Annotated in this window: 222 protein-coding genes, 5 tRNA genes and 1 pseudogene (2 of these 228 running past the window's edge); 96 read left to right on the forward strand and 132 right to left on the reverse strand. The window is 63.3% G+C overall.

Annotated elements, in window-relative coordinates; all coding sequences use genetic code 11:
* From CVS48_RS23655 to CVS48_RS23685, 7 genes are all read right to left on the reverse strand, one after another.
* Window positions 1-1640 carry the 5' portion of an ABC transporter ATP-binding protein gene (locus tag CVS48_RS23655; RefSeq protein WP_100856572.1) on the reverse strand. The gene continues 67 nt to the left of window position 1, outside the view, so 1640 of the gene's 1707 nt are visible here — the first part of the coding sequence; it begins with the start codon at window positions 1638-1640; the stop codon falls past the left edge of the window.
* Window positions 1637-3145, reverse strand: coding sequence for an ABC transporter permease (locus CVS48_RS23660; protein ID WP_100856573.1), 1509 nt, complete (start codon window positions 3143-3145; stop codon window positions 1637-1639). Before CVS48_RS23660 ends, CVS48_RS23655 begins: the two co-directional genes overlap by 4 nt.
* Window positions 3146-3150: 5 nt before the next feature.
* The gene (locus CVS48_RS23665) at window positions 3151-4128 is read right to left on the reverse strand and encodes an ABC transporter permease (protein WP_100856574.1); all 978 of its coding nucleotides are present in this window, start codon (window positions 4126-4128) and stop codon (window positions 3151-3153) included.
* Window positions 4125-6359 carry an ABC transporter substrate-binding protein gene (locus tag CVS48_RS23670; protein WP_100856575.1) on the reverse strand — a complete coding sequence of 745 codons (2235 nt, stop codon included), beginning with the start codon at window positions 6357-6359 and terminating at the stop codon, window positions 4125-4127. The genes CVS48_RS23665 and CVS48_RS23670 overlap by 4 nt, the downstream gene beginning before the upstream one ends.
* A gap of 149 nt (window positions 6360-6508) precedes the next feature.
* Window positions 6509-7195 (reverse strand): thermonuclease family protein, encoded by a 687-nt coding sequence (locus tag CVS48_RS23675; protein ID WP_100856576.1) that lies wholly within the window; start codon window positions 7193-7195, stop codon window positions 6509-6511.
* 138 nt (window positions 7196-7333) lie between these two features.
* Window positions 7334-8386: a magnesium and cobalt transport protein CorA gene (locus tag CVS48_RS23680; protein WP_100856577.1), complete on the reverse strand. Its 1053-nt coding sequence runs from the start codon at window positions 8384-8386 to the stop codon at window positions 7334-7336.
* Window positions 8387-8450: 64 nt separating this feature from the next.
* A complete protein-coding gene (locus CVS48_RS23685) occupies window positions 8451-10565 on the reverse strand; it encodes an ATP-dependent helicase (RefSeq protein ID WP_100857831.1) in 2115 nt (704 codons plus the stop codon).
* Between the two features lie 93 nt (window positions 10566-10658).
* On the opposite strand from CVS48_RS23685, the gene CVS48_RS23690 reads away from it, so the two are divergent.
* Window positions 10659-11555, forward strand: coding sequence for a DUF72 domain-containing protein (locus tag CVS48_RS23690; RefSeq protein ID WP_100857832.1), 897 nt, complete (start codon window positions 10659-10661; stop codon window positions 11553-11555).
* A 57-nt stretch (window positions 11556-11612) separates the two neighbouring features.
* On the opposite strand, the gene pdxR is transcribed toward CVS48_RS23690, so the two are convergent.
* A complete protein-coding gene (pdxR, locus tag CVS48_RS23695; RefSeq protein WP_367646533.1) occupies window positions 11613-13106 on the reverse strand; it encodes a MocR-like pyridoxine biosynthesis transcription factor PdxR in 1494 nt (497 codons plus the stop codon).
* 96 nt (window positions 13107-13202) lie between these two features.
* Here pdxR and CVS48_RS23700 point away from each other — a divergent pair, with 96 nt between their 5' ends.
* The 3 genes from CVS48_RS23700 to CVS48_RS23710 all read left to right on the forward strand — a co-directional run bounded on the left by CVS48_RS23700 (window position 13203) and on the right by CVS48_RS23710 (window position 17112).
* Window positions 13203-14465, forward strand: coding sequence for a 4-aminobutyrate--2-oxoglutarate transaminase (locus tag CVS48_RS23700; RefSeq protein WP_100856578.1), 1263 nt, complete (start codon window positions 13203-13205; stop codon window positions 14463-14465).
* 126 nt (window positions 14466-14591) lie between these two features.
* Window positions 14592-16061, forward strand: a complete 1470-nt coding sequence (locus CVS48_RS23705; RefSeq protein WP_100856579.1) for an NAD-dependent succinate-semialdehyde dehydrogenase — start codon at window positions 14592-14594, stop codon at window positions 16059-16061.
* A gap of 196 nt (window positions 16062-16257) precedes the next feature.
* Window positions 16258-17112 (forward strand): inositol monophosphatase family protein, encoded by an 855-nt coding sequence (locus CVS48_RS23710; RefSeq protein ID WP_100856580.1) that lies wholly within the window; start codon window positions 16258-16260, stop codon window positions 17110-17112.
* Between the two features lie 255 nt (window positions 17113-17367).
* Here CVS48_RS23710 and CVS48_RS23715 read toward each other — a convergent pair whose 3' ends face one another.
* The 7 genes from CVS48_RS23715 to CVS48_RS23745 form a co-directional block, all read right to left on the reverse strand.
* Window positions 17368-18186 (reverse strand): NAD-dependent protein deacetylase, encoded by an 819-nt coding sequence (locus CVS48_RS23715; protein WP_100856581.1) that lies wholly within the window; start codon window positions 18184-18186, stop codon window positions 17368-17370.
* A 125-nt stretch (window positions 18187-18311) separates the two neighbouring features.
* Window positions 18312-19259, reverse strand: coding sequence for a serine O-acetyltransferase EpsC (epsC, locus tag CVS48_RS23720; RefSeq protein WP_100856582.1), 948 nt, complete (start codon window positions 19257-19259; stop codon window positions 18312-18314).
* Window positions 19260-19407: 148 nt separating this feature from the next.
* A complete protein-coding gene (gene galE / locus CVS48_RS23725; RefSeq protein WP_100856583.1) occupies window positions 19408-20475 on the reverse strand; it encodes a UDP-glucose 4-epimerase GalE in 1068 nt (355 codons plus the stop codon).
* A gap of 11 nt (window positions 20476-20486) precedes the next feature.
* Window positions 20487-22154 carry a glucose-6-phosphate isomerase gene (pgi, locus tag CVS48_RS23730; RefSeq protein ID WP_100856584.1) on the reverse strand — a complete coding sequence of 556 codons (1668 nt, stop codon included), beginning with the start codon at window positions 22152-22154 and terminating at the stop codon, window positions 20487-20489.
* Window positions 22155-22167: 13 nt separating this feature from the next.
* Window positions 22168-23571, reverse strand: a complete 1404-nt coding sequence (locus CVS48_RS23735) for a phosphomannomutase/phosphoglucomutase (RefSeq protein ID WP_100856585.1) — start codon at window positions 23569-23571, stop codon at window positions 22168-22170.
* Window positions 23572-23591: 20 nt separating this feature from the next.
* Window positions 23592-25853 (reverse strand): GNVR domain-containing protein, encoded by a 2262-nt coding sequence (locus CVS48_RS23740; RefSeq protein WP_100856586.1) that lies wholly within the window; start codon window positions 25851-25853, stop codon window positions 23592-23594.
* Window positions 25854-25936: 83 nt separating this feature from the next.
* On the reverse strand, window positions 25937-27073 hold the full coding sequence (locus CVS48_RS23745) for a polysaccharide biosynthesis/export family protein (protein ID WP_100856587.1): 1137 nt from the start codon (window positions 27071-27073) through the stop codon (window positions 25937-25939).
* Window positions 27074-27317: 244 nt separating this feature from the next.
* On the opposite strand from CVS48_RS23745, the gene CVS48_RS23750 reads away from it, so the two are divergent.
* From CVS48_RS23750 to CVS48_RS23810, 13 genes are all read left to right on the forward strand, one after another.
* Window positions 27318-28727, forward strand: coding sequence for an undecaprenyl-phosphate glucose phosphotransferase (locus tag CVS48_RS23750; protein WP_100856588.1), 1410 nt, complete (start codon window positions 27318-27320; stop codon window positions 28725-28727).
* A gap of 124 nt (window positions 28728-28851) precedes the next feature.
* Entirely contained in the window at window positions 28852-29268 is a 417-nt protein-coding gene (locus tag CVS48_RS23755) for a GDP-mannose mannosyl hydrolase (protein ID WP_111886355.1), read from the forward strand.
* 5 nt (window positions 29269-29273) lie between these two features.
* Window positions 29274-30704 (forward strand): mannose-1-phosphate guanylyltransferase/mannose-6-phosphate isomerase, encoded by a 1431-nt coding sequence (locus CVS48_RS23760; protein WP_100856590.1) that lies wholly within the window; start codon window positions 29274-29276, stop codon window positions 30702-30704.
* Complete coding sequence (locus tag CVS48_RS23765; protein WP_100856591.1) at window positions 30691-31101, forward strand: VanZ family protein; 411 nt, start codon at window positions 30691-30693, stop codon at window positions 31099-31101. The genes CVS48_RS23760 and CVS48_RS23765 overlap by 14 nt, the downstream gene beginning before the upstream one ends.
* A 10-nt stretch (window positions 31102-31111) precedes the next feature.
* Window positions 31112-32221, forward strand: coding sequence for a GDP-mannose 4,6-dehydratase (gene gmd / locus CVS48_RS23770; protein WP_100856592.1), 1110 nt, complete (start codon window positions 31112-31114; stop codon window positions 32219-32221).
* Window positions 32222-32227: 6 nt separating this feature from the next.
* Window positions 32228-33190, forward strand: coding sequence for a GDP-L-fucose synthase family protein (locus CVS48_RS23775; protein ID WP_100856593.1), 963 nt, complete (start codon window positions 32228-32230; stop codon window positions 33188-33190).
* 32 nt (window positions 33191-33222) lie between these two features.
* Window positions 33223-34539, forward strand: coding sequence for an oligosaccharide flippase family protein (locus tag CVS48_RS23780; protein WP_100856594.1), 1317 nt, complete (start codon window positions 33223-33225; stop codon window positions 34537-34539).
* A 22-nt stretch (window positions 34540-34561) separates the two neighbouring features.
* Window positions 34562-35464, forward strand: a complete 903-nt coding sequence (locus tag CVS48_RS23785; RefSeq protein ID WP_100856595.1) for a glycosyltransferase family 2 protein — start codon at window positions 34562-34564, stop codon at window positions 35462-35464.
* A gap of 12 nt (window positions 35465-35476) precedes the next feature.
* Entirely contained in the window at window positions 35477-36781 is a 1305-nt protein-coding gene (locus CVS48_RS23790; protein WP_100856596.1) for an O-antigen ligase family protein, read from the forward strand.
* On the forward strand, window positions 36774-37901 hold the full coding sequence (locus CVS48_RS23795; RefSeq protein WP_100856597.1) for a glycosyltransferase: 1128 nt from the start codon (window positions 36774-36776) through the stop codon (window positions 37899-37901). Before CVS48_RS23790 ends, CVS48_RS23795 begins: the two co-directional genes overlap by 8 nt.
* Window positions 37902-37914: 13 nt before the next feature.
* Entirely contained in the window at window positions 37915-38808 is an 894-nt protein-coding gene (locus CVS48_RS23800; protein ID WP_100856598.1) for a glycosyltransferase family 2 protein, read from the forward strand.
* Window positions 38805-39365, forward strand: a complete 561-nt coding sequence (locus tag CVS48_RS23805; RefSeq protein WP_100856599.1) for a putative colanic acid biosynthesis acetyltransferase — start codon at window positions 38805-38807, stop codon at window positions 39363-39365. Before CVS48_RS23800 ends, CVS48_RS23805 begins: the two co-directional genes overlap by 4 nt.
* Window positions 39362-40609: a glycosyltransferase WbuB gene (locus CVS48_RS23810; RefSeq protein WP_100856600.1), complete on the forward strand. Its 1248-nt coding sequence runs from the start codon at window positions 39362-39364 to the stop codon at window positions 40607-40609. Before CVS48_RS23805 ends, CVS48_RS23810 begins: the two co-directional genes overlap by 4 nt.
* A 403-nt stretch (window positions 40610-41012) precedes the next feature.
* Here the strand turns inward: CVS48_RS23810 and CVS48_RS23815 are convergent, their stop codons facing one another.
* From CVS48_RS23815 to CVS48_RS23830, 4 genes are all read right to left on the reverse strand, one after another.
* Window positions 41013-42146, reverse strand: coding sequence for an IS481 family transposase (locus tag CVS48_RS23815; RefSeq protein ID WP_100853105.1), 1134 nt, complete (start codon window positions 42144-42146; stop codon window positions 41013-41015).
* A 574-nt stretch (window positions 42147-42720) separates the two neighbouring features.
* On the reverse strand, window positions 42721-43386 hold the full coding sequence (locus CVS48_RS23820; protein WP_100856601.1) for a response regulator transcription factor: 666 nt from the start codon (window positions 43384-43386) through the stop codon (window positions 42721-42723).
* A gap of 353 nt (window positions 43387-43739) precedes the next feature.
* A complete protein-coding gene (locus tag CVS48_RS23825; RefSeq protein ID WP_100856602.1) occupies window positions 43740-44492 on the reverse strand; it encodes a response regulator transcription factor in 753 nt (250 codons plus the stop codon).
* Window positions 44493-45054: 562 nt separating this feature from the next.
* Complete coding sequence (locus CVS48_RS23830) at window positions 45055-46659, reverse strand: glucosamine inositolphosphorylceramide transferase family protein (RefSeq protein WP_100856603.1); 1605 nt, start codon at window positions 46657-46659, stop codon at window positions 45055-45057.
* 387 nt (window positions 46660-47046) lie between these two features.
* Between CVS48_RS23830 and CVS48_RS23835 the strand changes: the two genes are divergently transcribed.
* The 10 genes from CVS48_RS23835 (at window position 47047) to CVS48_RS23880 (ending at window position 61475) form a co-directional block, all read left to right on the forward strand.
* On the forward strand, window positions 47047-47718 hold the full coding sequence (locus CVS48_RS23835) for a TetR/AcrR family transcriptional regulator (RefSeq protein ID WP_100856604.1): 672 nt from the start codon (window positions 47047-47049) through the stop codon (window positions 47716-47718).
* Between the two features lie 72 nt (window positions 47719-47790).
* Window positions 47791-50139, forward strand: a complete 2349-nt coding sequence (locus CVS48_RS23840; protein WP_100856605.1) for an acyl-CoA dehydrogenase — start codon at window positions 47791-47793, stop codon at window positions 50137-50139.
* Between the two features lie 12 nt (window positions 50140-50151).
* On the forward strand, window positions 50152-51447 hold the full coding sequence (locus CVS48_RS23845) for an acetyl-CoA C-acetyltransferase (protein WP_100856606.1): 1296 nt from the start codon (window positions 50152-50154) through the stop codon (window positions 51445-51447).
* A complete protein-coding gene (locus tag CVS48_RS23850; protein WP_100856607.1) occupies window positions 51444-53537 on the forward strand; it encodes a 3-hydroxyacyl-CoA dehydrogenase NAD-binding domain-containing protein in 2094 nt (697 codons plus the stop codon). The genes CVS48_RS23845 and CVS48_RS23850 overlap by 4 nt, the downstream gene beginning before the upstream one ends.
* A 64-nt stretch (window positions 53538-53601) precedes the next feature.
* Window positions 53602-54924 (forward strand): OmpP1/FadL family transporter, encoded by a 1323-nt coding sequence (locus CVS48_RS23855; RefSeq protein ID WP_100856608.1) that lies wholly within the window; start codon window positions 53602-53604, stop codon window positions 54922-54924.
* An 81-nt stretch (window positions 54925-55005) separates the two neighbouring features.
* Complete coding sequence (locus CVS48_RS23860) at window positions 55006-57396, forward strand: 3-hydroxyacyl-CoA dehydrogenase/enoyl-CoA hydratase family protein (protein WP_100856609.1); 2391 nt, start codon at window positions 55006-55008, stop codon at window positions 57394-57396.
* A gap of 10 nt (window positions 57397-57406) precedes the next feature.
* Window positions 57407-58606 (forward strand): acetyl-CoA C-acyltransferase, encoded by a 1200-nt coding sequence (locus CVS48_RS23865; protein WP_100856610.1) that lies wholly within the window; start codon window positions 57407-57409, stop codon window positions 58604-58606.
* 53 nt (window positions 58607-58659) lie between these two features.
* A complete protein-coding gene (locus CVS48_RS23870; protein WP_100857834.1) occupies window positions 58660-59205 on the forward strand; it encodes a DUF4442 domain-containing protein in 546 nt (181 codons plus the stop codon).
* Complete coding sequence (locus CVS48_RS23875) at window positions 59169-59762, forward strand: chalcone isomerase family protein (protein WP_100856611.1); 594 nt, start codon at window positions 59169-59171, stop codon at window positions 59760-59762. Before CVS48_RS23870 ends, CVS48_RS23875 begins: the two co-directional genes overlap by 37 nt.
* A 15-nt stretch (window positions 59763-59777) precedes the next feature.
* Window positions 59778-61475 (forward strand): AMP-binding protein, encoded by a 1698-nt coding sequence (locus CVS48_RS23880; RefSeq protein WP_100856612.1) that lies wholly within the window; start codon window positions 59778-59780, stop codon window positions 61473-61475.
* 261 nt (window positions 61476-61736) lie between these two features.
* On the opposite strand, the gene CVS48_RS23885 is transcribed toward CVS48_RS23880, so the two are convergent.
* Together CVS48_RS23885 and CVS48_RS23890 are read right to left on the reverse strand one after the other, a co-directional pair.
* Complete coding sequence (locus CVS48_RS23885) at window positions 61737-63341, reverse strand: sulfatase-like hydrolase/transferase (RefSeq protein ID WP_100856613.1); 1605 nt, start codon at window positions 63339-63341, stop codon at window positions 61737-61739.
* A gap of 8 nt (window positions 63342-63349) precedes the next feature.
* The gene (locus tag CVS48_RS23890) at window positions 63350-64336 is read right to left on the reverse strand and encodes a Bug family tripartite tricarboxylate transporter substrate binding protein (protein ID WP_167401049.1); all 987 of its coding nucleotides are present in this window, start codon (window positions 64334-64336) and stop codon (window positions 63350-63352) included.
* 283 nt (window positions 64337-64619) lie between these two features.
* Here CVS48_RS23890 and CVS48_RS23895 point away from each other — a divergent pair, with 283 nt between their 5' ends.
* The 6 genes from CVS48_RS23895 (at window position 64620) to CVS48_RS23920 (ending at window position 71851) form a co-directional block, all read left to right on the forward strand.
* Window positions 64620-65102 carry a MarR family winged helix-turn-helix transcriptional regulator gene (locus tag CVS48_RS23895; protein ID WP_100856614.1) on the forward strand — a complete coding sequence of 161 codons (483 nt, stop codon included), beginning with the start codon at window positions 64620-64622 and terminating at the stop codon, window positions 65100-65102.
* Window positions 65103-65394: 292 nt separating this feature from the next.
* Window positions 65395-67473 carry a TonB-dependent siderophore receptor gene (locus CVS48_RS23900; protein ID WP_419191467.1) on the forward strand — a complete coding sequence of 693 codons (2079 nt, stop codon included), beginning with the start codon at window positions 65395-65397 and terminating at the stop codon, window positions 67471-67473.
* Window positions 67474-67690: 217 nt separating this feature from the next.
* A complete protein-coding gene (locus CVS48_RS23905) occupies window positions 67691-68683 on the forward strand; it encodes a 2-keto-3-deoxygluconate permease (protein ID WP_100857836.1) in 993 nt (330 codons plus the stop codon).
* Window positions 68680-69897 carry a D-threonate kinase gene (gene dtnK / locus CVS48_RS23910; RefSeq protein WP_100856616.1) on the forward strand — a complete coding sequence of 406 codons (1218 nt, stop codon included), beginning with the start codon at window positions 68680-68682 and terminating at the stop codon, window positions 69895-69897. The genes CVS48_RS23905 and dtnK overlap by 4 nt, the downstream gene beginning before the upstream one ends.
* Window positions 69894-70946: a 4-hydroxythreonine-4-phosphate dehydrogenase PdxA gene (gene pdxA, locus CVS48_RS23915; RefSeq protein WP_050448674.1), complete on the forward strand. Its 1053-nt coding sequence runs from the start codon at window positions 69894-69896 to the stop codon at window positions 70944-70946. The genes dtnK and pdxA overlap by 4 nt, the downstream gene beginning before the upstream one ends.
* A 5-nt stretch (window positions 70947-70951) precedes the next feature.
* Window positions 70952-71851 carry a GntR family transcriptional regulator gene (locus CVS48_RS23920; protein ID WP_100856617.1) on the forward strand — a complete coding sequence of 300 codons (900 nt, stop codon included), beginning with the start codon at window positions 70952-70954 and terminating at the stop codon, window positions 71849-71851.
* Window positions 71852-71859: 8 nt separating this feature from the next.
* Here CVS48_RS23920 and CVS48_RS23925 read toward each other — a convergent pair whose 3' ends face one another.
* Entirely contained in the window at window positions 71860-72462 is a 603-nt protein-coding gene (locus CVS48_RS23925; protein WP_100856618.1) for a TetR/AcrR family transcriptional regulator, read from the reverse strand.
* Between the two features lie 199 nt (window positions 72463-72661).
* Between CVS48_RS23925 and CVS48_RS23930 the strand changes: the two genes are divergently transcribed.
* From CVS48_RS23930 to CVS48_RS23945, 4 genes are read left to right on the forward strand one after another with little or no spacing between them, the layout of a single operon-like run.
* The gene (locus CVS48_RS23930) at window positions 72662-74107 is read left to right on the forward strand and encodes an efflux transporter outer membrane subunit (protein ID WP_100856619.1); all 1446 of its coding nucleotides are present in this window, start codon (window positions 72662-72664) and stop codon (window positions 74105-74107) included.
* A gap of 16 nt (window positions 74108-74123) precedes the next feature.
* Entirely contained in the window at window positions 74124-75191 is a 1068-nt protein-coding gene (locus CVS48_RS23935; protein WP_100856620.1) for an HlyD family secretion protein, read from the forward strand.
* On the forward strand, window positions 75191-77974 hold the full coding sequence (rbbA, locus tag CVS48_RS23940) for a ribosome-associated ATPase/putative transporter RbbA (RefSeq protein ID WP_100856621.1): 2784 nt from the start codon (window positions 75191-75193) through the stop codon (window positions 77972-77974). Before CVS48_RS23935 ends, rbbA begins: the two co-directional genes overlap by 1 nt.
* A 2-nt stretch (window positions 77975-77976) precedes the next feature.
* Window positions 77977-79104, forward strand: a complete 1128-nt coding sequence (locus CVS48_RS23945) for an ABC transporter permease (RefSeq protein WP_100856622.1) — start codon at window positions 77977-77979, stop codon at window positions 79102-79104.
* 61 nt (window positions 79105-79165) lie between these two features.
* Here the strand turns inward: CVS48_RS23945 and CVS48_RS23950 are convergent, their stop codons facing one another.
* From CVS48_RS23950 to CVS48_RS23970, 5 genes are read right to left on the reverse strand one after another with little or no spacing between them, the layout of a single operon-like run.
* Entirely contained in the window at window positions 79166-80713 is a 1548-nt protein-coding gene (locus CVS48_RS23950; protein WP_100856623.1) for a class I adenylate-forming enzyme family protein, read from the reverse strand.
* Window positions 80714-80723: 10 nt separating this feature from the next.
* A complete protein-coding gene (locus CVS48_RS23955) occupies window positions 80724-81458 on the reverse strand; it encodes a CoA-transferase subunit beta (protein WP_100856624.1) in 735 nt (244 codons plus the stop codon).
* Window positions 81451-82284 (reverse strand): CoA transferase subunit A, encoded by an 834-nt coding sequence (locus tag CVS48_RS23960; RefSeq protein WP_100856625.1) that lies wholly within the window; start codon window positions 82282-82284, stop codon window positions 81451-81453. The genes CVS48_RS23955 and CVS48_RS23960 overlap by 8 nt, the downstream gene beginning before the upstream one ends.
* A 28-nt stretch (window positions 82285-82312) precedes the next feature.
* Window positions 82313-83032, reverse strand: coding sequence for an enoyl-CoA hydratase/isomerase family protein (locus CVS48_RS23965; protein WP_100856626.1), 720 nt, complete (start codon window positions 83030-83032; stop codon window positions 82313-82315).
* Window positions 83029-84198: a CaiB/BaiF CoA transferase family protein gene (locus tag CVS48_RS23970; RefSeq protein ID WP_100856627.1), complete on the reverse strand. Its 1170-nt coding sequence runs from the start codon at window positions 84196-84198 to the stop codon at window positions 83029-83031. Before CVS48_RS23970 ends, CVS48_RS23965 begins: the two co-directional genes overlap by 4 nt.
* A gap of 276 nt (window positions 84199-84474) precedes the next feature.
* Between CVS48_RS23970 and CVS48_RS23975 the strand changes: the two genes are divergently transcribed.
* The gene (locus tag CVS48_RS23975; protein WP_100856628.1) at window positions 84475-85440 is read left to right on the forward strand and encodes a Bug family tripartite tricarboxylate transporter substrate binding protein; all 966 of its coding nucleotides are present in this window, start codon (window positions 84475-84477) and stop codon (window positions 85438-85440) included.
* Window positions 85437-87104 carry an FAD/NAD(P)-binding protein gene (locus CVS48_RS23980; protein WP_100856629.1) on the forward strand — a complete coding sequence of 556 codons (1668 nt, stop codon included), beginning with the start codon at window positions 85437-85439 and terminating at the stop codon, window positions 87102-87104. Before CVS48_RS23975 ends, CVS48_RS23980 begins: the two co-directional genes overlap by 4 nt.
* Here the strand turns inward: CVS48_RS23980 and CVS48_RS23985 are convergent.
* Entirely contained in the window at window positions 87013-87777 is a 765-nt protein-coding gene (locus tag CVS48_RS23985) for an IclR family transcriptional regulator (RefSeq protein ID WP_100856630.1), read from the reverse strand. The genes CVS48_RS23980 and CVS48_RS23985 overlap by 92 nt on opposite strands.
* 108 nt (window positions 87778-87885) lie before the next feature.
* A complete protein-coding gene (locus CVS48_RS23990; protein ID WP_100856631.1) occupies window positions 87886-88509 on the reverse strand; it encodes a cysteine dioxygenase family protein in 624 nt (207 codons plus the stop codon).
* Between the two features lie 203 nt (window positions 88510-88712).
* Between CVS48_RS23990 and CVS48_RS23995 the strand changes: the two genes are divergently transcribed.
* The 3 genes from CVS48_RS23995 to CVS48_RS24005 all read left to right on the forward strand — a co-directional run bounded on the left by CVS48_RS23995 (window position 88713) and on the right by CVS48_RS24005 (window position 90573).
* Window positions 88713-89486 (forward strand): SIR2 family NAD-dependent protein deacylase, encoded by a 774-nt coding sequence (locus CVS48_RS23995; RefSeq protein ID WP_100856632.1) that lies wholly within the window; start codon window positions 88713-88715, stop codon window positions 89484-89486.
* Window positions 89487-89632: 146 nt separating this feature from the next.
* A complete protein-coding gene (locus tag CVS48_RS24000; RefSeq protein WP_100857837.1) occupies window positions 89633-90232 on the forward strand; it encodes a helix-turn-helix domain-containing protein in 600 nt (199 codons plus the stop codon).
* Between the two features lie 89 nt (window positions 90233-90321).
* Entirely contained in the window at window positions 90322-90573 is a 252-nt protein-coding gene (locus tag CVS48_RS24005; RefSeq protein WP_172616223.1) for a hypothetical protein, read from the forward strand.
* Between the two features lie 149 nt (window positions 90574-90722).
* Here the strand turns inward: CVS48_RS24005 and CVS48_RS24010 are convergent.
* From CVS48_RS24010 to CVS48_RS24020, 3 genes are all read right to left on the reverse strand, one after another.
* Window positions 90723-90799, reverse strand: a tRNA-Arg gene (locus tag CVS48_RS24010).
* Window positions 90800-91010: 211 nt separating this feature from the next.
* A tRNA-Arg gene (locus CVS48_RS24015) sits at window positions 91011-91087 on the reverse strand.
* A 163-nt stretch (window positions 91088-91250) separates the two neighbouring features.
* Window positions 91251-91327: transfer RNA gene (locus CVS48_RS24020), tRNA-Arg, on the reverse strand.
* Between the two features lie 107 nt (window positions 91328-91434).
* Between CVS48_RS24020 and mnmH the strand changes: the two genes are divergently transcribed.
* Entirely contained in the window at window positions 91435-92493 is a 1059-nt protein-coding gene (gene mnmH / locus CVS48_RS24025; RefSeq protein WP_100857838.1) for a tRNA 2-selenouridine(34) synthase MnmH, read from the forward strand.
* A 122-nt stretch (window positions 92494-92615) separates the two neighbouring features.
* Here mnmH and CVS48_RS24030 read toward each other — a convergent pair.
* From CVS48_RS24030 to cysS, 6 genes are all read right to left on the reverse strand, one after another.
* Window positions 92616-92708: transfer RNA gene (locus CVS48_RS24030), tRNA-Ser, on the reverse strand.
* 89 nt (window positions 92709-92797) lie between these two features.
* On the reverse strand, window positions 92798-94063 hold the full coding sequence (locus tag CVS48_RS24035; RefSeq protein ID WP_050448658.1) for an aspartate kinase: 1266 nt from the start codon (window positions 94061-94063) through the stop codon (window positions 92798-92800).
* Window positions 94064-94209: 146 nt separating this feature from the next.
* A complete protein-coding gene (gene tilS, locus CVS48_RS24040) occupies window positions 94210-95184 on the reverse strand; it encodes a tRNA lysidine(34) synthetase TilS (protein ID WP_318269876.1) in 975 nt (324 codons plus the stop codon).
* Window positions 95185-95347: 163 nt separating this feature from the next.
* Window positions 95348-96313, reverse strand: coding sequence for an acetyl-CoA carboxylase carboxyltransferase subunit alpha (locus CVS48_RS24045; protein WP_050448656.1), 966 nt, complete (start codon window positions 96311-96313; stop codon window positions 95348-95350).
* A gap of 36 nt (window positions 96314-96349) precedes the next feature.
* Window positions 96350-96994, reverse strand: a complete 645-nt coding sequence (locus tag CVS48_RS24050) for a DNA-3-methyladenine glycosylase family protein (RefSeq protein WP_100856634.1) — start codon at window positions 96992-96994, stop codon at window positions 96350-96352.
* Between the two features lie 20 nt (window positions 96995-97014).
* Complete coding sequence (cysS, locus tag CVS48_RS24055; RefSeq protein WP_100856635.1) at window positions 97015-98469, reverse strand: cysteine--tRNA ligase; 1455 nt, start codon at window positions 98467-98469, stop codon at window positions 97015-97017.
* 374 nt (window positions 98470-98843) lie between these two features.
* Here cysS and CVS48_RS24060 point away from each other — a divergent pair, with 374 nt between their 5' ends.
* The 3 genes from CVS48_RS24060 to CVS48_RS24070 all read left to right on the forward strand — a co-directional run bounded on the left by CVS48_RS24060 (window position 98844) and on the right by CVS48_RS24070 (window position 100931).
* Window positions 98844-99527 (forward strand): tetratricopeptide repeat protein, encoded by a 684-nt coding sequence (locus CVS48_RS24060; protein ID WP_100856636.1) that lies wholly within the window; start codon window positions 98844-98846, stop codon window positions 99525-99527.
* Window positions 99528-99661: 134 nt separating this feature from the next.
* The gene (locus CVS48_RS24065; protein WP_006225507.1) at window positions 99662-100171 is read left to right on the forward strand and encodes a peptidylprolyl isomerase; all 510 of its coding nucleotides are present in this window, start codon (window positions 99662-99664) and stop codon (window positions 100169-100171) included.
* The gene (locus CVS48_RS24070) at window positions 100164-100931 is read left to right on the forward strand and encodes a UDP-2,3-diacylglucosamine diphosphatase (protein WP_100856637.1); all 768 of its coding nucleotides are present in this window, start codon (window positions 100164-100166) and stop codon (window positions 100929-100931) included. The genes CVS48_RS24065 and CVS48_RS24070 overlap by 8 nt, the downstream gene beginning before the upstream one ends.
* Window positions 100932-101313: 382 nt before the next feature.
* Here the strand turns inward: CVS48_RS24070 and CVS48_RS24075 are convergent, their stop codons facing one another.
* The 3 genes from CVS48_RS24075 to CVS48_RS24085 all read right to left on the reverse strand — a co-directional run bounded on the left by CVS48_RS24075 (window position 101314) and on the right by CVS48_RS24085 (window position 104767).
* Complete coding sequence (locus CVS48_RS24075) at window positions 101314-102177, reverse strand: undecaprenyl-diphosphate phosphatase (RefSeq protein WP_100856638.1); 864 nt, start codon at window positions 102175-102177, stop codon at window positions 101314-101316.
* Window positions 102178-102194: 17 nt separating this feature from the next.
* Window positions 102195-103781, reverse strand: coding sequence for a TerC family protein (locus tag CVS48_RS24080; protein WP_100856639.1), 1587 nt, complete (start codon window positions 103779-103781; stop codon window positions 102195-102197).
* Between the two features lie 200 nt (window positions 103782-103981).
* Window positions 103982-104767: an inositol monophosphatase family protein gene (locus CVS48_RS24085; protein ID WP_100856640.1), complete on the reverse strand. Its 786-nt coding sequence runs from the start codon at window positions 104765-104767 to the stop codon at window positions 103982-103984.
* Between the two features lie 130 nt (window positions 104768-104897).
* Between CVS48_RS24085 and CVS48_RS24090 the strand changes: the two genes are divergently transcribed.
* A complete protein-coding gene (locus tag CVS48_RS24090) occupies window positions 104898-105686 on the forward strand; it encodes an RNA methyltransferase (protein WP_100856641.1) in 789 nt (262 codons plus the stop codon).
* A 69-nt stretch (window positions 105687-105755) separates the two neighbouring features.
* On the opposite strand, the gene CVS48_RS24095 is transcribed toward CVS48_RS24090, so the two are convergent.
* Complete coding sequence (locus CVS48_RS24095; protein ID WP_100856642.1) at window positions 105756-106745, reverse strand: Bug family tripartite tricarboxylate transporter substrate binding protein; 990 nt, start codon at window positions 106743-106745, stop codon at window positions 105756-105758.
* 161 nt (window positions 106746-106906) lie between these two features.
* Here CVS48_RS24095 and CVS48_RS24100 point away from each other — a divergent pair, with 161 nt between their 5' ends.
* The gene (locus CVS48_RS24100; protein WP_100856643.1) at window positions 106907-107668 is read left to right on the forward strand and encodes an IclR family transcriptional regulator; all 762 of its coding nucleotides are present in this window, start codon (window positions 106907-106909) and stop codon (window positions 107666-107668) included.
* A 78-nt stretch (window positions 107669-107746) separates the two neighbouring features.
* Here the strand turns inward: CVS48_RS24100 and CVS48_RS24105 are convergent, their stop codons facing one another.
* From CVS48_RS24105 to CVS48_RS24125, 5 genes are all read right to left on the reverse strand, one after another.
* On the reverse strand, window positions 107747-108592 hold the full coding sequence (locus CVS48_RS24105; RefSeq protein WP_100856644.1) for a mechanosensitive ion channel family protein: 846 nt from the start codon (window positions 108590-108592) through the stop codon (window positions 107747-107749).
* A gap of 158 nt (window positions 108593-108750) precedes the next feature.
* Window positions 108751-109863, reverse strand: a complete 1113-nt coding sequence (locus tag CVS48_RS24110) for a DUF1513 domain-containing protein (RefSeq protein WP_167401140.1) — start codon at window positions 109861-109863, stop codon at window positions 108751-108753.
* Complete coding sequence (locus CVS48_RS24115; RefSeq protein WP_318269877.1) at window positions 109853-110866, reverse strand: imelysin family protein; 1014 nt, start codon at window positions 110864-110866, stop codon at window positions 109853-109855. Before CVS48_RS24115 ends, CVS48_RS24110 begins: the two co-directional genes overlap by 11 nt.
* 222 nt (window positions 110867-111088) lie before the next feature.
* Entirely contained in the window at window positions 111089-112603 is a 1515-nt protein-coding gene (locus CVS48_RS24120) for a di-heme oxidoreductase family protein (protein ID WP_100856646.1), read from the reverse strand.
* Window positions 112600-113898 (reverse strand): imelysin family protein, encoded by a 1299-nt coding sequence (locus CVS48_RS24125; protein ID WP_100856647.1) that lies wholly within the window; start codon window positions 113896-113898, stop codon window positions 112600-112602. The genes CVS48_RS24120 and CVS48_RS24125 overlap by 4 nt, the downstream gene beginning before the upstream one ends.
* A 211-nt stretch (window positions 113899-114109) precedes the next feature.
* On the opposite strand from CVS48_RS24125, the gene CVS48_RS24130 reads away from it, so the two are divergent.
* The 10 genes from CVS48_RS24130 to CVS48_RS24175 all read left to right on the forward strand — a co-directional run bounded on the left by CVS48_RS24130 (window position 114110) and on the right by CVS48_RS24175 (window position 123436).
* The gene (locus CVS48_RS24130; protein ID WP_100856648.1) at window positions 114110-115036 is read left to right on the forward strand and encodes a LysR family transcriptional regulator; all 927 of its coding nucleotides are present in this window, start codon (window positions 114110-114112) and stop codon (window positions 115034-115036) included.
* Window positions 115037-115142: 106 nt separating this feature from the next.
* Window positions 115143-115958 (forward strand): class II aldolase/adducin family protein, encoded by an 816-nt coding sequence (locus tag CVS48_RS24135; protein ID WP_100856649.1) that lies wholly within the window; start codon window positions 115143-115145, stop codon window positions 115956-115958.
* Between the two features lie 111 nt (window positions 115959-116069).
* Window positions 116070-117029: a Bug family tripartite tricarboxylate transporter substrate binding protein gene (locus CVS48_RS24140; RefSeq protein WP_100856650.1), complete on the forward strand. Its 960-nt coding sequence runs from the start codon at window positions 116070-116072 to the stop codon at window positions 117027-117029.
* 48 nt (window positions 117030-117077) lie between these two features.
* Window positions 117078-118067 carry an NAD(P)-dependent oxidoreductase gene (locus tag CVS48_RS24145; protein WP_100856651.1) on the forward strand — a complete coding sequence of 330 codons (990 nt, stop codon included), beginning with the start codon at window positions 117078-117080 and terminating at the stop codon, window positions 118065-118067.
* Window positions 118068-118350: 283 nt separating this feature from the next.
* A complete protein-coding gene (locus CVS48_RS24150; RefSeq protein ID WP_100856652.1) occupies window positions 118351-119358 on the forward strand; it encodes an ABC transporter substrate-binding protein in 1008 nt (335 codons plus the stop codon).
* A 3-nt stretch (window positions 119359-119361) separates the two neighbouring features.
* A complete protein-coding gene (locus tag CVS48_RS24155) occupies window positions 119362-120189 on the forward strand; it encodes an ABC transporter permease (RefSeq protein ID WP_100856653.1) in 828 nt (275 codons plus the stop codon).
* Entirely contained in the window at window positions 120190-121011 is an 822-nt protein-coding gene (locus CVS48_RS24160; RefSeq protein ID WP_100856654.1) for an ABC transporter ATP-binding protein, read from the forward strand.
* Between the two features lie 81 nt (window positions 121012-121092).
* Entirely contained in the window at window positions 121093-121275 is a 183-nt protein-coding gene (locus tag CVS48_RS24165; RefSeq protein ID WP_100856655.1) for a DUF4089 domain-containing protein, read from the forward strand.
* The gene (locus CVS48_RS24170; RefSeq protein ID WP_100856656.1) at window positions 121272-122660 is read left to right on the forward strand and encodes an AtzE family amidohydrolase; all 1389 of its coding nucleotides are present in this window, start codon (window positions 121272-121274) and stop codon (window positions 122658-122660) included. Before CVS48_RS24165 ends, CVS48_RS24170 begins: the two co-directional genes overlap by 4 nt.
* Before the next feature lie 68 nt (window positions 122661-122728).
* Window positions 122729-123436, forward strand: a complete 708-nt coding sequence (locus tag CVS48_RS24175; protein WP_100856657.1) for a GntR family transcriptional regulator — start codon at window positions 122729-122731, stop codon at window positions 123434-123436.
* A 31-nt stretch (window positions 123437-123467) separates the two neighbouring features.
* Here CVS48_RS24175 and CVS48_RS24180 read toward each other — a convergent pair whose 3' ends face one another.
* Window positions 123468-124010 carry an antibiotic biosynthesis monooxygenase gene (locus CVS48_RS24180; RefSeq protein ID WP_100856658.1) on the reverse strand — a complete coding sequence of 181 codons (543 nt, stop codon included), beginning with the start codon at window positions 124008-124010 and terminating at the stop codon, window positions 123468-123470.
* 198 nt (window positions 124011-124208) lie between these two features.
* Here CVS48_RS24180 and hpxZ point away from each other — a divergent pair, with 198 nt between their 5' ends.
* From hpxZ to CVS48_RS29280, 3 genes are all read left to right on the forward strand, one after another.
* On the forward strand, window positions 124209-124583 hold the full coding sequence (gene hpxZ / locus CVS48_RS24185) for an oxalurate catabolism protein HpxZ (RefSeq protein WP_100856659.1): 375 nt from the start codon (window positions 124209-124211) through the stop codon (window positions 124581-124583).
* A gap of 108 nt (window positions 124584-124691) precedes the next feature.
* The gene (locus CVS48_RS24190) at window positions 124692-125246 is read left to right on the forward strand and encodes an NADPH-dependent FMN reductase (RefSeq protein ID WP_050449268.1); all 555 of its coding nucleotides are present in this window, start codon (window positions 124692-124694) and stop codon (window positions 125244-125246) included.
* 259 nt (window positions 125247-125505) lie between these two features.
* On the forward strand, window positions 125506-125646 hold the full coding sequence (locus CVS48_RS29280; protein ID WP_157814476.1) for a hypothetical protein: 141 nt from the start codon (window positions 125506-125508) through the stop codon (window positions 125644-125646).
* A 592-nt stretch (window positions 125647-126238) separates the two neighbouring features.
* Here the strand turns inward: CVS48_RS29280 and CVS48_RS24195 are convergent.
* Complete coding sequence (locus tag CVS48_RS24195) at window positions 126239-126454, reverse strand: dodecin (protein ID WP_050449258.1); 216 nt, start codon at window positions 126452-126454, stop codon at window positions 126239-126241.
* 187 nt (window positions 126455-126641) lie between these two features.
* On the opposite strand from CVS48_RS24195, the gene CVS48_RS24200 reads away from it, so the two are divergent.
* Window positions 126642-127163, forward strand: coding sequence for a DUF6496 domain-containing protein (locus CVS48_RS24200; RefSeq protein WP_100856660.1), 522 nt, complete (start codon window positions 126642-126644; stop codon window positions 127161-127163).
* A gap of 14 nt (window positions 127164-127177) precedes the next feature.
* Here CVS48_RS24200 and CVS48_RS24205 read toward each other — a convergent pair whose 3' ends face one another.
* The gene (locus tag CVS48_RS24205) at window positions 127178-128080 is read right to left on the reverse strand and encodes a LysR family transcriptional regulator (protein ID WP_100856661.1); all 903 of its coding nucleotides are present in this window, start codon (window positions 128078-128080) and stop codon (window positions 127178-127180) included.
* A gap of 162 nt (window positions 128081-128242) precedes the next feature.
* On the opposite strand from CVS48_RS24205, the gene CVS48_RS24210 reads away from it, so the two are divergent.
* Together CVS48_RS24210 and CVS48_RS24215 are read left to right on the forward strand one after the other, a co-directional pair.
* Complete coding sequence (locus tag CVS48_RS24210) at window positions 128243-129037, forward strand: SDR family NAD(P)-dependent oxidoreductase (RefSeq protein WP_100856662.1); 795 nt, start codon at window positions 128243-128245, stop codon at window positions 129035-129037.
* A 26-nt stretch (window positions 129038-129063) separates the two neighbouring features.
* A complete protein-coding gene (locus tag CVS48_RS24215; RefSeq protein WP_100856663.1) occupies window positions 129064-130077 on the forward strand; it encodes a zinc-binding alcohol dehydrogenase family protein in 1014 nt (337 codons plus the stop codon).
* 20 nt (window positions 130078-130097) lie between these two features.
* On the opposite strand, the gene CVS48_RS24220 is transcribed toward CVS48_RS24215, so the two are convergent.
* From CVS48_RS24220 to CVS48_RS24250, 7 genes and pseudogenes are all read right to left on the reverse strand, one after another.
* Entirely contained in the window at window positions 130098-130454 is a 357-nt protein-coding gene (locus tag CVS48_RS24220; protein ID WP_100856664.1) for a hypothetical protein, read from the reverse strand.
* Between the two features lie 108 nt (window positions 130455-130562).
* On the reverse strand, window positions 130563-131468 hold the full coding sequence (locus CVS48_RS24225) for an aldose epimerase family protein (protein ID WP_100856665.1): 906 nt from the start codon (window positions 131466-131468) through the stop codon (window positions 130563-130565).
* 136 nt (window positions 131469-131604) lie between these two features.
* Window positions 131605-132282, reverse strand: a complete 678-nt coding sequence (locus tag CVS48_RS24230; RefSeq protein WP_100856666.1) for a DUF1028 domain-containing protein — start codon at window positions 132280-132282, stop codon at window positions 131605-131607.
* 2 nt (window positions 132283-132284) lie between these two features.
* A complete protein-coding gene (locus CVS48_RS24235; protein ID WP_100856667.1) occupies window positions 132285-132728 on the reverse strand; it encodes a RidA family protein in 444 nt (147 codons plus the stop codon).
* Between the two features lie 30 nt (window positions 132729-132758).
* Window positions 132759-134052 (reverse strand): annotated as a pseudogene (locus tag CVS48_RS24240) (flavin-containing monooxygenase).
* A 67-nt stretch (window positions 134053-134119) separates the two neighbouring features.
* Window positions 134120-135526 (reverse strand): sodium:solute symporter family protein, encoded by a 1407-nt coding sequence (locus CVS48_RS24245; protein ID WP_157814477.1) that lies wholly within the window; start codon window positions 135524-135526, stop codon window positions 134120-134122.
* Between the two features lie 11 nt (window positions 135527-135537).
* A complete protein-coding gene (locus CVS48_RS24250; RefSeq protein WP_100856669.1) occupies window positions 135538-135756 on the reverse strand; it encodes a DUF3311 domain-containing protein in 219 nt (72 codons plus the stop codon).
* A gap of 340 nt (window positions 135757-136096) precedes the next feature.
* Here CVS48_RS24250 and CVS48_RS24255 point away from each other — a divergent pair, with 340 nt between their 5' ends.
* Entirely contained in the window at window positions 136097-137038 is a 942-nt protein-coding gene (locus CVS48_RS24255; protein ID WP_100856670.1) for a LysR family transcriptional regulator, read from the forward strand.
* A 221-nt stretch (window positions 137039-137259) separates the two neighbouring features.
* Window positions 137260-137988 (forward strand): phospholipase D-like domain-containing protein, encoded by a 729-nt coding sequence (locus CVS48_RS24260; RefSeq protein ID WP_100856671.1) that lies wholly within the window; start codon window positions 137260-137262, stop codon window positions 137986-137988.
* A 247-nt stretch (window positions 137989-138235) separates the two neighbouring features.
* Here CVS48_RS24260 and CVS48_RS24265 read toward each other — a convergent pair whose 3' ends face one another.
* The 3 genes from CVS48_RS24265 to CVS48_RS29285 all read right to left on the reverse strand — a co-directional run bounded on the left by CVS48_RS24265 (window position 138236) and on the right by CVS48_RS29285 (window position 139673).
* Window positions 138236-138718: a DUF6941 family protein gene (locus tag CVS48_RS24265; protein WP_100856672.1), complete on the reverse strand. Its 483-nt coding sequence runs from the start codon at window positions 138716-138718 to the stop codon at window positions 138236-138238.
* The gene (locus CVS48_RS24270) at window positions 138715-139092 is read right to left on the reverse strand and encodes a helix-turn-helix domain-containing protein (protein ID WP_157814478.1); all 378 of its coding nucleotides are present in this window, start codon (window positions 139090-139092) and stop codon (window positions 138715-138717) included. Before CVS48_RS24270 ends, CVS48_RS24265 begins: the two co-directional genes overlap by 4 nt.
* Window positions 139093-139220: 128 nt before the next feature.
* Complete coding sequence (locus CVS48_RS29285; RefSeq protein WP_126376291.1) at window positions 139221-139673, reverse strand: hypothetical protein; 453 nt, start codon at window positions 139671-139673, stop codon at window positions 139221-139223.
* 389 nt (window positions 139674-140062) lie between these two features.
* Between CVS48_RS29285 and CVS48_RS24280 the strand changes: the two genes are divergently transcribed.
* The 4 genes from CVS48_RS24280 to CVS48_RS24300 all read left to right on the forward strand — a co-directional run bounded on the left by CVS48_RS24280 (window position 140063) and on the right by CVS48_RS24300 (window position 142347).
* The gene (locus CVS48_RS24280) at window positions 140063-140728 is read left to right on the forward strand and encodes an SOS response-associated peptidase (protein ID WP_100856675.1); all 666 of its coding nucleotides are present in this window, start codon (window positions 140063-140065) and stop codon (window positions 140726-140728) included.
* Between the two features lie 54 nt (window positions 140729-140782).
* On the forward strand, window positions 140783-141091 hold the full coding sequence (locus tag CVS48_RS24285) for a hypothetical protein (RefSeq protein ID WP_242001176.1): 309 nt from the start codon (window positions 140783-140785) through the stop codon (window positions 141089-141091).
* 103 nt (window positions 141092-141194) lie between these two features.
* Complete coding sequence (locus CVS48_RS29855) at window positions 141195-141452, forward strand: CrpP-related protein (RefSeq protein ID WP_100856676.1); 258 nt, start codon at window positions 141195-141197, stop codon at window positions 141450-141452.
* Between the two features lie 718 nt (window positions 141453-142170).
* Window positions 142171-142347 (forward strand): DUF3606 domain-containing protein, encoded by a 177-nt coding sequence (locus CVS48_RS24300; protein ID WP_100856678.1) that lies wholly within the window; start codon window positions 142171-142173, stop codon window positions 142345-142347.
* A 277-nt stretch (window positions 142348-142624) separates the two neighbouring features.
* Here the strand turns inward: CVS48_RS24300 and CVS48_RS24305 are convergent, their stop codons facing one another.
* From CVS48_RS24305 to CVS48_RS24430, 26 genes are all read right to left on the reverse strand, one after another.
* Window positions 142625-143236: a ferritin-like domain-containing protein gene (locus tag CVS48_RS24305; protein WP_100856679.1), complete on the reverse strand. Its 612-nt coding sequence runs from the start codon at window positions 143234-143236 to the stop codon at window positions 142625-142627.
* 665 nt (window positions 143237-143901) lie between these two features.
* Entirely contained in the window at window positions 143902-144162 is a 261-nt protein-coding gene (locus CVS48_RS24310) for a hypothetical protein (RefSeq protein ID WP_242001175.1), read from the reverse strand.
* Window positions 144152-144646, reverse strand: a complete 495-nt coding sequence (locus tag CVS48_RS24315) for a hypothetical protein (protein WP_100857842.1) — start codon at window positions 144644-144646, stop codon at window positions 144152-144154. Before CVS48_RS24315 ends, CVS48_RS24310 begins: the two co-directional genes overlap by 11 nt.
* Before the next feature lie 2 nt (window positions 144647-144648).
* Complete coding sequence (locus CVS48_RS24320) at window positions 144649-145092, reverse strand: hypothetical protein (RefSeq protein ID WP_100856681.1); 444 nt, start codon at window positions 145090-145092, stop codon at window positions 144649-144651.
* Between the two features lie 111 nt (window positions 145093-145203).
* Window positions 145204-145938, reverse strand: coding sequence for a hypothetical protein (locus CVS48_RS24325; protein WP_100856682.1), 735 nt, complete (start codon window positions 145936-145938; stop codon window positions 145204-145206).
* Entirely contained in the window at window positions 145938-146225 is a 288-nt protein-coding gene (locus tag CVS48_RS24330) for a hypothetical protein (protein WP_100856683.1), read from the reverse strand. The genes CVS48_RS24325 and CVS48_RS24330 overlap by 1 nt, the downstream gene beginning before the upstream one ends.
* Window positions 146226-146234: 9 nt before the next feature.
* Window positions 146235-149411 (reverse strand): TipJ family phage tail tip protein, encoded by a 3177-nt coding sequence (locus tag CVS48_RS24335; RefSeq protein ID WP_100856684.1) that lies wholly within the window; start codon window positions 149409-149411, stop codon window positions 146235-146237.
* Complete coding sequence (locus tag CVS48_RS24340) at window positions 149408-150022, reverse strand: tail assembly protein (RefSeq protein ID WP_100856685.1); 615 nt, start codon at window positions 150020-150022, stop codon at window positions 149408-149410. Before CVS48_RS24340 ends, CVS48_RS24335 begins: the two co-directional genes overlap by 4 nt.
* Complete coding sequence (locus CVS48_RS24345; protein WP_100856686.1) at window positions 150019-150798, reverse strand: C40 family peptidase; 780 nt, start codon at window positions 150796-150798, stop codon at window positions 150019-150021. The genes CVS48_RS24340 and CVS48_RS24345 overlap by 4 nt, the downstream gene beginning before the upstream one ends.
* A 2-nt stretch (window positions 150799-150800) precedes the next feature.
* The gene (locus CVS48_RS24350) at window positions 150801-151529 is read right to left on the reverse strand and encodes a phage minor tail protein L (protein ID WP_100856687.1); all 729 of its coding nucleotides are present in this window, start codon (window positions 151527-151529) and stop codon (window positions 150801-150803) included.
* Window positions 151530-151539: 10 nt separating this feature from the next.
* A complete protein-coding gene (locus CVS48_RS24355) occupies window positions 151540-151968 on the reverse strand; it encodes a hypothetical protein (protein WP_175121084.1) in 429 nt (142 codons plus the stop codon).
* Entirely contained in the window at window positions 151968-153401 is a 1434-nt protein-coding gene (locus tag CVS48_RS24360) for a phage tail protein (protein ID WP_100856688.1), read from the reverse strand. Before CVS48_RS24360 ends, CVS48_RS24355 begins: the two co-directional genes overlap by 1 nt.
* Before the next feature lie 5 nt (window positions 153402-153406).
* Window positions 153407-153742, reverse strand: a complete 336-nt coding sequence (locus CVS48_RS24365; protein ID WP_197723138.1) for a phage tail protein — start codon at window positions 153740-153742, stop codon at window positions 153407-153409.
* A gap of 2 nt (window positions 153743-153744) precedes the next feature.
* Window positions 153745-156741: a phage tail tape measure protein gene (locus CVS48_RS24370; RefSeq protein WP_100856690.1), complete on the reverse strand. Its 2997-nt coding sequence runs from the start codon at window positions 156739-156741 to the stop codon at window positions 153745-153747.
* Window positions 156742-156776: 35 nt separating this feature from the next.
* On the reverse strand, window positions 156777-157139 hold the full coding sequence (locus tag CVS48_RS24375) for a DUF1799 domain-containing protein (RefSeq protein WP_100856691.1): 363 nt from the start codon (window positions 157137-157139) through the stop codon (window positions 156777-156779).
* A 20-nt stretch (window positions 157140-157159) separates the two neighbouring features.
* Entirely contained in the window at window positions 157160-157570 is a 411-nt protein-coding gene (locus CVS48_RS24380) for a hypothetical protein (RefSeq protein ID WP_100856692.1), read from the reverse strand.
* Between the two features lie 80 nt (window positions 157571-157650).
* Window positions 157651-158586 carry a phage tail tube protein gene (locus CVS48_RS24385; protein WP_100856693.1) on the reverse strand — a complete coding sequence of 312 codons (936 nt, stop codon included), beginning with the start codon at window positions 158584-158586 and terminating at the stop codon, window positions 157651-157653.
* 39 nt (window positions 158587-158625) lie between these two features.
* Window positions 158626-158823 (reverse strand): hypothetical protein, encoded by a 198-nt coding sequence (locus CVS48_RS24390; protein WP_100856694.1) that lies wholly within the window; start codon window positions 158821-158823, stop codon window positions 158626-158628.
* Between the two features lie 23 nt (window positions 158824-158846).
* The gene (locus CVS48_RS24395; RefSeq protein WP_100856695.1) at window positions 158847-159263 is read right to left on the reverse strand and encodes a hypothetical protein; all 417 of its coding nucleotides are present in this window, start codon (window positions 159261-159263) and stop codon (window positions 158847-158849) included.
* Window positions 159260-159565 (reverse strand): head-tail joining protein, encoded by a 306-nt coding sequence (locus CVS48_RS24400; RefSeq protein WP_145964668.1) that lies wholly within the window; start codon window positions 159563-159565, stop codon window positions 159260-159262. The genes CVS48_RS24395 and CVS48_RS24400 overlap by 4 nt, the downstream gene beginning before the upstream one ends.
* 5 nt (window positions 159566-159570) lie before the next feature.
* Window positions 159571-160575: a major capsid protein gene (locus CVS48_RS24405; protein WP_100856697.1), complete on the reverse strand. Its 1005-nt coding sequence runs from the start codon at window positions 160573-160575 to the stop codon at window positions 159571-159573.
* 78 nt (window positions 160576-160653) lie between these two features.
* Window positions 160654-161004, reverse strand: a complete 351-nt coding sequence (locus CVS48_RS24410) for a head decoration protein (protein ID WP_100856698.1) — start codon at window positions 161002-161004, stop codon at window positions 160654-160656.
* Window positions 161005-161030: 26 nt separating this feature from the next.
* Window positions 161031-162194 (reverse strand): head maturation protease, ClpP-related, encoded by a 1164-nt coding sequence (locus CVS48_RS24415; RefSeq protein ID WP_167401050.1) that lies wholly within the window; start codon window positions 162192-162194, stop codon window positions 161031-161033.
* An 11-nt stretch (window positions 162195-162205) separates the two neighbouring features.
* A complete protein-coding gene (locus tag CVS48_RS24420; RefSeq protein ID WP_100856700.1) occupies window positions 162206-163726 on the reverse strand; it encodes a phage portal protein in 1521 nt (506 codons plus the stop codon).
* Window positions 163723-163929, reverse strand: coding sequence for a phage head-tail joining protein (locus CVS48_RS24425; protein WP_100856701.1), 207 nt, complete (start codon window positions 163927-163929; stop codon window positions 163723-163725). The genes CVS48_RS24420 and CVS48_RS24425 overlap by 4 nt, the downstream gene beginning before the upstream one ends.
* Before the next feature lie 48 nt (window positions 163930-163977).
* Window positions 163978-165966, reverse strand: coding sequence for a phage terminase large subunit family protein (locus CVS48_RS24430; RefSeq protein ID WP_100856702.1), 1989 nt, complete (start codon window positions 165964-165966; stop codon window positions 163978-163980).
* An 870-nt stretch (window positions 165967-166836) separates the two neighbouring features.
* On the opposite strand from CVS48_RS24430, the gene CVS48_RS24435 reads away from it, so the two are divergent.
* Window positions 166837-168279 (forward strand): serine/threonine protein kinase, encoded by a 1443-nt coding sequence (locus CVS48_RS24435; protein WP_100856703.1) that lies wholly within the window; start codon window positions 166837-166839, stop codon window positions 168277-168279.
* 79 nt (window positions 168280-168358) lie between these two features.
* Here the strand turns inward: CVS48_RS24435 and CVS48_RS24440 are convergent, their stop codons facing one another.
* From CVS48_RS24440 to CVS48_RS24500, 12 genes are all read right to left on the reverse strand, one after another.
* A complete protein-coding gene (locus tag CVS48_RS24440; protein WP_100856704.1) occupies window positions 168359-171643 on the reverse strand; it encodes a hypothetical protein in 3285 nt (1094 codons plus the stop codon).
* Between the two features lie 297 nt (window positions 171644-171940).
* Window positions 171941-172435 carry a hypothetical protein gene (locus tag CVS48_RS24445; protein WP_100856705.1) on the reverse strand — a complete coding sequence of 165 codons (495 nt, stop codon included), beginning with the start codon at window positions 172433-172435 and terminating at the stop codon, window positions 171941-171943.
* A gap of 6 nt (window positions 172436-172441) precedes the next feature.
* A complete protein-coding gene (locus CVS48_RS24450) occupies window positions 172442-172870 on the reverse strand; it encodes a hypothetical protein (RefSeq protein WP_100856706.1) in 429 nt (142 codons plus the stop codon).
* Window positions 172871-173354: 484 nt separating this feature from the next.
* Window positions 173355-175460, reverse strand: a complete 2106-nt coding sequence (locus CVS48_RS29425) for an AAA family ATPase (RefSeq protein WP_111886302.1) — start codon at window positions 175458-175460, stop codon at window positions 173355-173357.
* The gene (locus tag CVS48_RS24465) at window positions 175457-175780 is read right to left on the reverse strand and encodes a hypothetical protein (RefSeq protein WP_100856708.1); all 324 of its coding nucleotides are present in this window, start codon (window positions 175778-175780) and stop codon (window positions 175457-175459) included. The genes CVS48_RS29425 and CVS48_RS24465 overlap by 4 nt, the downstream gene beginning before the upstream one ends.
* Window positions 175777-176022, reverse strand: coding sequence for a hypothetical protein (locus tag CVS48_RS24470; protein WP_100856709.1), 246 nt, complete (start codon window positions 176020-176022; stop codon window positions 175777-175779). The genes CVS48_RS24465 and CVS48_RS24470 overlap by 4 nt, the downstream gene beginning before the upstream one ends.
* On the reverse strand, window positions 176019-176231 hold the full coding sequence (locus tag CVS48_RS24475) for a hypothetical protein (RefSeq protein ID WP_100856710.1): 213 nt from the start codon (window positions 176229-176231) through the stop codon (window positions 176019-176021). The genes CVS48_RS24470 and CVS48_RS24475 overlap by 4 nt, the downstream gene beginning before the upstream one ends.
* A complete protein-coding gene (locus CVS48_RS29290; protein ID WP_111886298.1) occupies window positions 176224-176481 on the reverse strand; it encodes a hypothetical protein in 258 nt (85 codons plus the stop codon). The genes CVS48_RS24475 and CVS48_RS29290 overlap by 8 nt, the downstream gene beginning before the upstream one ends.
* 287 nt (window positions 176482-176768) lie before the next feature.
* On the reverse strand, window positions 176769-176960 hold the full coding sequence (locus CVS48_RS24485; RefSeq protein WP_100856712.1) for a helix-turn-helix transcriptional regulator: 192 nt from the start codon (window positions 176958-176960) through the stop codon (window positions 176769-176771).
* A gap of 81 nt (window positions 176961-177041) precedes the next feature.
* Entirely contained in the window at window positions 177042-178232 is a 1191-nt protein-coding gene (locus CVS48_RS24490) for a tyrosine-type recombinase/integrase (protein ID WP_100856713.1), read from the reverse strand.
* 229 nt (window positions 178233-178461) lie between these two features.
* Window positions 178462-178956 (reverse strand): terminase small subunit, encoded by a 495-nt coding sequence (locus CVS48_RS24495; RefSeq protein WP_100857844.1) that lies wholly within the window; start codon window positions 178954-178956, stop codon window positions 178462-178464.
* A complete protein-coding gene (locus CVS48_RS24500) occupies window positions 178953-179738 on the reverse strand; it encodes a hypothetical protein (protein WP_100856714.1) in 786 nt (261 codons plus the stop codon). The genes CVS48_RS24495 and CVS48_RS24500 overlap by 4 nt, the downstream gene beginning before the upstream one ends.
* 491 nt (window positions 179739-180229) lie before the next feature.
* On the opposite strand from CVS48_RS24500, the gene CVS48_RS24510 reads away from it, so the two are divergent.
* Both CVS48_RS24510 and CVS48_RS24515 read left to right on the forward strand, forming a co-directional pair.
* Window positions 180230-180592 carry a response regulator gene (locus tag CVS48_RS24510; protein ID WP_100856715.1) on the forward strand — a complete coding sequence of 121 codons (363 nt, stop codon included), beginning with the start codon at window positions 180230-180232 and terminating at the stop codon, window positions 180590-180592.
* Window positions 180593-180855: 263 nt separating this feature from the next.
* On the forward strand, window positions 180856-181299 hold the full coding sequence (locus CVS48_RS24515; protein ID WP_100856716.1) for a hypothetical protein: 444 nt from the start codon (window positions 180856-180858) through the stop codon (window positions 181297-181299).
* 109 nt (window positions 181300-181408) lie between these two features.
* On the opposite strand, the gene CVS48_RS29895 is transcribed toward CVS48_RS24515, so the two are convergent.
* Complete coding sequence (locus CVS48_RS29895; protein ID WP_100856717.1) at window positions 181409-181768, reverse strand: H-NS histone family protein; 360 nt, start codon at window positions 181766-181768, stop codon at window positions 181409-181411.
* Window positions 181769-181991: 223 nt separating this feature from the next.
* Between CVS48_RS29895 and CVS48_RS24525 the strand changes: the two genes are divergently transcribed.
* Window positions 181992-182267 (forward strand): hypothetical protein, encoded by a 276-nt coding sequence (locus tag CVS48_RS24525; RefSeq protein WP_100856718.1) that lies wholly within the window; start codon window positions 181992-181994, stop codon window positions 182265-182267.
* On the opposite strand, the gene CVS48_RS24530 is transcribed toward CVS48_RS24525, so the two are convergent.
* The 10 genes from CVS48_RS24530 to CVS48_RS24570 form a co-directional block, all read right to left on the reverse strand.
* A tRNA-Gly gene (locus tag CVS48_RS24530) sits at window positions 182236-182309 on the reverse strand. The genes CVS48_RS24525 and CVS48_RS24530 overlap by 32 nt on opposite strands.
* A 227-nt stretch (window positions 182310-182536) precedes the next feature.
* On the reverse strand, window positions 182537-183178 hold the full coding sequence (locus tag CVS48_RS24535; protein WP_100856719.1) for a hypothetical protein: 642 nt from the start codon (window positions 183176-183178) through the stop codon (window positions 182537-182539).
* Window positions 183178-183591, reverse strand: a complete 414-nt coding sequence (locus tag CVS48_RS24540) for a putative PDDEXK endonuclease (protein ID WP_100856720.1) — start codon at window positions 183589-183591, stop codon at window positions 183178-183180. Before CVS48_RS24540 ends, CVS48_RS24535 begins: the two co-directional genes overlap by 1 nt.
* A gap of 8 nt (window positions 183592-183599) precedes the next feature.
* The gene (locus tag CVS48_RS29900; RefSeq protein ID WP_419191427.1) at window positions 183600-183794 is read right to left on the reverse strand and encodes a DUF7696 family protein; all 195 of its coding nucleotides are present in this window, start codon (window positions 183792-183794) and stop codon (window positions 183600-183602) included.
* Window positions 183795-183800: 6 nt separating this feature from the next.
* Window positions 183801-185165: a replicative DNA helicase gene (locus CVS48_RS24545; RefSeq protein ID WP_100856721.1), complete on the reverse strand. Its 1365-nt coding sequence runs from the start codon at window positions 185163-185165 to the stop codon at window positions 183801-183803.
* The gene (locus CVS48_RS24550) at window positions 185162-185986 is read right to left on the reverse strand and encodes a helix-turn-helix domain-containing protein (RefSeq protein WP_100856722.1); all 825 of its coding nucleotides are present in this window, start codon (window positions 185984-185986) and stop codon (window positions 185162-185164) included. The genes CVS48_RS24545 and CVS48_RS24550 overlap by 4 nt, the downstream gene beginning before the upstream one ends.
* Window positions 185983-186471 carry a nuclease domain-containing protein gene (locus CVS48_RS24555; RefSeq protein ID WP_242001174.1) on the reverse strand — a complete coding sequence of 163 codons (489 nt, stop codon included), beginning with the start codon at window positions 186469-186471 and terminating at the stop codon, window positions 185983-185985. Before CVS48_RS24555 ends, CVS48_RS24550 begins: the two co-directional genes overlap by 4 nt.
* Window positions 186471-186776, reverse strand: a complete 306-nt coding sequence (locus tag CVS48_RS24560; RefSeq protein ID WP_100856724.1) for a hypothetical protein — start codon at window positions 186774-186776, stop codon at window positions 186471-186473. The genes CVS48_RS24555 and CVS48_RS24560 overlap by 1 nt, the downstream gene beginning before the upstream one ends.
* Window positions 186769-187044, reverse strand: coding sequence for a hypothetical protein (locus CVS48_RS24565; protein ID WP_111886297.1), 276 nt, complete (start codon window positions 187042-187044; stop codon window positions 186769-186771). Before CVS48_RS24565 ends, CVS48_RS24560 begins: the two co-directional genes overlap by 8 nt.
* 26 nt (window positions 187045-187070) lie before the next feature.
* Window positions 187071-187514: a phage regulatory CII family protein gene (locus tag CVS48_RS24570; RefSeq protein ID WP_050449885.1), complete on the reverse strand. Its 444-nt coding sequence runs from the start codon at window positions 187512-187514 to the stop codon at window positions 187071-187073.
* A gap of 256 nt (window positions 187515-187770) precedes the next feature.
* Here CVS48_RS24570 and CVS48_RS24575 point away from each other — a divergent pair, with 256 nt between their 5' ends.
* Window positions 187771-188064: a hypothetical protein gene (locus tag CVS48_RS24575; RefSeq protein ID WP_100856726.1), complete on the forward strand. Its 294-nt coding sequence runs from the start codon at window positions 187771-187773 to the stop codon at window positions 188062-188064.
* 145 nt (window positions 188065-188209) lie between these two features.
* Here CVS48_RS24575 and CVS48_RS29800 read toward each other — a convergent pair whose 3' ends face one another.
* Window positions 188210-188452 carry a transcriptional regulator gene (locus CVS48_RS29800; RefSeq protein WP_100856727.1) on the reverse strand — a complete coding sequence of 81 codons (243 nt, stop codon included), beginning with the start codon at window positions 188450-188452 and terminating at the stop codon, window positions 188210-188212.
* Window positions 188453-188523: 71 nt separating this feature from the next.
* Between CVS48_RS29800 and CVS48_RS24585 the strand changes: the two genes are divergently transcribed.
* On the forward strand, window positions 188524-189552 hold the full coding sequence (locus tag CVS48_RS24585) for a S24 family peptidase (protein WP_100856728.1): 1029 nt from the start codon (window positions 188524-188526) through the stop codon (window positions 189550-189552).
* 128 nt (window positions 189553-189680) lie between these two features.
* Window positions 189681-190801 (forward strand): IS3 family transposase gene (locus CVS48_RS24595; protein ID WP_100854261.1). Its coding sequence is split into 2 segments (ribosomal slippage): window positions 189681-189933 and window positions 189933-190801, totalling 1122 coding nucleotides; the frame shifts between segments, so codons are not numbered across the junction.
* Between the two features lie 412 nt (window positions 190802-191213).
* Here the strand turns inward: CVS48_RS24595 and CVS48_RS29295 are convergent.
* Entirely contained in the window at window positions 191214-191477 is a 264-nt protein-coding gene (locus tag CVS48_RS29295) for a hypothetical protein (protein ID WP_126376288.1), read from the reverse strand.
* Between the two features lie 371 nt (window positions 191478-191848).
* Window positions 191849-192301, reverse strand: a complete 453-nt coding sequence (locus CVS48_RS29300) for a hypothetical protein (protein ID WP_126376285.1) — start codon at window positions 192299-192301, stop codon at window positions 191849-191851.
* A gap of 388 nt (window positions 192302-192689) precedes the next feature.
* On the opposite strand from CVS48_RS29300, the gene CVS48_RS29730 reads away from it, so the two are divergent.
* The 4 genes from CVS48_RS29730 (at window position 192690) to CVS48_RS24615 (ending at window position 195670) form a co-directional block, all read left to right on the forward strand.
* Window positions 192690-194123, forward strand: coding sequence for an HNH endonuclease (locus tag CVS48_RS29730; protein ID WP_242001173.1), 1434 nt, complete (start codon window positions 192690-192692; stop codon window positions 194121-194123).
* 130 nt (window positions 194124-194253) lie between these two features.
* On the forward strand, window positions 194254-194382 hold the full coding sequence (locus tag CVS48_RS29805) for a hypothetical protein (protein ID WP_269148805.1): 129 nt from the start codon (window positions 194254-194256) through the stop codon (window positions 194380-194382).
* The gene (locus tag CVS48_RS24610; RefSeq protein ID WP_100856730.1) at window positions 194379-194615 is read left to right on the forward strand and encodes a hypothetical protein; all 237 of its coding nucleotides are present in this window, start codon (window positions 194379-194381) and stop codon (window positions 194613-194615) included. Before CVS48_RS29805 ends, CVS48_RS24610 begins: the two co-directional genes overlap by 4 nt.
* A 155-nt stretch (window positions 194616-194770) precedes the next feature.
* The gene (locus CVS48_RS24615) at window positions 194771-195670 is read left to right on the forward strand and encodes a recombination-associated protein RdgC (protein WP_100856731.1); all 900 of its coding nucleotides are present in this window, start codon (window positions 194771-194773) and stop codon (window positions 195668-195670) included.
* Window positions 195671-195676: 6 nt separating this feature from the next.
* Here the strand turns inward: CVS48_RS24615 and CVS48_RS24620 are convergent, their stop codons facing one another.
* A complete protein-coding gene (locus CVS48_RS24620) occupies window positions 195677-196045 on the reverse strand; it encodes a hypothetical protein (RefSeq protein WP_126376281.1) in 369 nt (122 codons plus the stop codon).
* 3 nt (window positions 196046-196048) lie between these two features.
* Between CVS48_RS24620 and CVS48_RS24625 the strand changes: the two genes are divergently transcribed.
* The 5 genes from CVS48_RS24625 (at window position 196049) to CVS48_RS24645 (ending at window position 198997) form a co-directional block, all read left to right on the forward strand.
* On the forward strand, window positions 196049-196975 hold the full coding sequence (locus CVS48_RS24625; RefSeq protein ID WP_100856733.1) for a ParB/RepB/Spo0J family partition protein: 927 nt from the start codon (window positions 196049-196051) through the stop codon (window positions 196973-196975).
* Complete coding sequence (locus CVS48_RS29505; protein ID WP_175121082.1) at window positions 196972-197370, forward strand: hypothetical protein; 399 nt, start codon at window positions 196972-196974, stop codon at window positions 197368-197370. Before CVS48_RS24625 ends, CVS48_RS29505 begins: the two co-directional genes overlap by 4 nt.
* On the forward strand, window positions 197370-197873 hold the full coding sequence (locus tag CVS48_RS24635) for a hypothetical protein (RefSeq protein WP_100856734.1): 504 nt from the start codon (window positions 197370-197372) through the stop codon (window positions 197871-197873). The genes CVS48_RS29505 and CVS48_RS24635 overlap by 1 nt, the downstream gene beginning before the upstream one ends.
* Window positions 197866-198648 (forward strand): DnaJ-like cysteine-rich domain-containing protein, encoded by a 783-nt coding sequence (locus tag CVS48_RS24640; RefSeq protein WP_100856735.1) that lies wholly within the window; start codon window positions 197866-197868, stop codon window positions 198646-198648. The genes CVS48_RS24635 and CVS48_RS24640 overlap by 8 nt, the downstream gene beginning before the upstream one ends.
* 100 nt (window positions 198649-198748) lie before the next feature.
* Window positions 198749-198997, forward strand: a complete 249-nt coding sequence (locus tag CVS48_RS24645) for a helix-turn-helix transcriptional regulator (protein ID WP_100856736.1) — start codon at window positions 198749-198751, stop codon at window positions 198995-198997.
* On the opposite strand, the gene CVS48_RS24650 is transcribed toward CVS48_RS24645, so the two are convergent.
* A complete protein-coding gene (locus tag CVS48_RS24650) occupies window positions 198994-200283 on the reverse strand; it encodes a tyrosine-type recombinase/integrase (protein ID WP_100856737.1) in 1290 nt (429 codons plus the stop codon). The two genes, CVS48_RS24645 and CVS48_RS24650, sit on opposite strands and share 4 nt — an antisense overlap.
* A 168-nt stretch (window positions 200284-200451) precedes the next feature.
* On the opposite strand from CVS48_RS24650, the gene mutS reads away from it, so the two are divergent.
* From mutS to CVS48_RS24665, 3 genes are all read left to right on the forward strand, one after another.
* Window positions 200452-203124, forward strand: a complete 2673-nt coding sequence (gene mutS, locus CVS48_RS24655) for a DNA mismatch repair protein MutS (RefSeq protein WP_419191426.1) — start codon at window positions 200452-200454, stop codon at window positions 203122-203124.
* Window positions 203121-204314: a ribosomal protein uL16 3-hydroxylase gene (locus CVS48_RS24660; protein WP_100856739.1), complete on the forward strand. Its 1194-nt coding sequence runs from the start codon at window positions 203121-203123 to the stop codon at window positions 204312-204314. Before mutS ends, CVS48_RS24660 begins: the two co-directional genes overlap by 4 nt.
* Window positions 204315-204531: 217 nt before the next feature.
* Window positions 204532-204753: an endopeptidase gene (locus tag CVS48_RS24665; RefSeq protein WP_100856740.1), complete on the forward strand. Its 222-nt coding sequence runs from the start codon at window positions 204532-204534 to the stop codon at window positions 204751-204753.
* Window positions 204754-204926: 173 nt separating this feature from the next.
* Here CVS48_RS24665 and bamC read toward each other — a convergent pair whose 3' ends face one another.
* The 4 genes from bamC to CVS48_RS24685 all read right to left on the reverse strand — a co-directional run bounded on the left by bamC (window position 204927) and on the right by CVS48_RS24685 (window position 208408).
* On the reverse strand, window positions 204927-206051 hold the full coding sequence (gene bamC / locus CVS48_RS24670) for an outer membrane protein assembly factor BamC (protein ID WP_167401051.1): 1125 nt from the start codon (window positions 206049-206051) through the stop codon (window positions 204927-204929).
* A 17-nt stretch (window positions 206052-206068) separates the two neighbouring features.
* Complete coding sequence (gene dapA, locus CVS48_RS24675; RefSeq protein ID WP_100856741.1) at window positions 206069-206974, reverse strand: 4-hydroxy-tetrahydrodipicolinate synthase; 906 nt, start codon at window positions 206972-206974, stop codon at window positions 206069-206071.
* Window positions 206975-207061: 87 nt separating this feature from the next.
* A complete protein-coding gene (locus CVS48_RS24680) occupies window positions 207062-207709 on the reverse strand; it encodes a site-2 protease family protein (RefSeq protein ID WP_100856742.1) in 648 nt (215 codons plus the stop codon).
* A 72-nt stretch (window positions 207710-207781) separates the two neighbouring features.
* A complete protein-coding gene (locus tag CVS48_RS24685; RefSeq protein ID WP_100856743.1) occupies window positions 207782-208408 on the reverse strand; it encodes an L-threonylcarbamoyladenylate synthase in 627 nt (208 codons plus the stop codon).
* An 86-nt stretch (window positions 208409-208494) separates the two neighbouring features.
* Here CVS48_RS24685 and ypfJ point away from each other — a divergent pair, with 86 nt between their 5' ends.
* From ypfJ to CVS48_RS24700, 3 genes are all read left to right on the forward strand, one after another.
* Window positions 208495-209346 carry a KPN_02809 family neutral zinc metallopeptidase gene (gene ypfJ / locus CVS48_RS24690; RefSeq protein WP_100856744.1) on the forward strand — a complete coding sequence of 284 codons (852 nt, stop codon included), beginning with the start codon at window positions 208495-208497 and terminating at the stop codon, window positions 209344-209346.
* Between the two features lie 183 nt (window positions 209347-209529).
* Window positions 209530-210066: a hypothetical protein gene (locus CVS48_RS24695; protein WP_100856745.1), complete on the forward strand. Its 537-nt coding sequence runs from the start codon at window positions 209530-209532 to the stop codon at window positions 210064-210066.
* Window positions 210063-210827, forward strand: coding sequence for a DUF1828 domain-containing protein (locus tag CVS48_RS24700; RefSeq protein WP_100856746.1), 765 nt, complete (start codon window positions 210063-210065; stop codon window positions 210825-210827). Before CVS48_RS24695 ends, CVS48_RS24700 begins: the two co-directional genes overlap by 4 nt.
* Here the strand turns inward: CVS48_RS24700 and CVS48_RS24705 are convergent.
* The 3 genes from CVS48_RS24705 to CVS48_RS24715 form a co-directional block, all read right to left on the reverse strand.
* Window positions 210824-211096 (reverse strand): hypothetical protein, encoded by a 273-nt coding sequence (locus CVS48_RS24705; RefSeq protein ID WP_100856747.1) that lies wholly within the window; start codon window positions 211094-211096, stop codon window positions 210824-210826. The genes CVS48_RS24700 and CVS48_RS24705 overlap by 4 nt on opposite strands.
* 222 nt (window positions 211097-211318) lie before the next feature.
* A complete protein-coding gene (locus CVS48_RS24710; RefSeq protein ID WP_100856748.1) occupies window positions 211319-211984 on the reverse strand; it encodes an N-acetyltransferase in 666 nt (221 codons plus the stop codon).
* 181 nt (window positions 211985-212165) lie between these two features.
* A complete protein-coding gene (locus tag CVS48_RS24715) occupies window positions 212166-212903 on the reverse strand; it encodes an ArsR/SmtB family transcription factor (RefSeq protein WP_100856749.1) in 738 nt (245 codons plus the stop codon).
* An 85-nt stretch (window positions 212904-212988) separates the two neighbouring features.
* On the opposite strand from CVS48_RS24715, the gene CVS48_RS24720 reads away from it, so the two are divergent.
* Window positions 212989-214320 (forward strand): MFS transporter, encoded by a 1332-nt coding sequence (locus CVS48_RS24720; RefSeq protein ID WP_100856750.1) that lies wholly within the window; start codon window positions 212989-212991, stop codon window positions 214318-214320.
* Here the strand turns inward: CVS48_RS24720 and CVS48_RS24725 are convergent.
* Together CVS48_RS24725 and CVS48_RS24730 are read right to left on the reverse strand one after the other, a co-directional pair.
* Window positions 214280-214912 carry an FMN-binding negative transcriptional regulator gene (locus CVS48_RS24725; RefSeq protein ID WP_100856751.1) on the reverse strand — a complete coding sequence of 211 codons (633 nt, stop codon included), beginning with the start codon at window positions 214910-214912 and terminating at the stop codon, window positions 214280-214282. The two genes, CVS48_RS24720 and CVS48_RS24725, sit on opposite strands and share 41 nt — an antisense overlap.
* 115 nt (window positions 214913-215027) lie before the next feature.
* Entirely contained in the window at window positions 215028-215222 is a 195-nt protein-coding gene (locus CVS48_RS24730; protein WP_100856752.1) for a hypothetical protein, read from the reverse strand.
* 511 nt (window positions 215223-215733) lie between these two features.
* On the opposite strand from CVS48_RS24730, the gene CVS48_RS29430 reads away from it, so the two are divergent.
* The 3 genes from CVS48_RS29430 to CVS48_RS24740 all read left to right on the forward strand — a co-directional run bounded on the left by CVS48_RS29430 (window position 215734) and on the right by CVS48_RS24740 (window position 218899).
* A complete protein-coding gene (locus tag CVS48_RS29430; RefSeq protein WP_167401052.1) occupies window positions 215734-215901 on the forward strand; it encodes a hypothetical protein in 168 nt (55 codons plus the stop codon).
* 166 nt (window positions 215902-216067) lie between these two features.
* Window positions 216068-217057: an Lnb N-terminal periplasmic domain-containing protein gene (locus CVS48_RS24735; protein WP_100856753.1), complete on the forward strand. Its 990-nt coding sequence runs from the start codon at window positions 216068-216070 to the stop codon at window positions 217055-217057.
* Window positions 217058-217075: 18 nt separating this feature from the next.
* Entirely contained in the window at window positions 217076-218899 is a 1824-nt protein-coding gene (locus CVS48_RS24740; protein ID WP_242001172.1) for a hypothetical protein, read from the forward strand.
* A 1-nt stretch (window position 218900) separates the two neighbouring features.
* Here CVS48_RS24740 and CVS48_RS24745 read toward each other — a convergent pair whose 3' ends face one another.
* The 9 genes from CVS48_RS24745 to CVS48_RS24785 form a co-directional block, all read right to left on the reverse strand.
* Complete coding sequence (locus CVS48_RS24745; protein ID WP_100856754.1) at window positions 218901-219371, reverse strand: carboxymuconolactone decarboxylase family protein; 471 nt, start codon at window positions 219369-219371, stop codon at window positions 218901-218903.
* A 90-nt stretch (window positions 219372-219461) separates the two neighbouring features.
* Window positions 219462-219605 (reverse strand): hypothetical protein, encoded by a 144-nt coding sequence (locus CVS48_RS29305; RefSeq protein ID WP_167401053.1) that lies wholly within the window; start codon window positions 219603-219605, stop codon window positions 219462-219464.
* Window positions 219595-219861 carry a hypothetical protein gene (locus CVS48_RS24750; RefSeq protein ID WP_100856755.1) on the reverse strand — a complete coding sequence of 89 codons (267 nt, stop codon included), beginning with the start codon at window positions 219859-219861 and terminating at the stop codon, window positions 219595-219597. The genes CVS48_RS29305 and CVS48_RS24750 overlap by 11 nt, the downstream gene beginning before the upstream one ends.
* Entirely contained in the window at window positions 219845-220339 is a 495-nt protein-coding gene (locus tag CVS48_RS24755; protein WP_100856756.1) for a hypothetical protein, read from the reverse strand. The genes CVS48_RS24750 and CVS48_RS24755 overlap by 17 nt, the downstream gene beginning before the upstream one ends.
* Complete coding sequence (locus CVS48_RS24760) at window positions 220329-220793, reverse strand: hypothetical protein (protein WP_100856757.1); 465 nt, start codon at window positions 220791-220793, stop codon at window positions 220329-220331. Before CVS48_RS24760 ends, CVS48_RS24755 begins: the two co-directional genes overlap by 11 nt.
* 410 nt (window positions 220794-221203) lie before the next feature.
* A complete protein-coding gene (locus CVS48_RS24770; RefSeq protein WP_100856758.1) occupies window positions 221204-221560 on the reverse strand; it encodes a phage tail protein in 357 nt (118 codons plus the stop codon).
* A gap of 243 nt (window positions 221561-221803) precedes the next feature.
* Entirely contained in the window at window positions 221804-223621 is a 1818-nt protein-coding gene (locus CVS48_RS24775) for a hypothetical protein (protein ID WP_100856759.1), read from the reverse strand.
* A complete protein-coding gene (locus CVS48_RS24780; protein ID WP_100856760.1) occupies window positions 223621-224286 on the reverse strand; it encodes a baseplate wedge 1 family protein in 666 nt (221 codons plus the stop codon). The genes CVS48_RS24775 and CVS48_RS24780 overlap by 1 nt, the downstream gene beginning before the upstream one ends.
* On the reverse strand, window positions 224286-225659 hold the 3' portion of the coding sequence (locus CVS48_RS24785) for a hypothetical protein (RefSeq protein WP_100856761.1). Its footprint extends 78 nt past the window's final position; 1374 of the gene's 1452 nt are visible here — the last part of the coding sequence; its start codon lies beyond the right edge, outside the window — the gene reads right to left on this strand; it ends in the stop codon at window positions 224286-224288. The genes CVS48_RS24780 and CVS48_RS24785 overlap by 1 nt, the downstream gene beginning before the upstream one ends.

The raw sequence follows: 225659 nt of genomic DNA on the forward strand, positions 1-225659 counted from the left end.
TGGCGGGGCGCGTGCAATACGGTGTCGGCCTCGCCCAGTTCAACAATGCGGCCGCCGTCCATGACGGCGATGCGGTCCGCCAGATACTCGACCACGCCGAAGTTGTGCGTGATGAAGAGATACGCAATGCCCAATTCGGCCTGAAGCTCGCGCAGCAGGTCCAGAATCTGCGCCTGCACCGACACATCCAGGGCCGACGTGGGTTCATCGCAGATCAGTACCTTGGGTTCCACCGCCAGCGCGCGCGCAATGGCGATGCGCTGGCGTTGGCCGCCCGAGAATTCATGGGGATAGCGCGTCAGCGTGTTGGCCGGCAAGCCCACGCGCTCGATCAACTGCGCGGCGTGCGCGGCGCGCGCCTGCTGGCTCATGCCCCGTCGCAACGACGCCAGGCCCTCGTCGAGGATGTCGCCCACGCGCATGCGCGGATCGAGCGATGCGTACGGGTCCTGGAACACAATCTGGATGTCTTGCCGCAGATCGCGCAGCGTGCGGCGGTCAGCCGACAGCACGTCCTTGCCTTGTAGCATGGCGCGGCCCGAGATGCGCGCACCGTCGATCAGCCGCAGCAGCGCCTTGCCCGTGGTGGTTTTGCCGCAGCCGGACTCGCCCAGCAGGGCCAGCGTTTCGCCCGCGCGCAACGAAAACGTTACGCCGTCAACGGCCTTGACCCAGGACACGATGCGCCGCAACGGCCCCTTGCGCACGGGGTAATGCACTTTCAGGTCCTGCACATCCAGCACCACCCCCCCTGCCGCGCGCTGCGTGGCCCGTTCCTTGGCTCGCTGCGCGCCGTCTTGCACGATGGCATCACGCGCCTGCGCCGTCAGCGGCGCGCCGCGCTTGGCGAAAGTGGGGATGGCTTCGAACAATTGCCGTGCGTACGGATGCTTGGGCGCGCGAAAGAATTCATCGGCGCTGGCGCTTTCAACGATTTCGCCGCCGCGCATCAGCGCCACGTGATGCGCCACGTTCTTCACCACGGCCAGGTCATGCGTGATCAGCAGCACGGCCATGCCCATTTCGCGCTGGATGTCGGCCAGCAGGTCCAGCACCTGCGCCTGCACCGTGACGTCCAGCGCCGTGGTGGGTTCGTCCGCGATCAGCAGCAGCGGCTCGGCCGCCAGCGCGATGGCGATCATGACGCGCTGCTTCTGTCCGCCCGAAAACTGGAACGGGTAGTCGTCCACGCGCCGCTCGGGCTCGGGGATGCCCACGCGGCGCAGCCAATCGATGGCCCGCGCCCGCGCCGCCGCGCCGCGCAGCGGCGTATGCGCCGTCAGGGTTTCGATGATCTGGTCGCCCACGCGCATGACGGGGTTCAGGCTGGTGGACGGCTCCTGGAAGATGATGCCGATACGCCCCCCGCGCACGCCGCGCATCGCGCTTTCGGGCAGCCGGTTCAGGTCTTGCCCGTCCAGGTCGATCTGCCCGCCCACGATGCGGCCGGCGTCCGGCAGCAAGCGCAGCAACGCCAACGCCGTGATGCTTTTTCCGCAGCCGGATTCTCCGACCAGCGCGAAGGTCTCGCGCTGCGAAATAGCCAGTTCCAGCCGCTTGACGGCATGCGTCATGCCGGATTCGCCGGCAATGTCCACCTCCAGGCCGCGCACGTCCAGCAAGAGAGTATCCGAGCTCATGGCGCTTCTCCCGATTTCGAGGCGCGCGGTTCGGCGGCCAACACCTGGCGGCGGCCGAACACGCTGCCCATCCGCGCCAGGCGGCTGGGCTTGTAGCGACGGGTGCGCGGGTCGAAGGCATCGCGCACGGCATCGGCAAACAGGTTGGCCGCCAGCACCAGCGCCAGCATGAAGAGAAAAGCAGTCATCAGGCTCCACCAGATCATGGGATCGCGCGACATTTCCAGGCGCGCCCCGTCGATCATCGAACCAAAGGAATTCATGCTGGGGTCCACGCCGATGCCCAGGTAGGACAGCACGGCCTCATACAGCACCAGGCCCGAGAACTCCAGCACCACGGTGATCAGCACCAGGTGCGCCACGTTGGGCAGCAGGTGCCGCGTCATGATGCGCCAGTGCGACACGCCGAACGCGCGCGCGGCCTGCACGTATTCCAGCTCGCGCAGCTTCAAGGTTTCGGCGCGCAGCAGGCGGCACAGGCCCGCCCAGCCGGTCAGCCCAAGAATCATGCAGAGCAGGAACAGCCGCAGGTCCGCGCGCGCGACCGAGGTGTCGAACAAGTCGGCATGGTTGTCGATATACACCTGCATCATCAGCGCGCAGGCGGCCACCAGCAGCACGCCGGGGATCGACGTGATGGTGGTGTAGAGGTATTGGATGGCGTCGTCGACCTTGCCTTTGAAGTAGCCCGCGGCAATGCCGAAAATAATGGCGGGCGGCAGCATGGCGATGGTGGTCAGGCTGCCGATGACCAGCGCCGTGCGTATGCTTTTCAGCGCTTGCCACAACACGTCGTTGCCGATGCGGTCGGTGCCCAGCGCGTGGTAGCCGCTGGACAACCCCGCCAGCGCGCCGGCCGTCATGCAGAGCAAGCCAAAGGTGATTGCCATGGCCCGCCACGGCACATCGGATTCACCCCGCAGCAACACCTGGCCCGCGTGCGACGCTGACCCCAGGTGGCGCGCCAGGCAGGCGTAAAGCACGGCCGCCGACAGCAGCGCCACGACCAGCCCGCCCGCCACGCCCCACCCCAGGCGTTTCAAGACATCGCCCACATGTTGCGTGTCGGGGTCGGTCAAATGCGTGGCGGCGCCGCGCAGGCGCGGGAAATCGCGCACCGGCTTGTCGTCCACCAACATGGTTTCCTTCAGGAACAGCTTGGTGGCCAGGGGCTGCGAGTAATTTCTTTCCGGTTGCGTCAGCACCGTGCCGGCCAAGAGGCCGTCCAGCGCGGACTTGACCACGGGGGCATAAATGGGCGCGGCATCGGCGGCGGCCCCCGGCGCGGGCGGCAGTTGCGGCCGGTAGTGAATAGAGTCCAGCAGCCCCACCACGGTGAACGCAGCCAGGATGACGGCCGAGCACATGGCGGGCGTGTCGCGCGCCACGCGCCCCCAGGTTGCGCGCAGGTTCGGGCTGCGGCGCACGTGCCACAGGTAGGCCAACGCGCTCAGCACCATCAGCCACAGCGCGATGTCGGTCCACAGGAAGACGATCTTGGGCATGGCGGCTACTCGAATCGGACGCGGGGGTCAGCCAGCGTGTAGGAAATGTCGGCCAGGATCAGCCCCACGATGTAGAGCGCCGCGCCCAGGAACACCATCGCGCGCACCACGGAAAAGTCTTGCGCGTTGATGGCGTCGATCGTGTAGCTGCCCAAGCCGGGAATGCCGAAGAACGATTCGGCGATCAGGCTGCCCATGAACAGCAGCGGCAAGGCGGCGACCGTGCTGGTCAGGATGGGCAGCATGGCGTTGCGCAGCACATGGCGAAACAGCACCACGCGCTCGGCCAGGCCCTTGGCGCGCGCGGTGCGCACGTAGTCCTTGCCGATTTCTTCCAGGAACAGCGTGCGGTAGAAACGCGCTTCGGGGCCCAGGCGGGAAATGATGGCGATCAGCACCGGCAGCGCCAGGAACTTGACCACGTCCAGCCCACCGGAAAACCCCGAGAACGGCACCAGCCGCATCAGCTTGGCGAACACCCATTGCCCCGCGATGATGTAGAACAGGCTGGATATCGACAGCAGCAGCACGCACACCACCACGCCCCAGAAGTCCAGTCGCGTGGCGCGGAAATACACCAGCGTCAGTGAAAACACGATGCTGACGAACAGCCCCAGCACGAAGGTAGGCACGGCCAGCGCCAGGCTGGGACCCATCCGCGTCTGGATCTCGCGGCCGATGTCGCGCCCGCTGTCCGACGAGCCAAAATCCATGGCCAACAGCGGCACCGAGCGCTGATAGAAGATGGTGTCGGTCAGTTGCGCCGTGCCTTGCGCCTGCGCATTGAAGAACAGCGGCTTGTCGTAGCCGCGCTCGACCTTCCATTTTTCCACCGCGTCCTGGCTGGCGCGTTGCCCGCCGATGGCCAGGCGCGCCATGTCGTCGGGCGTGTTGACCGCGAAGAACAGGATGAACGTGAACAGGTTCACGCCGATCAGAATCAGCACGCCATACAGCAGCCGGCGGATCACATAGCCGATCATGATTGATGCTCCTTCTTCACGGCCGGGCCGAAGGCGGTCTGGCGTTCACGACGCTTGAGCGCAACGTAGGACGGCCAGATCGCCAGCGCCAGGAGCAGCACGAACAGGCCGATCGGCCACCATCTTGGGACGTTCCATTCGTCGATCTTCTGCTGCCGCAGTTGCGGATCGATCTTCATGTACTGAAGCGTGTTGCGCACCATCTGCGTGGGCTTGGCGTTGCCGACCCACTGCTGGTACGCGCCGCCCGACATGGGGAAATAGCCAAACATCCACGGCGCGTCGCGTTGCACCACCGCCACCATCTTGGCGATCAATTCTTCTTTCTCGGGGCCGTCGTCCAGGAACTTCATCTGCTCGAACAGCTTGTTGAATTCGGGGCTGTCGTAGTTGGCCGCGTTCTCGCCGCCCCCACGCGCCTTGGCGTTGGGGCCGTAAAGCAGGAACAGGAAGTTTTCGGCGTCGGGATAATCAGCATTCCAGCCCCACAGGAAAATCTGCGCCGCGCCACGCTTCATCTTGTCCTGGAAGCGGTTGTAGTCGGTGGAGCGCACGTCCAGTTGCACGCCGATCTTGGCCATTTGACGGCGCATCCAGTCAAAGCGCGGGTTCGAGCCGCCGCCTTGCATGGCGTCGTAATACAGCACCAGCGGCGCGCCGGTTTCGGCGCTGCGTCCGTTGGGGTAGCCCGCTTCGGCCAGCAGGCGCTTGGCCACGTCGACGGATTTGCGCACCGGCTTGCCGTCCACCAGGTTGTAGACAACCGGGTTCACGCCTTCGGGCGGTTCACGGTAACCCAGCACGCCAGGCGGCACCGGGCCTTGCGCCACTGAGGCCTGGTCGTTTTCGAACACGGTGACGAACTCTTCCCAGTCGAACACGATGCTGATGGCCTGGCGCAGCTTGCGGTTCTTTTCCGCCTGCTCGGGCGTGTCGCCCTTGCCCACCACCGGGTCCAGCCAGTTGAACCCCATGTACCAGTTGGCGGTTTCCACCGTGGTGGGCAGGCGGATGCCGTGCTCCCGGTACTGCTTGGCCTTGTCCTGGCTGTCGCCCGCGGCCACCAGCATGGCCACGCCGTACTCGCCGCGTTCAATCTGCGGCACGTCGTAATAGCCCTGCATGAATTTGCCTATCAGCGGGATGGCTTCTTTTTCCAGGCTGAATACCGCGCGGTCGATGAAGGGCGTGGGCTTGCCGCAGTCGGCCAACAAGCCCGCTTCCTTATCGCCGGGTTCGCCTTCGCAGGGGTAGGCTTCGCCGTGGTAGTTGGGATTGCGCACGAGCACATGGCGGCGGTTCTGCAACGATTCCGCCATCATGTAGGGGCCGGTGCCGACCGGCCAGGTGTTCAAGGACAGGTCGTGCTCGGCCATGCCGGGCTGGTTATAGAACCGGTCGGCCTCCCAGGGGATGGGCGCCGTGAACGTCATGGCCAGCCAGTATTTGAACTGCGGATACTTGCCTTTGACGCGGATGCGCAGCGTGTGCGGGTCCAGCGCCTGGACGCCGGTAAAGCCGTCGGCTTCGCGCAGGTCCAGCCATGGGGCCGTGCTCCCGCCCGGAAGATCACGGCGCATGGCCTGGTCACGTTGGCGCAGCCGGTCGCCGTATTCCTGCATGCCCACCACGTGGTCGGCCATCACCGAATAAATCGGCGACACGACGCGCGGGCTGGCCAGGCGGCGAAACGCGTAGACGTAGTCGTACGCCGTCAGCTCGCGCGTGCCGGTGCGCGGAAAGTCGGGAATGTAGTACTTGTCTTTGAGTTCGCCGTCGGCAAGCGGGTAGTAGTCGTAGCTGCCGTCGGCCTTGCGGGCAAAGGCGGGGTGCGGCTGGTAGCGAACGCCCGGCCGTATCTTGATGTCGTAAATGCTTTCGGCGATGGCCTCGCCCGGCGCGTCGGCCGGCAGCGGCTGGCCCTGGGCATCCAGATACTGAGGCGGGTCGATGGACTGCGCGGCGCGTGGCACCAGCTCGTAGGGCCGCTTCAGATAGTGATAGCCGTACAACGTCTCGTAGATGTTGTAGGTATAAGGCGTTTCGTCGCCGGAATAAGAGCTTGCCGGGTCCAGGTACTTGGGCGAACGCTGCACGAACGCGGAGTAGAACGTGTTCTGGCCTTCGGCGCCGGACGGATACGGGCTGTTGATGGGGCTTTCTTGCGAGCAGCCCGCCAGCGCCAGCAACATCAGCATGGCTGTTGCCCCGAGCCGCTTCATAGCAAGCATGGAAACCTTCCCTTCAAATCGTTGCGACAGAGAATAGCAAACGCGGGACAGAGCCCATACCCAGGCATCCCCCTAGCGGGTGCCGGGGTTGCGCGGATTGCGCGGGGAGCATGGCGTGCATGGGGTGCATGGCTGCGCACTGGCCCGCGTCAACCGCACTGGCGCTGACGCCAGCAGTCATAGCGCCACTTCCAGGGCTGCATGGCGGCGGGCTGCGCCCACAGGCCGCGCTTGGCGTCCTTGGCCTGGCGTTGCAGGCCGGGCAGGGCCTTGTCGCGCAGGTATGCGCCCTTTCTGGCGGTGTAGGCCCAGGCGTAGCCCGCTTCCACCTGCAAGCGATTGGCCGAGCGCCCGTCGTCCAGGATCAGCGCGCACACGTCGCGGCCGTATTGGTCTTGTTCGTAGCACTGGGCGGTCAGGGTCTTGCCCGCCACCAGGTCGGCCAAATGCTTGCGCGAGGCTTCGGCATAGGGTTGGCCGGGTTGGTCGGCGCCATGGCCCTCTTCGGGTGCATCGATGCTGTCCATGCGGATGCGGCGCTGGCCGTCGCTTGCGCGCAGTGTGACGGTGTCGCCGTCGGCCACGTTGACGATCGCGCCGGTCAGCGTGTAGCTGCCCCCGGGAATGCCGCCTGCCAGCGCGGGGCCGGGCCGGGCGGAAGGCGCGGAATTCTGCGCGGGTGTGCTTTGCGATGGGGGTGGGCGCGAGGCCGGGGAGGAATCGCCGCGCCCCGAGGGCTGCAACCAATTGACGATGGCGCCCGCCACCGCAAGAATCAGGGCGACGATCAGGGCGGTCAGCTTGCCGCCGCCGCGAAATGGGGGTTTGCCACGCACCGGCTGGGCTCCAGATGAGAAACGCGGCAAGTGTGCCACAGGCGAGGCGCGATTTTGCAAAAACCGCGCGCGAAAACCGCCCTGCCGTCCGCCCGCTATTGCCCGCCCGCTATTGCCCGCCCGCTATTGCCCGCCCGCCTACAGCCAGCCCGATTTCCGGAAGCGCCAGTACAGGACCGAACAGATCGACGCAATGACGCCCAGCGTCACCGGGTAGCCCCACGGCGATTTCAGTTCCGGCATGAATTCGAAGTTCATGCCGTAAATGCCCGCGATGGCGGTCGGCACTGCCAGGATGGCGGCCCAGGACGCCAGCTTGCGGGTCGTGTCGTTCTGCGCGGCCTGCCCGATCATCAAGCTCGCTTCGAACGCGAAGGCCAACGATTCCCGCAAGGCGTTGAAGAGTTCGTCCACCCGCAACACCCGGTCGGCGACCTCGCCGAAGTACGGCCTGGCATGTTCATCCACGGCAGACATCTCGACCCGCGCCAGACGCCGGCAGATTTCGGCCATGGGCGACACCACGGTGTGGATGCGCAATAGATCGCGACGCTGACGGTACAGCCTGCGGATGTCGGAATCCTTCGCGCCTCGGATCAGCAGCTTTTGTTCGGCGCCTTCCACCACGCTTTCGATCTTGCCGGCCGCCGCCACGTAGCGGTCGACCAGCCAGTCCAGCACTTCGGAAGCCACGTAGTCGCTGCCCCGCTTGAGCAGGTCGGGCGAGGCTTCCAGCCGTTCGCGCAGCGGGCTGTGCGCCGCGGTGGCGCCGCGCCGCACGGTGACCAGAAAGCCGTCGCCTATCAATAACTGGGTTTCGCCAAAGACCGGGCGTTCGGCCTCGACTTCGACGGTGATGGTCACGATCAGGACCATGTTGCCGTAGTCGATGATCTTGGGCCGCCGATGCGGTTCCAGCATCTCTTCCTGGTTCTTGTCGCAGGCGCCGAGTTCACCGGTCACCCTGGCCAATAATTCAGGCGTGGGGTTGCGCAAGCCGATCCACAGCATGCTGGGTGCGTGACCTGGCTTTTTGCCATCGCTTTGGTCGTCACTTTGACCACCGTATTGACCTATGTACTGCCCAACTTCGTCGATGGGCACCTCACGGTCGCGGCGTCCGTTCACATAGGCAATCGACGCAACCACCTCGCCCTTGTGGACGTCGGCGAAATTCTCTTCAGCGGACATGGACACCCTCTGGCAATGCGATCCTTGCCGAACAACTCATGGCATCGGGCGATGATAGCCCAGGCTATGAGAACAGGCTGCGCACCCGCTTGGTCACGTCGATGGCGGGCGCCTGCGGTTCTTTGGCCGCGCCGCCGCCCGGCAGGTCGGCCAACGCGGGCGGCTTGGGCAGGTGGTCAAACAACGGCAGCATGGCATTGGTGATGTAGCGCGTGCGCGACCCGTAGACGTGGCGGTCGCCCATGCCCGTCTGCTGATGCACGTAGAAGCGCTGCGGCACGATCAATTGCAGGCGTTCCTTGGCGCGCGTCATGGCCACATACAGCAGGCGGCGTTCTTCCTCGATCTCTTCGGCGGTGCCGGTGCTCATGTCGGAAGGAATGCAGCCATCGACCACGTTCAGCACATAGACGGCCTTCCATTCCTGGCCCTTGGCCGAGTGGATGGTGGACAGGATCATGTAGTCCTCATCGCGCGAGGGCGCGCCGGATTCATCGCTGGTGGCGTCGGGCGGATCCAGCGTGAGTTCGGTCAGGAAGCGTTCGCGCGACGGGTAGCCCGCCGCCAGCCGCACCAACTGATCAAGGTCGGTCTTACGCACGCGGGCGTCGTCATACAGGCGTTCGAGCTGGCCGGCGTACCAGCGCAAGGCCAGGTCCACGTCGGCGGGCCAACGCAGCCCTGGGTCGCACAGCGCCGCATAGGTATCGGCGAACGCGCCCCATTCCTGCTGCGCCGCCGCGCCCGGTTTGAATTCACGCAGCGCGCGCAACGGTTCGGCGCTGGCGGACATGGCGTCCATCAGCTTGCCGGCGGTGGCCGGGCCGATGCCGGGCATCAACTGCGCCACGCGAAAGCCCGCCATGCGGCCGCGCGGGTTTTCCGCCCAGCGCAATAGCGACAACAAGTCTTTCACGTGCGCGGCTTCCAGAAAGCGCAGGCCGCCAAATTTCACGAAGGGAATATTGCGCCGGGTCAGTTCGAGTTCCAGCGCGGCGCTGTGGCTGGCCGTGCGGAACAACGCGGCTTGCGACTTCAGCGTGGCGCCGCCTTCGCGCTGCGCCAGCACCTGGTCGGCCACCCAGCGCGCTTGCCCGGCCTCGTCGCTGACCGTCACCAGTTCCGGCAATTGCGAGGACGCGCGGTCGGTCCAGAGGTCTTTGGCGAAGCGCTCTGTTGCCAGCCCGATCACCGCGTTGGAGGCGTTCAGGATGGGCTGGGTAGAACGGTAGTTGCGGTCCAGCGTGATGACGCGGGCGGGCTTGGGAAACTGCGTCGGGAAATCCAGGATGTTGCGCACGGTGGCGGCGCGGAACGAATAGATGGATTGCGCGTCGTCGCCCACCACCGTCAGGCCTCGGCCGTCGGGTTTCATGGCCAGCAGAATGGCGGATTGCAGGCGGTTGGTGTCCTGGTATTCGTCCACCAGCACATGGTCGAAGCGCGCCCCGACATCCGCCGCGATGCCCGGGTCCGACATCATCTCGGCCCAGTACAGCAGCAGGTCGTCGTAGTCCAGCACCTGCTGGTCCTGCTTGGCCGCCACATAGCCGCGAAACAGCGTCTTCAGCTCGTCTTCCCATTGCGCGCACCACGGGAACGAGGTTTTCAGCACATCGGCCACCGAGCTCTGGCTGTTGACCACGCGCGAATAGATGGCCAGGCAAGTACCCTTCAGGGGAAAGCGCGACTTGGTCGACGACAGGCCCTGTTCGTGGCGGACCATGCCCATCAGGTCTTCGGCGTCGCCACGGTCGTGAATGGTGAACGCTTCCGACAGCCCGATGCGCAGTGCGCAATCGCGCAGCAGCCGCGCGCCGATGGCGTGGAAGGTGCCCGCCCACGGCAGCGACGGCGCCTGCTGCGAGCTGCGCAGGTTCATGACCCGTTGCAGCACGCTGCCCACGCGACGATCCATTTCCTGGGCCGCGCGGCGCGAAAACGTCAGCAGCAGCATGCGCTGCGGGTCGGCGCCGTTAAGAATCAGGTGGGCGACGCGGTGCGCCAGCGTGTTGGTCTTGCCCGAGCCCGCCCCGGCGATCACCAGCAAGGGGCCATCGTCGCCCGCCGCCAGGCTCCCATCCACGTTCACGCCGAATTCGGCGGCTTCGCGCTGGGCGGGGTTCAGGTCGGCTAAGGGGTCGGGGCGGGAATTCAAAGGGGGATTGTGGTCGGACATGACGGAAAAGTAGGCCAAATGACTGGCTATTTATCCAGCTATCATAGCAGCGTAGCCCTACCCTGCCCGCGCGCCAACTTGCCCCCCGTCGCCATGCGTATCCTGACCGGCACCGCCTCCTGGACCGACCCCACCCTGCTTGCCTGCGGGCGCTTTTACCCGCCCGACGTGCGTGGCGCCGAGGCGCGGCTGCGTTTCTACGCCACGCGCTTTGCCATGGCCGAAATCGATTCCAGCTACTACGCCCTGCCCTCGGCCAACAACGCTTATCTTTGGGCGCAGCGCACGCCCGACAATTTCGTGTTCAACATCAAGGCGTTCCGCCTGTTCACCGGCCACCAGACGCCGCTTGCCGCCTTGCCCAAAGACATTGCGCGCGAGCTGGAAGATTGGCCGGAACCCATGATCTACCACCACCACATGCCCGAGGACTTGCGCGACGAACTGTGGCGCCGCTATCAACTGGCGCTGGAGCCGCTGCGCATGCCGGGCAAGCTGGGCGCGGTGCATTTTCAGTTTCCCCCATGGATCCGCCGCGACGCCCGAGGCCGCGCGCATGTGGCCGATTGCGCGCAGCGCATGCAAGAGCACCTGATATCCGTGGAATTCCGCCATCGCAGTTGGTTCGACAGCCCGGCGGCCATCGCCGACACGCTGGCGTTTGAACGCGATCTGGGTGTGGTGCATACCGTGGTCGATGCGCCGCAGGGCTTTGACAACACGGTGCCCGCCGTGTGGGAAAGCACGCATCCCGACCTGACCCTGCTGCGCCTGCATGGCCGCAATGCGGCAGCATGGAACGCGTCTGGCCCCGCCTCGTCCAGCCGCTTTCAATACGAATACACGGAACAGGAACTGGCGGAACTGGCCGAACGATTCTCGCGCCTGGCCGCGCAAAGCGCCCAAGCGCATGCGGTGTTCAATACCAACTTTGAAGACCAGGGCATGCGCAACGCCGCAGCCTTTGCCACCGCGCTGTTGCCTTTCTGATTGCCAACCGACCGCCTGCCTGATGGCCTTTCTGATAGGCCTGCCTGACCCGGCGCGTCAGGCGGCGACGGGCTTGCGCGCGACTTCGGCCAGGCTTTCCAGCAGCACTTCAAACTTGCGCGCGATGTCGTGTTCGGGCACACAGGCGTAGCCCAGCAACAGCCCCGGCCGCCGACCCTCGGCGTTGACGTAATAGCGCGACAACGCGCGCGTCAGCACGCCCTTGCCGCGCGCCACGTCCACCACGCGCAGGTCGTCCATGTCCGGCGGCAAGGTCAGCACCAGATGCAGGCCCGCCATGCTGGCGTCGCGATGCAGCCAGTCGGGACCCAGGCGGCGTTCGATCAGGTTGACCAGCATGGCGCGGCGCCTGCCGTACAGCATGCGCATGCGACGGATGTGCGCGGCGTAATGCCCTTCAGAGATGAACGTGGCCAGCGCCGCGTGCGTCATCAGATGGCCTTCGCGATAGAGCTCGGCATGCGCCGCCTGGAATGCGGCGGTCAAGGGCTTGGGCAAGACCAGGTAGCCCACGCGCAGGCCCGGGTACAGCGTCTTGCTGAACGTGCCCATGTAGATGACCGGCGCGTCGGGTTCCAGGCCCAGCAGCGACGCAATGGGCCGGCCCGAGAATCGGAATTCACTGTCGTAATCGTCTTCGATGATCCAACTGCCGCTTTGCCGGGCAACCGCCAGCAACTGGCGGCGGCGCGTCAGGGACATCACCGGCCCCAGCGGATACTGGTGCGACGGCGTGACGAATATGAAGCGTGGCGGCGTGCCGCCCGGTTCGGGCAGGCGCATGCCCTCTTCGTCCACCGGCAGGTGCACCGTGTGCAGCCCGTTGGCCTGCAGGATGGTGCGGGCGCCCCAGTAGCCAGGGTCTTCGACCCAGGCCGTTTCACCCGCTTCGCCCAGGATGCGGGTGGTCAGGTCGATGGCCTGGTGCGAGCCTTCGGTGATGAGGATCTGGTCCGGGTCGCAGTCGATGGATCGCGTCAGCGCCAGATGCTGGGCCAGCGCTTCACGCAGGGCCGGCAGGCCGCCGCCGTAGGCGTAGGTCAGCAGATCGGGCGACGGGTTGCGCCACAGGCTGCTGACGATGCGGCCAAACTTCTTGTGCGGGAATTCGGTCAGGTCGGGCACGCCGGGCATGAAGGCGCCCCATTGGTAGGGCGAGGCCGACACGCCGTCCACAATGGCCGCCCCACGCGCCGACAGCGCGGCGCCCGGTTGGGCCTGGGCAGGGTGACGCAGGCGACGGCCGCTGGCCAGGTAGGAATCGGGCACCGAGGCGTTGACGAAGGTGCCGTTGCCCTGCCGGCTGCGCGTATAGCCTTCGGCCAGCAGCTGGCTATAGACGTGGACCACCGTGTTGCGGGCGATACCGAGCTCGGTAGCCAGGTCGCGCGAGGCGGGCAAACGCGAGTCCGCCGCAATGGCTCCATCCAGGATCGCTTCGCGTATCCCGCGGTACAGCCGCTTGTTCATGGGCTCGCTGGAGGCCTCGGCCAGGCGCAGCAGCAGCAAGTCACCTACAATGGACCGCAATTGGTTCTACCTGTTTTATCAAAGTGGTTCCCACAAGTGGGGCCATCGTAGCATTAAATAAGGTTTTTCCCGCCCACCCTGTTCATCGAGGCTGAGATGAAGAATCAAGACCTGAATACCCGCCGTTCCCTGGCCACGCCGCGCGGCGTTGGCGTCATGTGCGACTTCTACGCGGTGCGCGCCGAGAACGCCACCCTGTGGGACGCCAACGGCAAGGAATACATCGATTTCGCGGGCGGCATCGCCGTGTTGAACACGGGCCACCTGCACCCCAAGATCAAGGCCGCCGTCGCCGCGCAGCTGGACAACTTCACGCACACGGCCTACCAGATCGTTCCGTACGAAAGCTACATCTCGCTGGCCGAACGCATCAACCGCCTGGCCCCCATCGACGGCCTGAAGAAGACCGCCTTCTTCACCACCGGCGTCGAAGCCGTTGAAAACGCCATCAAGATCGCGCGTTCGTCGACGGGCCGCTCGGGCGTCATCGCGTTTTCGGGCTCGTTCCACGGCCGCACCATGCTGGGCATGGCGCTGACCGGCAAGGTCGCCCCGTACAAGCTGTCGTTCGGCCCGATGCCCGGCGACATCTATCACGTGCCGTTCCCCAACGCCACGCAAGCCATCAGCGTGGCCGATTCGCTCAAGGCGCTGGACCTGCTGTTCAAGTGCGACATCGACCCCAAGCGTGTCGCCGCCATCATCATTGAACCGGTGCAAGGCGAAGGCGGTTTCAACATCACCCCGCCCGAACTGATGACCGCGCTGCGCAAGATCTGCGACGAGCACGGCATCCTGCTGATCGCCGACGAAGTGCAAACGGGCTTTGGCCGTACCGGCAAGCTCTACGCCATGGAACACCACTCGGTGCAGGCTGACCTGATCACCATGGCCAAGAGCCTGGGCGGCGGCTTCCCGATTTCGGGCGTGGTCGGCCGCGCCGACGTCATGGACGGCCCGGCCGCTGGCGGCCTGGGCGGCACCTACGCCGGCAACCCGCTGGCCGTTGCCGCGGCCCACGCCGTGCTGGACGTGATTGCCGAAGAAAAGCTGTGCGATCGCGCCAACGTGCTGGGCGAGAAGCTGCGCGGCCACCTGGAAGGCCTGCGCGCCAAGGTGCCGGGCATTGCCGATGTGCGCGGCCTGGGCTCGATGGTGGCGCTGGAACTGAACGACGCCAGCGGCAAGCCGGACGCCGAAGCCGTCAAGCGCGTGCAAGCGCGCGCGCTGGAACAAGGGCTTATCCTGTTGAGCTGCGGCGTGTATGGCAACGTGCTGCGTTTCCTGTACCCGCTGACCATTCCCGACGCGCAATTCGACCGCGCGCTGGCGATTCTGTCCGACGCACTGGCAGCGTAACGTTCACGGCCTGAACCCTTTATTCAGGGGGCCACGGGCACGGTAATTGCGGGCGTCGCGGATCTTTCCGCCGCGCCCGCTAGTGCATGCTGGCCCCGCTGAATCCCCATCAAGGAGACTTCAATAATGACCGCATTGACTCATCCCCTGTCGCGCCCGGATCTGCTGCGCGACGCCTGCTACATCGACGGCAAGTGGGTTGGCGCCGGCAACGGCGCGTCGATCCCGGTGGACAACCCCTCCACCGGCAAGACCATCGTGTCGGTGCCCAAGCTGGGCCGCAAGGAAACCGAACAGGCCATCGCCAGCGCGCAAGCCGCGCTGCCCGCCTGGAGCGCCAAGACCGGCAAGGAACGCGCCGCGATCCTGCTGAAGTGGTCGCAACTGATGATGCAGAACCAGCAAGACCTGGCCGCCATCATGACGTCCGAACAGGGCAAGCCCGTGACCGAAGCCGCGGGCGAAATCGCCTACGCCGCCTCGTTCCTGGAGTGGTTCGCCGAAGAAGCCAAGCGCATCGACGGCGACGTGCTGCAAAGCCCCAAGGCCGGCCAGCGCCTCCTGGCGTTGAAGCAGCCCATCGGCGTTACCGCCGCCATCACGCCGTGGAACTTCCCGGCCGCCATGATCACCCGCAAGGTCGGCCCGGCGCTGGCCGCCGGCTGCACCATGGTGGTCAAGCCCGCTCAACAAACCCCGCTGACCGCGCTGGCGCTGGCCGTGCTGGCCGAAGAAGCCGGCGTGCCCGCGGGCGTGTTCCACGTCATCACGGGCAGCTCGCGCGATATCGGCGCCGCCCTGTGCGAAAGCGATGTCGTGCGCAAGCTGAGCTTCACCGGCTCCACCGAAGTGGGCCGCACGCTGATGGAGCAATGCGCCCCCACCATCAAGAAGCTGTCGCTGGAACTGGGCGGCAACGCGCCGTTCATCGTGTTCGACGACGCCGACCTGGACCGCGCCGTTGACGGCATCCTGGCCTCCAAGTACCGCAACGCCGGCCAGACCTGCGTGTGCGCCAACCGCATCTACGTGCAAGCCGGCGTGTACGAAGAAATCGCCAAGCGCCTGGTCGCCAAGGTCGAAGCCATGAAGGTCGGCGACGGCTTTGCCGACGGCGTGACGCAAGGTCCGCTGATCGACAAGAACGCCATTGAAAAGGTGCAGGAGCACATCGCCGACGCCACCTCGCACGGCGCCAAGGTCATTGCCGGCGGCAAGCCGCATGCGCTGGGCGGCACGTTCTTTGAACCCACCGTGGTGCGCGACGTGACGCAGTCGATGCGCTTTGCCACCGAAGAAACCTTCGGCCCGGTGGCCCCGCTGTTCCGCTTCGACACCGAAGAAGAAGTCATTGGCATGGCCAACGACACCATCTTCGGTCTGGCCGCCTACTTCTTCACCCGCGATTACGCCCGCATCTGGCGCGTGTCCGAAGCATTGGAGTACGGCATTGTCGGCATCAACACCGGCCTGATCTCCAACGAAGTCGGCCCGTTCGGCGGCGTCAAGCAGTCGGGCCTGGGCCGTGAAGGCTCGAAGTACGGCATCGAGGAATACCTCGAAATCAAGTACCTGTGCGTGGACCTGGGCGCCTGAGCCCAAAGTGGTGCGCGGCGCTCGCCGCGCACCGGGGATAAGCGGTTTTCAACGCCGCTTATCCCCAACAACTGTGGACAACCCGGCCGATAAGTCCTGCATAGCCCGGAAAAGTCCTTTCAATCCAGTCACTTGCGAATCGCGATCAAATGCCGCCCAGGCGTGATAGATTTGCGCGTTCCCTGGACGGATCCGTATGAGCAAAACCTTCTCCCTTGAGGACACCCGCAAGCTGGCCGCCGTGCTGGCCGAAACGGCCCTGGCCGAGGTCATGCCGCGCTTTCGCAACCTGCCCGAAGGCTCGGTGCGAGGCAAGAGCTCGCCGCGTGACCTGGTGACCGACGCGGACGAAGCGGCCGAACGCATGATTGGCGCGCGCCTGGCCAAGCTGCATCCGGGCGCCGTGCTCATCGGCGAAGAAGCCTCCGCGCGCAACCCCGCGCTGCTGAACATGCTGGTCGACGCCGATCTGGCCTTTCTGATCGACCCCATCGACGGCACGCGCAACTACGTCGCGGGCCTGCCCTTGTTCGGCATGATGATCGCGGCCTGTCACCGCGGCGACGTGATCGCCGGCGTGATCTACGACCCGGTCAACCGCGACAGCGCGCTGGCCGTGCGCGGCGAAGGCGCCTGGATGGAATACGACAACGGCCGCCGCGTGCCGCTGACCGTGGCCGCCCCCGCGCCGCTGGAAGACATGGACGGGCTGATCTCCACGGGCGCCCTGCCCGAGCCCCAGCGCACCACCGTCAACAGCCACCTGTCGCGCCTGGCCAGCACCGCGTCGCTACGCTGCGCCGCGCACGAATACCGCATGTTGGCGGCAGGCCACTGCCACATTGCGCTGTACAACCAACTGACCGCCTGGGACCACGCCGCCGGCTGGCTGCTGCACCGCGAAGCGGGCGGCTACGCGGCGCGCTTCGATGGCTCGCCCTACAAGCCCACGCATCGCACGGGCGGCTTGTTGTATGCGCCAGATGCCGGCAGTTGGCATGCCGCGCGCAAGGCGTTGTTGGGCGAGGGGTTGGAAGGGGCTGAGGGCTGAAAATGTCCGCTGTCAGCTTCGGGGCCAGGCCTACAGCAACGTTGAACGCGATATGGGGCAATGCGGCGGCCAGATTGGACAAAATTCGCTGAGCAGCGAATATGCCCGTTCTGCCGAAAAACCCGGGTATTCCCTAGGAATTTATCCACAGTTCCTGTGGACAACCCTATGGAAAGGTCTGTAACGGCGCGAAAAATCCCTGACAGGGCAAGCACTTGCTTAAACCGGTCAAAAACCGGCCGGTTACAGGTGGGCTTACAGCGCGTCCAGCGCTAGCGCGCAAGGCTGTTCCACCTTCAGGGTCAAAAGGTTGTCGGCCCGCGTGCGGCCCAGGTTGATGGCGGCGATGGGCATGCCGTTGCGCGACGCTGCCGTCACGAAGCGGTAGCCCGAATACACCATCAGCGACGAGCCCACCACCAGCACCGCATCGGCGCTCATCAGCCCGGCATTGGCGCGATCGACGCGATCACGCGGGACGGTTTCGCCGAAGAAGACCACATCGGGTTTGACGATACCGCCGCAGCGCGGGCACGGCGGCACAATGAATTGCGAGAAATCCTGGCCGTCCAGGTCGGCGTCGCCGTCCGGGGCATCGGTGGCGTCCAGCAAGGCCCATGCGGGGTTGCTGTGTTGCAGCCGGTCTTGCCAGTCATGGCGGCCGCCGCGCCAGTCGCATTGCATGCAGCGCACTTCGTCCAGCCGGCCGTGCAAGTCCACCACATCACGGCTGCCGGCGGCGGCATGCAGGCCGTCCACGTTTTGCGTGACCAGCACGCTGAGGCGGCCGCGCGACTCCAGCCGCGCCAGCGCCCGGTGTGAATCATTCGGCTTGACCTGGCCAAAGCGGCGCCAGCCCACCATGCTGCGCGCCCAGTAGCGGGCGCGCGCCAGTTCCGTGCCCATGAAGGTTTGCAGCGTCATGGGCGGCGAACGTTTCCATTCGCCTTCCGTGTCGCGATAGTCGGGGATGCCGGAATCGGTGCTGACGCCCGCCCCCGTCAACACGAACAGCCGCGGGTGGCGGTCGACAAAGCCGCGCAACGCGGCCAGATCCGAGACTTGCGTGTCCATCCTGGCTCCTATCCCTGGCTGCCCTTGGGCATCCTCACTGGCGATGCTGGCCGCTTGCCCTGGCCGCTTGCCCTGGCCGCTTGCCCTGGCCGCTTGCCCTGGCCGCTTGCCCTGCCCGCTTGCCATCAACCGCCCAAGCCGCAGTCCGGCATGTCGCTGACCAGGCTGGCCTGCGTGACGTTGCTGCCCGGGGGCACGCTGCGTGTCAGCCAGACGTTGCCGCCAATGGTGGACCCCTTGCCGATCGTGACGCGGCCCAGGATCGTGGCGCCCGCGTAGATCACTACGTCGTCTTCGATCAACGGATGGCGCGGCAAGCCCTTTTTAAGCTCGCCGTTTTCGCCGGGCGGGAAGCGCTTGGCGCCCAGCGTCACCATTTGGTAGAGCCGCACGCGGTCGCCGATGATGGCCGTTTCGCCAATGACGACACCCGTGCCGTGGTCGATAAAAAAGCTGCGGCCGATGGTGGCGCCGGGATGGATGTCGATGCCGGTGTCGGCATGCGCGATCTCGGCCACGATGCGGGCCAGCATCGGCACGTTCAGCCGATACAGCACGTTGGCCAGGCGGTGGTGGATCATCGCCGCCACGCCGGGATAGCACAGCAGCACTTCGTCCACGCTGTGCGCGGCCGGGTCGCCCTGGTAGGCGGCCGTCACGTCCAGGTCCAGCGCGGCGCGCACGCGCGGCAGCTCGGCGCCGAACTGGCGCACGATCTCGATGGCGCGCCGCTGCGTCTCGGCCGGGTCGACATGTTCATGGCGGCCCACGTATTGCAGTTCAAGACAGACCTGATGCAACAGCGCATCCAGCGCCGCGCCGATGGTGTGGCCCACATAGAAGTCTTCGACTTCCTCGCGCAGATCGATGGGGCCCAGCCGCATCGGGAACAAGGCGCCACAGAGGTCCTTGATGATCTGGCGCAGGCTTTCCTGGGACGGGAATTCACGCAGGCCCGCGTCTTCGCGCAGGCGGCCACGCGGGCCGCGCCAGGCGACGCGCGCTTCGCGCAAGCCGGACACGATGCTGTCCAGGTTCCAGTGGGCGGGCGGAAGGTGGGTGGGCCCGTTCATTGGGACTGCCCCTGGCGGTTGCTGGGGAGCCCGGGCTGGGAATGGGTTTCAAACATGGAAGTGCCTCGCTGACGGTGCTACGCAATAGTCCCGTCAACTGTAACCGCTGGCGCCCCTTTTCCGGAAAACCTCCGATATGGCGTCGGGGTTATGCGGCGGCCTGGCTGGGCTCGTCCGGGGCGTAGCCCAGCGGGTTGCCTTGCTGCCAGCGCCAGCCGTCGGCGCACATGGCGGCCACGTCGTAGGTGCTGCGCCAGCCCAGCAGCGACTCGGCAAGCGCAGGGTCGGCCCAGGTGCGCGCCACGTCTCCGGGGCGTCGCGCCAGGGTCTGCAAGGGAATCCGGCAGCCGCTGGCTTGTTCAAACGCGCGCACCAGTTCCAGCACGCTGGTGCCCCGGCCCGTGCCCAGATTGACTGCAATAAACCCGGGGTGGTCCATGCAATACGACAACGCCCGCACATGGCCCTGCGCCAGGTCCATCACATGCAGATAGTCGCGCACGCCCGTGCCGTCGGCGGTGTCGTAGTCGTCGCCGAACACCCGCAGGAATGGCTGGCGGCCCACCGCCACCTGGGTGATGAAGGGGAACAGGTTATTGGGCAGGTCGCGCGGGCTCTCGCCGATCTGCCCGCTGGGGTGCGCGCCGATGGGGTTGAAGTAGCGCAGCGTGACGGCGCTGAAGGCGGGGTCGGCCGTGCAGACGTCGCGCAGCATCTCTTCCACCATCAGCTTGGTGCGCCCGTAGGGGTTGGCCGGCGCCAGCGGATGCGCCTCGGTAAAGGGCAGGTACTGGGGCTCGCCATACACGGTGGCCGACGAGCTGAACACCAGCCGCGTGACGCCCGCCTCGCGCATGGCGCGCAGAAGCACCATGGAACCCGCGACGTTGTTGTCGTAGTACTTGAGCGGGTCCGCCACCGATTCCCCAACCGCCTTGCAGCCGGCCAGATGCAGCACGGCCCGCACCGATTGGCCGCGTGCCGCCGCATCCGACAGCACGCGTTCGATCAGGCCCGGCGTGCGGATATCCCCTTCGATCAGGGGTATCGGCACGCCGCACAAGCGCTCGACCCGGCGCACGGCCTCGCGGCTGCCGTTGCTGAAGTTGTCCAGCACCAGCGGCCGCTGGCCGGCCGCCAGCATCGCAATCAAGGTGTGCGTGCCGATATAGCCAGCCCCGCCCGTGACCAGCACGTGCATGTCTGCGTCTGGCATCCCCGCCCCCGTCACAGGTGCGCCGCCACGCCCGGCACCCACGCGTGCCGGGGACGCGGCGCCTGCGCGTGGCCGCGGTAGCGATCGATCCAGTACGAGGTGGACGCATCGTGGCCCCAATCGACCACGCCGGCCGACACCGGCACCGCCAGTTCGCGCTCGATGCCCGAGGCCAGCCGCTTGCCCAGTTCCACGCCCCATTGATCGAAGGGGTTGATGCCCCACACCACGCTCTGCACGAACACCTTGTGTTCATACAGCGCCAGCAGCGCGCCCAGGCCGCGCGGGTCCAGTTGACGCAGCACGACCAGCGTGGACGGCCGCCCGCCCGGATGCACCATGTGCTGCGCCAGGCTCAGGGCGCGTTCCTGGTCGTCGATATGGGCCACGTCCTGCAAGGCTTCTTCCAGGCTCTTGCCGCGCAGCAGCGCCTGGCGCTGCGCCAGGCAGTTGGCCAGCAGCAGGCGGTGCGCGTCCGGGCTGTCCGCATGGCCTTGCAGGCTGGCGATGAAATCAACCGGCGCGCCGTTCTCACTTTGGTGCAGCCATTGGAAGAACGTGTGCTGGCCATCGGTGCCCGGCATGCCCCAGATGATGGGCGCCGTGGGCACGCCGACCGCCGTGCCGTCGCCCGCCACCCGCTTGCCCAGCGACTCCATTTCCAACTGCTGCAGGTAGGTCACCAGGTGCAGCAAGCGCGCGCTATAGGCGGCGATGTTCAAGGAGTTATGGCCCAGCACGCTGCAATTGACCAAGCCGGCCAAGGCCAGTTGGATGGGTGCGTTCGCGGCGAACGGCGCCTGCTGGAAATGCTGGTCCATGGCCTCGGCGCCAGCCCGCATGCCGATCAGCACCTCGGCGCCCACGGTCAGCGCGATGGACAGGCCGGCCACCGACCAGACGGAATAGCGTCCGCCCACCCAGTCGCACATCTTGAACGTGTGGCTGGCCGGCACGCCCAGGGCGCGCGCGGCCGACACGTTGGCGGTGACCGCCGCCAGGTGCTCGGACACATCGGCTACCCCGCCCTGCTTGAGCCACGCCATCGCCGTGCGCGCGTTGTGCAGGGTTTCGGAGGTGGTGAAGGACTTGGACGAAATCACCACCAGGCAGCGCCGCGGGTCCAGGCCGGCCACGGCGTCATGGAAGGCGTGGCCGTCGATGTTGGACACGAAGCGGATCTGGCGGCGCTGCGACGGGCCGCCGAACGCCTGAACCGCCAGGCGCGGGCCCCAGTCGCTGCCGCCGATGCCGATATGCAGCACCGTTGAAAAATCCGCCGTCTGGTCCAGCTTGCGCACGAAGTCGGTCATGCGCGAATACTCGCAGACCGAATCCGCGTCCAGGCCGTCCGGCTGCTCGCGGGTACGCCCCGCCCGCAGCGCGGTGTGCCAGGCGGGCCGGCCTTCCGTCCAGTTGACGGGGTCGCCCGCGAACAGCGCGTGGCGGGCATCCGCCAGCCCGCGCGCCTGCAGCAGATTCAATGCCGCCGCTTCCAGCGCGGGTGACTGGCGCTGCATGGTCAGGTCCACGCACAAGCCTGCGGCCTCGATCACTTTAAGCGTGTTGGCGTCCAGCTCGGCGGCCTCGGCGGCCTGCGCGAACGCCTGCCACTCAGGGCTTTGCGCCAGGCCGGAATTCGCCCTTAACGCCTCAATCGCATAATTGGCCTTTCCCATCGCGTGATGCTCCTTAGAACGGTAAACGAACATGAGGTGCAATGCGCCGGAACGCGTTGCGGAAATCCTCCTCGATACGGGCCAACGCGGCCACGGTGTCTCCTTCAAAACGCATCACCACCGTTGGCGTGGTGTTTGATGGACGCGCCAGGCCGAAGCCGTCGACGTAGTCCACCCGCACACCGTCCAGATCGTTGATGGACACCGCGCGGGGGAATTCCCCTTGTTGGCGCAGCGCCTCCACCAGTTCGAACTGTTCGCCTTCGGAGGTGTCCAGCTTGATTTCGGGGGTAGCGCAAGACTGCGGCAGGCTTTCCAGCAGGCCCGACGGGTCCGGCGCCGCCGACAGGATCTCCAGCAGCCGGGCAGCGGCGTAGATGCCATCGTCAAAGCCGTACCAGCGCTCTTTGAAAAACATGTGGCCGCTCATCTCTCCAGCAAGTAGCGCTCCCGACTCGCGCATCTTGGCCTTGATCAGGGAATGCCCGGTCTTGCACATGGTGGGTTTGCCGCCGGCCTCGAAGATGGCGCGGGCCACGTGGCGGCTGCATTTCACGTCGTAGAGCACTTCGGCGCCCGGGTTGCGCGCCAGCACGTCGCGGGCGAACAAAATCAGTTGCCTATCAGGCCAGATGATCTGTCCCGATTTCGACACCACGCCCAGGCGATCGCCGTCGCCATCGAAGGCCAGGCCGACCTCGCAGTCGGAATAGCGCAGGCAATAGATCAGGTCCTGAAGGTTTTGCGGGTCGGCCGGATCGGGGTGGTGGCCGGGGAAAGTCCCGTCCACCTCGCAGAACAGCTCGGTCACATCGCAGCCCAGCGCGCGAAACAAGGCCGGCGCCACCGCGCCCGCCACGCCGTTGCCGCAGTCGATGGCGATCTTCATCGGACGCGCCATGCGGATGTCGCCCACCAGGCGCGCGGCATAGCAGGGCTGAATCTGCATCTGCGTGCGCCCGCCCGACACGCTGGCCGATTCGATCGGCAAGCGCATCGCATCGCGCAACGCGGTAATGCCCTCGCCATACAGCGACGCGCCGTCCAGCACGATCTTGAAGCCGTTGTGCGACGGCGGGTTGTGGCTGCCCGTGACCGCGATGCCCGCCCCCGTGTCCATCAGGCGCGTGGCGAAATACACCATCGGCGTGGTCGCCATGCCGATGTCGATCACATGCATGCCCGCCGAACGCAGCCCGGCCTGCAAGGCCGCCGCCAGTTCCACGCTGCTCAAGCGGCCGTCGCGCCCCACCACCATCGAACGCGCCCCCTGCGCGTGTGCCTGGGTGCCCGCCGCCATGCCCAGGCTGTGGGCAAAGCGTGCGTCAATCTCGTCCGGTACCGTTCCTCTTATGTCGTAAGCCTTGAAAACCGCATCCAGAATTTGCGGGGTATCCCAGCCAAAAGTTCCGTGCATGCCAGTTTCTCCGGGTGGCGTTACTTGGGACCGTTCTGTTTGAAATCGCCGTAATACGCCGCACGGGAGTATCGATAATTCCCATACTTGGACCGGAAACCGAAGCGTTCCGGCATGAGCTTGAGGCCGTTGAACAGCACGCCGTCCACGGGTGCGCCGGCCTGGATCAGGCGCTTGGCCGTTTCGCGAATTTCGCCGACCGTGTTCATGCCCGAGCGCACCACCACCATGACGGCGGCCGCATGCGTGCCCACCACCGCCGCGTCGGGCGAGGACAGCACGGGCGCGGTGTCCAGGATCACCATGTCGTATTGCGAGGACAGCTCGCGCAGGGTCGCGCCGAACACGGGCGAAGCCAGCAGTTCAGACGGGTCGAAGGTGACCGCGCCGGTGGCGATGAAGTCCACGCCTTCGGACACGCTGTGCTTTCTGACGCGCGTCAGCGGAATCGTGCCCGACAGCACTTCGAACAGGCCGTCTTCCTTGGGCACGCCGAAATAGCGGTTCAACTGGCCCTTGCGGAAGTCGGCGTCGATCAGCAGCACGCGCTTGCCCACGCCGCCCTGGATGAACGCGAAGTTGGCCGACAGGAACGACTTGCCCACGCCCGCCACCGGGCCGGTGAACATCACCATGTTGTTGGCCGACTGACGCAGCGACGCTTGCAGCACGTTGCGAAACGACCGCAGGCTTTCGATGGGGGGTGAATTGCCCTGGCTTTGCGCCAGCAACGCGGGCACCGTGGCGTTCTTGCGCCGACTGCGGCGCCACAGCTTGTCCTGCATGTCGCTGTACGGAATGGCCGCCAGCACCGGCAGGCCCGTGTAGCGTTCCACATCGTCCGGCTCAGACAGGCCGCCGAACAGTGCATTGCGTACAAACGCGCACAGCATGCCGAAGATCAGGCCGATGACCGTGGCCACGCCAATGATGATCGCGGCCTTCGGGCGCACGGGGCGGTCCGGCTGCACCGCGGCGTCCAGGATGCGCACGTTGCCCACCTTGCCGGCGCGGATCAGGCGCAGTTGCTGCGCGTTGTTCAAGAGGCCCGTGTACAGCTCGGTGTTGACCCGCACATCGCGCACCAGGCGCACCACGTCCTGCTCCAGGTCCGGCAACTGCTTGATGTTGTTGCCGATGCGGCTGACGTCGTTCGACAGCGAAGCAATCTGCCGATCGATGGACACGATGCTGGGATGGCTGGGCGAAAAGCGCGTGATCAGTTCCTGGCGCTTGGCGCGCAGGTCCATCACGCGCGTTTGCGCTTCAACCGATTGGCCCAGGATCAGCTTGGCCTCTTCGCTCAGGTCGATGGTGCCGCGCTTGTTGCGCAAGGCGTTGTACTTGGTTTCGGCCGCGTCCAGCTCGCTCTTGAGCAACGGCAACTGCTGTTCCAGAAAGCCCAGCGACTTCTCGGCCTGCGCCGCCTTGCGGTTCACGTTCTGCTGCACGTATTCCTGGCCGATCTGGTTCAGCACGGCGGTGGTCAGCGCCGGGTCGTTGCCTTCCAGCGTGACGCCGATCACGCCCGACGCGCGGCCCCGCTCGAAGATGCCCATGTGCGACTGCACGTTTTCAATCGCCGCCAGGCGCGAGCTGCGCGAGATGGTGAACTGCGTGCCCGGGCGGCCCGTCAGCGCGTCGATATGCACGTCCATCACGCCACCGCCGGGCAGGCGGAACTGTTCGGGCTTGCCCACCGCGCCGCTGAACGTAGAGCCCGTGAACTTGTCGGTCACCGTGTAGCGCCCTTCGCCTTGCGTGGTCACGATGAACGGCTTGCCGAGCCATTCATTGGGCACGTCCAGGTGCGAGATCGCGATCGTCTCGCCGCCCCAGGCGTAGCCGCCGCGCGGCAGGCTGGAGGGATACGGCAAGGCTTCGTAGCGCTGGGCCAGCCATTCACCGATCACGGGGAAGTAGCGCGGCTTGGCGTGGATGTACAGCAAGAACTTGTCGACCGCCGGCCCCACCACCATGCGCGAACGCAGCACTTCCATTTCGCCCGAGGTCTCTGCCTTGGTATCGAACATCGACGACACATCGCCCAACAGGCTGCGCGCCTGCCCATTGGGCGCTTCTTCTTCAACCTGCACGATGATGTCGGCCGAATAGACCGATGGAGTCACCATCACGTAGGCCAGCGCGCCCAGGAAGGCGAGCAGCGTGATCGCAATGATCATCCACCGGTTGCTGATGATGGCATCCACGTGCGAGGACAACGGGGTTTCCTGCTGGCGAGCCGGGACGTTCGGCTCGAATGATTCGATGGGCAACGACATGCAGCTCTCCAGACGTGGGCGCCGCGGCGGATGCGGCGCCCCCAAAAGGCGTTGTTTAGGGCCGGTAAGCCCTGAAAGGCGGATTAATCGATCGACTTCACGGTCTGCACCGTTTGCGCGCTCGGGAACAGGTTGCTGATGAAGCGGTTCCACCGCACCAGCGATGCCGTATCCACGAACACGACGTCTTTGGGGTCCAGCTCAAACTTCGATCCCACTGCCAAAGCCTGCGGCGACTTGGCGTTCAGGTGGAACACCTCGGGCGTCGCTTGCTCGGTACTGCGCACCACAAACACTTGCGACGCATCGGCCGTCAACTGATTGGGGCCTCCCGCCAAGCCCAACGCCTCGGTCAACGACATGCGTCCATCGCGCATCACGACCGTGGTGGGCAGGAACACTTCGCCCATCACAAAGACCTTGCTGTCATCGCGCGGCGTCACACGTACGATGTCACCCGTTCTCAGCATCACTTGATTCAAGTCCTGGCCGCGTTCAACCAGCGCGGGCAAGTTCACACGGGTGCGGCGGCCATCGCGAATGACATAGACGGCGCTGCGGTCCGCGGTGGGCAGCAAGCCACCCGCGCGGTTGACCGCTTCGAGCAAAGTCATCGGAATGTCGTTGATGGCAACCGTGCCCGGGAACTTGACTTCGCCTTCCACGTAGACGCGCTTGCTTCGATAGCCCAGCACGCGTACCGTGATCTGCGGATCCTGGATGTACTTGCCGGAGCTATTCACTATGAGATTGCGCGCCTGCAGTTCCGTCAACCCCGCCACTTTCAGCAATCCCGTATAGGGAAATTGGATATATCCAGTGGATGAGACGGTATACCCCGGTATGCCCGAGGCGGTATCCCCCATGACTAGTTCGGTCACCCCAGTCCCGATTGCGTAGGTTTGCGTCGGAAGGACGAGTTCGGGGTGATCCCACACCACGATGGAAAGAATGTCGCCCGGCCCGATGCGGTAGGGCTCGGCGGTACCCAGCAGCTTTTCGACTCCGTCGTTGTTGATCAACGCCTGGCGGTTGCGCAGGTCGTCGACGACCAGCGAGGGTGTGATTTCCTTGATCGTCGCCACGGAATTCGGATCCAGGGGATCAACGAGGTGGTCGGATTTAAAGGTCATACCGGGGGACAAGGCGCAAGCGCCCAGCGAGGACACGAGCGCGATAGCGGCGATGGCTCGGCTCAACGTTCCGATAAATGTCGTCATGGCAAATCCACTGTGAATGACTTCGTTGCTTGGAATGGAGCCCGATGCGTAACGGGTTGCGACATTTCACTCTCTTTTCGAAGTCCCGCACATTCGACGGATGCCCTAAGCCTTCTCCTACATCGTTTGGAGGTTTCGGGTAAGCCTCGCACTCAATAAGATTTCGTCGGTAGCCACATGTTTTGCGGCAGTGCATCGTTTTTGCTTTCGCCGCAAGAAGACGCCCCACGAACAGGAGTGCGCGATGGACCCGTCCCAATCGGACACATCGGCAAGATTCAGCGGAGCAAGCTATCTGTACCGCCTGCTCGACGCCGCGATCGTCATCACCTGCGGCCTGACTGCCACCGGCTTGAAATTCTCGGACGATGCAATGGCGGAGCCTCCGCAGATTCATCTGTTCCTGATCTATTTGTGCGGCTTGGGCGTGATTGCCCTGTTCCCGGCATTTCGCCTGTACGTGTCATGGCGCGGCCGGCTGCTGACGGATCTGGTGGTGCGCAGCCTGGCCGCGTGGGCGACCGTGTTCGCGCTGGGCATCCTTGTCAGTTTTCTCATGCATCAGACCGCCGCGATATCCCGCATGTGGGCGGGTACCTGGTTTGGCATGACCGCCCTGACGCTGGCGGGTGTACGCATCGCGGTCTACGCCGCGCTGGGCGCCGCGCGCGATCGCGGCCTGAACAAGAAGCACGTGTTGCTGGTGGGCTTCGGCGCGCTGGGGCATGACCTGTGGCGCCGCGTCGAACGCTATCGCGGCGCGGGTTATGAAGTGGCCGGCATCTACGCCGAGCCGCACGAAAGCCTGCCGCCGCAAGTCCGCCGCCTGCACGAACTGGACAACCTGCACACCTTCGTGCGCGAAAACAATGTGCGCGAGATCTGGATCGTTCTTCCGATGGAGGCGGGCCAGGAATTGCGCGAAGTGCTGTATCACCTGCGCAACGACCTGGTGGATATCCGCTGGATTCCGGATGTGATGTCGATCCAGTTGCTGGGCCATCGCATCGGCGAATTCCTGGGCCTGCCCGCCATCCAGCTCAACAGCCTGCCGGCCGCCGGCGTGCGCGGCTGGGCCAAGGAAGTGTTTGACCGCAGCTTCGCGTTCTTCGCCTTGATCGGCCTGGCGCCCCTGATGCTTTCCATTGCGCTGGCCATCAAGCTGACTTCGCGCGGGCCGGTGTTCTTTACACAGCCCCGGCTGGGCGTGGACGGCAAGGTGTTCCACGTCTACAAGTTCCGCACCATGACCGTGCACCAGGAACAAGGCACGGTCACGCAAGCCACGCGCAACGATTCCCGCATCACCCGCATCGGCGGCTTTCTGCGTCGCACCAGCCTGGACGAGCTGCCGCAGTTCCTGAATGTGCTGATGGGCGACATGTCGGTGGTGGGCCCGCGTCCGCACGCGCTGGAGCACAACGAAATGTACAAGGACCTGGTGCAGCGCTACATGATGCGCCACCGCGTCAAGCCGGGCATCACGGGCTGGGCGCAGGTCAATGGCTTTCGCGGGCAGACGGACACGCTGCGCAAGATGAGCGACCGCGTCGAGCACGACATCTACTACATCCAGCATTGGACGTTTCGGATGGACCTCTTGATCATCGCCCGCACGGCCGTGTCGGGATGGACGGGCCGCAATGTCTACTAGCCCCTTGGGATGGCCCGCCGCGCGCCCGGAACCCCGCCCCGAGCCCAGCGCCGGTCTCGCCTTTGCGCCCTCCACCGCACCCGAAGGCGTATTGCCTCCCGCGGACTTCCGCCACGCCGTGCAGATGCTGCCGCTCGTTTCCATCGACCTCTTGCTGCGCGACGCCGGCGGCCGCTACCTGACCGGGCTGCGCACCAACCCGCCCGCGCGCGGCGCCTGGTTTGTGCCGGGCGGCCGCATTCGCAAGAACGAGCCCCTGCGCGCCGCGCTGGACCGCATCGCCCGTGAAGAACTGGGCCTGGCCATCGCGCCCGATGCGTGGAAGCCGCGCGGCGTGTACGAACACTTCTATGGCACCAATTTCGCGGGTGAAGCGGGACGCTCCACCCACTACGTCGTCCTCGCCTACGAGGCCGAGCTTTCGTTGGACACCGCAAGCCTTCCGCGCGGCCAGCACCACGGCTACCGCTGGCTGCAAGCGGAAGAGATCGCCGCCGATCCCGGCGTGCATCCGTACACCCAGGCCTACTTCAAGGAGTGAGCGCCATGACGAATCCCCCTCCCGCCTACCGGGCAGTCATCCTTTGCGGCGGTTCCGGCTCGCGCCTGTGGCCGCTGTCGCGCGAACTGTTGCCCAAGCAGTTCATCCGTTTGACCGATTCGCGCAGCCTGTTGCAGAACACGCTGCTGCGGCTGGGCTCGGCGGGCGCGCAAGCCAAGCCGATGCTGGTCTGCAACGATGCCCACCAATACATTGCCGCCGAACAGGCGCAGGAACTGGGCATCAAGGACGCGGAAGTGATTCTGGAGCCCTTCGCGCGCAACACCGCGCCGGCCATCGCCGCCGCCACGCTGCGCGCCATGCGCGACGGCGAAGACCCCATCATGCTGATCATGCCGTCCGACCACGTGCTGGAAGACGGCGAGGTGCTTCGGGCGGCCTTCGCCCAGGCCTATGAGGCGGCGCGCCAGGGCGCGCTGGTCACCTTCGGCATTACGCCCACCGCGCCGCTCAGCGGCTATGGCTACATCCAGTCGGACGAACCCGGCGAGATGGCGCCGGCGCGCCGGGTGCTGCGTTTTGTGGAAAAGCCCTCGCCCGAAGTCGCGCAACGCCTGATCGAAGACGGCGGCTATTACTGGAACAGCGGCATGTTCGCGTTCCAGGCGTCGGTGTTCCTGTCCGAGATGGGGCGGCTGGCGCCGAAGATGCTGGCGCAGGTGGAGGCGGCGGTGGCCGACGGCCATGGCGAAAACGCACTGTTCCACCTGGATGGCCCGGCGTTTGAGGCTTGCCCCAGCGACTCGATGGACTACGCCATCATGGAACGCACCGACAGCGCCGTGGTCATTCCGCTGGCGGCGTCGTGGAGCGACGTGGGCGCCTGGGACGCGGTCTGGGGCATCGCGCAGAAAACCGAGGAAGGCAATTCCACCAGCGGCGACGTCATGGTGGAGGATTCGCGCAACTGCCTGATCCATTCCACCAGCCGGCTGGTCGCTTCGGTGGGCCTGGACGACATTGTGGTGATCGAAACGGCGGACGCCGTGCTGGTGGCGCACAAGTCGCGCTCGCAAGACGTGAAGCGGCTGGTGGAAACGTTCAAGACGCAGCACCGCTCCGAACTGAACCACCATCGCGAGGTGCAGCGGCCCTGGGGCTCGTATGACTCGGTGGGCCACGGCCCGCGCTACCAGGTCAAGCGGATCACGGTAAAGCCCGGCGCGCGCCTGTCGTCGCAGATGCATCACCACCGCGCGGAGCACTGGATCGTGGTGTCGGGCACGGCGCGCATCTACAACGGCGACAAGCAGTACCTGCTGACGGAGAACCAATCGACCTACATCCCGCTGGGCGAAACCCACAGCCTGGAAAACCCGGGGAAGATTCCGCTGGAGATCATTGAAGTCCAGTCCGGCGCGTATCTCGGCGAAGACGACATCGTCCGTTTTCAAGACATGTATGGCCGAGTCTGAAGGGGTGTCTTCCGTCCCTTTTTGGCGTCCGGGCTTCGCCAGGCTCTGCCTGCCGGCGGCCGGCGTGTTCTTCCTGGTGCTGGTCACCGTGGGCAATCTGCCCGGCCTGGCGGCCGACATGTCCGACGCCTTTGGCGACAAGCGCCTGCATCTTGTGGCCTACGCCGTCCTGACGGGATTGATCTACCTGTCGGTCAACCGGCGCCCGGCGCTGGTGGCCATGTTGGCCGTGACGGCGCTGGGCGTGGTGGACGAGACCATCCAATCCTTTGTTCCCTACCGACAGGCTGAACTCTTAGACCTTTTGGCCGATATCTTGGCGGCGGGTGCAACAGTAATCTCATTGCACATCGGTTCCACAGCCTTCGGCTCCTTTCGTGAAGTCACTAAGTCTTAAGGACACAACCATGCCAAAACGGGCACTGATTACCGGCGTTACCGGCCAAGACGGGGCCTATCTGGCGGAGTTCCTGCTGGCCAAGGGCTATGAGGTCCACGGCATCAAGCGGCGCGCTTCGCTGTTCAACACCGCCCGCATCGATCATCTGTACCAGGATCCCCACGACAAGCCGCGCAATTTTGTGCTGCACCATGGCGATATGACGGACTCTTGCAGCCTGATCCGTATCGTGCAATCGGTGCAACCCGACGAAATCTATAACCTGGCCGCCCAAAGCCATGTGGGGGTCTCGTTCGAAGAGCCGGAGTACACCGCCAACGCCGACGGCCTGGGCACCTTGCGCCTGCTGGAAGCCATCCGCATCCTGAAGCTGGAAAACAAGTCGCGCTTTTATCAGGCGTCGACCTCGGAGCTGTACGGCCTGGTGCAAGAAACGCCGCAGAAGGAAACCACCCCCTTCTACCCGCGCAGCCCCTACGCCGCCGCCAAGCTCTACGCCTATTGGATCAGCGTGAACTACCGCGAAGCGTATGGCATGTACGCCTGCAACGGCATCCTGTTCAACCACGAATCGCCCAAGCGCGGCGAAACCTTCGTCACGCGCAAGATCACGCGCGGGCTGGCGCGCATTGTGCTGGGCCTGCAGGAATGCCTGTACCTGGGCAACCTGTCCGCCCTGCGCGACTGGGGCCATGCGCGCGACTACGTCGAAATGCAGTGGCTGATGCTGCAACAGGACACGCCCGAGGACTACGTCATCGCCACCGGCTTGCAGTACAGCGTGCGTGAATTCATCAATACAGCGGCCCGCGAGCTGGGCATTCTGTTGGCGTGGGAAGGCGAAGGCCTGGAAGAAACGGCCACCGTGCTGTTCTCGCCCGTGCATGACGTGAAGCCCGGCCAGGTGATCGTGCGCGTGGACCCGCGCTACTTCCGCCCGACCGAAGTGGAAACCCTGTTGGGCGACCCCACCAAGGCGCGCGAAAAGCTGGGCTGGTCGCCGCGCACCACGTTCGCGGAATTGGTCAAGGAAATGGTGGAGGCCGACCTGAAGGATGCGCGTCGCGATGCGCTGGTCGAACAGAACGGCTACGAAATCTACGCCTACAAGGAGTAGTCGGCCATGACGAACCTGGACCAACGCGTGTTTGTCGCGGGCCATCGCGGCATGGTCGGCGCCGCGATCACCCGCGAGCTGCACCGCCGTGGCTATCAGCACGTGCTGACCCGCAACCGAACCGAGCTGGACCTGGAAAACCAGAACCAGGTGCATCGCTTCTTCTCGACCACGCCGGTCGACGTGGTGTATCTGGCGGCCGCCAAGGTGGGCGGCATCCTGGCCAACCAGAACCATCCCGTCGACTTTCTCTACAAGAACCTGATGATCCAGTGCAACGTGATCCGCGCCGCGTATGCGGCCGGGGTGCGCAAGCTGCTGTTCCTGGGTTCGTCCTGCATCTACCCGCGCGAGGCGCCCCAGCCCATCCGCGAAGACGCCTTGCTGACCGGCCCGCTGGAAGCCACCAACGAGCCCTACGCCATCGCCAAGATCGCGGGCCTGAAGCTGTGCGAAGCCTACCAGCGGGAATACGGGGCGCGCTTTATCTGCGCCATGCCCACCAACCTGTACGGCCCGCACGACAACTACGACCTGCACAGCAGCCACGTGCTGCCGGCGCTGATCCGCAAATTCCATGAAGGCCGCGAAGCCGGCCAGGAAAGCGTGACGATCTGGGGCACGGGCACGCCGCTGCGGGAATTCCTGTACGTGGACGACCTGGCGAAAGGCTGCGTGATGCTGATGGAACACCCCGACGCCGAAGGCATCTACAACATCGGCGCGGGCAAGGACATCAGCATTGCGGACCTGGCGGCGCTGGTGGCGCGCGTGGTCGGCTACCAAGGCCGCATCGTCTACGACACCGGCAAGCCCGACGGCACGCCGCGCAAGCTGATGGATTCGTCGCGGGTCCAGGCGCTGGGCTGGCAACCCGCCGTGTCCTTGAGCGACGGCATCGCGCTGGCCTACGGGCATTTCCTGCGCGAACGTGCCGATCAATCCCAACCGGCGCTGCCCGTGGCCTGAGGGCCGCGCCAGCATCAACCACAGGTTCCCCGATGTTTGGATTCCTCAGGAAACACATCGCCGGCAATGCCTCGTTCTGGGGGCTGGTGGAATACGGCATCGGCCCGGTCGCGGCGCTGATCGCCCTGCCCATCCTGTTCCGCCAGTTGGGCACGGTGGGCTTTGGCCAGTATTCGATGATCATCGCGCTGGCCGGGTTCGGCAACGCCGCGAACCTGGGCGCGGCGGTCACCGCGACCAAGCTGGTGTCCGAACGCCTGCACGAACCGGGCGGCGCCTACCGCGCGGCGGGGGTCAGCATGTCGCTGATCGGCTGCGCGCTGGGCGTCGTCACGCTGGCCGCCGTATTGCTGTGGGCCGTGGTGGGCCTGGCCTGGCCGGCCGCCACGTTCGGCGGCGTGGCCGTCACGCTGTTGGCCATGCCCGCGCTGGCCATCTACCTGACCCAGCAGTACGACCAATTGTTTTCGGGTTGCCTGAAAGGCCGCGAGGACTTCCGCGCCACCGCGCTGTGCGAAGTGTTCAGCCGCAGCGGCACCATGGCGCTGGCCTGCGCGACCGCCTGGTACACCGCGTCGCCCACCTACACCGGCCTGGCGCAGGCCGCCGGCTTGTTGATTGCGGGCAGCGTGAAGATGCGCGTGTTCTCGCGCGCCTATGGCCGAGTCGTGGTGCGGCCCGTGCGCGACCGGGGCGCCATGATGGACGCCTTCAAGTTTTCGCGCTGGTCCTGGCTGAACAGCCTGAGCGCGCTGGCCTTCGGCTCGGTGGACCGCGTGCTGGTGGGCAGCATGATGGGGCCGGCCGCGCTGGCGATCTATACGGTGGGCGTGCAAGTGGGCCAGATCATCCACACCGCCGCCGTCGCGATCTTCCAGAAGGCGATGCCGCGCGTCACGCGCCTGTCGGTGTCGCCCCCTTATGCGGGCGCCGCCGAACGCGAGATCCGCCGCATGATGATGTGGAACCTGCTGCTGTCGTCGATCGCCACGCTGGCGGTGCTGGCGGTCAGCCGCCCGCTCTTGAACCTGCTGCTGGGCGATAACGTGGCGGCGGGCCACTTGGGCACCTTCCAGTTGCTGATCGTGGCCTCCGGGCTGCTGTCATTGAACGCCGCGGCCCACTTCTCGTTGTTGGGGCTGGGCAATTCCCGCGCCGTCGCCATCCTGAACGGGCTGGGCGGACTGGCGATGTTGTGCGTCATGGCGGGATTGGTGCACGCCGCGGGCGAACATGCGGCGGCGTGGGGCCGCATGGCTTATGCGGCAATCACGCTGGCCGGCGTGGCACTTGCAATCCGTCAATCGCGCCCCGAGTATCCGGGCGCGTTACCCGCGGCCACCCGATAACACCAACATGCTGAGGTCTTACATGCGCAAGCGTCATAACGAGTATTCACGTCAGCTCATCGACTTCGTCCGCGAGCTGCGTCCGCCCGCGCCGATCGCCGGCGGCCTGTTGCCCAAAGTGACCATCGTGACCCCGTCGTTCAACCAGGCCAAGTTCCTGGAACGCACCATTCTGTCAGTGCTGAACCAGGGGTATCCGCGTCTGGAATACATCATCATCGACGGCGGGTCGACCGACGGCAGCGTGGACATCATCCGCAAGTACGAGCGCTACCTGAGCTATTGGGAGAGCACGCCGGACCGCGGGCAATCGCACGCCATCAACAAGGGCTTCGAACGCGCCACGGGCGACTACGTGGGCTGGCAGAATTCAGACGACCTGTATTTTCCCGGCGCGCTGCGCAAGCTGGGCGCGGCGGCCTCGCGCGGGCGCGCGCCGATCGTCAGCGGCAACCTGTTCGTGGCCGACGCCAACAACCACATCTTCCGCAAGATCCACTACACGCCGGTCAACCGCGGCACCCTGACGGTGGTGAAGGCATCCATTCCGAACCAGTCGGCCATCTTCCGCCGCGACCTGTTGCGCAAGTACGGGCTGCTGCAGGAAAGCATGCGCTACTGCATGGACCTGGAACTCTGGAGCCGCCTGCTGCGCGAAGGCAAGAACCTGATCGTGCCCGATGCGCTGGGCGTCTACACCGCCCACGACGAAACCAAGACGGCGTTGATGCAGGACGTGCTGCTGGAAGAGCGCGAGCAGATCGTCACGCGCATCCGGCGCACCGAGCCCGGCCTGGGCCGCTTGTTCGAACTGTCGTGCCGCGCCTCGAAGGTGGCCGCCCACGCCCGCCAGGGGGACCTGACGTACCTGTTCGAAAAGCTGACCACGAAGATCTTCGGACGCGACGACTGGGCCGCGCACTAGGACGATGCCGACATGAGCCCGCACCGCCGCTTCTCCACCTTGCATCTGCTGGGGCTGTTTGCCTTCACCGCGCTGGCCCTGAACGATGACCGCTTCATCCTGGGCGTGGGCAGCTTCAAGTTGTCGCCCTTCGATGTGCTGTTCGTGATGATCCTGGCGGTCAAGGCGCTGCGGCTGTCGGAGCCCAGCGCCTATGCCTTGCCGCGCGGCATGCTGGGTGCGCTGCTGGGCTTGCAGACATTGTCGGTCATCTATCTGCTGCTGGTGTCGATGGACCACCCCGGCATTGAAACGGGCGATGTGGCGCGCGATCTGCGCATCGTGTTCTATTTCCTGTGCACGCCGTTCCTTTGCTACAAGGACATCGACAGCCCCGCCGCCTACGCCGTGCTGCAGAAATACATCGTGGCGGCCTGCCTGTTCGTGGCCGTGCAGATGTTGCTGGAGCAGGCAACGGGCTTCAGTGTGGCGGATCCCCTGCGCAATGTGCGGCTGGGCGTCTGGGCCATCCCCTTTGGCGTGGTGTCGCTGTTGACCTTCCGGCGCACCTTGAACGTGTCCGGCCCCAAAGCCTACGCGCTGACACTCTTCATGCTGCTGGCGCTGGTGTTTTCGCTGAACCGCAGCCAGTACCTGCAATTGGCGGTGTCCGTCTTCATCGCGGTGCTGCTGGGCACGGGCCCGGAAATCCGCCGGCGCGCGGTGCTGATCTTCGTGCCTGCGGCCGTGGCGGGCGTGCTGGTGTTTGCCAGCATCGGCTACCTGGACGTGCTGGCCAACCGCATCTTCAGCGTCGAAAAGCTGGATGAGGATTCCAGCTACGGCGCGCGCATCCAGGAAATGGAAGGCCAGATGGACTTTTTCGCCGAAAGCCCGGTGTTTGGCAAAGGGGCGGGCTTTCGCAGTTGGGTCATGGGCGAGAACGGCTTCGAGCTCAGCACCTTCGCGCACAACTCCTGGGCCTTCTATCTGATGAAGTTCGGCGTGGTGGGCACCACCATGATCATGCTGCCGCCCTTGCTGATCCTGCTGCTGACCTTGCTCAGGCGGTACGCGCACCCGGGCCTGGAAATGCACCGGCGCTACCTGCTGGCCACCGCGCCCATCTACATCTTCATTGATTCGTTGTCCGGCGGGCTGGCCTACGCGCCCAAGACCGCCTTCACCGGATTCCTGTTGTGCTACTGCCTGTCGTTGATGCGAAATGCCCAGATCATGCCCGTGCCCAGGGCGGATGCGCCCGTGGCCCGGCGCCCCACCAGCCACCGTCCGGATGCCGCGCACCGGTCGCCACCTCGAGTGATACCCCATGCCTGATGTCTTGTTTGTCGCGCCAGACTTGCACGGCGGCGTCGGAAGATGCGTTGCCTTCATCGTGGATGCCTTGCCGGAACAGGGAGTGGATTCCGCCCTGTTCCTGCTGCGTTCGCGCAACCGGGAATACCCGGTCGCCAACCCGAAGGTGACGCGCGCCCTGCCCATCATCGAATCATCCACCAAGCTGCGGCTGATGCTGCCCTTTGCCTTCATGAAGTTGATGGCCCAGATCCGCCGCGACAAGCCGGCCATCGTGTGTTCGCACGGCTTGCTGTGCAACATGCTGGTGGTGCTGGCCAGGAAGATGCTGGGCGGCAAGTTCCGCACCGTGGCCTTCGAACACAGCAGCCCCGCCATCCATTACGGCGCGTCGAAAATGCGGCGGCTGAAGTGCTGGCTGGTCAGCCAGACGTATCGCCGGCATGACGCGGTGGTGGGCGTGTCGCGCGGCGTGAAGGAAGACCTGGTCAGCATGTTTCCGCCGCTGCGCGGCAAGGTACATACGATCTACAACGGCGTGCCCCTGGACAATGTGCGCCGGCAAGGCGCGCAGCGCACCGAAGGCGACGGCGCGGCGCCCTATCACGTGGTGGCGGTGGGTCGGCTGGAGGCCGTGAAAGACTACGCCACCCTGATCGACGCCGCCGCCTTGCTGGACGACCCCGGCATCGCCTTCACCATCCTGGGCGAAGGCTCCGAACACGCCGCCCTGCAAAAGCGTATCGACGAGCGCGCCTCGCGCAGCCCCGTCACGCTGGCCGGGCATATCGACAACCCCTTTCCCGTCATCGCCAGCGCCGGGGCGTTCGCCTTGACCTCCATCCGCGAGAGCTTCGGCAACGTGCTGGTCGAAGCCTTGTGCCTGGGCGTGCCGGTGATATCCACCGATTGTCCCCACGGCCCCGCCGAAATTCTTGATGCCGGCCGCTATGGCCTTTTGGTGCCGGTGGGTGACGCGGCGGCGCTGGCCGACGCCGTGCGCCGGCTGGCCTACGACGCCAAGATGCGCGAGCAACTGGCGGCGCAAGGCCCCGAGCGCGCCGACGCCTTTTCCCTAGAGCGGCACTGCCGCAACGTCATCGCGCTATTCCAGCCGCTGATGCAACGCGGCACGCCTTGAACAGGAAGGAATCATGCAGAAAATACCGGTTTCCGTGGTGGTCATGACGAAGAACGAAGAGCGCAACATCGCCAAATGCCTGAAGGCGCTGGTGGATTTTGACGAAGTCTTCGTGGTGGATTCCAACAGCACCGACGCCACCTGCGCGATGGCGACGGCGCTGGGCGCCCGCGTCTCCAACTTCCAATGGAACGGCAAGTACCCGAAGAAGAAGCAGTGGTGCCTGGAGCAACTGCCCTTCTCGCATCCCGTCGTGCTGTACGTGGACGCCGACGAGGAAATGACCCCCGCCCTGGCCGAGGAAATCCGCGAGGTGCTGCCTCGCTTCGCGGCGGGCGCGGGTGGCGCCTTCGTGCCGTTCGATTACGTGTTCTGCGGCAAGAAGCTGGAACACGGCCACCGCGTCTACAAGCTGGCGCTCTTGGCGCGCAAGCAATCGCGCTTCCTGGATTACGACGACCTGGACGTGGCGCATATGTGGGAAGTGGAAGGCCACTACCAACCACAGGTCAAGGGCGAGACCTTTGCCTTGCGCCAGCGCATGGTGCACAACGACCACGATTCGCTCTTTCACTATTTCGACAAGCACAACCGCTATTCGGATTGGGAAGCCAACCTGCGCACCAAGGGCCTGATGAACGATCCGCGCGAAGCCAACGTGGGCGCGCGCGCGCTCCTCAAGCGCATCTTCCAGGCCATGCCCTTCAAGGCGCCGATCTCGTTCCTGCATTCCTACGTGTTCCGGCTGGGCTTCCTGGACGGCAAGGCGGGCTATGACTACGCGGTGGCGCGCGCCATGTACTACTGGCAGATCCGCATCAAGACCGAAGAACTGCAAAAGGCTCGGCTGGCGCGCGCCGGCGAGGCGGATGCCGAGGCCGACGCCGTGACCGGAGCCGCCAAATGAGCACATTGCAGCAACTGGATCGCTTTGCGCTGGCGCCGGGCCAACGTGGCCGCTCCGCGCTGACTGTGCAACTGTGGTGGACGGTGCAAAGCACCTTGTTTCGGTGGTCGCCGCAGGTGGCGTATGGCTTTCGGCGCTGGCTGCTGCGTTGCTTTGGCGCGCAGGTGGGCAAGAAGGTGCTGATCCGGCCTAGCGCCACGGTGACCTATCCGTGGAAAGTGCAGATTGGGGACTATGCCTGGATCGGCGACGACGCCGTCCTCTACAGCCTGGGTCCCATCCAGATCGGCGCGCATGCCGTCGTGTCGCAACGCAGTTATTTGTGCGCGGCCGACCACGACGCGGGCCAACCGGACTTTCCCCTGCGCGAACGCGCCGTCCGCGTCGAGGACGGCGCCTGGGTAGCGACCGATGTCTTCGTCGGACCCGGCGTCACCATTGGCCGCGAGGCCGTGGTGGGCGCGCGCAGTTCGGTCTTTCGCAACATGCCGCCCGCGATGGTCTGCCACGGCAACCCCTGCCGCCCGGTGCGCCCGCGCATGGCGACAAAACCATGAAGATCCTGATCTACGGGATCAACTACGCACCAGAACTGACCGGCATCGGCAAGTACAGCGCCGAGCTGGCCGAATGGCTGGCCGCGCACGGCCACGAGGTCAGCGTGGTGACCGCCCCGCCCTACTACCCGCAGTGGCAGGTACATGACGGCTATCGCGCGGGACGTTATCAGAAGGAAGTGCGGCGCGGCGTGACCGTGCGCCGCGCGCCGCTGTGGGTGCCCACGCGTCCCGGCGGGTTGAAACGCCTGATCCACCTGGCCAGCTTCGCCGTGTCCAGCCTGCCCTCTCTGCTGCGCGCGGCGGCGGGGCGGCCGGACTTGATCCTGGTGGTAGAGCCCGCGTTGTTCTGCGCGCCGGCCGCCTGGATCACGGCGCGCCTGTGCGGCGCGCGCGCGTGGCTGCACATACAGGATTACGAAGTGGACGCCGCGTTTGAACTGGGCCTGCTCAAGGGCGCCGGCCTGCGCGCGGTGGTGAAGCGGGCCGAGCGCTGGTTGATGCGCCGCTTTGATCGGGTGTCGACGATATCCCAGCGCATGCTGGACCTGGCGCTGGCCAAGGGCGTGGAGCCCGACCGCGCGGTGCTCCTGCCCAACTGGATCGACGTCAACGCCATCACGCCGCGCGCGGAGGGTGGCGACTATCGCACCGAGCTGGGCATTCCCGATAACGCCATCGTGGCGCTGTATTCCGGAAACATGGGCGGCAAGCAAGGCTTGCAGACGCTGGCGGATGTGGCGCGCCGGTTAAGCCGCGAGAGCCGGCTGTGGTTTGTGTTCTGCGGGCAAGGTCCGGAACGCGAACCCTTGGAAGCGGCGTGCCAGGGTTTGGCGCGCGTGGTGTTTCTGGATTTGCAGCCGGCCGATCGGCTGGGCGCGTTGTTGAACACCGCGGATATTCATTTGCTGCCGCAACGCGCAGGCGCGGCCGACCTGGTGATGCCGTCGAAGCTGACGGGAATGCTGGCCAGCGGACGCCCCGTGGTGTGCGGCGCGGCGCGGGGGACCGAGCTGGCGAGCGTGGTGGCGCGCTGCGGGTTGGTGACGCCGCCCGAGGATGCCGAGGCGATGGCCGAAGCGGTGCGCAAGCTGAGCTACAACGCAGCGATCCGCGAGACGCTGGGCGCCGCGGCGCGGTTGTATGCGTTGAATAATCTGGATGTGGACGCGGTGCTGGCGGCGGCGGAAAGGGAATTTGGGAAGGTGGTGGGGGGCAAGGAAGCGGCGGCGGTGGGGAGGTAGGCGGGTATTTGAGTTTTGCGGGAGATAGGACGGGGGTGTTTTTAGGGAAGAAAGGACGGGGATTTTTTTAAGGAAGAAAGGACGGGGATTTTTCTGCCGTCCTTTTTTTATTCTGGCGTTGCTTGATGGGTTGCGCGCGATGGGCGGTGTGTTCTTGTCGAGGTCTTGCCGCGCTCCACCCATCCTACATGCCACGGTGCAGCGCCCGTAGGATGGGTGCAGCGCGACACGGTCATGCCCAGAACCCACAACGCCGATCGCGCGGAACCCATCTTGCAACGGTTCGTATATGGAGGGGTTGCGGAAGAATTGGGGCGCTGCTTGATGGGTTGCGCGCGATTGTATGGACCGGGGACATGGGTGACACATGTTCGGGGACATGGGTAACACATAGGTTTTTATCCTATTGGCGTGCTCTGAGGTCGATCTGTTGAACAATTTTGTACAGGAAGACGACATCAAGCACGCCGTCTTGCGAGGAGGGTCTGACCGCGACAGGCAGACCCGCCATTCCCTCTCCGACGAAGACGACGCGTCCGTTCACAATGATCTGCCCTTTGGTCCTGACCTTGAGCACTCGATCGCCCGGCTCGTATTCGATCGGGGGCAACGAGGCAGGATAGCGACGAGGGCTAGGTCGATATCTCGACAGGGGCGGCATCTGCCCCAACGCCTGGTGGGGCCGGACGTGGTTGTACTGTTCACGCCACTGATCCATGGCTTGCTGGCAGTCCAGCAGACTGCTAAACCCCCGGGCCTGGATCAACTCGCGCTTGAGCGTTCGATGCAGGCGTTCTAGCTTGCCTTGGGTTTGCGGGTGGCGAGGGCGACTGTGGCTGATACGCACACCCAGCCGCATGAGCCAAACCTCCAGGCCTGTCAGCCCCAGGCCGCGCACCGATGCCCAGGATGGGCCGTTGTCCGCGGTGATCCGTTCGGGCAATCCGTAACGGCGAAATACGGCCTTCAGGTGCTGCTGCACAGTTTTGCTGCGCTCATCGCCACAAGCCTGGATGCACAGGGCGTAGCGTGAGTGATCGTCCAATAGCGTCAGCGGATGGCACCGTCCCTGACGCGCGTCGGTCAGGGCAAAGTGCCCCTTGAAGTCCATCTGCCACAACAGGTTTGGCGCCTCATGCTCAAAGCGCTGGTTCGCCAGCCCGACGTTCGAGTCCTCGCCTTGGACCCGATAGCCATGTCGTCGCAAAATTGCCGAGATGGTACTGGGCGCGGGCGCCGTAGTCGGCCCAAGCAGCGCCCGCAACTTGCGAGGCCCCCAGTACGGGTAACGCTTGTGCAGGTCGATCACCTGCGCTTCGATTTGCTCACACGTGCGCCCAGGACTATTGCCTGGCCTGCGAGACAGATCTTGCAACCCAGCCTGGCCGTTCTGCTCGTAGCGGCCCAACCACTTGTATGCGGTCTTGGCGCTGATATCGAAACGCCGGCAAAGCTCCCGCACATTGCTGCCCGGTTGCAGGGCAAGCTGAACGAACTCCATTCGGCAGGACATAAGGCTTGACTCCTTCCACGGCATCGCTCGCTCCTAAAAACGACCATACCGTGATGCTAGAAGTGTTACCTATGTCCCCGAACACCCGTTACCCATGTCCCCGGGCCATACACGCGATGGGCGGTGTGTTCTTGTCGAGGTCTTGCCGCGCTCCACCCATCCTACATGCCACGGTGCAGCGCCCGTAGGATGGGTGCAGCGCGACACGGTCATGCCCAGAACCCACAACGCCGATCGCGCGGAACCCATCTTGCAACGGTTCGTATATGGAGGGGTTGCGGAAGAATTGGGGCGCTGCTTGATGGGTTGCGCGCGATGGGCGGTGTGTTCTTGTCGAGGTCTTGCCGCGCTTCACCCATCCTACATACCACGGTGCAGCGCCCGTAGGATGGGTGCAGCGCGGCACGGTCAAGCCCAGAACCCACAACGCCGATCGCGCGGAACCCATCTTGCAACGGTTCGTATATGGAGGGGTTGCGGAAGAATTGGGGCGCTGCTTGATGGGTTGCGCGCGATCGGCGGTATGTTCTTGCCCGGATCAATGCGCGCTTCACCCATCCTACATACCACGGTGCAGCGCCCGTAGGATGTGTCGGCGTTAGCCGGTCACGTCTTTCTTCGCGGGGGGTAGGACGGCGCCGCTTCTTACCAGGCCCATTTGTACGGCGATGTAGGCGGCTTCGGCCTGGTTGCGGGCGTTGAGTTTCCAGTAGAGTGTGCGCGCGTGGCTCTTGACCGTGGCAACGGATATGCCGACGTGTTGGCCGATTTCTCGCATGGTTTTTCCTTGTACCAGCAGTTGCAGGATTTCCTCTTGCCGTTGCGTCAGTTCGCGCAGTTCATGCAGCGGCGCTTGGGACACGCCTTGCGGCCGGCCCGCGGGCTGCGGATAGCATTCGCCGCCCGCCACCACCAGGCTGACAGCCGCGGCCAGCGCGTCGGGGCTGGAGGCCTTGGGCAGATAGCCCGCCACGCCTGCCCGCGCGCAGGTGCCCATTACCGCCGGGTCCAGCACGGAATACAGCACCAGCACCAGGCGCGGCATGAAGAACGCCATGGACTGCGAGATAAGCCCAAGATCCTGTTCGGCAACGCCGCTGCAACCGATCACCAGCAATTCCACTGGACGGTTGATCGAACTGGACATATTGAGCAGATGCGCTGGCGAAATGGCCAGGATGTCGTCGGCGTTGCGCACGCGTTCCAGGACATGCTGGATGGCGACGCGAAGCAGCGCGTAGTCTTCTATTAGTACGGTTGTCATCCCGGAGAGAACCTTGTGACACAGGGCCCATGCACGGTTCCCATGACGTCGGCGCATCACGCTGCGAACAGCAGGTTATGTGCGGCGCCAGCCCCAAGGGAATCTTGCCCGCGCTATTGGATCGGCGTCGCGAGGCGTTGTGATTCGCGCTCTCGATCCATGCTTGCGGACACAACCCATGCTATCAGCGGGCACGTTCGCTGAATCTCGTTCAGGAGGATGATTGGTGGGGGAAAACCGCACCCGGGCGGGCGCGGATACTGCGGTGTATGACTTAGGCGTGATGGTGGGGCGCACCCGGCAGCAACGGAACAGACTCGTTCCTGGCCGCCGGGCAGGCGGCGCGCCTGTCATTACCCAAGCTTGCGCCCATAGATCTGCCCGGTGTCCGACTCCCTGCCATTGTTCGGTTCATGCCATTCCAAGGTCGCACCGCGTTGCAGCGCCGCGTACACGGCTTCGCCCTTGTTCTTGACATGCAAACGCTGGTAGAGCGTGCAAGCGTGCGTCTTCGCGGTGGCAACCGAAATGTTGAGCATCCGGCTGACGGTCTTGATCGGATAGCCCCTGGCCAACAACACCAGCACTTCGTATTGACGCGGCGTGATCTGAAGCAATTGCGCCCCCGCGCTGACCGGCATCGTGGCCTTGGCGGATGCATCGTCGCCATCGCGGGTCGGCAACGCGCAGACGGTAGAGGCCGGGGCCTGCATTGCCTGCTCGCTGGGAAAGCACTGTCCGCCCGCCATGACCAGGCGAATCGCGGCTTCGAGGATTTCGACCGAAGCCGTCTTCATCAAGCAGCCATACACGCTGGCGCCGGGCAAGCCCTGCACCGGCATCGGCAAGGGCATCACATCCGTCAACAGCAGAATCCGCTTCGGCGTGAGCACGCGCTGAATTTCGTGCAGCGCGCTCCATGCTTCATCGGTTTCCACCGGCAACCCATAGATCAAGAGATCGGCGCCTGCGTGCGCGCCGTCGGCCTTGGACAAATCCGCCAAGCCCATACCCTCGATTTCCCAAACATCATCCAACTTGCTGAGTATCTGCCACAACCCCAACCGCAGTAGCGGATGGGCTTCAATCAGGACCATCTTGGCCATGGTGTCCTCCCGGTTTTTCGACGGGCCTAGAAGGGATCTTCGCTGTGCTGAAGACTATTTTTTTTCCAACCCTACGGGGGTGGTCCGCAATATCCCGGAATATCTAATGAAGCTGGACCGGGGCACTTGGGCTGGGCAACTTTGGTAGCCAACATAACGGATGGCATGGACCCATCTTATGGTTCGAAACCTTCAAAATCAAGACGTTTCAGGGCGATATAATCCGATAAAAACAGAAATCATTCGTTAGCCTTAATCACTCTCGTAAATACGGATGAGGAAGCCTCCTCCGCCTTTCTACCGCTAGGGTTTTCACCAGCCCCGCTATGCCAGGCGCCGCTTTCTCCCTATGGCGAGCTCCGCCAAGAGGCTTGATTCGTCATGCTGTGCACCAGATCAAGGGCGAAAAAAAGCCGCGGCGAGGCAGACGCTCTCCACGGCACGAAACCCAAGATTTGCACGGAAAGACTCTCAATATGTTTCCGCGGACACACCGCGCCCGGGCGCGGATCGACCACTCGCAATATAGGTAACATTTTTATTTTCGTGCCGGATGCAACATTTACTCCATATAGGCGAAGTCAAATACCGTATGCCCCCCCTGATGGTGCCAATGGTGCATTGAAGCATGGCGCTTGCTTAAAAAGTTGGCATAGTGGATTTCACCGTCGGTTTCGACGTAGGTTGACGGCGTCAGCTCTTCAATGCGGTTCAAGGACACGCCCTTGCCGTAGTGGCAAAAGCCCTGGTACTGGGCGCAGCGGATCACCTCTCCGCTAGGCGAGACAACGATTCCGGCGTTTCTGGCCCGCATGGGGTTGCGCACGATGGGGTTGCAGGCATGGGGCGTCCACTCGGTCGAGCGCGGCGAATCCGAGAAAAACGCGAAAAGCTCGTCACAGTGGCTTTGGCCGTCCGTTCGATCAATATTGGTTAATAACCACCAATATTCTCCGTGTTTAAAAATAATTGTATCCACGGCCGATATATTGGTCATTAACGTGACATCAAGCTCCCATTTCAGTGGGAATTCAGTGCATTTCCATAATTCAATACTGCGATTTCCGCACGTTTCCGGGACCATGTAGGTGACGCCATCATGCTCAAAAATATACGGGAAGGATAAATGGTAAGGCAGGTTCAGGGCAGTGCCCAACAGCCGGAAAGCCCCGTCGGAGTAGGTCGCAACCGAAATCGTCCCCTTGCGGGAAGTAAAATCGTAATCTTCAAAAAATATATATGGTTTTTTATCATGCGTATAAACAAACGGATCTGCGAAGAACCTACCTTTGGGAGGTTGCAGCACCATGGCTTCCGATACTACCGCCTGCTGCCTTGACGACGGAAACATACCGATCCGCCATCGAATATTGCGCTTCATGATGCGCCGCACAATCAAATCACTGATTAACCACGCCTGGCGCGCGATATAGGCGGCGCTGTCCCACTCGACCGGATCGGCGCGCCGCGGCCCGCTCATGATCTGCATTTCGGGGGCTGGCTCGCTCTGCCGCGCCCGGGCCAACGCCTGCAAGGCGTCGTAGACCATGAAATTGCCCAGGCTGAACGCGCGCGCCTGATTTTTCAGCCAGAACACTTCGGTATTGAAACTGCGCTGGTCCAGCAGTTCGTCCTGCTCGGGCGCGGGGCCCACCCGCCAGAGTTTTACGGTGGTGTGATCCTGGCGCTGGAACACCTCCCAGAATCCCGCGTAACGGCTGGTCGACACGGCAATGTCGGAATAACTCAGTTGCCACACGCCCAAGCGCGCCCAGCCCCTCATCTGCGTGCGCGTGGCGCGCGAAGCGCCCAGCGTGATGACAAGGTCCAGCCGCAGCGCCGTCACCGCATCCTGCGCGCCCTGCGCGCCATCGCCGACTTCCAGCGGCAGCACCGGCACCGAGGCAGACGGCATGCGCTGGCGCATGTCGCCGCAGGACAGCATCTGGCGCTGCTTGGCGGGCAGCATGCGGGACTCGAAACGCGACAGCGTGCCGAACAAGGCACGGACGCCCACACGGGGCGGCTTCTCGGCGCCCGGGCCGTCCATCACCAACAAGGCGGAGATATCGAAGTCCTGGCTATGGATGAGCCAGTCCACCATCTCATGCATCCAGCCGGGTTGCTCATACCCGTCAACCAACAGTCCCACTCGGTAGGTTTTCATTTGTCCCGCTCCTGTGTCAGGGCGTCTTGGGCACCCGCACCGGCCGGGCGCGCGGGGTCGCCGCCGGCAGCGCCGATGCAACGCAATTAAGTCCTCGCGCTGATACTGCGGGGTTTTTCCCAAGCCTTCCAGACCACATACAACCTAGGTCGCGCGTCCGAGGACGAAGGGCTCAGCCTCGTGCCGCTGGGCTAGCGGCGGCTCGTCCGACGGCGCGCGCCTTCATCCTTCCGGTCTAGTTGATCCGGTGCAGCGGCACCTCCAGCTAGTACGCCGTTCACGGCCTCTCCGCACTTTAGGGGTAAACCCTATTGGGGATAGCCGTGCTCGCTTCTGCCCCTTGGCTACCGCATAATTGCTTTTAAACAAACGTTTGAATTCAACTTTATGCAAGAAATCAGAACTCCCAACACCCGCGATTCCATTCTGGACACGGCCGAAGCGCTCTTTGCGCAGCAGGGCCACGACGGCACGTCGATGCGCCAGATCACGGGTGCGGCCGGCGTCAATCTGGCGTCGGTGAACTATCACTTCGGGTCGAAAGAGTCACTCGTCCAGGCGGTGCTCAAGCGGCGCCTGGAAGTGCTGAATCGCGAGCGCATGCGGCTGCTGGATGAGCTTGAGGCGCAGTCCGAAGGCAAACCCTTGAAGCCCTCGCAAATCGTGGATGCCTTCTTCGGCACGCTGCTGCGCCTGGCCGCCGATCCGGCCCAGGCCGGCAGCACCTTCCTGCCGCTGCTGGAACGCACCATGACGCACCCGTCCGACTTCATCCGCGCGCTGTTCGCCGAGGAATACGCCGACGTGCTCGAGCGCTACCGCAACGCGCTGTTCGCCGCCCTGCCCGACGTACCCAAGGCCGAAATCGTGTGGCGCTTCCAATTCATGCTGGGCGCCACGTCCTACGCCATCATCGGCACCGATCTGCTGCGCTCAGTCACGGGCTGGCAGCTCGATGAATCCGAACAACCCGACAACCCCGACATGCTGCTGCCCCGGCTGATGAGCTTTCTGCTGGGCGGCCTGCGCGCGCCCTTGCCGCCCGTGGCCGGTTCCTAGCGGCCACGGCAGGCGCAAGACCCGGCACCAGACCAGACCCCGCGCAAGACAGACCTTACGGAGACAAAAGAAATGAACGCAGTGATCCTCACGCTCATCGTTATCGTGGCGCTTGCCGCCATTGTGCTGACCATGCGGCCACTGCGCCGGGCGCTGCTGTCCGCGCCCATCTTCAACCTGTACCGCAAGGTGCTGCCGCAGATGTCCGACACCGAGCGCGACGCGCTGGAGGCCGGCACGGTGTGGTGGGAAGGCGAGCTGTTTCGCGGCCGCCCTGACTGGAGCCGCCTGCTGGCCTATCCGCGCCCGCGCCTGACCGACGAAGAGCAGCACTTTCTGGATAACCAGGCCGAAACCGCCTGCCGCATGGTCAACGACTGGAGCGTCACGCAGGAACGCCACGACCTGCCGCCCGAGGTCTGGACCTATCTGAAGACCCAGGGCTTTCTGGGCATGATCATCCCCAAGGAATATGGTGGCCTGGCGTTCTCGGCTTACGCGCATTCCGAAATCGTGACCAAGCTGTCGACGCGCTCGTCCGCGCTGGCGGTGTCGGTCATGGTGCCCAACTCGCTGGGCCCGGCCGAGCTGCTGCTGCACTACGGCACCGATGAACAAAAGAACCACTATCTGCCACGCCTGGCGCGCGGCGAAGACGTGCCCGCCTTTGCGCTGACCAGCCCGTGGGCGGGTTCGGATGCCGCCGCCATTCCCGACAGCGGCATTGTCTGCAAGGGCGAATGGCAGGGCCGCGAAGTGATCGGCATGCGCGTCACCTGGGACAAGCGCTACATCACGCTGGCCCCGGTCTGCACGCTGCTGGGCCTGGCGTTCCGGCTGTACGACCCCGACGGCCTGTTGGGCGGCAAGAAGGACCTGGGCATCACTTGCGCGCTGGTGCCGCACGACCATCCCGGCGTGGACACCGGCCGCCGCCACTTCCCGCTGAACGCCATGTTCATGAACGGCCCCACGCGCGGCACGGACGTCTTCATGCCGCTGGACTTCATCATCGGCGGCCCCGCCATGGCCGGCCAGGGCTGGCGCATGCTGATGGAATGCCTGGCCGCTGGCCGTTCGATTTCGCTGCCCTCTTCCAACACCGGCATGTCCAAGCTGACGGCGCGGGCCGTGGGCGGGTATGCGCGCGTGCGCAGCCAGTTCCGCATGCCCGTCGGCAAGTTCGAGGGCGTGGAAGAAGCGCTGGCCCGCATCGGCGGCCACACCTACATGATGGACGCCGCGCGCAGCATGACGGCGGGCGCGGTGGACCTGGGCGAAAAGCCCTCGGTCGTGTCGGCCATCGTCAAATACCACGTGACCGAACGCGCGCGCCAGGTCGTCAACGACGGCATGGACGTGATTGGCGGCAAGGGCATCTGCCTGGGTCCCAACAACTTCCTGGGCCGGGCGTACCAGCAGATTCCCATCGGCATCACCGTCGAAGGCGCCAACATCCTGACGCGCAGCCTGATCATCTTCGGGCAGGGCGCCATCCGTTGCCATCCCTATGTACTGGCTGAAATGCAGGCCGCGCAATCGTCGGACGCCAAGCAAGGCCTGACCGACTTCGATGCCGCCTTCTGGGGCCACGTGGGCTTTGTGGCCAAGAACAAGCTGCGCACCCTGGGCACCGCCTTGACCGGCGCGCGCTGGGTCAAGGTGAACGCCGACGTGGCGCCCGACATGAAGCGCTATTACCAGTTGCTCAGCCGCTATTCGGCCGCCTTCGCGCTGCTGGCCGATACGTCGATGCTGGTACTGGGCGGCAGCCTGAAACGCCGCGAACGCTTGTCGGCCCGCTTGGGCGACGTGCTCTCGCAGATGTATCTGATCAGCGCCACGCTCAAGCGTTTCGAGGATGAAGGCCGCCAGGCCGCCGATGCGCCGCTTGCGCATTGGTCGATCCAGGACGCGCTGTTCAAATTGCAGGAAGCCTTCGACGGCGTGCTGGACAACTTCCCCAACCGCTTTGTGGCCTGGAGCATGGCGCGCCTGATCTTCCCCTGGGGCCGCACGCAGACGCAGCCCTCGGACATCCTGGGCCAGGACGTGGCGCGGCTGTTGATCAACCCCGGCGCCACGCGCGACCGCCTGACCTCGGGCTGCCACCTGCCCGCCACCGCCGACGAGCCCGTGGGCGCAATCGAACAAGCGCTGGCCGCCACGCTGGAAGCCGAGCCCATCGACGCCAAGATCCGCGAACTGGAAAAGCGCGGCACGCTGGAAGGCAACCCGCAAGCCAACGTGCGCGACATTGCCGATGCCGCCTACGCGGCCGGCGGCATCACGGCGGAAGAATATGCCGTGGTGAAACGCCGCAATGCCTTGCGCGATACCGTGGTGAAAGTGGATGATTTCCCCTTTGATCTTGGCGCGTCGCAGGCCAGCCGGCCCGACGCCGAACGCAAGGTCGCTTGACGGAGGGCCCCGATGGCATTCAAACCGGTTTATGTCGTGGATGGCGCCCGTACGCCCTTCCTCAAAGCCCGCACCGGACCCGGCCCATTTTCGGCGGGCGATCTGGCGGTGCAGGCCGGCCGCGCCCTGTTGCTGCGCCAGCCCTATGCGCCCACCGATCTGGACGAAGTCATCGTGGGCTGCGCCGCGCCCTCGCCCGATGAAGTCAACATCGGCCGCGTGATTGCACTGCGCCTGGGCTGCGGCAACCAGGTGCCCGGCTGGACGGTGATGCGCAATTGCGCGTCCGGCATGCAGGCGCTGGATTCCGGCATTGCCAACATCCAGTCCGGCCGTTCGCAGTTGGTGCTGGCTGGCGGCACGGACGCGCTGTCGCGCGCGCCGCTGTTGTTCTCGGACGAGATGGTGCGCTGGCTGTCCGGATGGTACGCGGCACGCGGCGTGGGCGCCAAACTGGCGGCGTTGCGCGGGTTCAAACTGAAAAACCTGGCGCCGGTCATCGGCCTGCTCAAGGGCCTGACGGACCCGGTGGTGGGCCTGTCGATGGGCCAGACCGCCGAGAACGTCGCTACCCGTTTCGGCATCGACCGCGCCGCCATGGACGCGTACGCGGCGGGCAGCCACCAGCGCGTGCTGGCCGCGCGCGCGGCGGGCGCGCTGGGTGAAATCACACCGCTGATCGATAACCAGGGCAAGCTGTACCCCGACGATGACGGCGTGCGCGAAGACTCCACGCCCGACAAGCTGGCCAAGCTCAGGCCCGTGTTCGACAAGCCCTGGGGCAACATCACGGCGGGCAACAGCTCGCAGGTGACCGACGGCGCGGCCATGCTGGTGCTGGCTTCCGAAGACGCCGTCGCCAAATGGAACCTGCGCCCCATCGGCCGCATTGTCGACAGCCAGTGGGCCGGCCTGGACCCCGCGCAAATGGGGCTGGGCCCCGTGCATGCCGCCACCCCCATCCTGCAACGCCACGGCCTGGGCTTGAACGACCTGGACTTGTGGGAAATCAACGAAGCCTTCGCGGCGCAGGTGCTGGGCTGCCTGGCGGCCTGGCGCGACGAAGCCTATTGCCAGGAACATTTCGGAACGCCGGCATGGGGCTCGCTGGACCCCGCCAAGCTCAACGTCGATGGCGGCGCCATCGCCATCGGGCACCCGGTAGGCGCGTCCGGCGCGCGCATTGTGCTGCACCTGCTTGACGCGCTCAAGCGCCGTGGCGCCAAGCGCGGCATGGCGGCCATCTGCATCGGCGGCGGCCAAGGCGGCGCCATGCTGGTTGAAACTCTGGACGAGGACCGCCCATGACGACCATCGACTCGCTTTCGCACTGGCGCCTGGAGCGCGACACCGACGGCCTGGCATGGCTGACGTTCGACCGTGCCGGCAGCGCCGTGAACGCGCTGTCGGCCGACACCATGGTCGAGCTGGCCGTGGTGCTGGACGCGCTGGACGCCGCCCCGCCCAAGGGGCTGATCATCCAGTCCGGCAAGGCCACGGGCTTTATCGTGGGCGCCGACGTCAACGAATTCGCCAACCTGGACACCCCGGAACAAGCGCGCGCGCTGGTGGCCCGTGGCTGGAACCTGTTCAACCGCCTGGCCGCCGTGCGCTATCCCACGCTGGCCCTGATCCAGGGCCATTGCCTGGGCGGCGGCCTGGAGCTGGCGCTGGCTTGCCGCTACCGGCTGGTGGCCGACCAGCCCGGCACATCGCTGGCGCTGCCGGAAGTCATGTTGGGCATCTTTCCCGGCTGGGGCGGCATGCTGCGCCTGCCGCAAGTCATCGGCGCGCCCGCCGCGCTGGACATGATGCTGACCGGCCGGGGCGCGGATGCCCGGCGCGCGGCCGCATTGGGTCTGGCCGACGCGCGCGTGCCCACGCGCTTGCTGCACGCCGCCGCCCGCCAGACCGTGCTGTCGAAGAAGCCGCCGCGCCGCGCGCGAGGGTTGGGCGGCCTGGCCAACCGCTGGCCGTTCAAAGCCATCGTCGCCAACCGCGCGCGCAAGCAGATCGCCGACAAGGACCCGCTGGGGCACTACCCCGCCGCGCCCGCCATCGTCACGCTATGGGAAAAGCATGGCGGCAACGCCTTGCAGGCTCCTGAGCTGATCGACGGCATCATCTCGTCGGACACCGCGCGCAACCTGCTGCGTGTGTTCCGCTTGCAGGAACGGCTGAAGGCCAACGGCAAGCAGCCTGGCGTCGCGCCCGCGCGCCATGTGCATGTGGTGGGCGCGGGCACGATGGGCGGCGACATCGCGGCGTGGTGCGCGCTCAAGGGCATGACGGTGACCCTGCAAGACCAGGACATGGCTCGCATCGCGCCCGCCATCAAACGCGCCGCCGCGCTGTATGCGCGCCGCTTGAAAGATTCCCGTCTGGCGCGCGCCGCGCTGGACCGCCTGATTCCCGACCCCGCGGGCGGTGGCGTGCCGCGCGCCGACATCATCATCGAAGCCATCAGCGAACAAGCCGACGCCAAGCGCGCGCTGTATGCGTCGCTGGAACCCCGCATGAAGGCCGACGCGCTGCTGGCCACGAACACGTCCAGCCTGTCGCTGGAAACCTTGCGCGCCGGGCTGGCGCGGCCCGAACGACTGGTGGGCATCCACTTCTTCAACCCCGTGGCCAAGATGCCGCTGGTGGAAGTGGTGCATGCCGACGGCGACGTGGGTGACATCGGTGACACCGGGAGCAACACAGGAAGTAACTCCGGACGCAACATGAGCGACGCCACCGCGCGCGCTTGCGCCTTCGTGGGCCAGATCGACAAGCTGGCGCTTCCCGTCAAGAGCGCGCCGGGATTCCTCGTGAACGCCGTGCTCGCACCCTATATGCTGCAAGCCATGCGCAGTGTGGACGAAGGCCTGGCGCCGGAAACCGTCGACGCCGCCATGGTGGCGTTCGGCATGCCGATGGGGCCGCTGGAACTGGCCGACACCGTGGGCCTGGACATCGCGCGCGCGGCGGGCGAAGCCCTGGCGGATGGCGCCGAACCGCCCCGCTGCCTGGCCGACCGGCTGGCGCGCGGCGACCTCGGCAAGAAAACCGGCAAGGGCTTCTACACCTGGCGCGACGGCAAGCCGGTTAAAGCGGCAAAGGACAACGCGGCAAAGGACAACGCGGCAAAGGACAAAGCGGCCCAGGCCAACGCAGCCAAGGGCACGGCCAACGCCGACTCTGCCGCTGCCGCCCCCGACGGCCTGGCGCAACGCCTGATTCAACCCCTGGTGGACGCTACCCGGCAGCGTGTTGAAGACGGCGTGGTCGCCGATGCCGACCTGGCCGACGCCGGCGTGATTTTTGGAACGGGGTTCGCGCCTTTCACGGGCGGACCCCTGCATTACCAGGGCAGCAATGCCTGGCACCGCAGCAGAACGGCTCACGCCGATTAGACCGGCCCCACAAACAGACCGGCAGTGCAATAGAGGCATACATCCAACTCGAGGAGGCAGTACCATGCGCAGACGTTCATTGTCCCTGAGCACCTTGTCGGCCATCGTGGTCGGCTTGGGCGCGTCCGCAACGTCCTACGCCGCCGGCTTTCAGCTCTTAGAGCAGAACGCCAGTGGCCTGGGCAACGCCTACGCAGGCTCGGCGGCAAATCCGGAAAACGCCAGCATCATCTACTACAACCCGGCGGGCATGACGTATCTGCCGGGCGTCAACTTTTCGGGTGGGGTCAACCTGATCAAGCCGTCGTTCAAGTTCAAGGACAACGGCGACAGCCGCAACCCCAGCGTTCCCGGCATTCCGGGCTCGGGCCTGAACGGCTCGGTGCCCACCGGCGGCAACGGCGGCGACGCCGGCAACCTCGGCGTGGTACCCAACCTGTATGCCTCGTGGCAGTTGAATGAACAGTGGTACATCGGCCTGGGCATCGGCGCCCCCTTCGGCCTGATGACCGAATACGACGACGACTGGGTGGGCCAGTACCACTCCAACAAGTTCGAGATCAAGACCATCAACGTGAACCCGTCGATTGCCTACAAGGTGAACGAGCAGTTCTCGATGGGCTTCGGCGTGAACTGGCAGCACATCGACGCCAACTACAAGAAAAAGACGGTGGTGCCGATTGCCGGCCTGCCGGTCGCCACCAACGGCGACGCCGACCTGAACCTGAAGGGCGACGCCTGGGGCTGGAACGTCGGCTTCATGCTGCAACCCACGGAAGACACCCGCATCGGCCTGTCGTACCGTTCAAAGATCAAGCACACCGCCAAGGGCGATACCGACATCAGCAACATCGGCCCCACCGGGCAATCGGTGTCGTTTGACGCCAAGGCCTCGGTCGACCTGCCCGATACGCTGATCCTTAGCGCCGCGCACCAGTTGAACGAACGCTGGGAACTGCTGGGCGACGTGTCGTGGACGGGTTGGAGCAGCATTCCCGAGCTGAAGATCCGCAACTCCGGCCCGGGCGCGCGCGACGATGAACTGCCCCTGAACTTCCGCGACACCTGGCGCATTGCCGTGGGCGCGAACTACAAGTTCGCCCCCACCTGGAAGTGGAAGTTCGGCTTGGCCTATGACCAGTCGCCGGTCCACAACGAGGCCGACCGCCCGACGTCCCTGCCCGACAACAACCGTTATTGGTTCTCGACCGGCGTGCAGTGGGAAGCCACCAAGAGCACCACGCTGGACCTGGGTTACACCTATCTGTACCTGCGCGACACGGACATCGACACCACGTCCGGCAGTGCAGCGACCAAGGGCCGCGTGGCGGGCACCTATAACAGCAACGCCCACATCGTGGGCCTGCAACTGACGTCCCGCTTCTAGGCACCAAGATCAGGCCCCGCATTCAGGCTTGCACGGGCGGGCGGCCGCGCCGCCCCCCCCGTTTTTTGAAGGAGATTCCCCTTGAGCAAGTTCGTCGTCAAACACGTTGCCGTCCTGGGCGCCGGCGTCATGGGCGCGCAGATTGCCGCCCACCTGGCCAACGCCGGCGTGCCCGTCACGCTGTTCGACCTGGCCGCGTCCGAAGGCGACCGCAACGGCATCGTCAACAAGGCGCTGGCCGGTCTGAAAAAGCTGGAACCCGCCCCGCTGGCCGGCGCGGCCCGCATCGCCCTGATTACCCCCGCGAACTACGACGACCACCTGGACGCGCTGCGCGGCTGCGACCTGATTATCGAAGCCATCGCCGAGCGCATGGACTGGAAGACGGCGCTGTACGAGCGTATTGCGCCGCATGTGTCGCCCGACGCCATCGTTGCGTCCAACACGTCCGGCCTGTCGATCGATGCGCTGGCCAACGCCCTGCCCGCAAGCCTGCGTGAGCGCTTCTGCGGCATCCACTTCTTCAATCCGCCGCGCTACATGCGCCTGGTGGAAATCATTGCCACGTCGCATACGCAGCCGGCCGTGCTGGACCAGTTGGAAACCTGGCTCACGTCCACGCTGGGCAAGGGCGTGATTCGCGCACTGGACACGCCCAACTTCGTGGCCAACCGCATCGGCGTGTTCTCCATCCTGGCCGCCATGCACCACACCGCGCGCCTGGGGTTGGGGTTTGACGAGGTCGACGCGCTGACCGGCCCGAAGATCGGCCGCCCCAAGAGCGCCACCTATCGCACGGCCGACGTGGTCGGCCTGGATACCTTGGCCCACGTGGTGGGCACCATGGAAAAGAACCTGCCCGACGACCCCTGGCACCGCTACTTCGCGCTGCCTGCATGGTTGTCGGCCCTGATCCAGAAAGGCGCGCTGGGCCAGAAGACCGGCGCGGGCGTCTACCGCAAGCAAGGCCGCGACATCCTGGTGCTGGACCTGAAGGCGCAAGACTACGTGCCCAGCGCCGGCAAGCTGGCCGATGAGGTTGCCGCCCTGTTGAAGGAACGCAACCCCGCCAAGCGCTTTGCCGCGCTGCGCGCCAGCGAGCACCCACAGGCGCAGTTTCTGTGGAGCCTGTTCCGCGACATCTTCCACTACAGCGCCGTGCAGCTTGAGCACGTGGCCGACAACGCGCGCGACCTGGACCTGGCCATGCGCTGGGGCTTTGGCTGGGCGCAAGGCCCGTTTGAAACCTGGCAGGCCGCCGGCTGGCAGGACATTGCCGCCGCCGTGGCCGAAGACATCGCCGCCGGCCGCGCCATGAGCAACGCGCCCTTGCCCGCCTGGGTCCAGGAATCTGGCCGCCAGGGCGTGCATGCGCCCGAAGGCTCGTATTCCGCGCGCTCCGGCACCTTGCATCCGCGTTCTGCCTTGCCGGTGTATAGCCGCCAGTTGTTCCCCGAGCGTGTCTTTGGCGAAGGCCCGGATGACCGCGGCGTCACCGTGTGGGAAAACGAAGGCGTGCGCTTGTGGAACCTGCCGGAGGTGGATGCGGGCATCGCCATCCTGTCCGTCACGTCGAAGAACCACACGTTGGGCGGCGAAGTGCTGGAAGGCGTGCTGCAAGCCGTGGCGCGCGCCGAACGTGATTTCGACGGCCTGGTCATCTGGCACGAACCGCCCTTTGCCGTGGGCGCCAACCTGCAGCAAGTGGTGCAGGCCTGCGCCGAGGGCCAGTTCGACATGCTGGAAGCCATGGTCGAAAAATTCCAGCGCGCGTCCCAGTCGTTCAAGTACGCGCAGATTCCCACCGTGGCCGCCGTGCAGGGCATGGCGCTGGGCGGGGGCTGCGAATTCCTGATGCACGCGTCGCACCGCGTGCTGGCATTGGAAAGCTATATCGGCCTGGTCGAAGCTGGCGTCGGACTGATTCCCGCAGGCGGCGGCAGCAAGGAATTTGCCGGCCGCGCGGCTGCCTTGGCGGCCAAGACCGCGACGCCGGGGGAAGTCTTCCCCTACCTGCAACCCGTCTTCCAGACCATCGCCATGGCACAGGTGGCCAAGAGCGCGCTGGAAGCGATCGACGCGGGCTTCGCGCGCGAACACGACATCGTGCTGTTCCACCCAGACGAGCTGCTGTTTGTGGCCATCGGCCAGGCCCGCGCCGCCGCTCAGGCGGGCTACACGCCGCCGCCGCGACTGTCGAACATTCCGGTGGCGGGCCGCAACGGCATCGCCAACTTCGAGATGGTGCTGGTCAACATGCGCGAAGGCGGCATGATCAGCGCGCACGATTACCGCGTGGCGCGCAGCGCCGCCGTGGCCCTGTGCGGCGGCGAGATCGAAACCGGCACGAAGGTGGACGAAGAATGGCTGTTGGCGGTTGAGCGCCGCGAATTCGTCGCGCTCTTGCGCACGCCTGAAACCCAGGCCCGCATCCGCCACACGCTGGAAACCGGCAAGCCGTTGCGCAACTGAGGAAAGCATCATGACCAAGCAGATACAAGACGCCTACATCGTCGCCGCCACGCGCCTGCCGGTGGGCAAGCGCAACGGCGCCTACATCACCACGCGCCCCGACGACATGCTGGCCGCCGCGCTGAACGGCGCGCTGGCGCAGGCGCCGGCGCTGGACACCGCGCGCATCGAAGACGTGATTGCCGGCTGCGCCATGCCGGAAGCCGAACAAGGCATGAACGTGGCGCGCATCGGCCTGCTGCTGGCGGGCCTGCCGCAAAGCGTGGCGGGCGTGACCGTCAACCGCTTCTGCGCATCGGGCTTGCAGGCGGTGGCGGACGCCGCCGCGCGCATCCGCCTGGGCGAGGCCGACATCATGATCGGCGCGGGCACCGAATCCATGAGCGCGATGCCGCAGATCATGGGCAACAAGGTGTCGATGAACCCCGAGATCTTCGCCCACGACGAGAACATCGGCATGGCCTTCGGCATGGGCCTGACCGGTGAAAAGGTCGCTGAACGCTGGAAGGTCTCGCGCGAGGATCAGGACGCCTTCGCGCTGGCCTCGCACCAGAAGGCCTGCGCCGCGATCGCGGCCGGCCATTTCCGCGCTGAAACCACGCCGTATGAAGTCGTGTCGCATCTGCCGGACGGCGCCAGCGGCGCGGTGCGCGTGGTGCGCCGCCTGGTCGAGGTGGACGAAGGCCCGCGCCCGGACAGCAGCGCCGAAGCCTTGGCGCGGCTGCGCCCCGTGTTCTCGACGCGCGGCAGCGTCACGGCCGGCAATAGCTCGCAGATGTCCGACGGAGCGGCCGCCGTGGTGCTGGTGTCCGACCGCATCCTGCGCGAATTCAACCTGAGCCCGCTGGCGCGCTTTGTCAGCTTCGCGGTGGCCGGCGTGCCGCCCGAGGTGATGGGCATCGGCCCCGTCGCGGCCATCCCCAAGGTGCTGGAACGCGCCGGCATCACGCAAGACGCGCTGGACTGGATCGAGCTGAACGAAGCCTTCGCGGCCCAATCGCTGGCGGTGATCCGCGAACTGAAACTGGACCCCACCAAGGTCAACCCGCTAGGCGGCGCCATTGCGTTGGGCCACCCGCTGGGCGCTACCGGCGCGATTCGCACGGCCACCATCACGCACGGCCTGCGCCGCACGGGCGGCAAGTACGGGCTGGTCACCATGTGCATCGGCACCGGCATGGGCGCGGCCGGGCTGTTCGAAGCGATGTGATGCCTGGCGCGATCCTGCGAAATCACCTTGCGACATAACCCGGCATGCCCAGCATGAAGCCCTATTGGTTCAAGAACCTGTCGCCGGAATGGCGCGCGCGCCTGATGCGGGTGGGCTTCAATCTGCATCCGGCGTTTCGCGCCACCGGCGGCCGCGTGATGCTTGTGTCGCCGGACTTCCAGCACATCCGCATCAAGCTGCCGCTGTTGCGGCGCACGCGCAATATCGTGGGCTCGATGTACGGCGGGTCGCTGTTCGCGGTGACGGACGGCGCCCACCCCACCATGCTGATGTCGGCGCTGGGCCCGGACCACATTGTGTGGGACAAGGCGGCGTCCATCCGCTTCCGCAAGCCGGCCTACACGACCCTGTACGCCGACTTCCGGCTGCCGCCCGGAGAAATCGCGGAGATACGTGGCGTGCTCGCCCGCGACCACGAAACCACCCGCACGTACACGGTGGAATTGAAGGACAAGGACGGCGTGGTGTATGCCGTGGTGGAACGCACGATCTATATCGCGGACAAGAAGTTCTACAAGCAAAAGAACACAGGAGGAGACTCATGCAAAGCATCTCTGGAGGGCGATACCCCGCCCTGAGCCTGATCCTTGCCGCCAGCCTGGCGGCGGCTGCGCCCACGTTCGCCGCCGACATGGAAGTGGCCGGCCAGCGCGTGCCGGAACACATGACCGAAGGCGGCCGTACGCTGGTGCTCAACGGCGCGGGCCTGCGCACCCGATTCGTCGTGAAGGTCTACGTGGCCGCGCTGTACGTCACCACGAAAAGCCAGGACGCAGCGGCGGTGATCAACAGCACCGAGCCGCGCCGCATCCGTTTGCAATTGCTGCGTGACGTGGACAGCGAGAGTCTGGACGAGGCGCTGCAAGACGGCCTGCGCGACAACACGCCGCCTAAGGAACTTGCCACGCTGAAAGCGTCGGCGGACCGCCTGAAAAGCCTGGTGGCCGATCTGGGCATTGCCCGCGAGGGCGATGTGGTCGACGTGGATTTCGACGCCCAAGGCGTTGCCGTGACCCACAACGGCAAGCACCGGGGCCGCGTTGACAACCCCGATTTCGCGCGCGCCTTGCTCCGCGTCTGGCTGGGCGACAAACCCGCGCAGACATCCCTGAAGAATGCCCTGTTGGGCAACTAGGCGGAACCGCACACGATGGAACGAATCTGGCACAAGAGCTATCCCGCAGGCATTCCCGCGGAGATCGAGGTGGACGGCGTCACCACGCTGGTCTCGGTCGTGCGGGACAGTTGCCGCCGCTACGCGGACAAACCCGCGTACCTGAGCATGGGCAAGTCCATCAGCTACGCCGAACTGGACGGGCTGACGCGCGACTTCGCCGCGTGGCTGCACGCGAATGGCCTGGGCAAAGGCGACCGCATCGCGCTGATGATGCCCAACCTGCTGCAATACCCCGTCTGCCTGTTCGGCGCCTTGCGCGCCGGGTGCATCGTGGTCAACTGCAACCCGCTGTACACCGCGCACGAGCTTGAACACCAGTTGGCGGATTCGGGCGCGCGCGCCATCGTGGTGGCGGACAACTTCGCGGCCACGGTACAGAAAGCCCTGCCTGGGAGCACGGTCGAACACGTGCTGGTGACGTCCATCGGCGAAATGCTGGGTCCGCTGAAAGGCCGGCTGGTGGACTTCGTGATCCGTCGCGTCAAGCGCATGGTGCCGGCGTGGTCGCTGCCCGGCCACGTGCGCCTGGGCGATGCGCTGCGCGCCGGCCGCCAGGCGCCGTTCACCGAAGTGCCGCTGAACCAGCGCGACCTGGCCTGCCTGCAATACACGGGCGGCACCACCGGCGTGGCCAAGGCCGCGATGCTGACGCACGGCAATCTGGTAGCGAACGTGAACCAGGCTCATGCCTGGATCAAGCCGCTGGTCAAGGATGGCGAAGAGTGCATCGTCACGGCCTTGCCGCTGTATCACATCTTTGCGCTGACGGCGAACTGCCTGACGTTCATGAAGATCGGCGCCAGCAACCTGCTGATCATCAACCCGCGTGACATTGCCGGGCTGATCAAGGAAATGAGCCAGGTGCCATTTTCGGCATTCACCGGCGTCAATACCTTGTTCAACGCGCTGCTGAATCATCCCGATTTCGCCAAGCTGGATTTTTCGCGCCTGCGCCTGACCATGGGCGGCGGCATGGCGGTACAGCGCGCCGTGGCCGAGCGCTGGCGCGCGGTCACGGGCAAGTCGCTGGCGCAGGCCTACGGGCTGACCGAGACGTCACCCGCCGTCACCGTCAACCCGCTGGACGTCAAGGCGTTCACCGGGTCGATCGGGCTGCCGGTGCCGTCCACCGACATCTCCATCCGCAACGATGAAGGCGTGGAACTGGGCGTGGGTGAAACAGGCGAGATCTGCGTGCGCGGCCCGCAAGTCACCCAGGGCTACTGGAACCGTCCCGACGAAACCGCCTTGGTGCTGTACCCGGACGGCTACCTGCGCACGGGCGACATCGGCTACGTGGACCAGGACGGCTACGTGTTCCTGATCGACCGCAAGAAAGACATGATCCTGGTGTCGGGATTTAACGTGTACCCCAACGAGGTCGAGGACGCGGCCGCGCTGCATCCCGGCGTGCGCGAAGTGGCCGCGGTCGGCGTGCCGGACGAACGCTCGGGCGAAGCGGTCAAGCTATACGTGATCCGCAAGGATCCCACGCTGGACGCCGAAACGCTGATCGCGCATTGCCGCACGCAACTGACAGGCTACAAGGTGCCGCGCCAGGTGGAATTCCGCGATGACTTGCCGCGCACCAACGTGGGCAAGATCCTGCGGCGGGAACTGAAACCCGACGCTCCCCCGCAGGTGGAAAAGCAAAGCGTCGGCCAGGATTGAAAACCCCAACGGCTTTTTGCGCCAGCCGCGGCAGTAGGATGGGTGGAGCGCGGCAAGGTCATGCCAAGAACCGCTGGCGCCGATCGCGCGGAACCCATCTTGCAACGGTTGCTATATGGCGAGGCTGCGGAAGAATTGGGGCGCTGCTTGATGGGTTTCGCGCGATCGGCGGTTCGTTCTTTTTGTTGCTTTGCCGCGCTCCACCCATCCTACGGTTGCGCCAGCCGTGGCATCTTGGCCGTCTTCCTGGCCCTACCCTCGCTACCACTGCCCGAAGAACACGCCCGCCCGCTTATGCGCGTTGGTGGCCTTTTCCACGGCCTCGTCGCTGATGGTGGTGCGCCGCTTGCCGCGCAGTATCCAGTCCAACAGGCGCTGGCGCAGTTCCAGCCTTGTCGCCGCGTGCGTGGCACTGGTGCCCAGGTCCTGGAACTCCTCAGGGTCGGCGTGCAGGTCAAAGAGCTGCTCGGGCTCGTCCAGCCAATACACGTAGCGCCAGCGGTCCGTGCGCACCGACCAGGCGCGCGCATTCTGTGGTGTCTTGCCGCGCAGGATGCGGGCCTGGCGGAAGCTGTAGTCCAGCTCCGAGAACACGCAGTCGCGCCATTCCGTGCCGGATGCAGTACTGGATCCTGTACCGAATGCAGAGCCCGCCCCTCGGCCATGCAGCAGCGTTTGCAGTTCCCTGCCTTCCAGCCGATGCGACGGTCCGGGCGTGCCCAATGCGCGCAGCACCGTGGGCACGACGTCGACGCTTTCCACCATGTCGTTCAAGGCCTGCCCGCGCGTGGCGTTGGCCGCCGCCGACGGGTCCATCACGATGAACGGCACGCGCTGCACGGTGTCATAGAACAGTTCTTTTTCGCCCAGCCAGTGGTCGCCCAGGAAGTCGCCGTGGTCGGCCGTGAACACGATCAGCGTGTTCTTCATCAGGCCCGCGCCTTCCATGTAGTCGAACAAGCGCCCCAGGTGATCGTCCAGTTGCCGGATCAACCCTTGATACGCCGGCCGCACCACGCGCACGCATTCGTCCGACGAAAAGCTGACGCTCTCTTCCTGCTGCCGATAGGCGGCGACCACGGGGTGGGCGTTCGCCAATTCTTCCTGGTTGCGCCGCACCGGCAGGCATTGATCGGCGGTATAGCGCTGGTGGTACGGGGCCGGGGCCATGTAGGGCCAGTGCGGCTTGACGTAGCTCAGGTGCAGCACCCAGGGCTGGCTGCCGCGTTGCTGCATGAAGTCCAGCGCCTGATCCGTCATGTAGGCGGTTTCGGAATGCGCTTCGGCCACGCGCGACGGCAGATGCACGTTGCGCATGTTCCAGCCGCTGGCGATCTGGCCGTTGGCGTCCACGCCGGCAATCACGTAGTCGGTCCAGGGGTCGGCGCTGTCGTAGCCGTGGCGGCGCAGAAAGGCCGGGTAGCCGCTTTCCTGGCCGGGGGTGTGGTGGCCATCGTAGCGGTCCAGTTCCGTGAAGCCGCCCCGGCTGAGCAGCACGCCCAGCTCGGACGCGCCGTCGATGGCCAGCCGTTCCATGCCAGCCTTGTCGGGAATGATGTGGGTCTTGCCGGCCAGGGCCAGCTCGCGTCCCTGCCCCGCCAGGTACTCGCCCAGCGTGATCTCGTTGACCGACAGCGGCACGCGGTTCCACGTAGCCCCGTGGCGCGACGGATAGCGGCCCGTGTAGTAGCTCATGCGCGACGGACCACACACACCCGAGTTCACGAAGGCGCGATCAAAGCGCACGCCGCGCGCCGCCAGCGCATCCAGGCTGGGGGTTTGCAAATAGGGATGGCCATAGCAGCTAAGGTGATCCGCCCGCAACTGGTCGGCCATGATGAACAACACATTCTGCACCGTGCTCATTGCCGCCCCTATTGCGTGGCCGTGAAGCCGGAGTCGCGCACCACCGGTTCCCATTGCTTGCGGTAGGCATCCAGTGCGCCGGCGGTACCCGCCGCGTCCTGCGATACCGGTTCCAGGAACACGGCGCGCACGGCTTCTTCCATGGTGGGTTCGCGCAGGATGGCGGCAATGTCCGCGCCCAGTCGATCCACCTTGGCCTTGGGCATGGCGGCGGGCGCGAAGAAGGCGTTCCAACCGTCGGCGGCCAGGTCCACGCCGCTTTCCTTGAAGGTGGGCACGTCTTGCAGATCCGCGTCGCGCGTGTCGCCGGACGTGGCAAGAATGCGGATCTTGCCGGCGCGGTGCTGCGGCAGCAGGGTGTCCAGCGTGTCGATGCCTTGCGGCAGGATGCCGCCGATCAGTTCCGATATCAACGGCGCGGACCCGCGATAGCCGATCACTTCGGGTTCCTGCTTGATCTCGCGGCCCAGCATCAGCGCGAAGAAGTGCGGCAGGCTGCCGGTGGCCGGCACGCCCACCGTGAATTGCTTGGGGTTGGCGCGCAACCACTCGCGCAGGGCTGGGACGTCCTTGATGGGCGAGCTGGCCGGCACGGCCAGGGCAAACTTGTAGCGGCTGACCAGCGACACCGGCGTGAAGTCGCGCTTGGCGTCATACCCGGGTTGGGCATAGACCAGCGGCGCCACGACCATGACCGCGGGGTTGGCCAGCATCAGCACGTTCTGCCCAGCCGGCGCCGCATGCAGCGCCTGGGCCGCGATGCGTCCGCCTGCCCCGGTTTTGTTTTCAACCACCACGGGCACGCCCACGCGGTCCTTCAAGCGGTCGGCAACCAGCCGCGCAATGCGGTCGGAACTGCCGCCTGGCGGATAGCCCACCACCAGCGTCAAGGTGCCGTCCAGCGGCGCCTGCTGCGCACAGGCCAGCGAGGCCCCTCCGGCCATGGCCGTGGCCACGATGGCTTTTGCTATCCATCCCTTGGTCCATTGATGCATCGTCTTCTCCTGGGGACAGTGGCCTGCTGTCGGTTATGGTTCTTTCTGCCTGGCCCAATCCAAATAAGCAGAAACAATTTAGCAACGCAGCCGTTGCTTGATCTAATCCAGGACTTTCAATAACGATATGCAGCACGCACCGCGCAGCACGCGGCCCGCGCCGCGGCAAGGAGGAGACGCCATGCCAATCCACCCGACATCCGGTCTGCCGCCGTCAGGCCGGCCCGAATCCGGTCAGCCCCCAGGCCAGCCCCCATCGGACCCGCCGCCCCACCTGGCCGACATGCTGATGTACCGGCTGTACCAGGCGTGGTCGCAGTCCAACCCGGTTTTCGTGCGGCTGTGTGAAGGCCGTTTCGGCATCACGCGCCGCGAATGGCGCATTCTGGCCTGCGCTATCGAAGGCGGCATCATGAGTTCGGCCGAGCTGGCCGCTGCCGCCAAGCTGGATCTTGCCCGCACGTCGCGCACGCTGGGCGCGCTGTGCGAAAAAGGCTGGCTGCGCCGCTTGCACGACAGCACCGACCGCCGCGTCGTGCGGGTCGAAGCCACGGCCGAGGGGCTGGCCCGCTACCGGGCGCTGCTGCCCGAGGTCTTGCGCTTGAACGAACTGCTGGTGCAGGACTTGAGCGATGCCGAAGTCGCCCTGCTGCGCGACTTTCTGGGCCGCATCGAGCAGCGCGGGCGGCGCATGGCCGAAGACAACATCGTGGCGGACAAGGCCAGCCGCCGCGAGGGCGGGACCCGGCGCGCGCAGTATGCCTGAGCCGGGTGTCGCGCCGGACCAACAATGCGGCGGGGTCAGCGCTGCCTGAGCACCCATCGCCAAGCCACTGAAAGAAAAGGCTTTTACAGAGACGAAGGCGTCGGCCGGCACGATTTGCAGGCCTTTTTTACATCTGGGACAGAGCGCGCGGCTAGGCGCGCCAGCACGGCTCAATTAATAATAATTATCGTTGCCATTCCTATATGTAATCAGCGGCCATCGCGCCCGCAGGGGACCTCACTTGAAACGCCATCCGACCCGGGCCGCCCGCCGTGCGCGCCAGCAGACCCTATTGCCCGCCGCCGCGCTCGCCGCCTGCCTGGGCGCCACCGCCCACGCCCAAACCACCACCGCCCCCACCGCCGGCCCCACCACCGTACTGCCCGCCGTGCAAGTGACGGGCACGGCCGAAACCGCCACCAGCCCGGTGACCGGCTACGTGGCCAAGCGCAGCGCTACCGGCACCAAGACCGATACCCCCCTGTCTGAAACGCCGCAGGCCATCACCGTAATCCCGCGCGATCAGATCGTCGACCAGGGCGCCCAGAACGTGCAGGACGCCATGAACTACGCGGCCGGGGTGCGGCCCAATGCGTACGGCGTGGACAACCGCGCCGACTATGTCCGGATTCGCGGCACGGAGCCGGCGCAATACCTGGACGGCCTGCGCCAGTTCTTCAATTCAAACAACCCGCGCACCGAGGTCTATGGCCTGGAGCGCGTGGAGGTGCTGCGCGGCCCCTCGTCCATGCTGTACGGACAGGGCAGCACGGGCGGCATCGTCAACCTGGTCAGCAAGCGTCCGCAAGCCGAAGCGCAACGCGAGATCGGCGTGGTGCTGGGCAATGACAACCGCCGCGAGATCCATACGGACCTGACCGGCCCGGTGACGGAAGACGGCCAATGGCTGTACCGCGTGGTGGCCGTAGGCCGCGACAGCGACACTCAGGTGCAGTACGCGCCGGACGACCGCCTGATGCTGGCCCCGTCGCTCACATGGCAGCCCAGCGCCGCCACGTCGTTGACCTTGCAGGCGCTGTGGCAGAAGGACAAGGCTGGCACCACGCAGTCATTCCTGCCCTGGGGCGGGTCGGTACAAGAGAACCCGAACGGCCGCATCCCCACCCGCCGCTTCGTCAGCGAGCCGGGATGGGACGCCTACGACACCGAGCAATTCAGCGTGGGCTGGCTGTTTGAACACCAGTTCAACGACACCTGGAAATTCCGCCAGAACTTCCGCAACACGGTCAGCCGCGTCGACTACCAATCGCTGTACCCGAACGTGTACGGCGCGCGCCGGGGCGATTCCTACATCGACGCCGACCAGACCACCACCGACCGCTACTTCTACGTCAACAAGCCGCGCATGCGCACGCTGCTGGCCGACCAGAACATCGAGGGCAAGCTCAACTGGGGCCGCACCGAGCACACCGTCATCCTGGGCATGGACTATTCGCACTACCGCGAAACCAGCCAGACGGCCTCTGGCCTGGGCGCGCCGCTGAACCTGTACCACCCCGTCTACGGCAACCGGCCCGAATATGAACTGTCGGACACGCCCAAGCAAAAGCAGCAGCAACTGGGCTTCTACGCGCAAGACCAGATCAAGTTCGACCAGAACTGGATCTTCCTGGCGGGCATCCGCCGCGACCGCGCCGACAACCGCATCGACGGCCAGGACAAGGAAACCGACTACGCCACCACCAAGCGCTTCGGTCTGATGTACGCGGCCGACAACGGCTGGTCGCCGTACCTGAGCTACAGCGAATCGTTCACGCCGATTGCCGGGTCGAACTTCTACAACGAACGCTACAAGCCCATGCGCGGCAAACAGGTCGAGGCCGGCATCAAGTACATGCCCCGCGACGCCGACATGGAGTTCACCGCCGCCGCCTACGACCTGCGCGAAAAGAACCGCCAGACCAACGACCCCGAGAACCCCAACAACCAGCTCCAGGCCGGCAAGACGCGCACGCGCGGCGTTGAATTGGAATTGCGTGGCCGCGTCACCAAGAACGTGGACGTGATCGCCAACTACATCTACACCGATGTCGACCCGCAACTGGAAGGTTTGCCCAAGCACATGGCGTCGTTATGGAGCAAGTACCGCTTTGCGCTGGCCGGCCAGCCCGGCTTCGCGGTGGGCGCGGGCGTGCGCTACCTGACGGCCTTCCGCGACGGCGGCGCGCCTGAAACGCCCGCCGTCACGCTGTTCGACGCCATGGTCAGCTACGACAATGGCCCGTGGCGTTATGCCTTGAACGTCAACAACATCGCCGACCGCACCTATGAAGTGGTCTGCCTGGACCGTGGCGACTGCTTCTACGGCGCGCGCCGCACGGTCATGCTGAGCGGGGCGTACCGCTTCTGATCCAACGCGGCGCGGGCCGCCGCCCTTCTGCCCCCTTATATCGGCCCTCCAGGACGAAAAACCTGTACGTACAGGCAGTACGTACAGGTGTACACTAGCGGTTTTTCAACCCCCACTGACAGACGCGTCCACGAACGTCTGCAATCCACCAGAACCGTCCTGGAGACTTACGCAAGTGTCGACCACCGCTTCTTCCCGTTCGCCATTTTTTGGCACCATGCAGAAAATCCCTGGTGGATTGATGCTCGTGCCGCTGATCCTGGGTTCCCTGATCGGCACCTTCGCCCCTGATGCGCTCGCCATCGGCGGCTTTACCACCGCTCTCTTCAAGAACAGCGCCCTGCCGCTGATCGCCCTGCTGATCTTCGCGACCGGCACGCAAGTCAACGCCCGCACCGGCGGCCCCATCCTGGCGACCGCCGGCACCCTGCTGCTGATGAAGACGCTGGTGCCCGCCACGCTGATCATCATCCTGGGCAGCTATGTGGGCCTGGACGGCGTGATGGGCGTGTCGATCCTGGCCTTGCTGGCCGCGTTCGACAACAGCAACGGCGGCCTGTGGCTGGCTTACACCGGCCAATACGGTGATGCCCGCGACCGCGGCGCCTACGTCGCCAGCGCGGTCAACGACGGCCCCTTCTTCAGCCTGCTGTTCCTGGGCGCCTCGGGCCTGGCCGATATTCCGATGATTGCCCTGGTGGCGGCGCTGGTGCCGTTCCTGCTGGGCGTGGTGGTCGGCAACCTGGACCCGAAGTGGCGCGACGTGCTCAAGCCCGTGCCCAACATCGTGATCCCGTTCTTCGCCTTTGCGCTGGGCACCGGCATCAACCTGGGCGCGGTCGTCAGCGGCGGCATGAGCGGCCTGATCCTGGGCCTGATCATCAGCCCCATCACCGGCGGCCTGGTCTACCTGGGCTATCGCATGATTCTGCGCCGTGGTGGCAAGAGCGGCCTGGGCTTCGCGGCCGGCACGACCGCCGGCAACGCCATCGCCACGCCCGCCGTGGTCGCGGCGGCCGACCCCAACTTCCAGCAATACGTGTCGACCGCCACCGCGCAGGTTGCCGCCTGCGTGCTGATCAGCTCGATCCTGGCGCCGATGCTGGCCTCGTACTTCCTCAAGCGTGCCGGTGAACTCAAGTCCGAAGACGCCGACGCGGACAGCAGCGCCGCGCCGACGTTGGCCAGCGCGCGCGGAGAGGCGCTTTGAGGCCCACCATCGCCATCGTCGCCGATGACCTGACCGGTTCCGGCGATACCGCGGTGCAGTTTGTGCGCGCCGGCTGGACCACGCACCTGTCCATCGGCGGCGCCGACGAGGCGCTGGCCGTGCCGGCCACGGCGGACGTCGAAGTGCTGGCGGTCACGACGCACAGCCGCGCGCTGCCCGCCGCCGACGCCGCCCGCGTCATTGAACAGAACGTGCGCCAACTGCGCGCGGCCGGCGTATCGCGCCTGTACAAGAAGGTGGACTCCACCTTGCGCGGCGCCTTCAAGGCCGAGATCGACGCCGCGCGCGATGCCTGGGGCCCGGACACGGTGGCGGTAATCTGCCCCGCGTTCCCCGCCACCGGCCGTACCGTGGAACAAGGCGTACTGCTGGTGAACGGCAAGCCGGTCACCGAGACGTCCGCGGCCACCGACCCGGTGACCCCGGTGACGGAAAGCCATATCCCCACCCTGCTGGGCTGCGCCCATGTAGCAGCGCAAGACGGCGACACGCCCGACACGCTTGCCGCGCGCATCCGGCAGGCCGGCAACACGGTGGTGGTTGACGCCACCACCGACGCCGACCTGGAACGCCTGGCGCGCGCCATCGGCCTGCTGGGCGTACACGCCCTGCCCGTGGGCGCGGGCGGCCTGGCCGTGCCGCTGGCCCGCGTGTGGGCCGGCGCCGACCAGACCGCACCCGTCGTGGTCGTGGTGACGTCGCAGCACAGCGCGGCGCGCGCCCAAGCCGCCGCGCTGCAAGCCTCGGGCGCAGACACCTGGACGCCGTCGCTTGCCCAACTGGCCGACGACGCCGCCTGGCAGGCCTGGAGCCAGCCGCTGCTGCAGGCCCACGCCAAGGCGCCCGCCGAAGCGGGCACGGTGCTGCTGCTGGCGCCCGAAGGGCAACTGGAAGGACTGGATTCGGAAAAAGTTGCTGACCGCCTGGGTTGCCTGGCGGCGCAATTGATCGCCACCTCGCGCGCGGCCGGCGTGGTCGCCACGGGCGGCGACGGCGCGCGCAGCGTGCTGGTGGCGCTGAATGCCAGCGGTATCGCGCTGGTGGATGAAGTAATGGGTGGCGTGCCGCTAGGCACGCTGACCGGGGGCACGGCCGCGGGCCTGCCCGTGGTGACCAAGGCCGGCGGCTTTGGCACCGAAGACGTATTGGTTCGCGCCGTGCGCGCGATCCGCGACAGGAGATTCAAGCGATGACACAACCCCAACCGAACAAGCTGCCTTTGCTGGCCGTCACCCTGGGCGACGTGGCGGGCATCGGGCCGGAAATCACGGCCAAGATGTTGATGGGCCACGACGAACTGCGCCAAAAGGCCCGCCTTCTGGTGGTCGGCGATGTGGACGTCATGGTCAACGCCGTGCGCAACCTGGGCGGCGACCCCGCCATCGTGAAGAAGCTGGACCGCGCGGCCGACTGTTCCAACACGCCCGGCACGATTGAAGTGCTGCAAGCCGGCCCGTCGCTGGCCCACGTCAAGCTGGGTGAAATCAGCGCCGACGCGGGCGACGGTTCGGTGCGTTTCGTGACCACCGCCTGCGCCCTGGCGCGAGCCGGTGAAGTCGACGGCATCGTGACCGCGCCGCTGAACAAGGCCGCGATGCACGCCGCCGGCCACAAGTGGCCCGGCCACACCGAACTGCTGGCCCATGAATTCGGCGTGAAGACCTTCTCGCTGGTGCTGTCGGCCGGCGACCTCTACATCTTCCACGCAACCACCCACGTGTCGCTGCGCCAGGCCATTGAAGACCTGACGCCCACGCGCATGCGCGCCGTGCTGCGCCTGGCGGGTTCGTTCGCCAAGGCGCTGGGCCGGGGCGACCAGCCCGTGGCCGTGTCGGGCCTGAACCCGCACGCCGGCGAAAACGGCATCTTTGGCAGCGAAGACGCCGACATCCTGGCCCCCGCCGTGGCCGAAGCCAATGCGGCCGGCATCCTGGCCGCCGGCCCCATCCCGGCCGACGCCCTGTTCCCGCAAGCCGTGCGCGGCAAGTGGCAATTCGTGATCGCCTGCTACCACGACCAGGGTCACGCGCCCTTCAAGGCCGTGTATGGCGATGACGGCGTCAACATCACGGTGGGCCTGCCCGTCGTGCGCGTGTCCGTGGATCACGGCACGGCGTTCGACATCGCGGGCAAGGGCATCGCGCGCGAAGACAGCCTGATCCTGGCCGCCGAGCGCGCCGCGCATCTGGCCCCGGGCTGGACGCATGTATGGGAAACTGCGCGGGCACAAACCGGAGGTTGATTTCCATGGCGCCCGCCACGCACGACGCATTGCCCATTCTTGATCGCTCAGGCGAGGTCCCGCTGCACGCCCAGGTGGCGACGCTGCTGCGGGGGTTCATCCGGTCGAACAAGCTTGCGGCGGGCGCCGTGCTGCCTAGCGAAGCTGCGCTGTGTGTACGCTTTGGCGTCGCGCGCAGCGTGGTGCGCCAGGCGCTTGCCGCGCTGGCCACCGAAGGGCTGATCCAACGCGAAAGCGGACGCCCCGCCACGGTGGCCGCGCAGCAGGAACACCGCCGTCTGGTGCAGCGGTCCACCGGCCTGTACGAGCAGTTCGCGCAGTCCGGCGTGGCCTTGCAGACGCGCGTGCTGGCCTTTGCGCGCGCCGAACCGCCCGCCGATGTGGCCGCGTTCTTCGGCACATCCAAATTGCTGATGCTCGAACGCTTGCGCCACGTGGCCGACGCGCCGCTGGCCTATGTGCGCACGTGGTTGCCCGTCGATGTGGTGCCCGGCCTGCGTGCCGAGGACCTGACCGACGCTTCCCTGCACGGCGTGTTGACGCGCCGCTTTGGCCTGCGCCCCGGCGCCGGCCGCAATCAGATCCGCGCGGTTGCCGCCGACGCCAAGCTGGCCAAGCTGCTCGACACCACAACCGGCACGCCCTTGCTGATGCTGCAAGGCCAGGGCATGGACCAGCACGACCGGCCGCTGGAGTGGTTCACCACCTGGCACCGCGCCGAACAATTGGTGTTCGACGTGGACGTCAGTAACGGCCATGAAAGCGTGCATCCGCGCTTGCAGGATGCGCCGGCTGAATCGGCCAAGGGCATTACGCCGCAAGGCCAGCACGATCCTCTGGCGCGGGCCCAGGCGCTGGTTGCCGAGCTGTCGGCAGAACTAGCCAGACTGCGCGGCCAGGCCTGACCGGCGCGCTACAGCAATCCACAGATCAGCGCCACGTGCGCGTCGCGTCGCGCCGACACATCGAAAGTTTCGTCCGCGCCCGTCAGCATGGCCATGACAATGGCGTGCACCACCGGCGAGAGCAACAGCTCGGGGTGGCTGGCCGCCACGCCTGCCTTGCACAAGCCCCTTTCACGCGCCAACACCAGCAGGTTTGCAATATCGGTTTGACAGGCGTTGACCGTCTCCTGGCGCCAGCGCCGCGCCAGGTGCGGCACGCGGGCGCTTTCGGCCAGCAGCAATCGCATGGTGGCGATCATGGCCGGGTTGGCCAGGCTGGCATACAAGTGGTCCACCAGGCGTTCCGCCAAATGCCGGACCGTCCGCGAGCCATCGACCATGGCACGCGCATCCAGGCGGGCCGGGGTCAGGTGCTGTTCCAGCAACGCCCGGAATACGTCTTCCTTGCTAGAAAAATGGGCGTATAGCCCGCCCTTGGACAGGCCCGCCCGGCGCGCGATGTCTTGCATGCGCGCCCCCTCGTAACCGGCCGCCGAGAATTCCTGTAGCGCGGCGTGCAGGATCTGCCCTACCCGCACCGCAGGAGGCAGCCGCTGGCGTTGCGTGCTCATTCTTGCCTCCTTGCCAATAGGCGCGTGGCGTGCAAGTCATGCCCCATCCTTCGGCTTCATTACAAACCGACCGGTCAGTCGTTAGCTTGACTTCAATCAATGAACCGCCGCCACGTGGCGGGCAGAATTGATTCCATGAAGGCGTCACGGTTACCGCCGTTGGACGTCAGCCTTCCATTTACAAGATGGAGAACGATGCATGACTCGCCATCCGCTTTCGGCATGGAACGCTGCCCGCCTGGCGCCGGCCGTCCTGGCCGTGCTGCTGGCGCAGGGTTGCGTGTCGATGGCTCCGCCGTACGAGCGCCCCGCCCTGCCGGTGGCCGCCACCTGGTCCACCCCGCCCCCGAACGAGACCGAAGCGGGGCTGAACGCCGCCCGCCTTGGTTGGCAAAGCTATTTTTCCGACCCCACTCTGCAAGGCCTGATCAACGAGGCGCTCGCGAACAATCGTGATTTGCGCCAGGCGCTACTACGTGTACAAGAAGCGCGTGCCCTGTACGGCATCCAGCGCGCGGACCAGTTTCCCACCATTGGCGTGCAGGCCGCGGGCAGCCGTTCGCGCACACCCGCGGACCTGAACCTGACGGGTCGGCCCATGGTGGCCAACCAATACCAGGCGGGAGTGGGCATGGCGACCTGGGAACTGGACTTCTGGGGTCGCGTGCACAGCTTGAACGACGCTGCGCTGGAAAACTACCTGGCATCCGAAGAAGCCGCGCGCGCCGTCACCTTGAGCCTGATCGCGCAGGTGGCGGACAGCTACCTGTCGCTCCGCGAACTGGACGAGCGCCTGGCGCTGACCCGCGAGACGATCGCATCGCGCGAGGAATCACTGCGCATTTTCCGCCGCCGCTACGAGGTCGGCTCGATCTCAAAGCTGGACCTGACCCAGGTGGAAACGCTGTGGCAGCAGGCCCGCGCGCTGGGCGCCGAACTGGAACAGGCCCGCGCCACGCAGGCGCACGCGCTGGAGCTGCTGGTGGGCAAGCCGTTGAACCTGCCGCCCGCGCGAGCCGGTCTGGATGACGAGGCCGTGATGAGCGACCTGCCCGCCGGCCTGCCGTCCGACCTGCTGACGCAACGCCCCGACATCGTCGCCGCCGAACACCAATTGCGCGCGGCCAACGCCAATATCGGGGCGGCGCGCGCCGCCTTCTTTCCCCGCATTACGTTGACCGGCGCCTTTGGCACCGCCAGCGCCGAACTCAATGGTCTGTTCGGCAGCGGCAGCGGGGCCTGGAACTTCGCGCCCAGCGTAGACCTGCCCATTTTCGACGCCGGACGACGCAGCGCCAACCTGGACTTGGCCGAGGTGCGCCGCGACCAGGCAGTCGCGAGCTACGAACAAACCATCCAGAGCGCGTTCAAGGACGTGTCCGATGCGCTGTCCGCCCGCCGCTGGTTGGCCGAACAGGTGCAGGTGCTGCGCGCCACCGTCGCCGCGCAAAGCGAACGCGCGCGGCTCGCCAAGCTGCGCTATGACCATGGCGCGTCGCCTTACCTGGAAGTGCTGGACGCACAACGTGACCTGCTGGCCGCGCAGCAGGCGTTGGTGCAGACGCGCCGCGCCCTCTTGTCGGCGCGCGTCGGGCTGTACGGCGCGCTGGGGGGAGGCTCGCAGGCCCCCGCCACGCCACGATAGATACCGGATCCGAACCATGAAGCTGCCTACTCGAAAACTGATTCCCATCCTGCTCGTGCTGGCCGTGGCCGCCGCCGCTTACACCGGGTGGCGCATGCTTGCCGACAACGGTCCGGGCGCAGGCTTCATCAGCGGCAATGGCCGCATCGAAGCGACGGAAATCGACGTCGCCACCAAACTGGCCGGCCGCGTACAGGAAGTGCTGGTAGCGGAAGGCGAATTCGTCGCCGCCGGCCAACCGCTCGCGCGCATGCAGATCAACACGCTGAACGCCCAGCGCGAGGAAGCGCGGGCCCAGCACCAGCAGGCCATCAACAACGCCGCCAGCGCCAGCGCCCAGATCGCCCAACGCGAAAGCGACAAGCTGGCGGCCGAGGCCTTCGTGGTGCAACGCGAAAGCGAACTGGATGCCGCCCGCAGACGCTTGGCGCGGTCGGAAGCCTTGTCCAAGGAAGGCGCTTCGTCCATCCAGGAATTGGACGATGACAGGGCCCGGGTCGCCAGCGCGCACGCCGCGGTGAATGCCGCGCGAGCCCAGGTGAACGCGGCGCAAGCCGCCATCCAGGCCGCGCGCGCCGCACAAGTGGGTGCGCAGTCCGCGGTGAACGCGGCGCTGGCCACCGTTGCACGCATCGAAGCCGACATTGCCGACAGCGAGCTGCGCGCGCCGCGCGCCGGCCGCGTGCAGTACCTGGTGGCCCAGGCCGGTGAAGTGCTCGGCGCCGGCGGCAAGGTTCTCAACATGGTCGATCTGGTCGATGTCTACATGACGTTCTTCCTACCGGAACAGGCGGCCGGCCGGGTAGCGTTGGGCCAGGACGTGCGCATCATCCTGGACGCCGCCCCGCAATATGTCATTCCGGCCAAGGTGTCGTTCGTGGCCAGCACCGCGCAGTTCACACCCAAAACCGTCGAAACCGCCTCCGAACGCCAGAAGCTGATGTTCCGCGTCAAGGCGCAGATCGACCCCAAGCTGCTGCAACAGCATTTGCAGCAGGTCAAGACCGGCGTGCCCGGCGTCGCCTGGCTGAAACTTGACAGAGACGCCACCTGGCCCGCCAGCCTGGAAGTCAGGGTGCCGTGATGCCCCCTCTCACAGCGGCCTCGCCCTGCGCGCCAGTGATCAAGCTGTCGGACGTTACGTTGCGGTACGGCAAGACATTGGCGCTGGACAAGATCACGCTGGGAATACCCGCCGGCCGCATGGTGGGCTTGATCGGCCCGGACGGCGTGGGCAAATCCAGCCTGCTGGCGCTGATTGCCGGCTCTCGCGCGGTACAGGCCGGCACGGTGTACGTGCTGGATGGCGACATGGCCAGCAAGCATCATCGCGACGCCGTCTGCCCGCGCATCGCCTACATGCCGCAGGGCTTGGGCAAGAACCTGTACCCCACCCTGTCGGTGGAAGAGAACCTGCAATTTTTCGGCCGCCTGTTCGGCCACGGCGAGGCCGAGCGCCGCCGCCGTATCGACAGCCTGACGGGCAGTACCGGCCTGGCCCCATTCCTGTCGCGTCCGGCCGGCAAGCTGTCCGGCGGCATGAAACAGAAGCTGGGCCTGTGCTGCGCGCTGATCCATGACCCTGACCTGCTGATCCTGGACGAACCGACCACCGGCGTTGATCCGCTGGCGCGTGCGCAGTTCTGGGACCTGATCAACGACATCCGGCGCGAACGCAGCGGCATGAGCGTCGTCGTCGCCACCGCCTACATGGACGAAGCGCAGCGCTTTGACTGGCTGATCGCCATGGACGACGGCCGGGTGCTGGCCACCGGCACGCCCGGCGAACTGCAACAGCGCACGCGCACCGACACGCTGGAAGCCGCCTTCATCGCCCTGTTGCCGGAAGAAAAGCGGCGCGGCCACAAGCCCGTCGAGATCACGCCATTGGCGCTGGACGACAACGCCCCCATTGCCATCGAGGCGCGCGACCTGACCATGCGGTTCGGCGATTTCGTGGCCGTGGACCACGTCAACTTTCGCATTCGCCAAGGCGAGATCTTTGGCTTTTTGGGGTCCAACGGCTGCGGCAAGTCCACCACCATGAAGATGCTGACCGGCCTGCTGCCGGCCAGCGAAGGCCAGGCCTGGCTGTTCGGCAACGAGGTCGATCCCCGCAATATCGATACGCGGCGCCGGGTGGGCTATATGTCGCAGGCGTTTTCGCTGTATGGCGAGCTGACCGTGCGCCAGAACCTGGTGCTGCACGCCCGTTTGTTCCATGTGCCCACGGCCGAGATTGCTTCCCGCGTCGACGAGATGGTGGCGCGCTTTGACCTGACCGATGCGCTGGACGAACTGCCCGAGAAGCTGCCGATGGGCGTGCGCCAGCGCCTGTCGCTGGCGGTGGCCATGGTGCACAAGCCGGAGCTGCTGATTCTGGACGAACCGACCTCGGGCGTGGACCCGGTGGCTCGCGACAATTTCTGGCGCCTTCTGATTTCGCTGGCGCGGCAGGACCAGGTCACGATCTTCATTTCCACCCACTTCATGAACGAGGCGCAGCGCTGCGACCGGATGTCGCTGATGCACGCGGGCAAGGTGCTGGTCAGTGCCTCGCCAAACGAAATCATGCGCATGCGGGGCGCCAGAACGCTGGAAGAGGCCTTCATCGCCTACCTGATCGACGCGGGCGCCGGCACGCCGCCGGCCCCCTTGCCCGCCCGGAAAGCGCAAGACGCAGACGCGCCCCGGCTGAACAAGACCGCCATGCCCGACCACGCGCCGGCCCGAGGGCCTCGTGGCTTCAACCTGCAACGGATGATCAGCTACCTGTGGCGCGAATCGCTGGAATTGCGTCGTGACCCGGTGCGCGCCACGCTGGCGCTAGCCGGCTCGCTTCTGCTGATGTTCGTCATCGGCTTTGGCATCAGCCTGGATGTGGAAGACCTGCGCTACGCCGTCATGGACCGAGACCAGACCAGCCTGAGCCAGAACTACGCCTTGAACCTGGCCGGCTCGCGCTACTTCCTCGAGCAGCCCCCCATTGCCGACTACCAGGACATGGACGCCCGCATGCGCAGCGGCGAACTATCCTTGGCCATCGAAATCCCGCAGGGGTTCGCACGCGACGCCGAACGCGGGCGCAGTGCACAGATCGGCATCTGGATCGACGGCGCCATGCCGCAACGCGCCGAGACCATACGCGGCTATGTGCAAGGCATGCACCAGGGCTGGTTGCAACAGCAGGCGCGTGAACGGTTGGGCAACGCAGCCACGCAGCAGATCAGCATCGAAACGCGCTTTCGCTACAACCCCGACGTGCGCAGCCTGCCCGCCATGGTGCCGGCCGTGATTCCGCTGTTGCTGTTGATGATGCCGGCAATGCTGACGGCGCTGGCCGTCGTGCGGGAAAAGGAACTGGGCTCGATCATCAATCTGTACGTCACACCGGTCACGCGACTGGAATTCCTGTTGGGCAAGCAGGCGCCTTACGTCACGCTGGCGATGTTGAACTTCCTGTTGATGACGCTGCTGGCGGTGACCGTGTTCGGCGTGCCCATCACCGGTAGCTTCGCCACGCTGCTGGCCGCGGCGCTGATCTACAACGTGGTGGCAACCGCCATCGGATTGCTGGCGTCGACGTTCACGCGCAGCCAGATCGCGGCGCTGTTCTTCACCATGATCGGCACGCTGGTGCCGGCGGTACAGTTCGCCGGGCTGCTCAACCCCGTGTCGTCGCTGGAAGGCATGGGCCGGCTGATCGGGGAAATTTATCCGGCCACCCACATGTTGACCATCAGCCGTGGCGTGTTCAGCAAAGCGCTGGACTTCTCCAGCTTGTGGGATTCGTTCTGGCCCCTGCTTGTGGCGATACCCGTGATCCTGGGCGCGTCGGTGCTGCTTTTGAAAAAGCAGGAGACCTGACCATGCCGCGACACCTGTCCAATATCTACCGGCTGGGCGTGAAAGAGCTTTGGAGCCTGGCGCGCGACCCCATGATGCTGGCGTTGATCTTCATTTCGTTCACCCTGATGATCTACACGGCGGCCACGGCGGTGCCTGAATCCCTGCACAACGCCGCCATCGCCGTGGTGGACGAAGACGTCTCGCCGCTATCCGCGCGCATCGCCTCGGCGTTCTACCCGCCGCATTTCACCCGGCCGCAGATGGTCACGGCAGCCGAAGCCGACGTCGGCATGGATGCCGGGCGCTACACATTTTCCGTCAACATCCCACCGAATTTCCAGCGCGACGTGCTGGCCGGCAAGCCCGCGCAGATCCAACTGAACGTGGATGCGACTCGCATGAGTCAGGCGTTCACGGGCAGCAACTACATCCAGCAGATCGTCAGCGACGAGATCAACGAATTCGTCCGGCGTTACCGCAAGCCGACTGAACTGCCGGTGGAGCTTGCGGTGCGCATGCGGTTCAACCCCAATCTGACGCAGACGTGGTTCGGCAGCCTGATGGAGATCATCAACAACGTCACCATGTTGTCCATCATCCTGACCGGAGCGGCCCTGATCCGCGAGCGGGAACATGGCACCATCGAGCACCTGCTTGTCATGCCGGTCACGCCCACCGAGATCATGGTGGCGAAAGTGTGGTCGATGGGCCTGGTGGTGCTGGTGGCCGCCGGCCTGTCGCTGACGTTCGTGGTGCGTGGCCTGCTGCACGTGCCCATTGAAGGGTCGGTGGCGCTGTTCCTGGCGGGCGTGGCGCTGCACCTGTTCGCCACCACCTCCATGGGCATCTTCATGGCGACGCTGGCGCGCAGCATGCCGCAGTTCGGCATGCTGCTGGTGCTGGTGCTGTTGCCGTTGCAGATGCTGTCCGGTGGCACGACGCCGCGCGAAAGCATGCCCCAGTTCGTACAGGACATCATGCTGGCCGCCCCCACCACGCACTTCGTGGAGCTGGGCCAGGCCATCCTGTTTCGCGGCGCGGGGCTCAGCGTCGTCTGGCAGCCCTTCCTGGCGTTGGCGCTGATCGGCGGCGTCTTGTTCGCCTTCTCGTTGAAGCGCTTTCGCAAGACCCTCAGCCAGATGGCGTGACGCCCGTGCCGCCGCCACTATCGCCTCGGCCACTTCGCTACCAACCCGCATCTGGCCCAAGCTACTTCGAGCAGATGGTTTCCGCCTGCTCGGCCTTGCGCGACGCCAGCCCGGAGAGCGCCTTGCGGTCCACCTTGCCCACCGCGTTTTCCGGCAGCCGTTCCACCCAGAACACGTCGCGCGGCACATAGATGCGGCCCAGCCGCGACAACACATCGGCTTGCAGCGCCGCGGCCTCTTTGACGCCGGGTGTCGCATCCCCCTGGGGCTGCACGAAGATCACCGGCACTTCGCCCAGGTCATCATCCGGCGCGCCCACCACGCAGCACGCGGCAACGAAAGGCAGCCCCGTCACCACGCCTTCAATCAAGGCAGGTGAAATGTTCTCGCCGCCACGAATGATCACGTCCTTGATGCGGCCCGTGATGCTCAGGTAGCCGGCATCGTCGAAGCGCCCCAGGTCGCCGGTGCGCAACAAGGTCAGCGCGCCATCGTCGCCATTGTCCACGCCCAGATAACCCAGCATCAGGCTGTCGCCCGCGATGCAGATTTCACCTTCGCCGCCCGGTGCGGCCAGGGATCCGTCCGGCAGCCGCAGCGTGACGCTTTGCCCAGCCAGCACGGTGCCGACAGACCCCACGCGCCGCGCACCGGGCGGGTTCATGGTGGACGTGCAGGTGGCTTCAGACAGACCGTAGGACACCACCAGCGGGCAGCCCAGGAACGCTTCAATGCGCCGATGCAGCGCTTCGGTGATGGGCGCCGATCCGCAGCGCGCAAAGCGCAGGCCCGCCAGGCTGGCCGCGTCGAACTCCAGTTCCAGCATGCGGGCGTACATGGTGGGCACGCCCGTGATGATGGTGGGGCGAAACGCGCGCAACAGCCCCGGCATGTCGTCGGCGCGAAAGCGGCCGGCCAGCGCCACGCTGGCGCCCGCCAGCAGCGGCGCGAAGATCTGGTTGTTCAGTGCGTTGGTGTGATGCAGCGGCATCACGTGCAGCAGCCGGTCGTCGGGAGTCAGGCCGGTATGCGCCAACACGCCGCGCGCGTTGTTCGCCAGGCCTCGGTGGCTTAACAGCACGCCCTTGGGGTTGCCGGTGCTGCCGGAGGTGAACAGCAACAAGCCCGGGGCGTCAGGCGAAATATCGGTGGCGTGATCGAGCGTTGGCGCATTGTCCGCATTGTTCGCTTGGGCGGCATTGGCGACATTCGCCGCCGCCAGCACTCGCGACGGGGCCAGGCCACTGGCCGCCGCGGTCGCCGTGTTGGCCTCGTCGTGCACCAGCCACGTCAAACCCACCGCCGCCACTCGCCGCGCCGTTTCCTCGACCGACAGCCGGGGCTCCAGCGGGCAGGGGCACGCCCCCGCCGCCATCACGCCCAGTATCGTCAACACTTGATCCAGCGACCGCTCCATGGCCACCGCCACATAGCTGCCCGGCGCGACCTCGGCCGCGCGCAAGCCACCCGCAATGCGCGCAACGCGGCCGTGCAGGTCGGCATACGTCAAGGTGGTGTCGGGGGTGACAATAGCGGGGCGCGTGGCCCATGCAGGCTGGCTCCAGGCGCGCGCAAAGGCCGCCACCAAGGTGGGTTCGGAAAGCGTCATGACGGCCCCCCTAGCGCAGCGCGACGGCGGCGTCGCGTTCGAATTGGCCGTCCGCGTCCAGCTCTCGCAACGCGCGCGCTTCCTGCTCGGTCGGCGGCGCGGTGGGTTCGGCGCCGGTCGCGTCGAATTCAAAGCCGGTGCGCTCGCGCACTTCCGACAAGCTGGACTCCGGATGCCACGATTGCAGCGCCAGCCGCCCGTCGCGCTTGATGAACACGGCGATGGGCGTCACCACCCCATGAAAGCCGCCCCACGACGTCATGAAATCCAGCTTCGATACGAAGGTGCGGCGCGAATGCTCGGTGCGCCACGTGCAGGCGCGCTTGGCCGTGGGCAGCATCACCGCACCGCCTCCGCCGCCAGGCAACCGCACCTTGGGTTCATGCCAGTCGCCAATGCAGGAATTGTTGGCGCAGCCCGCGCCATCGATCTGCGCCGCGCCCAGGAAGGTCAGGTCCATGCGGCCGCGCGTGCACAGGTCGTAGAAGTCTTCGTTCGAGAAAATCGACGCGGTGTGTTCGGCCAGTACCGGGTCTGAACTGGAAATGGGAATCTGCGAGGGACGCGGGTTCACGCCGCCCGCCACGTTGATGTAGACGAAGTCCCAGTCGTAGGCGCGCTTGGCCAACAGGCAGGCCAGCATCGGCATGGTGGAATTGACGCCGCTGAAGGTGATTTCATCGGGGCGGATGAAGCGCGCCAGATTCGTCACGATGTAGGAAAAGCCCGACCATTGTTCAGCCATGATTGCCCCCTTGCACTTCGGGCGCGGCGGCCAGGTGCGCTTGTAGATCGCTGTTCTTGTCCATGTAGGCCTCTACGGCCGGATAGTCGATGGCGTAGTCGGGCCAGCACGATCCCGGCCAGGCGCTGCCCGGCGCCACCGCGTAGGCCTGCACCATGAAGTACGGCACCAGCGTGGATTCCGGCTGCGCTTCGAATACCGCGCTGTCGACGACCTTCTCGGCCACCACCAGCACGCTGCCCGCCGCGCGCGACATGATGCGGTCCCAATGCGCCGTGCCATGCACGCGCACATTGCCCAGCGCATCCACTTCAGACGCCTGGATCACCGCGAAGTCGGGGCGGATGGCGGGCACCACATAGGTTTTCTGGCCGCTGCCGTAGGGGTCGTCCAGGCAGGCCCAGCCGTTCAGCTCCGGCAGGCCGCTGCCATGCAGCCCGCCGCAAGGCTGGAACGGCACGCCAAAGGCCGCCGCCCGCAAGCCGGCCGTGAGGCTGGCGCAGGCGTGTTCTTCCAGTTCGATCTCGCGGTGTTCCACGGCGCGGCGATACCACGGCGCCAGGCCGAAGTTGCCTTCCATGGCGACGATGCCCGCGCGCACGCGGCGCAGCACGCCCGCGCGGCAGAGGATGTCCACGTCGTATCCCGGCGACTGCTTGACCAGTTCCAGGTCGCGCTTGCCTTGCCGGATCAGTTCGCGCACGAACGCGAACGGCCCACGGTGCAGAAAGCTGCCGCCCAGCGCGATGGACGCGCCATTGGGCACCAGCGCGGCCAGTTCGGCCACCGTGCACTGCTTGTTGGGTTGATTGAAGCCTGAAGCCATTGTCTTCCTCCTGCTGGTTCTTGTGCCGTTAGCGCGCTTGCAGATACGCGGCCACGCGGTCCTTCAAGCCGGGCGCCGCCGCCGAACGCACCAGGCGCGCCAAGTCGGCGTCGGGCGTTTCCTGCGACAGCGCGGCGTAGAGCTGAATGCGGCTGGCGTCCGTCAATGCCTGCGCCGTGTCCCACGCCTGCTGTTCGATGTCGGGCCATTCCTGCGCCACGGCAAGCCGGGTCGCAAAGCCGTCGCGCAAAGCTTCTTCCGCGCTGAACGTGGCAGCCTGCTCCAGCACCACGCGGGCACGCTCGGCACCCACCAGCGCGGCAAAGCGGCGCGTGCCCAGCACCAGACCGAACTTCAGGCCCGGCATGCGGAACGTGGCGTCCGGCGCGCTGATGCGCCATTTGCAGGCACCGAATACATCCACACCCGCGCCGAAGTTGCGGCCATGCGCCAGCGCCACGGTCAGGCACGGCGACGCCGCCAGGCGTTGCAGCAGGGTCTCGATACGCACAAAGCGCAGCAGCAGGTCGCCCTCGCTTTGCGACTGCCAGTCCCCAAAGTCAAAGCCCGCGCTGAAGTTCTTGCCTTCGCCCTTCAGCACGATCAGCTTGGCGCCCTGCGCCTCGGCTTCGTCCAGCGCGGCGATCAGCGCGTCCACCAATTCGGCGGACAGCGCGTTCATCTTGTCGGCGCGCGTCAGCGTCAGCACATGCCGCGCACCCTGTTTGTCGATACGCAGCACGCTCATGCCACTGCTCCCTTCATGGCCGCGCGCAAGGCGCCCAGCACTTCGTCGTTGTGCTCGCCCAGCGCGGGCGGACGCAGGCGCAGCGCCGTGGTCTGGCCGTCAAAGCGCACCGGCAAACCGAAGGTGCGCGTCTGCACGCCGTTGGGCAGTTCAACCGGCTGCACCCAACCCATGTGTTCCACCTGCGGGTCGGCCAGCACTTCGGAATAGGTGTTGATTGGTGCGCAAGGCACGCCCGCGGCACGGAAGCGCGACAGCCAGGTCTGCGCATCCTCGTTAGCGAAGATGGCTTCCAGGATCTCGCGCAAGGCGGTCTGGTTGCGGGCGCGGGCGCTGGTGTCGGTAAAGCGCGGGTCGGCCAGCAGGTCATCGCGCCCGACGGTGGCGCATACGCTTTTCCACAATGCCTGGTTGCCGGCGGCCATGCCGAAATAACCGCCCTGGCAACGGAACGCCTGATACGGCGCGTTGCGCGGGTGGGCCGAGCCCAGCTTCACGGGGTCTTTGCCGCTGCCGAAGAATTCCGACGTCTGCAAGGCGGCAATGCCCAGCGTCGCGCCCAGCATCGGCACATCAATGTGCGTGCCCTGCCCGCTGGCCTGGGCCGCGCGCAAGGCCGAAGCGATGGCGAAGGCGCCATACAGGCCGGCCGAAAAATCCGCCACCGGCACGCCGCATTTCACGGGTTCGCCGCCGGCTTCACCGGTGACGCTCATGATGCCGCTCATGGCCTGGATGGTCAGGTCGAAACCGCCTTCCTGTGAACGCGGGCCCGACTGCCCGTAGGCCGAAATCGAGCAATAGACAAGTTTGGGATTGGCCTCGCGCAGTTGCGCATACCCCAGTCCCAGCCGATCCATCACGCCCGGCCGATTGTTTTCGATCAGCACGTCGACGGTCTGCGCCAATTCGCGCGCCAGGGCCAGGTCTTCTGGGTTTTTCAGGTTCAGCGTCACCGACTTCTTGTTGCGGTTCAAGGACGCGAAGTTCTCGCTGTAGCCGTCAGAAATGGGCGGCCAGCTACGCAGCGTATCGCCGCCCTCGGGGTTTTCGACCTTGATGACGTCGGCGCCCATATCCGCCAACAACATGCCGCAAAACGGTCCCGCCGCGACGTTGCAAATTTCCAGCACGGTAATGCCGGCCAGTGCCGAACTGGGTGTCATGTCTGACCTCTCATTATGAAAATTCAATATTTGGGATAAGCAAATCAGTATAAGTGCGCCGCTTTCCAGATGGCATCATGCCAGGCAATCCGCGCCACCTTCTCGGTGGTTCCTAGTGCAATCCCTAGGTCTCGCGCTTAATTGTTGACCAGCATATCACCCTGTGGAATTCTACGTAAACCATTTATTGAAATGCGAATCCTATATTTTAGGATTTATAAAAACGAGCCGCGGCGCATCCCGCGCAAGACGGTCCGGCACACCAAGGAGACATACATGAAGCAAACGTGGCGCATTGCCCTGGCGGGCGCGGTCCTGGCGCTGGCCGCCGGACCCGCCCTGGCCCAGACCTGGCCGGCCAAACCCATCCGCATGGTCGTGCCCTTCCCACCCGGCGGCGCCACCGATGCCGCGGCCCGCATCTATGCGCAACACCTGGGAGACTTCCTGGGGCAAGGCGTGGTGGTGGAAAACAAGGCGGGCGCGGGCGGTGAGATCGGCGCCGAGTACGTCGCCAAATCCGCCCCCGACGGCTACACCCTGTTAATGGGCGCGGTGGGCAGCCATGCCATCCACGCGGCTATGCCCGACAAGCCCGGCTACGACTTCGCCACCGCCTTCGTGGGCGTGTCCATGGCCACCAGCATGCCGATGGCGGTGGCCGTCAACAGCAAGGTGCCCGCCAACAACGTGCAGGAATTGATTGCGCTGGCCAAGAGCAAGCCCGGCACCATCACCTTTGGTTCGGCCGGGCCGGGCACCTCGCAGCACATGGCCGGCGAACTGTTCCAGGTGGTGACCGGCACCCGGCTCATGCATGTGCCGTATCGCGGCAGCGGTCCGGCCATCACCGATTTGCTGGGCGGCCAGATCGACATGGTCATCGAAACCCTGCCCGCGCTGTTGCCGCAAGTGGCCAGCGGCAAGATCCGCTTGTTGGGCGTGACCACCGCCAAGCGCGCCACGGCCTTGCCCGACCTGCCCACCTTGATGGAGCAAGGCGTGAAAGACTATTCCGTCGCCACCGCCTATGCGCTGCTGGCGCCCGCCGGCACACCGCCCGCCGTGGTGGACAAGCTGTCGGCCGGCATGCAGAAGGCCGCGGCCATGGAATCCGTGCAGCAAGCGGCGTTGAAACTGGGCGCCGATGCGGTGGCCACGTCCCCAGAAGACACCAGCCGCGTGCTGAAGCGAGAAGTGGCCCGCTGGGCCGACGTGGTGCGCCTGTCGTCCGCCAAATGAAGCCCCTTGACGCCTCTTCAGGTTCGATCGCCACCGACGTGGCGATCGTGGGCGGCGGCTCGGTCGCCGTCAGCTTCCTGTACCAGTTGCTGCTGTCGTGGCAGGCAGACAGCGCGGCGCGCCCCCTGGCCATCACCGTGTTCGAACCGCAAGCGGTGTGCGGCCCGGGCGGCGCGTATCAGGAAGACCTGCCCAGCAACTTGCTCAACATTCCCGCCGGCAACATGTCGGCGCGCGCGGACCAGCGCATGGACTTTGTCGACTGGCTGCGTACGCAGGATGCTGCGTGGTTGCGGGGGTATGGCGTGGAGGCCATCGCGCCGTCGGACTTTCTTCCGCGCCCCTTGTTCGGTGCCTACATGCGCGCCGTGTACGAGCGTTGCCGCGAGCTGGCGCTGGCGCAAGGCGTGGCGCTTGCCCAGGTGCAACGCCGCGTGCAGCGCGTGTCGCCATTGGCTGACGGCAGCGTGCGGATCGAGGCCGAGGGCAACGCACCGTGCCTGGCGCGCTACGCCGTGCTGTGCAACGGCAATCTGCCGTCGCAGGCGTTCCCGGCCTTGCAAGGTGCGCCCGGCTACTTCAATAGCCCGTATCCCGTTGCCGACCTGGCGCGGGAGATTCCGCCGGACGCCTCCGTGTGCATCGTCGGCACCAGCCTGAGCGCGGTGGACGCGGTGGCCGCCTTGCAGCAATCGGGCCATCGCGGCCCCCTGCTTTGTGTGTCGCGCAACGGCCGCCTGCCCTCGGTACGCAGCCCGCACAACCAGGCCCCGACGGCGCTGCGCCATTTCAACCAAGAAGGCATCCTGCGCCTGGCGGCGCGCCAAGGCGGCACGCTGACGCTGGACGCGATAGCCGGTGCCCTGCAAGACGAGGTGCTGGCGCTGCATGGCGCGCTGGATGCGGATGAGGTGTTCGGGCTGGCCGGCGATGCGCAACGCGCACTGGACGAAGAAATACGCCGCTCATCGCAAGCAGCCCGCCCCTGGCAGGCCGTGGCCGCCGCCACTAACGCGGTGGTGGAGCAGGTGTGGCATTTGATGCCGGATGCCGAACGCCAGCGGTTTCAGTCGCAGTGGCGCGCGCTGTGGATGGCGCGGCGCGCCACGTTCCCGATGCGCAATGCGCTGAAGCTGCAAGCGCTCTTCAAGACGGGCCAATTGCAGGTGCGCGCGGGGTATGTGGATACGCGATATGTAGATAGCTGCCATGACTCGGCCGACGGCCGCTTCCACACTCGCCTGCGCGGCACCAATGGCGAAACCACTCAGCGCAGCGACTACCTGATCAACGCCACCAGCTTTTCAGTGGACGTGGCGCGCACGGATGATCCGTTAATCGCCACCCTGCTGCGCGACGGCCATGCGCGCGCCGATCCGTTCGGCGGCCTGGCGCTGGATTTCAACACGGGTTGCCTGAAGACCGCGCAGGACGCGGTGCTGGGCCAGGTATCGGTGTTGGGCAGCCTGGCGGGCGGCACGTACTTCTGGACCACATCCATGGATGTCAACGCCAGGTTGGCGCGCGACCAGGCGGTGCGCATTGCGACGGCGCTGGCCAGGCCGGCACGAATCACTGATTCAGATAGCCTCGCCGATAACCCATCCCTTGCGAAATGGACTGCGCACAGGCCGACACATCCGGCGCCAACTGCTTCATCCTAGCGGCGCTCAGGCGGTCCAGGGGGCCGGAAATGCCCACGGCCGCCACGGCTTGGTCAAGACTATTGAACAAGGTCACGGCCAGCCCGCCCACGCCTTCGCGCCATTCGCCCCGGTTCACGGCATAGCCCGCGCGCGCGATCTTGCGCAGTTCGTCTTTCAGCAAGGGCAATGACACGATGGTGGACGGCGTGTGGCGCACAAGCTGATCGGCGTAGCGCTCAACATAGCCTTCGGGCTGATACGCCAGCAGCGCCTTGCCGGTGGCCACGGCATAGGCGGGCGCGCGTCCACCCACCATCGAGTAGGCGCGGATGGGTTGCGGGCTGTCGATCTTGTCTACATACACGACGTCGAACCCATCCAGCACCGACAAGTGCACCGTCTCGCCCGTCTGGTCCGCCAGCGTGCGCATGAACGGCGCGGCCAGCTTGCGCACGTCCAACTGCGCAAGCTGACGCGCGGCCAACTCAAACAGCCGTACCGCGCCACGGTAGCCGCCGCCGTCATCGTCCTTGATGACGTAGCCGGCGTGGATCAAGGTTTGCAGCGTGCGATGCGTATTGCTGCGGGTCAGGCCGACCCGGGCGGCCAGGGCGTCGATGGTGCGCGGCGGATTGTCCACATCCGTCACCGCCTCCAACACCATCAGCCCCTTGAGCAGTGTCTTGTCCATCTTGGTTTTTTCCTAATATTTAGGACGCGAACATAGCACGAGACAAGGCCGCCGAACAACGCGTGGCAGGTGCGAGGCGCGTTGTAGCCACGCGATTGGTAGCCACCTCTAGCCGCCGGCCGCAATGGTGGCGCGCACCGCCGCCGACCGGTCCCACAGATTGGGCAGGCTGGGCGACGAATAGCCCGACACAAAGGGCTTGGGCTGCCCCGTTTCCGGGTCATAGACATGGCGCGACACCGCGCCGATATTGCCGCCGTACAAATGCACGCTGATCGACACTTGGTCCGGGTAGGCATTGGACACGCGATGGATGTCGCCCTCAGCGGGCGACAGTCGTTCAACGTCGCCGGGTTGCAAGGTGGTGGGGTCGCCCACCGGCAGCACGCGACCATCGGCATGACGCACATAGCGCTGGTTGATCTCGGCCCCGCGCAGCATGCCCACGTAGCCCCAGACTTCATGGTCATGGACGGGCGTGAATTGCCCTGGCCCCCAGACAAAGCTGACCAACGAGAATCGCTCCAAGGGGTCGCAGTGCAGCAGGTATTGCTGGTAGTACTGCGGATGGGGCACGGTACAGTCTTCGGGTAGCCAGTCGTCGTGGCGCACCAGGTCGGCAAAGGCATCGCGCAGCGCGGGCGTTTGCGCCAGGGCATCCGGCGTCGCCAAGCGTGTCGCGGTGGCGATGAAGCGGCGAAGCCGGTCCAGGCCGGCGGAAGAATCGGGCATCGCGGGTCTCCTGTTGTTGTGGCAACCGTTGGGTCAACCGTCGTGGCAATCGTTGGGGCAATCCCAGATTAGAAAAGCAGTATCCATCATTCGGGATGCTTGCGCACGCCGGGCCTTGTGTTTTGGTCGCGACATCACGCAAAGCCCTGCTTGACAGCCCCGGGCCACGGCGCGCAGCGTATGCACTGTCTTCAAGGGTTGAAATGGAAAACACGCATCACGATATTCCCCAGGCATTGCTGGATGCGTTGCGCAGCGCGCAGCGTGTCGTAGTTTTCACAGGGGCGGGCGTGTCGGCCGAAAGCGGCATCGCCACCTTTCGCGACGCCTTGACGGGACTGTGGTCGCGCTTCGATGCGCAAGCCTTGGCCACGCCAGAGGCCTTTCGCGCGCATCCCGATATTGTCTGGGGCTGGTATGAATGGCGGCGCGCGCAAGTGCTGCGTGCCACGCCGAACGCCGCGCACCATGCCATCGCGGCGCTGGCGCGCCACGTACCTGAATTGACGGTCGTCACACAGAACGTGGATGACCTGCACGAACGCGCGGGCAGCACGCAGGTGGTGCATCTGCATGGCAGCCTGCACGCGCCGCGCTGCTCGGTGTGCGCCGCGCCGCAAGCCTACGCCAACAATGCGCCCGACGAGCCCGACGAAGGCCGGCGCATTGCCCCGCCCGCCTGCACGCGCTGTGGGCAGCCTGTGCGGCCCGGCGTGGTGTGGTTTGGTGAGAGCCTGCCTGGCGATGCGTGGAGCATCGCGCTGCGCGCGGCAGAGCAGTGCGACGTGCTCTTCAGCATCGGCACATCGGCCCTGGTCTATCCCGCCGCGGAACTGCCGCAGCGCGCGCTGGCAGCGGGCGCGACGGTCGTGCAGGTGAACCCGAACGTCACGCCACTGGACGCCCAGGCGCATTGCAATCTGCATGGCGCGGCCGCCGACGTGATGCCGCGCGTACTGGCGGCGGCTTTTGCATAGCCATGCACTTTGCATACGCCCGGTGAACATTTGTGAAGATCTTTACGACCCACATCGAGTAGAAACGAGCTAGCGCAGCAGTCGAGGGGAAACCCCAAATCTCGCCGCGTCGCCATCGGGCTACAGTGGCGATCGTGGCTTCGACCGTGGAGATCATCATCCCTTTTTCCTGGAGACTTCCCGACGTATTCGTACGTGCGTCGGATGGCACGCTGCACCGTGTTGTGCGCCACGCCACGACCACGGCAACCATCGCCAAACTTGAGAGCATCCCCAGCAATTACCACCTGGATTGCGAATGCATGCTTGATAACGGCGAGGCGCTTACGTGGATCGGAAGCAATCGATATCGTCAAACCAACGGCGACGCAATATTCACCGCTGAACCCGATGTCACGGCCCCGACCCGCGAACGCCGCAAAAGCGGCGCCGCCAAACGGAGCGAACACGGCCCCGCCCCAACAGGCCCGCACAAGAGACGAGCCCACGGGCATAACCCCTTACCACTTGCTGTTGTCAATCTAAAAACCGGCAACGATTGGAGTTTGATACGCGCGTGGCGCGAGCACCTCAATATCACTACCGCTGATATGGCTGCCCGGCTTGGCGTGGATCATTCCATTTACATTGAATTGGAACGGCCACGCCCGCGCCCTCGGCAGATTGTGCTGGACCGAGTCTCCGAGGCCTTGGGCGTGTCACCCGACCAACTTGATGATTCATTGTTTGGGGGCCGTTTCCTGTAGTGCCGCGCCTGCATCGCGCACGCGCGGCGCCCTGAAGCGTCCACACCACTTTGGCGCCGCAACACCGCCGGCCCGTGGAGGTACTGAGTATGCTCGGCACCGCAAGAAGATTGACCGATGTGCTTGTCACATCGCCCGACGGCACCTTGTATCGCATCGAACGCTTCGTTGCGGACCTGGATGCCTATTCCGCGTTGGGCACCTCGCGCTTCGATCCCAAGACGCACTGCATCTGCCGGACTAGCTCCGGCGAAAAAGTCACTTGGTTGGGCGGCCAGGCCTACAAGATGATCAAGAGCGGCGTCTCTTTGACCGCGGTAGACCGACGACGGGGTGGCTGATCGGGGGTGACTTCAATCTGCCTTGCACCAGACAAAACAAAAGCGGCTTGATGGATGACCATCAAGCCGCTTTGCATTGCGTGTTGCCGTTCGCTTTTACGCTTCGGCTGAACCACGACATTTCGGATATCGCGTGTTCAAGAATAAGTTGGTGCGCCCGGCAGGATTCGAACCTACGACCCCCTGGTTCGTAGCCAGGTACTCTATCCAGCTGAGCTACGGGCGCCCCGAAAGAGGCGTGTTTATAACATGAAAAAATAGGGTCGTGCAAATCGAGGGGGAAATTCGATGTGCATCGCTGTCGTGCACGACAGCCGTACAGCCCTTTTCATGCGTTTTCAGGCATTACCCACGCCGCACAAAACAAAAAGGCCTTCGATCGATGATCAAAGGCCTTTCTATTTTCTTTGACGGTGATTTCAGTGTGACCTGAAATCTGGTGCGCCCGGCAGGATTCGAACCTACGACCCCCTGGTTCGTAGCCAGGTACTCTATCCAGCTGAGCTACGGGCGCTCCGACAAAGAGGCAAAATTATATCAGAACAATTTCACCATTACTGCATGTTTACTGCTTTTTTTTTGCTGCTTTTTTTTTGCTGCTTTTTTTGCTTGTTCTACTCAAAGTTTTTAGCGATTCATTCGGCTCAACATCAGCACAATCAAACCACTTCAAAACTTGGTGCGCCCGGCAGGATTCGAACCTACGACCCCCTGGTTCGTAGCCAGGTACTCTATCCAGCTGAGCTACGGGCGCGCGTTCAAGCAAGCCTTGAATAATAGCGTGAATTTTTGCGGCGTGCAAGTTTGGGTGCAGTCAGAAAAGCACTACTCTAATGGCCGCTCAACACAACGGCCTTGAACGTGAAACACCTGCTCGCTGATCTGGAACAGCTTACCGACTTCGACGAAATCATCGACGTGCGTTCACCGCTGGAGTACGCCATCGACCACATTCCCGGCGCCATCAGCGCACCGGTACTGAACGACGAAGAGCGCGTGCAAGTCGGCACGTTGTACACCCAGGTCTCGCCCTTCGAAGCCTCGCGCATTGGCGCCGCGATCGTCGCGCGCAACATCGCGAGGCACCTGGAAACCACGTTCGTCGATCGGCCGCAAGGTTGGCGCCCGCTGGTGTACTGCTGGCGCGGCGGCAAGCGTTCGGGTTCGATGACGGTGATGTTCAACATGATCGGTTGGCGTGCCAGGCAATTGAACGGCGGCTACAAACGCTACCGAGGCGCCACGCTGCTTGCCTTGGACACCCTGCCCCTCGCGTTGCGCTGCGTGGTCCTTGTCGGCCCCACGGGCAGCGGCAAAACGCGCCTGCTGCACGCGCTTGAATCGGCCGGCGCACAGACGCTGGACCTTGAGCACCTGGCATCCCATCGCGGCTCGCTGCTGGGCGCCGTGCCGGGCGTTCCACAACCCTCACAAAAGCGTTTCGACACCCTGCTCGCAGCGCGCCTGCGCGCCTTGGACACCACTCGCCCCGTGTTCGTTGAAGCGGAAAGCCGCAAGATCGGCGCCGTGGCATTGCCCCCTGCGCTATTGCAAGCCATGCATCAAGGCGCGTGCATTGAAGTGGTCTGCACCCCCGAAGACCGCGCGGCGTTTCTGCAGCAGGACTACGCACAATTGTTCGACAACGCCGATTGGCTCAAGGAACAGTTGCAACGCCTGCTTGGCCTGCACAGCCGCGACGTCATCAAGGGCTGGCTACAGATGGTGGACGAAGGCCGTCGCATGGATCTGGCAAGCGACCTGATCAGCCGCCACTACGACCCGGCATATGCCCGCAGTGGCCACGCGCACTACACGCAACTGCCGCAAGCGAGGCAGATGAGGTTCAGGCCAAACGATGCGGATGTGGTGGAACAGGCACGCGCGTTGCTGGCGGAGATACAGGCGGAAGCGATGTAGATAAAAGCGGTGTAGATGAAAGCGATGCAGATAAAGCCGACATGAAAAAACCCCGCAATCACTTACGCGATTGCGGGGTTTTTATCTTCAACGCTGTACTTAAGCCAGCGCCGAAGCTTATCTGGCGGAGACGGTGGGATTCGAACCCACGATGCAGTTTTTAGCCACATACTCCCTTAGCAGGGGAGCCCCTTCAGCCTCTCGGGCACGTCTCCGAAAAGAGAACGAGATTCTAGCACGAATTTTTTGGCCGTTGCCCACAAACGGGGTCATCATGCAAAAAAACGTGCCGGACTCGCTGCCTTTATTCCTTGGCGCCCGGCGCCTGGTCCAGGCCGAACGCCTTGTGCAGCGCGCGCACGCCCAATTCCATGTACTTGTCGTCGATGATGACAGACGTCTTGATTTCGCTGGTGCTGATCATCTGGATGTTGATGCCTTCTTGCGAAAGCGTCTGGAACATCAGGCTGGCCACGCCCACGTGCGAACGCATGCCGATGCCCACGATCGAGACCTTGGCAACCTTCTCGTCGGTGGACAGTTCACGCGCGCCCACGGCGGGGATGACTTCGCGCTTGAGCAGCTCGACGGCGCGCGCGAATTCGTTGCGGTTCACGGTGAACGAGAAGTCGGTGGTGCCAGCCACGGACTGGTTCTGCACGATCATGTCGACGTCGATATTGGCGGCGGCGACCGGACCCAGGATGGAGAAAGCGATACCCGGTTTGTCGGGCACCGCCAGCAAGGTGATTTTGGCTTCGTCGCGGCTGAAGGCGATGCCGGAGACTACGGCGGCTTCCATTTTTTCGTCTTCCTCAAAAGTAATCAGCGTGCCCGAGACCATTTCTTCGTCGAGCGGAATGAGCGGGTCGGTCAGCGAGGACAACACCCGGACCGGTACACGGTATTTGCCGGCGAATTCCACCGAGCGGATCTGCAGCACCTTGGAACCCAGCGACGCCATTTCCAGCATTTCCTCGAAGGAAACGACGGCCATGCGGCGCGCTTCGGGCACCACGCGGGGATCGGTCGTGTAGACGCCGTCCACGTCGGTGTAGATCAGGCATTCGTCGGCCTTGATGGCGGCCGCCACGGCCACGGCCGAGGTGTCCGAACCACCACGGCCCAGCGTCGTGATGTGGCCTTCGGGGTCAATGCCCTGGAAGCCGGTCACGATCACCACGCGGCCCGCGTCGAGATCAGCGCGCACGCGCGCATCGTCGATGGAGCTGATGCGGGCTTTGGTGAACGACGAATCGGTGCGCACCGGCACTTGCCAACCGGCATAGCTGCGCGCGGGCACGCCTTCGGCCTGCAACGCAATGGCCAGCAAACCGCTGCTGGCCTGCTCGCCGGTGGCGGCGATCATATCGAGTTCGCGGCCATCGGGCTGGGGCGAAATTTCGCGCGCCAGACCCAGCAGGCGATTGGTTTCGCCCGCCATTGCCGACGGCACAACAACAACTTGGTGGCCGGCGGCATGCCACTTCGCGACGCGACGCGCCACGTTTCGGATGCGCTCGACCGAGCCCATCGAAGTACCGCCATATTTGTGAACGATCAGGGACATCTCGTACTCTGGCTGGAAACCCGCCGCAAAGTGGTGACGGGCAAAACCATATATTCTAGCGCGGCGGTAAAAATTTGCTCAATTTGTACGAATTTACGTTCATTGGGCGGTTATTTTCCCGAAGATTCCTGCGCAAACCACAGTCGCTATCCGCGCGGCTCGACCCAGACCCGTCCCCGATGGCAGCGCACCACATGGCCGGCCTGCTCCACCCGCAACTGGCGGTCATGGCCCAGGCTGTGCAGCTCGCGCAGTTGGCGCAGCAGGTCGCGCAGGCGCGCATCCGTGGGCATGCGCGCGCCGTTTTGTTGCAGCCAGAAGCGCAGCACCTGCGCCTGGCGCGCCGGCGACAATTCCCGCCACGCCTTCAACGAGAAGCTGGCGCCGTCTGCACTCGGTTCCAGCCGCGCAAAATCCTCGCGTGCCACCTCGTCCAGGATCTGGGCGGCTTCGCCCATGTGGGCGGCGTGCCGCGCCACAATGGCGCGCCAGCCGGGCCAGCGGCTGTCCAGCACCGGCGCCAGCAATTCGCGCACGGCGGCGCGTGTGTAGCGCGGGTCGGCATTGGTGGGGTCTTGTACCGGGCGCCAGCCGCAGGCGTCTTCGACGGCAGCGGCGGCCTGCAAGATCGTGGCGCGGTCCTGCCCCAACCAAGGACGCAAGTAGGTAATGCCATCGCGAGCGGAAGCGTCGGACATGGCCGCCATGCCCACCAGGCCCGTGCCGCGCAGCAGGCGTAGCAATACCGTTTCGGCCTGGTCGTTGCGGTGATGCGCCAGCAGCACGTGGTTGATGCCCTGTGCCCGCGCAAGCTGCGCCAGCGCCGCGTAGCGGGCGTCGCGCGCGGCGGCCTCGATCCCTTTGCCCGCGCCCTGCTCCACCCGCACGCGGGCTTCCTGGATCGGTAGCCCCAGCAAGGCACTCAAGGCATGGACCTGCCGCCCCCAGTCGTCGGCGGCCGCCTGCAAGCCATGGTGTACGTGCAAGAGCGCAAGCTCGATACCCAATTCACGCGCCACCGCAGCCGCGTGCACGGCCAGCATGGCCGAGTCGGCGCCACCGCTCAAGGCCACGCCGATGCGTGCCGGTTGCACCGGGAGCGCACGCAAGGCCAGTCGCAACGCCGTCAGCAGCGCGGGCGTCAGGGGCAGCGCGACGGACGCGCAACGCAACACGCCCGACTCGGCCGCAAGGGGCGTGTCGGGCATGGGTGGCGTGTTCATGATGCAGGGCGCGGGCGGCGCGGCCGTGGCGCCGGCCAAGCGGCCAGCGCCCTTGCCTGCGTTACGCGCGCACTTCCTGGTAGGCGCCGTAGGACAGCAGGCGTTGCACGCGCTGTTCCACAAGCTGCTCGGGCGTCATGCCTTGCAATTGGCGCAGGGCATCGCCCAGCGCGCGGCGCAGCAGGCGGGCCATGACGCGGGGGTCACGATGGGCGCCGCCCACCGGTTCGTTGACCACGCGGTCGACCAGGCCCAGATCCTTCAAGCGCGGCGCGATGATGGCCAGGGCTTCGGCGGCGTCCGGCGCCTTGTCGGCGCTGCGCCACAAGATGGACGCGCAGCCTTCGGGCGAGATCACGGCGTAGGTGGCGTATTGCAGCATCAGCACGGCATTGCCCACGGCAATCGCCAGCGCGCCGCCGGAGCCGCCTTCGCCGATGATCGTGCAGATGATGGGGACCTTGAGCTCGGCCATGGCGTACAGGTTATGGCCAATGGCTTCCGACTGTCCGCGCTCTTCGGCGCCGATGCCTGGGTAAGCGCCCGGGGTGTCCACGAAGGTGAACACGGGGACGCCGAATTTTTCAGCCAGGCGCATCAGGCGCAGGGCCTTGCGATAGCCTTCGGGACGCGGCATGCCGAAATTGCGGGCGGCGCGTTCCTTGGTGTCGCGGCCCTTTTGATGGCCGATGACCATGCAGGGCGTGCCGTTGAACCGCGCCAACCCACCAATGATGGATTGATCGTCGGCGTACATGCGGTCGCCGTGCAGTTCGTGGAAGTCGGTGAACATTTCGCGCACGTAGTCCAGCGTGTAGGGACGCTGGGGATGGCGGGCGACAAGGGCCGTCTGCCAAGGCGTGAGCTTGGCGTAGATTTCCTTGGCCAAGGTCTGGCTCTTTTGCTGCAGACGTCCGATTTCATCGGAGATGTCTACCGCCGAATCGGCCTGCACATAGCGCAGCTGCTCGATCTTGTTTTCAAGTTCGGCCAGCGGCTGTTCAAATTCCAGAAATGTATTGCGCATGTAGTGTGGTTCCGTAGATGGGCTGCCTGGTGTGCATCAGTACTGGACCGGTGTCGGTTCCAGACTGCGCCATAAGTACCAGGTTGCCACGGTACGCCAGGGCTGCCACGCCAGCGAGACTTCGCGAGCCTCGAAGCGCGAGACAGGCTCGCCACTGAAATAGTGTAGCGAGATTGCCTTGAGCAACCCTGGATCATCCAGCGGCAGGACGTCAGGCCGCTGTAGATTGAAAATCAAAAACATCTCCGCCGTCCAGCGCCCAATGCCCCGGATGGCGACCAACTCAGAAATAACGGCTTCGTCGTCCATCGCCGCCCATTTTTCAGGGTGGACGCGGCGTTCACCGAAGTGCACGGCCAGGTCGAGCACGTACTCGGCCTTGCGTTGCGACAGCCCTGCCTTACGCAAGCCTTCCAGGCCCACGCGCAGCACGGCCACGGGCGTCGGACGCTTGCCCACGGCTTCGATGAACTTGGTCCAGACGCCGTCGGCCGCCTTGGCCGAGACCTGCTGGCCGATGATGGCGCGTGCCAAGGTCACGAACGGCGTGCCGCGCGAGGTCAACCAGACTTCAGGGTGCTGGGGGATGACCTTTTTCAGGATGCGGTCGCGCCGCATCAGATGGGCGACGGCGGTTTCCCAATATTCAGGCTTGGGAATGTCGAGATCGGGGGTGGACATATCGGGCGTATCCACTGGGCTCACGCCCGTCGCCATTGCGTCAAGCCACCGGGCTTGTCATCAAGTTCGATGCCGGCCTCACGCAGTTCGGCGCGGATACGATCCGCTTCGGCGAAATCGCGGGCGGCCTTGGCGGCGGCGCGGGCGTCGATCAGGGCCTGGATGGCCGTGGCGTCCAGCGTGGCGCGCTGGCCTTGCTCGATGGCCGCCGCCGAATAGCGGGTGGGCGATTGGAAATACGTTGCCGGGTCCTGCTGCAACAAGCCCAACAGGCTAGCCAGTGCCTTCAACTGGCCGGCGCTACGCGCGCTCTTGCCTCGGTTGGCTTCGGACGCCAGTTCGAACAGGGCCGCGACGGCACCCGAGCTGTTGAAGTCGTCATCCATGGCCGCCTTGAAGGCCTGGGCCTGCGGCTCGTTCCAGTCGATGCCCTGATCGTCGGCGGGCACGTTCTGCAAGGCCTGGTACAGGCGGTCCAGTGCGTTTTGCGCGTCGATCAGGTTGTCTGGCGTGTAGTTCTGCGAGCTGCGGTAGTGATTGCGCACGATGAAGAAGCGCACCATTTCCGCTTCACGCGGGTTCACGCTGTAGTTGGCGTCATCGGTGGCCGGGTCGTCCTGGGCGATGGTTTGGCGGATGGTGCGGAAATTGCCCAGGGACTTGGACATCTTGTCCGAATCGACCATGAGCGGGCCGCAATGCATCCAGACGTTGGCCAGCGTGCCGCCGAACGCGCCTTCGGTCTGCGCGATTTCGTTTTCGTGGTGCGGAAATTTCAGGTCGGGGCCGCCGCCGTGGATATCCAGCGGCAAGCCCAACAGGGATTTGCTCATGGCCGAGCATTCGATGTGCCAGCCCGGGCGGCCCATGCCGTAGGGCGATTCCCATTTGGTGTCGTCGGGTTCTTCGGCCTTGGCCGACTTCCACAGCACGAAGTCCAGCGGGTCGCGCTTGGCCGAACCCACCGCGACGCGCTCGCCGGCACGCAGGTCGTCCAGCGTCTTGCCGGAAAGCTTGCCGTAGCCGGGGAACCCGCGCACGGCGTAGTTCACGTCGCCGTCACCGGCCTGATAGGCCAGGCCGTTCTGTTCGAGCTTGCCGATGATGTCCAGCATCTCGCCGACGTACTGCGTGGCGCGCGGCTCGCGGTCGGGCGACTCAACGCCCAGCGCCTGCTCGTCGGCATGCATGGCGGCAATGTAGAACTCGGTGACTTCGCCGATGCGGCGGCCGGTTTCAACGGCGCGGCGGATGATCTTGTCGTCGATGTCCGTGATGTTGCGCACGTAGTCGACGGCCAGGCCGCTGGCGCGCAGCCAACGCTGCACGACATCGAACGACACCAGCATGCGGGCATGACCCAGATGGCAGAAGTCGTACACCGTCATGCCACACACGTACATGCGCACCTGACCAGCCTGGGCCGGTTTGAACGGTTCTTTGGTACGCGATAACGTGTTGTAGATTTGCAGCATGGCGCTTATGAATTGTCTGATTGCTTTCCGCGGCGGAATCGGAAAAAGTTGCTCGGGCGGGACGATACCCGCGCAGCTTGCCGCCATCGAGGGCCGCTGTCGAGGGCCGCTGTCGAGGACATACTGCCCTCGGCTTTGCAGCCCCCCCCTGTTGCAGCCCCTGTTGCAGCCCTTGCTGCAGCCCCTGTTGCAGCCCCTGCTGCAGCCCTCTGCCCTTGGCTTTGCAGCCCTCGGATTTGCAGGCTCTGGCCTAAGCTCTGACTCATGCCGAACCAAAAACGCAACCGGGGCTAAAATGGCGGTCGTCAAGTATAGCAAGCGGCCCGGTCGCACGTATCAGTGCTGCCCGGCCACGACTTTTAACGGATACCCACGTGACGATCAAGCCGCGTTTTTTTGTCGCCCTGCTCGCCCTGGCCCTTGCCGGCGTGCCGGCTGGAACCGCCCTTGCCCAGTCGATGGCTGGCGGCGGCGGAGCCAACCCGAACGCCACACGCACTACCCTGGATCCCATTCCGCCCGAAGGCGGCTGGGACGCCCTGGCCAATTTGCTGGAAGCGGCGAAACCCGGCGTCGACACGCGGCTGACGCCTTCGGCATCGCAGATCACCACGCGCATCGAAACGCTGCTGAACCGTGGCGACAACGAAGAAGCGCTGGCGATGATCGAAAAGCGCCAGGCTGAAATCAAGGACCAGCGCGGCACCGATGTGCAACTGATGTTCCAGCACGCGCGCGCCCTGGCTGCCCTGGACCGCCCGGGAGAAGCCATCGACATCTATACCGAAATGACCACGCGTTTCCCGGAGCTTCCGGAACCTTGGAATAATCTGGCCGCTCTATATGCCAGCCGCGGAGAACTTGAAAAAGCACAAGATGCCCTGCAAATGGCATTACGCGCTGACCCCGGCTATGCCGCCGCCCGAGCCAATCTGGGCGATCTGCAACTTCTACAGGCCCTGCGCACTTACAAGAAGGCCGCCAGCGATGGCGTGCCGGGCATGCAGGAAAAGGCCCGTGAAGTCGAAACCATGCTGAAGGATAAACAAGGCAAATGATGTCCCGTTACTCCCCCTTTCACCTGCTGCGCCTGACGGCGTGCTCGTTCGCGCTGGCCGCATTTGCCCCAGCGCTTGTCAGCGCCGCCCCAGCGGCCTCCTCCTCCACCACTACTTCTGAAGGCACAAAAGCCATGAGCACCAATCCGCGCGTCAAGCTCGTCACGAACCAAGGCGATATGGTCATCACCCTGGATGCCGCCAAGGCCCCCAAGACCGTCGAAAACTTCCTGACCTACGTCAAGGAAGGCTTCTACAACGGCACGGTGTTCCACCGCGTGATCGACGGTTTCATGATCCAGGGCGGCGGCTTCGAACCCGGCATGAAGCAAAAGCAGACGCATGCCCCCATCGAAAACGAAGCCAACAACGGCTTGAAGAACGACAAGTACACCCTGGCGATGGCCCGCACCAGCGACCCGCACTCGGCCACCGCGCAGTTCTTCATCAACGTGTCCAACAACGACTTCCTGAACTTCACGTCGCCCACGCCGAATGGCTGGGGCTATGCCGTGTTCGGCACCATCACCGAAGGCACCGACGTGGTCGAGAAGATCAAGGGCGTGAAGACCGGCAACAAGGGCTTCCACCAGAACGTGCCCAACGAAGACGTGATCATCGAGAAGGCCGAAATTCTTGAATAAGATTGCCCTGCCCGGCCCGATCTGGCTGGCGTCCGACCTGCACCTGGGGCCGGCCACGCCGGCCACGTCCGAGGCATTCCTGGCATTCCTGGAAGCCGCGCAAGAAGACGCCGCCGCCTTGCTGCTGCCGGGCGACATCTTTGACGCCTGGATCGGCGACGACGTGATCCGCGCCGCGCCACCGTGGCTTGCCACGGTGCTGACGGCGCTGCGCGAGACGGCCGCGCGCATTCCGGTGTGGCTGGGCCGCGGCAACCGCGACTTCCTCATCGGGGAAGAACTGGCCAATGCCGTGGGCGCCAAGCTGTTGCCCGAACCGGCGCTGCTGGAAACGGATTTTGGCCAGGTACTGCTGACGCACGGCGACGAGTTCTGTACGGATGACGCCGCGTATCAGCAGTTCCGCAAGATGGTCCGCAATCCGCAATGGCAGGCCGAATTCCTTGGCAAGAGCATTCCCGACCGCCTGGCGATGGCGCAGCAGGCCCGCGGCGAAAGCCAGGCGGCCAACCAGACGAAGTCCATGGAAATCATGGACGTCAATGGCGCGGCCATCGACGCAGTCTTCCGCGACACCGGCGTGCGCGTGCTGGTGCACGGGCACACCCACCGCCCGGCGCGCCACGTGCTGGACATCGACGGCAAGAAATGCGAACGCTGGGTACTGCCCGACTGGGACTTCGACCACGTCTCGCCCCCCCGCGGCGGCTGGCTCACCATCGACCGCGACGGGTTAGAGTTCTACGACCTGGAAACGTAGGATGGGTGTAGCGCGGCAAGGCACGGATAAGAATCCCAATGCCCAACGCGCAAACCCATCAAGCAGCGTTGAAATCCATAGCGGATGCCGCCATCAAGCAGCATGGAAAATCCGTAGCGGATGCCGTTTGATGGGTTTGCGCGTTGTACCGCCTTCGCGCTAGCCTTGCAACGTCTCGCGCCACACCCATCCTACGATGGGTATGGCGCCGCAGGGCATGGATAAAAACCCCCATCGTGCAGCAGCCGTAGGATGGGTGTAGCGCGGCAGGGCATGGATAAAAACCCCAGCCCCCATCGCGCAAACCCATCAAACATCCCCCCACCGCACGACAGGCGCCGCGCGGCAAAACCCCTACCCTGCGCGTATCTTCAACACCGCCTCAGCGCGTAAAAATCCACGCCGCCACAACCCCGCCGAACACGATCCGGTACCACGCGAACACTCTATACGTATGGTTCGCCACAAATCGCAGCACCGCGCGCACAACCACCATCGCGCTCAGGAACGCCGCGATGAAGCCCACGGCGATGCCCGACAAATCATGCTGGGTCAGCACGCCGAAGTTCTTGTACATATCAAAGACGGCCGCGCCAAGCATCGTGGGCATGGCCAGGAAGAACGAGAACTCCGTTGCCGTCTTGCGCTGAATGCCGGCAATCATCCCGCCAATGATCGTGGCGCCCGACCGCGACGTGCCCGGGATCATCGCAAAGCACTGCGCCACCCCCACGCCCAACGCCTGCTTCCAGGTGATCTGCTCCAGCGTGTGCGCCGACGCCCGTTCATCGGATGCCGTATCGTCCGCCGCGCCCGGTGCATCGCCCGGCGTGTGGTGGGTCTTGCGCTCGACATACAGCATGATCAACCCGCCCACCACCAGCGTCACGACCACCACGCCCGGGTGATAGAACACCGACTTGATGGTCTTGATGAAGATCGCGCCGATGACTGCCGCCGGCAGGAACGCGATGATCAGGTTGCGGGTGAACGCGACCTCGCTGGCCACGCCGGTCAGCGTGCCGCGGATCAGCTGGAGCAGCCGCGCGCGGAACACCCACATCACCGCCAGGATCGAGCCAAGCTGGATCACCACCTCGAACACCTTGCCATCGCTGGACTGGAAATTGATCCAGTCGCCCACCAGGATCAGGTGGCCGGTGCTGGACACGGGGATGAACTCGGTCAGGCCTTCAAGAATGCCAAGGATGAAGGCCTTGATCAGGTAGAGCGCGTTATCAGTCACGTTGGATAAGGGTCCGGTTAATCGTTGGCCAGGGGGGCTTCGTCCGACAGCATTTCCTGCGGCCGCTTTTCAACGCGCACCAGCGCGATCCGGCGACCGTCCATCTCCAGCACCTCGAAGCGGAAATGCTGGTAATGAATTTCGTATTCGCAAACATCGCCCGGCTTGGGCAGGTGGCCGAAGCGCGACAGCAGGTAGCCCGCCAGCGTCGAGAATTCCTGCGCGTCGTCCACCAGGCCTTCGGTTTCCAGCACCTGCTCAACGTGGTGCAGGTCAGCCGCGCCGTCGATCTTCCAGGTGTTGTCGCCGTCGGCCACGATGTCGGGCAGTTCGTCCTCGTCGGGGAACTCACCGGCGATGGCTTCGAATACATCAATCGGCGTGACCAGGCCTTCAATGGCGCCGAACTCGTCGGCCACCAGCACCAGTTGGCCCCGTGAGCGCTTGAGCGTATCCATCAGGCGCAGGATGCCGATGGACTCGTGCACGATGATGGGGTCGCGCAGGCGATTGCGGCGCACGCGGCCCTCGGTAATCAGGTCCGCAACCAGGTCCTTGGCGCGCGCAATGCCCAGCACCTCGTCCAGCGAACCCCGGCAGACGGGGAAGAAGCTATGCGGCGCCTCGGTCAATTGGTGGCGAATCAGGTCCGGGTCGTCATCGATATTGATCCACGACACATCCGTGCGCGGCGTCATGATGGACCGGATGGAACGTTCGGCCAGGGTCAGCACCCCGCTGACCATGTTGCGCTCTTCAACGCCGAAGGCCGGCATGGCCGGGCCGTCCATGTTGGGCAGATCGGCCTCGTCGCTGGCGGGCGGGCGCTTGCCCAGCATGCGCAGCACGGCCGAGGCGGTGCGTTCCCGCATGGGACGGCGGGCGTCCAGCTTGAGCAGGTTGCGGCGCGCCACCTGATTCAACGCTTCAATGGCTACCGAGAAGCCGATGGCCGCATACAGATAGCCCTTGGGCACCTTGAAGCCAAACGCTTCGGCCAGCAGCGAGAAACCGATCATCAGCAAGAAGCCCAGGCACAGCACCACCACGGTGGGATGCGCGTTGACGAAGCGCGTCAGCGGCTTGGAGGCGATCAGCATGATGCCGATGGCGATGACGACGGCAATCATCATGATGGCCAGGTGGTCCACCATGCCCACGGCCGTGATGACCGAGTCCAGCGAGAACACCGCGTCCAGCACCACGATCTGCGTCACGATCACCCAGAAGCTGGCGTACACGCGCGGGCCTGACGAGCCACTGTGAAACCCGCCTTCCAGGCGCTCGTGCAGTTCCATCGTGCCCTTGAACAGCAGGAACAAGCCGCCCACCATCAGGATCAGATCGCGTCCCGACGGGGACAAGGGGCCGACCGAAAACAAGGGTGTGGTCAAGGTGACCAGCCACGACATGACGGACAGCAAACCCAGGCGCATGATCAGCGCAAGGCTCAACCCCAGGACGCGAGCGCGGTCGCGTTGCTCGGGGGGAAGCTTGTCCGCCAGGATGGCGATGAAAATCAGGTTATCAATGCCCAGGACGATCTCAAGGACGACCAGGGTAAGCAAGCCGACCCACGCGGCGGGGTCCAGCAGCCACTCCATCAGGAGCTCCAGAAGTTACACGACCGGTAATCGTACATGGAAAATTCATGACATGCCGGTGACGCGCCCCCGTCCGTTTGCCTGATGGCCATTGGCTTTGCGCCATGCGCAGGGCTTGCCCGAACGCGTCACGCCAAAAAAAAACCGGCCCGAAGGCCAGTCTTTTTTGAAACCGGATTCATGCCGGAATCAGGCCGGGATCAGGCCGCCGACGGCGGGTTCAGCGAGCCCAGCATTTGCGTGAAGATCTTGGGCGTGGCGGCCAGCACGTTGCCGCTGTCCATCCAGCCTTGCTCGCCATCGAAGTCGGCGATCAGGCCGCCGGCTTCCAGCACCATCAGGCTGCCGGCCGCCAGATCCCAGGTCTTCAAGCCCACGCCGCAGAAACCATCCAGGCGGCCGCTGGCCACGTAGGCCAGGTCCAGCACGGTGGAGCCCATGCGACGCACGCCGGTGACGTTTTCCGCCATGTGGCGGAAGCGCTGCGAACCCTGTTCAGGGTCGCCGGCGTTGGGCCAGTGGGCGCCCAGCAGCGCTTCGTGGTACCGAGTGCGGCCCGAGACGCGCACGCGGCGGTCGTTCAGGAAGGTGCCGCTGCCACGGCTAGCCGTGAACAGTTCGTTGCGCGAGGGGTCATAGATGACCGCTTGCGTCACTTGGCCGCGCTGCGTCAGCGCGATCGACACGGCGTAGTTGGGCAGGCCGTGGATGAAGTTCGTCGTGCCGTCCAGGGGATCGATGATCCATTGGAATTCAGCCTGGTCGGGACCTTGCAGCCCGAATTCCTCGCCCAGCACGGCATGGTCCGGGTAAGCGGCATGCAGGGTCTCGACGATGGACTCCTCGGCGGCGCGATCGACTTCCGTGACATAATCGCGCGGCCCCTTGCGAGCCACGCTGAGTCGTTCCAAATCCATGCTGGCACGGTTGATAATGGTGCCGGCACGCCGGGCCGCCTTGATGGCGATGTTGAGCATCGGGTGCATAAAATTCCGTACGTATGCGGTGGGTTCGCGTGATGATAGGCCACTTGCCGCCCCCCGGATCCATCGTCGCCCCAACGGGGAAATCGACCCAAAAAACCAGGAAGGCGTGAAGCCAAACGCGCCATTTTAAATGACTCAAGCATTTTCACGTGTTCGCTTCATTATGGTGAACCCCAGCCACCCCGGAAACGTCGGTTCGGCGGCCCGTGCCATCAAGACAATGGGCTTCTCCGAATTGGTCTTGGTAGAGCCTAAATTTCCAGATGTAACTACCCAGCCAGAGGCCGTGGCCTTGGCCAGCGGCGCGCTGGACGTGCTGGAAAACGCACGCATCTACCCCTCATTGGAAGAAGCGCTGGCCCCGGTGACGATGGCCTTCGCCCTGACCGCGCGGGTGCGCGACCTGGGCCCCCCGCCCTGCGACATCCGCCAGGCGGCCGACCTGGCCCGCGCGCATCTGGCCAGCACGGCCGAGGGCGTGACCGCCGTGGTGCTGGGCACCGAGCGGGCCGGGCTGACCAACGCGCAGATCGCGCTGTGCCACCGCATCTGCCACATTCCCGCCAACCCCGAATACAGCTCGCTCAACGTGGCCCAGGCGCTGCAACTGGCCGCCTGGGAGTTGCGCTATGCGCTGCTGGTGGAACAGGGCGCCGCCCTGCTGCCCGCCTCGACCGCGCAGGAACCGTCGCGCGGCGCCGAGCCCGCCTCGGGCGAGGCCGTGCAGGCGTTCCTGGCGCACTGGGAAGAGGCGCTGGTCGGCGTGCAGTTCCTGGACCCCGCCCATCCCAAGAAGCTGATGCCGCGCATGCGGCACCTGTTTTCACGCCCCGCGCTCACCCGTGACGAAGTGGACATGCTGCGCGGCGTCTGCACCGCCATGCTGGCCACGGCACGCAAAGGCCAGGCAAAAAAATAGGGATGGGCGCAATGCCCATCCCTGGTTCTGGTCAGCTCCGGCGGCAAGCCTGCCGGGGCAATCCAGGCATCAGTCCACCTTGGCGCCCGAGGCCTTGACCACCGGGGCCCAGCCCTCGACTTCCGACTTGATGAACGCGCCAAATTCGGCCGGCGTCGTCTTCACGCCCACGGCGCCCAGCTTCTCATAGCTGGTCTGCACGGAGGGGGTGTCCAAGGCCTTCTGCATGGCGGCGTTCAGCTTGTTGATCACTTCCGGCGGCGTACCGGCCGGCGCCAACAGGCCAAACCACGACGACACGTCGAAACCCTCAAAGCCCGATTCCTGCATCGTGGGCAGGTCCGGCGCGCTCTTGGAGCGGTCGGTGGTGGTCACGGCCAGAGCGCGCAGCTTGCCCGTTTGGGCGTGCGGCCAGGCAGACGGCATGTTGTCGAACATGAACTGCACCTGGCCGCCGATCAGGTCGGTCATGGCCGGGGCGCTGCCCTTGTAAGGCACGTGCAGGACGTCGATACCCGCCTTCATCTTGAAGAGCTCGCCCGCCATATGGATGGACGTGCCGCTGCCCGACGAGGCAAATGCCAGCTTGCCGGGGTTCTTCTTCGCGTAGTCGACCAGTTCCTTGACCGACTTCACCGGCACTTGCGGGTTCACGACCAGGATGTTCGGCACTTTCGCGCCAAGCGCCACCGGGGCGAAATCCTTGGTCAGGTCAAAGTTGACGTTCTTGTACAGCGTCTGGTTGATGGCGCTGGTCACGGCCACGAACAGCAGCGTGTAGCCGTCCGGGTCGGCGCGCTTGACCTGGTCGGTGGCGATGTTGCTGCCGGCGCCCGGCTTGTTTTCAACCACGAACGATTGGCCCAGGGACTCGGTAAGTTCCTTGGCCATGATGCGGGCGATCACGTCGGTGGTGCCACCGGCGGAAAAACCGACCACGATACGGACGGGCTTGTCAGGGTAGGCAGCGTGTGCGGAACCCATTGCGAATGCGCTTGCGGCGGTGGCCAGAAGGGTGGCGGCGAAACGCCGCAGGCCAGGCTTTTGACCTGTAGTCATAGTGTCTCCGTGCAGGTACTGTCCATTAGATGGACGATTTGAATTATTGGATGACGCATTTTGATCTATACACGACGGTTGCATCAAGGTAGAGTCCACGCTACGGACAATGGTTTTCCCTTGACCGTTCCGGAATAACCCTAGCTTTTTCAGAGATTTGCATGCCAGACAGTGATGCCGCGTCAGCAGGCCCACGTACCTTGCGGCGCGGACTGGCCGTGCTGGCCGCCCTGCGCGACCAAGGGCCCGATGGCCTCAGCGTGACCGATATCGCCCGCTTGACGGGCATACAGCGCCCCACCATTTACCGCCTGCTGGCCGCCCTGCTTGATGCCGGGCTGGTGCTGCCGGTTACGGGCACCAAAAAGTACCGCGCCCAATTGGCGGTGGATCCCGACACGCGCTCACGCGATCCGCGCGTGCGCCAACTGCTGCCGGTGCTGCGCCGCCTGGCCGACCGCACGGGCGACGCCGTCTTCCTGGTGGTGCGCGAAGACGACGATTCCATCAGCCTGCATCGCGAGATCGGCAGCTACCCGGTACAGATCCTTGCCACCTATGCCGGCAAGCGTCAGCCGCTGGGCGTGGGCTCGGGCGGCATGGCCTTGCTGGCCGCGTTGCCGGACGACCTGGCGCGCGGCATCGTGGAACGCAATTCGGGCCGGCTGGACGAGTACGGCGGCATGACGCCCCAGGAAATGTACCGACTGATCGACAACACCCGCGCGCGCGGCTATTCGGTAGTGGGCAACCACGCCGTGCGCGGCGCGCTGGGCGTGGGCTGCGCCCTGCTGGACGCACACGGCTCGCCGCTGCTGGCGGTTAGCGTCACGGCCATCATCGACCGCATGCCGGCCCAGCGCCAGCGTGAAATCGCGGGCTGGATCAAGGCGGAATTGGCGCGGCTGGTCATGCAGGCCTGATCTCCCCCTGGCCAGATAAAAAACGGGCGCCCGGATGAACCGAGGCGCCCGCTTGCATTGAAGACCCAACGAAGGCGATCAGGCCGCCGCGTCGGCGTTGCCCGCCGTCTTGGGGTTCTGGATTTCGCGCAGCGGAATCGGCGGTTGGAAGCCGGCCGCTTCCAGCGACGTGCGAATCTGCTGGTACAGGCCCCAGCGCAGGTCCCAGTACTTGCTGCTTTCGGCCCACACGCGCACGTTCACGATGACGCCGCTTTCCTTGTATTCGAACACCTTCACCTGCGGTTCCGGGTCCTTCAGCGCATCCGGACGCGCGGCCACGATTTCGTTCAGCTTGGCCAGCACCGCGTTTAGATCATCGCCATAGCGCACCGGCACCGGGATATCCAGACGACGGGTTTTGTTGCGGCTGTAGTTGATGATGGTGGCGTTCCATACCGTGCTGTTAGGCAGGGTCAGATGAATGCCGTCCCCCTGGACCAGGCGGGTCAGGAACAGGCCGACCTCTTCCACCGTGCCTTCGGAGCCCGAACTCAGGGCCACGTATTCACCGGCGCGGATAGGCCGAAGGATCAGCAGCATGATGCCGGCCGCGATGTTTTGCAGCGTGCCTTGCAAGGCCAAACCGACTGCCAGGCCGGCGGCGCCCAAGACCGCGATCAGGCTTGCCGTCTGCACGCCAAAGCGCGCCAGCACCGCGATCACCGTGAAGATACGCACCGCCCAGACGACCGTGCTGTAGAACATCGGCACGATGGTCGGATCGATCTTGCTGGACCGTGTGGCGGCGCGTCGAACCCAACTGCCCAGCAACGACGACACCCACCAGCCGATGATCAGGATCAACAGGGCGACCAGCAAATTGATGCCCATCTCCACCAGCCTGGGGGCCCAGGCGTTGAATTCGTTCAAGGCGTCTTCCATGGAATCTCCAACAAAAATGACAACCGAAAACTGTATCAGATGGCGGATACGCAAAGGGGCGCGCCGCAGCCTGGCTATGTCAAGCTTTGTAAGCGATGCGGCGGGTGCTTGTCAGCCTGTTTTTCAACCTGCTTTTCAACCTGCTTTTCAACCTGATTTCAGGCCGGAACGATGCGGAAGTGGTTGTCCCAGGACTGTTCGCGCGACGGCGGCAGCACCGGCGTTTCATGGCCCGCGGCATCGGTGCGCAACATGGCGCCCAAACCGCTGCTGACCAGAAAGCCGGCTTGCGGCGCGGGCGCCACGCCGCAGCCGTCGGCCAATTGCGTCGTGCCCAGGCAGCGGCCGCTGGCCGCGTCCCAATAGATCACCTGCCCGCCCACGGGGCTGGACGTGGCGATGATGCCGCCCGCCGCGTCCACCGTGACCGAGCCCACGTAGTTGCGCATATTGCGCAGCGTCTCGGCCGGCCCTTCGAATAGTTCCAGCGGCGCGCCTCGGCGATGCCGTCCCACCAGCGCGGGCCGGTCGGCGGCGGGCCCCATGTATTGGCAGCCGAACCACACGCAGCCATCAGCCGCCAGCGCCAGATGCCGGATCGACAAGCGATGCAACGCGGGCGCCAGTTCCACCTTTTCCAGCAGTTGGCCGCTGGCCGCGTCGATGTAGGCCAGCGACGGCCGCATCGTATCCAGGTTGAGTTCCAGCTTGCCGTAGTCGGGATGCGTCAGAATGCCGCCGTTGGCCACGCACAGCGTCTTGCCGTCGGGCATCAACACGACTTCGTGCGGGCCGATGCCGCCTGAGTCGAATTCGCCGACGCGCCGCCACGCCCCGCCCGGCGAGGCATCGTAAATGCCCAGCACGCCGCGCCCGGCCTCGAAATCATTTTCCGTGGCGGTCAACAGCCGTCCGCCCTCCACGAACGCGCCATGGCCGAAGAAATGGCGTTCGTCGGGCACCGGCAGCGCCTGGGGCTCGCCGCCCTCGCGCAGCGAAAACGCCACGGCGAAAAACCCCGGCTGACGGCCGAACACCACGGCGCGCTGGCTAGCGGAATCAATGGCAAAGCTGTGGCCGCGCGCGGGCATCGGCACCACCAGACGGTCGTGCCCGGCCTCGTCCAGCAGCACGGCTTCGTCACGTCCACCGCGCTTGCGTGCGCTCAGGTACAGCGGGCCGCCGTCGGCCGGAAGCGCGGCCCGCGCGGCAACGGGCGACAGGCCCAGCGCCGCAGCCATCGACAAGAAGCGGCGGCGGTCAATCACCATCAAGCGCATTGAATCCGATGGTGACGCCCAAGGCGGGCGCCAGGTTCTGGTCGACGATGTCCTTGGCGTTCTTCAGAGTCAGAGTAGCCAGCAACAACAGGCGGCGGCCTTCTTCAGCTTGCAGCGCCGTGTCCAGCGGCACCGGCACGGCTTGCAGGGTTTGCGCGGCGGCCTGCAGTTCGCCACGCACCGAGCCGTCTATCCACTCATCGCCCGCCGGTAAGGGGTACGCGCCAGCCTGGTAAAACGCCTTCAGGCCGTCCAGGTTCGCGGCCAACAGGCGCGTGGACAGCCCGCTGCGCCAGAATGCCGCGCGCTTGGGCCGCGCGGCATCTGGCGACTCGCCCAGCACCGGCAAGATCTTTACGTCGCGCGCAAATTGCAGGCCGGTCGACAAGGCCTTCATGGCTTCGGCCGCAACTTCCTGCGAGTTGCGGTACAGGTCGTTGCCCGACTGCGGCTTGGCGAACTGGCGGCCAAAATCGCCCTGCGCGCTCCAGGCCTGCGCCACATCGCGCGATATCGTCGCGACGTTGGCGGCCACCGCGCGCGCATAGCCGCACGCGTAGGCGAAGGTAGGCGCGGTGCTTTGCGCGTTCGACTTCAGCAGCGCCGGGTCGCCGTACAGCACATATTCCAACGCGGGCAGCCCTTGCACCGCCACGCTGCGGCCGGCCAGCGCGCCGGGCGCCAGCAAGGCTTCGTCCTTGGCAGCAATCAGTTGCTGCACTTGCCGGGGCATCACGCCGCGCGTGTCGGGCCAGAACGCCAGCCGCTCAAAGCGGTTGGCCTGCACCAGCGGCCCAAAGCGCAGAATCTCCACGCCCGACCAAGCCAGCGCCAATTGCGTGTAGGCCTCACCCACACGCGCCGCGCCTGCTGCATCCGGCTTGGCGCACCAGCCGCCCAGCGCGCCGTCCAGCGCGGCGGCAGCATCCACCATCTTGCCCACTGCCGGACGCGCGTAATCACGCGCCAGCCGTTCGCCCAGGTCAGCCGGCAGGGTGGCTTGAGACCCGGCTTGAGATCCGGCCTGAGACCCGGCCTGAGACCCGGCTTGCGACTGGGCTTGCGCGCTCATCGGTACTACCAAGGCGGCCGACAACGCCAGCACAGCCGCCAGGGCAGGCTTGAACACAGCAGGCTTGAACACAGCAGGCTTGAACCCGGCATGCAAGAACCGGGTCATCGCAGCGTATCGGGTCATCACGGCGTATCGGGCCATTTACAGCGACTCCAGGAAACGGATCAGATCGGCGCGCTCTTCAGGCGTCATCGCCACCACGCGATCGCGCGAGGGCTTGCCCGCGCCGCCATGCCACAGCACGGCTTCCAGCAAGGTGCGCGCGCGCCCGTCATGCAGCCAGGTGGCCGACGGGTTCACGGTCTTGGTCAGGCCGATGCCCCACAGCGGCGGCGTGCGCCATTCGCGGCCATTGGCCTGGCCGTCGGACACACCATCGGCCAGGTCGTCGCCCATGTCGTGCACCAGCATGTCGGTGTAGGGCCAGATCAGTTGGAAGCGATGCTCCGGCTGCTTGGCGTTGCGGCTCGTCACGTACTTGGGCACGTGGCACGCCACGCAATTGGCTTCATAGAACAGCTTCTTGCCCGCCAGCACGCGCGCGTCGTCCGCGTCGCGGCGCTGCGGCACGGCCAGGTTGGTGGAATAGGTGGTGATGAAGTCCATCAGCTTGGCCGGCACTTCTTCCGGACCAAAGCGCGGCTGCGCCCCGTGCGGCATGTCCAGGCACTGCTTCTGCGCGGGCGTGCAATCGCCCGAATGCTTGGGGAACATTGGCGTGGACAAGCCCATGTCGTTGGAGAACGCCGCGGCGCTCTGCTGTTCGACGGTGGGTTGGCCGGCCTTCAGGTTGAAGCGCCCCAGCGCGCGCTGGCCGGTGCGCGCATCGGTCACCCAGTTGGGTTTGCCGACGATGCCATCGCGCTTGTCCGCCCCCACGTTGGCCAGGATGTCGGCTTCGTGGATGGATTCCAGCAAGCCCAGGCCGATCATCGGCGGCGCCAGGCGTGGCGAGATCTGCGTGTCGGCGCGCATCGGGCCGTAGCCGGGGTTTTCGATGCGGTAAGTGGGCTTCATCAGCGTGGCGGTTTCGCCGCCATTCAAGGCCACCGGAATGGGCTCGTATTCGATCTCCATGCGGCCTTCGGCAGGCAGCCCCGCCACCGCGAAGTTCTGCAACTGCACGCCGTAGACGGGTTCGGGAAGCTCGGCGATTTCGCCCGGGGCCAGCTTGGGGTGGCCACGGTCGGGGCCGTGCGGCACGGCCAGGCGCAACAGCAGCGCCACGGCGTCCGTGCGTTCCAAGGGATCGAACCCGGGCACCGTGCCGCGTCCGTCCTTGGTATGACAGGCCTGGCAAGAGCGCGCGTTGAATAGCGGGCCCAGGCCATCGGACGCCTGCGTCGAGGCCGGCGCCGACACCCAGTCCTTGCGGAACAGGCCATTGCCAACCTGGAATTCCTGGCGCCCCTCGAAGCTCATGTTGGCCGAGGGTTGGGAAAAGATATCGGCGTTGATCAGTTTGTTGGTGGTCGCGGCGCCCGCCTGCATGGTTTCAAAGGATTCGACCTTTGAAAAGTCGCGCGTGGGCGCGGTGATGGCGGTGACGCGCTTTTGGTCTTCGGGCGTGAGGTCATCACGCCCGGCGGTCACTTCAGTGGCGGCGGCGCCGGCATGAGCCGACGCCGCCAGTACGGCGGCTAGTACGAGTTTCACTTGAATACGGCGTCAGGTTTGTCCAGGCTGTCGGAACCTTCGATGGCAACCTTGCCCAGCTCAAGCAGCGTGATCACGCGCTCCAGGCTGCGGGTTTGATCCACGAGGCGGTCAATGGCGGCCTGCACCACGGCGTTGCCTTCCTTGTTGCCATCCGCAATCATCTGGTCGTAGGTTTCGACCGTTTCAGCGCGGGTCTTCATGGCCTGCATGGCGGCCACGGTGGCGTCCAGCTTGGCGCGCACTTCGGCATCCAGCTTCGGATCGCGAGCCTTGACCAGTTCGGACAAGCTGGCGCCCTTGACCTCTTTGCCGTCGATGCGGGTGTAGGTGCCCAGATAGACGTTGCGGATGCCGATCTGGTCGTAGTAGTGCGAGTTGTGGGTGTTGTCCGAGAAGCAGTCGTGCTCTTCTTCGGGGTCATGCAGCATCAGGCCCAGCTTCATGCGTTCGCCGGCCAGTTCGCCGTACGACAGGCTGCCCAGACCGGTCAGCATGGCAATCAGCCCTGCCTTGGGATCTTCTTCGACGGCCTTGCGCGCGGCGCCGTCCTTCTTCCAGTTACCCACCATTTCTTCCAGGTCGGTCACCAGCAGATCCGTCACGGCCTTCAGGAATTCAATACGGCGCTCGCAGTGGCCGCCCGTGCATTGCTTGGTGTCGAAATCGGTGTGCGGGCGGTTGCCCGAATGGCGCTCTTGCGGCGTGCCCTTGCGGTCGGCCGGCGCGGGGCCGGAGCCGTTCAGGTCCTGGCCCCACAGCAGGAATTCGATGGCGTGATAGCCCGTGGCCACGTTGGCCTCGTTGCCGTCGGCTTCGTGCAGCACTTCGGACAGCAGTTGCGGCGTGATCTTGCTGACGTCCACCGTCTTGCCGCCCACCGAGATCTTGGAATTGGCGATGACGTTGACGGCGTAAAAAGCGTTTTCGTCGTTTTCGGTACCGTAGGAAGCGTCGACATAGTCGATCAGGCCTTCATCCAGCGGCCAGGCGTTCACGCGGCCTTCCCAGTCGTCAACGATGGGGTTGCCGAAGCGGTAGGCCTCGGTCTGCTGGTAGGGCACGCGGGCAGCCAGCCAGGCTTCGCGCGCGGCCTTCAGCGTGTCGGGGCTGGGCTTGGCGATCAGCGCGTTGATGGCCGTGCGCAGCGTCTTGGCGGCGGTAAGCGAGTCTTCATAGCCCGCCAGCGCCAGATCCGAATAGGTGGCGACCACAGCGCGAGGCTCTGCCGCCGCGTGGGCCGTTCCCCCGAATACCGCCGCGGCCAGCACCGCTCCCAACAACAACTTGCGCATCGACTTTCTCCCGTGACTCGAACGGTGTCCGCCCCCGCGGCGGGCCGTTCCGACTTCAGTTTTGAGGATGCGAGTGTAAACAATTTTCGTTTGATGTTCAGCCCAAAGTCAGATACCTGACACTTTTTTGAACGGCTTTCGCGATGAAATACGCGCAATATCAAGGGCTCGCCGCTACTATCCGGCAATCTCCCTTCCCCTACCGTTATCCATGGAACTTCGACAGCTCCGCTATTTCGTTCGCGTGGCCGAACTGGGCAGCATCGGCCGCGCGGCGCGAGATCTGGGCGTGGTCGCCTCGGCGCTAAGCCAGCAGATCAGCCGGCTGGAAAGCGAGCTGGCGACGCGGCTGCTGATGCGCACGCACACCGGCGTTGTTGCCACCGCCGCCGGCACCGCCTTCTTGCGGCAGGCCCGCTTGACGCTGCGGCACGCGGACAACGCCGTGGCCGCCGCGCGCGAGGCCCGGCTGGCCGGCATGGTCAGCGTGGGCTTTGCGCCCACCACCGCGTCACTGCTGGCCAAGCCGTTCTATGCCGCCATGGCCGAACGCTATCCCAATGTGCGGCTGCATCTGGTGGAAGGCTTGTCGGGCAACCTGGGCGAACAGCTTGGCAGCCGCCGCCTGGATCTGGCCGTGCTGTTTCAGAACGACAGCGGCCAGGGGCGCAGCGCCATCCCCGTGCTGGATGAACGCTTGTTCCTGCTGGCCCGGCGCGGCATGGTTGCACTGACCGATGGCGAGCCCACCACCATTGCCGAATTGGCGGGCCTGCCGCTGGCGGTGACCAGCAAGGCGCACGGCCTGCGCGCCTGGGTCGAAGCCGCTTTCGAACGCGCGGGCATCGAACCCTGGGTCGCGGTCGAGGTAGACGGCCTGACGACCCTGATGGACCTGGTGCAGGCCAACCCCATCGCCACCATCCAGCCGGGCGCGGCGGTCGCGCGGGCCGAGGCGGGCCTCTTGAACATGCACCCCATCGACGACCCGTTCCTGTACCGGCGCAACGCCGTCTACTGCATCGACGAAGAAGAATTGTCGCCCGCCGCGCTGGCCGCCCGCGTGGTGCTGGTGGACGTGATGCGCGCCCAGGTGCGCCATGGCGCCTGGCCCGGCGCCACCCTTCTGGATTCGTGATGCCCCCATGCCGGGCGCATGGCTAGGCCGCGGCAAGTCACACGGATAAAGTGGGTTCATGGACGCTGCGGCATCGTGCCACGGCCAAGCACCTTCTTGATATCCGATGACGACTGACACCCGACGCCCGGGCGTGTTACCCCCCGGTGTGCTTCCTATCTCTTCGATGCGCCCGCACTGTTCCGAACAGGAGTGGCAGGCCCGCGTCGACCTCGCCGCCTGTTACCGGCTGGTGGAACACTACGGCATGGCCGACATGATGGCCAACCACATTTCGTCGCGCGTGCCGGGCGAAGACAACGCCTTCCTGATCAACCCCTACGGGATGATGTACGAAGAGATCACGGCGTCCAGCCTGATCAAGGTAGACCTGGACGGCACCGTCCTGGCCAAGCCCGACTTCGGCGACCTGGACTACGGCATCAACAAGGCCGGCTACGTGATCCACAGCGCCGTGCACGCCGCGCGCCATGACGTGGACTGCGTGATCCACACGCATAGCTGGGCGTCCATGGCCGTGGCCTCGCTGGACTGCGGCCTGCTGCCGCTGACGCAGACCGCCATGCGTTTCCTGAAGATCGGCTATCACGACTACGAAGGCGTGGTGCTGGACCTGCAAGAGCAGCAATCGCTCTTGCGCGACCTGGGCCAGGGCGAGGCGCTGATCCTGCGCAACCACGGCGCGCTGACCGTGGGCCGCACGGTGGGCGAGGCCTTCAACTGGATGCACCGGCTGGAACTGGCCTGCCGCGCGCAACTGGCGGCCATGGCCACGGGCTCGCCCCTGCGCGCCGTCAGCCCGGCCGTGCTGGAAGAGACCTGGAACAACTATCAGCCCGGCACGCGGCGCCCTTACGGCGTCATGGAATGGCCGGCCCTGCTGCGCAAGCTGGACCGCATGGACCCGAGCTTTCGGAGCTGACCGACTAAAGACTGGCTGGCTGGCTGAAGCCCCCCCCCTTTTCAAAAGCGCTGGCCGACGTGGCGGCACGGCGCTGACACCGCCCACACAACAACCACGAACGGAGACAACATGAACACTGCCCGAGCCCTGCTCGCCGCCGCAGCGACGGCCTGCGCCTGTACCGCTCTGCCCGCGACTGCCGCGGACTACCCCGACAAACCCGTCAGGGTAATCGTCGCGTTCACCGCGGGCGGCACCACCGACACCCTGACGCGCAGCGTCTCCAATGTGCTGGCCAAACAATTGGGCCAGTCCTTCGTGGTGGAAAACAAGCCCGGCGCCGGCGGCAATATCGGCACGGAATTCGTGGTGCGCGCCGCTCCTGACGGGCACACGCTGATCGTCAATTCCGTGGGCCCCATCGCCGTCAATTCATCGCTGACCAAGCTGCCCTTCGACCCGCTGACCGACCTGATTCCCATGGTGCAGATCGCCACGGTGCCCAACGTGCTGGTGGTGCCGCCGTCTTCGCCCGCCAAGGACATCAAGGGCTTCCTGAAGTACGTCAAAGAAGCCAAGCAACTGAACTACAGCTCCACCGGGGTGGGCACGTCATCCCACTTGGCCAGCTACATGCTGATGGACCAGTTGGGCGTGGAAGCCACGCACGTGCCGTACAAGGGCGCGGATGCGGTCAACGACCTGCTGGCCGGGCGTATTGATTTCATGTTCGCCACCATTCCGTCGGTGATCGGGCAGATACGCGCGGGCAAGCTGCGGCCGCTGGCGGTCAGCACGTTGCAACGCTCGGCCACCCTGCCCGACCTGCCCACCATCGCCGAATCCGGCTATGCGGGCTTTGACGCCGGATCGTGGTTTGGCTTCTTCGCGCCCAAGGGCACGCCGCCCACGGTCGTGGCCACCATCAACCGCGAAGTCAACGCCGCGCTGCCGGGCCTGCAGACGCAGATGGTGAACGAGGGCGCTGAACCCGTGGGCGGCACGCCGGCGCAGTTCGCCACCTTCATCAAGCAGGAACACGACAAATGGGCGGCGCTGGTGCGCAAGTTCCAACCCAACCCCAACTGAGCCCCTGACGCTTAACCCCTGACGCTTAGCCCCCGACGCCGCCCTTCTATGCCGCAAGAAGAGATCCGCATCCTGTGTTCGCCGACCGAGGCGGACACCTTGCGCCACGCGCTGCCCGCCACCGGCGGGCGGCGCTTCACGCTGTGCCATCCGCAAGCCGGCCAGCCCTGCGACGCGCAGGTGGCGTTTGTGTCCCGCGATATCACCGGTGATTCGACCAAGTTCCAGATCACGCCCGACACGGCGCTGTATTACGACGCGATGCGCGATGCGCCCACGCTGCAATGGGTGCACGTGCATTCCGCCGGCGCCGACCGCGAGATCTATCAGCATCTGCACGCGCGCGGCGTGACCATCACCACCTCGCAAGGCGCGACCGACGCCGTGGTGGCGCAAACCGCCATCGGCGGCGTGCTGGCCCTGGCGCGCCGCCTGCCCTTGTTGGCGGCCGACCAGCGCGAGCGCGCATGGCGGCCGCTGTTGGGCGCGCGCACACCGCGCGACCTGGCGGGCCAGCATGCGGTGGTGGTGGGCTGGGGCGCCATCGGCCAACGCATCGGCACGTTGCTGGGCGCGCTGGGCCTGACACTGACCGTGGTGCGCCATTCCGCCACGCCCGTGGCTGATGCCCGCCACACCGCCACATATGACGAACTGACCGGCCTGCTGCCCCAGGCAGACTGGCTGGTGCTGGCCTGTCCGCTGACCTCGGCCACGCGCGGGTTGGTCGACCGCGCCGCGCTGGCCGCCCTGCCCGCGCATGCATCGGTCATCAACGTGGCCCGCGGCCATGTCATCGACGAGCCCGCGCTGATCGAGGCGCTGGCGGCGGGCCGGCTGGGCGGCGCGTTCCTGGACGTTTTCCAACAAGAGCCGCTACCGCCGGAATCCCCGCTATGGAGCCTGGACAATGTCATCGTCACGCCGCACAGCGCTGGCTTTTCAGATGGCAACAGCGCCCGCGTGCGTGCGCTGTTCTTGAACAATCTGCAACGCTGGGCTGGCGGCGAGCCGCTGGCCAATAGGCTGGTGGGCTGATGGGCTGATTGGTTGGCTGATCAGGTAGCCAGTGCTTGGCCAGGCGATCGGCAGACTTCGCCCTTGATACGTCCCCTTAAATGGTGCGCCATGCACCAAAATGGTTCACGCCAAGCACCAGCCCGAGGCCCGCGCGGCCAGCACCTCGGCGCAAACCCCAGAAGAAGCCCCGGCAGGAACCCACTCGCAAACCTGGCACGGGTTTTGCTTGATGACTGGTATGCAAGCTTGTCTACAAGACAGGCCTCAGACCCAAATCAATGCAAGCCCTCCAGGAGCCCTCATGATCAACCGCAATGCGCCCTTCGCTTTCAACGCCACCCGCCGCCGCCTGATCCAGGGCGCCGCCCTGGGCGCCGCGACGCTGGCCGCGCCCGCGCTGGTGCGCGCGCAGTCGGGTCCGGTAATCCGTATCGGCTTCTGGCCCGTTGCCGCCGGCCTGCCGTTCTACGCCGCGGTTGAAAAAGGCTATTTCAAGGAAGCCGGCCTGAATGTCGAACCGCTGAAGTTCGCGGGCGCGCAGCAGGTCATGGAAGCCATGCTGGCAGGCCGCGCGGACGGCAGCGCCAACGGCACGGGCTCGGCCAACCTGGCCATTGGCGAAATCGCCTCGCCCGGCCTGTTCAAGATTTTTGCGTCCAACCCCAGCAACGTGAAGAACGTGCTGGATGAGTTCATCGTCGCGAAAGACAGTCCCATCAAATCCATAGCAGACCTCAAGGGGAAAAAGGTCGGATCTGGACCCGGCATCCAGAACGCCACGCTGGCCAAAGCAGTGCTGGAGCGCGCCGGCGCAACCGGAGCAACCGTGGTCGAGTTGGCAATCAGCCAACACGTGGCCGCGGTTGCCGCCGGCCAGTTGGATGCGTGCTACACGCTGGAGCCCACGGGCACGGTGGGCCGCTTGAACGGCACCACCCGCGTGCTGGAAACCGGCGTGATCGCCAAGTACGTGTTGGGCGATCCCATGGCGCCGTGGTTCGGCGGCTCGGCCTCGCTGACCACCGCCTTCCTGAAAAAGCATCCGGAAGAAAGCAAAAAATTCATCGCGGCCTATGCGCGCGGCATTGAACTGATCCGCACCAAGCCGGCCGAGGCGCGCCCCTTCATGAAGGGCTACACCGCCATCGAAGGCCCCATGACCGAAGAAGTGCCGCTGGCCGCCTACACGCTCTACAACGAGTTCACGGCAAGCGACATTCAGTACTTCCAGAAATTCTTCGACCTGTTCACCGAAAAGGGCATCTTCGCGCAGAAGGTCGACGTGTCGTCCATGCTTTACAAGGGCTGATCCATGACAGCAACAACGTCTGCCACGCCCGCCGCCCCTGCTGGCGCGGCTGCTCCCGCCAAGTCGCCGCCCCGCAAGTTCGATGCGTCGCGCTTCCTGCCGCTGATCGGCCCGCTGGCGCTCTTCATCATCTGGGACCTGGTGGTGCGCCTGCAACTGGTCAGCCCCGTGCTGTTGCCTACCCCCAGCGCCACCATCGTGGCCTTGGTGAAGGGCCTGGCGGGCGGCCCGCTGCTGTGGGACTTCCTGTCGTCCCTGAACCGCACACTGCAAGCCTTCGTCATCGCCGGCGTCATCGGCGTGCCGCTGGGCGTGCTCCTGGGCAGCAACGAAAAAGCGTATCGCAGCGTGGAGTTCCTGGTGGACTTCTTCCGCTCCACGCCGTCGTCCGCGCTGATCCCGCTGTTCCTGATGATCTTCGGCGTCACGGACATGAACAAGATCGCCATCGCGGCCTTCGCTGCCGTGCTGGTGATTCTGTTCAACAGCGCCTATGGCGTCATCAACGCACGCAAGCAGCGCGTAATGGCGGCCCGCGTGATGGGTGCATCGCGCTGGCAGATCTTCAAGGACGTGCTGATCTGGGAAAGCCTGCAACCCACGTTCGTCGGCTTGCGCAGCGGCGTGTCGATGGCGCTGGTGATCGTGATCGTGGCCGAAATGTTCATCGGGTCCGACAGCGGCCTGGGCAACCGCATCATCAATTCGCAGCAGGTGCTGAACGTGCGCGAGATGTATGCGGCGATCCTGGCGGCCGGCGCCCTGGGTTATGTGCTGAACATTATTTTTCTTGTGCTGGAAAAGCGCGTGGTCCATTGGAGCGGCCGATAAATGTCTACCGTCATCAATCCCATCATCGCCCCCGCCCCCGCCGCCGCGCCGTTCGAGCCCGGCCCCCTGGGCACGCACATCACCATCCGTGGCCTGACCAAGTATTTCGCGGGCTGGCCGCTGTACGAAGACTTCAACCTGGACATCCCCAAGGGCAAGATCGTCTCGGTGTTCGGCCCCAACGGCTGCGGCAAGTCCACGCTGATCAACATGATCGCGGGCCTGATTCCCATTGATTCGGGCGAGATCCTGTTCGATGGCAAATCGCTGGCGCAAACCAAGATCGGCTACGTGTTCCAGAACTATCGCGAAGCCATGTTCCCGTGGCTGCGCACCATCGACAACATCGCCTACCCGCTGCGCCTGGAAGGCCGCAGCAAGGCCGAAGTGGATGCCCGCGTGGAAGAACTGGTGGCGTCGTTCGACGTCAAGTTCGACCTGAAGCGTTATCCGTACGAACTGTCCGGCGGGCAGCAGCAGACGGCGTCCATCATGCGCGCCCTGGCGCCCGGACCCGAGGTGCTGTTCCTGGACGAACCGTTTTCGGCGCTGGACTTCGAGATGACGCTGTTCATCCGCGAAAAACTGCAAGAGGTGTTCTTGCAAACCGGCACGACGATGCTGCTGGTGTCGCATGATCTGGAAGAAGCCGTGTACCTGGCCGACCAGGTACTGCTCTTGACCAAGCGGCCCACGCGCGTGGCTGAAATTCTGGACTACACCGACGCGCGCCCGCGCACCGTGGAAACCTTGTCCGAACCCAGCTTCATCCAGATGAAGAAACTGAGCCTGGAGATTTTCCAGCGCGAAGTGCGCAGGTAAGTCGGGAACATACGTCCTGCAAGCAAACGTTTTGCAAGCAACACAGGTAAGTCAACACAGCGTCTATCGGGAGCCTCCGCCATGACCCAGGAAACCATCGATCAATACGTGCGCAGCGCCTTGGCGCTGTCGGGCTATGCCTTGCGCGAATCCACCACGGCGGAAGTCGTGCAGCAGTTCGCGCGCATCCACGACATTGCGGCAAGCTTTGTCGACGAGCCGCTGCCCGTGGAGCTGGAATCCGCATCGGTGTTCCGTCCATGAGCGGCCCCGCCACCGACATCGCCCGCCAGATTGCCAGCGGCGAGCGCAGCGCCGTGGCGGTGCTGGACGCCACCTTGGCACGCATCCGCGAACGCGACGCCCGCTACAACTGCTTCACCGCCATCACCGAAGCCCGCGCGCGCCAGGAAGCCGCCGCCATCGACGCGCGCCGCGCCCGGGGCGAAGCGCTGCCGCCGCTGGCCGGCGTGCCCTATGCCGTCAAGAACCTGTTCGACATCACCGACGAAGTCACGTTGGCGGGGGCCCGCGTCAATGCGGCGAATCCCCCTGCCCGCCACGACGCCCGCCTGGTCACGCGCCTGCGCGAGGCCGGCGCGGTGCTGGTCGGCGCCTTGAACATGGACGAACACGCTTACGGCTTCACCACCGAAAACACGCACTACGGCCCCTGCCGCAACCCGCATGACGTCACCCGCGTGGCGGGCGGCTCATCCGGCGGCAGCGCGGCCGCCGTCGCGGGCGGACTCGTGCCGCTGACCTTGGGGTCGGACACCAACGGGTCCATCCGCGTGCCGGCGTCCCTGTGCGGCGTCTTTGGCTTGAAGCCGACCTATGGCCGCCTGCCCCGCACCGGCTCCTTTCCGTTCGTGGGCAGCCTGGATCACCTGGGGCCGTTCGCGGCCAGCGCCAGCGACCTGGCCGCCGCCTACGATGCGCTGCAAGGGCCGGACGCCGACGACGCCGCCTGCGCGCAACACGCCGCCGAACCCGTGCTACCCGCGCTTGCGGCCGGCGCGCGCAAGCTGCGCGTGGCCGTCCTGGGCGGCTACTTCAACGATTGGGCCGGCCCCGCCGCGCGCCGCGCCGTCGAGATCGCCGCGCGCGCCCTGGACGCCACCGCCATCGTCGAACTACCCGGCGCCACGCAAGCCCGCGCCGCCGCCTTCATCATCACGGCGGCCGAAGGTGGCGCCTTGCATCGACGCAAGCTGGTCACCCACTACGACTACTACGAGCCCTATTCCCGCGACCGCCTCGTGGCCGGCAGCCTGGTGCCGGCGGCCTGGGTGCAGCAGGCGCAACGCATCCGCCACCGCGTCTACCGCGAGGCCCTGGCGCTGTTCGACCAGTACGACGTGCTGATCGCGCCCGCCACGCCCGTGTCCGCCACGCCCATCGGCACCGACTGGCTGACGCTGGCGGGCAAGGAACTGCCGGCGCGCGCCAGCATGGGCTTGTTGACGCAGCCCATCTCATGCATCGGCCTGCCCGTGTGTACCGCCCCCACCTGGCCGGAAGCCGAGCAGGACGGCCACCTGCCACTGGGCGTACAACTGATCGGCGCCCCCTGGCGCGAAGCCGATTGCCTGGCCGCCGCCTACGCGCTGGAACAGGCCGGCGCGGCAAGCGTGCGGCCCGTCTGATCGATTAAGCGCCCGCCCTCCGACAACGCCCGATCGCCCCCAAATCCTTTCGCAATCAAGGCCCCGTTATGGAAACTGCTTTCGCTGCCATCGACATGCCGCGCACCCTGGCCGACACGGCCTACGGGGCTTTGAAACGCGACATCCTGGACTTCCGGCTCGCGCCGGGCGACCGCTTCACCGAAACCGAAATCGCGGAACGGCTGCAGGTCAGCCGTACCCCGGTGCGCGAAGCGCTGTTCCGGCTGGAGCGCGAAGGCTATCTGGAAGTGCGGCAGCGCAACGGCTGGCTGGTCAAGCCGCTGGACTTCAACACGCTGGACCACTTCTACGAACTGCGCAGCGTGCTGGAAACCGCTGCCGTCCAGACCTTGTGCGTCCCGCAACAACTGCCTGATCCGCTACGCGCGCTGCAAGCGCTGGCGGACACGTGGCTGGTCAGCCCAAGCGAACGCTCCAACGATGGCGAATGGCTGGCCGACCTGGACGAACGCTTCCATATCGACCTGGTTGCAGCGGCCGGCAACCCGGAAATCTCGCGCGTGCACCGCGCCGCCACCGAGCGCATCCGCATCGTGCGCCGGCTGGACTTCACGCTGCAAGACCGCATCGACAATACCTACGAGGAACATGGCGCGATCTTGCGCGCGGTGCTGGCGCGTGACGGCGCCAGCGCCACGCAACTGCTGCAAGCGCATATCCATGACAGCCAGACCGCGGTGCGCAAGATCACGCTGCACCGCCTGTACTCCACGCGGCATGCCAAGGCGGCATGAATGCACGGCGATGCCGGGGGTGGGGGTTCGATCACCCCGCCCGCAGCCAGCGCTGCAACACACGCGAAATAACCGGGATGCAGATGAACACCATAATGGGCGTCAATATCACACTCGTGATCAGCACGCGCCAGAACACCGGCATCATGTTCAAGTGCTCGCTGACCAGAATCGAAAACACCAGCAGCACCGGAAAGTAAGCCAGCCAGATGCTCACGGCCTGCTTCCAACGCGGCGGCGCGCTGGCCGCCTTGGGCGCGAACCAGCCGTCGGTGCCGCTGACGCGGTGTTCATGGCTCGCGCGCACCAGGTTCGCGCCGCGTTCCAACCACATGCGACGCGGCAACGACTTTTCCCAGCGCAGCAGGCTGGCCGCGTCGTTAAAGCGCAGCACGATCTGGTACTCGTCCCCCCCCTCGGGCGGTTGCAGCACGCCCGACCCCAGGAAACCGGGGAACCCCGCCGCCAAGATTTCGCCCTGGCGCATCCAGGACAGAAAATCGCTATAGCGTTCGGGCGCGATGTGACGGGTGACCAGCATGGTGACCGGGGCGGAAACAGCGGAACTGGACATGACGGAACTCCTGAGCAACGGTGCAGCTTGTTATGCAGTGTTAACCCTAGCAATCCCCGTGCCAGCCTTGCGGCGCAGCATTTCCCTGGTGCGAATGACCGTACGACGCAGCGTCCGGAATTTTGCGCACCGCAGCACACACCATATTGGTGATTACCCCTACACAACGCACCACATCGGTGCATTCGGAGAAAGCTCATGGACATCAACCTGCCCGACGTCGTCGCCGAGGTCACCACCGCCTTCGAGCGCTACGAAACGGCGCTGGTCACGAACGACGTCGAGGAACTGGACGCGCTGTTCTGGAACAGCCCCCACACGCTGCGCTACGGCGCCAGTGAAAACCTCTACGGCTATGACGCCATCCGCGAGTTCCGCGCGGGGCGTTCGCCGCAAGGATTGGCCCGCCGCGTCCTGCGCACCGCCATCACCACCTACGGCAACGACTTCGCCACCACCAACATTGAATTCCAGCGTGAAGGCAGCGACCGCATCGGTCGCCAAAGCCAGACGTGGATGCGCACGCCCGCGGGTTGGCGCGTGGTGTCCGCGCACGTCAGCCTGATGGCATGACGGGTTCCATGACACATCTCGCATCAAGACATCACGCGCTTGATGATTGAGCGCATCGCGCACCAGGTCTACACTGATCTTTCCTTTTTCTCGTCGGAGCATTTGCCCATGAGCACATACAAGATTGCGGTTTTTGTCGGCAGCCTGCGTGCCGCCTCGATCAATTTGCGATTGGCCCGAGCGCTGGAAAAGCTGGTTCCCGCAGACTTCAAGTTCGAGTATGTGAGCCTGGGCGACATCCCCCTGTACAACCAGGACAACGAGAACAATCTGCCCGCCCCCGCCGCCAAGCTCAAGCAGCAAATCGCCGACGCGCAAGGCATTCTTTTCGTATCGCCCGAGCACAACCGCTCGGTGCCCGCCGCCATCAAGAACGCCATCGATTGGGGCTCGCGCCCGTGGGGCCAGAACTCCTGGCCGGGCAAAGCCGTCGGCATCGTGGGCGCATCCCCCAGCGCCGCCGGCACCGCGATGATGCAACAACACCTGCGCAACATCCTGGCCGCCGAAGGCGCCAACGCGCTGACCACGCCAGAAGTCTTCCTGCAATATTCCGACGGCCTGGTCGACGACCAATACACCATCACCAATGAAGGCACGCGCAAGTTCCTGCAAGGCTGGGTCGACCGCTACGTCGACTGGGTCAAGAAGATGAGCACCTGATTTGCAGCGCTGATCGCCGCCGCTGCCGGCAGGGCCAAGCCCGCCGGCACCGATCGCCCGATCTACCTCCGGGCGATCAAGCCCCCCGATACGTCGGGGGGCTTTTTTATGTTGGGCGATGACGCACAAGGCGAGCGATGCGGGGAAGGATGACCAAACCATCCTATTGCCGCCGCATAACTGGCGGGCCTGTGTTTAGGCGTGCCGCTATCACTGGTGCTTGCTACCTGGCACTACCGTACAAATTCAGGAGAGTGATGTGGACATCGGAACACTTGTCGGGCTTGGCCTTCTTGCCGCGCTCATCGCTTCGGGATTCGCTATTGCCAACAACGTCGCCAAGTCGGAACTCAAGAAGCAACGCGAACTGTCCGGTCGTGGTCGGCGGCGGCCTTCCTGAAACTTATCCCCGCCATCTGTGGAGAAGGCTGAGGACAGTCTTGGGGCACAGTCAAAATCTCTTGTCCCGCCAAGCACTTGCGTGTGCTGATCAAACAATGCGCAATCATCCTTTTGGATGAGATTCGGCGGACTTATCCCCGAAAAGGCTGGATGTCCGACCAGCAGTTGCCGACGCGGCGCAGCGCTTGTTGATTTGTCCCAGCATTCTGTGGAAAAGCATGAGGACAGTTTGAGGGCAGGTACAAAAATGCCATTGATATCAAGCACCTGCGGGGGCTGGTCAATAATGGCCCAACGATGCCTCTCTAGGCGCCAAGTTGTCCCCGCCAAATGTGGATAAGGCTGAGGACAGTATGCGGGTAGTCGCTAAAAACGCTTGCAGGGCAAGGACTTGCGCCTGGCGGGCAATAAACGCTCAAGCGCTGCTCCACGCCGGTCTTACCGCGACGGGCGCGGCGCGTTGGGGATAAGCGAACAGGCTTGTCCCCATGGAATGTGGACAAGCCTATGAACAGTCGGATAACAAGCCCAAAAACTTCTTATCCGACAAGCACTTGGAAGTGCTGCTCAAAGAAAGACCAGCTAAAGGATTACTCGTCGCCTTCCAGGCGCATGCCGATCTTCAAACCGACCTGCCAGTGGGCCACCTTGCCGTCCTTGATGTGGCCACGCACTTCGGTGACTTCAAACCAATCCAGGTTGCGCAGCGTTTCGGATGCGCGCTCGATCGCTTTGGCGATGGCGTCATCGGTTGAGGTGGTGGAAGAGCCCACCAGTTCGATTTGCTTGTAGACATGATTCGACATAGCTCGTCTCCGCTAAGGGGGTGAGTCGTGAACTGTCCGGTCTGCACGCGATGTTCCGGCGCTTACGACCGGCAATCCATTCGAACACACAGGATACCGCCGCGGCGCTATCGTGGTGTTACGAGTTCCGTCGCGTGGTCTCGACTGGCGACGGAGCCCGCTCCCGCAACCCAGCAAGGAGATCACCATGCCTGAACGAAAAACCCTGGAGCGTGCCAAGCAAGACAAGCGCGAAGGCAAGTCCGCATCCACGCAGGCCGGAGAATTCGTGCGCGAGGAAATCGAACACGTGCGCGAAGGCAAGCATGGCGTGCGTTCAACCAAACAAGCCATTGCGATCGGGCTGTCCAAGGCGCGCCGCGCCGGCGTGAAGGCCTCGCCTTCGAAGAACGCCAGTCCGTCGACGAAGCGCCACGCCAAGAAGGACTTGGAAGCCGCGCATGACGGACACGCCAAGTCCTCGACGCGCTCGCGCGCAACCACCAAGGCCTTGAAGAAGGAAAGCACCAAGCCCGCATCGCGCTCGGCGCTGTCGCACCACGCCAGCAAGACGGCCAGTCGCCGCACCGCTGCTGACCGCTCGGCGGCAGCGAAGAAGGCGGCGGCCACCAAGGGCGCGGCCGGGCGTTCGGCCGCTGCGAAGAAGGCGGCGCGCACCCGGGCGAAGAACAAGGCCGCGGCGGGATCGCACCACCATGCGACGCATTAGGCTGGCCCGCGGACCTAGCCCGCGTCGAACTGCCTGAAGCGTTCTTGCAGAAACTCCCGCATGCGCTTCACGGCAGGCGACAGCAGCATGCGATGTACGCACAACAGGTACAGCGGCGACGGCTCGGTAACGTAGTCGGGCAAGAGCGCCACCAGGCGTCCGGCGCGCAGATCGGCCAGCACGTCGTAGCGTGACTTGTACGCCACGCCGTGCCCGGCCAGCGCCCAACGGCGCACGAGATCGCCGTCGTCACCGACGCGGTCGCCCTTGACCGGCACCGTCATCGCAGTGCCCTCGTGTTCGAACGCCCAACGGTCGTGTAGCGTCTCGCCCAGCACGAACGACAGGCAGTTGTGCCGACGCAGATCGGCTGGCGTCTGGGGCACGCCATGACGCGCCAGGTACGCGGGCGACGCGCACACGACGCGGCGGTTGTGTTCGGCCAGCGGCAGCGCCACCAGGGCCGAGTCGTTCGGCGTGCCGTAGCGGATGGCGATGTCCACGGGTTGGCGGTACAGGTCCGCCAGGCGGTCGCTGATGCGTACCTGGAAGCTCACGCGGGGATACCGGGTTTGGAAATCATCCAGCCAGGGCAGCAGCACGTGCCGCCCCAGGTCTGAAGGGATGGACACCGACAGCGTGCCGGATATGGCGGTCTTGTCACGCGCCATGGCGTTCTTGCCGGCCTCCAGCGTGGCGATGGCCGAACGGGCGTATTCCAGATAGCGCTCGCCGTCCGTGGTCAGCCGCAGGCTGCGCGTGGACCGTACGAACAGCCGCGCATCCAGCGTCAATTCCAGGCGCTTGAGCGCGGCGCTGGCGACTGCGGGCGTCACATCCAATTCCCGCGCAGCGGCCGAGAAGCTGCCGTGATCAGCCGCCGCCACAAAGATTCGTAGGTCTTCAAACCGCACCATGCCTGGCCTATTTTCAAAAAAATATTGAAACTGAGTGCGATGCTAGCCGGTTTTTCATCGGTGCGGACTGGGTAATGATGGTGGCGTTCTGAATACACGTTCTCGATATCCGTACGCGATACACGTACTCAACCTACGGTCCCAAACCTTCTGGAGTCACACATGAACATCGAACTGAAAGGCAAAAAGGCGCTGGTCACCGGCTCGTCGGGCGGCATCGGCCTGGCCATCGCCATGGGCTTGGCCGAAGCCGGCGCCCAGGTCGTGCTGCACGGCCGCAGCGCGGACAAGCTTGCCCACGCCGCACAGGCCATCACGCAGAAATTCCCGGCCGCCAGCGTCAGCACCGTGCAGGGGGACCTGGCCAAGGCGGACGGCGCGGCATCCATCTGCGCCGCTCACCCCGACGTGGATATCCTGATCAACAACGCCGGCTTCTTCGCACCGAAGTCATTCACGGAAATCACCGACGACGACTGGCAGGACATGATGGACATCAACGTGATGAGCGGCATCCGGCTGTCGCGCTACTACCTGCCGCGCATGCTTGCCGCCAACTGGGGCCGCATTGTTTTCATTTCCAGCGAATCCGGGGTGCAGATTCCCGCCGAGATGATCCACTACGGCGTCAGCAAGACCGCCATGCTGGCCGTGTCGCGCGGCCTGGCCGAGTTGACCGCCGGCACGGGCGTCACCGTCAACGCCGTGCTGCCGGGGCCGACGCGCTCGGAAGGCGTGGCCGACTTCTTCGCCGAAATGGCCAAGGAACAAGGCGTGTCGCAAGACGAGATGGAACGCAACTTCATCGCCCAGCACCGCCCCACGTCGCTGCTGCGCCGCCTGGCCACCGTGGACGAAGTGGCCAACATGGTCGTCTACACCTGCTCCACGCAGGCCAGCGCCACCAACGGCGCCGCGCTGCGCGTGGACGGCGGCGTGGTCCGCTCCATTCTTTGATTCCCCCCAATACAACGAGCCCATCCATGAAAGCCATCGCCTATTTCAAGAACCTGCCGGCCGACCATGCCGACGCGCTGCAAGACATCACCATCGACGAACCCGTACCGGGTGACCACGACCTGCTGGTCGACGTACACGCCATCTCGGTGAACCCGGTGGACGTAAAGATCCGCGCCAACCGCGCGCCCAAGGACGGCAAGCCGGAGATCATCGGCTGGGACGCGGCGGGCATCGTGCGCGCCGTAGGCGCCAAGACCAGCCTGTTCCAACCCGGTGACCGCGTCTGGTATGCCGGCGCGCTGAACCGGCCCGGCGCCAACAGCGAACGGCATGTGGTGGACGAGCGCATCGTCGGCCATATGCCCAAGAGCCTGGACTTTGCCCAGGCCGCGGCGTTGCCGCTGACGACCATCACCGCCTGGGAACTGTTGTTTGACCGCTTGCGCGTGCTGGACAACGCCGCCCCCAGCCAGGGCACCCTGCTGGTTGTCGGCGCGGCGGGCGGCGTGGGATCGATTCTGGTGCAGTTGGCGCGCCAACTGACCGGCCTGACGGTGATCGGCACCGCCTCGCGTCCGGAAACCCAAGCCTGGGTGCGCGAGCTGGGCGCCCACCACGTCATCGACCACAGCAAGCCGCTGACCGAAGAACTCAAGCGCATCGGCGTGCCGCAAGTGGGCTACATCGCCGGCCTGACGCACACCGACAAGCACTTTGCGCAACTGGCCGAGGCCATCGCGCCGCAAGGCAAGATCGCGCTGATCGATGACCCGGCCGCCATTGACGTGCGGCTGCTCAAGGGCAAGTCAGCATCCCTGCATTGGGAATTCATGTTCGCGCGTCCCATGCACCAGACGCCGGACATGATTGCCCAGCACGAATTGCTTAACCAGGCCGCGCGCCTGATCGACAACGGCACGCTGCGCACCACGCTGGGTGAACACTACGGCAAGATCAACGCCGACAACCTGCGCCGCGCGCATGCCTTCATCGAAAGCGGCAAAGCGCAGGGCAAGGTGGTGCTGGAAGGTTTCTGAGCCAGGCCCGAAGGACGGGTTCAGGCCTGCCCTTCCCGCTTGGCGCGGGCATGCGGGTCGTTGATCTCGGCTTCCAATTCAGCGATCAGCCAATCGAACCAGCCCTTCTCGGTACGCGCATACACCACGGCGGCCGGCGTCTTGCCGTCGCGCCAGCCGGGTTGATGCGTGTCCATCCACGATGCCAGGCTCTTGTGCGGCGCCAGCAGGCCCGCCAACCAGGTCCACAGATAGTCCGGCACGTTGCGGCGAAAGCCTTTTGCGCTGGCGTACAGCGTGGGCTCAAGCGGCAGGCTGCCCGAACGGGCCAGCTTCGCCTGCACCCGGCGCAACGTTTCGGCCGCGGCCTGCAATTGTTCGGTGCTGAGCTTTTTCACGTAGGGACTCCTGGTTTGGGGTGCGGGGATTATCGCCGGAGGAACCGGCGCTTTCAAAGTGCCGCGTTCGGGGATCCGCGTCCGACGTTCGGCCTGCGCGTTCCACCTTCAGCATTGCCCCCGGGGCGCCGTCAATGCCATCAAGGCCGTAGCCGCAAAGCGGACGCCGGGTTCCAGCACCTGCATCCCGGTGCGCGACTCGCCCGCCGCCGCCAGGTTGAAGGCATCCGCCACATTGGTGACCGGTTCCACGCACAGAAAATCCGACCCGGGCGCGGTGTAGATGACGACATGCGCAAACGCCGGGTCCGCGTGCAGCGCCAGTTCGTGGCCATCGGCCCAGTGCAGCGTGGCGCGCCCCGCCCATTGCGACAGATAGGTGTCGCAACCCTCGGCCGACCGGCGCACTTCGCGCACATGCTTGACCCGGCTGCCGGTGGGCAATCCGTCCGCATCGGCCGGCCACAGGCGCCGCGCATTCAGCGCAACGCGCTCGGCGGTGAAGTACGGATGAATACCCAGGCCGCAGGGCATGGGCGAGTCGCCCTGGTTGATCAGGCTAAGCGACAGGCTCAAGCCGCGCGCGTCCAGCCGATAGCGCTGCACGCACTCGAACGGCCAGGGCCAACCCAGCACACCCGCCGGCTGGTTCAGTACGAGGTCGATACTGTCCGGCGTGTGATTGCGCACCTGCCAGGGCTGGAACAGGCCCGCCCCATGAATGGCTTGCGGCCGGCCCGGCACCGATTCCAGCACGTGGCGCGCGCCATTGAACGTGAACACGCCGTCGCGAATACGGTTGGAATACGGTGCCAGCGGATAGGACCCCGCGCGCGGCCACTTGCCGGCCGGCCACTCGGTGGCGGTCAGCGGCACCATCCAGTCATGCGCCCCCGTGGACAGGCGGGTCAACCGCCCCCCGCCCCCGGGCGCGAATTCAGCCTGGTGCGCCCCGCTGGAAATCGTCACGCGCTCAAGGGCGTTGACGGGGTCGGGAAAAGGAAAATCCGACATCTGCTGCTCCCACGGCCGTTACGGGGCCGCGTCGTGCGATTGTGCCGGTAAAGCAAGGCCTTTGCATGGTTGCCCTGCCCGCTCGTCCGACGCAATCAACGCCCGACAAACCCGGCTGGGCGTTGACCTGCCAGGGTCACTCATCGCCCGGCACCCCGTACCGAGGCGCAGCCGCGGGGTTCCGCGCACGAGTCAGATAGTCCTGCATCTGCGGCCGATACGCTCGCCAAAGCGCATCCAGTTTCTGGATGGGCGCCTCGTCTGCCCAATCGACGCGCAAGTCCACCATGGGCCAGCTTTCGTCGCCCACGATTTTCAAGGCCGCCGAATGCAATGACCCGGCTTCTCCGCCCTCGGCCAAGGCGGCATGCATGGCCGCCATCAGGCGATCCGCCAGGGCGCCACCGTGATGCTCGAACGTCCGCGTCATCACCTCGATCACCGCCACGCTGGCCAGCAGATTGCCCGCCGCCACGCACTGCCGGCCCGTTACCCCGTGGTGGATTCCCAGCGCCTTGTTGCCGTGAAACAGTGCCGTGCGTCCTTGCGCATCCACGACGCTGACTTGCCGATAATCACTCCAATCATCGGTAGCCATGGCCTGGGCCAACGCCTCCCGGGCGCCCGCCTGCTGCGTCTGCAGCAGGTCCAGCACGCGGTGCCCCAGGGCAGGCAGCGTGACGTTCTGCGTGGACACGGCCCCCACGCCCGCGCGCGCCCAGGGGCAACGCGCCCCCACGGCAATACTGGAGGAACTGATCGCGATCCCCATCTGACCCGTTTGCTCGCAACGACCAACAATTGAAAATGTCATGCCTAGTCTCCTGCCCGGCCCGCACCGGGATTCCAGTCATCGGGAATCACCGCCGTAACATCGATTTCCATCAACCATTGCGGCTGCGCCAATGCCACGACCACCAGTCCGGTAGAAACGGGATAGACCCCTTTCAACCACCTGCCCACCACGCGGTAAACCGGCTCCCGATACCGCGGGTCGACAAGATACGTCGTGGTTTTAACAATGTGGGAAAGATCGCTGCCGGCCTCCTCCAGCAGTTGCCGCACGTTCTTCATGGCCTGTTCGGCCTGCGCGGCCGGATCGCCCAAGCCCACCAGATTACCGTCGAAATCGGTACCAACCTGGCCGCGCAAGTACACGGTATTGCCCGCTCGCACGGCTTGGCTCAGATCGTTATCCAGCGACTGGTTGGGGTACGTTTCCCTTGTGTTGAACATACGAATGCGCGTGTGTGTCGTCATCGCATCACTTCCTAAAGGTGTCGCGCAACGCTATTGGGACAACGCCGTGGCGTTGGGCTGAACCGCAGCGCCTTCGTCCACGCGATAAGCACGGTAAGCCTGCTGCGTGGCGATGTGACCCGCCACATGTTTGGCATCGTGCCAAACGCCCCAGATAAAGGACGAACCGCGGCGTGACAGCCAGGGCAAACCCAGGAAATAAACGCCCCGCTCGCTGGACACCCCGCGTTGATGCCTGGGCTTGCCCGTATCATCAAAAGCATCCACGTCCAGCCAGCGGTAGTCGACGGTGTAGCCCGTCGCCCAGATAATGGTGCTTACCCCCGCTTTGATCAGGTCCAATTCCAGCAGGGGGGTGAGTCATGCACGGCGGATCCGCCCGCATGTGGCGGGATTCCGGCTCTTCCGGTAGATCAATGCCATTACGGGTGACGTACGCATCCGCCGCATCCAGCAAGGACAGCAACGATTGATCGCCAGCGTGAATGCTCTGGGACAGATCCGGCTGAAAAGACGCCACCACGCCATCGAAGGACTCGGTTCGACCGACCAGTTTCATTCCCCGCGCGGCCAATTCACGGAAGTCAATGGTGTGGCCGCCGTGGGCGCCACTGACCGCAATGGTGACGTGTTCTTTACCTGGCTTGGCCACTTCCGCGTCCCACAGCCCCAGCACGCCCAGCCACCAGCAGAAGTCGCGATTCCGATAGCGACGGGGAGGACGCGCGTGGGGACCCACTGACAGGTAGACATCGCGGCCAGCATCCAGCAGTTCTTCCGCAATCTGCACGCCGGACGAACCGGCGCCAACGACCAAGACTCCGCCTTCGGGCAATTGCCGCGGATTCTTGTAGGCCGCTGAGTGAATTTGCCTCAAACGGTCATCGTCCGGCGCAATGGCCGGAATCACGGGAAGCTGGAAGGGGCCGGTCGCCACTATCAGGTTCTGCGCTTCAAACTCCCCCGCAGAGGTGATCACCGTAAAACCGGGCCGGCCTTGATTGCGCATGGCTTTCGTGACCTCGACGCCAGTACGTACAGGTGCGCCGATATGTTTTGCATAGGCGGCGAGATAATCCGCAATCTGGTCTTTCGAGACAAACGAATCTTGATTGGCATCCGAGAAGGCCAAGCCAGGAAACCGATCATGCCAGGCTGGGCCGTTGGCAACGAGCGAGTCCCAGCGGTCAGATCGCCAACGCTCGGCAACCCGGGCTCGCTCCAGCACAAGATGCTCAATACCCAGACGACTCAAATGCTCGCTGGCCGCAATGCCCGCCTGCCCGCCGCCGATTATCAACGTGTCAATGGTCTCGATAGTCATTTTCCAATTCCCTTTTTTGCACCGGTATCCCTGGCCTCTTCGGGCACGGGTTTGGTTCCGCCGCCCCTCAAGCAGCCTTGGCACGCAGCTCACGCTTTCCCGTTTGCTGGGTGAATGCACTCACCATGAACACGGTCGCCGCATTCATCACCAATGCAATCAACCCCGAGTTGATCGAATACAGATTGAATCCAGTGAAATACATCGCGAAAACCGCGCCCACGCCCACCAGCAGACCACTTAGAACGCCCACCGCCGTCGCACGACTGAAAAACAGCACCGCCAGCAAACCTGGCAGCATCTGGCCAAACCCCGCGTAGGCTGTATTCATCAGATCCAGCATCAGCGTCGGCAAGACCACCGTGAGAATCATCGAGATAATCAAGTACGCCAGGATCACGATTTGCGACACGCGCTTTTGCGAGGCCTCCGGCACATTTCCAACAATATTTCGCGTAAAGATTCCCCCCACGGACAAGGAAATCACAGCAATCAGGATCAGGCCCGATAAGGCCGCGCCCGCCGCCACGAACCCGACCGCCCAGTCAGGAAGCAAATCAATGGCAGTGGCAATAAACGCATGATTGGGGCTGCGCAGGTCAGGGATCCTGATCATGGCGTAGTAAGCGGACGCGACGAGAAATGGAAACATCAGCATGTACAAAGGCATCATCCGTTTGGCTCGTTTGATGGCACCTTCCGATTTGCTGGTAAATAGAATCGTGATCATGAAAGGCAGGCAGTAGAACGCCAGGGACTGGAAGACAATGGTCGACATCGAAAACACCACTTCATCCTGATTGGCGAACGCGATGGACGCGCCCTGATCACGTGCCGAGGTAAACAGTGCTTCCACGCCCCCTTGATCGTGGAACGCCGCCCACCCCACGCAGACAATGGCGCCGAACAGCAGAATGTCTTTCAGTACGGCAATCCTTGCGGGAGCCTTGACGCCAGAAATAGAGATGTAGACGAATGCAATGCTGCCGGCGATGATCACCGCCAAAAGCGGGTCCAGCGCATAGCCCAGCGCATTCAACGCCACGATCAATCCCTGAAACTGCATTTGCGCCCAAGGCACAAGAAACATCAGATAGCACAGGGCGACCACCCATTCCAACAGGCGGCTGGAGAAATGGCTTTTGAACAGATCCGGCGCGGTCATGGCGTCGTATCGCTTTCCTGCACGCCAGATCCTGGGAGCCAAAAAATAGCCCACCGGATAAATAAGGAGCAAAAAGGCCATGAACCAGATTCCGTAATTGACACCTTTGGCATAAATACTGCCCGGCAGACCAATCACGGTGGCCACGCTATAGACTTCGCCGACAGCCAGAAAGAAAAGGATGATCACCCCAAAAGATCGCCCCCCAACGAAAAAATCGGCAACATCCCCTGTTTTCGCGTGTCGATTGGCGCCTAGCGCCAACCACAGTGAAATGGCGATGATAGATATGAAGATCAATACGGCCACGAGTGCTCCCCTCACTTTTCCGCGGCATCTTCCGGGAAGTGTTTTTTATCAAGTTGCCAAGAAATCGACAGGCAGACTGGCGTCAGCAGGAACCAGATGAAAATCCAGAAATACAGCGCCGGAAAACCCAATATGAATGTCTCGCTGAACCGAAAATAATAAATTCCCGACATGACGCTGACATAGGGAACAACCAAACCCACCAACAGGCTCAACAGGCTTTTGAACACGGCTCCCTCTTCGTGAAATTACACAAACAACTAAAGCCTAGCGTGCCAAGGCCTGATTGATTAACAACTAAAAATATGGGCTACCCATAGTCAAAATATCGTCACGAGCCCCACGCCCCGCCCATTCGGCCCGTCCGGCCAGTAACAATAAATATCAAGGCCTGCCTTTAGGGAAAACCCCTGACACCCTAACCGCCAAACCAGGCTTGGCTAAGCGGCTTCCCCCACCATTTACAGGGACCTCACATGACTGGCACACCCGTTGGTCAGTGACGAGCAACCGTAAACTGTTGGCCGCCTACATAAAAAAATAAAACGTACATCCAATGGGGACTCGCGCATGGCTTTCTACACACTTCGGCAACTGAAATATTTCGTGGCCACCGCGCAAGAGGGAAGCTTGGCGGGCGCATCCCGTCAGCTCCATATCGCTCAGCCGTCCGTCTCGAATGCGATAAAAAGCCTGGAAGATAACTTTGGGGTGCAGTTATTCATACGCCATCACGCCCAGGGGGTATCGCTCACGCCCAGCGGCGAGCGCTTCTATATGAAGGCCGATCGGTTATTACGCTTGTCTCACGAGTTTGAACAAAACGCGTTGGCTGATAATGACTTCGCGATGGGAAAAATTGATATCGGCTGCTTTGAAACCGTGGCCCCGCTGTATTTGCCCATGTTGCTGGCTGAGTTTCGCGAGCGGCATCCGGGGCTGGATCTGCGCCTGCGCGATGGCGATCAACGCGATCTGGTTCAGGGCCTGACGGCAGGGAATTTTGACTTGGCCTTTCTCTACGACCACGATCTGGACGACACCCTCGAGACAGAACCCCTTATGTCGCCACGCAAGCCTTATGTTCTGCTGCCTGAAAACCATCGCCTTGCCCGGCATGACAGCATTTCAATGTTCGATCTTTGCGAAGAGCCAATGATCCTGCTTGATATCCTGCCCAGCCGTACGTATTTCGTCAGGTTGTTTCACGAGCTGGGGCTGACACCCAATATCGTGTTCGGCTCGCCGTCCATCGAAATGGTGCGCGGCATGGTCGGCCAAGGCTTTGGATTCTCGTTGTTGGTGACTCGACCCATCAGCGACCGCACGTATGACGGCAAGCGCATCGTCTGCAAAGACATCAAGGAAGCGGTCGCGCCTTCGGGCCTGGTGTGCGCCAAACTCAGGCACACGCAATTGACCAAGCCGGCTCAACTCTTTCTGGATTTTTGCCGCGACCGTCTTACTCGACTTGACGATGCCAGACACCTCGCGCCATTGGCTCCCGCCTGAGCGGGCTGGCCGGGCAGATAGACGGCTTCAGAGTCAAAACCATCCTGCCCGCCACCGCACGCGCGCGCCCGCCCCGATACAATCACGGGCATGAATTCAGCAACACAACCCACCGCCGCCGAGGCCCACGCAGGCCACACCCCCATGATGCATAGGCAACTTCCATAGGAAGCATCAGGCGGCATATAGGAAAGTTACGCTAAAAACTACGCAGGGATCGTATGGAATTGAATGAACACGAAGCGTCAGTTCTTCACTCTCAGCTTGCTCGTTTATTGGAACAAGCACCCGCCGACTTGACACAGGAAGGTGCTCCATTATGGATGGGCCGAGTGCATGCGATCCTCGTCCGCGCCGGCGCTAGATCCGACGCGATGTCCTTTTCCGTTAAGTCGAGCAACACAATCACGCTACCGGGATATCGGGAGAACCAGCGCGACGAACTCATCATCATCGCTTACCGCACGCTGGCAGCGCTGGAGCAGCGAATGCCATCGCAATCGGCAGGCACCTTCATAAATCCCGGGAGTGTTTTCGACGCCTACTCGGCGATATCTAAAGTGCTTAGCTCTGCGACCGTCGATATTCTCGTTGTCGATCCATACTTGGACGAGGTAATTCTGACGGAGTACGGGTCGAGCGTTCGCCCAGGGGTGATGATTAGACTCATGACTGATCCGACGAACTATCGGAAAAGCCTGCTACCGGTGCTCGCGCGATGGGCGGCCCAATACGGGGATGAGCGACCGATCGAGCTCCGACTATCTGAGCCCCGACGCCTGCATGATCGCGCAATTTTCGTTGATTCCACGCATGCATGGACGCTGACTCAATCGATCAAAGATTTCGCAAAAAGGTCGCCAGGCCACATCTCGCGCGCGGACGCTATCGCGCGGGAGAAACAAGAAGCGTACGAGGCCCTTTGGACGGAAAGTACCCCACCGGCCTGATGGCGTAATCTCGCACACGGAGGCCTCCGTGTGTAGCCAATCCCAGGCGCTGAGAGACACCGCGTTGCTGTAGATCAGAGTCACACTAGAAGCGCCTACACCTGACCTAGCGCAACCGGAGGACCACCTTCCCATCCATCCCCGAGAGGGGTGAGAAGATCGGCCATTCTGAAGAGATTGAGCCGCCCTGCAATTGGCAAAGCGGACTGATTGAATAGGTCTGGACCCCATTGAAGTCGACGAAAAACTACGTCACTGACTCTTCCACAGCGCCGGCATCCGATGAGCAAAGCACACGCAACGGCCGGGTTCCCATTTCCCCTTCTTCAGTTTCAGCACGACAGCGGATCGTACATGGCCCCTCGAAGGAAAGAGGTCCAAGAATAACGAAAAAACTGGCATCTACACCTTGGTTGGATGTAGCTGGATCATACGCCGCCGACTCGGCCTTCAATTTGAGGAAATGCTCCTCGCTGACGGCCTGCTCAAAAATCTGTTCATCATCCTTGTAGAGCTTATAGATAAGCTTCTCAAAAGGGCGATCGGTGGTTGTAACTACCGTCATACTGACTGCCAGCTTAGCAACACTTGCTGGAAAACTAGGAAAAATCATTCGGCCTTGGTACATGCCGACGATAGTGATCTTGCCATCGACCTCTTGTCTAAAGTCGTCGGCAAACATTGCAGAGAGGCTGCGACTGATTGGCAACGCTACCGGTAGCCCGCTCATGCGCAATGCCTTACCAGCTGCGGTTCTTCTTTCGCTTGGGCCAACTCTTCCAACCGGTTCAAATGCTGCTGATAGCGAGCTTCAGATATCTCTATGGCACGATCAAGCACATTCATGTCGCAACTGAGAACAGCGCACATACGTCGCATCGTCTCACGCTGCAAATTGACTCGCTGCCCACTTTCAATGAGCGACACATTTGCCTGCTTCTGACCAATAGCCTCAGCAAACTGCGCTTGCGTTAAGCCTCGGCCCATGCGGAGAGACACCATTGAATGATCACCCTCATCAGACAACGCCAGAGGAGCCAATTGTTGTCGCGCCGCGACTAACTTTGCGCCAAATTTCTTATTTTTCGCGCTCAGTCGCTCCAACAGTCTATCCAGGCCATCGGGCCGCGACTGTACACCCTGAGCAGCAGCAGGAGCCTTAGCGCTCTGAATTACAACGGGCGTAACTCCAACTGATGCAGCGGGGGAACCACTCGGAGTAAGGATAATAGTCATCTTCTTGGATTCTCGTAACGACGCCTGAGTTCGGCAAGAGTTTGAGGCAGATAAGCCTCTCTCTTGTGGAATACGCCTAACACTTCGCACACATGCGGCCCGTGGCGCGTCGGCCTAGGGGCAAAAAAAGTACGATACTGATCCCCTGGATGCTGATGCAGCTCACGCAGCCTCCGGATCGCATCGACATGGAATCGGTCATTCGCACAATCTTTCAGAGCCTGAATGATCTTGATGTTGACCTCGACACGATTTCCGTCCAAATCACGTGTCTGAATAACTTCATAGTGACCACACAGCCTGGCTCCAATAGCGGGATCGTCGCGCATCAGCGCAATGATTCCGAAGATCTGGGCTGCCGCATCCTGTTCAACCTCATCGGTAGAGTCTGCCAACGCTTCGAGCTCATCTTCGGCGAGCGGATGAAAGTTCACTGTCAGAGAGCTCAATATACCTCCAAAAGTATATACCTAGCAAGGTATCTTAGTGTGCCCCATCGGCCGAGCTCGCCTCTAGGCTCAATTCCCACTCCTCCAAGGCAATTGTAGCCACATTCTGCGCGAAAAGTTACATATGGTATGTCATAGATAGCGCCACCTCCGGCCGACACCGCCAGTCGACGAGCACGTTCGCACTGGATAAAGTTCCAGTCATGAACGACCGCTACCACCCGATCCGCCCGAATACTGCGCAGTGCTTTCTGAAGTAGAAAGCCCGCAGCTGGAGTCGGTCAGGATGGGCTTTCTGACCAAGATCGAATTGCAGCAACTGGCTCGCCAGCAGTGCCAGCCCATCGCCCACGACTGACCATATACTGGAATCCTCCCTGGAGGGTTCCATGTGCAGCCATTACCAGACCCTGAAAGACGCCGAGTTGCTGCTCAAGAAATTCGGCGTGCGCGAGAAGCCGGCCGCGATCGGCAAGTACGATATGTGGCCGCGCTACCAAGGCGTGTTCGTGCGGCGACCGGTCGAGCATGACGCGGGTGACGAAGCGGTGCCTGAGCGGGAAGCCGTCGTTGGCCGCTGGGGTCTCATCAGCGCCATGACGAAGCCCGACGGGCTGGACAAAACCGGCAAGCTATCCACCTTCAACGCTCGCAGCGAGACCGCCGCCAAGTCCTTCACCTTCGGCAACGCATGGCGTCGCGCGCAGCACTGCATCATCCCCGCCGATGCCATCTTCGAACCTGATTGGAGGTCGGGAGCAGCCGTAGCTACGCGCTTCACACGAGCCGATGGCGCACCGCTCGGCATCGCGGGGTTGTGGGACCGCTGGCGAGACGCTGCCGGCCAGGCTCAGGAAAGCTACACCATGCTGACCATCAACGCGGACGATGACCCGCTCTTCCGTGACTACCACCAGGTCGGCCTGGAAAAGCGCATGGTCGTCATCCTGCCGGACGGCGCCTACGGCGACTGGCTGACCGCGCCAGCCGATGCGACCCGGGACTTCCTGGTCCCCTTCCCCTTTGACAAGCTCGTCGCCACGCCGGTGAAGTGACCCCGTTTTTGCTGCAATATACTGTTTGTTTATACAGTATTTAGGCAGCAAACAATGCTCTGTACCGTCACCCGCACCCATTGCCTGGGCGAAAAGCGGTCCGACCGCGATCCCGGCCCGACGATCACCGGCACCGTCCGCATGTATTCGGTCATGCGTGATGACTTGAAGCGGTACGTGCGCGTAATGACCATGGACAGCCTCGCCACGTTCGGCGCCACAAAGAAAAGTCCCATTCCCGACCTGCTCCAGCCGGAACTGCTAACGTTCGCGTCCGACCGAGGCATGATGGTCTGCGGTTTTGAGGAGATCGATGGCAAGCGCTACTACCAAGGCTGGTGGATGCAGTGGATCGGCGAATGATCCGCGCGACACATCCACCTTAGTACTGCAACACTATTGCGAGCGTCATTCCAACTGGGCAATACTAGCCTCTCCAATCACCATTCTTTTGGAGGAAATGGCAATGCAACGCGATGACATCCAGAAGCTCGGCGCGCAAGCCGCCCGAGAGGGTCTTAGCCTGTTGGATTGTCCTTATTTACGCACTTCGGAGATGCCAGGCCACTGCGGTGGCTCGATTGCCGAGTGGCGAGAAAAAGTGGAGGCATGGGAAGCCGGTTGGCGCAAAGAGGTGCGGAGCCGCCCGTCTGCCGTCAGGAGCCGGGCTCACCGCTTAGTCACCCAACACCGAAGTCCGCCGATAGTCCTCGGCGCGAGCTAACGTTCGATAAAACGAAGCCCCGACGGCCACCAACCTATCGCATTCGTCCGGGCTCAATTTCGGGCTGACTTCGACGACACAGTTTGCGAACTCTGTCAGTACATCAGCCCAGTCGTCAAAATTGCGACCTGGGGAAGTTTGAACGATCATCTTTGCAAGTAGTTCGTCTCGTAGCATTGGTCATACCTCTCAATTTCCGCACTGAGCGCGTGTGCAGCAATTTCAATGCCTACAGCGGGCCCCTGCCCGACTGGCGCCCCAGCGATGGGGCGCTTTTTCTTGCCAAAGCCTGACGCCAGCTTGGCCCTCCACCTCATAGCGGATATGCCGAGCTGTTAGGGCAGTGCTAACAATGAAGTACCACGGGAGAACGCGCCGGCCGCTGGCCATTAAAATCCATCCCGATGCGGACGCGCGAGCTTAGAAGGGGACATTTATGGCGTCCGGCTCACGCTTGTCCGATGTCATCGTCAAGCTGCCCGATCGGTCAACCTGTAGGGTAGAAAGGCGCCTAGTTATAAAGCGCAGCCCTGATTGCGCGCCGGTCCACCAGTACGTTTGCACCCTCCCATCAGGCGAGACTGTCATGTGGCTTGGCGATGGCAAATACCGACTGCCGAATGGCTGCATCGCCGTGGCAGTGGCCCACAAGCGGCCCGTAGATTGATACGCAGGAACACTGCTTGCTGCTCCGCCCGTTCTTACAAGGAGGATTCGCATGTCAGACGATCTTACGAACCGAGGCCCCCAGGACCGTGCCCGGATCAACGTGAACGAAGACCACGAGCTGCGCTACTGGACCAAAGAACTGGGCGTGAGCGAAGAGCGATTGAAGGAAGCAGTGAAAGCGGTCGGCGTCTCCGTCGAGTCAGTAAGAGAGCACCTTAGGAAATAGCTACGGCGTGCCACGCACGCTTTCGTAGGCCCTCTCACACGTCAGTCCAGCGATGCGGGCGCGGCCTACATTCTTACCAGCTTTTCTGCTCAGTTACTAATGCGACCGAGGAGCTCAAAGTGCTTACGTTGCATCTCCTCCGGTAGCGAGGCAACAACGCCGCCCGCGCCATTAGGCCGCACACGACCCTGGGCATAAAACCAAACTCGCAAAAAAAGCCCCTTCCGAAACGGATGGGGCTTGGCCAGCCTCTAGGCAAAACAGCAAGAAAACAGCGCTACAGCATTTTGTCCCGGTCTTGCTCGGCTCTTGATGCACCAATTGCGGTCTCCACTTTCCTGACTTCTTCCGGAGGCGGTAGCACAGCGGGAAACCCAAGAGCCTCAATCCATAACTCTCGTGTCCACCCCATCGTATGGTAGAGATGGTGGTCCTCATCCTTCTCCACCGCTTCATGGGCCTTTTTTAGAATCTTCGCTTCCTTGCCTTTAAGCTTCTCCGCGACGAGGCCAATGAGCTCCCAGTTTTGATGATCTTTCGTCTCCGCCAAGACCACACATTCAGCGGCTGCGACCTGAGCCGCATCAGGGTCACCCTGTGACTTTGCCAACGAAATGGCCGCAACCAACGAATCACCGTGATGCTTGACCACTTCGCGGCTCGGTACCGGCTTATCAGGGTCAAGGCCCAGTTCTTCAAAGACGGTAAGCAATACCTGTCGATGAGTCGTGGTTTCGTCGAGATAGCTTTGCCACTCTTTCGCCAAGTCTTCATTCGTCGCACAGGTTAGAGCGGCCGTGTAGACATTGATCCCCCCGATCTCGGTCTCCAACGCTTGATACAGCAAATCATGAATTCGAACCATGTCACCGGTTTTGTTGGTAGCCATAGGGCTCCTCCTGAGGTTATGGGGGGTGGGCAATGTTGGCGCCACCCTCGCAGGTTTAATTACGGAGTCGGTTGATTTGAGGCCGGCGTGCCCACGGGCTCCTCCGGATCTAGTTCGTCCGACTCGCCCGGCTCATCGTCAGTAGTCGGCGACGACTCGTCGATCTCGTCGTCAGGAAGGCCTGATTTCTTGGGTTCGTAGGTTTCCGGGTGGGCAGGCGTAGTTGGAAGGGGTGTCGTCATTTGCTTCACCTTATTCGGCCACATAGCCGAAAACAGAGCTTCGCAAGTAATGATCCCAAAAATCCGCGCTCGACGAATCTCAGCGCATTCCAAAGCTGCCCCGCCCCCTGCCCAGAAAGCGCGTACCGCGCTCGCGACGGGATCTTAGGCGCCTACGGCACGGGTGGCGCGAGTGGCCCCCCCCGACCACCGGCTCGAGCGAAAGCGGCATCATCGAGGTGCCCAAGGCGACTGCCGAGCATCACAGGCCGAAGCCACCCAAGATCTCTTGACGCAATTCTGATTGAAAATCTCCAACCTTAAGGCCGGCAAAGCTTGTGCCAGATTTCGTTCCCTTCCAGCACCTGGCGACGCACCGGCGCCGGCGTCGAATCAACCTGTGCGGCAGAATCGAAATAGATCGGCCGTGCATGGTCACAATACTCAACGGCCACCCTGCCCGGGGCCGCGCACCCAGCCAGACTTGAGCCGATCAGAAACAGCATCGTCGTCCATACGGGCCACTTCATCTTCCACATTGCGTACATCCTGGCGAGCGTTCTTCGCCTGTTCATTGATCTGCTCGTTGCGCTCCTGCCGCTCGACCTGCCGACCAGTGGCTCGGCCCCGGTAGAACACGCTGACCAGCGCGCCCATGAAGAGACCGGCAAACAGCAGCCAGCCCTTCACACGTTCAAACCACATTTGCATTCCTGTCCTCCACTGCCGCGAGAGCCTGGGCATACAGCGCTGGCCAGGTTTCCGGATGCGGCTTGCCCGGGCGCCAAGTGCGGAGATAAAGCGACCATGCGCCGTCGGCGTCACCAAGCGAAGGCAGGCGCTGGGGGTCGGTCCACAACAGCAGGCGCGCGAATGCTGCCGCCAGAATGTCGTCGTGCGCCAGCGAGTTGTACACGTCCGTCGCGGTAGGCTCGACGTCCCGAATGGCGCACACTGCGCGCGCATCGGCCCAACTCGACGCATGCGCCAGCACACCGCGCACGCCGCCCCCGCGCTCGAATTGCCAAAACCCCACGGCCGGCCCTTTGATCTGCCGGCGATGCACAAAGCGACTTTCCTGCAAGCCAATGGCAAGAAGCATCACGCGCGCTTCGCGGGTGTCTCGGTTTGCCGGTAGCAGCCCGAGCGCAGGCGCGATCGCGGTATCGATAACGATCTTCAGATCCACAATCACCCCTCCCCACCAGGCCGCACGCCCAAGATCTTCGCGCGGACCTCGGCCACCCATTCAAGCAGCCCTTTCTGGCGCATGCTTGCCATCCATCGCATGTACGCCCCCAACACCCACCACGCAGGAAGCCCCGCCAGCAGCATGCTCGGCCCCAGCACGTAGAACTTCGCCAGAAGTGCGTCATCGCTGCCTGCGCCGTGTTGCGCCAGCCAGGTCATGGCCTCCATCAGCCCCGGCTTCCAGGCGATGACTGCGCCGGCGAGCGCTGGCCCAAACAAGAACGAGCAAGAAACGGTCGACACCGTGCGGACGGTGAATTCGCGTGCGGACCGCGGCGGCATGATCAGCAAGCCCAACATGGCTGCCACCGCCGCCGGCACGCCATACGCCATCGCGACCTTCAAAGCCGCGAGGCCTCCCAGCCCCGTAGAACCTGGTTCCATAGTTGCACTGCTCCTGTAGACGGTGCGCATGATTGCCTCCCGTTTGGACGAAAAAAAGCCCGCTGAAGGCGGGCTACTCATAAGGAAACGGCCACCGCTAGGAGGCCGGCATTAAAGTCCACTTACGTCAATGACGGTGTAGTTCCATAGCGGTCGATCGATAAGAGGGGCATTGATCGGATCGTTGTATGGTCCCGCCACGCGCGGCGCGTTCGCAATACCTAGCGTTGCGCCTTGCTGACGCACGCAAGAGGCAATCCAGAAAAACATGTAGCCGGGATTCGGCCCCACGCCCACCGGAACCTCCTGCGTATACGAGCAGAGGTTCCCTTGCAGCACCGCCGGCACACTTCCCGCTGGCATTGCATAAGTAAGAAACTGCGGCGGTGAGTTGTCTTGCGTTGCTGGCAAGTTGGCGCGCGTCCCGTTCAGGGCTGCCAAGTACCGCATGTACTGATTTCGCGAATCGAACGTCGTCACGCCGGCCGAGCTCTTTACCCGAAGGCCATAAGCCTGCCCAGCCGGGAACCCCGTAACACCAGGAGGCGCGAACACATACCAATTGATGACGGCCTGCGAACCACCCACGATGTAGGACAAAAATGTGACGGTCATCGTTGTTGCTGTGAACGTCGCCCCCATTAGGAAAGAAGGAAAATCGGCGCGCCAAGCAAACGCCGAGGCCGAGGTATATGGAACCGTGACAGTTCCTGAGCGCCAGGAACCAAAGCCGGTGGCTTGGTTCGCCACGAGCGTGCCTTTTGTCCAAAACGCGAGGTTCCGATACGTGCTATCAACCTGCGTGATCAGGTTGCCATTTCTGACACGCAATCCGTAGTCGGCCATCAGCCAATCCTCCCATAGCCAATTCGAACGGAAACCCGATAATTTACGGCCAGGAATCGCCATGAAATGACAGTTCCGGAGGCTGTGACCTCCGGCATATTCATGTAGCCCGCCGCCGCCTCGCCACCAATGGGAAAGAAGAATGGCGCGCCCCCAGCGAGTTGTGGATCGGTTATCGAGCCGTCCGCCGTTCCCGTGGAAAACTCCCCGAGGATGCGCGGTAGCGTGGAGGTGTACTGCACCTGCAAGCCACCGGAGGCGTCTTTGATCATTAAGCCGAACGCCATTCGGGCCTCCTAGGGGATATAGCCGAGCGTCACTCGGTCGATGTTGTTGCTATCGTAGACAACCACCTGTTGTGAGGTAATCCTCATGCGCCCACCGCCCGGCAGCGGCGAGTTGATTTCCATCACGTTCCCGGCTTTGTCGATGCGCCATCCAGAGACCCCCGGCACATAGTTGTTTGACTGGATGTACTCGCCGATTTTGGCATTCGTGATGGTGCCATCCTGGATGAACGCGGATCGAATGAATGTCTGCCCGTTCTCGATGGCGAATGGCGTGGAGACAATGCCATTGATTAGGTTGACGAAGGCAAAGCGGTCGGCCAAGAACAGCACCTGCGTCTGCATACCTTCAGGCGTGTTTTCCACCCCAACGCCCATGCCGGCGCCGTAGTACTGACCGTTGACCGTGACGCCGGCCTTGATGCTGACCATCGCGTTCAAACCGTCCTGCACCTGCTTAATCTCAGTCGCAGCACCGCCCCCGGAATCGATCTTTTCGATCAAATCCTGGCCCAGCATGCTTTCCTCGATCTTGCCGCCGATCTGATCCAGAATAGGCCCGGCGTCGTCGCTCGCCATCCCCCGAACGCCCATGCCCGCCGGGTAGAAGTCGCCCTTCACGCCGTTCTTGTCCACGAGCCGAGCCCAGAACCAAAGCTCCTTGCCAGCGCGCAGGCCGAACAGCGTGTGGGTGTTCTGCGGAAAGGCGAAGTTCCCCAAGGGAATGGCGTTCTCCAGGTTGGGAGTCTCCGCGTAGAACAACTCCGTGTGATCGATGATCGACGGTCCCGTGGGCAGCCCCCAATCCAATTGAATACTGAACAGCAGCCCGGTAGCGACCAGGCTTGTGACGACCGGCGGCGGCCCGATGATGCCGTCCAGTTGCGTCAGCACCGACGAAGCCCAGATGGATGGGATGTTCAGCGCGTTCAGCGCCCGCACGCGGCACATGAAGCCCCCGGCGAAGATGTTGGGTACCTCGATGCTCATTGATCCCGTGCGGGGCAGATTCACCCAGTCCGAATTGTCCCGGCGCCACTGCACCTCGTAGGCAACGGCGTTGGCCGCAGCCTTCCACGAAAAGACCGCCGTGTGGCTAGCGTATCCCTGGTCGATCACAGAGTAGGACTCGATCACCACGTCGGTCGGCGGAGGCTGGACACCAGGCGGAATGACGGTGACCGGTGCCGGTTCCAGCCGCGTGCCGAAGTCGACATTGGCGAACTTGCCCGGTTGATGCTGGATAGCGGAAATTTCCGCCGTCAGGCCGTTGCCCCGCTTGATCCCCAGTACCCGGAACCGCTGGGCAGAAAGCTCCTCGGATTCCAGTGTCCACACGCATTCCGCCTCGGGCACTTCCGAGAATGGCGCAGTCACAGTGATGTTCAAGACGGTCCCCGGCAACCCGATCAGGTCCGCCGTCAACTCGGTGGAATCGACCGTAAACCTGGTCATGTCCGCAGTGAGGCCTTCGCCGACCGCCGAACTGATTATCCGGGTCTCCGCCACGCCGCTGGGCAGGTTCACGACCAGGCGGTCGCCGGGGCGCACGCCCAGTTCTGCGTCTACCGTGACGACCGTGCGCGTTGCCTCACGGATGCGCCCCCCGATACGCCGTCCCGCCAGATGCTGGTCCGACACCCGGATAATGCTGCCAGGGCGAACCCGGCAAGCGTCCAGGCCCACTGAGAACGACACCGAGCGCGTTTCCATACGCGAAGTCAGCAAAAGCCACTTTCCGACCCGATTCGCTTGGCCGCGCGACGTGCAGCCGAACGCGCTCACCTCAATCTGCTTGAGACCATATCGCGCCAGGCTCTCCCGGTCCTCCACGTACTCGACCTTCTGGCGCCCCATGTCGTCCAGATCGTTCCACGACACCAGCGCGACCGTATAGCGGGTATTGAGCGCCGATCCAACATAGCTGAACTTGCCGTCAATAACGTTGGCGGATGTGAACGTGTAGACCGGATCGCCGGGCATGTCCGCAACGGCAAGAACCGACGAGCTGGCCCAGTACGCCATTCCGCGAAAAACCGACGCCAGATCTTGCAAGACGCGGTACGCATCTGCGGCGGATTGCAGATAGCAGTTGCAAGTGAATCGCGGCTCCAGTCCTCCGAATCCATCTGGCACAAACTCATCGCAGTACCGACCAATTTGGTACAAGCCCCACTTGTCCAGCCAGCCAGCCGGAATGCGTTCACCCAGGCCGTAGCGGTCATTGCTGACGAGGTCGTAGAAGATCCACGCAGGGTTATCCGTCCAGGCCAGCTTGAATGTACCGTCCCACGTCCCGGAATAGGAACGGCTATCCCCGTCGTAATTCGACGGAACACGGATGATCCGCCCCTTCCAGTCATAGGCGCGAGTGGGAATCGTCTGGAACTGGGATGCATCAATCTTGATGCCCACGACCGCAGACATGGGATACCGCAGCTTTGCATCCACAATTTCCGTCAGGCTGTCGATATAGGTCCGATCCGAGATCGTGCTGCTACTGGCATTGACCGTCAGCCGACGAACACGCAGCGACCACCCCGTCCTCGCCGCAGGCAAATCGATGCGGTGCGACCGCGCATATCGTTGTGTCGTCTTGCCGTCAAAGGCGCTCGACAGCACCTGCTGAAACGCGCTCCCATCGGTGCTGAGTTCGACCAGGTACTCCACGCGATAGCCGCCGATATCGCCATTGCTGGTGTTGGCTTTGCTCAGGCCTGCGACTGCCAGCGTGATGCGAACGGCCGACAACGTGACATTGGTGATGGTTCGCACCCAGGGAACGGCGCTCGTCAGTTCGATGCCAACGCCCGAGGTGGACTCAGACGCGGGGAATCCAGGCAGCGGGTCCTGCGTTTGCGTCCCGGTGCGAAAGTCGATCGAAATCCCTGGGAAGTTCAGAGACCCGTCCGCGTTCGCTACTTGCGTTCCATCCAGATAGACATCGCGCATGGCGCCGGCCAGGCCGTGTGCGGGGCCGTAGACCTCGCCCTCGCTGACCAGATCAATAACCCGTGCAAACGCCGTACTGTGCAGGCTGTCCGGGGCCTCACGAGGCGAACGCCCGCCCCCGCCCCCTTTCCCACCGCCGAACCCTGATATCGGCACACGACGCGGTTGCTTGGCGCCAAAAACAACAAGGGCGCCCGATGGCGCCCTGTTGGCTGGTCGATAATCCAGATTCATACCTGATCCTCAGCAAAAATCCCCGCGGAGATCACCGAACTTCCCACGATCATCCGCCCGTATAGAAGCGGGACTGGGTTGCCTTGTGCTGACGTGTTCACCGGGCCGTTGAAGTTGTAGGACGCCCCATTCTCCGGGCTGTCCGCAGCGCTCAGCCCCTTCTGCTGCCGCGAGAGCATTTGGACAACGCCTCCCATCGCCATTGCTATGCCCATCGACATCATCATGGGTGCGACAATTGCCCCCTGCGCACCGAACGCGGCGAGCCCAGCCGCCGGCGGAAAGTAGATCGCGGCGACGATCAGAATCGCGCCCATGATTACCTGGAACAGCCCGCCTTGCTTTGCGCCGGCGGGAATGGGAGCGATGCGAATCGGCTCGCTTCCAACGGGGTGCCGCACTTCACCTTCTCCGATATTCCGCGTCCCGATGAAGCACGCATAGCGCACGCCGTGCGCCTCGCTATCGCTAAGCTCCCGCTCAAACCCAGGCACCAGCACGCATAGCGCCCGAATGGCCTCTGCCGTGCTGCTGACGGCCAGCCGATGGAGCCGGCCGAACCTCGCGCCCAGGCGTCCGTACAGCCGCACTTCCCGCAACGTGTCGCTCATGTCAAACCCTCGTATCGCAGCACCAGGCGTGTCGACTCGCGCCAGTACCCTCCGTACACCACGCGCTCCGAATCCCGTCCGTACAGGTGCTGCAGCATTGCATCGGGCACCGGGAACAGCCCCGGCTCTTCCGTCAGCGGCTCTGTCCCGATGAAAATCCCGGCGTGGTTCGCGCGGTCCGAACGGATCTGCATCAGCACCACGTCCCCCGGAGCAATCCGCTCGCCAGCGGACAGCGGCCGGAATCCCGCCTCGGCGTAGTGATCCATGTACAAATCGCCCTCCTTCCCCGGCTCCCACCATCCGTCCGCACGCTGGAAGTCCGGCAGCACGACGCCCCGCTGCCGGGCGTACCAGTCGCGCACCAGGCTGTAGCAATCCAGGATGCCGTGGGCAAACGGGCGGCCGAGCAGCGGCGCCTGATACCCCTCTGGCGCGAAGCCGAACAGGTCGCCCGTCACGGCCTGGCCGGCGTCGTCCTTGGCCGCGGCAACGATGAACCAGGGCAGCCCTGTTCCTTCGCACGCAACACGGTCCGCCTCGCTTGGCGTCGCCGGCATATCCGGGTGCGAATGCACCACGGCTGTGACACGGCCGGCATCTTCCGCCGCGGCGTAGTCCTGCGGATCCAGGACAAAGTGGTCCGTTCCTTCCGCGAGATTGCGACAGGGCCAATACACCTCCCGCCGACCTTGCAGCACCACCAGGCCACAGCACTCGCGCGGATATTCGGCCACCGCGTGAGCGCGAAGGGCCACCATCGTCTTCTTGCGCATGACTATCCCCTGATGCGGTCCGCCGAAGGGAAGCCGCCGAAATTGATCACTTCGTACTCGCCGAAACGCTTCTTGCAGTCGGTAAGCAGGCCCGAGCAACGGTCCAGGGCTGGATCCGTCACGGGCCGGCCCTCCACGTCAAACATACGCGCCCCGGTGTACCCGCAGTACGTGCCGCGGTAGCCGCCCTTGGTCAGCCAGCCGCAGACGCCTGCGATGATCTGGCGGGCCGGCAGCATCTGCCCGTTGAAGTCCAGGGCGCTCGAAAGTTCGAACTCAATGACCTCGGCCGTTTCGACCGTCTTCTGTTGGATGATCCAGACCTCGGGCGGTAGTTCCTCTTCGGGCGCCGCCGTCGGGTTTCCGTCCGCGAAGTTGCGCGCGTCCAGGTACTTCGCAAGCGTGCGCCGGACCACCACCCGCGCCCCCACCAGGTCGTCCAGGTAGATGCACAGGGCCGATATCACGCCTGCAATGGGGTTGCCCTCGCCATCCTGCCCGATGTTTCCCACAGACAGCGTGGGCGTGGGCTGCTGGCCTTCCCCGACCTGTTCGAACCCCTCCGCCTTAATCGGCCACGGATCGTACTGATTTCCTTGCCACCAGATCGGGCCGACCTGGGTGTATCCGTGGAACCGCTGCAGGATTCCACCGATGCCGCTGGCGTCAAGCTCGTATAGGTCGACAAGGCCGCCGACCTCAAGCTTTTGCACATCCGCGTAAATTCTCATCCCCGCCCCTTCATGCCTCGATGCCAGCAGCCAAGATGAAAAGCTCGTCCAAGTTGGCGCCAGTCAGACCGAGTAATGCCGCGATGTCCTGCAACATCTCGCTATCACGCCGGAATTCCTGGAGGTCGGCCCAGGCGCGCTTGTACATCGCAGGCGTATCCGAATGGTCGATGATCACCTCGGCCGCTTCGAACAGGGTCGTTTCACCGTGCGACGTCTGCCACATGGCCTCACGGCCTTGGAATCTACTGACGATTTGTGGCACCAACACCCCTGGTTCCGGCTCAACATACTCGGCCGGTTCCAAGGTCAGCGGCACACCTGTAAGCTGACCGATGTGCGGAGAAACGAAGATCCGACCGCCCGCTACTTCCTGAACGGTAACGTCGTCTTCAAACTGCCAGAATTGGCCGGTGTCGGCGTCTTTGAACGTTTGCATTATCGGTACTCACTCCACAATTCAATGCTCGCCGCAACTCTGTCCACGCTGTAGGCCCCTCCAGGCGGCACCATGAATTGAATAGCGACCTTTGCGCTTGTTGCTCCGATGTAGCTTCTCGCACATATCACGCCACTCACGGTGGCGTAGATGTTCCCGCCTGTTGACGTGGTCGCCGCCTGGATGAAAACCATGATCGGCTTGTTAGTGGAATTCGTGTAGTTGGTCCCGCTTGCACGGTCAGCGATAACGTTTTGCATCGACTGATCAATGCCGAAGACACCGACCCTCACCAGCGCCAGTTCCGCCTGCGTTGTCGCCAAGTCGCTGGCTAGCTGGGCAGCGTCCACGCTACCGGGGTTGACCACGGCTCCGAACGCATGCACCGTCCAAACACCGGTTACGTTCAGCGGCCGCGTTTCAGTGCCTACTCCCGCGCCATTGGCCAGGGTGTATGTCGCAGACGCACCGTTACCGGCCGCCCACACACTCCCACTTCCGACAGCAAACGCCATAGTCGTCGTGTGCGCGTGAGGGCCGACAACGTCTGTCTGTAGCGCCCCTCCAGCACCGGCCGACCGTGCTCCATCCCCACGCCGGAAAACCGCACCAAGCGATCCAGCCGCCTTACCGTTCATGTCCGGCACGCGAATGGTGGTCGAACCGTCGCCCAACGTGTACATGCCCCGCTGCGTAGGGTCACTCTGCCACGCGGCATCGGCAACAACAGGCAGAGTTCCTGCGATCACCATGGCGGCAAGATCGGGGTAGGTGGCGCGGCTGACGGTTTGACCGTCCAGAGGAATTTGGCCTGCCGGAATGGAAGAACGGAGAGGCCACCAATCGGGAGTACCAACGGCCGGCCCGCTGGGAATGGGAGGCAACTGGCTTTCGGGAACCAGGCCATCTACGTCCAGTGTCGCTACGCCCCCAGGCTCCCCTTTCTCCGCCTGGGGTACAAAGGAAAGGTCAGGTAATTGGCTTTCAGGAATCGAGCCTTGCGCGTTCAGCGTTGCAACGCCTCCCGGCTGCCCCTTCTGCGCCAGCGGGATTGCATCCACAGCGTTCGGCAATTGGCCGGGAGTTACCTTGCCATCCTCGCCCAGGGTTGCCACACCTTCCGGAGCACCCTTCTGGGCCATGGGGATGAACTCTTCCTGTTCGGGAAGGTGTTCAGCCGGAACTTTTCCGGCATCGTCCAGGGGAGCAACACCGCCGGCATTGCCCTTTTCAACCGCAGGAATTGCCTCCGATGCCAGTTGGCTTGCGGTCTGGGCGGCGTCGGCCGCATCTTGCGCCGCGTCGCCGACCTCACCAATGCCCTCCACGACCTTGCTGAAATTGGAATTGACCTTCTGGAACGCAGTCCGGTGTTCGTCACCGGTCCCGTCATTGGGCGCCTGCCCAAGATTAATGGTATCGAGTGTTTGCATACTTGTCAGGGAACGAACTTCTGTTTGAATGTGACGGATAACGTGAACCAACTGCCACCGAGGGGTACTGGCCGATAACCACCGTCCACAAGAAACACAGCCTGTTGGCCCAACGGAGGGGCCCAGAGAAAGCCCTTCCAACCGCCGTGGCGGTCAAGAAACTCTTTGATAGGCAGAATTTCAGCCTCGGTGCCAAAGAACTCCAACGGCCACGACTCGCTGCGCGAATTAATTCCGTCCTGCGCGACCTGGGCATACCCGTCGCCAAATTGCGCGGTCAACGTGCGAAAGGTGACACTGCCCTGCGGATTCCTTCGAGGGCACCACGTGAAAATTTCCATGTCTATGACCTGTTATTTCGCGCGTTCCAGCCCGCGCCGCCGGGCTTATAAGAGCGCGCCAGCAGGTGATTAATCCGGGCGTCGACGAACTCGCCAATCTCCTTGCCAAACTGATCCCAGCCTGGTGTCGACTCCGATTGAGTTTGCTCGCCGGCTTGAACGTAGATGGACACTTGCACCGGACGGCTCGACCCATTGCCAGCGCCGCCGGCAACTGCGTTCGGAATCTGCGCACGGACGCCTAAGCTTCCGTCCGCCGCTCGCTTCAAAGGGAGAATGGCCTCGGGGCCGGCTTCGCCGAACACACCCGCTCCCTTGGCGAAGGCAAACACTTGCGGCGTGTCATAGATGCCACCCGAATACGCGGAAAGGCTGGGCGACGTATAGACGTTCCCTTTTGCGTTCGCCACACCCCAACCGTTGGATGCAATCAGCGATCCGATGCCGTCGCCACCCGCAGCCTGGACACTGCTCGCCATAGCTTCAGTACCGGCCGCAGCACCCGAAGCCGCGCCAAACAGCGATCCCGCAATACTCGTGACTAGCCCGAGCATTGCTTGGCGCGCTGCGATCTTCGCCATGTCGGCAAGAATGCTCTTTGTGAAGTCCCCGAAATTTGCCTTGCCGGTGGTCACGAAAGACGCCACTGCGTTCTCCATTCCCGTGAAAATAGAAGAGAAAACCTGCTGCGACTGCGCCATCAAGTTGGCCGAACCGTCGACCCACTCGTTTACCGCGAGCAGCGCGCCGTTCTTCCAGTCCCCTTGCATGGCGATACGTTGCTGCATGTATTCGCGCTCGCGCTGCACCTGCGCTTGCATCGCAGCGTCGATCTGCGCAATGCCTTGCCGATACTGCTCGGAATCCAACGCGCCCGCCCCGCCCTCGCGAAGCATCTTGTCGGTGAAACCGTCCTGAATGCGTCTGAAGCGGTCCTGCGCCTGATTGATCGAGTCGGCCAACGCTCGGTCATTGCTGCCCAACGTCAGCGCGTTCATTTGCCGGCTGACCTGCAAGTCGCGCGTCTCGCGGTAGTTGCCAATGTCCAACTGCGTCGCCCGTAGCGCCCCGCGGATCTTGGCCTGGTACTTCTCTATGTCGGTCGCTTCTTGCTGCTGCGACCGCGCAATCTGAGCCTCCAATTCCTGCACGCGGCCAAGATATCGCTCGCGTTCGGCCAGCTGCTTCTTGCCTCCGGCCACCTCCGCTTGCTGACGGACGATTGCCAGCTCGTCGGAAAGCGCGGCCCGCTGAGCAGCGGCACGCCGACGGATGAAATCCTCTTCCGACAGCAACCCCGCCGCCCGTTGACCTTCGAGCGCCGTTGTTTCGTCGCGCAACGCTTCCTCGCGCAAGCGGGCCTGGGCCTGCATCGCTGCAAGCTGTGCAGATATCCCGCTCTGCCCAGCGCCCGACGCCCCTTTGTCTTCGAACTTCTTGCGCGTCGCCGCTTCGCGCGCCTTGACCGCTTCAGGCAATATCCGCTTGTCATTTGGGTTGACAGCGCGGATCGCATTCTCAAGCCGAAGGTTTTCTTCTAGCGCCAGATTGAGCTGCTTGACCTTGTTGTTCTCGCGGTCGAAGGCGTCCAGCCGCTTAGCTGCGTCGATTGATCCAGCGTTTGCAGCGCCGTTCAATCCCTTGGCTTGCGCGGCTGCCTCATCGACACCCTTTTGATCTTGCAGGCTTGCAAGCTCAGCCCTGTCCGCGGCGAGATTCATCTCGGTGCGGCGCCGGTTGATGTCAGACAGAGCCCCGCGCTCCAGTCTCTGCTCGCGGTTCCGAATCCGCTCTTCGACGTCAGCAATCTTGTCGTCGTAGGTGGCATCACGTCCGAACGCCTTCATTGCCTCCCAGGCGCCGGTCACCTCTGACTTCAACCCTTTCCACGCGCGCTCCAGAATGCCAACCTTCTGGGTCGCTTCGGAGCCTAGGTAGTCATGCAACGCCTTGGAGGTCGCCTGCATGGCTGCCTCGCGCGCCCCGGTTTCCTCCAGCGTGCGAATGTAGTCCCACTGAGCCAGGCTCATGAAGTTCATTGAGCGGTTGTGCTCTTCCGCCCACTTCGTAACGCCCTCCGGCATCCGAGCAACGTCCTTGGAGATGTCATCCATGGACTGGCCCGACACACGTCGCAGCTGCACCATCGTGCCGCTAAGGCTTTCGATGGTCTGCTTCGTAATTTGACCGGTGCTTACAAGCGCCTCAACCGCCTGTCGGGCATTCCCAAGGCTTCCGCCACCGAACGACGCCGCAGCCGCGGACATGGCGCGAATATTGCCAGCCGTGACGCCAGCGTAATTGCCAGTTAGCTGTATTGTGCGATTCCAGCGTTGCGCCTCTTCATGCCCCGCATTAGCGGCCAGCGCAAAACCAGCAACAGCCCCCGCCGCCAGCGTGTACCGGCTGATCAATCCCAGCAGCGTGGTGCCCAGCGCCTTCGCCGCAGGCACGACGCCACCAAACATATCCTTAAGCTGGCCGCCCTGTTGAAGCAAAACAGTCATCGGCTGTTGCCCCCCTTGGAGGGAGACAACTATGTCGGTCAGCTGGGCCGGGACGCCCCGCATGGCGGCCGCCGTTTGCGCAGCGGAGTTCCCATACTTGTCGAAGGAGCGGCCAGCCGCCCCCATGGCAACCTCTTGCTCGCGCAGTCGTGCAATAAGCGGCGCAGCGCGGCTGCCCACGCCAAGCTCAGCGGCTTGCAGCTCCAACAGCTCTGATCGAGTTTTCCCAATCGCGAGCACTTGCCGCTCAAGCGCCTGCACGAACCGCTCAGACGTTTGGGTGAAGGCGCGTCCGCCAGTAGCGGTGGCATTGACCGCCTGATTCATCTGCCCCGCCGCTGCTCCCATTTGGGAGGTGGCGACGCCCGCCCGCCCCAGAGCAGCTTCCGTCTTGGCCGCAAATTGCGTAGTGGCCGCTTCGGCCGCGCCAAATCCGCGAGTCAAGTCCGCTTCGTTCGCGGTCAGCGTTACGCCAAGGATCTTTTCTGTCATGTCATCCCGCCCACTACCGTGTGCATCTTTTGGCGCTATTGCGCAGCCATGAATACTTCCAGCGCCGCACTTTCCATCGCCCTGATATCCCGGAACGCCTGGCGGTGGTCAGAGCTGCTGGGCAGTAGCATTTGGATCGTGGCCTGAATCTCGATGGCCGGGATTCCTGCACGTATCGGCGTTCCCATGGGAGGAACAAGCCAAGACCAGCACGTCGCCAGTTGCAGGAACACTTCGAGAGTGGGCCAGTTGTCATCGAATACCTCGAAGTGCGTCTCAGGTTCGCTGGTCTGTGCCTGCTCCAGCACTTCGGTCGGCGCACCGAGTTTGGCTAGTGCTTCGAGTACGACCACATCAGCGTCGAATGCACCTGCCGATTGCTCAGCCTTCCCGCCCATGGCCCAATGGCGGGCGGCCGCTACGAGTTTTTTTCGCGCACCTGCTGGTGGGCTTCAAAGAAGCCGTTGAACAGAGGCACAACGATTTCCGGCCAGTCGCTCAACACTTGACCCAGCGACTTCGCGGTAAACGGAATCGCTTCGCCTTGGCTATCGCGAGCGCCCAGCCAGCCCGTCATCTTGTCTTTGATGAACTCCACATCGGTGGAGTACGGCCATTTGGGCGCCGGCTTCGCACGCGCGACAGGCGGACGCCCCAGGCGCTCATTGAAAGCATTGGCCATCGAGTCTTGGAGGTCGGCGACCTGATCCAGCGTATGGCGCTTGTACTGAGCAATAAACTCGATGGCGACGGCCTCGCCGTTCTCGCCATGCACCTCAACCTTGATCGGGCACGCGGCGACCGCGCGCTTGGTTGTTACGAATGCCATGCTTCTTTCTCCCGGAATGCAAAACGCCCGGGTATGCCGGGCGCAGAGTTTTGAATTTGATGGACTAGAGCTTGTGCGGCTCAGCGGACGATGATTTCCAACTCGTCGTTACCGGCAACGCCGGGATTCACGTTCATGTCGAGTTCCAACATCGCCACGTTGTCTTGCTCGGAATACGCGGGGTTGGTCAACTGGGCGGACGGAGCCTTGATCTCGACGATGTTGCCCGCCACGGTGCCGTGCGTAATGGAGACCGGCTTTCCGGCCCCGTCGAGGACCATCGTCGGCCAGTCAAGCTGGGCAATCGTAGGCAGTTCCAGCGCGATCTTTCCAGTGGGCTGGCGGTCGGTGATTTCTGCGCCCTCGCAGCCGATAAGGGAGCGCCATACAAGCTGGTTCGCAATGTCGAAGTTGAGCGATTGAAGGCAGCCCGAGTACGAACCGAGGGACCATGTCGGCGTGTTCTGTTTGTTGACACCTTTCGGGATCTGGAAGGCGGCGTAATCGACCACCGAAGGGTTTGCGCCGTCGGTGATGGGCTGATACGCGCCCATGAAGCGGAAGCGCATGAAAGGAATGCCTTTGGCCGTCAGGTCAAAGGAAACAGTGCCGCGCGCGTCAAGAATCTTGTGGAACAGCCCGTCGAGGTAGTAATGCAGCGTCAGCCGTTCGAAGTTGTCGGATACGGGCAAATACCGTGTGTCGGTGTCCTCCGTGACCGTCTCCGAAAATCCGCAGGCGCGCAGCAGAGGCCCCCAAGCAGGAGCCGTGCCGGCCATTCCCGAGCCGGCAAGTTCCACCTCGCCCTCAATCTGGGCGTACTGCGTCGTAGCGATCTGCCCGGAATTGCCCATATACGGGCGCAACAGCGCACGCTCCACAAACTCGGCGGACAGAGGCGTGGCGGTGACATTGCGCAGCAGAATGGCATTCGCGGCGCCGGTCGGCACAGGGTCGGTGCCCGCTGCGGTCTGGATCTTCGCCAGCAGCAAGGTCTTTCGAATCGATTTTGCCATTTATGGCTCCATGTTTACCGGGGAGTGGTTTCGCTCGGCTTAGCCTGCGCAATCACACGGGCCGGTGCGCTCGATGAGCACGCGCTCCCCTGTCTCGGGGCCGCGCAGGTAGCTGCCGCCCTGCCCGTGGTATTGATCGGGCGAACCGGCGGAGGGTTGGGCAGTAGTGCGGACTTCGGCGCCCGCCTCGGCCTGATTGATCATGACCGCGGCAGCGCTGGTTTTGGGTGTGGACATTTGATGCTCCCAGGATCGGACGACTACCCGCTAAGGGATTGCTCGTCGGTCCGATAGGTGATGCGATAGCGCCGGGTCACGACCTGGCGCCGTAGGTCGCCATTGGCATACTTCGGCTCGTCGGTGCCGAACTCAGCAACCGCAACGATATTTTGCCCGCCGTAGCCCATTACCAGGGGGTGAGCCGCTTCAAACACAGCCTCCGCCAGCGCAAGGTGATCGTCACCGCAGGTATGGACGATCAGGTGGATTTCGCGCACACGAGTGACGCGGGGAACTGCCATGCTCTCGACAGATTCCGCCCCCAACTGAACGGAAACCACCTGAGGGTCTTCCCTGGTGATTGCCCGTACTGGGGACGGCTCCATCACGGCAGGGAAGCCCGCCACTTTCAAGGCCGCCCGCAGTTCTTGAACGTAGGTCAGTGCAAGCGTGGTCATGTCAGGCGTTCCAAAAGCGCCCGCGTCCAGTGCCCGTCGCCAACGCTGACCGGTTGCTGGCGGACCCGATAGCGTTGCCCGGCAATGTCTAGTTCGCTCAGATACCTCAGGCCAGGGGCGTCCGCGCTGGTGAATTCGATTTCGTAGTCGGTCGAATGCACCATCGTGGATTCGTCGATCACACCGGGCCTGTCGAACCTGGCCTGGAACTCGACAAGAGGCACGGAGCCGATCAACCTGACCGGCTCCCGCATCCCCGCCGCGTCGAACGCCTCATCAAATATGGCGTTGTCCCAGCGCATTGCCATCAAGCCTTCTTCAGCTTGATAACGACGTTGGGACGAGTATTGATCGTCAGCGGGTTCGACTGCACCTTGAGGTCAACGCCGACGCCGTGCTGCAAGATTTCTTGGCTGGCGTAGTACGGAACACCAATCGTATTCACGGCGTCGATGTGGTTTGCCGGAGCAAACTTCGTCTGGAACAGATCGTCGCTGGTGATCGGGATGAGGTAAGCATCGTCCGGCTCAATGAACGAGATACCCCCGACTTTGCCGTAATACTCCTTCCATTCGACGCCCTCGAACATGAAGCCCGAGCGCAGATCCTGGCGCAAGAACTCGCCGTCCTTCCACCGATCAAATGCCTTCTCAACGCTGTCATGACCCGTGAGCGCGTCGTAGAAGCCACGGCCCACGACGCCAAGCCAGCCCACGATCACCGCTTCGCCAGCCAGCGCATCTTCCGCTTGCCGCTTGGCATCGATCACCTTTTGACGCACCTTGGTGGACGCAGTCCCCAGCGCGAAATTCACCGTCTTCTGCGTGTAGCCGAAGCGTTGATACAGGTCGAGCAGCACACGCTGGCCGTCGGCGTCCAAGATTTTCCCGGTCACGGCGCCCAGGCGGTGGTAACCCAGGGTCACATCAATGGCCTTGCGCAGCTTGTTCGCGCGCTTGTTCACGACGGACAGCATGACTTCCAGTTCCGATTCCGTGCCAAAGGCCCGGACGTTCTGGATTTCATCCGCATAGATCGTGTCGCGCAGCGGCAAATGCAAGGTATTGAACGGGATGAGGTCGCGGCGGTCCGGCTCCAACGAAGCGCCCGGCGAGCCGCGGGGCGCGTCTGCCACGAGGGCCAGCTTGCCGTTCGAACGCTCGATGCTGACGGTCGTCGTCGTCACGCCTTCCTCATCGAACAGGGAGTCGAGCGTGGTCGGAACGGCCTGACCTTCCGGGGAGGTATTGACCGTAGCGGTGAGCGAACCCAGCTTGAAAGCGTCGTCTTTGAAAATGTCGATATGGGCCATGTATGGCTCCCAGAATAGAAATGGCCCGCGAGAAGCGGGCCGGAATCAAGAGATAGGGGAACGCAGGTGGAAATTCGACTAGTCGCGAACCACCAGAAACGCCGGGGCAAGATCCGCCCGCGCATCGGCATCCAGGCCGGTCAAGGACCAAGCGGTGACTTCGGCCAGTCGCACGATTCCGGTGGCCGGCTGCGGCGCATCCGAGGCCTCCGCGGCGCCGTAGAGAACGCAGGCCGCCTTCTCCGTCCCGTCGGTTGCGGCGGGGTCGTAGTTGGCGTAGTGCTTCGATGCGGTAATCACCCCCAAGACCTGACCGGACGGATAGCCGGTTGCGGTTGCCGCGAGGGTGATCTTTTCGCGCGAAATTTCGCCGGCCCCTTCGGACAGCAAAAACTCGGCGGTGCGGGGCTTTTCTTGCAAGGTATTCATGCTCTCTCCAGGAATGAAGTGACTGCTTAGGGCACGCGGCGGCGTGCAGCAGCACGGGCCTCGTAAATGCTGGTTGTAGACAAAGCCGGAGCGTTCGACGCTGCAGCCGGCTCGGGACGATGCGTATTGCTGATTTGCTGGTTCGACGAACTTGCCACCGCGTCGAACAGTCGCGCGCGGACCTGATCAACGTCCAGACCCTGGGCTACGAACTCGGCTGCCTTGTCAGGCAATTTGGCTGCCATGCAGATGCCCGCAATCTCTTTCGCCTGGACGACGCGCTGATTGGCCTGTGCCTCGCCGACCAACGCGCCGCTCATCAGCACGCCTTCGGCAAGATGCGGAATGCCCTCGGCCCGGCAAGATGCGTAGACGTGCTTCAACATGGCAGAAGCGGTGGGCAGGCCCGCAGGCAGTGCGGGGGGCACCGGATCGGGATCAGCGGGTGATGGATCGGCCGGCGCGGGATCGGCCGGAGCCGGATCGTTCGGCTTGGGGTCCGCGGGTTCTGGGTCCACCGGCTTCGGGGAGGGCGGATCACCGGCCGGAGCCTCACCGTCCACCAGCATCTTCAGCGGCTCGGGCAAATTGGGAAAGCGGGAAAGAAGCTCCCGCGAATTGGTGGACATCGCGATCTTGACCGGCTCTTCGATCACGTCGCAGAAGCCCATAGCCTGCGCGTCGAGGGCCGACAGCCACGTCGTGGCCTCCATCATCTCTGCAATTTTCTCGGCCGGCTGCCCGCTGCGACGGACGTACGCGGAAATGACACTGTCGAGGATGTTCTCCATCTGCGACACGGACGCCTTCAGTTCCGCAAGATTCCCCCACGCCACCGTGGTCGGCTCGTGGATCATGATTTGAGCGTTTTCCGGCATTTCGATTGTGTCGCAGGCGATGAGCGGCAACGTGGCGGCAGATGCGGCCACGCTGTCGACCCGGCCGACGGTACGTCCGCTGTAGCGACGCAGGGCGTTGTACATGGCAAAAGCGTCATACACGCTGCCCCCGCCGCTATTGATCGCCACAACGATTTTCATTCCCGTGGACGCGGCGGCATCCAGCTCTTGGATGAAGTCCGCTGCCGACTTTCCCCAGAAGCCGATGTCGTCATAGATGCGCAGCTCGACGACTTGCTCGCCCATCCGCATGCCGGGACCGATCGAATAGAAGTTTCCTTTCTTGGCCATATTGGCTCCGTTCATTGATTGAGGGGATCGGGACTGCCGCCCCCATCAAGCCCTGCCGCCCTGCCGGCGGCGGTCGTATGGCGCGGGTCACTATCGAAGACCATGCCGGCCGCGTCCGCGGTAGCGTTGTCCGCCTGAATCTCGGCATTGACCTGGTCAGGGTCATCGCCCTGCCCCAAGATGACCGACGCTCTGCTGGCAAAGCCCGCCCGGACCTGATCCTTCTTGGCCTGAATGTCTTGCACTGGGTTGAAATACGGCCAGCCCTGAGGCACCCAGAGGACGCGCAGCCAATCTCTGCGGCGGCGGTGGTAGTCCGGCATCGGGATCGTGCCCGACAACGCCAGAGCGTCAATCCACGCGGCCCAAACGGGGCGGCAAAACTGATGGATGACGCAGTGCCACTGATGTTGCTCGACAAGGCGGTGAAATTCGTTGACGACTACCCGCAATGCGCGGTCGCTGATCCCCCGAAGGTCACCCGTCGCAATCTCGTAGGGAATGCCGACAGACGCGAATGCCGCCATCAACTGATGCCGCATGAATCCTTCGTAGTTGCTTCCTGCATCCGGGGGGGCCGAAAACGTCACTTCCTCCCCTGGAGCAAGTGTTTGCATGGTGCCCGGTTCCATCGAAACAAGCGGGGTGCCGTCGTCATCCTCTACATAGTCCTCCGGCCGATTGGTCAGGGGATTGTTCTGGTCCTCATCAGGATCTGGCCGGGTGATGAATCCGGCAAACAGGTTAGACACTTCCTGTCTGTACATCACAGCGTCGTCCAAGCTGTCGATGGACTTCAGCCGCAGCAAGACCGAGGCCAATGACGTCACACCCCGAACCTGTCCAGGGCGAAGGACTGGGAACGCATGCACAACCTGGTCTGCCGGTACAGGCACAAGATCTTGACCGGTTGCCGGGCGGCCGAACTCTCCCGGGTGGCGCCGCCACAGGTGATATGCCACTCGCCGACCAATCGCATCGAACTCGACACCATTTACGACCTCGCCCCCGTTTGGAAGCGAATAGGTGCGCTCGACCGGTAGCTGATCGCCCTCCAGTAGTTGAAGCTGTAGAGGCACCGTGAGGCCATCCTGCGGTCGGCGGGGCCGAAAGCGACACAATGACTCGCCGTCAGTGAAGATTGAGCGGACCGCCAGCGCTTGCATACCGTAAAAGTCGAGCCGGCCGTCGGCATCAGCCTCAGGGCACCAGTCCGCCCACAACTCCTTAAGCAGCCGCCGAACCTCCTTATCCGGGTGCTGGGGGTATGGCTGAATTCCCGTACCGATAACGTTGCTCGTCCAACGTGTCACGGCAGTGGAAGCCCAAGGATCGTTTCGCACGGCATCCCGTGCGCGACGACGCTGCAAACCGAGGCCATGGGTTACGGCTGCATTTGGGCCGGCACTGGAAGGATTCCAGTTGCGCGCCCGGCTTCCAGTGGCGCTACCGCTTTCGTAGCTGGAACTCATCTGCGCACTCAAGCGCTGCGGCAGCAACAGGCCAGAGCGCCGATTTCTGGTGTATTTCATCGCAACCCCTTCCCCGCACTACGCACGCGAAACTGCCGCGATTGCCGCTTGCCCTTGTTGAGTTCGCGGGACACATGCACACGCGCCTGCATGAGTTCGTCCATGCTGCGGAAGCGAACACGCTTGCCGTCGTACTGGACTTCCAACTGGCTGCCGGCAATAGCGCGGTCCAACTTCTCAAGATCGGCCTGGGTGTATGCCATGGACCTGTCCTATTTCTTTGATTTGATTGCTGGTGATCGCCCCGCCCCTTACCTCCGCCCTTTCAAATAGCTTGAGGGTGCAGCACGGCGGCGGGCTGGGCGCGCTGGCGCCCTGGGGGCCGCTGCGGGCGACGCTAGGGCCGCCCGCGCTGACTTAGCCGGCTGCGGTTCGGTTGATTGCGTCGCTTCGTCGTCATGCTCGGCGGCCGGCGGCAGCGCATCCAGCTTGGCCGCCATCGCGTCCCACCAGGCGACGGTCTTGCGAGAAAGACCCAGGTGCTCGGCAACCCAGAGGGCATAAACGGCGCAGTCCCACGTTTCCACGCGCTTTCGAATCGCCGTCCAGAGCGTGCGAACACCGGTGGCAGTCTTTCGCGCTACCCGCACCTCGCCCGAGAACTGTCTAAACCACTCTTCTGACAGATCCGCCGACAGGTGGACATAGCCCGCCCCCGGCGACTCGATAGCCAAGCGACTATGCAGCAGGTCTTTGGCCAAGTTGGTGCCAACGTGCCAGAGGATGACGCCCTTCTTCAAACGCTTGCCACGCCAGTCGATATCGACCTGGCCGGCGCCATCCTTGATCGCCTTCTCACCGAAAGGCCGCCCACGTACTGCGAATACCCGGCGCGCCTTGTTGCGTCGCGCGAAGTCATAAACGGCATTCGAGTGGTGGCCGCCGGAGTCGATGGCGGATGCATAAATGCTCATCTGCTGGCCGCCCTCATGCTGGAAACGGCGCTCGAACAGGTATTCCGCCACGCTGGCCCAGACTTCATCCTCGGCTGGATTGCCGTGAAAAATCTGATGATCAATCGTCCACATTTCTTGGCCGCGCCCAAACCCCCAGACGCCCACCTCGACCCGATTGCCCTGTGTGTCGCAGCCAGCCAGTAAGAGCGTGCAGCCCATCGGTACCATGTTGTCGCCCAGCCCAGGGAGCCGATAAGCTTCGATCTCCGCGCGCCGCTTGAGTTCGTCGGCCTCGATTTTCTCGATTTCGCCTTCCCAAGCCTGCCCAAGCGTCGTGTTCCAGAACGTCTTTAGCGGCTCGTCGTCGCCCTGCTGTGCCTTGGCATAGGCATCCTGAAACTCGCGGACCAGCTTGGACCAACTCACCATCGGGCTGTACGCGGTCCAGACTTGAAAGGCGATCCGCTTGTGGGCCGGGACGATCTCGCCGGCCGCATTGCGGAAAACTCCATCACGATCAATCGTCGTTCCGTCCGTGCCGAACCAGAGTCCATCCTCCGACGCGGCCAAGTACTCACCCTGAGTCGTCAACACCCCGCAATGCGGGCACAAGTGCCGGACCGTCTCAGGGTCGCCGTTCAACCATTTGAATCCGTGGGGTTCGTCCTTCCCGCCCCATGTCAATGCGTGATGTTCTCCGCAGTGGGGGCAGGCTATGTGATAGTCATAGCGCGCATCCGCGCCGGCCGCACGCTTGTCCATCAGGCAGGTCTCTTTGAGCTTCGGCGTGGACCCGATTACCAGCTTGGGAAAGGTGGCCCCTTCAAGGCGCTTGCTCGCCAGTTGGCCGGGGTCGCCTTCACCATCGATGTTCGAATCAAACGAGCTGAACTCGTCCAGCACAGCAACGCTGATTGACAGGCGCCGATAGTTGTCGCCGGACCGCCCCCCGCGCAGGTGCAGGACGCTACCGCGAAACTTCTTCACCAGCAGCGTGTTGTCTTTGTGGCGCGCCAGCCGGGCCGGAAAAATCGGATGCATGGCGGTCACGTCCCGCAGCATCGGTTCCAATTCCGTTTTGACGAACTCGTCCCGGGCGCTGTCAGTGGGCTGCCATAGCGCTTGGTTGCGGCGACGGTGTTCGGCGAAGTATCCGAGCGCCGCCAAAACGATTTTTGTGTATCCGACGCGAGCCGACTTGATGACGTCTACTTCGTGCACATCATCGCTTCCAATGCAGGCCAGGATCGCGCGTTGGAAAGGCCAAGCCTCCCACCGCTGCTCGACATACGACGATTCCGCCGACAGATAAAAGTGGCGCTCTGCCCATTCCCGCAGCGTCATCGGCTCCGGCGCGCCAAAGGAGGCAAGCCCGCGTCGAAGCGCGCGAGCGACCGCCGCGCGATTGTCTTCTACGATTGCAAGTCCGGCCTAACGAGTCCGCCCCTATTGGGCGTGGCACGAGCAGAGTGCAGCGATACCCCCTTCGGTACCCCCTAACCTGTTCTGCTGTGCGACATGAGTTTTTAGGCTCTCAGGAACCTGTGGAGAAAATGGAGATGGCAGATGCAGCTGCGCCGCACCTTCATGGCCAACACCGGCGCGGAGCGCCGTTGCGAACTCGCGACGACGTAATCGAAGATATAACCCCCTGCCCTCGAGTTCGATGGGTCGGAGCACAAGGAAAAAATCCCTAGAGCCGCATAAACAAAGGCTCTCCGGGAAGCTGAGCCCCATTCTCGCGGGCTGAAAATATAACCCCCTCCCGCCTAGAATTGTCGACAACGGAACACAATCCCATATAAATCAACGGGATAGCGGGTAAATATTATTACCCCCCCTTAGAAATTCTCCTGACTAGCGAGCGTCTGGGGTTCGAATTACCCTTATCGGCCCGATATTAGAAGGGGCCCCCCGCTGCTTCACGAGCGGCTTCACCGCTTACCTTCCACCTACACCGTTTCACCACCGCCGCACACCAGGCAAGCCCTGGTACGTCCGCCCGTGTCGTCCATCACGCTTGACCGTAAGCGACGGGGCGACATTCGAATCCCCGTCAGCAGTGGCAAAATTCGTGCATATGTGCTTACGCTACGATCCTCAGCTCGTGGCGTGTGCAGTCGTCTGCATGGACTCTACTGACGATATGCGTATCAAACATCTGCTTAATTCATAACCAATAAATCCTAATCAAACAGGAAAGGTGTCCAATAAATGGGTAAAGACAAAACAGGAACAATTTTTGGCCGTTGGAAATTGATAGAAAAAATTGGTGAAGGTGGAAATGGTGAAGTTTGGACCGTCACTGAAAACGGCCTAGAGTATTTTGCGCTGAAGTTACTATCGCGCGGCGGCATCGATGAACCGTACCAGCGATTCTGCCGCGAAATAGAAACTTTGAAGAGACTTGAGGACTTCAGCGGGATCGTGCCGCTACTGGATAGTCTTATTCCCGAAGATCCTAAGAAGTGCCGACCGTGGTATGTGATGCCTCTTGCCAAGCAATATGAAGAGGCAGTAATTGACAGGTCGATGGCTCAAATTACTGTGGACTTCCAGTTCTTGGCATCAACGCTTGCTCGCTTGCATAAGCTTGGCATATATCATCGCGACATTAAACCCGCCAATTTCTTGATTCTAGAAGATACGGTATGTCTTTCGGATTTCGGATTAGTCAAACTTCTCGAGGCTGAGGGCCTTACTCCAAAACGCAGAGACGTCGGAGCAAAATTTACCATCGCGCCGGAAATGAGAAGAACTGCATCCGAGGCAGATGCTGCTCCAGCAGACATCTACTCTCTAGCAAAGTCGTTATGGATAGTCCTCACTCGGCAGGCTCTCGGTTTTGAGGGCCAATACGACCGTAACTCAACTACGGTGGGCCTCTCCAACTACATACGAACCGATCTGTACCTTACGCCGCTCGAAGATCTTCTAGAAGCAGCAACCGACCACGATCCGGCGAAAAGGCCGTCTGCTGACGAGTTCTCGTATCGACTGGCCGAATGGACTCGGATCAATGCGAGTTTTGATAATAAAAATAGCCTTCAGTGGAGTGAGGTCGCCGAAAGACTCTTTCCTTTAGGTCAACCTTCTAGGGCCGAGTGGGCGGACAGGGCTCACATTTGCACAGTTTTAAAGCTTGCGTCTAAGGCACGGGCCCTGAATCATATGTTCTATCCAACCGGGGGGGGCATGACACTGTTAGACGCTGACATTGCCCCAGAGCACGGAATGATCCAACTTCGCATCGGCGAAAACATGTTCAACCTCTGCGCACCCCTACGGTTGGTTTTTGAACCGTACCCGGATAAGCCAGAGTGGAGCTACTTTAGACTTGAGCTTAAGACAGTTTCTTCCATTTCAGCCCCCAATAATTCATTTGAGAATACGAGCGAAGAGCTTACAGAAATTGAACCTGGACGCTATGTTTCTATAAATAGCTGGTTCGAAAACGAGCACAATGGCTGCACACTTCCTGATACTGCGCGTCGGGTCGACAGGTATTCTGGGGGCAGCATAGTTTTATTTAGTACCACGTCGCCTTATAACCGAGACCCGCGCACTTACGACGCAAGACACAACCGCTTCAACACAGACGAATTTCGAGCCTATATTCATAGACAGGCCGAACTAGTGGATAAAGAGAGTCCGTAGGCAGCATCCGCAGTCCGTCCGTTCTCGATATATGGAGCCGACGTAATGCGATGACGACTGCCACGAACATGTACTCGTGTCAACCATTCCGACTCGCCTTGAGTTCACGCATCCGTTCCAGAGCGGCAAAATATGGGGGATCTCGCACATCGGGGGGGACTAACGGGTCCGATATGCCTTGCATAGCGGCAAGTATGTGAGAATGGACACCGACATCCCAAGCATCGACTACATCAAGATTTCTCAACTCGATGGCATGTTGTAGATCCTCCCTCGTGATCGACACTCCCGGACGGGACGCCTGGAATTCGCATGGCACTATGAGAACGGCAGTCGTCCGAGCGTATCCCTCAAGAATCAGATCCAAGTTCTTCGACGTGTCAGGATGCATGTCATGCATCCTATGCACCATCAAGAACCGCTGTGCCGGCCGCGTCTGCCTCCCCACATAACGCTCACCTATACCGATGGCAATACGATAGTCGAGCGGGCTATCTCGATTTATGCCCCGAATAATTGTCAGACCGATCCACCCTTCTTTGTCCCTTCCGCCGACCCTTTTTCTCCACCCGCGAAAGATCTTTCGACCAGCGTCGATATTCGTGAATGCAAGCATTAACAACGGAGGGGCGCCGAGAATTCCGAGCGTCCCCGAACCGACGCCGCGCCATCGGGCCTTATCCCAAAGAGGCATGTTGATGGGGGACATCACTTGAAGTTCTTTGTGCTTGATCGCGTCCGCTCCAAACAATTCCTTCGGCGGCTCGCCCAATTCCATATTTAGCTTTTCATCCGTTGGAGAAAACGTGGGATGAGGTGACCCCACTGCCGGGCTCCACGTCGATTCTCGGATCATTTCATACTCAACTAGCATCGGGTCCCCAACCCAGTCCTCAGCGCGATACTTAGGAGAATCTCCAAAAAGATTGGTCAGCGGAATAATAGATGTAGCGACTTGATAGGCGCGGTCCTGCGCCCGATGCTTCGAGAACATTTCTTCGAGCGCATCTTTCTGTCTCTCCAGTTGCATTTCATAGGTGAGATGCGCAAAAAGGAGCATCATGGCTTCAGAGAAGCCGTTGTCCAACAACTGAGCCGGCGCCAGAACCGGATGTTTCACGATTAGACGAGTCTCACCACAATCGTCTTCGGAAATCTCGATTTGGAAAGGAGGTTTAGCTACTTCTGCCTGCATCACTTCGATGTGCAACTCCGATCGAGGCGACACCAAGCCTGGACTCTGAATTGCAGTGGAGTAGAACGACTCGAAGAAGCCGAGAAAGCTCTCAGCGAGCATCGCTGATAATGCTGGCCCTCGTACTGAAATGCTTAAATGACAGCCAAGTAACACAGTTTTGTAGATGGCGGTTCCGATGTGCCAAATGGGCTCGAGCGGTAGATCTTCAGCGGCCGACGTATGTACCCAACTGCTGTAGAACTCCTGCAAGTCGGCGTCAGCCGTTTGATATTCACGTTTAACGAGTTCCTCTTGACCTAGCATGAATAGTGCCGCACTGCGAGAAAGTTCCAACCCGTGATGTGAAAGAACATCAGGCAGTCTGACTAGATGGTGCCAATCCGCCTTCGAAGTACGTAATAAGATTATCCCAAGTACGGTATCGATCGCCTGGAGCTCGCTCTCAAACTCTTGTCTTTTTTCTTCTTTGATACTCAGTGCCGCATGGATAGCGGGAATCAAACTCAGCCAGGCAAGCACATAAGGGACGCGGCCTAATTGCATTTCCACCCATATAAGTTTTTTGACTATAGGCAGTGCCCGTTTGTCTGCAGCTCCTAGTTTGAAGTGAGTGTATAGACAGCGATCAAGAGCGCCAACTAGTGTGCCGCGAGCCGCGTATAGAAGACCAGCCGACTCAAACGCGAGGCCAGTTCCGACCGTCGCGGCAATGAACTCATCCCTCGTTTCTTCTTGGGCTAACAAGAACTGGGCCTTCGCCAAGTTATTAATTGCGTCATAGGGCTTCTGTAAATCCAGTTTCCTCATCCCCCGTTGCAAATGCAGCTCGCCCGCCGATCTTGCCCCGTTCCTAGCCTGTTCCAATTCGATAATTGCTTCCATCAACTCATCTAGCGAAGGAGAGTCGGCAATAACTTCGGAAATATTCCGAGCGAAGCGAACCAAAGTGTCGACGGGGAATTCGAGGAGTCGACGTACCTCTGACAGATTCTGCCGCATGCCCCGTAGGGTGGAGCTAGGGTCCGCACCAGATTGCCCTACTGCAACAAACTCCATAAATAGCAGCAACGTGCGAGCCCACAAGGAGCTAGTTGCTCGTGATCGATCCGAGGCGTGTCGGTCGAGAGCTTGACGTAATGCTAAGGTTCCGCTCTGATCAAACAGAGGAGAACTTTGAAGCGCCAGCCATAGATTCACCAGCGGCTCAATATCCCAGACCCAGTCCGATGGCAGAACTTGGGCCGCGAGGTTTTCGTATATCCGTGTAGCGTATGTCGCATCGTCGTACCACCAAATAGCCGTCCAGGCTTGCTGGTACCAAATGCGATTGACCTGGCGCAAACTGCCGGCCTCCCGCGCAAGACGCTCTGCCCGCAGGAATCGTCCGTCAACTTCAACGCGAGATCTTTCTAACCCCCGCGAAAGAAGCGCCGCCTGTAAAGCCTCTTCTACTACCTCAAGTGTTGCACCTGTCTGGGCGGCGGCTTCAATGCGGATATCCAGCTCGTCCAACTCCCGCATTCTGGCAACGTCCAGTGGCCCATGTTTGACGGCAAGCCTAGTGGACAGCTCGAACTGCAACGTTTCAGATACGATGTCCCATCGTTTATGCGTCACAACCCTGTCCACAATCCAAGTACGATCCATGATACGCACCTCTATACCGTACTTATCCTTGAGCGCTTCTTGCGTCTCAGCGCGATCTTTGTCGCGAACCGCTTGATTGGTGATGAAGTAAACTAGAGAGTATGGACGGGCTGTCGCGACGATCTTAGCGACGTCGGAATCCAACTTGGGTTTCCACTTGGCCTTAGCGCTAACTGCGAACGCCCACCGTTCTAATCCTGTCGCTTCGGGGAGCCCCTCGTACCAGAGATTGGCAATTGCTCGTGCTACGGGGTACGTCTCCGTGTCCACCTTGCTATCGCCTCCTCCTGTAGGCCCCGTTTGGGGCAAGAGATTAGGGCATAGTTCGCGCTCCGCGAGCACACGAGCGAAATTTTCGAAGGGCGTTTCTTCTTTGCGACTCGTTAGAGAAGCCAGATGGAATTCGAACTGCCGTCGGTCCATCTCGCTGACCTCGACTTGCACAGTATCGGAGTAGAGCTCAGGTCTGCGCGCACGCATGAAATCGCGATACGATCGCGGATAGATTTTGCCCTTCAAAGTGCTCTCCTCGCAAAGTTGACAGTGCGCATCGCCCCGTGGCTCGGAATTGTTGGTTAAATTCTAAGCGAGATCAAGGAATGGACTTCGGCGGCGTATTTTGAATACGGCGCCGTTTTGTCGGTATGACGGCCGAAAAATTGACAGTCCTTGCCAGCAATGAGTGAGTAACAGAGTACGCCTATAGATCAAGGACAACCGCGAGACACCGCGCATTGAGTGTCCTCTTCCTATAGGCGCACAGTTCTAAGCCCAGACTCCCGCCGGAGTCGCCAGCGGGATTCTCTATTTGCTTGGCTAGGCGTTGAGCCCCAGAATCGCTCTGGGATTGGCGTCCGCTCGACGCATAACCGCATCGCCAAGTGCCTCCAGTCGCTCGAACTCCGCCTCCTCGGCCAATTCCAGCGTAAAGAGCTGCGCGGCAAGTCTGGTCAAATCCGCCCCCTTGTCGGCTACCTGGCGGCCCTCTACGCTACCCTTTGCCGCCTTGATAAGCATTGCGCGGAATTCTTGCCGGTGCGTAGCCACAAGCAGCGATAAGGCCAGATCAGGGACGAGTCCAATGCGCTCATCCAACCCCCTCCATATCCCGCCCCCAGGGTTCTTGCTCTCATAGGCCAGTTCATGGGCGATATCGGTGAAATTGCGGCTGGACCGTTGCTCCATCCCATCTAACCAGCTGTCCACCTTGGCACCGATACCCACGTCGTCCAGCGCGGCACGCTTTACCTCTCCAATCTCGGTTTGAAGAGCGTAAATCTCCGCGCGAATCTTGTTCAGCTTTTGCGACATGACCGCTTACCTCCAACCCATGGTTTCAAAAAGTTCAGCTTGATTATTCCCGCCGCCCAGTTCGTCCGCCAGGGCTTTCAAGACTCCTTCGCCAATAGTGGTGGCCACTCGATAGGGCTCCGTCAACCGCTCCTTTTCGACGTTCAACTGCTCCAGCAATAATTTGGCAGCGCCTATGCGTCTATCCAGAATGGTGACTTCGTCACGTCCGCCTTTGGCACCAGATGCGACGATATAAGCCTTTTCGCCCTCAAGGCGCTTGATCTCATTGTGTGCGCCAAGGAACTGCTCGGACGCGGCTTGCATGGCCAAATGCATCGCCCGACGTTGACTAACAATCCGGCTAACCTTGTTGATCAGTTCCGGGGTCAGCTTCTGCATGAAGTCGGCGTGATAATCCAACCTCGTCTTCTCCGGTGTGTTCACCGTTTCCATTGCCTTACTCCTTAAATTTGCCCAAGAGGGCATATCGCCGCCTGAAAAGTGACTTTGCACCGCTGGCGGCGTCGATTGCGTGCGCCACGCCTGCTCGGTTGCAATGAATCGGACTCGGCGTCTCGCACGGAAAGTGGTTTCCTTTGAGGGCCAGTCGATTAATGCGGCAAGCAGAATTCCGCTTGAGGGCACATAGCGCCCCCATCGGCAGGGCATATGCGTAAGGGGTGGGTACTCCCGTATGCGGGCGGCAAGTCGTCACGCACGGAGCAATAGCCTCTCGCCGCCCCCGGTCGCCGTAGATGGATGCAGCGCTGGCAGTTGCTGCCCTCAAGGGCCAGCATGATTTCCTGCTTGTTGCTGCGGATGTAATGGCGCAGCTCGTCGGTCAAGCGCTCCGAAGGCGACACCACCACCCTATCCGGCCACCGAATTTCCACATGGACACCGGCCTTGAACAGCGGCACAAGAACATCGGAGGTCATCAAAATGCCTCCTCGCCTGCACCGGCCGGTTTGCCTAAGGTGCTCAAGGTTTCCCTAAGATGCTCACTGTTTTCTATGAGCACCTTAGGGGAATCGGTGAGCACCTTAGCGTCTTGGCCCTGCCGACCCAGGCGCCAGAACCAGGCCCCTTTAGCCCCGATCCCGTCACCGGCTCGATACGCCTCGGCGCCGATGGACTTTTGCGCGCGACGAATCGTTGCCCAAGCAAAGCCTGCTCCATCCGCATCGGCCTTTACCTGTTTGGAAGGCACTGGACCGTCCGCCAGCAACCCTCGCAGGAACTCGGCAGCGTCGTCTTGCTCACTGCTTTCTTCTGTCTGCGGGGCTTCGATTGCCCCGAGAATGTCCCTGGCCGTTCCTTCTATTCGATCTCCCCACACAACGCGCGTTGTTTCTATTCCACTTTCGAGCGTGCAAGGCTCGATGTGATACAGCACGCCCCCGTCGTCCACGGAAATATTGCTTTTCGCCCTGGCCAGCACCCGAGCTTCGCTATCCTCTTCCTTAGCCGCAACGATCACAGTACGCGCCAGAGCACCGAAAGCTTGCGATCCAATCACGCGCTCCTGCGGTGAAGATCCTGCCGAGCCTTTGGAGAAGTGGGTAATCCCTACGACCGCGCAGTCCTGCCCCACCGCGAAATCTACGACGGCTTGCAGGCCTCGTCGCACGTCGTTAGCCCTATGCATGTCTCCCGCCACGGCGCTGACGATAGGGTCAATCAATAGCAGCGAAGCTCCTCCGATGGCAGAGACAGCAGCGGTCAGCGTCGGGATGTCCCGGGCCGGATCAAACGGCAGCAGTTCACCCGTAATGGAATCGGTCACACCTTGGACGAAGTACACATTACGCACATCGGCTCCGCAGGCCATCAAGCGCGGCTTAAGCGTGTCGGCGGGATCATCCTCACTGGACCAAACCAGCACGTTGCCGGACCCAGCGCACAACAGACCATCAGGCCAGCGCCCCCCGGTCGTAACCGTCGCAGCTAGGCCCAGGGCTAAGGTCGTCTTTCCCGTGCCGGCAGCTCCCGCCAGAATAATGAGCTTGCCCTTTGCCAGCCAGCCAGGCCACAGCCAATGAATCGGCCGTTCCTCGATATCGACGGCCCGTACGAGCGAGACGCCGCCCGCCACACTCGTGCTGGTTCGCTCCTCCGCTCCAGTTGCCTGAATAGCGTGATGAACATGCGCCGTTACGGAATCGCGTCCAACCAAGCGGGCCATGTCGTTGAAGTCGGAAGGTGCCTTGCCGTCGATCAGCGCCCCTTCATTGAATGAAGGCAAAACAGCCACTCCGCCAACCGCACTGGCAGCGGCTTTCGCTGCTCGTTGCCCCGTCTCCGATTCGTCCAAATCGCCGCAAATCACTATGCGAACGCTCGGCATCTTGGCCCGTAAGGCTGTAGCCACGATGCCCAAATTTCCAGCGTTAAACGCCACGGCCACGGGGTAGCCCGTGGCGTCATGCAAACTCGCCCCCGTCGCGTATCCCTCGACAACTAGCAATAAATCTTTGGGGCGTCCACCGAAGGCGTAATAGCAACCGCGCATCTTGCCGTGCGTCTTGAACCGCTTGCGGCCCTGAGCATCGACGAATTGCAAACTCCAAAGCTTGCCCGCCGAGTCTCGCAGCGGAATCAGCAGGGTTCGCTTGTCATGGAATTCACGGAGCCCCAGAGGTTTTACGCCCTTCGAGACGCAATAGGGATTGTCTGCCAACGCATCCCGAGCCTTCTCCCATATGGTGGCGCAAGCATCTGCCGCGGCTTGATGCTCGCTGGCGAGTTCGGCCGCTGCGGCAAGGCGAGCGGCTTTCACTCGCTCTTGATGAGCACGCCGTTCGTCTTCGGAAAACTGGCGCTCTGCCTTGGCGCACCACGTCTCTTGTAGGTCGGTCGCCCAGTCGCCAAACGCCCCAGCCGCAAGGCCATCGCCATGCAGCACATACCAGCCGCTCTTCTTTCCCGGTTTGGCGGTGTCAAAGCGATGCAGCTTACCGTCGGCCAGGATTTCCTTGGGCGCGAGGCCAGCGGCCTTCAGCGCCCCCGCGAATTGGTCCTCGATGAGTTGAGACACGGTCATCGCTCGGCCTCCGGCACATAGTGCTTTTGTGCCCACATGCTCAAGTGCCCAGCGTCATCAAGCAGAGCGTGTGCTGCAACCTGGATAAGTCCTAAGAGATTGTCAGTGTCATACCCAGAAAGCACTTCGGGCCCGTCATCCAAATCATTGTTGACCTGGTTCCATCGCAACAAGCCGACCAGGCTTTCAATTCCGGCCATTGCCGCCGCACATTTATCCGCGTACGCGATGAAAGGCATAGCTCCGGTTCGACGTGCGTGTTCAGTGACCGAGTCAGCGAAACGCGAATGACGAGTTTCAATGTGATTCGACGAAATCATTGCTTTTCTCCTCCCTGCGCGGGGACTAGGAGGACAAAAGGCAGCTCGAATAACTGATCAGCCAGCGTGCGGGCTTGCCCCGCCAGCATTCGGACAATGTAGGCAGTCGGGATAGGATCATCCGCTTTGTCGTCAGGCAGTGCCGCGCTCAAGACGTCGAGCGTGCAAGCAATATCGAATGCGCGATTGGTGAACACCATCATGTCGATCGACGGCATCGCGGTAACAGAAGCGGCCTTCATACCTGACCTCCTTTCACCATGTCGCGAATCTCGGCGGCCAGGTCACTTACGAGCCAAAGGATGTTGTCGCGGTCGTACTCGAACAGATCATTGAACGATTCGCGCCCCCGTCCGTACAAAAGCACTGTCAGGCTTGCCAGTTGGGCGCAGCGCCCTTCAAGGTCGACGGGATTGATGCGGACAGGAGCCAGCAAACGGGGCTTAGTCATGACGCGCCCCCGCGAACAATTGCGCGATCCCTTCGGCAAAGCCTTGGTCAAACGCAAACTTGATTTCAGGGATTGCTGTTGACCATTCAAGCGAAGCGACGAAGACAGCACGGTGCTGGTCGCGGAACTGGGCCAGCGAAAGCTCGTGCTGGGCCAGCCAAGCGGCTACGCCGGCACGGCCTGCACTAAGGGCAGATTGATGGAAAGCAGGGGAAAAGGTTTGCTCAGGACGAGCGGATGCGTTAGCCACGGATAGCTCCTATCGAATTGGTAGAAGCCCGCGTCTCATCGCCAAATGAGGTGGGCGGGCAGAAAGCAGGGTTGGCGAACCGGCTCGATAGGACACCGGCAGGGCGTAAGCCCTCCCCACAATCGCCCGCCCAAAGAAGGCGCGCAAGAGCGTACAGACGTAAAAATACCGCCAAGGGGCGGTGCGTCCGCCTATCGATAGTCTGGTCGCCAAACCAGGTCGCGTTTGTTTCCGCAACAGTTTCAGTATGCCCGAGGGATGGGAAGCGCGCAAGCATAGAACCTCTCCTACCGAGGCTCTGAGCGACTGGCCGCAATGCGCCTGGCGATCCATTCATCCACCTCACTTTCAAGCCACGCAACCGCCCTCTTTCCGATCTTGATTGGCTTAGGAAACGTAGGATCGGTGTAGATAGTGGTTCTGCTTCTGAGCGTCCGCTTGCGAACCTCTGGCAGCCGTAGCAAGGTCGTTTTCGACATAGCCCCCTCCTAGGGACGAAAAAAAGCCCGCCTAAGCGGGCTCAAGCCCCCATGAAAGGGGCATGTATGCATGGAATCGATTTAAGACCCGGGACCCTCGCCTCTTCGAGCATCGAGGTAATCCGCCCAGGCCTGCATCATTTCGGCGCGAGGTTGAAGATATAGCGCGTGGTTATAGGCGGCGCTCACGGAGTTACGGGACTGGTGCGCGAGCTGCAACTCGATGTGTTCGTGAGGCCAACCTTGCTCATGCAGGATGGTTGACGCGACCCCACGGAAGCCATGTCCCGTCATGCGCCCCCCATACCCCATGCTACTCAACGCAGAACGCAATGCTCCCCGACCTAACGGAGCGCCGTCGGCATTACGTCCGGGAAAGACAATACGCCCTGCGGGATGTAGAGTCCGAAGCGTTTCGAAGGCCTCAACGGCCTGTCTCGATAGCGGAACTATGTGTGGTGAATCCATTTTCATTCGTTCAGCTGGAATGTGCCATCTACCACCTGCCAAGTCTATTTCGTGCCATTCAGCGTCGAGCAGCTCCCCGGTACGCACAAAGGTCAAGCTCAAAAGGCGAAGGGCGAGACGAACTACATCGCCCCCCGGATAGAAATGCATGGCACGAAGTAGTGCGGGCAAATCTCTTGCGTCTACGCGAGCGTGGTTCGTTCGCTTGTGCGCTCGTAATACATCTCCCGCTTGCAGCTCTCCAACAGGGTTTCGGTCGATCATGTCATGGGCGACGGCGTATCGCAGGATCTGACTGCATACCTGTAAAACCTCACGAGCCACGGTAACCGCTCCCCTCGCCTCGATTCTCTTTGCCAGGTCACGGAACGCCGCAGGCGTGAGATCCACCAAGCGACGTTTCCCAATGCGGGGCAATATGTCATCGTCCAGGTAGCGGCGGATGGACTTGATCCGCGATTTGGAGCGGGACGGACTCCAATGAATGAACCATTGCTTCGACAGCGTCTGGAAATCTACGCCTTCGGACGCCACCTGCTGAGTACCCTTCCTCCTCTCCATCGGATCAATCCCAGAAGCAAGCAGCAAACGGGCGTCTCTATGTCGCTCCCGCGCTTGCGCCAGGGTGACGATGGGATAAACACCGAAGGCCATCAGCTTTTCTTTGCCCTGATACCTATATTTCCAGCGCCAATAGCGCGAGCCGCTGGGCCGAACGAGCAAGTACAGCCCATGTCCATCGGCAAGCTTCCGCCCCCTTCCTTCGCACTTTGCGTGGCGCAATGCCGTATCTGTGAGCTTCACGTCTCTTCACTCCTATTCGTAGACGATGCAGCGCGACGCCCCCAAGGATGTACCCCAATTTGTACCCCCTGGAATATCTTGCTTCTACAGAATGCTGCGGAACGTCTATGTACGTTCTTGAACAGCACTATGCTCGTCAAATCAATTGGTTAGCTGGTCGCGTCGGTCTAGCCGGAACGCACCGGAACCAGCCCGAACAAACGGTACCTGTTGTCTTCTACGAGCATCCCTAGTCCTCATGATCGTCGTCCGCTTCGATATCCTCCAAGGACAGAGCCGCAACGGCATTGCGCGCCTTGGCTATTTCTCGTCGCAGGATCGTCAGATCCGCATCCGTCAGATTGGGCAACCGGCGTTTCAGGATTGCCGGGATGGCGTCTAGAGTGGCGGCGACCTTCGTGCCAGCGCGCACCAACACATCCTCCAGCACGCTGACCGGGGCAAGCTCGCCGCGCGTGACAGCGTTTTCCATTTCCACCTTGTCAGCCTGAGCCGCATTCAGTCGTGCCTTTTCTGCCGCCGGATCAAGACCGGGCGCGCCAGGACCTTGGTTGCGCCCGGCTGCGGTGTCCCGCAGGTTCCCGCAATAGGCCAGCAGCCAGTTTCCGAGCGTATCGCCCGCGGTCATCACCCCGCGCATCAGCAAGCCGCTGATCACGGGCTGCGTGACACCAACCAATTGCGCGAAGCGCGCCTGCGTTGTCTTCTTGTCCGGATCGATCATCTTGCTGTCGCCAAGGCGGCGTCCCATGCCGTTGAAAACTCGGCATCAAATCGCTCGCCATAGACCTCGGAGGCCGTCTCGTAGAACGGCAAGCGCGGTGTGTACGTTGGCTGGTCGATAGCCAACAGGACCGGCTTTACATCCGCTCCGTGCGTGCCAGTCTTTCGCCAAACACCAGCCGGCAAATGCTGGCGGCGATTGCCGCTCATGGCCCCCTTGCCGCGGGAAATGAAATACTGCACGCCGTTGATCTTGCGATAGCCCTCTTTCGAGGTCGACACCTGCGCAATGCGTGCGCGGGATTTAGCACTCGCGTTCGCACGATAGCCCTGCTCCCCGAAGGCCTCGAAGTACGACAGCAGGCGGACAATCTGACCGCGCGACATATTCCCGAAGGCGTCGAGTTCAGCGCCGGCCGCCGGCATGAGGAAGCTGCCGGCCGGCAGCCCAGATCGTTGCAAGGCCCGCTCCGAGCGCTTGTGACGGCGCCCGCCTCCCAGCACCTGCGGCGAGAGATACCTGTCGGCCCCGATTCCTTTCGCCGTGGCGTCGCGGTAATCGATCCTGGCCGACAGGTTCTCTTTTGTCGCGCGGCTGACCCGCAGCGCGTTGAGCGTGTACGGCGTGGGCCTATCAAAGACCTGGCGACTCTTCTCCACCAGTGCCTCGCGAACCGCTTGAGCCGTTTTGTTGAGCGCCACCGCAGTCGCAAATGGCAATTGCCGCTTCGCCGCGGCGTAGTAGTCCGCGCCAGCGCGGAGCGTGGACGTGAACTTCAACATGGCGACGCCTCAGATATAACCCCCCTCCCCAGAGAAGGAAGGGGTTCGATTACGGGCCAGCAGTGGCTAACCCGTTGTTTTTATTGAGTCTTGAGCCGAAATTATTATTACCCCCCCTAGCGCACCTCATAACTAGCGAGCGTGTGGGGTTCGAATTACCCTTACCGCACGGATTTCTCCAGGGGCCCCCGGGGGTTTTCGCCGCGCTTCCGCCGTCCTTACGATGCCTCTATTGCCCCATTGGCTTGGCATTCGCCGCACCAATCGCACCCACGGCAAGTGCTCCATCCACAGGCCGTGGCGCGCATCCTGTGCCCGGTGACCTAAGCGGTCGAACCGCCAATGTACGGCGCCCCTCCCGGAAATACACAACCCGCAGATTGACCGCCTTCTGGATCTAGCGCACAGTTCAAAGCTCGAGGCGATGGAGGCGGCGTTTCGAGAATTGGGCTGCCGCCTGGACATTTCTGTCATCTAAATGGAGGTGGAATATGCGCGTACTTATCGTTGACGACGACTCAGACACCGCCGAACTGACTGCCGAATGCTTGATGGTGGATGGTGACGTTACCGTCCAGATCGCCAGCAACGGAGACGCCGCCCTGCGCGCGGTTGCCGACTTCGCACCGGATACGATTTTGCTAGATGTCGAGCTTCGGGACGGTTGCGGGCTTGACTTGGCTATTGACCTAAAGGTCTTAAGCCGCGGATGTGCCCGCATTGTCATCTTCAGCGGTACCGTGACTAGATCCGCCGTAGGATCTTTGCCACCAGGCGTAGACGCCTGGCTTGCAAAACCTGCGCACCTTGAGGAAATTCAAGCGTGTATTACGGGGAAGCCAGATTCCATCTAAAGGCGCATCGGTCATCTTCTATAGCTGCAATGCAAAAGCCCCGAACGGAACTCCGTATCGGGGCTTCGTTGTATGAGAAGCGGGTAGAGAAGACCAATTCCTCGCTGCGCTATAGGCTTGGCCGAATCAACCGAGGGCTTTTGACTCGCGCCGATATACACTCGGCCGATAGACTCCGGTCATCAGGCCGATCAGGAGGCCAGAAGGCAGACGCAGGGCTTAAGTCGCGGATCCCTCATCGCTACGAATTGGAGTCAGAGCACATGGGCCACGCCGCCGCTCGCACAACAAAATTTCTGGTGGAGTTGGTTGGAGATCTGGAGACGGTAAACGGCATATGTTCCAGGTGCCCAAAAGGCATTTCCCTTGAAGAGAATTTCGTGGGCTGGAAGAAGACCTCAAACCCGCTGATCCAAGTGTTTTTTGTTGCGGATCAAGACTTGGGAGCGGATACGGCGGCGTTACTGTTCGCCCTGGCCTTAGAAGACCTGCCTGCGCGAGGCGGCACCTCTTTGTGGGTGCTGGTAACCGTGGGCATCGACGTCGAATTGCCAGCCATTGAAGACCATTTCCGTCGTACCGCTGAGTGCAAGTGGGTAGACATTCGGTACTCAACGGCGCCCGGCCCCGTCATCCATGTCAAAACCACAAATATCACCGCACTTTTAAAAGGCGCGGTAGCGGCCAGCCGCGAGGCTGACCAATAAGCGCTCGCAGTCAGGTATGCGCCTGCGACGGCAGCGAGAAACGCAAAGCCCGATCTATCCTGCCCCGATGGGCTCCTTGTTAAGAACGACTGGGGAATACATCCGGGGCCTAATGCCGGGTGGGCGGTTCGACGATAAAGTGCCGTCGATTGCGACCGCCCAACTCAGCCGCAGCCAGCCAACGTGGCATGACGCCTCGCCCTGTCCATGTTTGACCCGTCTCAGGATCTCGGTACTTCGGCGCCACTCGAGATCGCCCATCCAAACGCGGCGCCGGAGCATCCGAAGATGTTGGCGAAAGTGGCAAATATGCGGCCGTTATTTCATCCGGCATTATTCGGGACTGACGCATCAAATGAACAATCTCGCGGACAGCCAACGCTTTGCTCTTCGCACGTAGAGCGTATATACGATGCTCCAACTGACCGATTTCGGCAGACAGTCCTTTCAGTGAATCTCTTTGCTTCATGGCGGCTCCCTCCGACCGGCTTAAGCACTTTATTCCTAGCCGAATTCTGTAGGGAGCCAGGGGTTACCCTTGTTGCGGCCCCGCGACCGAGAAAATGATAGGAAAACCCTTGATGCCGCCCGTTGTGACTATGGATGTGGGCTAAAGTTGTATTGACCGACAGGATGGATAGTGTCCCAATCGAGGCGCTGAACTCGGAAAGCCAGTCCATTGGAGTCGCGCCATGCAAACGATCTACACAAAGCGTCCTACAGTGTTGATTGCGGTAAGCCCAGACGGCACCACCTTTGTTATCGAGCGTCGATGCCGATCGCTCCCCTGCGATGATGGCGAGCAGGCGTTCTTCTATTGCTGCTTGCAGGACGGAAGCGCCGTATCCTGGATGGGCGAGAACTACTACCAGTTAGCGGACGGTACAACGCTACTCGCGGTTGCATGCCGCCTGACAACGCCCGGGGACAGCAATCTGGAGCGGGCTGCGGGAATCGAACCCGCGTGAGCGGCTTGGAAGGCCGCAGCCTGACCACTCGGCCAAGCCCGCAGATTGCGCGGCTGGGATTCGAACCCAGGAACTCCCCAGTATTGGGTGCGCGCCCGACTGAAGAGCCTATAGCGGCATCACCCTTCGTCCAGACCTTTCGGCATCTCGGGCACCGCGCAAAAACGCAAAAGCCCGCTGCTTTCGCTGGCGGGCTTTCTATGTACGCACTTTTTCAAAGTGACTAAACAGGGAGAATTTTAGCAGAGAAAATTCAACCTCGCAAGATCTCAATCACAAAGGCCCTTTGCAGACAGCAGATCTGCCGCATGCTCCATCGCCAGCGCTTCGACGCCCTTCTGGCCCGCGCTGCGTTCGCCACCTTTCTGCTTCGTGGTCCGCGTGCCATACAGCCAAAGCTTGATCTTCCCGTTGTGGTTGGTTGCAGTCGCGGCGCTGACGCCCGCCCGTTCGGCGGCATCTGACAGCTTCACATCCTTGCCAAAGTAGCGCGCCACAATCGCGTCACGCAGCACACGCGGTGTCGGATGCGCCGACAAAGCATCACACGCAGCAGCGTCTGAGATTTCGCGCACCGCCGCGAGCCAATCATGCCGATCAACGGTGCCTTGGCAGCATTTGCAGCGATCCGTTCGGGGCGCAAAGCGCGCAACCAGGATGGCGCGGTACAGGCGGGGCAGCGGATCCAGCGCCCCGAAGACAAAGGCGGCCTGCCCTGCTCCGTCAGTGCCACCCAAGCCCTTGCCCTCTGACGGTGACTGCGCCATGCGCGCCATCATGGGTTTGTCATACACCTGGTCGGTGTGGTTATAGGCGAAGGTCAGCGCCGCATGAGCGGTGGCAAACAGTCGGCTGGGTTTCGCCTCTACGACCGGGGTCGAAGCCAGGCGGGAAAGGGTCAAGGTGGTCATCAGTAAATCCCCGGAGAAAAAGTCACTTTCGCGGGCAGCATTTCCCGCATCCATTGCATTGCTACATCCCAGCCCATCGTGACGGTGTGCCGCCCCCGCACGGGAAAAATCTTCGGGTTCACGTCGTGGGCGTCAACTATGACCGATTCGCCACGCGCCCCCGTTTGCCTGTAGATCAGCACCGGTACGCCCTGTTCGCCGGCCTGCTGTTGCGCTTGGCGCCACCATGCGGGCAGGCACAGCGTGTTGGCGTGCTTGCATTCGATGCTGATACGGGCGAAGGCCGGATCGTCCGCAACCACGTCGCTATCGCCCACCGCGTTGCGCACCCGCCGCCGCCACACCCTGCCGGTTGCCTCGGTCAGCATGTTGGCAACCTTGCGCTCATACGATGCGCCCTTATTGCGTGCCATTGCTCCACTCATGCCGCTTTCCTCCGTTTGGCGAACTGTCGCCTTACCTCTTGTTCCAAGTACTTTTGGGCTTCGATACCGCGCTTCCTGCCAACCAGATTCAGATAGGGAACCCGACGGTCGAACGGAAGGGATAGGACATGGCGGGCCTCACAGTGCAGGCGCCATGACTCGCTGCTGGTTTTGCTCGCGCTGTTCGTCATATGGCTCTACTCATCCATCAGGCTGTAGCGCACGCCCTTGACAGCAGGCCGATTCCCGAATGCTTGGCCCTGGGCCAGGCTCTGGAACTTCGTCCGCTCTCCGATGTATTGCAGCCCGACCGTTCCACGGTCCACCTGGCGGCCAGCGCCAATGATGATTTCCGCAACACCACGATCCGGACTGTCGGCGTTGTAGACCTCATCCCGATACACGAACAGGATTGCGTCACAGTCCTGCTCAATCGCCCCCGAATCCCGAAGGTCAGACGGCATCGGGCGCTTATTGGGGCGTTTCTCAAGATCGCGATTCAGTTGCGACAGCAGGACAATCCCAATGTCCAATTCCATCGCCAGCGCTTTCAGGCCGCGCGTGATCCCCTCGATTTCCGCGTTGCGGTTCGGCCCTTCGCCGCGCATCAGTTGCAGGTAGTCGATCACCAGAAGGTTCAGACCATGTTTGCGCTTGATCTGCCGGGCCTTCAGGCGCACGTCCATCAGGCTCAAATTGCCCTGGTCTTCCAGCCACAGGCCCAGGGATTCGATGTGCTTGCACGCTGCCGTCAGCCCCTCGTAGTCGGACTGCAACATCAGCTTGGGTTGCAGTAGGCGAGGGATCGGCACGCCCCCGAGAATCGCCACATTGCGAGTGTGCAATTGCCGCTTGGGCATTTCCATCGACAGCACCAGCACATTCCCGCCATTGGCAACATGCAGGCCGATGTTGAGCGCGAGCGCCGTTTTTCCCATCTTCGGCCGACCGGCAATCACAATCAGGTCGCCGCCGCGAATGCCGCCAGCCAGCTTTGCGTCCAAGTCCGGATAGCCGGTAGACATGACGCCGGCAGTTTCGTCGTCGGCGTGCAATTCCAGATATTCCACAAAGTTGATCAGGTCATCGCCCGCCCGAACCGGCTCAGACTGGCGGGTTGCGCCTTCCGCCAACTTTTCCAGGCCAGCTTGGGTTTGGTCGATCAACGCCGCTGCACCAATGGCCCCTGAAGCGCGCACGGCGTCGATGGTGTCGTGTGCAAGCTCCAGCAAGCCCCGCTGTTGCGCACGGTCCCGAACCGTCGTCGCGTACTGGGCAATGTTGGCAGCGCTCGGGGTATTGGCAACGATGTCGCTCAGGTACTCCAGCCCGCCCGCGTCAGCGCCCTTAGCCCGGATGCGGTCTGCCAGGGTGATGACGTCCGCCCCCACGCCCTGCCCGATCATCGCCAGGATCTCGCCGTACATCACGCGGTGATCCGCCCGATAGAAATGCTCTACCCGCAGGTCGCCCAGCCTGTCGATGGCGTTGTTGTCGATCAACAAGCCGCCTATGACGCCCTGCTCGGAGTCGGTCGCCTGGGGAACAAGCACGTCGTTCATTGCTCCGCCCCCTTGACGACGTTCTCAGCCTGGACACCCTTGGTGGTCAAGGCAAACGCGCCGGTGGCCTTGTCGGCAAACCAGATGCCGTACCAGTTGCCCTGCGCGCAGTTCAGGAACGCCCGCCGCCAGTCCGTGTACCGCTTGCCCTCGGCCGTTCCGCCCGGAAGGTGCCGCCGCTTGAACTCGGCCCAGCACAGGTTCACGAACTCCGCAGGCAGCTTTGCTTGTTCGCAGTAGTCCAGCACCGGCTGGTAATCACCGATGACCTTCTCGCCGTTGGCTTGGCAGGCATCGACGAACGTCTTGAACGAAACCGCGTCCTTTTTTCGTCCACGACCCGAAGCCCCCTCTGGGGGTCTGGGGGATTCTTTTAATGACGGTTCTTCTTTAGGTTCTATGACGGTTCTGGGTGCGGCATTCGCACCTCTGAGGTGCGAATCCTGCGGGGATGGGGGTGCGGCAGTTGCGGGGGTGCGAGATTCGCGGGGGTGCGATTCTTGCGGGGGTGCGGAATCTGCGGGGGTGCGAATTTCGCGGGGGTGCGAATCCTGCGGGGGTGCGAATTTCGCGGGGGTGATCGTGTACACCGTGGACCGACCTGTCCGCCTGGAGACGCTGATAGCGCCATACTTGATCAGCCACTTGATGGCGTCCTGGACGGTCCGCTCACCAGCGCAGGTGCGCATCACGATGTAGGCGACGGAGGGCCAGCACACGCCCTCATCGTTCGCGTTATCCGCCATGCTCATCAATACAGCCTTCTGAGCTGGCGTTTTGGTCTGTAGCGGCCAGCAGGCCGACATTACGATGGTGCTCATAGGGTCGATGCCCCTCCATACAAATTCTGATAGCCGGCTTCGGCTTCAGCGGGCCATTTACCCAAGTCCATGATTCGCTGGCGCGTAAGACGCAAGCCAGGGATGAAATAGCTCAGCTTCAGCGCTGCCGCTGCCCGTGATTGATCAATGAACCAGTGGCACGGCCCGCAGCCAAAGGCGATGCACCAGTCATGCGCTTTGATTCCCTTGCCTTTGCCATCACGCAAGCGGTTCGAGTGGCAGGCAACCGTTGTCTCTTTGTCGTTCTGGCAATACCCAGGAACGCGCAGGAGACATTCCTCGCCTTCAGCAAGATCAAGCAGCGCCTGGTTGCGATAGATCGTTTTGGGAGGCTTCTTGCCCTTCTTGCGCGCCTTCATGGCGACACGGGGCGGCGGCATGGGGGTGGTCCGAATGGGCGCAGCACGCATCATCGGCGTGCTGCGCTTCATGGGGGTCTTGTTCTTCAGGGGCGTGCGGCGCATCAACGACATTCCGCCCCCGATGCAGCCTTGACCCGCCACCAGTACGGAAACTTCCAGCCATTTGTGTGGCGCTTGACCAGGCCGGCCTGGGTCGCATCGAACAGGAACGACTCAACCGCGCGGGCCGCAGCAACAGCGCGCGACGTGCTGGGCCACGGGTCCACCGGCACCAGAGCTGGCTGAACGATTTCCTGTAGCGCCTTGATATCGACGCGGCGCGGAGTGTCGATGATGGCCTGTTTGACGGCTTCTACCGTCTCGGGCGGCACGCGGTAGCCACGGAACATGTGCAGGCAGTCAGTCATAGACGCCGCTCCAGTCCACAAAGGGCTTGCGCACGGCCTCATGGAAGAGCGTGGCCGCTTTGGCGTTGTGATCCAACTCGGCGCGGCTTGTGATACCGCACGCATCGCGGACGAACTGTGCTGCGTGCTGCTGGGCTGAAACGCCCTCGGGGGCGGCGCCAACGCGGGAAACAACCCACCGCTGAAACTTCGCGCCGTTGCACATCATTGCAGCCGCGCGCGACAGCGCCGCCCCCTTACGCTCCGTGGACGCGATGCGCGCCCGCACGGGTACACCAGAAGTTCCACGCTGCATCATTGGTCGGCCATCCCGCTGAGCCTGCGCGCAACGCCGGCAACCGCTTCCATGAGCGCACGGCCAGCAGCATTCACACGCAGCATTTCTTGCTGATCAACGCCCCCATCGGCCAGGGCGTCGTACACCTCCTGACCAAACGTGCCATGAGCGACCATCAGCGCCGCTACCTGCTCCAACACGGAGACATCGCTTTCGGCGCAGTTCTCCGGAGCCTTGACCAGCAGATAGCCGTTGCTGTGCGCGAACGCGGCCAAGATGCGGGCGTCACCCGTCATCCGCACAACCCGGTCGGCCTCTGCCAACGTCAGGTGGTGCGTGGTGTTGTTCGGGTTGACCTTGTTGCGCAGCACCGCGGCCGATATGCCAACCAGCGGACCCAGCGACTCGCTGCCGCCCTTGTATTCATGCACCGTCAGATCGGCCGCAGTGGTGATGTTCATTTCTTCGATTCCTGAACGTATCTATTGCTAAGCAGCGGCTTTACGATTCGCCGCATGGAAAAACAACAAGCGCCCTACACGTCCAGCGGTCCAATCTGGACCTTGTCGCAAGGCTTTGCCGGTGCCGTCGGCGGCGGTGCCGGTTGGGCCGGCGTCGTTGCGCTATCCATGCGCTACCTCCTGAAAATGGGTGGTCAGCCCCTTAGAATGGCTGCTCTCACACAAGACATTCGCCCCACACAGGAGGGGGCCGACCATGACCGAAAAAGCCAGATTTGCCGTCATCATTGGCGCGGGCACCGAGACCGAAACACTCTTCGCGGACAACTACGATGGAGTGACCGGAGACAACCACTTCGTGTTGTTTTGCTCAGAAGCTGATCTGTCCGGCTTCCATGCAAAGCTCGTTCGAATTCCGGGTCTTGGAAGCCGAATTCGAGAAAAGGGTGTGACGAAGCAGAAGCTTTGGATCCCGACCGCCCACATCGCAGCCATGAGCGAACACGGCGGAGAAGACCCGCCAATCGGTTTCGGCGAGGGAAAGGCTTAAGGGAAGAGACAGCCTCGGCTGCGCGTGCCTCACGGAGACGCAAGGCCGGGCCAAGCATCCTCAATACGACGCGGGCGTATAGGCTATGCATGGGATGGCTCCTGTTGAACGACAGCCGGACGCACTTGGATGCGGTGCATTGATGTCATGCAGCCCTCGCCTCTTCGCCAGCCAGTTCGGGCCAGATCCGTTCCCAGCCGTCCGGCCAAAGATCGCGGCGGCTGACTGCGCCAGCGGTACCGCGTTCAATTGCTACGCAACGTTCCGGCGAAATGGGCGACTGCCCTGACGCCATCTGCGATAGGTAGGAAGGCGAGACGCCAATTGCCTTAGCTAGATTCGCCGCCGTGCCCCGTGGGCTAGTGTTGATATAGGTCTTAAGATCCATCCGCCAAGTTTAGTGAGAACTAAACCGTAAGGTCAAGTGTTTACTAATTTAGTGTCCTATAAACTTTCGCCATGACCATCCAAGACATTCGACGGGCGAATCTTCGCGGCTGGGTGCAGCAAAACGGTGCGCCCAGCAAGGAGAAAAGCTACTTCTCGCAAGTCCTATCCGGCACGTCTCCTATCGGGGAACGCGCCGCGCGTCGACTTGAGCGCGATTACCGAATGGGCGAAGGCTTTTTGGATGCGCCGCTGGACGCCAACCCCAGGGCCGCGCCGCGCCCCCCCGCGCCCTCTCCCTGGCCGTTCGCGTCTATCGCGGAGGCGGACGTGCGGGCTTTGCCGGCCGGCCAACTGTGCGCGTTAGAGGGAGCGATAGCGCTCGCCATCGCTCAGCTGAAACTCGGAATTACGGTGGCCCCGCCACCCTCCGTGGGGCCAGCACAATCAGCCCGGGGCGAACTGGTGGACATGGATGCTGCCGACGACGCATTCCCGATGCGAATCGGCAGCCTCCCGCCTGCGCCGGGGGAAGGCGGGAAAACCACTCAGCAAGCGGAACGCGATCGCAAAATTCGGGTTAGCGTCAACGCCGGTGTAATAGCCAATGTCGGACCAGGCGAGCCGCACGCGGCGAATGACAAGTTCGAAAAGGTGCCAGAAATGGCAGACGTGCGTCTGGCTGCGGGAGACGGCATTGAGAATTTGGCAGAGGAAGAAACCGGCACCGTTCAATTCCGGCGGTCCTTCCTGCGATCTGTCGGCGCCGGCTCGGGTAAAGCCCGCGTCGTGTATGCGAAGGGCGATAGCATGGAACCGATCATTCGAGACGGTGCTGCCTTGCTCGTCGTTCCTAATGAAAGCCTCGCATTGCAAGATGTGGCTGCGGGCGGAGTCTACGCCATCAATTACGACGGCAAGATGATTGTGAAGACCATCACGCGGGACCGGCTGACAAAACGATGGGTTGCTCGCTCGTTTAACCCCACATACCCTGATATTCCGCTTGAGAACGGCGCGTCCGTTCGCGTGCTTGGCCAGGTTGTTTGGGCGGGATCTCGTCTGAGCGACAGTGAATCCGGTCAATGGACGCGCGCATAAGAAGCTCCCCTCACCAATAGCACCAGCCACCTTCGGGTGGCTTTTTTTCGCCGCGCACTAAGTCGCACTGACCTGCTCCCCGTGATTAGTACGAAATCGATGTAGAGTCCGTTCCCAAAGGAATGGCAATGAAGAAACGATTCACGGAAGAACAAATCATCGGCGTGCTCAAGGAGGCCGATGCGGGTGCCAAGCCCGCAGAACTGTGCCGCAAGCACGGTATCTCCGAGGCAACGTACTACAACTGGAAGGCGAAGTTCGGTGGCATGACGGTGTCGGACGCTCAGCGGCTCAAGGAGCTGGAGCAGGAGAACAACAGGCTCAAGAAGCTGTTGGCCGAGTCGATGCTGGACAAGGCGGCGCTTCAGGATCTGCTAAGCCGAAAGTAGTCAGCCCGCAGGCCAAGCGCGAGGCGGTCAGGACATTGATGGCCGAGCGCAGCATGGGTGTTACCCGGGCCTGCGGGCTGGTAGGAATTTCGCGGTCGTTGTTTGCCTACGGGAGCACGCGCATAGGCGATGCTGCTCTGACCGAGCGCATGAAAGAGATGGCAGTGGCCAAACGACGCTATGGCTATCGGAGAATCCATGTGCTCTTACGTCGCGAAGGCTGGCAAGCAAATCACAAGCGAGTCTGGCGGCTGTACAGCCTGGCAGGGTTGAGCGTGCGCAAACGCAAGCGTAAGCGCATCGCGGCGACCGAGCGCGTGGTTCGCCCAGCGGCAACCGCGCCGAATCAAAGTTGGTCGATGGACTTTGTGGCCGACGGCCTAGCCTATGGCCGCCGGTTCCGTTGTTTGAATATCGTCGATGACTACACTCGCGAATGCCTGGCCATCGAGGTCGATACGTCGTTGCCGGGAGTGCGTGTTGCCACGGTGCTGCAACGGCTAGCTGAAATGCGTGGCCTGCCGCGATCTATTACTGTGGACAACGGTCCGGAATTCGCCGGAAGAGCCTTGGATGCCTGGGCCTACCAAGCTGGCGTAAAGCTGTCGTTTATCCGGCCGGGTAAACCGGTGGAGAACGCTTATATCGAAAGTTTCAACGGCAAGTTCCGCGACGAATGCCTTAACGAGCACTGGTTCTTGTCCCTGCGACAGGCCAAAGACTTGATCGAAAACTGGCGGGTCGAGTACAACACCGATCGGCCCCACAGTGCGCTCGGATATTTAACCCCGGCGCAATTCGTGCAGGCTCATCAGAAAGAAGGTCTTTTACCCCTGGACTCTATGTCGGTGCCGTACTAAATCTGGGGGCAGGTCAGCACGGCCCAAAGTCACGTCCCAGAGTTTAGTTTTTACTTGACGATAAGTTTAGTGTTTACTAATATCTGCTCTACCGCAGCTATGCGCTGCAAGCAGTACCCCACGGACCCGCAGGCAGCAGTCAGGCCATCGCCTCAAGCGGGAGACGTCACCGCCACAAAGTCGGACTGGGGAAGGCGAGAACCGCTCTTTAACAACCTAGGCCGCCCGCCCCCGAGAGGGAGGAAGGGCGAAACAGGACAACCAGGCGCCAGCGCGCCCCCGGACCCTGTGTGCATGGGCCACCGCGCCCAGGTAACGCCCAGCCGGGCGTGGCGACGATAACCCCGGCATGAAATCCGATTCCGCTGAAAAGCGGGTTTCGGCCAGCGCTGCGAATCAGCGCTTACCGAAGCTATTCATTAACGAGGCGATTAGCGTTTCCCAGCTTCGCATGCAGCAGGATCACATCCACCATCAGATGAAGCTCGTAATCGCTCAGCTTTTGCCCGGAAGTCAGTTTATTGGCGATGCCGTCCACGAGCGCATCTCCGGTGTTGCCATCGCCAACAATATCCAACGCCAATTCCAGCAGACCTCTTGTCAGAGGCTCTCCTCTTAGGAGCCGGCGCTTGATATGTCCAAGTCTTCCATTCACGCTTTTCAGCTCGCTGCCCATAAGAACCCCCTAAAAATTCAATCATAGGGAGGCGCTCAGTCGCCAGCAATCGGTCGTGTGTCACCTGGCCAGTTACTGTCAAGCAGAATATTTTTATCCGGGATCGCATCCTGGGCCATCACCCCTTCCCCCAACTACAACCGAAGGAACCAGCCATGCTGGACGCGATCTGCCGCTTTATAGACGAACTGCTTGACGCTCTCAACTTCGGCGACACCATCAGCAAGTAGCGTTGTCGCTAACTAGTCCTAGGCAACGCCCAGCCGGGCGTGGCGACGATAACCGCGGCCCGCTCCACGCAACACCCCATGAGGAAAGGCACCTTCTCGCCGCCTCCACCTCGGTCTGGGTGACCTGCACTCATTACTCTCCTATTGCGGTAAAGCGTACCCAATAAAGTGAGTGGCGCAGTTCAAATGCTTGGTACTCACTGTGACTACGCCCGCATTACAGTTTCCGACTTCCCCAACGTACAGTCGTGCTCCGCCCTTCACGGCGTCTTTTGACAGATAGCCAATGCTCCGTGTGGAACCTCCAACATGATTGGTATCGGTGGTGACCACGCCTTCATTGACACCCGCGGTATTTCCCACAAAGACCTCGACAAATGAGCTGGCAGGCTTTGCACTGACATCATCGACTGTGTAGCCAAGCACCTTCGTTGTTCCATTGAGATGGTTCTGGTTCGTGGTTACAACACCAGCATTTACACCTCCCTGCGTACCTTCGTAGAGAAGAGCTTTCTTTTCAAGATCCGCAGAAAACGCTTGCACACTCGATAGAGCAAAAAGGACAGCGACGGCAGCTTTGTATGGGATTTCCATATGGCCTCCTGTTCAAATCTTGCGATGGTCACGATGGTGACACTGCAATTCAATGTCCAGTGCTTTCGGCATGAATGCCAATCCGCAGGCCTGGGTACACCAACGCATGGCATGCAGCAGAAGACGGGCCGCAACACGGGGGTCAAGACCTATTCAGACGCGGTCTATCAACAATCTAACCCAAACCTCGGAACAACGTCATGTTTGATTTCATCATCCGCTTTCTTGAAGAACTGCTGGATGTCGCCAATTTTGGCAACGACATTAGCAAGTAACCCTGCACCGCTGATACCTTGTTCGGAGGCTCGAACCTTCGGATCATCTCAAAGACGTATTTCATAGAAAATAGAAGGTAATTTTCTCAATCCTCTATAGGACAACCTCAAAAGTGACTTTCGACAAACGCTTCGCCATCATCGACAGTTCAGGACGTCCTCGCTACCCATTCAAAGCCACGTTTGGGGAAGGTAAAGGCCACTTTGTCCTGCGCACAGGTAGCGATAGCGATCAAAGCCGGCGCTCGATCTTTGTCAAGACCATTGAGGAGGCTATCCGAGGCGCAGTCTTCGAGGGCTATAGGCTGCGCGTACGTACCGATGACGACCAGCGGCAAATGACAGGATCTCTTTCAATCCAGCGAGGGAAAAATGTACAAGGCTACAGAATTACGTCAGATTTGGCCCATCTTGTCTCAACCGCACTCTTGAAGCCACTGGAAGTGCTGGCCCAAAGTTCTTCGTCCAACGCCCCGTCCGAGCTCACGAACATTGATGCTGCTCGCAATTTCATTATGGACAGAGTTCAGCGCCCAGCGTTAAGCAGTGCCAAGCTAAGTTCTGAGCTCAAGGATAAGGTTAAACACTCCGATATCTGGCTCCAGAAGTTCAAGCGCGTCGGAGACTTATTTAACTATTTACAGCGATTCAGTGAAGACCAGAATGACGCCATCTACCTCGAAATGAAGGCGTGCGGACTTCTGACTTTTGAAGACGTCAAGGCCGAGTTTGCCGAGCGCTTTCAGCCTTGGCTCAATGACTGCACTCGCCCCAGCGACTTCGTCATCGGTGAACCGTACTCGCCATACGACATTCTCATCTTTACGAAGAACTACGATACCCGCGCAGGAGGAATGTTCGTCCTACCTGCAACCGGCACTGCGGCGCTTGTGGTCATCAAGGCGACGTTAAGCGGTGGCGCCTATGCTAATGAATGGCTCGAACCCTCACGTCGCCTGAAGTACTACTTCAAGGCCATCACGCGAAACAGCAAGCAAGAGTTCGGAGAACACTTCAAGGCCAACGCGGCCATTCTCCAAAATCCGAACATTCCGATCTTAACGTTCGTCCGATCATCGGATTCGACGCCCTTTACCTACCAAGGGACCTTCGCCTATGCGGGCCACCACGCTGAACCCGATGGTTCTCGATGGTTCGATCTTGCGCTTTGCGACTCACAACCAACGGAAGTTGTGGCGGAGCTAGGCTTCTTGGAAAACGATCTTACCGCACGGGTGGCAGCAGCCCTCGCAAGCTCCCGCACTGATAGATTGGCACGGCTTGAAGCTGCACCGAAGAAGCCGCCTCGTGTCGTTGTTCGAGCTACAGCCTTTATACGCAACGCCGATGTGATTGTGGAGGTGCTGGAACGTGCGCAAGGACATTGCGAAGAATGCCAACAACCCGCACCTTTTATCGGCAAAGCTAAGAATGAGCCCTACCTGGAAGTACACCACAAGATGCGTTTGGCTGACGGAGGCGAGGACACTGTGCAGAATGCGATAGCGTTATGCCCCAATTGCCATCGGGAGATGCACTTCGGCTAGGAGGAGCCGCGCTCAAGCCCTTCAACGTATACCCGCACATCTTCGAGCAAATCTTGAGTGACGATGGCCGACCTTTAGAAGTCGGCCGTCCATAGCAGCCCCACTTCAGCGCGCGTCCGCGCACATCCCCATGCCTTCAACCATCCCCGCCATCTGGTGGGGCCTGGCCCTGCTCGCCTTGGCGGCGGTGGCCCTGGTCCCCGCCTGCGAATACCTCAACCGCCGCTATGTCGCGGCCGATCCTTGGAAAGCAACATGAACGCAATCACTGCAATCGCGCCTGCCGCGCGCCGCCGCAAGCTGCCGTCCATCACGCAGGCGGCGTGCAAGCTGACCAACCTTATCGCCCCGCGTGACCACGCAGGCCGGGGCAATTGGAGCCAGGACGCGGACATTCCCGCTCTGTGGGCTTGGGCCGCCGGCCTCGGCTTTGCGGCATTCGTCCTCTTCGGCCGTCAGATCCTCGGCTGGCTCCTGAGCGTCGCGATATGAACGGCATTGAATTCATCGTGCGGGACCGCGCAGGCTGGTGGCCGCCGATTCCGCTACCCCGCCGTCGCATTCCTGCCTCCGAGGTCAGGCAAGTGAAACCCCGCGCTCCTAGGAAGCCCCGAAGCGCGCAGAAACCCATTTAAACGGAGTTCCCCATGTGGTTCAGAAATCTCAAGATTTACCACCTCTCGGCCGCCTGGACGTTGTTCGGCGATGACCTGGAAGCCGCTCTGGCGCGCCAAGCATTCCAGCCCGGCAACAACTTGGAAATACAGTCCATCGGATGGGTTCCGCCCCGCGAGAACGGCGGCTTGGCCCACGTCGTGAACGGGCAGATTCTGCTGTCGCTGCGCGCCGAAAAGAAGCTGCTCCCCGCCACGGTCATCAACCAGGTGGCGAAGTTCCGCGCCCAGGAAATCGAAGATCAGCAGGGCTACAGGCCCGGCAAGAAGCAGATGAAGGAAATCAAGGAGCGCGTTACCGACGAGCTACTGCCCCGCGCGTTCAGCATCTACCGCGATACCCGCGTGTGGATCGACCCGCTGAATCACTGGGTTGTAATTGACGCAGTCGCCTCCGCCAGGGCCGACGAGGTAATCGGAATCCTCGCCAAATGCATTGATCCGTTCCCACTGGAAAACCTGTACGTCGCACAGTCCCCGGCGGCGGCCATGACCGGCTGGCTGGCCGAAGATGAAGCGCCCAACAACTTCAGCATCGACCAGGACACCGAACTCCGGTCATCGGGCGAAAGCGGCGCAGCAGTCCGCTACGTGAAGCACTCCATCGATGCGGAAGACGCGCGCCGGCACATCCAGTCTGGCAAGCAATGCACCCGCCTCGCCTTGACCTGGGCCGACCGGATCTCGTTTGTCCTGACCGAAGCGCTGGACATCAAGCGCATATCACCTCTGGACGTGCTCAAGGAAGGTGCCGAGGGTGTCGCCTCCAACGACGACGAGAAATTCGATTCAGACATGACCCTCATGACCGGCGAACTGGCAAAGCTCCTGGCCGAACTGGTCGATGCCCTGGGCGGCGAAAAGCGAATCTAACGAACCTCAAACGACTTTAAGCGGGGCCAAGCCGTCAACAAAAGCCTTTCCCCTTGCCTCGCCGTCTTCGTAGGCCGAAACGGAATCAGCGAATTCCAACCCGTTCCCGACCTGTACCCAGTCCGCCCCTTCGGGCTGCACGGTCACATTCGCCCGCCACAGGCCGGTGGTGAAGCCAGGCATCTCGCCCGACACCTCGCGGACGCGCACGTAAACGCGGTGCCCCTGGTAATCGAATTCCTTATCCATCACCCCGCCCCTTTGGTAGTCCGTTTCTAAATCGTATCCCATTGACGATTTTCCATGTCCGATCAATCCACCGCGCCTGTCTCTTTTAGGCAAAAGATTCTCAACAGAGAAATCAAGCGCGCCCACGCTATGCAGGTCCGCTACGAAGACCTGTATGTCGAACCCGGCTTTAACCTGCGCACCCCTATCGAACTGCTGGAAGGCGAAGAGCGCGAAAAGGCCGAGGCCGACGACGAAAGCCTGTTTCAGCACATCATGGCCGGCGGCCCGCTTCCGCCGCTGGAAGTCCGCCCGCGCAACGAAGGCGGCGTCTGGATCGTTGAAGGGCACCGCCGTCACATACAGATTGGTAGAGCGATTGCCGCAGGCGCGCCGCTTCAGGATGACGATGGGGTCGTCTGGATAGACGTGATGGCATTCGTCGGCAACGACGCCGACCGTACCGCCCGCGTCATCAGCAGCGCCAAGGGCCGTCACCTCCTGCCACTGGAAACGGCTTTTGGGTATGCCAAGCTGGCCGGCTTCAGGTGGGACAACGAGCGCATTGCCCGCCTTGAACAGGTGTCCCCGCAGTGGGTCGCAAAGATGATCAGCCTGGCCCACGCCAACAGCGACGTACACGCACTGGTGCTTTCCGGCGCGGTCAAGGCGTCTACTGCCATCGAAGCAATCGCCAAGCATGGCGAAGCCGCCGGCGCCTTTCTGCAATCCCAGCTTGAAAAGGCCAAGGCCACCGGCAAGTCCAGGGTGACGCCCAGCAGCATCCACGGCCGCGCCCTGCCCCGCAAGGTCGTATCCCCGCTCATCAGCGGCGTGGACGCCTTCATCAAGGGACTGGACGCCAACCAGCGCGCAACCCTTGTGGACATCAAGGAAGGTCGCGTAGCCAGCGAGACGATCACCATTCCGGCCTCCGCGCTTATCGATCTGTTCGACGCTCACGGTGCTGTCGAAACCGTCCGCGCCAAGCAAGCCGAAAAGCAGCGCCGTCAGACCGAAGCCGCAGCTGCTGCCGGCCAGGCCGAAATCCCCTCCGAGCAGGGCGCGACGCCATGACCGCCACCTGCAATACAGGCCAGCAGCCCATCATCGGCTGGTACTGCGACGGCACCTTCCCCGCCCTCTTTACGGATTCCGTGACCGTTGCCAAACGCTGGATGGAACTGGGCTCCAAGGTCTCAGCCGTCGTTCGGCAAGACGACACCGCTGCGTCGAGCGCCAATCCCGCTACCCCTGCCGACGATGCGCTGGGCGACCGCGATGCGGCCTTTGAGGCTGTGCGTAAAGGCCTGTGCGCCCTGCAACGGTACAGCTTCTGGATTGGCCCGAGCGGTGGCGTAAAGCGGGTCGAAGATCGGTCGGGCAACTGGATCGACTTTGACGCGGCACACGAACTGTTCGACCCGGTAAACATCGACGCCGCCATTGCCCAGCAGAAGGGAGAGGCGTGATGGGCAGCCGCATTGAGGTCTTGAAAGCCTCGCTGGCCAAGAAGACTGCGCTATTTGACGAAAAGCTCATGGCGCACATGGGCGACGTCAGGTCGGCTAATGGCCAACCGCTCAATGACAAGGCGAATGGTGCGGCCACCCTTGGCAAATGGGAGCGGCAAAACGACTCACTGCGGGCGCTGAACGCTTCCATCGAAAAGACGAAAAGCGCGATAGAGCGGGAAGAGACCAAGATTTCAACGGTCGATTCTGTCGCTCTTCCGGAGCCGATCAAAGCCGCCATAGGGTCAGGCGTGCTGACGCAGTGGCGCAAGCATCCGCGCTTCTTCTTCGTGGCCGGGGTTGATAAGGCACGCATCGCGCTGATGGACAACGGCCAGATCGGCCATCGCTACCTTTCGGGAATCCCGTCTCAAGACCAATACGCGACCTTTCGGGACGTTTTCAACTCGCTGAGAGCGCAGCTTGCCGCCCAGCCCACCACCAAGGAAAGCCATGACTGAGAGCAACGCCGCCCAGCCTGGGCTGACGGATCAGGAACGAGAACATCTGTTCGCCCGCTATTTCTCCCATGACCATCCTTGTCGGCGTGACATAAATGCGCTGATGAAAGATGTGGAACACGCCCTGCTGTCCAAGCTGCGCGCGGAGGGCGTGCAGGCGGACGAGCCGGTGGCCGATGCAGTGGTGCGGCAATGCCCTCGCTGTACGGGAAACGGGACAATTCTGCGCCTCAGCGGCAATGGCCCGGACGCCTACGACGTTCAGGGAGAATGCCCGCATTGCGAAGGATCCGGGGTGGTGGCAAGCGCCCCTGTAGCCGGGGAGGCGCTGTTTTGGTATCGACCGCGCTCCGATGGTGGCTATGAGGGGCCGATCCACAACGACCACATTGAAGATGTGCGCAGGCGGTCCGGCGCGTGGCTGCCCCTCCTTCCCACGCCACAGTTCAGCGCTGCCCAGGACACGCCCACCGATGCCGACCTCTACGCCTGCTTCCCTGCATCGCTCGGTCCTGGCGGTGAATGGGCACTGAAAGGCGCCCGCATCGCCTTGGCTCGCTACGGCCACACCGCCCCCAAGGCCACCAAAGCAGAGCGCATCGTGTTCCCGGCGCGCCTGCGAAAGATGTGGTCAGGTGGCGAGGTGCAGGCGTGGCTGGACAACCATCAGGGCATCACGCCGCCGAACGCAAGCGCGAAGGGAAGCCTGGAACGTTACCGGAAGTGGCAAGCCGAAAAGACCCAGGCTGACAAGGACGGCTGCGCCAATGGCTGACCCACTTCACAGGCCGCAGACCGAGCCGCCCAAACAAATAAACGCCTGGGGGTCGATGGCTACGTTGATGCCACGCCGCCCCCAGCAGGAGAAACCCAATATGGAGCTTCGAATTGAACCCGTATACATCGACCTGCCTACGGTGGCGTCGATCACCACGCTTGCCGAATCGACCATCCAAGGCATGGTCGCCAGGGGCGAGTTTCCCGCGCCTCGTGAACTGTCGGGCCGCCGCGTCGGCTATCTCTATTTGGAAATCATGGAATGGGCGCTCAGCCGCCCCCGGTCCGAAATGCTGCCACCGAAGAACACTGGCGCGCGCAAAAGCAAAGTTGCAGGGGGAAACTAGCTTCGGCCGGTGGCCAGCTTTTCCAGGTACTTCGAAAGGCGCCCGAGCCACACCCGACGTTCCTTGTCGTAGGCATGCCGGTTGTACACCCCCTCGACTCCTGGCAGCATATGACCCAGTATTACTTCGCCCACTTCACGCGGGCAACCGAGGGAAGCGAGAAATGTTCGGGACGTGCGCCGCAGGTCATGCGGCGCCCAGTGCGTCACCGTCAACCGTTCCCGCTTCCTATCTGGCGCAGTTTGGCTGTAAGGCTGTTGGTAGTAGACACGAGTCTGAACTGACTTTTGTTCCCAATGGCCCGATTTGCCGTAAGAAGGGAACAGGTAGCCCGTTTCCAGCGCAGCGAGCCGCCGCCTCACTACCTGCTCAGCACGACCGACCAGAGGAACGCGGAAATCCGTGGCTTCTGGTCGCTTTGCGTTTTTTGTTTTTTCTTTCGGTACGGTCCACCACAGCCCGTCCGCTTCGTCCGCGATTTCCTCGGCTTCGATAGCACCGATCTCGGCCCCTCTGGCGCAAGTCCAGAGATACAGCGTCAAAAAGTCCTCCACATCGCGCGAAAAATTCGGAAGCCAGGCAATTAGCTCCCCGGCCTCCTTCGGCGACAGGACCCGCTTATTTACGCCAACCTTCTTGCCGTTGATCGCCTTTCCTTTCGATTTCAGCTTTCCGCGCAGGATCGCACGCCACCAATTGGGCACGGTCTCTGCCAGCTTGCCGGCGTCATGGCAATAGTCCCAGGCCGCCCCCAACTCACGGCGCAGGATCTGGGCCTGCACCGGAATGTGGGCAAACGATCCAATTAGTGCGAATGCGTCCGCCCGCGTCACCCCTTCGGCGGGCTTGTTCGCCAAGTCACCCAGCATCGTCCTGAATATGCGGTGAATCTCGATCTGGCCCTTCTCGGCCCGGTGGTGCTTAATGTGGCCCGCATAGTAGAGGTCGCAGGCGTCGGACACCGTCAACGCCCCCTTCGCCTTCTCACGTGCTGCTGCCGCAGCCATCTGTGCAGCCTGGCGCTCCTGCTTTGCCTCAACCGCGACATCTAGACCGGCATCACGTTTCTGGCGTAAGTTTTCCCACTCGACTACGGCTGCGGCGAATGACATCGCAGGCCAACGCCCCAACTTCTTCTGGCGCATTCTGCCGTCAACTGGGCTCTTGTAGCGATAGGTCCAAGCCCGCGCCGTAGCGGTAGCCTCCAGGCGCAGCCCAGGATAGCCATCAATGGTAATGTGTCGGCCTGGCTCAAGCAGCTTTGCGGCGCGCGCGTCGAATTGCATGAAGGGTAGAGTCCTCTGGCGTAGGTTTTTCAGAATCCTAAACGAAGCGGCGTAACTTCTCAATTCGACACCCCAAAAAGCTACGCCAAACCACCAAGTGTTGGCAGGTTTTGATGGGCGTTGCTGGGCCATTGAGCAAATTCCACTTACCCCACCTTCCCCCTGGAAATGCACGAAGCACAAGGCACAACGCCGAAATCGCGGGCTGAAACCGATAGTCAGCTTGCAGGCCACACCCCCATGATGCAGCAGTACCTTCGCTTGAAAGCGGAGGCTGGCCCCTTGCTGCTCTTCTACCGCATGGGCGACTTCTATGAAATGTTCTACGAAGACGCCGAGCGCGGCGCGCGCCTGCTCAACCTCACGCTGACCAAGCGGGGTTCGTCCAACGGCACGCCCATCCCCATGGCCGGCCTGCCCGTACACGCCATGGAGCAATACCTGGCGCGGCTGGTCGCCATGGGCGAGTCCATCGCCATCTGCGAACAGATTGGTGACCCCGCCGCGTCCAAGGGGCCGGTCGAACGCCGCATCGTGCGCATCGTCACCCCCGGCACCTTGACCGACGACGCGCTGCTGCCCGCCAAGGCCGACCGCGCGCTGGCCGCCGTGTTCGTGTCCGGCAATGCCCGTGCGCCGCGCGCCGGCCTGGCCTGGCTGAACCTGGCCAGCGGCGAATTCCGCGTCACCGAATGCGCGCCGGCCCAACTGGAATCCGAGCTGCATCGCATTGCGCCCGCCGAGATCATTTGCGCCGACAACGCCGTCTTTGAATTTCCCTTTGAAGGCGCGCGCTCGCGCGTGCCGGACTGGCACTTTGAAAGCGACGGCGCGCGCGCGCATCTGCTGGCGCACTTCAAGACCGATACCCTGGCGGGCTTCGATATTGAAGACATGCCGGCCGGCATTTGCGCCGCCGGCGCCTTGCTGCGCTATGCGGCGCGCACGCAATCGCAGGCGCTGGCGCACGTGCAAAGCCTGTCGGCCGAACGCCCGGGCCAGTATGTGCTGCTGGACCCGGTCACCCGCCGCAACCTGGAACTGACGCAAACGCTGTCGGGCGAAGACGCGCCCACGCTGTTCTCGCTGCTGGACGGCTGCCGCACCCCCATGGGCAGCCGCCTGCTGCGCCGCTGGCTGCATCATCCCTTGCGCGAGAACGAACAGGCGCTGGCTCGCCAGCAGGCCATTTCGGCGCTGTTGGCCGGCCGCATGGACGTGGAACAAACGTTTGGGTCGGCCGGCTTGCTGGAAGCGCTGCGCGCCGCGCTGAACGCCTTCCCGGACATCGAACGCATCGCCGCACGCCTGGCGCTGCGCTCGGTGCGCCCACGTGAACTGGCCAGCCTGCGCGATGCCCTGCAATCGCTGCCCGCGCTGCGCGACCTGGTCGAACCCATGGCGGGATCGCCGCGCCTGGGTGAGTTGTTCTCGCACCTGTCGGTGGACCCGGCGCTGGCCGCGCTGCTGGTGCGCGCCATTGCGCCGGAACCGGCCGTCGCCATCCGCGACGGCGGCGTGCTGGCCACGGGCTTTGATGCCGAACTTGACGAGCTGCGCGGCCTGGCGGCCGATGGCGGCGATTTTCTGGTGCAACTGGAAGCCCGCGAACGCGAGCGCACCGGCATCAGCAACCTGCGCGTGGAATTCAACCGCGTGCATGGCTTCTATATTGAAGTCAGCAAGGGCCAGACGGCCAAGGTGCCGGAAGACTACCGCCGCCGCCAGACGCTGAAAAACGCCGAACGCTACATCACGCCCGAACTCAAGGCCTGGGAAGACAAGGTCTTGTCCGCGCAGGACCGTTCCCTGGCGCGCGAGAAATGGCTGTTCGAGCAATTGCTGGACGTGCTGGCCGAACACGTGCGGCCCTTGTCGGACTGCGCCGCCGCGCTGGCCGAGCTGGACACGCTGGCGGCGTTGGGCGAACATGCGCGCCGCCACGACTGGATCGCGCCTGATCTGTCCGAAAACGCCGACATCGACATCGACGCCGGCCGCCACCCCGTGGTGGAACACGCCATTGAACGCTTCACCCCCAACGGTTGCCGGCTGGATCCGGCGCGCCGCATGCTGCTGATCACCGGCCCGAACATGGGCGGTAAGTCGACCTACATGCGGCAGGTGGCGTTGATTGTGCTGCTGGCGCGCATCGGCAGCTTCGTGCCGGCCGCGCGGGCCCGCGTCGGCAAGATCGACCGCATCTTTACCCGCATCGGCGCCGCCGATGACCTGGCGGGCGGGCGTTCGACCTTCATGATGGAAATGACCGAGGCCGCCGCCATCCTGTCGGCCAGCACGCCCAACAGCCTGGTGCTGATGGACGAGATCGGCCGTGGCACGTCCACCTACGACGGCCTGGCGCTGGCGTGGGCCATCGCCTGCCGCTTGCTGGCGCACAACCGCGCGCTGACGCTGTTCGCCACCCACTACTTTGAACTGACGCGCCTGCCGGCCGAACAACCCGCGTCGGCCAACGTGCACCTGGCCGCCGCGGAATCCGCCGCGGGCATCGTGTTCCTGCACGAAGTGCGCGAAGGCCCCGCCAGCCGCAGCTACGGGATTCAAGTGGCCCAACGCGCCGGCGTGCCGGCGGCGGTCATCCGCCAGGCCACGCGCGAGCTTGAACGGCTGGAAGCGCAAGGCGCGCCGACCCCGCAGTTGGGCTTGTTCTCGGCCGCGGCCGATGCCGACGCGCAAGCCTATGCCCAGGCCGAGCGGCACGACGCCATCGAAGCGCTGGACGCGCTGCGCGAAGAGCTTGCCACCATCGACCCCGACAGCCTCACCCCGCGCGAAGCGCTGGACGCCCTTTACCGCCTGAAGAAGCACCTTCAATGAACCTCGACCAACCCCTGCCGCTCTTGGGCAACCAAAGCCCCAACGACTTCATGCGTCGCTACTGGCAGCGCAAGCCGCTGCTGATCCGCCAGGCCATTCCCGGCTTCAAGCCGCCCCTGGCCATCGCCGCCATCAAGAAGCTGGCGCGGCGCGACGACGTGGAATCGCGCCTGATCTGGCGCGAGAACGGCGAATGGCAAATGGAAAATGGCCCCTTCGCGCGCCTGCCCAAGGACAACGAGGGCGACTGGACGCTGCTGGTGCAAAGCGTGGATCTGCTCAGCGACGCGGCGTCTGAATTGATGGGCCTGTTCCGCTTCATTCCCGACGCCCGGCTTGACGACGTGATGGTCAGCATCGCCAGCCATGGCGGCGGCGTGGGTCCGCACTTCGACAGCTATGACGTCTTCCTGCTGCAAGCCGCGGGTGAACGCGAATGGCGTTACGGCCGCCAGAAAGACCTGTCGCTGGAACCCGGTCTGCCCTTGAAGATCCTCAGCAATTTCCAGCCAGAGGAAAAAGCGGTGCTGTCGCCCGGCGACATGCTGTATCTGCCGCCCCAGGCCGCGCACGACGGCGTCGCCGTGGGCGACGGCTGCATGACCATCTCGATCGGTTTCCGCGCCCCTACCCAGGCCATACTGGCGCGCGGCCTGCTCGAAGCCGCGGCCGACCAGGTGATGGCGCGTGTGGGCTTGCTGGGCGGCCCTTACGGCGAACCGGCGCTGCCCGGCCCGAAGCTGTCGGCGGTGTACCGCGACCCGGGCCAACCCGCCGTCGACACGCCTGCCGCCCTGCCCGATGCGCTGGTGGCCGCCACGCTGGAAACGGTTGAAAAGCTGCGTTTTGACGATGCGCTGGCCTCGCGCTTTTTGGGCTGCTGGCTGACCGAACCCCACAATCAAAGCGTCTTTGACGCCGCGGACAGCGTTGATGTGGACCTGGAAGAGGCCTGGCCGGAATCGGGGCGCTTGGTGCTGGACCGCCGCAGCCGCATGCTCTATCGCGGCAAACAGCTCTTCATCAATGGTGAAACCGCGATGACGCCCGCCGACGCGGCACTGCGCACGCTGGCGGACGCCCGCCGCCTGGACTGCGCTGATCCGGCTTGCGCCAAGTTGTCGCCCGAGGCACGCTCCTGCTTGGCGGATTGGCTGGATTCCGGCTGGATTCACTACGTGGCGACGTAGTATCCCGACACGCCAACGTATCGGATTCGAACAGAACGCAATCAGATCCATGGCCAGGGACACATACGGAAAGACATAACACGAAGCTGAAAGGTTTGTTGCCGTTCGGATGCGACCTTTTTAACTTTCACACGCGCTGCGGCGTCGGCTTCCTGTAGCCTGAGTTCTGGTTTCCCCTAAGGGGGTTTCAAGAGTCGTCATCTACAGGAGTCCAAAAATGATGAGCAAAACCTTGATTATTGCCTCGGTGCTGGCCGTTGCGCTCAGCGCTTGCAACAAGAAGGAAGATGCCGCGGCGCCCGCGACCACCCCGGGGGCAAGCACGCCCGCCCCCACGACCACGCCGCCCGCCACTTCGCCGGCTCCGGCCCCCGCGCCTGGCACCACCCCTGGCGGCGGTTCGACCACCCCGGGCGGCTCGACCACGCCCGCGTCTTAATAAAAACAGAGACGAACCCCCGCTCTGAAGACGCAGAAAGACCTCGGCAAATAAGTTGCCGGGGTTTTTTTGCGTCTATTTTTTCCGCCTGCCCATAATGAAAAAGGCCCCCGATCCGAAGATCGGGGGCCTTGGCGCTCCAGGCCGGCATGCAGGCGCCGGCCCGATGCGATTTACATCTTGTCCTTCAGGACGCTCAGCAGGCGCTGAGCCGTGGCGCTGTTGTCACGCGCACCGTTGGTGTCCAGCACCGTCACCGTGGTCTGGTCGCCGGTGGCGGCCAGGTGGATGCGGTACTGCGGCGCTTCGGCCTTCTTGTCGCCCGAGAAGATGCGGCTGAAGAAGCCCGGCTGCTCGTTCTGCGCGCCCGTGTCGGTATCGACGTAGCGGACGAAGTAGTCGCCAGCGGAGCGGTCGCGGTCATCAACGGCGAAACCGCCGCCGTCCAGGGCCACGCCCACACGGCGCCAGGCGCGGTCAAACGATTCGGCCACCAGCAAGGAAGAGCCTTGGCTGCGAACGTCTTCCTGCACCGCGGGCTTCTGCGGCGAGGCTTCCGCCTGCTGCACCAGCTTGCGGGCGCTGTCCACGTCGGAACCCAGGTAGACCATCATGCGGGCAAGCATGGCGGCATTCAAGCCCGGATCTTCCTGGCCGTTCTGCCACTGCACCTGGCCGCCGTCGGCGCCAACGCGCTTTTCAAGCATCTGGCGATGGCTGACGTAGACCTCGGTGTGACCATTGACGCGCTCGACGCGGGTGCGGAATTTCTCGCGCTCGCCGCTGTCCCAAGCCGATTCCAGGACAGCGCCCAATGCTTGGCGCAGCCAGCTTTCCGGAATCTTGGCGCGGTTTTCCGCCCAGTCGGTTTCGATCAAGCCGGCGCCCGGGTTGTTGCTGGCCACGGTAAAGCCGTTTTCGGTCCAGAAGTCGACCAGGCGCGGGAAGACTTCTTCCGGTGCACGGTCAACCACCAGCCAGCGCAAGTCGCCATCGCGCTCAACCCGCATGTCTTGGCGGCCCGGCAGCACGTTGCTGGTTTTCGGGGCAGTGGCTTGCGCCTGGCCCTGCTGTTGGAACTGCGAGTACGTCGTCGAGCCCGACGCCGGCGCGCGATAACGCGGGTCGCTATTGGCTTGAGTCAGATCCGGCGGGATGCTCAGAGGCTCTCCACGCTGGGTGACGGCGCTCTTGTAGTCGACAGATTCTTCATTGCCCAGGAATTGATTGACCTCGCTGCAGCCGGCCAACAACACCAGAGACATCAATGCCGACAAACCGGCATGACGTTTGTTCATACGTATCCTCACGATATTTAGAGCAGACCCGTTTCCTGGAGCGCGCGACGCACGACTTCGTGGTTCTGCGTACCCAGTTCAACCAGCGGGAGCCGGTAGCCCAGTGCGCTGCGGCCCATTTCGGCCAACGCCCACTTGACGGGGATGGGATTGGCTTCAACGAACAAAGCCTTGTTCAGACGCGCCAGGTAGGCATTAAGTTCACGCACCTTCGGCACGTCGCCCGCCAGCGCGGCGGCACAGAGGTCGCGCATGAGCTTGGGGGCCACGTTGGCGGTCACGGAGATATTGCCGCGCGCGCCCAGCAGGATCAGAGCGGCGGCGGTGGGGTCATCGCCACTGAAAACCTGGAAATCAGCCGGCGCTTCACGCAGCAGCAAGCCACCGCGGGCGATGTCGCCGGTGGCGTCCTTGATGCCGATGATGCCGGGAACCTGCGCCAGGCGCAGAACCGTTTCATTGGACATGTCGGCCACGGTGCGGCCCGGCACGTTGTACAGGATGGTGGGCAGGTCGACGGCTTCCGCGATGGCGCGGAAGTGGCGGTACAGGCCTTCTTGCGACGGCTTGTTGTAATAGGGAACGACCGACAGCCCGGCATGCGCGCCCACGGCCTTCGCGTGGTTGGCCAGATGGATGGCTTCGTCGGTGGAGTTGGCGCCCACGCCGGCGATGACCGGGATGCGACCCGCGGCATGTTCCACCGCAACGCGGATCAATTCCGCGTGTTCTTCCATGGAAACCGTGGGCGATTCCCCGGTGGTGCCCACCACCACGAGCGCGTCGGTTCCTTCCTGGACGTGCCAGTCGATCAGTGACCGGTAGGCAGCGTAGTCCAAGCTGCCGTCGGGCTGCATGGGAGTGACCAGGGCCACCAAGCTGCCCTGGAAATTAACGCCTGCGGCGGTTGCAGGGGATGCCATAAATGTAGGGCTCCAACGCCCCGTGGCAGGATGCCCCAGGGCCAGAATCAATGAAACCGCTGAGTTTAACGGATATTGGATGAAATCCTACAGAAACCACTGAACGATGGTCGTTCCAAGCTCATACACCGGGCGCATCAAAAGCCAGAGCACATCGGTGACCAGCAACACGATGACAATCACCAGCCCATAGGGCTCGATTTTCGAGTACTGCCAGGCCAGGCGATTCGGCAGCAGGCTGAACAGGATGCGTCCCCCGTCCAGCGGCAGGATCGGCAGCAGGTTGAGCGCCATCAACACCAGGTTGATGTTCACTCCCGCCACGCCCATCTGGAACCAGAAGGATTCCTGCATGCCGGATTCCAGCATCAGGCGCAGTGAAAACGCCCACATGATCGCCATGACCAGATTTGCGGCAGGCCCCGCCAGCGCCACCCACAGCATGTCGCGCTTGGGCCGGCGCAAGCGCCCGAAGTCCACCGGCACGGGCTTGGCCCAGCCAAACAGCATGCCCGGGCTGCCCAACAGCTTGGACGCCAGCAAGATGGCCACTGGCACAAGCAGCGTGCCGATCGGGTCAATATGCCGCGCCGGATTCAGGCTGATGCGCCCCGCTTCGTACGCCGTGGGATCGCCGAACATGCGCGCCACATAGCCGTGAGCGGCTTCATGCAGCGTGATGGCGAAAATGACCGGGATCGCGTAGACGGCAATGGTTTGAATGAGGTCGTTCATGGCGAACCGGGTGGTAGATGAGCCGCGTGCCGGCGGCAGCCGGCACGCAAGGGTAACGCAGGGAAAGGAAAGTCAGGCAAGACCAAGCGTGGCCGGGTCGCCGCGGCCCACGCGGACCACGACGGGATCGTCGCTGGTCAGGTCGATGACGGTGGTGGGTGACTGCGGGCAGGCGCCCGCGTCGATGATGGCGGCCAGATCGTGGTCGTAGCGTTCGCGGATGGCTTCGGCGTCGTTCAACGCGTCGATTTCGTCCTTGGGAATGAGGGTGGTGGAAAGCAGCGGCGCGCCGACTTGCTCCAGCAGGCCCAGCATCACGAGGTGATCGGGGACGCGAATGCCGATGGTCTTGCGCGACGGGTGCGATACGCGCCGCGGCACTTCCTTGGTGGCTTCAAGAATGAAGGTCCACGGACCCGGCGTGGCAGCCTTCAACAAGCGGTATTGCTTGTTGTCGACCCGCGCGAAATGGCCGATTTCGGCCAAGTCACGGCACAGCAGCGTCAGGTGATGTCTTTCGTCCAGACCGCGTAGCCGGCGCAGGCCGTCCGCGGCGTCTTTGTCGTCCAGCCGTGCGACAACGGCGTAGCTGGAATCGGTGGGTACGGCCACGAGGCCCCCATCGTTCAGCCATTGGGCTGCCTGCTTGAGCAGGCGAGGTTGAGGATTCGCAGGATGAATAGATAAATGCAGAGCCATGGGATTATCCTAACACTCTTGAATGCCGCTCAGCGACGAGCGGCGATGCAAAATGGCGGAGATGCCGACCCGCCCGGAGAAACAGTATGCGCCTCGATGACTCGCGCGAAAGCGACAACGTTGAAGACCGACGGTCTCGCGGCCCCCGTATCGGCGGCCGAGGCACCATCGGCATCGGTACGATAGTACTTGCCTTGGTGGCCATGTACTTCGGCGTGGACCCCAGCGTGGTCCTGCAGATGGCCGAAGGCCCGCCCGCAACGCAGCAAGCGCCCGCGACCCAGCCGCCCGCCAACGACCCGCAAGCGCGCTTCGTGGCCAAGGTGCTGGGCGAAACCGAAGACACCTGGGCCGCCATCTTTCAGAAAGACCTGAACCGCCAATACGTCGCACCCAAGCTGGTGCTGTTCCGTGGCGCCACGCCCACCGCGTGTGGCACGGGCCAGTCCGCGATGGGGCCGTTCTACTGCCCGGGCGACAGCAAGGTGTATATCGACCTGGCGTTCTTCGATGAATTGCAGAACCAGTTCAAGGCGCCGGGCGATTTCGCGCAAGCCTATGTGATCGCGCACGAAGTCGGACACCACGTGCAGCATCTGCTGGGCATTTCGGATCAGGTGGATCAACTGCGCCGCCGCAATCCGGCCCAAGCCAATGCGCTGTCGGTGCGGGTGGAGTTGCAGGCCGACTGCTTTGCCGGCTTGTGGGCGCAGCGCGCCAATGCGGCTCGCAACATTCTGGAAGGTGGGGATATCGAAGAAGCGCTGGGCGCGGCCACCGCCATCGGCGACGACCGCCTGCAAAAGCAGGCGCAAGGCTATGCCGTGCCAGACTCTTTCACCCATGGATCATCCGCGCAGCGCGTGCGCTGGTTCAAGCGCGGCCTGGAAAGCGGCAACATCAAGCAGTGCGATACGTTCGGGGCCAGCACGCTATAGCCATCGGCTGAACGCCTGATCCGCAGCGCCCCTTTGCTGTATATCCATACAGCAAAGGGTTTGCGCTGACTCCATCTTGTAAGATTACGCCCCCTCGCCCTGTTTGCGCGCATGAGTCCCTGCGCCATGCCGCGAGCGGTGCCGCGCATCCTTCGCGCAGTTCAAAGACCCTAGATCCGTTTTATGGCCAACAAGTTCGAACCGTTAATTACCGTTGATGAGGTGCAAGAGATCCTTGCCGAACCCAAGGAAACCGTAAAACCGATCGCCTGGCTGCCCAAGCCCGCGGCCAACAACATCCAGTGGATGGAGTTCGGCAGCGCCTGCAAGGTCAAGGGCGAAGTGCGCGACGACGTGATCTTTCGCGTGACCTACCGTGGCGCGCGTACCGTGGTGCACGGCCAGGCCACGATCTTCCTGACCGAAGCGTTCTGTGCCAGCCTGTTTGTGGGCCCGCACCGCGTGTTCGGCGTGGACACCGACGACTCCTTCCACACCAGCCTGGTGGGCGAAGGCCGGCCGCAGTTCCGCAAGCCGCTTGCGGACCGCAGCCACGAACATATCTGGGTGGACGAAGGCGAAGGCTATGCCGAGCCGATCGTGCCCGCCCTGCACAATATCGGCGCGCTGATGCAGTACTTCCTGCCACGGGCGAACCTGACGCTAGTCGGCGGTTTTGCGCATCCCCTCAAAGGCCGCCAAATCGAACTGATCCTATGAGCAATTTTCTGGAAGCCTCCGGCTGGACCGTCCTGCCGGCCGGTGAACATGCCATTCGCGCCGTCGCCCCCATGACCTTGGGGCTGGACGGCCAGCACGCGGCCTTCTTCATCGCGCACCCGGACGACGCCACGTTCTATCTGACCGACGCCTGTGAGACCTCGATGCACGCCTCCAGCTACGGCATCGAGATAGGCCCCAAACGCATCGACATGCTGAATGAAACGCCCGGCGTCAGCCTGGCGCATTTCGACCGCGACGGCGCCATCGTGGCCAGCGGCCCGAACGAGCAGTTGCAGGAAGCCTTGTGGGACGCGGTGAAGCTGGCGATGGCGCTATCGTTCCAATGCGCCAAGTGGATGCCCAAGTTCAGCCAACTGCGTTTTCGCGCCCAGGTGGGCCGCGCGCTGGCTGAAGGTGTGGGCGCAAACCGCATGGTCAAGGGCGCGCGCGCCAAGGGCAGCAGCGGCCACACGGCCGACTTCGCGTTCGCCGTCCGCGCGGCGGGCAGCACGGCGCTGACCTACATCGAGCCGATTGCGCTGAAGGCCGGCAAGAAGATGGACTGGACGCAGGTCTATCAAACCCACGGCAAGATGTCGGACGTAAAGATGGCCGACGCCCGCAACTCGCGCATGGTCATCCTGGAAGACGGCGCCACGGCCGAGGAATTCAAAAAGGCCGTGACCATACTGGAACAGTCCGCAACCGTGCAGACGCTGGCCAAGACGCGCGATTGGCGGGAAGTCTTTTCCGGCTAGGACGGCATGTTCGTCAGGCCGTCGACGATTTCGCGGCCATGCAAGATGGCCGCGTGCACGGCTTCGCGTGGACTATAGACAAATCCGCCGTCCGCAAAGCGCGGAACCGGATATTCGTCTCCGCCTTCCAGCACGGCGCCTGCCTGAACCACCATGACCGATGCGATGAATACGGGGCCGCTGGGCAACGCTGGAATTTCAGCGTCCGCGCCCCGGGACACCTTGGCCGTCAGCCGGTATCCCTTGTAGATCAAGTTGTTTTGATGCACTTTCGGATGCCCTCGTTCTGCGGGTCAGCATACCCCGACCGTTCATGACAGTTCGGATATGTTTTGTAACCTCGGTGGTTAATGGAAACACTGTTGCGTCGCAATAATTGCGTCCCCGTTTCTAAGTGGTCACCCCGCATCGCGGGGTGGTGAACGCAATGGCAAGCCTGGCGCGGCTTTTCGGCTGACGTCGCGTTTTGTGACGCGACCGCGCCCACCGTTTCACAGGGATTTCCCTAGCCTCTGTTGCGAAAGCGCATCTTCGGACGAAATCATCCCTGTTGCCTGCATGTAATCGGGCAGATCCCAGCCGCGCCCCAGCATGATCATGCGGGTGTGCAGGTCTTCAAGCACCTGGGGCCGTACCTGCTTGCCCAGATAGCGCAATTGCTTGCGCCGCAAATCCACAAAGCCCAGCTCGTAGTCGCGCGCCAGGCCCATCCATAGCCGATGCGCGCCGGGCGATTGGCGCGCGCCGCTGATGATGCACAGGCCCGCATCCAGGCCCCAGCGGTAAACCGCCGTGGCAAGCCCCATGCCCTGATACGGCGCGGCGTATTTGGAATGCGGCGCGCGCACGAAAGGGTCTGCCCGCTTGCCTACTTCAATCAAGCGGTTGAAGACCGTGTAGCCCGCCACGCGGTCGCGCCGCACATCCACCACATACACGTAGTACTCGCCGTCGGCTTCGCGATAACGCAGCACGATGCCGGGGATGTCCGTCCGCACCTGCGGCAGCCCATGCAACCGGTCTGACGACCGCTGCATCCGCGTGTGGATGGCGTCGAGTTCACGCTCGACTTCTTCTGGCGCGTGATTGACATCAATGCGAAGCTCCGTGACGAAACGGCTGGGAAAACGGAATGCGTGCAGCGCCAACGTAGGCAAGGCCCCCTCCTGACGAAAGTTGATAAGGCTATTGAGAACAACTGTGAAAAGAAACAATGCTCAAGAAGACTTGAACGGAAACAAGGCGACGAAAAAAAAGCCGCATTCGCGGCTGGAATGGCAATGTTCAATGCGCCGCCATCGGCCCAAGCCGTGAACGCGCAAAACGAAGGCTTTCAGGCTATGCCGCTGCATGCGTGTCCCCATGCAGCCCGTCGTGGGCGGCCTGCGCATCCGGAGCGCCGAAGAAAGCCGGGAACTGCCGCGCACCTTTTCGCGTGACCGACAGCGCGCGCGAATCCAGGCTTTTTTCGATCCAGCCTCGGTCCACCAAGGCGCTTAGCAAGGCCGCGCCCAGTGCGCCGCCCAGGTGCGAACGACGCTCGCTCCAGTCCAGGCAGGCGCAGGCAAAGCGGCGGCGGCGCTGCCGCGCTTGGGTCACGTCCACCCCCACCTGCGCCAAAGAAGCCTCGCCCAACGGGGTCAGCGTGTAGTCACGGCCATCAGCCGCCAGCCAATGGCGCGCGACCATGGCGTCGTGAATTCGCACAGCCAGCGTGCCTGCCATATGGTCATAGCAGGTGCGGGCCTCGCGCAGCGCCGACGGCGTATTGGGCTTGAAGGGCACGCGCTCGGCGCCCGCCACCACCAGCAAGGCTTCCAGCGCATGCCCCACTTCGCCATTGGCCAGGCGATAGTAGCGATGCTTGCCTTGCACGGCCATGTCGACCAGGCCCTGTTCACGCAGGCGCTGAAAATGGCTGCTGGCCGTGGACGCACCGATATCGGCGGCGGCGGCCAGCTCGGTCGCCGTGCGCGCGCGCCCGTCCAGCAGCAGGCACAGCATGCGGGCGCGGGCCGGGTCGGCAATGGCGCCCGCCACGCCCGAGAGATTGATGTCGGCGAACTCGGATTCCATGATTCGCTATAGACCAAAGTGTTGTGTGCAAGGCGTAAGCATACTGCGGCTCATCTCAACAAAACATCCGAGAAATCCGAAAATCATGTCTACCCCTTCCGCGTTCTTCGGTTGGAAAGTCCTTGCCGGCACGTTCGTGCTGGCCATCTTCGGCTGGGGCGTGGGCTTTTACGGCCCGCCCGTGTTCCTGCACGCCGTGGTGCAACGCACCGGTTGGAGCGTGGCGCTGGTCTCCGGCGCCGTCACGCTGCACTTTCTTAGCGGCACCGTGGTCGTCGCCAACCTGCCCCGCCTGTACCGCCGCATCGGCGTGCCGCAGGTCACCTTCGGCGGCGCGGTGCTGCTGGCGCTGGGTGTGACCGGTTGGTCAATGGCCGTGGCGCCGTGGCAGTTGTATGGCGCCGCGATGTTGAGCGGCATGGGCTGGGTGGCGTTGGGTGCCGCCGCGGTCAATGCGCTGATCGCACCGTGGTTCGTGCGACGGCGGCCGGCCGCGCTGGGCATGGCCTATAACGGCGCCAGCGTGGGCGGTATTGTGTTCTCGCCGCTGTGGGTGTTTTTGATCGCGCAGGCGGGCTTTGCCCAGGCTGCCTGGTGGGTCGGCGCGGTGATGGTGGTGGTGATTGCTCTGCTGGCGCGCAAGGTGTTTTCGGTCACGCCGCAGCAGTTGGGCCAATTGCCCGACGGCGATGACGCCGCCCTGCCGGTTGCGGCGTCGTCCGCCCCCCTGCCGCGCGTTCCCCGCTTGTGGCGTGACCGCGCCTTTCTGACGCTGGCGGGCGGCATGGCGCTGGGTCTGTTCGCCCAGATCGGGCTGATCGCGCATCTGCTGTCGCTACTGGCGCCGCTGCTGGGCGCGCAAACGGCCGGCATCGCGATGGGCCTGGCCACGGCGGCGGCCATCGCCGGCCGCACCATCGTGGGTGCGTTGATGCCCGCCGGCGCGGATCGGCGCAAGGTCGCGTGCGTGGCCTACGCCGTGCAAATCTGCGGGTCGCTCACGCTGATGCTGGCGGCCGACCATCAATGGGCGGTGTGGCTGGGCGTCATCCTGTTCGGGTCGGGCATCGGCAATGCCACGTCGTTGCCGCCGCTGATCGCGCAAACGGAATTCGCGCGTGAAGACAGCCTGCGCGTGGTGCCGTTGATTGTGGCGCTGTCGCAAGGCGCCTACGCCTTTGCGCCCGCGCTGTTCGGCCTGCTGCGCGCAGTGCTGGATGCAAGCGGGCAGGCGATGATCGGCTTCCTGGCGGCGGCGGCCCTGTTGCAGTGCGCGGCCATCGTCTGCTTCGCAGCCGGACGCGGCCATGCGGCGGCGCGGGTTGCGCCGCCTGCGGCCACTGCGGCCACTGCGGCCACTGCCGCCACTGCCGCCATCAAGCCGGCGGCCCCCGGCGCGCCACCAGCGCGGCCATGACCGCGTCGCCGGCTTCGTTGGCCAGCCCTTGCGCCACGCCCTCGCGGTCGGCCGGCGTCCGGTTCTGGCTGACCTTCCATTTGCCTTCGATGCGCGATATCGGGATCTCCACCCCAATAATGGCCCGCATCTGCGCCGCAATGAAATCCGCTGGCGCCTCGTCCACGCTCCAAGGCTGCACGCGCGCCTTTTCCTGGCTGGCGGTCAGCGCCTCCAACTGCGCGCGCAGCCAGGCGGGATCATCCTGGATAACCGGCGTGCCCCACACATGCACCGCCACGAAATTCCACGTAGGCACCACCTTGTGCGTGTCGGCCTTGGTCGCGTACCAGGACGGCGTGATGTAGGCCTGTGCGCCATGGAATGCGATCAGGCATTCCTGCCCCGCCGCCAGATGCGCAAGCTGCGGATTGGCGCGCGCCACGTGCAGGCGCAGCACGCCATGGTCGCCTTCGGGATAGAGCAGACAGGGGATATGGTTGGCCATCAAGCCGCCCTCGCCGCTGGTCATGACGACGCCCAGCGGATGGGCGCGGATAAAGTCGTGCTGGACGGCAAGGTCGTCTTCACGGAAAGCGGATGGCAGGTACATGGCGGGCAGGCGTCGTCAGGAAAAAACACAACATAACGCCATCGTGGCCCCATGCACAGGGCCAACGCTTAACCGTTTTATGGAGCCACCCTAGCGGATGTCACTGCGCCTGTGCTTATCGTCGGACACGCTCATAAGCTTGATTCATGCGTTCCCGCGCCTCGGTTTCGAGCGCGTAGGCGCGGTCATAGTTTTCCAGGCACCCCGGCGTGGGGCTGGGCCACTTGATGGCGGCGATGGCCGCGGTGAGCTCGTCGCGGGCGCGTTGCCATTCCCGCACAGCGGCATACCATTCCTTGGCGGTGTCCATAGTTGTCCCCCTATGTGCACACCTGAATCGTAGCGCCGCGCCTTACGTTTGCTTCTAAAAAAATAGGATGATCTCCAGACCCTGACAGGGTTTACCCGTCGGATCGCTTGCGGCTTGCCGTCACATCGCCGTGTCTCGGTCGACACGGTCACGCCGGCTGGGGCACCAGACCGCAACTTGCGTAAAATCCCGCAGCCCGAACGGTGCGCGCCTGTGGCGCTTGCGGCCCAATGCGTGATCCGGCGATGCATTGACCGCCAACGCATGGCGCTTCCGAAAATGATGCATCGGCAAACATTGCGCATTCAAGGAGAGGTCCGCACGCATCCCATCCGCTTCTGTGTCTTGTTGTCGGCGACTTGCCGCAAACGGGGAACATAGTCGACTCGGGTCCGGTCCTAACCGTAGTTTTTTTCTTGAAAATCACGATGTGATGAATATTGACGTCAACCCTCACTTACCCACAGCCACGGCTAATGCTACTGTTCCGCCTGTGCAAGGAGTACATGCAATGGATCAGAAAACGAAGCCCTGGGCCTTTCCCAAGCCTCATCCGGAAAACACCCCACGCGGTGAGCGCAACAAACAGGAGTTCGACGCTCCTGCCGAAGTCAAAAAACCCGCGCCTAAACCGCGCGCCAAAAAAGAACCGCCGGCCACAAGCCGGGCGCGTTCATGATGTTGCCGGCCAGGACGTACGCCGCCTGTGCGGCGTTGTCCGTCCCATGCCGGCCCCACCGCCACCCGTTGCCCTGACGGGATCCGCGCCGACACTCCCACGGCGCAATTGACGGTTCAAATCAAGCCCGGCCATACTCTGGCGGCCTCGACCGCTCAGGGATCCCATGACCGCTTCCATCTTGCTTGGCATCACCATCACGCTGGTTGCCGCCTGGGGCGCGCTGGCGTTGTGGATACGCGCGCCCTTGGCCCCCATGGCAAGGGGCTTGCTGACGCTGGCCTGGTTGATGCTGGCGTTGGCGGCATTGGCCGCACTGGCCTGGCCCACATGGCGCGCCGCCGGCTACGGCTTCGCGCTGGCCACGCTGGCGCTAGGCATCTGGTGGGCGCGCATCCGCCCATCAAACGATCGGACATGGATCCCGGAAGTCTCAAGCCAAACACACGGCGAGGTCGACGGCGACCAGGTCACGCTGCACAACGTGCGCAACTTCGAGTGGCGCAGCCGCACCGACTTCACGCCCCACTGGGAAACCCGCCGCTACGCGCTGGATACGCTGCAATCCGTGGACGTGGCGCTGTCGTACTGGGGCCGCCCGGCCATTGCCCACGCCTTGGTGTCGTTTGGTTTCGGCGATGATCAATACGTGGTGTTCTCGGTAGAGATCCGCCGCAAAGAAGGCGACCGCTTTTCCGAGATAGGTGGCTTTTTCAAGCGGTACGAGCTGAGCCTGATTGCGTCGACAGAAGAAGACAGCCTGCGCGTACGCACCAACGTGCGCGGCGAAGACAGCTACCTGTACCGCATCCATATGCCGCCGGACAATGCGCGTTCGTTGTTCCTGGCCTATGTGGACAGCGCGAACCGGCTGCGCGACACGCCCCGCTTCTATCACACGCTGACGGCCAACTGCACCACCATCGTGTTCCAGATGGCGCGGCGCATCGTGCCCGGCCTGCCGCTGGACTACCGCCAACTGGCATCGGGCTACCTGCCCGAGTACTTCTTCGACCTGCGCGTGCTGCAGGGCGCGGACAGCGCCGCGCAGTATCGCGAGCTGGGCCGCTATACCGACCGGGCACGCGCTCACGGGGATGCCGCCGGGTTTTCTCGGATCATCCGGCAGGGCGTACCTGGCATCGACCCTTCGTAGATTTTTTGCAAGCGCACCATGACGACATTGACGGCCTCGGCCCCGGCACCAACGCTGCGCGGCAGCGGCAAGATCAGCGGCGTGTTCTTCAACGCGGCGGGCGACATAGCGGCCGTGGCGTCGGCATTCCCATTACTGGCGCATCCCCGTGCGCGGGCTGCCTATGGCGGCCGTACCCTGCGCTATCGCGTGGCGCTGTACCGGCGCGATTCGCTCATTCCCTTCGCCGCCTTCGATGACCTGCACTTTCCGGTCAACGATGTGGCTTTTCACCCCACCGGCACGACGCTTGCCATCGGCGCCGGCAGCTACGACGGCGGCTACCTGTTCGAGGGTGATCTGGTCGTGTGGAACTGGTGCGAGGCGCATGGCGTCCGGCCCTACAACCATGTGCCCGAAGTCGTGCGGTGCCGCTACAACGCAACGGGTGATGACATCGAGGCCTGGGTGCGCCCCTGGGATGAAGAATGGCGCCCGCCGAGCGACGGTGCGGGCAGCGACGAGGCCGACGATGACGATGACCCGTTCGACATCTTGTTCAGCCTGCGCGCGCCCGCGCCCGGCCCCAGGTCGCAACCGTTGGACCTGGACCTCGACGTTGCCCATCGTGTCCCTGCGGACCTGAGCGCGCCGGCCTTGCTCGTGCCTCACTCGGACGAGCTTGATGCACGCTTGCGAGCATGGTTCAACGTTAGCGACTGGGCACGCCAAGACGCCATCCTGGACGTCGCCTGGCTGGATCGCGACCGCTACGCCGCCGTGCACGAAGGCTGCCAGCTTGAGGTCTACCACCGCGACGGCAAGCGCCTCGCCGCCTATACCGGCGCGGGCCACGGCGTCGAGATCATCCAATCCAAGGACGTGCTGGTGCACGTCGTCGAGCCCAGCGCGCGTGGCCGCCCGTTCGGCCAGCAGGACGCGCGGCTATACACGTTGACCGACAGCGGTAGGGGTAGCGGTAGCAACAACGGCCTGCGACTGACACGCGCCTACGACGGCAATTTCACGTTTTCCGCCACGCACCAAGGCCAGATCCTGGGCCGCCAGAACCGCTTCCCCGTCGCCGACACCGGCGCGCGCGACGTGCTGCTGGACCTGTCCACCGGCATCGAACACCGGCCAGACTACGGCCATTACGATTGCTTCAACCACTACATCCGCATCCGCCACGCGCCCTGCCTGTTCCTGTTGCAAGGCACGCCGGCCAGCTCGCATGAACGCAAAAACCTGTGCGTCGTCCAGCCCGACGGCGCGGTACGTCGGCTATGGCCCATCTTGAAAGCCAACCGCGATCCCGCCAGCCATGCGATGGAGCTGTGCGGCGCCTACGTCGATGATGCGCTGGGCGCGGCCGTCGTCATCAGCGGCAAGCACTATTCTCCCGACGTGCGCGCCCCCTACAGCGGCTTTATCTACCGCAAGCCGCTGAACCGGGACCGCGAACGATGGAGGCGCCCCATTCCCGCGTCAGCCAGCGCCATCGTGCACCTACCGGGTGTCAACCTGATCGCCGCCGCCTTTCTTGACGGCTCGCTACAACTGATCGACGCGCAAAGCGGCGCACTGCGGCGGCATGCCCGCGTGCATGTCGACGGCCTGCCGACGGTGATCTTCGCCATGGATGCGAACGAGCAATCGCTATTGGCCGGCACGGTGGATGGTCGGATCGCGGTACTGGACATCGGAGATCTGTGCGCAGCCCAGAACGTCGATGCCTTCGCCAACACCGACATCGACATCGACACCGATACGCGGGGCACACTATCCGTCATCCATCTGGATGGAAGGCAACTACCAGGTTTTTTTTGCCGCCCGCGTCACAGAGACCGTGTCCGTGATTGACTTAGCGCGCCGCCTTCTCCGCCGCCTTGGTGGCGGCCGGCGTGGCCCTGAACGACACGCCCAGACGATTGAAGGCGTTCATCAGCCCGATCGCGTAGGTCAGGTCCGCCAGTTCCTTGTCGTTGAATTCAGCGGCAGCCGCCGCATAGTCCTCATCGGGCACGCCGGTATCCGCCACGCGCGTCACGCTTTCCGCCCAGGCAAACGCCGCGCGTTCCTGCTGCGTGAACACGGCGCCCGCTTCGTGCCACACCGGCACCAGCACCAGCTTGTCCACGGTCACGCCCTGCTTGATCAGGTCACGCGAATGCATGTCGATGCAGTAGGCGCAACCATTGATCTGCGATACCCGCAGGAAGACGAGGTTGACCAAGGTCTTGGACAGCCCGCAGTCATGCAGATAGGCATATACCGCGCCGAAGGCCTTGTAACCGTCGGGCGAAGCTTGGGCGTAGTCGAGGCGAATGCTCATGGTGAATCCTGGATAGAGATATTTCAGAACCGCTATCGTGCGCCAGCCCGGCCCAGCCGAATAGAGCCATAAATCGCAATATGGACTAGGTCATGACGGCGCGCCGCCGCACAGCTTGCGCCAGACGGCATTGCCGTCCCGGATCTGCCGGCGAATAGAAGCCGGCGTGGCATCCACCTGCGCCGCTTCATCGAAATAGATCGGCCGCGCGTGCTCGCAATATTCAACGCCCACCCGGGCCGGCGCCACGCACCCAGTCGCGCTTAAGCTCATCAGCAATGGCAGCGTCATCCATACGCGCCGTCTGGTCCTGAACATCCCTGGCCTCCTGGCGGGCAAGCTCGGCCTGCCGGTTGATATGCGTTTCGCGCTGCTCGCGCTCGGCGCTGCGGCCCACGCTGCGTCCACGCAGATACGCAAGCAACAACACGGCGGCGGCTGTCATGGCGGCCACCGCCATCCCCGTGAACCGTTCAAGCCAGGCGCGCATGTTCGGCCTCCATCGCGGCCAAGGCTTGTGCATACAACCCCGGCCACGTCTGTGGATGCGGCTTACCCGGACGCCAGGTGCGCAGGTACAGCGCCCAAGCGCCGTCGGCATCGCCCACCGCGGGCAGACGCAGCGGGTCCGTCCACAGCAACAGGCGCGCAAACGCCGCGGCGAGGATATCGTCCGTTTCCAGGGCGGCGTGGACGGTTGCGGAGACCGGGGCTACCTGACGAGCCGCGCAAATCCGAAAGGCGTTTTCGCGGCTGTTGGGATGCATCAACACGCCCCGCACGCCGCCGCTACGCTCGAACTGCCAGAACCCGCGCGCCGGCCCGCCGATCTGGCGGCGATGCTGAAAGCGGCTTTCCTGCAAGCCGATGGCAAGCAGCAGGATGCGGGCTTGGGGCGTGTTCATGGCCGGAGGAAGCAGCGCGAGTGCGGGCAAGATGGCGGCATGGGTGATGGCGTCAAGATTCATGGTTGTTTCCCCCTCCCCGCCGATGCACACCGACGCCGAACAGCTTGCGGCGCGCATCCGCCAACCATTCCAATACGCCCTTTTTCCGCATGCTGGCCATCCAGCGCATATAGGCGCCCAGCACCCACCACGCGGGCAGGCCAGCCAGCAACATGCTGGGACCCAGGACGTAGAACTTGGCGAGCAAGGCATCATCGGTGCCCGCGCCATGCTGGGCCAGCCAGGTCATGGATTGCATCAAGGCGGGCTTCCAGGTGATGACGGCAGCGGCAAGCGCGGGACCGAAGAGAAAAGAACAGGCCACGGTGGAAACAGTGCGTACGGTGAATTCGCGAATGCTATGCGGCGGCATGATCAAGAGGCCAAGCATGGCCGCGATGGCAGCCGGAATGCCATACGCCATCGCGACCTTCAGGGCGGCCAGGCCGCCCAAGCTGGTAGAGCCGGGTTCCATGTTGGGGTTGCTCCTGAAAAGTGTGTGCAGGATGGGGCCTCCTGTAGGGACGGAAAAAAGCCCGCGCAAGCGGGCAACGTAGAAAGGCATGAATAGCGGATGTGCGTTAAAACTCGGGGCTTTTGCCCATGAAACCCTGATCCCGCCGTCAGCCCCGCCGCAAGTCCACGCCCACCCTGTCTGAGGCGCTCTCGCACTACCTGGCCGAGGTTTCGTCCACAAAGAAGGGACACGCCGCCGAGCAGTCCATCGCGCGCATCTGGCGCGCTACGCGCCTGGCCATTCGGCCGGTTGACCGGATCCGTAGCTCCGACTTGACCGAACTGCGAGACGAGTGGCTTAAGGACAGGGCACCCACCACTCTTGAACGCGATGTTGCGTCAGAAGCCCCGCTCCTGGCGCCATAACACCTAAGTCTCCACCGAAGCCACTTCAGCCGGTCGCGGCGGCTCTGTTCCGGTCAACCATGCCGGCAGCCTCCCCCTGCCCGGATAGCTGACTTTGCCGCCGGCGCCGTCATGCTCGGCACCAAGCGAGTACGAGGCGCCAGTCTCCACCACCCATAAAGGCGTGGTGCGATAGTCGTCGACCATGATCCAAGCTTCGCCCACTCGCTGCGGCCATTTTCCTGCGGGCGGGGCCGGCGGCGCGTCCTCGAATGCGCCATAGGGGATGTTGAACGCGCCGGGCGTGAACGCCAGCTCGTTGGCGATTGACTTGTAAAGATATAGACCGTGGTCGCCGGTCTGGAACACGTCTTTCTGCATACGGTTCTCCTAGAAAAGGGTATTTGCACTGCAAATGCGAGAGGGTTGGGAACCTTGCAAGCTAGGGGCTGCAACTGCACATCCAGAACATCACTAAACGTATTAGTCCGAACCGCGTAGAGGCGGTTACGGGAACACAAGCCTGGGCCTTGCTGGACGGCTCGGGAATGACGACCGACGTAGCAGGAGGCCCGGAAACACGCCTGGTCAATGCCGCCTATCACCCGAGAATCCATGCGTAGGCTAAGCGTGAATTCGGGGGTGATACGCAGCGTTCATCGGCCGCGTTTCAGCGCCGCCAGTAGCCAAGGTGGTCAGGCCTTCGCCGAGATTGCGCACGGCCAGCAGCGTGCCGCCCGCGGCATTGGCATTGCCGCTCCGGTCTAGCGTGGCGGCGTTCTGCGCGTGGCCGTGGCTTCGGAACTGGTCGGATTGCTTAGAACCCAACTCCCTCGCATTTGCAGTGTCAGCGTCAGTCCCAGTAAACCGGCGGAACATATCGCGCAGGTCCGGGACGCGGAACGTGTTTGCGTCGATGTTGACGAAGTAATGGCCGCCTCGGCGCGCTTCCCAATTGGCCTGCGTGAGCACCAGGCTATTTTCCTGCGCGTATCCCCAAAGGGCTGCATAAGCGGATTTCTGGAGGATGCCACCCACTGCATCCACTTCGTTCGCAAGTGGCGCGACGGTGTGGCCGTCCAGCGGTCGACCGCAAAGGGGGGACCGGTAGCCGGTATAGAAGCTGGTGGATACCCAAACCCAAACTTCCGCGACTTCGGCAACCAGGATCGGCCCGACGTTGGTCGTTGGCAAGTTAGCCAGCGACACGGCGGGTATGCGAGCGTCCAGCGCCGCCTGCAGGCCGGCGACTCGCGGGATATCCGAACGGGCGAAAGCCAGATTGCTGACTGCTGCGACCTGGGAAACCGTCTCGAACGCGGTGACAGGCTCCACTTTCCAGCCAGTGGCCCAGCCCGCAACGGACGCCCCGGTGGTGTTGTACTTCGCCATCACTTCCGACACCGTCACGGACGGGTATGACCAGGCCTTGTCCAATTCGCCCAGCCAGATGCACAGGGCGCCATTCGAGTCGGACCCAAACCGCACGGGCATGTCCGATCCGACAGCACCTGCAAGTATCGTCGCGCCCTGCCGACCCCATACCTTGCTGGTCTGAGCATAGCCCTGGATCAGGATCGTCACGGGTGGCCTATCAGCCAGAGACTCGAAGATCTCTACCCGAAGACGGATCATCGTGTTTGCATCGACCGCGGTCGGAGGCAAGGTGATCTTCATGGCGCCGGTGACCGTCGCGGAGTGCGTCGAATATCCGCCGCCGTCCGGCAGCAACACGTGCGCAGTTTGACCCGATGTCGAATTGGATCCGTACTGGCTACCCACCCCCGCACCGGCTCCCAAGAGAATCGGTCCGCTGACATCACCGCCTGCTTTTGGCAGCGCTTGAATGTCGACCAAAACCTGTGCTGGCGTGCGTGCCACCAGCGCGCCGGCCCCTGCTCCGGTGAGATAGGCGCCAGCCGCCACCGTAGCCAGCCCCGTGCCGCCCCGCGCCACGGGCAAGGTGCCCGCCGATGCCTTTGACAGATCCAGCGCCGTCACATTCAGCGCAACGTTGCCCGACCCGTCAAAGCTGACGGCACCCGCCGTCGCCCCACCCGTCACCGAAAACGTGCGCGCCGTTGCCAGCTTCTGCGCGGCGCCCGCCGTCAGCGACGATGCCGTCCCAGACAAACGCGCGCTTGGCACCGTGCCGGTTTTCAGATTACCGGCGTCCAGGTTCTGCTGCGCGTAGCTCAGCGCATCGAAACTCGTCGCCGCAAGCGGCCGGCCCGTGACCGCCGCCAGGCCGTCCAACTGCTGGTACAGCCAGGCCAGGCGTTCGTCGGTGGTCTGCTGCACCTTGTTGAATTGCTCCACCGAAGGCGGAACGGAGCCGATGAATGCCCAACCCGCTTTGTATTGCAGATCGGTAATGCCTTCGGTCAGGCCATTCTGTGCCCAGGTTGATTTGAAGAGGTCGAAGAAAGTAGGGTCTGCCATCAGTAAATTCCTCGCGCCAGCACGCCGACGCCAAAGCCAAAGAAACCTTGCTCGCGAAAGCCGAAGGGCTTTTCGGTCGAACCGGTGATGAGTTGCACGCCGACGCCGGCGGCTTGGGGCACCCACTTGTAGGGGTTGGCCATGAGTGGGTCGTTGGGGCCGGGAATGCGGCTGACCCAGATGCGGATCTTTGCGTTGCCGGCGTTTTGCACCACGACCCGCGTCACATCGAAGATCGGCTTGAGCGAACTGGCGATCTCGGGCGTGGTGCCGTGGCCGTTGTTCAAGGCGATCTTCCAGTACAGCAACTTGCGGTATTCGGCATCAAGCAGCGTGGTGGACCCGGCCAGGGCGCGCTCGTTGGCGCGGCGCAACCGCGCAACGCCAAAGCCCCCCACGTTCGGCTGCCCGTCGAAACCGAAGAACCGGAGGTAGATCGCTTCATCGATGACACGGGGCAAGCCCACGATCTCGCCGATGCCGTCCAACTGCCGGCCGACCGCCGTATCCAGCCAACGGTCTTCGTAAAGCGCGCGCAACGCGCCTTGCAGCCCCTGAGCGGGCTTGAGCAGCGCCTTGACCAGCGCTTCCAGTCGCCGCTTGGTTTGGAACTGCCCCAGCCAATGGCCCCAGGCCACCTGTGCATGGTCTTGGTTCAAATCCATCACGTCACCTCGATGCGCGACAGATCAAACGCCGCCACCTGAAAGTCCTGAATCGTGACGTTCGCCGCGCGATAGTCGGCGGGCGTCGGCTTGAACGCAGGGTCGGTCGAATAGGCCAGCGTCAGGTCCACGGACGCCAGCCCCGGCGTACGGAAAATTGCGCCGTACAACCGTTGCAGGACGACGTCTTCGCCGATGCTGGATGCCTCGCCCACCTCGGCCAGGCTGTCCGCAATGCGCTGAAAGCCGTCGGGCGGGAACGCTTGTTCGGACGGCGGCAACAAGGTGGTGGCGCAACGCACCCACAGATAGACGCGCTCGGGCCGGTCGAAACGGATCACTTGGTCCGCGCCGTCCGCGTCCTTGACCACCACCCGGCGCTGGCCATGGGTATCGATACCGGCCGCCACCACACGAAATATGGCGTCCGCCACTTCATCATCCAGGCCGCCGTCGGCCACCACGTGCACGCTGTGCGGCGGCCGGCCCAGCGCATCCGGCGTGTCGGCGCTGTTCATGAAGACTTTGACAGTACGCACGCCGGCCACGCGGTCGCGCACGTTGGGGGCAATGCTGGGTAGCGTGGCAGCGCCCAGCCGGAACAGGCCGGTCGGATAGCGCGCACGCAACTCGGCGGCGGTTTCCGCCAGGCGACCCGCCACGCCCTCTTGCAGGTTGTTGACGGCCTCCCACCCATCAACCTGCGTGATGATTCCGTTCAAGTCCCCCACGGCGGCGCCTTCGGCCGACGCGCCGATCGTAGTGGCCAAGGCGGGCGAGCCCAGGCGGACCAAGGACAAGCTGGCCGACCACGCAAACGCGGCCGACTGGCGGCCGTCGGAATGGATCCGCACAGCGGCGCCATCGCTGGAAACCACCAGCCCGCTCGCGGCCAGCGCAGCCACCAGTCCCGCCAGTATCTGCGGCAGGTTTGTGGCGGCGCCGCTGGTATAGGAATAGTCCACGCCATCAATCGATACCGTGTACGCGGTCTGCGGGGCAACATCGGGCTGCAACGTCACATCCGCCGCCGCGCCGGCCAGAATGCGCGTGGCGCTGTCCACCGCCCACACGTTCTGGCTGACGCGATGCCGCACTTGCGCGCCCGCCGGCACCGTTGTGCCCGGCGCGCCGTACAACACCACATAGGCTCGTGAAGGCTCGTCGCGGTAGCGCGATACGCCGGTAAACGACACGGACCGATCCAGCGACACGCCCGTCGCCGAGCCCGGGTACATCGCGTAATACACGCCTTCGGCCTGCTCCCACAACGTGGCTTCGCGTTCCGCGAAGGTGTCGATCAGCAGGCCGGTAATACTGTCCGGGCGGGTTTCCACCGCGCCATTGAATCCGGCGGATTGCATGCGCGCTCG

The sequence above is a fragment of the Achromobacter spanius genome, assembly GCF_002812705.1.
Lineage (GTDB): Bacteria > Pseudomonadota > Gammaproteobacteria > Burkholderiales > Burkholderiaceae_B > Achromobacter > Achromobacter spanius.

Coding starts and splice junctions, on each gene's coding strand:
- CVS48_RS23660 (WP_100856573.1), bottom strand. CDS start 3,145: ATGCCCAAGATCGTCTTCCTGTGGACCGACATCGCGCTGTGGCTGATG.
- CVS48_RS23665 (WP_100856574.1), bottom strand. CDS start 4,128: ATGATCGGCTATGTGATCCGCCGGCTGCTGTATGGCGTGCTGATTCTG.
- CVS48_RS23670 (WP_100856575.1), bottom strand. CDS start 6,359: ATGCTTGCTATGAAGCGGCTCGGGGCAACAGCCATGCTGATGTTGCTG.
- CVS48_RS23680 (WP_100856577.1), bottom strand. CDS start 8,386: ATGTCCGCTGAAGAGAATTTCGCCGACGTCCACAAGGGCGAGGTGGTT.
- CVS48_RS23685 (WP_100857831.1), bottom strand. CDS start 10,565: ATGTCCGACCACAATCCCCCTTTGAATTCCCGCCCCGACCCCTTAGCC.
- CVS48_RS23690 (WP_100857832.1), top strand. CDS start 10,659: ATGCGTATCCTGACCGGCACCGCCTCCTGGACCGACCCCACCCTGCTT.
- CVS48_RS23700 (WP_100856578.1), top strand. CDS start 13,203: ATGAAGAATCAAGACCTGAATACCCGCCGTTCCCTGGCCACGCCGCGC.
- CVS48_RS23705 (WP_100856579.1), top strand. CDS start 14,592: ATGACCGCATTGACTCATCCCCTGTCGCGCCCGGATCTGCTGCGCGAC.
- CVS48_RS23710 (WP_100856580.1), top strand. CDS start 16,258: ATGAGCAAAACCTTCTCCCTTGAGGACACCCGCAAGCTGGCCGCCGTG.
- CVS48_RS23715 (WP_100856581.1), bottom strand. CDS start 18,186: ATGGACACGCAAGTCTCGGATCTGGCCGCGTTGCGCGGCTTTGTCGAC.
- epsC (WP_100856582.1), bottom strand. CDS start 19,259: ATGAACGGGCCCACCCACCTTCCGCCCGCCCACTGGAACCTGGACAGC.
- galE (WP_100856583.1), bottom strand. CDS start 20,475: ATGCCAGACGCAGACATGCACGTGCTGGTCACGGGCGGGGCTGGCTAT.
- pgi (WP_100856584.1), bottom strand. CDS start 22,154: ATGGGAAAGGCCAATTATGCGATTGAGGCGTTAAGGGCGAATTCCGGC.
- CVS48_RS23735 (WP_100856585.1), bottom strand. CDS start 23,571: ATGCACGGAACTTTTGGCTGGGATACCCCGCAAATTCTGGATGCGGTT.
- CVS48_RS23740 (WP_100856586.1), bottom strand. CDS start 25,853: ATGTCGTTGCCCATCGAATCATTCGAGCCGAACGTCCCGGCTCGCCAG.
- CVS48_RS23745 (WP_100856587.1), bottom strand. CDS start 27,073: ATGACGACATTTATCGGAACGTTGAGCCGAGCCATCGCCGCTATCGCG.
- CVS48_RS23750 (WP_100856588.1), top strand. CDS start 27,318: ATGGACCCGTCCCAATCGGACACATCGGCAAGATTCAGCGGAGCAAGC.
- CVS48_RS23755 (WP_111886355.1), top strand. CDS start 28,852: ATGCTGCCGCTCGTTTCCATCGACCTCTTGCTGCGCGACGCCGGCGGC.
- CVS48_RS23760 (WP_100856590.1), top strand. CDS start 29,274: ATGACGAATCCCCCTCCCGCCTACCGGGCAGTCATCCTTTGCGGCGGT.
- CVS48_RS23765 (WP_100856591.1), top strand. CDS start 30,691: ATGGCCGAGTCTGAAGGGGTGTCTTCCGTCCCTTTTTGGCGTCCGGGC.
- gmd (WP_100856592.1), top strand. CDS start 31,112: ATGCCAAAACGGGCACTGATTACCGGCGTTACCGGCCAAGACGGGGCC.
- CVS48_RS23775 (WP_100856593.1), top strand. CDS start 32,228: ATGACGAACCTGGACCAACGCGTGTTTGTCGCGGGCCATCGCGGCATG.
- CVS48_RS23780 (WP_100856594.1), top strand. CDS start 33,223: ATGTTTGGATTCCTCAGGAAACACATCGCCGGCAATGCCTCGTTCTGG.
- CVS48_RS23785 (WP_100856595.1), top strand. CDS start 34,562: ATGCGCAAGCGTCATAACGAGTATTCACGTCAGCTCATCGACTTCGTC.
- CVS48_RS23790 (WP_100856596.1), top strand. CDS start 35,477: ATGAGCCCGCACCGCCGCTTCTCCACCTTGCATCTGCTGGGGCTGTTT.
- CVS48_RS23795 (WP_100856597.1), top strand. CDS start 36,774: ATGCCTGATGTCTTGTTTGTCGCGCCAGACTTGCACGGCGGCGTCGGA.
- CVS48_RS23800 (WP_100856598.1), top strand. CDS start 37,915: ATGCAGAAAATACCGGTTTCCGTGGTGGTCATGACGAAGAACGAAGAG.
- CVS48_RS23805 (WP_100856599.1), top strand. CDS start 38,805: ATGAGCACATTGCAGCAACTGGATCGCTTTGCGCTGGCGCCGGGCCAA.
- CVS48_RS23810 (WP_100856600.1), top strand. CDS start 39,362: ATGAAGATCCTGATCTACGGGATCAACTACGCACCAGAACTGACCGGC.
- CVS48_RS23815 (WP_100853105.1), bottom strand. CDS start 42,146: ATGCCGTGGAAGGAGTCAAGCCTTATGTCCTGCCGAATGGAGTTCGTT.
- CVS48_RS23820 (WP_100856601.1), bottom strand. CDS start 43,386: ATGACAACCGTACTAATAGAAGACTACGCGCTGCTTCGCGTCGCCATC.
- CVS48_RS23825 (WP_100856602.1), bottom strand. CDS start 44,492: ATGGCCAAGATGGTCCTGATTGAAGCCCATCCGCTACTGCGGTTGGGG.
- CVS48_RS23830 (WP_100856603.1), bottom strand. CDS start 46,659: ATGAAAACCTACCGAGTGGGACTGTTGGTTGACGGGTATGAGCAACCC.
- CVS48_RS23835 (WP_100856604.1), top strand. CDS start 47,047: ATGCAAGAAATCAGAACTCCCAACACCCGCGATTCCATTCTGGACACG.
- CVS48_RS23840 (WP_100856605.1), top strand. CDS start 47,791: ATGAACGCAGTGATCCTCACGCTCATCGTTATCGTGGCGCTTGCCGCC.
- CVS48_RS23845 (WP_100856606.1), top strand. CDS start 50,152: ATGGCATTCAAACCGGTTTATGTCGTGGATGGCGCCCGTACGCCCTTC.
- CVS48_RS23850 (WP_100856607.1), top strand. CDS start 51,444: ATGACGACCATCGACTCGCTTTCGCACTGGCGCCTGGAGCGCGACACC.
- CVS48_RS23855 (WP_100856608.1), top strand. CDS start 53,602: ATGCGCAGACGTTCATTGTCCCTGAGCACCTTGTCGGCCATCGTGGTC.
- CVS48_RS23865 (WP_100856610.1), top strand. CDS start 57,407: ATGACCAAGCAGATACAAGACGCCTACATCGTCGCCGCCACGCGCCTG.
- CVS48_RS23870 (WP_100857834.1), top strand. CDS start 58,660: ATGAAGCCCTATTGGTTCAAGAACCTGTCGCCGGAATGGCGCGCGCGC.
- CVS48_RS23875 (WP_100856611.1), top strand. CDS start 59,169: ATGCAAAGCATCTCTGGAGGGCGATACCCCGCCCTGAGCCTGATCCTT.
- CVS48_RS23880 (WP_100856612.1), top strand. CDS start 59,778: ATGGAACGAATCTGGCACAAGAGCTATCCCGCAGGCATTCCCGCGGAG.
- CVS48_RS23885 (WP_100856613.1), bottom strand. CDS start 63,341: ATGAGCACGGTGCAGAATGTGTTGTTCATCATGGCCGACCAGTTGCGG.
- CVS48_RS23890 (WP_167401049.1), bottom strand. CDS start 64,336: ATGCATCAATGGACCAAGGGATGGATAGCAAAAGCCATCGTGGCCACG.
- CVS48_RS23895 (WP_100856614.1), top strand. CDS start 64,620: ATGCTGATGTACCGGCTGTACCAGGCGTGGTCGCAGTCCAACCCGGTT.
- CVS48_RS23905 (WP_100857836.1), top strand. CDS start 67,691: ATGCAGAAAATCCCTGGTGGATTGATGCTCGTGCCGCTGATCCTGGGT.
- pdxA (WP_050448674.1), top strand. CDS start 69,894: ATGACACAACCCCAACCGAACAAGCTGCCTTTGCTGGCCGTCACCCTG.
- CVS48_RS23920 (WP_100856617.1), top strand. CDS start 70,952: ATGGCGCCCGCCACGCACGACGCATTGCCCATTCTTGATCGCTCAGGC.
- CVS48_RS23925 (WP_100856618.1), bottom strand. CDS start 72,462: ATGAGCACGCAACGCCAGCGGCTGCCTCCTGCGGTGCGGGTAGGGCAG.
- CVS48_RS23930 (WP_100856619.1), top strand. CDS start 72,662: ATGACTCGCCATCCGCTTTCGGCATGGAACGCTGCCCGCCTGGCGCCG.
- CVS48_RS23935 (WP_100856620.1), top strand. CDS start 74,124: ATGAAGCTGCCTACTCGAAAACTGATTCCCATCCTGCTCGTGCTGGCC.
- rbbA (WP_100856621.1), top strand. CDS start 75,191: ATGCCCCCTCTCACAGCGGCCTCGCCCTGCGCGCCAGTGATCAAGCTG.
- CVS48_RS23945 (WP_100856622.1), top strand. CDS start 77,977: ATGCCGCGACACCTGTCCAATATCTACCGGCTGGGCGTGAAAGAGCTT.
- CVS48_RS23950 (WP_100856623.1), bottom strand. CDS start 80,713: ATGACGCTTTCCGAACCCACCTTGGTGGCGGCCTTTGCGCGCGCCTGG.
- CVS48_RS23955 (WP_100856624.1), bottom strand. CDS start 81,458: ATGGCTGAACAATGGTCGGGCTTTTCCTACATCGTGACGAATCTGGCG.
- CVS48_RS23960 (WP_100856625.1), bottom strand. CDS start 82,284: ATGGCTTCAGGCTTCAATCAACCCAACAAGCAGTGCACGGTGGCCGAA.
- CVS48_RS23965 (WP_100856626.1), bottom strand. CDS start 83,032: ATGAGCGTGCTGCGTATCGACAAACAGGGTGCGCGGCATGTGCTGACG.
- CVS48_RS23970 (WP_100856627.1), bottom strand. CDS start 84,198: ATGACACCCAGTTCGGCACTGGCCGGCATTACCGTGCTGGAAATTTGC.
- CVS48_RS23975 (WP_100856628.1), top strand. CDS start 84,475: ATGAAGCAAACGTGGCGCATTGCCCTGGCGGGCGCGGTCCTGGCGCTG.
- CVS48_RS23980 (WP_100856629.1), top strand. CDS start 85,437: ATGAAGCCCCTTGACGCCTCTTCAGGTTCGATCGCCACCGACGTGGCG.
- CVS48_RS23985 (WP_100856630.1), bottom strand. CDS start 87,777: ATGGACAAGACACTGCTCAAGGGGCTGATGGTGTTGGAGGCGGTGACG.
- CVS48_RS23990 (WP_100856631.1), bottom strand. CDS start 88,509: ATGCCCGATTCTTCCGCCGGCCTGGACCGGCTTCGCCGCTTCATCGCC.
- CVS48_RS23995 (WP_100856632.1), top strand. CDS start 88,713: ATGGAAAACACGCATCACGATATTCCCCAGGCATTGCTGGATGCGTTG.
- CVS48_RS24005 (WP_172616223.1), top strand. CDS start 90,322: ATGCTCGGCACCGCAAGAAGATTGACCGATGTGCTTGTCACATCGCCC.
- CVS48_RS24035 (WP_050448658.1), bottom strand. CDS start 94,063: ATGTCCCTGATCGTTCACAAATATGGCGGTACTTCGATGGGCTCGGTC.
- CVS48_RS24045 (WP_050448656.1), bottom strand. CDS start 96,313: ATGCGCAATACATTTCTGGAATTTGAACAGCCGCTGGCCGAACTTGAA.
- CVS48_RS24050 (WP_100856634.1), bottom strand. CDS start 96,994: ATGTCCACCCCCGATCTCGACATTCCCAAGCCTGAATATTGGGAAACC.
- cysS (WP_100856635.1), bottom strand. CDS start 98,469: ATGCTGCAAATCTACAACACGTTATCGCGTACCAAAGAACCGTTCAAA.
- CVS48_RS24065 (WP_006225507.1), top strand. CDS start 99,662: ATGAGCACCAATCCGCGCGTCAAGCTCGTCACGAACCAAGGCGATATG.
- CVS48_RS24080 (WP_100856639.1), bottom strand. CDS start 103,781: ATGGAGTGGCTGCTGGACCCCGCCGCGTGGGTCGGCTTGCTTACCCTG.
- CVS48_RS24085 (WP_100856640.1), bottom strand. CDS start 104,767: ATGCACCCGATGCTCAACATCGCCATCAAGGCGGCCCGGCGTGCCGGC.
- CVS48_RS24090 (WP_100856641.1), top strand. CDS start 104,898: ATGACTCAAGCATTTTCACGTGTTCGCTTCATTATGGTGAACCCCAGC.
- CVS48_RS24095 (WP_100856642.1), bottom strand. CDS start 106,745: ATGACTACAGGTCAAAAGCCTGGCCTGCGGCGTTTCGCCGCCACCCTT.
- CVS48_RS24100 (WP_100856643.1), top strand. CDS start 106,907: ATGCCAGACAGTGATGCCGCGTCAGCAGGCCCACGTACCTTGCGGCGC.
- CVS48_RS24105 (WP_100856644.1), bottom strand. CDS start 108,592: ATGGAAGACGCCTTGAACGAATTCAACGCCTGGGCCCCCAGGCTGGTG.
- CVS48_RS24110 (WP_167401140.1), bottom strand. CDS start 109,863: ATGGTGATTGACCGCCGCCGCTTCTTGTCGATGGCTGCGGCGCTGGGC.
- CVS48_RS24125 (WP_100856647.1), bottom strand. CDS start 113,898: ATGCGCAAGTTGTTGTTGGGAGCGGTGCTGGCCGCGGCGGTATTCGGG.
- CVS48_RS24130 (WP_100856648.1), top strand. CDS start 114,110: ATGGAACTTCGACAGCTCCGCTATTTCGTTCGCGTGGCCGAACTGGGC.
- CVS48_RS24135 (WP_100856649.1), top strand. CDS start 115,143: ATGACGACTGACACCCGACGCCCGGGCGTGTTACCCCCCGGTGTGCTT.
- CVS48_RS24140 (WP_100856650.1), top strand. CDS start 116,070: ATGAACACTGCCCGAGCCCTGCTCGCCGCCGCAGCGACGGCCTGCGCC.
- CVS48_RS24145 (WP_100856651.1), top strand. CDS start 117,078: ATGCCGCAAGAAGAGATCCGCATCCTGTGTTCGCCGACCGAGGCGGAC.
- CVS48_RS24150 (WP_100856652.1), top strand. CDS start 118,351: ATGATCAACCGCAATGCGCCCTTCGCTTTCAACGCCACCCGCCGCCGC.
- CVS48_RS24155 (WP_100856653.1), top strand. CDS start 119,362: ATGACAGCAACAACGTCTGCCACGCCCGCCGCCCCTGCTGGCGCGGCT.
- CVS48_RS24160 (WP_100856654.1), top strand. CDS start 120,190: ATGTCTACCGTCATCAATCCCATCATCGCCCCCGCCCCCGCCGCCGCG.
- CVS48_RS24165 (WP_100856655.1), top strand. CDS start 121,093: ATGACCCAGGAAACCATCGATCAATACGTGCGCAGCGCCTTGGCGCTG.
- CVS48_RS24170 (WP_100856656.1), top strand. CDS start 121,272: ATGAGCGGCCCCGCCACCGACATCGCCCGCCAGATTGCCAGCGGCGAG.
- CVS48_RS24175 (WP_100856657.1), top strand. CDS start 122,729: ATGGAAACTGCTTTCGCTGCCATCGACATGCCGCGCACCCTGGCCGAC.
- CVS48_RS24180 (WP_100856658.1), bottom strand. CDS start 124,010: ATGTCCAGTTCCGCTGTTTCCGCCCCGGTCACCATGCTGGTCACCCGT.
- hpxZ (WP_100856659.1), top strand. CDS start 124,209: ATGGACATCAACCTGCCCGACGTCGTCGCCGAGGTCACCACCGCCTTC.
- CVS48_RS24190 (WP_050449268.1), top strand. CDS start 124,692: ATGAGCACATACAAGATTGCGGTTTTTGTCGGCAGCCTGCGTGCCGCC.
- CVS48_RS24195 (WP_050449258.1), bottom strand. CDS start 126,454: ATGTCGAATCATGTCTACAAGCAAATCGAACTGGTGGGCTCTTCCACC.
- CVS48_RS24200 (WP_100856660.1), top strand. CDS start 126,642: ATGCCTGAACGAAAAACCCTGGAGCGTGCCAAGCAAGACAAGCGCGAA.
- CVS48_RS24205 (WP_100856661.1), bottom strand. CDS start 128,080: ATGGTGCGGTTTGAAGACCTACGAATCTTTGTGGCGGCGGCTGATCAC.
- CVS48_RS24210 (WP_100856662.1), top strand. CDS start 128,243: ATGAACATCGAACTGAAAGGCAAAAAGGCGCTGGTCACCGGCTCGTCG.
- CVS48_RS24215 (WP_100856663.1), top strand. CDS start 129,064: ATGAAAGCCATCGCCTATTTCAAGAACCTGCCGGCCGACCATGCCGAC.
- CVS48_RS24225 (WP_100856665.1), bottom strand. CDS start 131,468: ATGTCGGATTTTCCTTTTCCCGACCCCGTCAACGCCCTTGAGCGCGTG.
- CVS48_RS24230 (WP_100856666.1), bottom strand. CDS start 132,282: ATGACATTTTCAATTGTTGGTCGTTGCGAGCAAACGGGTCAGATGGGG.
- CVS48_RS24235 (WP_100856667.1), bottom strand. CDS start 132,728: ATGACGACACACACGCGCATTCGTATGTTCAACACAAGGGAAACGTAC.
- CVS48_RS24255 (WP_100856670.1), top strand. CDS start 136,097: ATGGCTTTCTACACACTTCGGCAACTGAAATATTTCGTGGCCACCGCG.
- CVS48_RS24260 (WP_100856671.1), top strand. CDS start 137,260: ATGGAATTGAATGAACACGAAGCGTCAGTTCTTCACTCTCAGCTTGCT.
- CVS48_RS24265 (WP_100856672.1), bottom strand. CDS start 138,718: ATGAGCGGGCTACCGGTAGCGTTGCCAATCAGTCGCAGCCTCTCTGCA.
- CVS48_RS24280 (WP_100856675.1), top strand. CDS start 140,063: ATGTGCAGCCATTACCAGACCCTGAAAGACGCCGAGTTGCTGCTCAAG.
- CVS48_RS24285 (WP_242001176.1), top strand. CDS start 140,783: ATGCTCTGTACCGTCACCCGCACCCATTGCCTGGGCGAAAAGCGGTCC.
- CVS48_RS29855 (WP_100856676.1), top strand. CDS start 141,195: ATGCAACGCGATGACATCCAGAAGCTCGGCGCGCAAGCCGCCCGAGAG.
- CVS48_RS24300 (WP_100856678.1), top strand. CDS start 142,171: ATGTCAGACGATCTTACGAACCGAGGCCCCCAGGACCGTGCCCGGATC.
- CVS48_RS24305 (WP_100856679.1), bottom strand. CDS start 143,236: ATGGCTACCAACAAAACCGGTGACATGGTTCGAATTCATGATTTGCTG.
- CVS48_RS24310 (WP_242001175.1), bottom strand. CDS start 144,162: ATGTGGTTTGAACGTGTGAAGGGCTGGCTGCTGTTTGCCGGTCTCTTC.
- CVS48_RS24320 (WP_100856681.1), bottom strand. CDS start 145,092: ATGGAACCAGGTTCTACGGGGCTGGGAGGCCTCGCGGCTTTGAAGGTC.
- CVS48_RS24325 (WP_100856682.1), bottom strand. CDS start 145,938: ATGGCCGACTACGGATTGCGTGTCAGAAATGGCAACCTGATCACGCAG.
- CVS48_RS24330 (WP_100856683.1), bottom strand. CDS start 146,225: ATGGCGTTCGGCTTAATGATCAAAGACGCCTCCGGTGGCTTGCAGGTG.
- CVS48_RS24335 (WP_100856684.1), bottom strand. CDS start 149,411: ATGAATCTGGATTATCGACCAGCCAACAGGGCGCCATCGGGCGCCCTT.
- CVS48_RS24340 (WP_100856685.1), bottom strand. CDS start 150,022: ATGAGCGACACGTTGCGGGAAGTGCGGCTGTACGGACGCCTGGGCGCG.
- CVS48_RS24345 (WP_100856686.1), bottom strand. CDS start 150,798: ATGCGCAAGAAGACGATGGTGGCCCTTCGCGCTCACGCGGTGGCCGAA.
- CVS48_RS24350 (WP_100856687.1), bottom strand. CDS start 151,529: ATGAGAATTTACGCGGATGTGCAAAAGCTTGAGGTCGGCGGCCTTGTC.
- CVS48_RS24355 (WP_175121084.1), bottom strand. CDS start 151,968: ATGCAAACGTTCAAAGACGCCGACACCGGCCAATTCTGGCAGTTTGAA.
- CVS48_RS24360 (WP_100856688.1), bottom strand. CDS start 153,401: ATGCAAACACTCGATACCATTAATCTTGGGCAGGCGCCCAATGACGGG.
- CVS48_RS24365 (WP_197723138.1), bottom strand. CDS start 153,742: ATGGAAATTTTCACGTGGTGCCCTCGAAGGAATCCGCAGGGCAGTGTC.
- CVS48_RS24370 (WP_100856690.1), bottom strand. CDS start 156,741: ATGACAGAAAAGATCCTTGGCGTAACGCTGACCGCGAACGAAGCGGAC.
- CVS48_RS24375 (WP_100856691.1), bottom strand. CDS start 157,139: ATGGGCGGGAAGGCTGAGCAATCGGCAGGTGCATTCGACGCTGATGTG.
- CVS48_RS24380 (WP_100856692.1), bottom strand. CDS start 157,570: ATGGCATTCGTAACAACCAAGCGCGCGGTCGCCGCGTGCCCGATCAAG.
- CVS48_RS24385 (WP_100856693.1), bottom strand. CDS start 158,586: ATGGCAAAATCGATTCGAAAGACCTTGCTGCTGGCGAAGATCCAGACC.
- CVS48_RS24390 (WP_100856694.1), bottom strand. CDS start 158,823: ATGTCCACACCCAAAACCAGCGCTGCCGCGGTCATGATCAATCAGGCC.
- CVS48_RS24395 (WP_100856695.1), bottom strand. CDS start 159,263: ATGACCACGCTTGCACTGACCTACGTTCAAGAACTGCGGGCGGCCTTG.
- CVS48_RS24400 (WP_145964668.1), bottom strand. CDS start 159,565: ATGCGCTGGGACAACGCCATATTTGATGAGGCGTTCGACGCGGCGGGG.
- CVS48_RS24405 (WP_100856697.1), bottom strand. CDS start 160,575: ATGGCCCATATCGACATTTTCAAAGACGACGCTTTCAAGCTGGGTTCG.
- CVS48_RS24410 (WP_100856698.1), bottom strand. CDS start 161,004: ATGAATACCTTGCAAGAAAAGCCCCGCACCGCCGAGTTTTTGCTGTCC.
- CVS48_RS24415 (WP_167401050.1), bottom strand. CDS start 162,194: ATGGCCAAGAAAGGAAACTTCTATTCGATCGGTCCCGGCATGCGGATG.
- CVS48_RS24420 (WP_100856700.1), bottom strand. CDS start 163,726: ATGAAATACACCAGAAATCGGCGCTCTGGCCTGTTGCTGCCGCAGCGC.
- CVS48_RS24425 (WP_100856701.1), bottom strand. CDS start 163,929: ATGGCATACACCCAGGCCGATCTTGAGAAGTTGGACCGCGCTATTGCC.
- CVS48_RS24430 (WP_100856702.1), bottom strand. CDS start 165,966: ATGACGCTGCGGGAATGGGCAGAGCGCCACTTTTATCTGTCGGCGGAA.
- CVS48_RS24435 (WP_100856703.1), top strand. CDS start 166,837: ATGGGTAAAGACAAAACAGGAACAATTTTTGGCCGTTGGAAATTGATA.
- CVS48_RS24445 (WP_100856705.1), bottom strand. CDS start 172,435: ATGTCGCAAAAGCTGAACAAGATTCGCGCGGAGATTTACGCTCTTCAA.
- CVS48_RS24450 (WP_100856706.1), bottom strand. CDS start 172,870: ATGGAAACGGTGAACACACCGGAGAAGACGAGGTTGGATTATCACGCC.
- CVS48_RS29425 (WP_111886302.1), bottom strand. CDS start 175,460: ATGACCGTGTCTCAACTCATCGAGGACCAATTCGCGGGGGCGCTGAAG.
- CVS48_RS24465 (WP_100856708.1), bottom strand. CDS start 175,780: ATGATTTCGTCGAATCACATTGAAACTCGTCATTCGCGTTTCGCTGAC.
- CVS48_RS24470 (WP_100856709.1), bottom strand. CDS start 176,022: ATGAAGGCCGCTTCTGTTACCGCGATGCCGTCGATCGACATGATGGTG.
- CVS48_RS24475 (WP_100856710.1), bottom strand. CDS start 176,231: ATGACTAAGCCCCGTTTGCTGGCTCCTGTCCGCATCAATCCCGTCGAC.
- CVS48_RS24485 (WP_100856712.1), bottom strand. CDS start 176,960: ATGTCGAAAACGACCTTGCTACGGCTGCCAGAGGTTCGCAAGCGGACG.
- CVS48_RS24495 (WP_100857844.1), bottom strand. CDS start 178,956: ATGATCGATCCGGACAAGAAGACAACGCAGGCGCGCTTCGCGCAATTG.
- CVS48_RS24500 (WP_100856714.1), bottom strand. CDS start 179,738: ATGTTGAAGTTCACGTCCACGCTCCGCGCTGGCGCGGACTACTACGCC.
- CVS48_RS24510 (WP_100856715.1), top strand. CDS start 180,230: ATGCGCGTACTTATCGTTGACGACGACTCAGACACCGCCGAACTGACT.
- CVS48_RS24515 (WP_100856716.1), top strand. CDS start 180,856: ATGGGCCACGCCGCCGCTCGCACAACAAAATTTCTGGTGGAGTTGGTT.
- CVS48_RS29895 (WP_100856717.1), bottom strand. CDS start 181,768: ATGAAGCAAAGAGATTCACTGAAAGGACTGTCTGCCGAAATCGGTCAG.
- CVS48_RS24525 (WP_100856718.1), top strand. CDS start 181,992: ATGCAAACGATCTACACAAAGCGTCCTACAGTGTTGATTGCGGTAAGC.
- CVS48_RS24535 (WP_100856719.1), bottom strand. CDS start 183,178: ATGACCACCTTGACCCTTTCCCGCCTGGCTTCGACCCCGGTCGTAGAG.
- CVS48_RS24540 (WP_100856720.1), bottom strand. CDS start 183,591: ATGGCACGCAATAAGGGCGCATCGTATGAGCGCAAGGTTGCCAACATG.
- CVS48_RS29900 (WP_419191427.1), bottom strand. CDS start 183,794: ATGACGAACAGCGCGAGCAAAACCAGCAGCGAGTCATGGCGCCTGCAC.
- CVS48_RS24545 (WP_100856721.1), bottom strand. CDS start 185,165: ATGAACGACGTGCTTGTTCCCCAGGCGACCGACTCCGAGCAGGGCGTC.
- CVS48_RS24550 (WP_100856722.1), bottom strand. CDS start 185,986: ATGAGCACCATCGTAATGTCGGCCTGCTGGCCGCTACAGACCAAAACG.
- CVS48_RS24555 (WP_242001174.1), bottom strand. CDS start 186,471: ATGCGCCGCACGCCCCTGAAGAACAAGACCCCCATGAAGCGCAGCACG.
- CVS48_RS24560 (WP_100856724.1), bottom strand. CDS start 186,776: ATGACTGACTGCCTGCACATGTTCCGTGGCTACCGCGTGCCGCCCGAG.
- CVS48_RS24570 (WP_050449885.1), bottom strand. CDS start 187,514: ATGAACATCACCACTGCGGCCGATCTGACGGTGCATGAATACAAGGGC.
- CVS48_RS24575 (WP_100856726.1), top strand. CDS start 187,771: ATGACCGAAAAAGCCAGATTTGCCGTCATCATTGGCGCGGGCACCGAG.
- CVS48_RS29800 (WP_100856727.1), bottom strand. CDS start 188,452: ATGGATCTTAAGACCTATATCAACACTAGCCCACGGGGCACGGCGGCG.
- CVS48_RS24585 (WP_100856728.1), top strand. CDS start 188,524: ATGACCATCCAAGACATTCGACGGGCGAATCTTCGCGGCTGGGTGCAG.
- CVS48_RS29295 (WP_126376288.1), bottom strand. CDS start 191,477: ATGGGCAGCGAGCTGAAAAGCGTGAATGGAAGACTTGGACATATCAAG.
- CVS48_RS29300 (WP_126376285.1), bottom strand. CDS start 192,301: ATGGAAATCCCATACAAAGCTGCCGTCGCTGTCCTTTTTGCTCTATCG.
- CVS48_RS29805 (WP_269148805.1), top strand. CDS start 194,254: ATGCCTTCAACCATCCCCGCCATCTGGTGGGGCCTGGCCCTGCTCGCC.
- CVS48_RS24610 (WP_100856730.1), top strand. CDS start 194,379: ATGAACGCAATCACTGCAATCGCGCCTGCCGCGCGCCGCCGCAAGCTG.
- CVS48_RS24615 (WP_100856731.1), top strand. CDS start 194,771: ATGTGGTTCAGAAATCTCAAGATTTACCACCTCTCGGCCGCCTGGACG.
- CVS48_RS24625 (WP_100856733.1), top strand. CDS start 196,049: ATGCAGGTCCGCTACGAAGACCTGTATGTCGAACCCGGCTTTAACCTG.
- CVS48_RS29505 (WP_175121082.1), top strand. CDS start 196,972: ATGACCGCCACCTGCAATACAGGCCAGCAGCCCATCATCGGCTGGTAC.
- CVS48_RS24635 (WP_100856734.1), top strand. CDS start 197,370: ATGGGCAGCCGCATTGAGGTCTTGAAAGCCTCGCTGGCCAAGAAGACT.
- CVS48_RS24640 (WP_100856735.1), top strand. CDS start 197,866: ATGACTGAGAGCAACGCCGCCCAGCCTGGGCTGACGGATCAGGAACGA.
- CVS48_RS24645 (WP_100856736.1), top strand. CDS start 198,749: ATGGAGCTTCGAATTGAACCCGTATACATCGACCTGCCTACGGTGGCG.
- CVS48_RS24650 (WP_100856737.1), bottom strand. CDS start 200,283: ATGCAATTCGACGCGCGCGCCGCAAAGCTGCTTGAGCCAGGCCGACAC.
- mutS (WP_419191426.1), top strand. CDS start 200,452: ATGCACGAAGCACAAGGCACAACGCCGAAATCGCGGGCTGAAACCGAT.
- CVS48_RS24660 (WP_100856739.1), top strand. CDS start 203,121: ATGAACCTCGACCAACCCCTGCCGCTCTTGGGCAACCAAAGCCCCAAC.
- CVS48_RS24665 (WP_100856740.1), top strand. CDS start 204,532: ATGATGAGCAAAACCTTGATTATTGCCTCGGTGCTGGCCGTTGCGCTC.
- bamC (WP_167401051.1), bottom strand. CDS start 206,051: ATGAACAAACGTCATGCCGGTTTGTCGGCATTGATGTCTCTGGTGTTG.
- dapA (WP_100856741.1), bottom strand. CDS start 206,974: ATGGCATCCCCTGCAACCGCCGCAGGCGTTAATTTCCAGGGCAGCTTG.
- CVS48_RS24680 (WP_100856742.1), bottom strand. CDS start 207,709: ATGAACGACCTCATTCAAACCATTGCCGTCTACGCGATCCCGGTCATT.
- CVS48_RS24685 (WP_100856743.1), bottom strand. CDS start 208,408: ATGGCTCTGCATTTATCTATTCATCCTGCGAATCCTCAACCTCGCCTG.
- ypfJ (WP_100856744.1), top strand. CDS start 208,495: ATGCGCCTCGATGACTCGCGCGAAAGCGACAACGTTGAAGACCGACGG.
- CVS48_RS24695 (WP_100856745.1), top strand. CDS start 209,530: ATGGCCAACAAGTTCGAACCGTTAATTACCGTTGATGAGGTGCAAGAG.
- CVS48_RS24700 (WP_100856746.1), top strand. CDS start 210,063: ATGAGCAATTTTCTGGAAGCCTCCGGCTGGACCGTCCTGCCGGCCGGT.
- CVS48_RS24715 (WP_100856749.1), bottom strand. CDS start 212,903: ATGGAATCCGAGTTCGCCGACATCAATCTCTCGGGCGTGGCGGGCGCC.
- CVS48_RS24720 (WP_100856750.1), top strand. CDS start 212,989: ATGTCTACCCCTTCCGCGTTCTTCGGTTGGAAAGTCCTTGCCGGCACG.
- CVS48_RS24725 (WP_100856751.1), bottom strand. CDS start 214,912: ATGTACCTGCCATCCGCTTTCCGTGAAGACGACCTTGCCGTCCAGCAC.
- CVS48_RS24730 (WP_100856752.1), bottom strand. CDS start 215,222: ATGGACACCGCCAAGGAATGGTATGCCGCTGTGCGGGAATGGCAACGC.
- CVS48_RS29430 (WP_167401052.1), top strand. CDS start 215,734: ATGGATCAGAAAACGAAGCCCTGGGCCTTTCCCAAGCCTCATCCGGAA.
- CVS48_RS24735 (WP_100856753.1), top strand. CDS start 216,068: ATGACCGCTTCCATCTTGCTTGGCATCACCATCACGCTGGTTGCCGCC.
- CVS48_RS24740 (WP_242001172.1), top strand. CDS start 217,076: ATGACGACATTGACGGCCTCGGCCCCGGCACCAACGCTGCGCGGCAGC.
- CVS48_RS24745 (WP_100856754.1), bottom strand. CDS start 219,371: ATGAGCATTCGCCTCGACTACGCCCAAGCTTCGCCCGACGGTTACAAG.
- CVS48_RS24750 (WP_100856755.1), bottom strand. CDS start 219,861: ATGCGCGCCTGGCTTGAACGGTTCACGGGGATGGCGGTGGCCGCCATG.
- CVS48_RS24755 (WP_100856756.1), bottom strand. CDS start 220,339: ATGAATCTTGACGCCATCACCCATGCCGCCATCTTGCCCGCACTCGCG.
- CVS48_RS24760 (WP_100856757.1), bottom strand. CDS start 220,793: ATGGAACCCGGCTCTACCAGCTTGGGCGGCCTGGCCGCCCTGAAGGTC.
- CVS48_RS24770 (WP_100856758.1), bottom strand. CDS start 221,560: ATGCAGAAAGACGTGTTCCAGACCGGCGACCACGGTCTATATCTTTAC.
- CVS48_RS24775 (WP_100856759.1), bottom strand. CDS start 223,621: ATGGCAGACCCTACTTTCTTCGACCTCTTCAAATCAACCTGGGCACAG.
- CVS48_RS24780 (WP_100856760.1), bottom strand. CDS start 224,286: ATGGATTTGAACCAAGACCATGCACAGGTGGCCTGGGGCCATTGGCTG.